205 protein-coding genes and 1 tRNA gene (2 of these 206 cut by a window edge) are annotated in these 230,686 nt (G+C 66.5%); 71 read left to right on the top strand and 135 right to left on the bottom strand.

The annotated features are described in order from the left end of the window. The 4 genes in view from AC1MB9_RS03945 to AC1MB9_RS03930 are tightly spaced (at most 6 nt apart) and all read left to right on the top strand, a layout consistent with a single transcriptional unit that may run on beyond the window. On the top strand, positions 1-131 hold the 3' portion of the coding sequence (locus tag AC1MB9_RS03945) for a respiratory chain complex I subunit 1 family protein (RefSeq protein ID WP_479963743.1). The gene continues 817 nt to the left of window position 1, outside the view; the window shows 131 of its 948 coding nt (coding positions 818-948); its start codon lies off the left edge, out of view; its stop codon occupies positions 129-131. A 6-nt stretch (positions 132-137) separates the two neighbouring features. Further along, positions 138-797, top strand: coding sequence for a hypothetical protein (locus AC1MB9_RS03940; RefSeq protein ID WP_479963742.1), 660 nt, complete (start codon positions 138-140; stop codon positions 795-797). After that, on the top strand, positions 797-2,245 hold the full coding sequence (locus AC1MB9_RS03935) for a proton-conducting transporter transmembrane domain-containing protein (protein ID WP_479963741.1): 1,449 nt from the start codon (positions 797-799) through the stop codon (positions 2,243-2,245). The genes AC1MB9_RS03940 and AC1MB9_RS03935 overlap by 1 nt, the downstream gene beginning before the upstream one ends. Further along, the gene (locus AC1MB9_RS03930) at positions 2,245-3,729 is read left to right on the top strand and encodes a hydrogenase large subunit (protein ID WP_479963740.1); all 1,485 of its coding nucleotides are present in this window, start codon (positions 2,245-2,247) and stop codon (positions 3,727-3,729) included. Before AC1MB9_RS03935 ends, AC1MB9_RS03930 begins: the two co-directional genes overlap by 1 nt. A 37-nt stretch (positions 3,730-3,766) precedes the next feature. On the opposite strand, the gene AC1MB9_RS03925 is transcribed toward AC1MB9_RS03930, so the two are convergent. The 10 genes from AC1MB9_RS03925 to AC1MB9_RS03880 all read right to left on the bottom strand — a co-directional run bounded on the left by AC1MB9_RS03925 (position 3,767) and on the right by AC1MB9_RS03880 (position 15,140). After that, the gene (locus AC1MB9_RS03925) at positions 3,767-4,108 is read right to left on the bottom strand and encodes an ArsR/SmtB family transcription factor (protein ID WP_479963739.1); all 342 of its coding nucleotides are present in this window, start codon (positions 4,106-4,108) and stop codon (positions 3,767-3,769) included. Positions 4,109-4,158: 50 nt separating this feature from the next. Further along, complete coding sequence (locus AC1MB9_RS03920) at positions 4,159-4,992, bottom strand: GDSL-type esterase/lipase family protein (RefSeq protein WP_479963738.1); 834 nt, start codon at positions 4,990-4,992, stop codon at positions 4,159-4,161. An 87-nt stretch (positions 4,993-5,079) separates the two neighbouring features. Further along, the gene (locus AC1MB9_RS03915) at positions 5,080-6,753 is read right to left on the bottom strand and encodes an ABC transporter permease (RefSeq protein ID WP_479963737.1); all 1,674 of its coding nucleotides are present in this window, start codon (positions 6,751-6,753) and stop codon (positions 5,080-5,082) included. Beyond that, complete coding sequence (locus AC1MB9_RS03910; RefSeq protein ID WP_479963736.1) at positions 6,753-7,676, bottom strand: ABC transporter ATP-binding protein; 924 nt, start codon at positions 7,674-7,676, stop codon at positions 6,753-6,755. The genes AC1MB9_RS03915 and AC1MB9_RS03910 overlap by 1 nt, the downstream gene beginning before the upstream one ends. A gap of 34 nt (positions 7,677-7,710) precedes the next feature. Continuing rightward, a complete protein-coding gene (locus AC1MB9_RS03905; protein ID WP_479963735.1) occupies positions 7,711-8,370 on the bottom strand; it encodes a TetR/AcrR family transcriptional regulator in 660 nt (219 codons plus the stop codon). A gap of 148 nt (positions 8,371-8,518) precedes the next feature. Further along, entirely contained in the window at positions 8,519-10,807 is a 2,289-nt protein-coding gene (locus AC1MB9_RS03900; protein ID WP_479963734.1) for a polyribonucleotide nucleotidyltransferase, read from the bottom strand. A gap of 171 nt (positions 10,808-10,978) precedes the next feature. Continuing rightward, on the bottom strand, positions 10,979-11,599 hold the full coding sequence (locus AC1MB9_RS03895; RefSeq protein WP_479963733.1) for an FMN reductase: 621 nt from the start codon (positions 11,597-11,599) through the stop codon (positions 10,979-10,981). A 3-nt stretch (positions 11,600-11,602) separates the two neighbouring features. Then, a complete protein-coding gene (locus AC1MB9_RS03890; RefSeq protein ID WP_479963732.1) occupies positions 11,603-12,757 on the bottom strand; it encodes an LLM class flavin-dependent oxidoreductase in 1,155 nt (384 codons plus the stop codon). 160 nt (positions 12,758-12,917) lie between these two features. Next, complete coding sequence (locus AC1MB9_RS03885) at positions 12,918-14,453, bottom strand: amino acid permease (RefSeq protein ID WP_479963731.1); 1,536 nt, start codon at positions 14,451-14,453, stop codon at positions 12,918-12,920. A gap of 96 nt (positions 14,454-14,549) precedes the next feature. Next, positions 14,550-15,140 (bottom strand): DinB family protein, encoded by a 591-nt coding sequence (locus AC1MB9_RS03880; protein ID WP_479963730.1) that lies wholly within the window; start codon positions 15,138-15,140, stop codon positions 14,550-14,552. A gap of 169 nt (positions 15,141-15,309) precedes the next feature. Between AC1MB9_RS03880 and AC1MB9_RS03875 the strand changes: the two genes are divergently transcribed. Then, positions 15,310-16,527, top strand: a complete 1,218-nt coding sequence (locus tag AC1MB9_RS03875) for an aminotransferase class I/II-fold pyridoxal phosphate-dependent enzyme (RefSeq protein ID WP_479963729.1) — start codon at positions 15,310-15,312, stop codon at positions 16,525-16,527. 132 nt (positions 16,528-16,659) lie between these two features. Here AC1MB9_RS03875 and rpsO read toward each other — a convergent pair whose 3' ends face one another. From rpsO to AC1MB9_RS03860, 3 genes are all read right to left on the bottom strand, one after another. Beyond that, a complete protein-coding gene (gene rpsO, locus AC1MB9_RS03870; RefSeq protein WP_479963728.1) occupies positions 16,660-16,929 on the bottom strand; it encodes a 30S ribosomal protein S15 in 270 nt (89 codons plus the stop codon). A gap of 120 nt (positions 16,930-17,049) precedes the next feature. Then, positions 17,050-18,171: an AI-2E family transporter gene (locus AC1MB9_RS03865; RefSeq protein ID WP_479963727.1), complete on the bottom strand. Its 1,122-nt coding sequence runs from the start codon at positions 18,169-18,171 to the stop codon at positions 17,050-17,052. 9 nt (positions 18,172-18,180) lie between these two features. Then, on the bottom strand, positions 18,181-19,116 hold the full coding sequence (locus tag AC1MB9_RS03860) for an LLM class flavin-dependent oxidoreductase (protein WP_479963726.1): 936 nt from the start codon (positions 19,114-19,116) through the stop codon (positions 18,181-18,183). A 54-nt stretch (positions 19,117-19,170) separates the two neighbouring features. On the opposite strand from AC1MB9_RS03860, the gene AC1MB9_RS03855 reads away from it, so the two are divergent. Beyond that, on the top strand, positions 19,171-19,440 hold the full coding sequence (locus AC1MB9_RS03855) for a protealysin inhibitor emfourin (protein WP_479963725.1): 270 nt from the start codon (positions 19,171-19,173) through the stop codon (positions 19,438-19,440). A gap of 66 nt (positions 19,441-19,506) precedes the next feature. On the opposite strand, the gene AC1MB9_RS03850 is transcribed toward AC1MB9_RS03855, so the two are convergent. Beyond that, positions 19,507-21,264, bottom strand: a complete 1,758-nt coding sequence (locus AC1MB9_RS03850; protein ID WP_479963724.1) for a BCCT family transporter — start codon at positions 21,262-21,264, stop codon at positions 19,507-19,509. Positions 21,265-21,406: 142 nt separating this feature from the next. Between AC1MB9_RS03850 and AC1MB9_RS03845 the strand changes: the two genes are divergently transcribed. After that, positions 21,407-21,832, top strand: a complete 426-nt coding sequence (locus AC1MB9_RS03845; protein ID WP_479963723.1) for a pyridoxamine 5'-phosphate oxidase family protein — start codon at positions 21,407-21,409, stop codon at positions 21,830-21,832. A 6-nt stretch (positions 21,833-21,838) separates the two neighbouring features. Here AC1MB9_RS03845 and AC1MB9_RS03840 read toward each other — a convergent pair whose 3' ends face one another. The 3 genes from AC1MB9_RS03840 to AC1MB9_RS03830 all read right to left on the bottom strand — a co-directional run bounded on the left by AC1MB9_RS03840 (position 21,839) and on the right by AC1MB9_RS03830 (position 24,325). Beyond that, positions 21,839-22,258, bottom strand: a complete 420-nt coding sequence (locus AC1MB9_RS03840) for a hypothetical protein (RefSeq protein ID WP_479963722.1) — start codon at positions 22,256-22,258, stop codon at positions 21,839-21,841. Positions 22,259-22,390: 132 nt separating this feature from the next. Beyond that, positions 22,391-22,762, bottom strand: a complete 372-nt coding sequence (locus AC1MB9_RS03835) for an FKBP-type peptidyl-prolyl cis-trans isomerase (protein ID WP_479963721.1) — start codon at positions 22,760-22,762, stop codon at positions 22,391-22,393. A 165-nt stretch (positions 22,763-22,927) separates the two neighbouring features. Beyond that, a complete protein-coding gene (locus AC1MB9_RS03830) occupies positions 22,928-24,325 on the bottom strand; it encodes an FAD-binding oxidoreductase (RefSeq protein ID WP_479963720.1) in 1,398 nt (465 codons plus the stop codon). A gap of 79 nt (positions 24,326-24,404) precedes the next feature. Here AC1MB9_RS03830 and AC1MB9_RS03825 point away from each other — a divergent pair, with 79 nt between their 5' ends. Together AC1MB9_RS03825 and AC1MB9_RS03820 are read left to right on the top strand one after the other, a co-directional pair. Further along, positions 24,405-25,964 (top strand): AlkA N-terminal domain-containing protein, encoded by a 1,560-nt coding sequence (locus tag AC1MB9_RS03825; protein ID WP_479963719.1) that lies wholly within the window; start codon positions 24,405-24,407, stop codon positions 25,962-25,964. A 66-nt stretch (positions 25,965-26,030) separates the two neighbouring features. Next, positions 26,031-26,906, top strand: a complete 876-nt coding sequence (locus tag AC1MB9_RS03820) for a fumarylacetoacetate hydrolase family protein (protein WP_479963718.1) — start codon at positions 26,031-26,033, stop codon at positions 26,904-26,906. Positions 26,907-27,064: 158 nt separating this feature from the next. Here AC1MB9_RS03820 and AC1MB9_RS03815 read toward each other — a convergent pair whose 3' ends face one another. After that, a complete protein-coding gene (locus AC1MB9_RS03815; protein ID WP_479963717.1) occupies positions 27,065-28,618 on the bottom strand; it encodes an NCS2 family permease in 1,554 nt (517 codons plus the stop codon). Positions 28,619-28,647: 29 nt separating this feature from the next. Continuing rightward, complete coding sequence (locus AC1MB9_RS03810; RefSeq protein ID WP_479963716.1) at positions 28,648-30,243, bottom strand: carboxylesterase/lipase family protein; 1,596 nt, start codon at positions 30,241-30,243, stop codon at positions 28,648-28,650. A gap of 61 nt (positions 30,244-30,304) precedes the next feature. On the opposite strand from AC1MB9_RS03810, the gene AC1MB9_RS03805 reads away from it, so the two are divergent. After that, positions 30,305-31,582, top strand: a complete 1,278-nt coding sequence (locus AC1MB9_RS03805; RefSeq protein WP_479963715.1) for a uracil-xanthine permease family protein — start codon at positions 30,305-30,307, stop codon at positions 31,580-31,582. A gap of 16 nt (positions 31,583-31,598) precedes the next feature. Here the strand turns inward: AC1MB9_RS03805 and AC1MB9_RS03800 are convergent, their stop codons facing one another. Genes AC1MB9_RS03800 through AC1MB9_RS03790 form a run of 3 tightly spaced genes read right to left on the bottom strand, consistent with a single transcriptional unit; the run spans position 31,599 to position 33,599 of the window. Next, a complete protein-coding gene (locus tag AC1MB9_RS03800) occupies positions 31,599-31,931 on the bottom strand; it encodes a peptidase (RefSeq protein ID WP_479963714.1) in 333 nt (110 codons plus the stop codon). Then, a complete protein-coding gene (locus AC1MB9_RS03795) occupies positions 31,928-33,133 on the bottom strand; it encodes an inorganic phosphate transporter (protein WP_479963713.1) in 1,206 nt (401 codons plus the stop codon). The genes AC1MB9_RS03800 and AC1MB9_RS03795 overlap by 4 nt, the downstream gene beginning before the upstream one ends. Next, positions 33,126-33,599 (bottom strand): 8-oxo-dGTP diphosphatase, encoded by a 474-nt coding sequence (locus AC1MB9_RS03790; protein WP_479963712.1) that lies wholly within the window; start codon positions 33,597-33,599, stop codon positions 33,126-33,128. The genes AC1MB9_RS03795 and AC1MB9_RS03790 overlap by 8 nt, the downstream gene beginning before the upstream one ends. Before the next feature lie 53 nt (positions 33,600-33,652). On the opposite strand from AC1MB9_RS03790, the gene AC1MB9_RS03785 reads away from it, so the two are divergent. Then, positions 33,653-33,907: a mycoredoxin gene (locus tag AC1MB9_RS03785; RefSeq protein ID WP_479963711.1), complete on the top strand. Its 255-nt coding sequence runs from the start codon at positions 33,653-33,655 to the stop codon at positions 33,905-33,907. Between the two features lie 53 nt (positions 33,908-33,960). Here the strand turns inward: AC1MB9_RS03785 and AC1MB9_RS03780 are convergent, their stop codons facing one another. From AC1MB9_RS03780 to AC1MB9_RS03730, 11 genes are all read right to left on the bottom strand, one after another. Continuing rightward, positions 33,961-34,989, bottom strand: coding sequence for a 6-phosphofructokinase (locus AC1MB9_RS03780; protein WP_479963710.1), 1,029 nt, complete (start codon positions 34,987-34,989; stop codon positions 33,961-33,963). A 91-nt stretch (positions 34,990-35,080) separates the two neighbouring features. Further along, on the bottom strand, positions 35,081-37,195 hold the full coding sequence (locus AC1MB9_RS03775) for a DEAD/DEAH box helicase (protein ID WP_479963709.1): 2,115 nt from the start codon (positions 37,193-37,195) through the stop codon (positions 35,081-35,083). A 125-nt stretch (positions 37,196-37,320) separates the two neighbouring features. Continuing rightward, positions 37,321-37,449: a hypothetical protein gene (locus AC1MB9_RS03770; RefSeq protein ID WP_479963708.1), complete on the bottom strand. Its 129-nt coding sequence runs from the start codon at positions 37,447-37,449 to the stop codon at positions 37,321-37,323. Between the two features lie 45 nt (positions 37,450-37,494). Next, on the bottom strand, positions 37,495-37,830 hold the full coding sequence (locus AC1MB9_RS03765; RefSeq protein WP_479963707.1) for a DUF6804 family protein: 336 nt from the start codon (positions 37,828-37,830) through the stop codon (positions 37,495-37,497). Beyond that, positions 37,830-39,698, bottom strand: a complete 1,869-nt coding sequence (locus tag AC1MB9_RS03760) for a DUF2207 family protein (protein ID WP_479963706.1) — start codon at positions 39,696-39,698, stop codon at positions 37,830-37,832. Before AC1MB9_RS03760 ends, AC1MB9_RS03765 begins: the two co-directional genes overlap by 1 nt. A 76-nt stretch (positions 39,699-39,774) precedes the next feature. Beyond that, positions 39,775-40,335 (bottom strand): GDSL-type esterase/lipase family protein, encoded by a 561-nt coding sequence (locus AC1MB9_RS03755; RefSeq protein WP_479963705.1) that lies wholly within the window; start codon positions 40,333-40,335, stop codon positions 39,775-39,777. Between the two features lie 153 nt (positions 40,336-40,488). After that, the gene (locus AC1MB9_RS03750; RefSeq protein WP_479963704.1) at positions 40,489-42,000 is read right to left on the bottom strand and encodes an SDR family oxidoreductase; all 1,512 of its coding nucleotides are present in this window, start codon (positions 41,998-42,000) and stop codon (positions 40,489-40,491) included. Between the two features lie 45 nt (positions 42,001-42,045). Then, the gene (locus AC1MB9_RS03745) at positions 42,046-42,909 is read right to left on the bottom strand and encodes an aldehyde dehydrogenase family protein (protein WP_479963703.1); all 864 of its coding nucleotides are present in this window, start codon (positions 42,907-42,909) and stop codon (positions 42,046-42,048) included. Beyond that, the gene (locus AC1MB9_RS03740; RefSeq protein WP_479963702.1) at positions 42,906-44,438 is read right to left on the bottom strand and encodes an aldehyde dehydrogenase family protein; all 1,533 of its coding nucleotides are present in this window, start codon (positions 44,436-44,438) and stop codon (positions 42,906-42,908) included. The genes AC1MB9_RS03745 and AC1MB9_RS03740 overlap by 4 nt, the downstream gene beginning before the upstream one ends. 11 nt (positions 44,439-44,449) lie before the next feature. Then, positions 44,450-45,463, bottom strand: coding sequence for a deoxyribose-phosphate aldolase (gene deoC / locus AC1MB9_RS03735; protein ID WP_479963701.1), 1,014 nt, complete (start codon positions 45,461-45,463; stop codon positions 44,450-44,452). A gap of 52 nt (positions 45,464-45,515) precedes the next feature. Further along, positions 45,516-46,466, bottom strand: a complete 951-nt coding sequence (locus tag AC1MB9_RS03730) for a sugar-binding transcriptional regulator (RefSeq protein ID WP_479963700.1) — start codon at positions 46,464-46,466, stop codon at positions 45,516-45,518. 141 nt (positions 46,467-46,607) lie between these two features. On the opposite strand from AC1MB9_RS03730, the gene AC1MB9_RS03725 reads away from it, so the two are divergent. Continuing rightward, complete coding sequence (locus AC1MB9_RS03725; RefSeq protein ID WP_479963699.1) at positions 46,608-47,549, top strand: ROK family protein; 942 nt, start codon at positions 46,608-46,610, stop codon at positions 47,547-47,549. 11 nt (positions 47,550-47,560) lie between these two features. Here the strand turns inward: AC1MB9_RS03725 and AC1MB9_RS03720 are convergent, their stop codons facing one another. The 7 genes from AC1MB9_RS03720 to truB all read right to left on the bottom strand — a co-directional run bounded on the left by AC1MB9_RS03720 (position 47,561) and on the right by truB (position 54,884). After that, a complete protein-coding gene (locus AC1MB9_RS03720) occupies positions 47,561-48,778 on the bottom strand; it encodes an MFS transporter (protein WP_479963698.1) in 1,218 nt (405 codons plus the stop codon). A gap of 16 nt (positions 48,779-48,794) precedes the next feature. Beyond that, positions 48,795-49,442 carry a ScbR family autoregulator-binding transcription factor gene (locus tag AC1MB9_RS03715; RefSeq protein ID WP_479963697.1) on the bottom strand — a complete coding sequence of 216 codons (648 nt, stop codon included), beginning with the start codon at positions 49,440-49,442 and terminating at the stop codon, positions 48,795-48,797. Positions 49,443-49,543: 101 nt separating this feature from the next. Continuing rightward, entirely contained in the window at positions 49,544-51,979 is a 2,436-nt protein-coding gene (locus AC1MB9_RS03710; protein ID WP_479963696.1) for a transglycosylase domain-containing protein, read from the bottom strand. Between the two features lie 146 nt (positions 51,980-52,125). Further along, on the bottom strand, positions 52,126-53,073 hold the full coding sequence (locus AC1MB9_RS03705; RefSeq protein WP_479963695.1) for a bifunctional riboflavin kinase/FAD synthetase: 948 nt from the start codon (positions 53,071-53,073) through the stop codon (positions 52,126-52,128). Next, positions 53,070-53,516: a hypothetical protein gene (locus AC1MB9_RS03700; RefSeq protein WP_479963694.1), complete on the bottom strand. Its 447-nt coding sequence runs from the start codon at positions 53,514-53,516 to the stop codon at positions 53,070-53,072. The genes AC1MB9_RS03705 and AC1MB9_RS03700 overlap by 4 nt, the downstream gene beginning before the upstream one ends. 43 nt (positions 53,517-53,559) lie before the next feature. Beyond that, positions 53,560-53,928 carry a hypothetical protein gene (locus tag AC1MB9_RS03695; RefSeq protein ID WP_479963693.1) on the bottom strand — a complete coding sequence of 123 codons (369 nt, stop codon included), beginning with the start codon at positions 53,926-53,928 and terminating at the stop codon, positions 53,560-53,562. Further along, positions 53,925-54,884, bottom strand: coding sequence for a tRNA pseudouridine(55) synthase TruB (gene truB, locus AC1MB9_RS03690; protein ID WP_479963692.1), 960 nt, complete (start codon positions 54,882-54,884; stop codon positions 53,925-53,927). Before truB ends, AC1MB9_RS03695 begins: the two co-directional genes overlap by 4 nt. Positions 54,885-55,094: 210 nt before the next feature. Here truB and AC1MB9_RS03685 point away from each other — a divergent pair, with 210 nt between their 5' ends. After that, positions 55,095-56,102: a ketopantoate reductase family protein gene (locus tag AC1MB9_RS03685; RefSeq protein ID WP_479963691.1), complete on the top strand. Its 1,008-nt coding sequence runs from the start codon at positions 55,095-55,097 to the stop codon at positions 56,100-56,102. A 49-nt stretch (positions 56,103-56,151) separates the two neighbouring features. Here the strand turns inward: AC1MB9_RS03685 and AC1MB9_RS03680 are convergent, their stop codons facing one another. Next, positions 56,152-56,757 (bottom strand): nucleoside/nucleotide kinase family protein, encoded by a 606-nt coding sequence (locus tag AC1MB9_RS03680; RefSeq protein ID WP_479963690.1) that lies wholly within the window; start codon positions 56,755-56,757, stop codon positions 56,152-56,154. 23 nt (positions 56,758-56,780) lie between these two features. On the opposite strand from AC1MB9_RS03680, the gene AC1MB9_RS03675 reads away from it, so the two are divergent. Then, positions 56,781-57,680 (top strand): HhH-GPD family protein, encoded by a 900-nt coding sequence (locus AC1MB9_RS03675; protein ID WP_479963689.1) that lies wholly within the window; start codon positions 56,781-56,783, stop codon positions 57,678-57,680. Positions 57,681-57,888: 208 nt separating this feature from the next. Here the strand turns inward: AC1MB9_RS03675 and rbfA are convergent, their stop codons facing one another. The 5 genes from rbfA to AC1MB9_RS03650 form a co-directional block, all read right to left on the bottom strand. After that, on the bottom strand, positions 57,889-58,371 hold the full coding sequence (gene rbfA, locus AC1MB9_RS03670) for a 30S ribosome-binding factor RbfA (protein WP_479963688.1): 483 nt from the start codon (positions 58,369-58,371) through the stop codon (positions 57,889-57,891). 130 nt (positions 58,372-58,501) lie between these two features. After that, the gene (infB, locus tag AC1MB9_RS03665) at positions 58,502-61,411 is read right to left on the bottom strand and encodes a translation initiation factor IF-2 (protein ID WP_479963687.1); all 2,910 of its coding nucleotides are present in this window, start codon (positions 61,409-61,411) and stop codon (positions 58,502-58,504) included. A gap of 76 nt (positions 61,412-61,487) precedes the next feature. Further along, complete coding sequence (locus tag AC1MB9_RS03660; protein WP_479963686.1) at positions 61,488-61,745, bottom strand: YlxR family protein; 258 nt, start codon at positions 61,743-61,745, stop codon at positions 61,488-61,490. 8 nt (positions 61,746-61,753) lie between these two features. Continuing rightward, a complete protein-coding gene (nusA, locus tag AC1MB9_RS03655; RefSeq protein ID WP_479963685.1) occupies positions 61,754-62,764 on the bottom strand; it encodes a transcription termination factor NusA in 1,011 nt (336 codons plus the stop codon). Between the two features lie 102 nt (positions 62,765-62,866). Continuing rightward, positions 62,867-64,648: a proline--tRNA ligase gene (locus AC1MB9_RS03650; RefSeq protein WP_479963684.1), complete on the bottom strand. Its 1,782-nt coding sequence runs from the start codon at positions 64,646-64,648 to the stop codon at positions 62,867-62,869. Between the two features lie 254 nt (positions 64,649-64,902). Between AC1MB9_RS03650 and AC1MB9_RS03645 the strand changes: the two genes are divergently transcribed. Next, complete coding sequence (locus AC1MB9_RS03645) at positions 64,903-66,390, top strand: HNH endonuclease signature motif containing protein (RefSeq protein ID WP_479963683.1); 1,488 nt, start codon at positions 64,903-64,905, stop codon at positions 66,388-66,390. Between the two features lie 36 nt (positions 66,391-66,426). Here the strand turns inward: AC1MB9_RS03645 and ispG are convergent, their stop codons facing one another. Beyond that, positions 66,427-67,578 (bottom strand): flavodoxin-dependent (E)-4-hydroxy-3-methylbut-2-enyl-diphosphate synthase, encoded by a 1,152-nt coding sequence (ispG, locus tag AC1MB9_RS03640; RefSeq protein ID WP_479963682.1) that lies wholly within the window; start codon positions 67,576-67,578, stop codon positions 66,427-66,429. Between the two features lie 192 nt (positions 67,579-67,770). On the opposite strand from ispG, the gene AC1MB9_RS03635 reads away from it, so the two are divergent. Beyond that, the gene (locus AC1MB9_RS03635) at positions 67,771-68,955 is read left to right on the top strand and encodes an acetyl-CoA C-acetyltransferase (RefSeq protein ID WP_479963681.1); all 1,185 of its coding nucleotides are present in this window, start codon (positions 67,771-67,773) and stop codon (positions 68,953-68,955) included. Here AC1MB9_RS03635 and AC1MB9_RS03630 read toward each other — a convergent pair. Both AC1MB9_RS03630 and AC1MB9_RS03625 read right to left on the bottom strand, forming a co-directional pair. Beyond that, complete coding sequence (locus tag AC1MB9_RS03630; protein WP_479963680.1) at positions 68,952-69,413, bottom strand: histidine kinase dimerization/phosphoacceptor domain-containing protein; 462 nt, start codon at positions 69,411-69,413, stop codon at positions 68,952-68,954. The two genes, AC1MB9_RS03635 and AC1MB9_RS03630, sit on opposite strands and share 4 nt — an antisense overlap. Before the next feature lie 30 nt (positions 69,414-69,443). Continuing rightward, positions 69,444-70,835, bottom strand: coding sequence for a M50 family metallopeptidase (locus tag AC1MB9_RS03625; protein WP_479963679.1), 1,392 nt, complete (start codon positions 70,833-70,835; stop codon positions 69,444-69,446). A gap of 87 nt (positions 70,836-70,922) precedes the next feature. Between AC1MB9_RS03625 and AC1MB9_RS03620 the strand changes: the two genes are divergently transcribed. Both AC1MB9_RS03620 and AC1MB9_RS03615 read left to right on the top strand, forming a co-directional pair. Next, entirely contained in the window at positions 70,923-72,245 is a 1,323-nt protein-coding gene (locus AC1MB9_RS03620) for a serine/threonine-protein kinase (RefSeq protein ID WP_479963678.1), read from the top strand. Then, positions 72,242-72,766, top strand: a complete 525-nt coding sequence (locus AC1MB9_RS03615; protein WP_479963677.1) for a hypothetical protein — start codon at positions 72,242-72,244, stop codon at positions 72,764-72,766. Before AC1MB9_RS03620 ends, AC1MB9_RS03615 begins: the two co-directional genes overlap by 4 nt. Positions 72,767-72,784: 18 nt before the next feature. On the opposite strand, the gene AC1MB9_RS03610 is transcribed toward AC1MB9_RS03615, so the two are convergent. Further along, positions 72,785-73,876 carry a 1-deoxy-D-xylulose-5-phosphate reductoisomerase gene (locus AC1MB9_RS03610; RefSeq protein WP_479963676.1) on the bottom strand — a complete coding sequence of 364 codons (1,092 nt, stop codon included), beginning with the start codon at positions 73,874-73,876 and terminating at the stop codon, positions 72,785-72,787. Positions 73,877-73,920: 44 nt separating this feature from the next. Here AC1MB9_RS03610 and AC1MB9_RS03605 point away from each other — a divergent pair, with 44 nt between their 5' ends. Beyond that, positions 73,921-74,703, top strand: a complete 783-nt coding sequence (locus tag AC1MB9_RS03605) for a lysophospholipid acyltransferase family protein (RefSeq protein WP_479963675.1) — start codon at positions 73,921-73,923, stop codon at positions 74,701-74,703. Between the two features lie 17 nt (positions 74,704-74,720). Here AC1MB9_RS03605 and AC1MB9_RS03600 read toward each other — a convergent pair whose 3' ends face one another. Next, positions 74,721-75,209 (bottom strand): OsmC family protein, encoded by a 489-nt coding sequence (locus AC1MB9_RS03600; protein WP_479963674.1) that lies wholly within the window; start codon positions 75,207-75,209, stop codon positions 74,721-74,723. A 77-nt stretch (positions 75,210-75,286) separates the two neighbouring features. Between AC1MB9_RS03600 and gabT the strand changes: the two genes are divergently transcribed. From gabT to ald, 3 genes are all read left to right on the top strand, one after another. Next, entirely contained in the window at positions 75,287-76,669 is a 1,383-nt protein-coding gene (gabT, locus tag AC1MB9_RS03595) for a 4-aminobutyrate--2-oxoglutarate transaminase (protein ID WP_479963673.1), read from the top strand. A gap of 84 nt (positions 76,670-76,753) precedes the next feature. Then, on the top strand, positions 76,754-77,746 hold the full coding sequence (locus tag AC1MB9_RS03590) for an asparaginase (RefSeq protein ID WP_479963672.1): 993 nt from the start codon (positions 76,754-76,756) through the stop codon (positions 77,744-77,746). Between the two features lie 94 nt (positions 77,747-77,840). Further along, a complete protein-coding gene (ald, locus tag AC1MB9_RS03585) occupies positions 77,841-78,956 on the top strand; it encodes an alanine dehydrogenase (protein WP_479963671.1) in 1,116 nt (371 codons plus the stop codon). Here the strand turns inward: ald and AC1MB9_RS03580 are convergent. The 14 genes from AC1MB9_RS03580 to AC1MB9_RS03515 all read right to left on the bottom strand — a co-directional run bounded on the left by AC1MB9_RS03580 (position 78,953) and on the right by AC1MB9_RS03515 (position 103,536). Further along, positions 78,953-81,877, bottom strand: coding sequence for an FtsK/SpoIIIE domain-containing protein (locus AC1MB9_RS03580; RefSeq protein WP_479963670.1), 2,925 nt, complete (start codon positions 81,875-81,877; stop codon positions 78,953-78,955). The two genes, ald and AC1MB9_RS03580, sit on opposite strands and share 4 nt — an antisense overlap. Before the next feature lie 91 nt (positions 81,878-81,968). Beyond that, positions 81,969-82,553, bottom strand: coding sequence for an FHA domain-containing protein (locus tag AC1MB9_RS03575; RefSeq protein WP_479963669.1), 585 nt, complete (start codon positions 82,551-82,553; stop codon positions 81,969-81,971). Further along, positions 82,550-84,928 (bottom strand): transglutaminase-like domain-containing protein, encoded by a 2,379-nt coding sequence (locus tag AC1MB9_RS03570; protein WP_479963668.1) that lies wholly within the window; start codon positions 84,926-84,928, stop codon positions 82,550-82,552. Before AC1MB9_RS03570 ends, AC1MB9_RS03575 begins: the two co-directional genes overlap by 4 nt. After that, positions 84,925-86,259 carry a DUF58 domain-containing protein gene (locus tag AC1MB9_RS03565; RefSeq protein WP_479963667.1) on the bottom strand — a complete coding sequence of 445 codons (1,335 nt, stop codon included), beginning with the start codon at positions 86,257-86,259 and terminating at the stop codon, positions 84,925-84,927. Before AC1MB9_RS03565 ends, AC1MB9_RS03570 begins: the two co-directional genes overlap by 4 nt. Next, positions 86,252-87,226, bottom strand: a complete 975-nt coding sequence (locus tag AC1MB9_RS03560; protein WP_479964574.1) for an AAA family ATPase — start codon at positions 87,224-87,226, stop codon at positions 86,252-86,254. The genes AC1MB9_RS03565 and AC1MB9_RS03560 overlap by 8 nt, the downstream gene beginning before the upstream one ends. Positions 87,227-87,243: 17 nt before the next feature. Beyond that, positions 87,244-93,186 (bottom strand): Ig-like domain-containing protein, encoded by a 5,943-nt coding sequence (locus AC1MB9_RS03555; RefSeq protein WP_479963666.1) that lies wholly within the window; start codon positions 93,184-93,186, stop codon positions 87,244-87,246. Positions 93,187-93,202: 16 nt separating this feature from the next. Continuing rightward, on the bottom strand, positions 93,203-94,666 hold the full coding sequence (locus tag AC1MB9_RS03550) for a serine/threonine-protein kinase (RefSeq protein WP_479963665.1): 1,464 nt from the start codon (positions 94,664-94,666) through the stop codon (positions 93,203-93,205). A gap of 119 nt (positions 94,667-94,785) precedes the next feature. Next, the gene (locus AC1MB9_RS03545; RefSeq protein WP_479963664.1) at positions 94,786-95,619 is read right to left on the bottom strand and encodes a PP2C family protein-serine/threonine phosphatase; all 834 of its coding nucleotides are present in this window, start codon (positions 95,617-95,619) and stop codon (positions 94,786-94,788) included. Between the two features lie 51 nt (positions 95,620-95,670). After that, a complete protein-coding gene (locus tag AC1MB9_RS03540) occupies positions 95,671-96,756 on the bottom strand; it encodes an FHA domain-containing protein (RefSeq protein ID WP_479963663.1) in 1,086 nt (361 codons plus the stop codon). A 93-nt stretch (positions 96,757-96,849) separates the two neighbouring features. Next, the gene (locus AC1MB9_RS03535) at positions 96,850-98,061 is read right to left on the bottom strand and encodes a DUF4192 family protein (RefSeq protein WP_479963662.1); all 1,212 of its coding nucleotides are present in this window, start codon (positions 98,059-98,061) and stop codon (positions 96,850-96,852) included. A gap of 97 nt (positions 98,062-98,158) precedes the next feature. Next, positions 98,159-100,123: an ABC transporter ATP-binding protein gene (locus AC1MB9_RS03530; RefSeq protein WP_479963661.1), complete on the bottom strand. Its 1,965-nt coding sequence runs from the start codon at positions 100,121-100,123 to the stop codon at positions 98,159-98,161. After that, positions 100,120-101,853 carry an ABC transporter ATP-binding protein gene (locus tag AC1MB9_RS03525; protein ID WP_479963660.1) on the bottom strand — a complete coding sequence of 578 codons (1,734 nt, stop codon included), beginning with the start codon at positions 101,851-101,853 and terminating at the stop codon, positions 100,120-100,122. Before AC1MB9_RS03525 ends, AC1MB9_RS03530 begins: the two co-directional genes overlap by 4 nt. Positions 101,854-101,865: 12 nt before the next feature. Next, a complete protein-coding gene (locus AC1MB9_RS03520; protein WP_479963659.1) occupies positions 101,866-102,519 on the bottom strand; it encodes a TetR/AcrR family transcriptional regulator in 654 nt (217 codons plus the stop codon). Positions 102,520-102,579: 60 nt separating this feature from the next. Beyond that, the gene (locus AC1MB9_RS03515) at positions 102,580-103,536 is read right to left on the bottom strand and encodes an aldo/keto reductase (protein ID WP_479963658.1); all 957 of its coding nucleotides are present in this window, start codon (positions 103,534-103,536) and stop codon (positions 102,580-102,582) included. Positions 103,537-103,644: 108 nt separating this feature from the next. Between AC1MB9_RS03515 and AC1MB9_RS03510 the strand changes: the two genes are divergently transcribed. Both AC1MB9_RS03510 and AC1MB9_RS03505 read left to right on the top strand, forming a co-directional pair. Continuing rightward, positions 103,645-104,148 carry a methylated-DNA--[protein]-cysteine S-methyltransferase gene (locus tag AC1MB9_RS03510; protein ID WP_479963657.1) on the top strand — a complete coding sequence of 168 codons (504 nt, stop codon included), beginning with the start codon at positions 103,645-103,647 and terminating at the stop codon, positions 104,146-104,148. Then, positions 104,141-104,743: a DNA-3-methyladenine glycosylase I gene (locus tag AC1MB9_RS03505; protein WP_479963656.1), complete on the top strand. Its 603-nt coding sequence runs from the start codon at positions 104,141-104,143 to the stop codon at positions 104,741-104,743. Before AC1MB9_RS03510 ends, AC1MB9_RS03505 begins: the two co-directional genes overlap by 8 nt. Before the next feature lie 32 nt (positions 104,744-104,775). On the opposite strand, the gene AC1MB9_RS03500 is transcribed toward AC1MB9_RS03505, so the two are convergent. From AC1MB9_RS03500 to prmC, 14 genes are all read right to left on the bottom strand, one after another. Continuing rightward, a complete protein-coding gene (locus AC1MB9_RS03500) occupies positions 104,776-105,765 on the bottom strand; it encodes a malate dehydrogenase (RefSeq protein ID WP_479963655.1) in 990 nt (329 codons plus the stop codon). Between the two features lie 65 nt (positions 105,766-105,830). Next, positions 105,831-106,613 (bottom strand): YaaA family protein, encoded by a 783-nt coding sequence (locus AC1MB9_RS03495; protein WP_479963654.1) that lies wholly within the window; start codon positions 106,611-106,613, stop codon positions 105,831-105,833. 20 nt (positions 106,614-106,633) lie between these two features. Continuing rightward, on the bottom strand, positions 106,634-106,897 hold the full coding sequence (locus AC1MB9_RS03490; protein WP_479963653.1) for a F0F1 ATP synthase subunit epsilon: 264 nt from the start codon (positions 106,895-106,897) through the stop codon (positions 106,634-106,636). A gap of 2 nt (positions 106,898-106,899) precedes the next feature. After that, positions 106,900-108,363 (bottom strand): F0F1 ATP synthase subunit beta, encoded by a 1,464-nt coding sequence (gene atpD, locus AC1MB9_RS03485; protein WP_479963652.1) that lies wholly within the window; start codon positions 108,361-108,363, stop codon positions 106,900-106,902. Between the two features lie 17 nt (positions 108,364-108,380). Next, the gene (locus AC1MB9_RS03480; protein WP_479963651.1) at positions 108,381-109,286 is read right to left on the bottom strand and encodes a F0F1 ATP synthase subunit gamma; all 906 of its coding nucleotides are present in this window, start codon (positions 109,284-109,286) and stop codon (positions 108,381-108,383) included. 49 nt (positions 109,287-109,335) lie between these two features. Further along, positions 109,336-110,973 (bottom strand): F0F1 ATP synthase subunit alpha, encoded by a 1,638-nt coding sequence (gene atpA, locus AC1MB9_RS03475; protein WP_479964573.1) that lies wholly within the window; start codon positions 110,971-110,973, stop codon positions 109,336-109,338. A gap of 84 nt (positions 110,974-111,057) precedes the next feature. Further along, a complete protein-coding gene (locus AC1MB9_RS03470; RefSeq protein WP_479963650.1) occupies positions 111,058-111,855 on the bottom strand; it encodes a F0F1 ATP synthase subunit delta in 798 nt (265 codons plus the stop codon). A 3-nt stretch (positions 111,856-111,858) separates the two neighbouring features. Continuing rightward, positions 111,859-112,425, bottom strand: a complete 567-nt coding sequence (locus AC1MB9_RS03465) for a F0F1 ATP synthase subunit B (RefSeq protein WP_479964572.1) — start codon at positions 112,423-112,425, stop codon at positions 111,859-111,861. Between the two features lie 30 nt (positions 112,426-112,455). Continuing rightward, positions 112,456-112,692 carry an ATP synthase F0 subunit C gene (gene atpE / locus AC1MB9_RS03460; protein ID WP_079728361.1) on the bottom strand — a complete coding sequence of 79 codons (237 nt, stop codon included), beginning with the start codon at positions 112,690-112,692 and terminating at the stop codon, positions 112,456-112,458. A gap of 50 nt (positions 112,693-112,742) precedes the next feature. Continuing rightward, positions 112,743-113,435, bottom strand: a complete 693-nt coding sequence (atpB, locus tag AC1MB9_RS03455) for a F0F1 ATP synthase subunit A (RefSeq protein ID WP_479963649.1) — start codon at positions 113,433-113,435, stop codon at positions 112,743-112,745. 269 nt (positions 113,436-113,704) lie between these two features. Next, entirely contained in the window at positions 113,705-114,175 is a 471-nt protein-coding gene (locus tag AC1MB9_RS03450) for a Cg1360 family ATP-synthase-associated protein (protein ID WP_479963648.1), read from the bottom strand. Beyond that, positions 114,172-115,407 carry an MraY family glycosyltransferase gene (locus AC1MB9_RS03445; protein ID WP_479963647.1) on the bottom strand — a complete coding sequence of 412 codons (1,236 nt, stop codon included), beginning with the start codon at positions 115,405-115,407 and terminating at the stop codon, positions 114,172-114,174. The genes AC1MB9_RS03450 and AC1MB9_RS03445 overlap by 4 nt, the downstream gene beginning before the upstream one ends. 3 nt (positions 115,408-115,410) lie before the next feature. Continuing rightward, positions 115,411-116,178 carry an L-threonylcarbamoyladenylate synthase gene (locus tag AC1MB9_RS03440; RefSeq protein WP_479963646.1) on the bottom strand — a complete coding sequence of 256 codons (768 nt, stop codon included), beginning with the start codon at positions 116,176-116,178 and terminating at the stop codon, positions 115,411-115,413. A 49-nt stretch (positions 116,179-116,227) separates the two neighbouring features. Continuing rightward, complete coding sequence (prmC, locus tag AC1MB9_RS03435; protein WP_479963645.1) at positions 116,228-117,139, bottom strand: peptide chain release factor N(5)-glutamine methyltransferase; 912 nt, start codon at positions 117,137-117,139, stop codon at positions 116,228-116,230. Positions 117,140-117,223: 84 nt separating this feature from the next. Here prmC and cysK point away from each other — a divergent pair, with 84 nt between their 5' ends. Continuing rightward, positions 117,224-118,162: a cysteine synthase A gene (gene cysK / locus AC1MB9_RS03430; RefSeq protein ID WP_479963644.1), complete on the top strand. Its 939-nt coding sequence runs from the start codon at positions 117,224-117,226 to the stop codon at positions 118,160-118,162. A gap of 19 nt (positions 118,163-118,181) precedes the next feature. Beyond that, entirely contained in the window at positions 118,182-118,772 is a 591-nt protein-coding gene (epsC, locus tag AC1MB9_RS03425) for a serine O-acetyltransferase EpsC (protein WP_479963643.1), read from the top strand. An 83-nt stretch (positions 118,773-118,855) separates the two neighbouring features. Here the strand turns inward: epsC and prfA are convergent, their stop codons facing one another. The 8 genes from prfA to argS form a co-directional block, all read right to left on the bottom strand. Beyond that, the gene (prfA, locus tag AC1MB9_RS03420) at positions 118,856-119,935 is read right to left on the bottom strand and encodes a peptide chain release factor 1 (RefSeq protein ID WP_479963642.1); all 1,080 of its coding nucleotides are present in this window, start codon (positions 119,933-119,935) and stop codon (positions 118,856-118,858) included. Further along, on the bottom strand, positions 119,935-122,283 hold the full coding sequence (gene rho / locus AC1MB9_RS03415; RefSeq protein ID WP_479963641.1) for a transcription termination factor Rho: 2,349 nt from the start codon (positions 122,281-122,283) through the stop codon (positions 119,935-119,937). The genes prfA and rho overlap by 1 nt, the downstream gene beginning before the upstream one ends. 291 nt (positions 122,284-122,574) lie before the next feature. Beyond that, entirely contained in the window at positions 122,575-123,522 is a 948-nt protein-coding gene (thrB, locus tag AC1MB9_RS03410) for a homoserine kinase (RefSeq protein ID WP_479963640.1), read from the bottom strand. Then, a complete protein-coding gene (gene thrC, locus AC1MB9_RS03405) occupies positions 123,519-124,670 on the bottom strand; it encodes a threonine synthase (protein ID WP_479963639.1) in 1,152 nt (383 codons plus the stop codon). The genes thrB and thrC overlap by 4 nt, the downstream gene beginning before the upstream one ends. Next, positions 124,670-126,004, bottom strand: a complete 1,335-nt coding sequence (locus AC1MB9_RS03400; protein WP_479963638.1) for a homoserine dehydrogenase — start codon at positions 126,002-126,004, stop codon at positions 124,670-124,672. The genes thrC and AC1MB9_RS03400 overlap by 1 nt, the downstream gene beginning before the upstream one ends. Next, complete coding sequence (gene lysA / locus AC1MB9_RS03395) at positions 126,001-127,470, bottom strand: diaminopimelate decarboxylase (protein WP_479963637.1); 1,470 nt, start codon at positions 127,468-127,470, stop codon at positions 126,001-126,003. Before lysA ends, AC1MB9_RS03400 begins: the two co-directional genes overlap by 4 nt. Before the next feature lie 157 nt (positions 127,471-127,627). Further along, on the bottom strand, positions 127,628-128,383 hold the full coding sequence (locus AC1MB9_RS03390; protein ID WP_479963636.1) for an LmeA family phospholipid-binding protein: 756 nt from the start codon (positions 128,381-128,383) through the stop codon (positions 127,628-127,630). Positions 128,384-128,385: 2 nt separating this feature from the next. Continuing rightward, positions 128,386-130,062 (bottom strand): arginine--tRNA ligase, encoded by a 1,677-nt coding sequence (gene argS, locus AC1MB9_RS03385; RefSeq protein ID WP_479963635.1) that lies wholly within the window; start codon positions 130,060-130,062, stop codon positions 128,386-128,388. 42 nt (positions 130,063-130,104) lie between these two features. On the opposite strand from argS, the gene AC1MB9_RS03380 reads away from it, so the two are divergent. The 4 genes from AC1MB9_RS03380 to AC1MB9_RS03365 all read left to right on the top strand — a co-directional run bounded on the left by AC1MB9_RS03380 (position 130,105) and on the right by AC1MB9_RS03365 (position 132,845). Next, entirely contained in the window at positions 130,105-130,758 is a 654-nt protein-coding gene (locus AC1MB9_RS03380) for an iron ABC transporter ATP-binding protein (protein WP_479963634.1), read from the top strand. A 37-nt stretch (positions 130,759-130,795) separates the two neighbouring features. After that, positions 130,796-130,867: transfer RNA gene (locus tag AC1MB9_RS03375), tRNA-Arg, on the top strand. Between the two features lie 758 nt (positions 130,868-131,625). After that, the gene (locus AC1MB9_RS03370; protein ID WP_479963633.1) at positions 131,626-132,456 is read left to right on the top strand and encodes a hypothetical protein; all 831 of its coding nucleotides are present in this window, start codon (positions 131,626-131,628) and stop codon (positions 132,454-132,456) included. After that, positions 132,453-132,845: a GntR family transcriptional regulator gene (locus AC1MB9_RS03365; RefSeq protein WP_479963632.1), complete on the top strand. Its 393-nt coding sequence runs from the start codon at positions 132,453-132,455 to the stop codon at positions 132,843-132,845. Before AC1MB9_RS03370 ends, AC1MB9_RS03365 begins: the two co-directional genes overlap by 4 nt. Before the next feature lie 76 nt (positions 132,846-132,921). Here AC1MB9_RS03365 and AC1MB9_RS03360 read toward each other — a convergent pair whose 3' ends face one another. Next, positions 132,922-133,314, bottom strand: coding sequence for a bleomycin resistance protein (locus tag AC1MB9_RS03360; protein ID WP_479963631.1), 393 nt, complete (start codon positions 133,312-133,314; stop codon positions 132,922-132,924). 241 nt (positions 133,315-133,555) lie between these two features. Here AC1MB9_RS03360 and AC1MB9_RS03355 point away from each other — a divergent pair, with 241 nt between their 5' ends. The 3 genes from AC1MB9_RS03355 to AC1MB9_RS03345 all read left to right on the top strand — a co-directional run bounded on the left by AC1MB9_RS03355 (position 133,556) and on the right by AC1MB9_RS03345 (position 135,759). Next, positions 133,556-133,846 carry a DUF4287 domain-containing protein gene (locus tag AC1MB9_RS03355; protein WP_479963630.1) on the top strand — a complete coding sequence of 97 codons (291 nt, stop codon included), beginning with the start codon at positions 133,556-133,558 and terminating at the stop codon, positions 133,844-133,846. Positions 133,847-133,973: 127 nt separating this feature from the next. Continuing rightward, entirely contained in the window at positions 133,974-134,198 is a 225-nt protein-coding gene (locus AC1MB9_RS03350; protein WP_479963629.1) for a hypothetical protein, read from the top strand. A gap of 316 nt (positions 134,199-134,514) precedes the next feature. Then, positions 134,515-135,759, top strand: coding sequence for an IS256 family transposase (locus AC1MB9_RS03345; protein ID WP_479963004.1), 1,245 nt, complete (start codon positions 134,515-134,517; stop codon positions 135,757-135,759). A 125-nt stretch (positions 135,760-135,884) separates the two neighbouring features. Here AC1MB9_RS03345 and AC1MB9_RS03340 read toward each other — a convergent pair whose 3' ends face one another. After that, entirely contained in the window at positions 135,885-136,664 is a 780-nt protein-coding gene (locus tag AC1MB9_RS03340) for a class I SAM-dependent methyltransferase (RefSeq protein ID WP_479963628.1), read from the bottom strand. Positions 136,665-137,194: 530 nt separating this feature from the next. On the opposite strand from AC1MB9_RS03340, the gene AC1MB9_RS03335 reads away from it, so the two are divergent. Continuing rightward, positions 137,195-138,439 (top strand): IS256 family transposase, encoded by a 1,245-nt coding sequence (locus AC1MB9_RS03335; protein WP_479963004.1) that lies wholly within the window; start codon positions 137,195-137,197, stop codon positions 138,437-138,439. A 523-nt stretch (positions 138,440-138,962) separates the two neighbouring features. Here AC1MB9_RS03335 and AC1MB9_RS03330 read toward each other — a convergent pair. Further along, positions 138,963-140,408 (bottom strand): serine hydrolase domain-containing protein, encoded by a 1,446-nt coding sequence (locus AC1MB9_RS03330; protein WP_479964571.1) that lies wholly within the window; start codon positions 140,406-140,408, stop codon positions 138,963-138,965. Positions 140,409-140,514: 106 nt separating this feature from the next. After that, positions 140,515-141,183 carry a TetR/AcrR family transcriptional regulator gene (locus AC1MB9_RS03325; protein WP_479963627.1) on the bottom strand — a complete coding sequence of 223 codons (669 nt, stop codon included), beginning with the start codon at positions 141,181-141,183 and terminating at the stop codon, positions 140,515-140,517. A gap of 84 nt (positions 141,184-141,267) precedes the next feature. On the opposite strand from AC1MB9_RS03325, the gene AC1MB9_RS03320 reads away from it, so the two are divergent. Both AC1MB9_RS03320 and AC1MB9_RS03315 read left to right on the top strand, forming a co-directional pair. Beyond that, complete coding sequence (locus tag AC1MB9_RS03320) at positions 141,268-141,852, top strand: DUF4386 domain-containing protein (RefSeq protein WP_479963626.1); 585 nt, start codon at positions 141,268-141,270, stop codon at positions 141,850-141,852. A gap of 139 nt (positions 141,853-141,991) precedes the next feature. Continuing rightward, positions 141,992-142,165 carry a DUF4177 domain-containing protein gene (locus AC1MB9_RS03315; protein WP_479963625.1) on the top strand — a complete coding sequence of 58 codons (174 nt, stop codon included), beginning with the start codon at positions 141,992-141,994 and terminating at the stop codon, positions 142,163-142,165. 37 nt (positions 142,166-142,202) lie between these two features. On the opposite strand, the gene AC1MB9_RS03310 is transcribed toward AC1MB9_RS03315, so the two are convergent. Beyond that, positions 142,203-143,267, bottom strand: coding sequence for an EAL domain-containing protein (locus AC1MB9_RS03310; protein WP_479963624.1), 1,065 nt, complete (start codon positions 143,265-143,267; stop codon positions 142,203-142,205). Positions 143,268-143,299: 32 nt separating this feature from the next. Then, positions 143,300-143,476, bottom strand: a complete 177-nt coding sequence (locus AC1MB9_RS03305; protein ID WP_479963623.1) for a DUF1059 domain-containing protein — start codon at positions 143,474-143,476, stop codon at positions 143,300-143,302. 214 nt (positions 143,477-143,690) lie between these two features. Here AC1MB9_RS03305 and AC1MB9_RS03300 point away from each other — a divergent pair, with 214 nt between their 5' ends. Then, positions 143,691-146,033 carry an FdhF/YdeP family oxidoreductase gene (locus AC1MB9_RS03300; protein WP_479964570.1) on the top strand — a complete coding sequence of 781 codons (2,343 nt, stop codon included), beginning with the start codon at positions 143,691-143,693 and terminating at the stop codon, positions 146,031-146,033. A gap of 411 nt (positions 146,034-146,444) precedes the next feature. Next, a complete protein-coding gene (locus AC1MB9_RS03295; protein WP_479963622.1) occupies positions 146,445-146,855 on the top strand; it encodes a thermonuclease family protein in 411 nt (136 codons plus the stop codon). A 75-nt stretch (positions 146,856-146,930) separates the two neighbouring features. On the opposite strand, the gene AC1MB9_RS03290 is transcribed toward AC1MB9_RS03295, so the two are convergent. From AC1MB9_RS03290 to AC1MB9_RS03280, 3 genes are read right to left on the bottom strand one after another with little or no spacing between them, the layout of a single operon-like run. Next, positions 146,931-147,317: a toxin-antitoxin system YwqK family antitoxin gene (locus AC1MB9_RS03290; protein ID WP_479963621.1), complete on the bottom strand. Its 387-nt coding sequence runs from the start codon at positions 147,315-147,317 to the stop codon at positions 146,931-146,933. Further along, on the bottom strand, positions 147,314-147,706 hold the full coding sequence (locus tag AC1MB9_RS03285; RefSeq protein ID WP_479963620.1) for a VOC family protein: 393 nt from the start codon (positions 147,704-147,706) through the stop codon (positions 147,314-147,316). Before AC1MB9_RS03285 ends, AC1MB9_RS03290 begins: the two co-directional genes overlap by 4 nt. Beyond that, on the bottom strand, positions 147,703-147,987 hold the full coding sequence (locus AC1MB9_RS03280) for an ArsR/SmtB family transcription factor (protein ID WP_479963619.1): 285 nt from the start codon (positions 147,985-147,987) through the stop codon (positions 147,703-147,705). The genes AC1MB9_RS03285 and AC1MB9_RS03280 overlap by 4 nt, the downstream gene beginning before the upstream one ends. Positions 147,988-148,144: 157 nt before the next feature. On the opposite strand from AC1MB9_RS03280, the gene AC1MB9_RS03275 reads away from it, so the two are divergent. The 4 genes from AC1MB9_RS03275 to AC1MB9_RS03260 all read left to right on the top strand — a co-directional run bounded on the left by AC1MB9_RS03275 (position 148,145) and on the right by AC1MB9_RS03260 (position 151,498). Further along, entirely contained in the window at positions 148,145-148,783 is a 639-nt protein-coding gene (locus AC1MB9_RS03275; RefSeq protein WP_479963618.1) for a dihydrofolate reductase family protein, read from the top strand. A 103-nt stretch (positions 148,784-148,886) separates the two neighbouring features. After that, positions 148,887-150,017: a zinc-binding dehydrogenase gene (locus tag AC1MB9_RS03270; RefSeq protein WP_479963617.1), complete on the top strand. Its 1,131-nt coding sequence runs from the start codon at positions 148,887-148,889 to the stop codon at positions 150,015-150,017. Between the two features lie 31 nt (positions 150,018-150,048). After that, entirely contained in the window at positions 150,049-150,426 is a 378-nt protein-coding gene (locus AC1MB9_RS03265) for an HNH endonuclease (protein WP_479963616.1), read from the top strand. A gap of 49 nt (positions 150,427-150,475) precedes the next feature. Then, positions 150,476-151,498: an NYN domain-containing protein gene (locus tag AC1MB9_RS03260; RefSeq protein WP_479963615.1), complete on the top strand. Its 1,023-nt coding sequence runs from the start codon at positions 150,476-150,478 to the stop codon at positions 151,496-151,498. A gap of 119 nt (positions 151,499-151,617) precedes the next feature. Here the strand turns inward: AC1MB9_RS03260 and AC1MB9_RS03255 are convergent, their stop codons facing one another. Then, positions 151,618-152,514, bottom strand: coding sequence for an alpha/beta fold hydrolase (locus AC1MB9_RS03255; protein ID WP_479963614.1), 897 nt, complete (start codon positions 152,512-152,514; stop codon positions 151,618-151,620). A gap of 319 nt (positions 152,515-152,833) precedes the next feature. Here AC1MB9_RS03255 and AC1MB9_RS03250 point away from each other — a divergent pair, with 319 nt between their 5' ends. Next, the gene (locus tag AC1MB9_RS03250) at positions 152,834-153,235 is read left to right on the top strand and encodes a hypothetical protein (protein WP_479963613.1); all 402 of its coding nucleotides are present in this window, start codon (positions 152,834-152,836) and stop codon (positions 153,233-153,235) included. Beyond that, positions 153,235-153,681, top strand: a complete 447-nt coding sequence (locus AC1MB9_RS03245) for a hypothetical protein (RefSeq protein WP_479963612.1) — start codon at positions 153,235-153,237, stop codon at positions 153,679-153,681. The genes AC1MB9_RS03250 and AC1MB9_RS03245 overlap by 1 nt, the downstream gene beginning before the upstream one ends. 33 nt (positions 153,682-153,714) lie before the next feature. On the opposite strand, the gene ligD is transcribed toward AC1MB9_RS03245, so the two are convergent. After that, on the bottom strand, positions 153,715-154,731 hold the full coding sequence (gene ligD / locus AC1MB9_RS03240; protein ID WP_479963611.1) for a non-homologous end-joining DNA ligase: 1,017 nt from the start codon (positions 154,729-154,731) through the stop codon (positions 153,715-153,717). Between the two features lie 174 nt (positions 154,732-154,905). On the opposite strand from ligD, the gene AC1MB9_RS03235 reads away from it, so the two are divergent. Then, entirely contained in the window at positions 154,906-156,396 is a 1,491-nt protein-coding gene (locus AC1MB9_RS03235) for an HNH endonuclease signature motif containing protein (protein ID WP_479963610.1), read from the top strand. A gap of 35 nt (positions 156,397-156,431) precedes the next feature. On the opposite strand, the gene AC1MB9_RS03230 is transcribed toward AC1MB9_RS03235, so the two are convergent. After that, positions 156,432-156,935, bottom strand: a complete 504-nt coding sequence (locus AC1MB9_RS03230) for a GNAT family N-acetyltransferase (protein WP_479963609.1) — start codon at positions 156,933-156,935, stop codon at positions 156,432-156,434. An 83-nt stretch (positions 156,936-157,018) separates the two neighbouring features. On the opposite strand from AC1MB9_RS03230, the gene AC1MB9_RS03225 reads away from it, so the two are divergent. The 4 genes from AC1MB9_RS03225 (at position 157,019) to AC1MB9_RS03210 (ending at position 160,990) form a co-directional block, all read left to right on the top strand. After that, positions 157,019-158,254 (top strand): glycosyltransferase, encoded by a 1,236-nt coding sequence (locus tag AC1MB9_RS03225; RefSeq protein WP_479963608.1) that lies wholly within the window; start codon positions 157,019-157,021, stop codon positions 158,252-158,254. Continuing rightward, entirely contained in the window at positions 158,251-158,982 is a 732-nt protein-coding gene (locus AC1MB9_RS03220) for a PIG-L family deacetylase (RefSeq protein ID WP_479963607.1), read from the top strand. The genes AC1MB9_RS03225 and AC1MB9_RS03220 overlap by 4 nt, the downstream gene beginning before the upstream one ends. Before the next feature lie 104 nt (positions 158,983-159,086). After that, a complete protein-coding gene (locus AC1MB9_RS03215; RefSeq protein WP_479963606.1) occupies positions 159,087-159,518 on the top strand; it encodes a universal stress protein in 432 nt (143 codons plus the stop codon). Continuing rightward, positions 159,515-160,990, top strand: coding sequence for an alanine/glycine:cation symporter family protein (locus AC1MB9_RS03210; RefSeq protein WP_479963605.1), 1,476 nt, complete (start codon positions 159,515-159,517; stop codon positions 160,988-160,990). Before AC1MB9_RS03215 ends, AC1MB9_RS03210 begins: the two co-directional genes overlap by 4 nt. A gap of 98 nt (positions 160,991-161,088) precedes the next feature. Here the strand turns inward: AC1MB9_RS03210 and AC1MB9_RS03205 are convergent, their stop codons facing one another. After that, positions 161,089-161,874 (bottom strand): gamma-glutamyl-gamma-aminobutyrate hydrolase family protein, encoded by a 786-nt coding sequence (locus AC1MB9_RS03205; protein ID WP_479963604.1) that lies wholly within the window; start codon positions 161,872-161,874, stop codon positions 161,089-161,091. A 227-nt stretch (positions 161,875-162,101) separates the two neighbouring features. Between AC1MB9_RS03205 and AC1MB9_RS03200 the strand changes: the two genes are divergently transcribed. From AC1MB9_RS03200 to AC1MB9_RS03175, 6 genes are all read left to right on the top strand, one after another. Next, the gene (locus AC1MB9_RS03200) at positions 162,102-162,833 is read left to right on the top strand and encodes a PspA/IM30 family protein (protein WP_479963603.1); all 732 of its coding nucleotides are present in this window, start codon (positions 162,102-162,104) and stop codon (positions 162,831-162,833) included. Positions 162,834-162,870: 37 nt separating this feature from the next. Next, positions 162,871-163,518: an NADPH-dependent F420 reductase gene (locus AC1MB9_RS03195; protein WP_479963602.1), complete on the top strand. Its 648-nt coding sequence runs from the start codon at positions 162,871-162,873 to the stop codon at positions 163,516-163,518. A 123-nt stretch (positions 163,519-163,641) separates the two neighbouring features. Further along, complete coding sequence (locus AC1MB9_RS03190) at positions 163,642-164,418, top strand: arginase family protein (protein WP_479963601.1); 777 nt, start codon at positions 163,642-163,644, stop codon at positions 164,416-164,418. 86 nt (positions 164,419-164,504) lie between these two features. Further along, positions 164,505-165,320 (top strand): crotonase/enoyl-CoA hydratase family protein, encoded by an 816-nt coding sequence (locus AC1MB9_RS03185; protein ID WP_479963600.1) that lies wholly within the window; start codon positions 164,505-164,507, stop codon positions 165,318-165,320. Positions 165,321-165,401: 81 nt separating this feature from the next. Then, the gene (locus AC1MB9_RS03180) at positions 165,402-166,889 is read left to right on the top strand and encodes a dihydrolipoyl dehydrogenase family protein (RefSeq protein ID WP_479963599.1); all 1,488 of its coding nucleotides are present in this window, start codon (positions 165,402-165,404) and stop codon (positions 166,887-166,889) included. Positions 166,890-166,908: 19 nt separating this feature from the next. After that, positions 166,909-167,268, top strand: coding sequence for a Fe-S oxidoreductase (locus AC1MB9_RS03175; RefSeq protein ID WP_479963598.1), 360 nt, complete (start codon positions 166,909-166,911; stop codon positions 167,266-167,268). A 94-nt stretch (positions 167,269-167,362) separates the two neighbouring features. Here the strand turns inward: AC1MB9_RS03175 and AC1MB9_RS03170 are convergent, their stop codons facing one another. From AC1MB9_RS03170 to AC1MB9_RS03160, 3 genes are read right to left on the bottom strand one after another with little or no spacing between them, the layout of a single operon-like run. After that, on the bottom strand, positions 167,363-168,838 hold the full coding sequence (locus AC1MB9_RS03170; RefSeq protein WP_479963597.1) for a catalase: 1,476 nt from the start codon (positions 168,836-168,838) through the stop codon (positions 167,363-167,365). Beyond that, entirely contained in the window at positions 168,835-169,326 is a 492-nt protein-coding gene (locus AC1MB9_RS03165) for a Fur family transcriptional regulator (protein ID WP_479963596.1), read from the bottom strand. The genes AC1MB9_RS03170 and AC1MB9_RS03165 overlap by 4 nt, the downstream gene beginning before the upstream one ends. A gap of 41 nt (positions 169,327-169,367) precedes the next feature. Further along, the gene (locus tag AC1MB9_RS03160; RefSeq protein ID WP_479963595.1) at positions 169,368-170,816 is read right to left on the bottom strand and encodes an amidase; all 1,449 of its coding nucleotides are present in this window, start codon (positions 170,814-170,816) and stop codon (positions 169,368-169,370) included. Between the two features lie 34 nt (positions 170,817-170,850). Here AC1MB9_RS03160 and AC1MB9_RS03155 point away from each other — a divergent pair, with 34 nt between their 5' ends. Further along, positions 170,851-171,651, top strand: coding sequence for an SDR family NAD(P)-dependent oxidoreductase (locus tag AC1MB9_RS03155; RefSeq protein ID WP_479963594.1), 801 nt, complete (start codon positions 170,851-170,853; stop codon positions 171,649-171,651). A gap of 21 nt (positions 171,652-171,672) precedes the next feature. Here the strand turns inward: AC1MB9_RS03155 and AC1MB9_RS03150 are convergent, their stop codons facing one another. The 7 genes from AC1MB9_RS03150 to AC1MB9_RS03120 form a co-directional block, all read right to left on the bottom strand. Beyond that, entirely contained in the window at positions 171,673-172,251 is a 579-nt protein-coding gene (locus AC1MB9_RS03150) for an N-acetyltransferase family protein (protein ID WP_479963593.1), read from the bottom strand. A 30-nt stretch (positions 172,252-172,281) separates the two neighbouring features. Next, complete coding sequence (locus AC1MB9_RS03145) at positions 172,282-172,950, bottom strand: uracil-DNA glycosylase (protein WP_479964569.1); 669 nt, start codon at positions 172,948-172,950, stop codon at positions 172,282-172,284. 46 nt (positions 172,951-172,996) lie between these two features. Further along, a complete protein-coding gene (locus AC1MB9_RS03140) occupies positions 172,997-173,716 on the bottom strand; it encodes a Type 1 glutamine amidotransferase-like domain-containing protein (RefSeq protein ID WP_479963592.1) in 720 nt (239 codons plus the stop codon). Between the two features lie 122 nt (positions 173,717-173,838). Next, positions 173,839-175,017 carry a bifunctional 2-methylcitrate synthase/citrate synthase gene (locus tag AC1MB9_RS03135; protein ID WP_479963591.1) on the bottom strand — a complete coding sequence of 393 codons (1,179 nt, stop codon included), beginning with the start codon at positions 175,015-175,017 and terminating at the stop codon, positions 173,839-173,841. Between the two features lie 9 nt (positions 175,018-175,026). Continuing rightward, entirely contained in the window at positions 175,027-175,944 is a 918-nt protein-coding gene (gene prpB / locus AC1MB9_RS03130; RefSeq protein ID WP_479963590.1) for a methylisocitrate lyase, read from the bottom strand. After that, a complete protein-coding gene (locus tag AC1MB9_RS03125; protein ID WP_479963589.1) occupies positions 175,944-177,476 on the bottom strand; it encodes an MmgE/PrpD family protein in 1,533 nt (510 codons plus the stop codon). Before AC1MB9_RS03125 ends, prpB begins: the two co-directional genes overlap by 1 nt. Before the next feature lie 15 nt (positions 177,477-177,491). After that, positions 177,492-178,190: a GntR family transcriptional regulator gene (locus AC1MB9_RS03120; RefSeq protein ID WP_479963588.1), complete on the bottom strand. Its 699-nt coding sequence runs from the start codon at positions 178,188-178,190 to the stop codon at positions 177,492-177,494. Positions 178,191-178,263: 73 nt separating this feature from the next. On the opposite strand from AC1MB9_RS03120, the gene AC1MB9_RS03115 reads away from it, so the two are divergent. After that, entirely contained in the window at positions 178,264-180,231 is a 1,968-nt protein-coding gene (locus AC1MB9_RS03115) for an AMP-binding protein (RefSeq protein ID WP_479963587.1), read from the top strand. Between the two features lie 24 nt (positions 180,232-180,255). On the opposite strand, the gene AC1MB9_RS03110 is transcribed toward AC1MB9_RS03115, so the two are convergent. Further along, positions 180,256-181,032, bottom strand: a complete 777-nt coding sequence (locus AC1MB9_RS03110; protein ID WP_479963586.1) for an SDR family NAD(P)-dependent oxidoreductase — start codon at positions 181,030-181,032, stop codon at positions 180,256-180,258. Between the two features lie 29 nt (positions 181,033-181,061). On the opposite strand from AC1MB9_RS03110, the gene AC1MB9_RS03105 reads away from it, so the two are divergent. The 6 genes from AC1MB9_RS03105 (at position 181,062) to AC1MB9_RS03080 (ending at position 188,111) form a co-directional block, all read left to right on the top strand. Beyond that, positions 181,062-182,162 (top strand): acyltransferase family protein, encoded by a 1,101-nt coding sequence (locus tag AC1MB9_RS03105; RefSeq protein ID WP_479963585.1) that lies wholly within the window; start codon positions 181,062-181,064, stop codon positions 182,160-182,162. A gap of 129 nt (positions 182,163-182,291) precedes the next feature. After that, entirely contained in the window at positions 182,292-183,623 is a 1,332-nt protein-coding gene (locus tag AC1MB9_RS03100) for a bifunctional o-acetylhomoserine/o-acetylserine sulfhydrylase (protein WP_479963584.1), read from the top strand. 68 nt (positions 183,624-183,691) lie between these two features. Next, a complete protein-coding gene (gene metX / locus AC1MB9_RS03095; RefSeq protein WP_479963583.1) occupies positions 183,692-184,894 on the top strand; it encodes a homoserine O-acetyltransferase MetX in 1,203 nt (400 codons plus the stop codon). Positions 184,895-184,948: 54 nt separating this feature from the next. Then, positions 184,949-186,148 carry a sensor histidine kinase gene (locus AC1MB9_RS03090; RefSeq protein ID WP_479963582.1) on the top strand — a complete coding sequence of 400 codons (1,200 nt, stop codon included), beginning with the start codon at positions 184,949-184,951 and terminating at the stop codon, positions 186,146-186,148. Then, positions 186,145-187,407, top strand: coding sequence for a hypothetical protein (locus AC1MB9_RS03085; protein WP_479963581.1), 1,263 nt, complete (start codon positions 186,145-186,147; stop codon positions 187,405-187,407). The genes AC1MB9_RS03090 and AC1MB9_RS03085 overlap by 4 nt, the downstream gene beginning before the upstream one ends. Positions 187,408-187,454: 47 nt before the next feature. Further along, positions 187,455-188,111 carry a response regulator gene (locus AC1MB9_RS03080; RefSeq protein WP_479963580.1) on the top strand — a complete coding sequence of 219 codons (657 nt, stop codon included), beginning with the start codon at positions 187,455-187,457 and terminating at the stop codon, positions 188,109-188,111. Between the two features lie 28 nt (positions 188,112-188,139). Here AC1MB9_RS03080 and AC1MB9_RS03075 read toward each other — a convergent pair whose 3' ends face one another. From AC1MB9_RS03075 to rsmI, 11 genes are all read right to left on the bottom strand, one after another. Then, positions 188,140-189,411, bottom strand: coding sequence for an MFS transporter (locus AC1MB9_RS03075; protein ID WP_479963579.1), 1,272 nt, complete (start codon positions 189,409-189,411; stop codon positions 188,140-188,142). Between the two features lie 53 nt (positions 189,412-189,464). After that, a complete protein-coding gene (locus AC1MB9_RS03070; protein ID WP_479963578.1) occupies positions 189,465-190,124 on the bottom strand; it encodes a methionine ABC transporter permease in 660 nt (219 codons plus the stop codon). A gap of 1 nt (position 190,125) precedes the next feature. Continuing rightward, a complete protein-coding gene (locus AC1MB9_RS03065) occupies positions 190,126-191,154 on the bottom strand; it encodes a methionine ABC transporter ATP-binding protein (RefSeq protein WP_479963577.1) in 1,029 nt (342 codons plus the stop codon). A gap of 113 nt (positions 191,155-191,267) precedes the next feature. Beyond that, entirely contained in the window at positions 191,268-192,176 is a 909-nt protein-coding gene (locus AC1MB9_RS03060; protein WP_479963576.1) for a MetQ/NlpA family ABC transporter substrate-binding protein, read from the bottom strand. Between the two features lie 232 nt (positions 192,177-192,408). After that, positions 192,409-194,223, bottom strand: a complete 1,815-nt coding sequence (locus AC1MB9_RS03055; protein WP_479963575.1) for an ABC-F family ATP-binding cassette domain-containing protein — start codon at positions 194,221-194,223, stop codon at positions 192,409-192,411. Between the two features lie 71 nt (positions 194,224-194,294). After that, the gene (locus tag AC1MB9_RS03050) at positions 194,295-195,230 is read right to left on the bottom strand and encodes a 4-(cytidine 5'-diphospho)-2-C-methyl-D-erythritol kinase (RefSeq protein ID WP_479963574.1); all 936 of its coding nucleotides are present in this window, start codon (positions 195,228-195,230) and stop codon (positions 194,295-194,297) included. 51 nt (positions 195,231-195,281) lie between these two features. Further along, the gene (gene rsmA / locus AC1MB9_RS03045; protein WP_479964568.1) at positions 195,282-196,088 is read right to left on the bottom strand and encodes a 16S rRNA (adenine(1518)-N(6)/adenine(1519)-N(6))-dimethyltransferase RsmA; all 807 of its coding nucleotides are present in this window, start codon (positions 196,086-196,088) and stop codon (positions 195,282-195,284) included. An 83-nt stretch (positions 196,089-196,171) separates the two neighbouring features. After that, positions 196,172-197,119 carry a TatD family hydrolase gene (locus AC1MB9_RS03040; protein WP_479963573.1) on the bottom strand — a complete coding sequence of 316 codons (948 nt, stop codon included), beginning with the start codon at positions 197,117-197,119 and terminating at the stop codon, positions 196,172-196,174. Next, positions 197,112-198,674: a methionine--tRNA ligase gene (metG, locus tag AC1MB9_RS03035; protein WP_479963572.1), complete on the bottom strand. Its 1,563-nt coding sequence runs from the start codon at positions 198,672-198,674 to the stop codon at positions 197,112-197,114. Before metG ends, AC1MB9_RS03040 begins: the two co-directional genes overlap by 8 nt. Before the next feature lie 66 nt (positions 198,675-198,740). Further along, positions 198,741-199,730 (bottom strand): NADP-dependent oxidoreductase, encoded by a 990-nt coding sequence (locus tag AC1MB9_RS03030; protein WP_479963571.1) that lies wholly within the window; start codon positions 199,728-199,730, stop codon positions 198,741-198,743. Between the two features lie 105 nt (positions 199,731-199,835). Next, positions 199,836-200,678: a 16S rRNA (cytidine(1402)-2'-O)-methyltransferase gene (gene rsmI, locus AC1MB9_RS03025; RefSeq protein WP_479963570.1), complete on the bottom strand. Its 843-nt coding sequence runs from the start codon at positions 200,676-200,678 to the stop codon at positions 199,836-199,838. Between the two features lie 56 nt (positions 200,679-200,734). On the opposite strand from rsmI, the gene AC1MB9_RS03020 reads away from it, so the two are divergent. From AC1MB9_RS03020 to AC1MB9_RS03005, 4 genes are all read left to right on the top strand, one after another. After that, entirely contained in the window at positions 200,735-202,270 is a 1,536-nt protein-coding gene (locus AC1MB9_RS03020; RefSeq protein ID WP_479963569.1) for a dolichyl-phosphate-mannose--protein mannosyltransferase, read from the top strand. Between the two features lie 157 nt (positions 202,271-202,427). Continuing rightward, positions 202,428-203,528, top strand: coding sequence for a fatty acid desaturase family protein (locus tag AC1MB9_RS03015; RefSeq protein ID WP_479963568.1), 1,101 nt, complete (start codon positions 202,428-202,430; stop codon positions 203,526-203,528). A 149-nt stretch (positions 203,529-203,677) separates the two neighbouring features. After that, positions 203,678-205,054: an L-serine ammonia-lyase gene (locus tag AC1MB9_RS03010; RefSeq protein WP_479963567.1), complete on the top strand. Its 1,377-nt coding sequence runs from the start codon at positions 203,678-203,680 to the stop codon at positions 205,052-205,054. A gap of 114 nt (positions 205,055-205,168) precedes the next feature. Further along, the gene (locus AC1MB9_RS03005) at positions 205,169-205,621 is read left to right on the top strand and encodes a LysM peptidoglycan-binding domain-containing protein (RefSeq protein WP_479963566.1); all 453 of its coding nucleotides are present in this window, start codon (positions 205,169-205,171) and stop codon (positions 205,619-205,621) included. A gap of 14 nt (positions 205,622-205,635) precedes the next feature. Here AC1MB9_RS03005 and AC1MB9_RS03000 read toward each other — a convergent pair whose 3' ends face one another. From AC1MB9_RS03000 to AC1MB9_RS02980, 5 genes are all read right to left on the bottom strand, one after another. Then, a complete protein-coding gene (locus tag AC1MB9_RS03000; protein WP_479963565.1) occupies positions 205,636-207,828 on the bottom strand; it encodes an alpha-galactosidase in 2,193 nt (730 codons plus the stop codon). A gap of 10 nt (positions 207,829-207,838) precedes the next feature. After that, entirely contained in the window at positions 207,839-209,164 is a 1,326-nt protein-coding gene (locus AC1MB9_RS02995; RefSeq protein WP_479963564.1) for an ABC transporter substrate-binding protein, read from the bottom strand. A gap of 75 nt (positions 209,165-209,239) precedes the next feature. Beyond that, positions 209,240-210,160, bottom strand: a complete 921-nt coding sequence (locus AC1MB9_RS02990) for a carbohydrate ABC transporter permease (protein ID WP_479963563.1) — start codon at positions 210,158-210,160, stop codon at positions 209,240-209,242. Next, positions 210,157-211,098 (bottom strand): carbohydrate ABC transporter permease, encoded by a 942-nt coding sequence (locus tag AC1MB9_RS02985; protein ID WP_479963562.1) that lies wholly within the window; start codon positions 211,096-211,098, stop codon positions 210,157-210,159. Before AC1MB9_RS02985 ends, AC1MB9_RS02990 begins: the two co-directional genes overlap by 4 nt. After that, entirely contained in the window at positions 211,095-213,173 is a 2,079-nt protein-coding gene (locus AC1MB9_RS02980; protein WP_479963561.1) for a beta-galactosidase, read from the bottom strand. Before AC1MB9_RS02980 ends, AC1MB9_RS02985 begins: the two co-directional genes overlap by 4 nt. Positions 213,174-213,300: 127 nt before the next feature. Here AC1MB9_RS02980 and AC1MB9_RS02975 point away from each other — a divergent pair, with 127 nt between their 5' ends. Next, complete coding sequence (locus AC1MB9_RS02975) at positions 213,301-214,323, top strand: LacI family DNA-binding transcriptional regulator (protein WP_479963560.1); 1,023 nt, start codon at positions 213,301-213,303, stop codon at positions 214,321-214,323. Between the two features lie 17 nt (positions 214,324-214,340). Here the strand turns inward: AC1MB9_RS02975 and AC1MB9_RS02970 are convergent, their stop codons facing one another. The 4 genes from AC1MB9_RS02970 to AC1MB9_RS02955 form a co-directional block, all read right to left on the bottom strand. Further along, positions 214,341-216,863 carry a DEAD/DEAH box helicase gene (locus AC1MB9_RS02970; RefSeq protein ID WP_479963559.1) on the bottom strand — a complete coding sequence of 841 codons (2,523 nt, stop codon included), beginning with the start codon at positions 216,861-216,863 and terminating at the stop codon, positions 214,341-214,343. A gap of 62 nt (positions 216,864-216,925) precedes the next feature. After that, positions 216,926-219,019, bottom strand: coding sequence for a glycosyl hydrolase (locus AC1MB9_RS02965; RefSeq protein ID WP_479963558.1), 2,094 nt, complete (start codon positions 219,017-219,019; stop codon positions 216,926-216,928). Then, the gene (locus AC1MB9_RS02960) at positions 219,016-219,747 is read right to left on the bottom strand and encodes an efflux RND transporter periplasmic adaptor subunit (RefSeq protein ID WP_479963557.1); all 732 of its coding nucleotides are present in this window, start codon (positions 219,745-219,747) and stop codon (positions 219,016-219,018) included. Before AC1MB9_RS02960 ends, AC1MB9_RS02965 begins: the two co-directional genes overlap by 4 nt. Beyond that, positions 219,744-221,483 carry a glycosyltransferase family 2 protein gene (locus tag AC1MB9_RS02955; protein WP_479963556.1) on the bottom strand — a complete coding sequence of 580 codons (1,740 nt, stop codon included), beginning with the start codon at positions 221,481-221,483 and terminating at the stop codon, positions 219,744-219,746. The genes AC1MB9_RS02960 and AC1MB9_RS02955 overlap by 4 nt, the downstream gene beginning before the upstream one ends. A 433-nt stretch (positions 221,484-221,916) precedes the next feature. Here AC1MB9_RS02955 and AC1MB9_RS02950 point away from each other — a divergent pair, with 433 nt between their 5' ends. After that, entirely contained in the window at positions 221,917-223,554 is a 1,638-nt protein-coding gene (locus AC1MB9_RS02950) for a molybdopterin-dependent oxidoreductase (protein WP_479963555.1), read from the top strand. Between the two features lie 15 nt (positions 223,555-223,569). Here AC1MB9_RS02950 and AC1MB9_RS02945 read toward each other — a convergent pair whose 3' ends face one another. From AC1MB9_RS02945 to AC1MB9_RS02930, 4 genes are all read right to left on the bottom strand, one after another. After that, a complete protein-coding gene (locus tag AC1MB9_RS02945) occupies positions 223,570-224,004 on the bottom strand; it encodes a nitroreductase/quinone reductase family protein (protein WP_479963554.1) in 435 nt (144 codons plus the stop codon). A 72-nt stretch (positions 224,005-224,076) separates the two neighbouring features. Further along, positions 224,077-225,723, bottom strand: a complete 1,647-nt coding sequence (locus AC1MB9_RS02940; protein WP_479963553.1) for an FAD-dependent oxidoreductase — start codon at positions 225,721-225,723, stop codon at positions 224,077-224,079. Further along, entirely contained in the window at positions 225,716-227,872 is a 2,157-nt protein-coding gene (locus AC1MB9_RS02935; RefSeq protein WP_479963552.1) for a molybdopterin oxidoreductase family protein, read from the bottom strand. The genes AC1MB9_RS02940 and AC1MB9_RS02935 overlap by 8 nt, the downstream gene beginning before the upstream one ends. Before the next feature lie 75 nt (positions 227,873-227,947). After that, a complete protein-coding gene (locus tag AC1MB9_RS02930) occupies positions 227,948-229,363 on the bottom strand; it encodes an MFS transporter (RefSeq protein ID WP_479963551.1) in 1,416 nt (471 codons plus the stop codon). A gap of 218 nt (positions 229,364-229,581) precedes the next feature. On the opposite strand from AC1MB9_RS02930, the gene AC1MB9_RS02925 reads away from it, so the two are divergent. Both AC1MB9_RS02925 and AC1MB9_RS02920 read left to right on the top strand, forming a co-directional pair. After that, positions 229,582-230,352, top strand: coding sequence for an RNase H family protein (locus tag AC1MB9_RS02925; protein ID WP_479963550.1), 771 nt, complete (start codon positions 229,582-229,584; stop codon positions 230,350-230,352). Positions 230,353-230,469: 117 nt separating this feature from the next. Next, positions 230,470-230,686, top strand: partial view of a TraR/DksA family transcriptional regulator gene (locus AC1MB9_RS02920; RefSeq protein WP_479963549.1) — the 5' portion only. 164 nt of this gene lie beyond the right edge of the window; 217 of the gene's 381 nt are visible here — the first part of the coding sequence; its start codon is at positions 230,470-230,472; its stop codon lies off the right edge, out of view.

The raw sequence follows: 230,686 nt of genomic DNA, 5'->3' as shown, positions 1-230,686 counted from the left end.
TGCTCGCCGTGCTGCTGACCGTCGGTGAGGTCTTCCTCGCCAAGGTACGGCTCTTCCAGGTGCCGGAACTGCTCGCCGGTTCGTTCGCCCTCGCCTTCCTCGCCGTGACCGCCTCCTACCTGGTCGCTTAGGACCCCATGACAGACACCCTCTACACCCAGCTCGTCGGGCTCTGCACCGGAACGCTCCTGTTGACGAGCGCGCTCATGGTCTGGCGGCACTCTCTGCTCGCGTCGATCCGACTCCTCTCCGCACAGGGCGTGGCTCTCGCCGCCCTGGTCGCCGTTATCGGCGCGCAGGAGAATGAGGCCGAGCTCATCCTGGTGTCGCTGCTGATTCTCGCCACCAAGGGCGTGGCCCTGCCATGGGTGCTCGCGCACCAGACCAAGGCCACCATCCGCACGATCGAGGAGTCACCCCGGCTCAACCCCACCGCGGCCCTGCTCACCGTGACGCTGCTGACCATCCTCGCGTACGTGGTGGTCAGCCGGCTGATCGGCCTCGGCACGAGCGTCGCGTCCCACGCCGCCCCGATCGGTCTCGCCATGATCCTCACCGGATTCCTGCTGCTGATCACCCGACGTCGAGCGCGTTCGCAGCTCATCGGCTTCCTGTTGCTCGACAACGGCATCGCCACGGTCGCGTTCCTGACCAGCGGCGGTGTGCCGCTGCTCCTCGAGCTCGGCGTCTCCCTCGACGTGCTGCTCGTCGTGCTGATCCTGCATGTCTTCACCGGCCGGATGCGCCACAAGTTCGGTGGGACCGACGTCGACCAGTTGCGGGAGTTGCACGACTGATGGAATTCGCGCTCTGGACCCCTCTCGCCATCCCGGCGTTTTTCGCCCTGCTCGGCATCGCCGTCGACGCCGCCCCGCTTCGCCGCTACTACCCCGTGGTTTCCAGCGCCGCCGTGCTCGGCTCCGGACTGCTGCTCATTTCCGCCGTGCTGCGGCACGGCGGCGCCACGAGCGTCGGTGACCTGTTGCGGGCCGATGCCCTCTCGGCCTACATGCTCACCGTGGTCGGCGCGGTCGGGCTCGTCTCCACCTGGGGTGGGCTCAGCGGCCGCGCGGAGGGCCGCGGCCGCGCCACCGGCACCTACGGCGCCCTGCTGTCGTTGTTTCTCGCCGCCATGTCCCTCGCGGTGCTCGCGGACAGCATCGGCCTGATGTGGGCGGCGATTGAGGCGACGACCATCGCGACGGCGTTTCTCGTGGGCCATCACCGCACCAGGCGCTCACTCGAGGCAGCCTGGAAGTACGTCATCCTCGGCTCCGTCGGCGTTGCCATCGCGCTGCTCGGGATCGTGCTGATCTACGCGGCATCCATCGGCACCGACTCCCCCACTCTCTCCTGGCTCGCCCTCAGCCGCAGCGGCCTCGGCCTCGACCGGGCCCTCGTCACCGCCGGCGGCGCCCTCGCCGTGCTCGGTTTCGCCACCAAGGCCGGCCTCGCCCCCATGCACAGCTGGTTGCCGGACGCCCACAGTCAGGCCCCGGCCCCCGTATCCGGCCTCATGTCCGGCGTGCTGCTGTCCGTTGCCCTCTACGCGATCCTGCGCATCCAGACCATCACGAACGCCGTGATCGGTCCGGATTTCCTGCGCGTCATGCTCAGCATCGGCGGCCTGCTGTCCCTGCTCGTCGCCGCCTCCCTGCTCATCCGACAACGCGATTACAAGCGGATGCTGGCCTACTCGAGCATCGAGCACATGGGTCTCATGGCCATCGGCGTGGCCATCGGCCCCGCCGCCCTCCCGGCGGTGCTGCTCTACGTGCTCGCGCACGGGTTGATCAAAGCCACGCTTTTTGTGCTCGCGGGCCGCATTCTCGCGGTCGAAGGCACCGCCCTGATCGGTGACGTCCGGCATCTTCTGGCGCGTCGGCCCGGCCTGGCCGTCCCATGGCTCGTGGGTATGAGCGCACTGGTCGGTTTTGCGCCGTTCGGCATTTTCTTCGCCGAGGTCGGCATCATCACGGCCGGATGGGCAGCGGGTATGGGCGTCGTCGTCGGAGTGGCCCTGCTGCTCCTGCTGGTGATTTTCGCGGCGCTGACCCGACTGACGGTGTCCATGACCATGGGGTCCCCGCCTGCGATCGAACCGTTCACGCCGGACCGCTCCGCGCACGGGCCTCGGCTGCCGATCATCCTGGCCCTCGCCGTGACCGCGACGCTGGCCTTCGTCGCCGAGCCGGTAGGAACTCTTCTCCTGCAGGCCGGCGCTGTTCTGGGAGGGACGAACTGATGATTCCCCGCACAGGTCCGCGAACGGTCACCCGCGACGAGGTGGAAGCCGCGGCATCCGCGCTGCTCGCCGACGGGCGACGGCTCGCGCTGATGGCCTGCCATGAAGACGACGACACGTTCCGGATCGTCTACTGCTTCACCGGCGGCGACGACGACGCCCGAGTACACCTCTCGGTGACGGTACCCCGGTCCGACGCGTGGATTCCGAGCCTGGCCGCGCTTTCACTCCCCGCCGGCACCTTCGAACGGGAGATTCGCGACCTCTACGGCGTCGAGCCGCACGATCACCCGCAGCCGCACCGACTCGTGCGCCACGGACACTGGCCGCGCGGCTGGTACCCGATGCTGCGGGGTGCGCGGCTCGCTCCCGAGTTCGAACCCGACGTGGAGTCGTTCCCGTTCGTGGAAGTGGAAGGCCCGGGCGTGTACGAGATCGCCGTCGGCCCCATCCACGCCGGGATCATCGAGCCCGGCCACTTTCGCTTCTCGGTCGTCGGCGAGACGATCGTGCGCATGGAGGCCCGGCAGTGGTACCTTCACCGCGGGGTGGAGAGGCTGTTCGAGGGCTTACCGGCGGAGCACGGCATCGCCCTGGCCGAGCAGATCACGTCAGACACGACGGTGGGACATTCCCTGGCCTTCGTGATGGCCGTGGAAGACGCCGCCCACATCGAGGTGCCGGAATCCGACCGGCTGGTTCGTGCTCTCCTGCTCGAGATGGAGCGGCTGTACAACCACGTGACCGACCTCGGGTCGCTCGCCAACGACGTCGGTTTCGGCATCGTGGACGCGCACGCACAGTCTCTGCGTGAACAGCTCCTCCGCATCAACAAGACCCTCACCGGTCACCGCTATTTGCGCGGCGGGCTCAGCATCGGCGGCGCACGCATTCAGACGCTCCCTGACCCTGGGGTCCTGCGTCGTATTCAGGCCGCGGTCGAAGAACTCGTCGCGGTATCGCTCGGACACTCCATCGTGCGGGGACGTTTCACCGGCACCGCCACGTTGCCGTCTCAGCAGGCGGCCACGATCGGGACGCTCGGCTACGTGGCGCGCGCCTCGGGCATCGACGTGGATGCCCGGCGGGATCACCCCTTCGTGGACCTCGGCACCGCGTTCCGGGTGGTCACGGAGGAACGGGGCGACGTGCTGGCCCGGTACCGGGTGCGGGCCCGGGAATTCTCGGTTTCCGTTGCGGTGATCATCGATCTAGTGCACCGGCTCGGTTCGTCGACGGGAAGCGGCACGGTGGCGCCGGCGACAGGGCCGGGTGCCGGCCTTGCCCTCGTGGAGGGGTGGCGGGGCACCATTGCGCACCGCGTCGAGCTGGGCGCCGACGGACGGCTGGGCCGGGTGAAGGTCGTCGACCCGTCCTTCTTCAACTGGCCCGCTCTGCCGGTGGCCCTGGCCGAGACGATCGTGCCCGATTTTCCGCTCGCCAATAAGAGTTTCAACCAGTCCTACGCCGGCAACGACCTCTGACTCGGCGCCGCCGCAAGAGGCGGGTCGGTCGGTCCTGCTACTGGGCGTCCTGCTCCATCGTGCGCAGCAGCGCGTGAGAATCGGTGAGGTTGGACAACACCATCCGCTTGGCCGAGGCGAGCAGCTCAATGGTGTCCCGGTCACGCAGGGTGTAGAAGATGCTGTTGCCCTCCCGGCGCGTCACGACGACACCCGCGCGCCTGAGCACACCGAGTTGCTGGGACAGGTTGGAGAGCTCGCAGCCGAGTGTCTCGGCGAGGCTGCCGACCGAGCGTTCGCCGGCCACAAGCTGTTCCAACACCTGGACGCGGAGCGGGTGCCCGAGTGATTTGAACAGGTCGGCCTTCAGTTGGGCAGCGGGAACACCTTGACTCAGCACAAGTTGAGCATATCGCTATGTTGCGATTTCTTCAAATAGATCGAGCGTCGTCAGCCGGTCAGTACCCCATCCTGCCGGAGGGCTCGCACGTAGCCCAACGCATTGCCGAGTGCGTTCGGGTGGAAGTTGGGCGCGGCCGTCGGATTCGCCTGGTCGTAGGCGACGAAGGGAAGCCTCGCGCCGATCCCGTGGTTGGTGAATTCCTGCGTCACGTCAACCAGGGTCACCCGCGGATCTGCCGCAGCGGCGACCCCGGCCGAGATTGCGGCGTTGAGGGCGTCCGTGCCCGAGTTGACGAGGTCGCCCAGCGGAAGGAGGCCGGGCTGGAACAGCCGGGGGTAATTCAGTACGACGACCCTCGCCTGCGGCGCAGCCGCCGCGATCCCGGCGTACGTCGCCGCGAGGCGGGGCGGGAGCACGGCGATCGTTCCCAGGCTGACGTCCACCGTTGCCCGGCAGAGGTCCGATGCCGGGTTCGGAGCACACGCCGCCAGGACGGCATTCGATCCCGCGTCGATTCCTCCGATCGTGACCGTCACGAGTCGCGTGCTGCTGCTGACCCCGGCCAGCTGACCAGCAATGTCGGACAGGGACGCACCGGAGCACGCGTTATTGGACACCAGGCGGTAGCGGCTGGCCAGCGCAACGAGTTTCGGATAGCTGGAGTACTTGCTCCTCAGGCATGGTCCTGCTTCGTACGGCGGAGCCCCCTGCCCTGCCGTGAAGGAGTCGCCCAGGGCCACGTACGACCGGGCTCCGGAATCCGTGCCGTGGGCGAGCGCCGGCGATGCCGCCCCGCCGAGGAAGAGCGCCGCGAGGAGTGCGACCGTGGCGACGCGTGAACCCAGGCGAAGGCGGTGCACCGCTGATATTGAGGGAATCATGCGGGCACCCTACGCCCGACGGAGCGCCCCGGCAATGGCCGCATCGCACCCAGAACCTGACGACTGCGCGCGCCGTTGATCGGCGAGTCAGTCGCTCACCATGTCCCGCTCCCGCAGCCGCCACAGCCCCAGCACGCCGAATACGACCGCGAGCACGGTGATCACGATGATCGGCAGGGCCTGGAAGTCCTGCCCCACGCGCGAGACGGCGGTGACGGGGGTGTTCTCGGCAACCCACCGCGGGAGGGAGAACAAGTCGCCGAACATCGACACGACCGCCACGACGGCGAAGGTGCCCCAGGTGATCACGCTTGCCGCGCGTGGGAACCACGCGGCGCAGAAGACGGCGAAGGCGATCATCAACAGCACCGACGGCCAGTAGGCGATGGACGCCGCCGCGAAGCGCGGGGCCTGCTGCGGATCGTCAATCGATGCTCCGTAGCTGGCCCCGATGGCGAAGCCGCTCACTCCGAGAAGCACCAGCGACCAGACGGCGGGCAGGACCAGGCGCGAGAGCGCCCACCGCACGCGGGAAATGGCTCGCGACCAGGCGAGCTCGGCGCGGCCCGAACGCTCCTCGGTCCGCACGCTGTCGGCGCTCTGCAGCGCGAACGCCACGATCAGCAGCACGTTGGCGATGGCGAAAAGACCGAGCAGGCCGTCGAGCAGATTCGATTGCCCGCCGGTGAACGCCTTGGCGATCGGGTTGTCGGCCGTGAAGAGGTCGGTCATGGCCGTCGCGACCGTCCCGAAGAAAACCGCGCCGATGAGAACACCCACGGTCCAGCCGATGAGGGACCCGCGTTGCAGCCGCAGGGTGAGTCCGACCGGGGTTCGGAGCAGCGCGCTCGCGGTGCGGGGACCCTGCCGGTCCGGCAGCATGCCGGCGCCCACGTCGCGTCGTCGCTCGAGAGCCAGTGCGATTACCACCAGGACCACCGCGCTACCGACGGAGACGGCGAGGGGACCCCAGTTATTCTGGGCGTACGAGCGCATCTGCTGTCCCCAGCCGAGCGGGGACAGCCAGCTGATCGGGCTCGTCGTGTCTCCCTCTGCCTGCAGGTCCGCCGCGGCACGGATGAGGTACGCTGCCGCGAGCACGATGGACGCGAGCCCGTTGGCCCCTCGGCTGGTCTGCGCGAGCTGACCGGCGAAGGCAGCCACGCCCACGAAAACGAGGCCGACGCCGGTGAAGGATGCCCCCATCGCCAGGGCGCCGTCCGTGGGGAGGCCTTGTCCGATTGCGGCGATGGCGCAGGCGAGACCGACGACGACGGAGAATGCGCCGGCCACGATCCAGTTCGCCATGGAGTAGGCGTGGCGGCCGAGCACCCCGCCGCGCAACAGCTCCGTGCGGCCCGCTTCTTCCTCCGCGCGTCCATTGCGCGACACAAGGAAGATGACCGCGAAAGCGAGGGCGATGGCGACGGTCATCCACAGTTTGATGTTCAGAATGCCGCCGAGGGTGCTCGCACCGTACGGCAGCCCGGTGAGCGCGGCGACGGCCGGAGTGTTTGCCACGACGGCATAGGCGTCCCGGTCCGCCTGGGTGGGAAAGACCACCCGCTGGGATTCGACGACGAGCGCGATCATGCCGGCGAGCACCACGACCCAGATGAGCAAGCGCAGCCAGTTTCGCCGCAGGAGAAAGCGCAGCATGATCCCGAAGCCGACGTAGGCGTCGGGAATTCGTCCTCGACGCGGAGCCGCCGCCCGGGTCGGCAGGGACCGTTCTCCGGTTCGGGAGGTGGCGGTGGACATCAGTTCACCTCGGTGCCGGCGAGAGCTGCGTCGCCCTGTGCGCCGTAGTGACGCAGAAACAGTTCTTCGAGCGACGGCGGGGTGGAGATGAGTCCCCGCGGCGCGAGGGGTGCCAGCGCCGCCATCACCGTCGGCAGTGCGCCCTCGGCGACCGAAAAAGACACGCGCTGACCGATCGCGGCAAAATCGTGCACTCCGTCCACGGCCCCGATCAGGGCCGGGTCGCCGTCGAGTGTCACGGTGATCGTGGAACGCTGCAGGTGGCGCAGTTCCGTGAGCGTGCCCGACTCCACCGTGCGCCCGCCGCGGATGATCGTCACGGTGTCGCAGAGCTTTTCGACCTCGGCGAAGATGTGGCTGGACAGCAGAACCGACCGTCCCTCCTCCTTGAGCTCGGTAATGCAGTCGGTGAACACGCCCTCCATCAGCGGATCCAGTCCGATCGTCGGCTCGTCCAGGATGAGCAGTTCGGCGCGGCTGGAGAGCGCGGCGACGAGAGCGACCTTCTGGCGGTTTCCCTTCGAATAGCTGCGTGCCTTCTTGCTCGGGTCGAGTTCGAATCGTTGCACGTACCGGTCGATGCGGGCCCGATCGACGTCGCCGCGCAGTGCTCCGAGGATATCGATGGCCTGCCCGCCGGTCAGGTTCGGCCACAGTGTCACATCACCGGCGACGTAGGCCACCCGGCGGTGCAGTTCGACCGCGTCCCCCCACGGGTCACCGCCGAGCAGGGTTGCGCTGCCACCGTCGGCGCGGAGCAGTCCGAGCAGGATGCGGATTGTGGTGGATTTTCCCGACCCGTTGGGCCCGAGGAAACCGGCCACGCTGCCGGTGGCCACGCGCAGATCCAAGCCGGTGAGCGCAGGAGCGGCACCGAAGTTCTTCTTCAGTCCGCGCACGTCAATGGCGAGTTCGTTGGTCATGTCTGTTTCTCCAGTCGAAGTCGTGGGTGTCGCATCAGGAGGGTTCGGTGGAGTCGAGGGCTTCGCGCGTCATGCTCAGCGCGGTGTCATCCGTGTAGAGGCCGTTCGTATAGAGCTCCGCGGTCGGGAGGGCCACCCGGCGCATGACGGCGGGCCCGAGGCCCTGCCCGGCGCAGTCGAGAACGCGGGCCAGATGGGACGCCATCGTCACCATTCCGAGGCTCGTCATGGCCATCACCGCCGCGAGCGCCCGCGGGTCTGCTGACGCCCGGAGGGACCCGGAGGCGGCCCCCGCGCGCAGGAAATCCTCGGTTTCATCGATGATGACATCCACGATTCGCTGACCGGCCGCCGAGTCCTCGGTAATGGCCCTCGACAGGTAGCCGATGTCGATGGCGTACCGGGTGGGATCGGCCAGATAGCCCTGGAGAACGGCACGCAACCCCTCCGGACTGCTCTTGTCCTGGGCCTGGCGAAGAATCGTACCGAGCACGTGATCATCGCAGGCGCGGCGCAGGCCTTCCTTGTTGCCGAAGTGGTGCATCACCAGTCCCGCGCTCACTCCCGCGGTCATCGCGATAGACCGCACGCTCGTCTTGCCGAATCCGTCGGCGGCGAACCGTTCGATCGCGGCGTCGCGTATCTTGGCAGCGGCGGTGAGGTCCGTGGGTGGCGAGGATATGGCTGAACGCATGTTCAACATGCTATACGCGTGTGCAACCGGGTTCAAGGCCCGGAACGGCAAAAGGCCCGCCCTGCCGTAGCAGTGCGGGCCTTCCGTCTACCCGACCGACCTGGCGAGAGGTGATCGGGAGAATTTCAGGTGTGAACCTGTGTTGAGTCTAGCCTTCCGCCGGAGCGTCCGTGCCGTGGGATGCCGCGTCGCGGCCTTCCGTGTCCGCGGCGTCTTCGAGGACGGGGGCAAGCGACAGCTTGCCACGGTCATCGATCTTGGTGATCTCAACGAGCACCTTCTGGCCGACGCCGAGTACGTCTTCGACGTTCTCCACGCGCTTGCCACCGGCAAGCTTACGCACCTCAGAGATGTGCAGCAGACCGTCCTTGCCCGGGAGCAGCGATACGAAGGCGCCGAAAGCGGCGATCTTCACGACAGTTCCGAGGAACTGCTCGCCGACCTCGGGGTTGGTCGGGTTGGCGATGGAATTGACCATGGCGCGAGCCGCATCGGCCGACGGTCCGTCGACGGCGCCGATGTACACGGTGCCGTCTTCTTCGATCGAGATGTCGGCGCCGGTCTCATCCTGGATGCCGTTGATCGTCTTGCCCTTCGGGCCGATCAGCTCGCCGATCTTGTCGACCGGGATCTGGACGCTGATCACGCGAGGTGCGGTCGGTGCCATTTCGTCGGGAGCGTCGATGGCGGCGTTCAGAACCGAGAGGATCGTCGCGCGGGCGTCGCGGGCCTGGGTCAGCGCACCGGACAGGACCGACGCGGGGATGCCGTCGAGCTTGGTGTCCAGCTGGATCGCGGTGATGAAGTCACTCGTTCCGGCGACCTTGAAGTCCATGTCGCCGAGGGCGTCTTCGGCACCGAGGATGTCGGTCAGGGCCGCGTAGCGGGTCTGACCGTCAACGGTGTCGCTGATCAGGCCCATGGCGATACCGGCAACCGGTGCGCGCAGCGGCACTCCGGCGTTCAGCAGCGACAGGGTCGAGGCGCAGACGGAACCCATCGAGGTGGAACCGTTGGAGCTGAGCGCCTCGGAGACCTGGCGGATGGCGTAGGGGAACTCCTCGCGCGTCGGCAGCACGGGAACCAGGGCACGCTCAGCGAGCGCTCCGTGGCCGATCTCGCGGCGCTTCGGCGTTCCGACACGGCCGGTTTCACCGGTCGAGTAGGGCGGGAAGTTGTAGTTGTGCATGTAGCGCTTCTTGGTGACCGGGTTGAGCGAGTCGATCGACTGCTCAAGCTTCAGCATGTTCAGCGTGGTCACGCCGAGGATCTGGGTCTCACCGCGCTGGAAGATGGCCGAGCCGTGAACACGGGGAATGACCGCGACCTCGGCGTCGAGCGGACGGATGTCCGCCAGTCCGCGGCCGTCGATACGAATGCCCTCGTTCAGCACGCGCGAGCGCACCACGAGCTTCGTGACGGACTTGTACGCGGCGTTGACCTGGTTGTTCGCGCTCGCGTCGAGCTCCCCGGCCTCGACCTTGGCTGCGACAGCAGCCTTGACCGTGGCCTTGAGGGCATCGTCGGCGTTCTGACGCTCAACCTTGTCGGCGATCGCGTAGACGGCCTTGAGCTCGTCGTAGGCGAGAGCAGCGACGGCGTCGTATGTGGCCGTCTGGTAGGGCGGGAACAGTGCGAAGTCGGCGGTCGGCTTGGCCGCCTTGTCGGCGACTTCCTGCTGAGCGGCAACGAGCTGCTTGATGAACGGCTTGGAAGCGTCGATGCCCTGGGCAACGACTTCTTCGTTCGGCGCGATGGCGCCGCCCTTGATCAGGTTCCAGGCTCCGTCGGTGGCCTCGGCCTCGATCATCATGATCGCGACGTCCTGGGCGCCGTTGGCGTCCGTGACAACGCGGCCGGCGACGACCATGCTGAACACGGCGTCGGCGAGCTGCGAGTGCTTCGGGAAGGCAACCCACTGGCCGCCACCGTTCTCGTCGGGAACGAGGGCGACGCGAACGCCACCGATCGGACCGGAGAAGGGCAGTCCGGCGAGCTGCGTCGACATGGACGCAGCGTTGATCGCGAGCACGTCGTACAGCTCGTCGGGCTCGATAGCCAGAACGGTGATGACAACCTGGATCTCGTTGCGGAGACCGTCGACGAACGACGGGCGCAGCGGCCGGTCGATCAGGCGGCAGGTGAGGATGGCGTCGGTCGAGGGACGACCTTCGCGGCGGAAGAAGCTGCCCGGGATACGTCCCGCGGCATACATGCGCTCTTCGACGTCGATGGTGAGCGGGAAGAAGTCGAAGTTGTCCTTCGGCTGCTTGCTCACGCTCGTGGCGGAGAGAAGCATCGTCTCTTCGTCAATGTAAGCGGCGGCAGAACCCTGCGCCTGCTGGGCGAGACGCCCGGTTTCGAAACGGATGGTGCGCTTGCCGTACTTGCCGTTGTCGATAACGGTTTCGGCGAACGTGATTTCTGGACCCTCCATGTGGGGGTTCTCTCCTTAGTGTTGCTTCTCACCATGCTGGCGACGAAGGCTCGCGTGCCCGTGTGACAGGCGAGTTGGACCGGGAGCGGGATTCGCAGTTGTAGACACTGCCGAAGCGCTCCTGTTGCAGGCCAATGCGAAAGATTGGCCGTGGCAACTCTAACAGACGAGTCAGAAGCCGCCGGTGGGGCTGAAGCTCGAGTCGAGGGCGAAGGGATCCCGAACCTGGATCCCCCGCTCCGACCGGGCGACGAGCGCCGTGAGCTCCGCCGCTGCGCGATCGATTCGATCGGGCAGCGTGTGCAGCGCGCCGGCGCCGCTCCCCCAGTCCTCGGCCGCGGCAAACACCGCGGTCGGTGCGACGACGGCGTGCAGGTAGGTGAACATCGGGCGAATCATGTAGTCGAGTGCGAGCGAGTGGCGTGGCGTGCCCGCCGTCGCCCCGATCAGCACGGGCATGTCGGTGAGCGAACGGTCATCGAGCACATCGAAGAACGATTTGAACAGGCCGCTGTAGCTTGTGGTGAAGATGGGCGTGACGGCGATCAGGCCGTCAGCGGTGGTCACGGCCTCGATCACCGCGTCAAGCGTCGGGCTGGGGAAGCCGGTGAGCATGTTGTTCATCACGTCCTGCGCCACGTCGCGGAGCTCGAACGTGACCACGGTCGTGTCCACCCCCTGCTCGGCCAGCCGGGCGACCGTCGCGGCGGTGAGCTTGTCGGCGAGCATGCGGGTGGAGGAGGGTTGGCTCAGCCCGGCAGACACCACGGCGAGGGTTCTCTTTTCGGTCATGGTCTACGCCTGCGTCGAGGGTTCGCGGAGCGCGGGGCTCGCGCTCGCCGCGGCATCCGCCAGTCGCGACTCGCCGCGGGCGGTGCGCTCGGCGGCGAGCACGAGGGAGGCGTGGGTGGGGCCGTCCGGCACGTTCGCGGGGCGGTTCCGGGCGAATTCCTTGCGCAGAACGGGAACCACCTCACCGCCGAGGATGTCGAGTTGTTCCAGCACGGTTTTGAGCGGCAGCCCGGCGTGGTCCATCAGGAACAGTTGACGCTGGTAGTCGCCGAAGTGATCACGCATGGCGGCGTAGCGGTCGATGACCTGCTGCGGACTGCCGACGGTCAGTGGCGTCTGCTCGGTGAATTCTTCGAGACTGGGGCCGTGGCCGTACACCGGAGCGTTGTCGAAATAGGGCCGGAATTCGTTGACGGCGTCCTGTGATCTGGTGCGCATGAAGGCCTGGCCGCCGAGGCCGACGATGGCCTCGGAGGCGAGCCCGTGACCGTAGTGCTCGAAGCGCGCACGGTAGTAGCCGATGAGCTTCATATAGTGCTCTTTCGGCCAGAAGATGTTGTTGGCGAAGAAGCCGTCGCCGTAGTACGCGGCCTGTTCGGCGATTTCGGGGCTGCGGATGCTGCCGTGCCAGACGAAGGGCGCGATGCCGTCGAGCGGGCGCGGCGTGGACTGGAATCCTTGCAGCGGGGTGCGGAACTGACCCTGCCAGTCGACGTACTCCTCCCGCCACAGGCGCCGGAGCAGCGCATAGTTTTCGAGCGCGAGTGGGATCCCCTGGCGGATGTCCTGCCCGAACCACGGGTACACGGGTCCGGTGTTGCCGCGGCCGAGCGTCAGGTCGACCCGGCCGCCGGAGAGGTGCTGAAGCATCGCGAAATCTTCGGCGATCTTCACGGGGTCGTTCGTGGTGATGAGCGTCGTGGCCGTGGAGAGAATGAGCTTCTCCGTTGTCGCCGCGATATAGCCGAGCAGGGTCGTGGGCGACGAGGGCACAAACGGCGGATTGTGGTGCTCGCCAGTGGCGAACACGTCGAGACCGACCTCTTCGGCCTTCTGTGCGATCGCGACCATGGCCGTGATTCTCGCGTGCTCGGTGGGCTCGTGGCCCGTCGTGGGGTCTACGGTTCTGTCGCCCACCGTGAAAATTCCGAACTGCATGTACGTCTCCAATTTTCTATACGTCTGCATGTATATCCGGCACAACGGCAACCGGAGCGATCTTATTCCCGGTCGGCGCAGACGCAACGGCCGAATCCGTGCGCCGGGCCCGGACGGGGCGCAAACGACGAATTCGACCGTCACAAGAGGTTCGAAACAGCTACCTCAGCGCAGGCTCCTCGGCCGCTTCGACTGCGACGAGCGGGTTGCCATCGGCGTCGAGACCGCGCATTTTGCGGCCCAGCACCGAATGGCTGCGACCGTAGAGGAAGTACACCGCCAGGCCGACGGCAAGCCAGACGGCGAAACGCGCCCAGGTGAGGGTCGTGAGGTTCAGCATGAGCCACCCGCAGAGCACCGCCGACAGGATCGGCAGGAACGGCGAGAACGGCACCTTGAACGCGCGGGGCAGGTCGGGTCGCTTCTTGCGCAGGACGACCACCGCGATGCTCACGAGCACGAATGCCGACAACGTTCCGATGTTGATCATTTCCTCGAGAACACCCACGTCGGTGAGGCCGGCGATGAGGGCGACGGCCAGACCGACGATGATCTGCAGGCGTGCCGGCGTGTGGCGCTTTTCCGAGGTGACGCTGAGTCCCCGAGGAAGCAGGCCGTCACGGCTCATGGCGAAGAGCACGCGGGAGAGACCGAGCAGAAGCACCATGATCACGGTGGTGAGCCCGACGAGGATGCCCACGGAGATGATCTGCGCGGCCCACCCGGCCCCAACGGCGACGAAGGCCGTGGCGAGGGAGGCGTTGGGGTCGTCGGCGAGCACCGTGTAGGGCACCATTCCGGTGAGTACGAGGCTCACACCGATGTAGAGCACGGTAACGATGCCGAGGCCGAGGAAGATGCCCCGGGGAAGCGTCTTCTGCGGGTTTTTGACCTCCTCGGCGGAGGTGGCGACGACATCGAAGCCGATGAACGCGAAGAAGACGAGCGAGGCTCCGGCGAGCAGCCCGAACAGGCCGTACTGGGCCGGGGCCGCGCCGGTCATGAAGGAGAACAAGGACTGCATCCACACGTCCCCCTCACCGGGCTTGGACGGAACCGATTCCGGGATGAACGGCGTGTAGTTCTTGACGTTCACGAAGAACGCGCCGACCACGATCACGAAGAGCACGATGGCGACCTTGATGATCGTGAAGATGCTGGCGACGCGAGCCGACAGCTGCGTGCCGAGTACGAGCAGGGTCGTGAAGATGGCCACGATCACGAACGCTCCCCAGCTCACCTCGAGCCCGAACACGGTGATGGTGGCTGGAATGTTCCACCCGGCGAGCTCGAAGACGCTGCTCAGGTAGATACCCCAGTACTTCGCGATCACGGCCGCGGCCGTGAGCATTTCGAGGATCAGGTCCCAGCCGATGATCCAGGCGAGGAGCTCCCCGAGGGTGGCGTAGGTGAAGGTGTAGGCCGAGCCCGCGACCGGCACGGCGGAGGCGAATTCGGCGTAGCACATGATGGCGAGGGCGCAGGTGAGTGCGGCCAAAAGGAATGCGAGCGTCACGGAGGGGCCGGCGTAGCTGCCCGCCGCCTTCGCGCCGACCGAGAAGATGCCGGCACCGACCGCAACGGCGACACCCATGATCATCAGGTCCCAGGTGCCCAAGGTGCGTTTGAGGCTATGGCCCTTCTCAAGAGAATCGGCAATGGAATCTTCAATACTCTTGGTGCGCCTGAGGCTCATAGCGGGGTGGTGTCCGTTCAGTCGTTCATCCGGCATTCTTGTCGGGCAAACTCCAATCCTAGAGCCGGCATGGACCAACATCCGCCGCGGGCGGGGTCAACGGCCTCCGACCTGCTGCGCCGTGGCCTCCAGCTTGTCCCGGTATTCCTGCCACCAGGCGGCGTCGCCCGGCGCCATATTGTCGTTGTCGGCGCGGAGCCCCGTTCTGCCGTCGATGAGTTCTCGAACCAGATCGGCGTGCCCGGCATGACGGTGGGTTTCGACCGCCATGTGCACGAGGATCTTGTGCAGCGTCACCGTGCGGCGTTCGGCGGGCCACCACGGCACGTGGCCGACCGCGTCCAGGGCCAGCGCGTCGACCGTGGCGTCGGAGTGCGCCCATACCCGGCGGTACAGGGCGACGACCCACTCCCGCGATTCATCGGCCGTGGCCCACATATCCGCGTTGGCCTCGGCGCCCTCAGCAAGCCAGGGCATCGGCTCGCCGGATGGGCGTCCGAAGCTGTCGCCGAGATATCCGGCCTCGACGCTGGCCACGTGCTTGACGATGCCGAGCAGATTTGTTCCGGTCGCCACGAGGGGACGGCGAACGTCGTACTCGTCGAGTCCGTCGAGTTTCCATAGCAGGGCATCGCGGCCGACCTGCAGGTAGTGCAGGAGGTCCGATTTTTCATTCGCGTCGCTCATGAGTACATCCTGCCGCGGATCAGTGGCACGCGTGCGAGGTTCGAGCGGTTGAGCGGCACCGGTCGTGCGCCGCGGACCCCTGTACATTCCACACGCACGCGACGAGAATGACCGTGTCGCACGCGGCCGACCCGTCGAATCGGTCAGACACCCACCCCGGAGGCGCGAGATGAACGAACTGGCTGGATCACCCACCTCACACCGAGCTCGCACGCTCGCCGGCATCCCCTCATTCCAGATGCTGACCGACTATCTGGCCACCTCCGCCTATGCAGGTCGGCAAGGCGAATCGGGCGTGTGCGACTTCGCCTTCGGCAACCCGCACGAGATGCCGCCGGCCGCCTACGTGAATGCGTTGCGCGACGTACTGGAACCACGAACCGAGGAATGGTTCGCGTATCAGGCCGACTCCCCTGCGGCACAGTCCGCGGCCGCCGCAGGGCTGCAGCGACTCCTGGGCGTCGCGTTCGATTCCGCAGACATCCATCTGACCACCGGCGCATTTTCCGCCATCGCCCTGGCGCTGAAGACCGTCACCGATCCCGGCGACGAGGTCATCTACAGTCTGCCTCCGTGGTTCCTCTACGAACCGATCCTCACCGAAGCGGGCCTGATTTCCGTGAAGGTTCCCATCAACGCAGCCACGTTCGATCTGGACCTCGATGCGATCGCCTCCGCTATCACGCCGCGAACTCGGGTGGTCATAGTGAACTCCCCCAACAACCCCACCGGCCGGATCTACCCGCCCGAGCTCCTCACGGCTCTCGCCGCCCTCCTCGAGGCCGCCTCACAGCGACTGAATCGCCGGATCTACCTGCTCTCCGACGAGGCGTACAACCGAATAGTCTACGACGGGGCGCGGTTCCGCAGCCCGTCCGAGTTCTACCCGCATACCCTGCTCACGTACACCTACGGAAAAACCCACCTCGCCCCGGGCGAACGAATCGGCTACCTCGCACTCCCACCGGAGATGCCCGACCGGGCCGCGCTCCGGGAGATGATCACGGCCCTGCAGATCTCGATGGGCTGGATCTACCCCAATGCCACCCTGCAGTACGCGCTGCCTCGGCTCGAAGAATTCTCCACCGACATCGCCCTGCTGCAACGCAAACGGGACCGGATGGTCGAAGCGCTCACCGACATGGGCTACCGGGTCAGGCCGTGCGAGGGCACGTTCTACCTCTTCGTCGTGGCACCCGGCCCCGACGACACGATTTTCGCGGATCAATTGGCCCAGCGCGATGTATTCGTGCTGCCGGGCACCATGTTCGAGACCCCAGGGTTCTTCCGCATCTCCCTGACCGCCAGCGAAGAGATGATCGAACGCAGCCTGCCGATCTTCGCCGACGTCCTCAGCCTCGCGCACCCGCCGGCCGACACCGACTGACTCACCGGAGTAAGCGTCGCGGCCGGCCAAGATCCGTTCGGGCAAACAAAACGGGCCGCCACCCGAAAGTGACGGCCCGTCTGTAAGAAGCTCGCGTTATCAACGCTGCATCAAGCTACGGCTGTGTGAGCCTTAGCGACGCAGGCCGAGGCTGCCGATAAGTGTACGGTATCGCGCGATGTCGACATCGGACAGGTAACCGAGCAGTCGACGACGCTGACCAACCATGAGAAGCAGGCCACGACGTGAGTGGTGGTCGTGCTTGTGCTCTTTCAGGTGCTCCGTCAGGTCCAGGATGCGCTGCGTGAGCATGGCAATCTGGACTTCGGGGGACCCTGTGTCGCCTGGGTGGGTAGCGTACTTTTCGATGATCGCCTTCTTTGCATCAGCTTCGAGTGCCATAGATGGGATCCCCTTTCTCTTCACTGCGCGGTGCCTGAGGCAGAATGCCTGGGCTCTCTTTATCCGCGGCCGTTGAACGGCAACCTACATACTTTAGCAGATGATCGGCGGCGCCTGCGGTCAGCGTCGGCGTCGCCGCCGACCGGAGGGGGCAGGCTCTGCCGGAACCGCACGGGACACGGGGGCGTTCCACGTCTTCATGATCGCCCAGGTGACCGCGGCGATCGGCACGGAGAGCACGGCGCCGACGATCCCGGCGAGAATCGTGCCCGCCGCCAGGGCGAACAGGATCACGAGCGGGTGCAGCTTCAGGTTCTGTGCCATCACCACGGGCTGAAGCAGGTTTCCTTCGAGCTGGTTGACGCCGATCACGATGATGATCACGATCAGCGCGATCAGCGGGCCGTTGGCCACAAGCGCGACAAGAGCGGCGAGCACCCCGGCCGCCGTCGCTCCGATCAGGGGGATGAAGGCGCCGATGAACACGATGACGGCGAGCGGCAAGGCGAGGGGAACCTGCAGGATCGCGAGGCCGATGCCGATCGCGGACGCGTCGACGAGCGCGACGATGGCGGTGCCGCGCACGTACCCGCCGAGAACTCCGCGAGCCGTGACGCCGATCCGACGACCGCGTTCGAGACGTTTGCCCTCAAACGGTGTCAGGAAGAAGTTCCAGATGCGGTCGCCGTCTTTCAGGAAGAAGAACAGGATCACGAGGAGCAGCACGATTCCCGTGAACAGTTCCGCAACAACAGACGCGCCGGCCAGGGCTTCGGTTCCGAACTGGCTGCTCGTCACAAAATCAACGGCCGTGGCGCGCAGGTCTTCGAGCTGCTGCTCATCTATGTGGATGGGCCCCTGCAGCAGGAACACTTGCAGCGCGTCGATGCCTTCGGACGCCGACGCGAAGAGTTCATCCCACTGGTCTCGAACCGCGAACACGATCAGGGTAATGATCCCGCCGAACGCCGCGATGCTACCGAGCAACGCCGTCCACGTGGCCAGGATCGCCGGCATTCCCCGGCGGTTCAGCCAGGCGACGACCGGGTACAACGCCGACGCGAGGATCACGGCGATGAGCACGGGAATGACCACGAGCTTGAGCTGCACGAGCCCGAAGATGACCGCGGCGGCGAGGGTGATGACAAGCAGAATCTGGCCGCTGCGCAGCCCGAGCCAGCCGAGCCGGTCGTTCAGCAGCGTACGGGCAGGCGTCGGGCCGGGGACGTCATGTGGTCGCATGTGACCAGCCTAGACACTCCCGTGTCGGGTCGGCGCCTGTTCGCCGGAGCGAGTCGCCCGGGCCCGTGACACGAGGCCGGCGGCGATGTCGTCGAGCACACCGCGTTCACCGGCATAGATTCCGTCCTCGCGCGGCCAGTGACTCAGAACGTCCGTGAAACCGAGCTCGGCGGCACGACCCACCGCCGTCTCGAAGGCAGCCACGCTCTGCAGCGAATAGCTGCCGCCACTGTCCAGGTTGAGGTAGCGCTCGATGTCGTCCGGTTCGCGTCCCGCCTCCTGGGCCGCATCGTCGAGGCGCGCGGCGAGGTCACGCACGCTCGCCCACCATGCTTCACCGTCGGTGCCGTCCTTGCCTGTCGTCACCCAGCCGTCGCCGAGGCGACCGGCCAGGCGGATTCCCCTGGGCCCGTTCGCCGCTATGACCATCGGCACGCGCGGGAGCTGCGCGGGGACGCCGACCATGCGTGCGTGCACGGCCGTGAACCACTCGCCGTCGAAGCTGATTCCCTCCGGGCCGGGCGCTTCGTGGCGGAGCAGCAGGTCGAGGTCCGTCACAAATTCCGCGAACCGCTCGTGGCGTTGCCGGGGCGTCAACGCCGACTGACCCAGCGTGACGGCGTCGAAGCCGGTACCGCCCGATCCGACGCCGAGCAGGAACCGCCCGCCCGAGATGTCGTCGACCGTGGCGATGTCCTTGGCGAACGGAACCGGATGCCGATAATTGGGCGAGGACACGAATGTGCCGAGCCGGATGCGTGATGTGACCGTTGCGGCCGCCGTGAGCGTCGGCATCGTCGCGTACCAGGGCTCGTCGGCGAGGGAGCGCCACGAGAGGTGGTCGTACGTCCAGGCATGGTCGAAGCCATAATCCTCGGCCGCCACCCATTTCTCTCGGGCAGTCCGCCACGGATCTTGCGGGAGAATGACGATTCCATGGCGCATGACTCGAGTCTAGGGACGCTGGTGGGCACCTCCGCCCAGTGGCAGACTCTATTCATGAAGGTCATCGTGTCGCGGAGCGGGGGCATGGCGAATGTTCGCCTCACGTGGGAGGTGCGCATTGACGAGCAACCGGATGCGAGCGCGTGGGCCGATTTTCTGCTCGCCCTTCCCTGGGGCGACACGGCGGACAGCGAACCGGAACCGGGCCGCTACCTGTACCGCATCCGTTGCGCCCCGCATGAGGTGGTGCTGACGGACGCCAGTGTGACCGGTTCGTGGCGGGACCTCATCGACCGCGTGCAGGCCGCGAACGGCAGTATCTGACCCGGAGACGGGAAAACCCCCGAGGCCGGAGCCACGGGGGTTTTTCATTCGTCAATCGACGACGAGTCAGGAATCCTTGGGCCCCCGACCCCAGCCGCGGCGGCGGCGAACACCTTCATCGGTCATGGCGGCCTCAATGTGACCGTCGACCTGGTCACCGAAGTGATCGTCGAAGTTTTCCTCCAAATGCGCGGTGACGGTCTTCCCGATTCGGCGGGCGAGTTCTTCGCGACGCTGGCGACGTTCCGCACTGACCAGAATTTCGTGCTCCTCGCGAAGCGCCTTGAAGGTGGCTATGCACATGCCGATCATCACGACACTCACCGGTATCGCCGTGAGGATGGCACCGGTTTGCAGGGCGGCGAGCCCGCCGGCCAGCAGCAGGGCGATCGCGACGAGGCCGCCGAGGCCGGCCCACATGATGCGACTCCACTTGGGCGGGTTCGTGTCGCCGCCGGACGCTAGCATGTCGATGACGAGCGACCCGGAATCGGCGGACGTGATGAAGAAGATCGCGATGATGGCCACGGCCAGCACGGACAGCACCCCGCCCATCGGCAGGCCGCTCAGGAAGTTGAAGAGCACGTTCTCGGGAACGATGCCGACCTCGGGGTCGAACAGTCCTCCCCCGCCGCCGTCCCACGCCTGCTTGATGGCGCTTCCGCCCATGATCGCGAACCAGGCGAAGGTCACGAACGTCGGTACGAGCAGCACTCCGGCGATGAACTCGCGCACGGTGCGTCCACGGGAGATTCGTGCGATGAAGACTCCGACGAACGGGGCCCACGAGATCCACCAACCCCAGTAGAAGACCGTCCAGGCGCCCTGCCAGTCGAGACCGGTCTGACCGGTGAACGAACTGGTGTCGAACGTGATGCCCACGACGTTCTGGAAGTAGTTCCCGATCGATTCCACGAGCACGCGCAACAGGTACAGGGTGGGCCCCAGGAGCAGAACAGCCACGAGCAGCAGGGCGGCCATGCCGAGGTTGAGGTTGGAGAGCCATTTGATGCCCTTGCCGACGCCGCTGACGACCGAGACCGTGGCGATGGCCGTGATCACCAAGATGAGGACTACGAGCGTCGTGTTGTTCACCTCGCCCACAACGCCCAGGTGTCTGAGACCGGCCGCGATCTGCTTGACGCCGAGACCGAGCGAGGTCGCCACGCCGAACAGGGTGCCCACGATCGCGATGACGTCGATGGCGTCACCGAGACTGCCGCGCACGCGATCGCCGAGCAGCGGCTCGAGCGCCCAGCGGATGGAAACCGGTCGCCCCTTGCGGTGGATCGAGTAGGCCAGGCCGAGCCCGACGACGGCGTAGATGGCCCAGGCATGGAATCCCCAGTGCAGGAACGTCTGGTTCATCGCAGCGGCGGCGAGTTCCGGGGCGGATCCCGTGACTCCAGGCTTCGGGTTGGTGAAGAAGGTGAGCGGCTCCGACATGCCCCAGAAGACCAGGCCGATGCCCATCCCGGCGGCAAACAGCATGGCGAACCAGCTCAGAAGGCCGAATTCGGGCTTGTCATCGTCGGTGCCGAGTTTGATGTCGCCGAAGCGGCTGGCGCCCATCCACACCGCAAAGACCACGAAGGCCGCGACGAGAATGACGTAGTACGGGCCGAGGCCGGCAACGACCCAGCCCTGCAAGGTCGCGAGGGTGGCGCCGGTTCGTACCGGGAAGCCGATCGCGATGACGACGACGACGAGGATGATGCCGAGTGCGGGATAGAAGACGCGCGGCGCCGGCACAACGAAGTGTTTCTTCTTCTCTCTGACACCCTCCCCGTGCTCGATCGGACGGGATTGGGTTGGTGCGCTCACTGATAGAACTTCCTATTGGGGCTCTGAACCCGGTGTGCCGGTCGGGATCCCCGAAGTGGTCGGTGGCCGTTGTGCACCCGTTATCTTACATCGGCGCGTTCCATCGGCTTCCATCGGGTTCTCGCACGTGCCACGATGAGTCATGGACATCGACGACGTCAAAGAGATCCGTACCCTCACCGAAGACGAATGCTGGGACACGTTGCTCTCGGCCAGCCTGGGCCGCCTCGCGGTCAGCGTCGGCGGAATCCCGGATATCTTTCCGGTGAACTTCGTCGCCGCCGACCGGCGCCTGCTGTTTCGCACGGCGGAGGGCACGAAGCTGCTCGAACTCACGGTGAACAACCGGGTGGCCTTTGAAACGGATGGCGTGGGTCACGACGAGGCCTGGAGCATCGTCGTGAAGGGAACGGCAAGCATTCTGGAGAAGCGCGCCGAGATCGACGCTGCCGACCAGCTGCCGCTGCACCCGCTGATCCCGACCCTTAAGTACGTCTACGTGGAGATTATCCCCACCGAGATGAACGGCCGTCGGTTTGAGCTCGGCCCCGAGCCCGACCGCTACTGACCCCGTTCAGGGTCGGCCGGGCGCGGTGCGGGCCATCGCATCGAGGACGGCCGCCGCATAGGCATCGGCCGCCGCGTCGGCGCCGAAATGCGTCGGTCCCTCCCCCAGGTCCGCGACCACCCGGTACCGGCCGTCGGGTGTGCGCTCCAGCGCCCGGAACGCCCCGCCGAGTAACTCGCGCAGTTGGTCTTCACGCGGCAGCCAGAGCGCGTTCTCCAGGGCGAGGGAGTCGAGCGCCCACTCAGTGGTGCCGTTGAAGCCGAGGATGGTGCCCGTGTCGAATTCGTGCGGCTCGATGGCCATGCTGCTCACGGTGAAGACGTCGTAATCGAAGCCGGGCCGTTCGATGCGAAACGCGTCACCCGAGGCCGGTCGCCAGACCAGGCCGGCGGCGAGAAGAGCTCGGGCGTTGTCGGTGGAGATCATGCAACATTATGCACGCGACAGTGGCGTGCAAGACAGGGCCGAACGCAAAGTGCCGATGGCGGCGGCCGACCGCAACGTGACGGTTGCGACCGGCCGCGCCTCGCGCGTACTCGCCGGTGGGCCTGGTCGGGCCTAGCTGACGCCCAGGAGGTCGATCACGAAGATCAGGGTCTGGCCGGAAAGGCGGTGGCCGGAACCGGCCGGGCCGTAGGCCAGGTGCGGGGGTACAACCAGCTTGCGACGACCGCCGACCTTCATGCCCGGGATTCCCTGCTGCCAGCCGGCGACGAGCGAGCGCAGCGGAAAGTTGATCGATGCTCCGCGATTCCACGACGCGTCGAATTCGTCACCGGAGGCGAATTCAACGCCAACGTAGTGCACGTCAACGGTCGCGCCGGGGGTGGCTTCCGCGCCGTCGCCGACGACGATGTCTTCGATTTCAAGCTCTTCCGGCTCTGCGCCCTCTGGGAAGTCGATTTCCGGTTTTGAGTTCATATTTGTCATGGTTCCATCCAACCGGATGCGGCCGAACTTCACCTACTCAAAAATTCATCCTTGCGCGAACGCCGCCGAAGATGCACGATATATGTACATAAACTCGCCGCATCGGGAGAGTCGTCGGCATCGCCACACCACCGAAGCGGCGAGTTTTTGTCGCGGTTCGCGACCTTACGGGGACTCGAACATGGTGCCCGGGTTGAGGATCCCCAGAGGATCAAAAACGGCCTTGAGCCGCCGTTGCAGGTCAAAACCCGTGTCGCCGAGTTCGTCCTTCAGCCAGCGTCGCTTCAGCACTCCCACCCCGTGCTCGCCGGTCAGGGTGCCACCGAGCGAAAGGGCCGCTCGAAACATTTCGTCGGCCGCCGCCCAGATATGTGCCGGTACCGCAGGGGACCCCTCGGTTCCCGCCGGGCCGGCGGGAATCACGAAACTCGGGTGCAGGTTTCCGTCCCCGGCGTGAGCGACCACGGGAATGGCGATTCCGGTGCGCGCGCTGATCTCCGCAATCACGTCGAACATTTCCCGCATTCGTGAACGGGGCACGGAAACATCTTCGATGAGCACGGTTCCGTGCTGCTCCAGCGCGGGATGCAACGCCCGGCGAATGGCGAGCAGCCGTTCCCCGGACGCCTGATCGTTCGACACCCGCACCTGGCCGCCTTCACGTCGCATCACCTGGGCCACGCGGTCGGCCTCGAAGGCGGCACCCTCGCCATCCGTCTGCACGAGCAGGAAGGCACCGTGGCCGAGCGGAAGCCCGGCCGACTTCTCCGGTCCCAGGTAGCGACCCACAATGGCGAGGGCGACCGGGTCGACGAGTTCCATAACGGCCGGGCGCAAGCGTTCGGCGGTGATACGCGCGGATGCGGCGGCCGCCGCGGCCACGTCGGGGAAGACGGCGGCGACGGTGACCGTTCCCCCGAGCGGAACCGCACGCACGCGCACCGTCGCCTCCACGATGACGCCGAGGGTCCCTTCCGAGCCCGTGAGCAGCGCGGTGAGATCGTAGCCGGTGACGCCCTTCACGGTTCGGTGCCCCGTGTGCAGCAGCGAGCCGTCGGCGAGCACCACGGTGAGCGCGAGCACGGCCTCCCGGGTCACGCCGTACTTGGCGCACAGGAGACCGCCGGCGTTCGTCGCGATATTGCCCCCGACGGTGGAGATGGCCCTGCTGGCCGGATCGGGGGCGAACCACAACCCGTGCGGGGTGAGCGCGTCGTTCAGGTCCTGGTTGATCACGCCGGCCTCCACGACGGCGAGCTCGTCCTCCGGTCGAATCTCCAGAATGCGGTTCATGCCGGCGAGGTTCAGCACGACGGAACCATCGGAGCCGCAGGCTCCCCCGGCCAGGCCGGTACCCGCGCCGCGGGTGATGACGGGAACCCGAAATTCGGACGCGAGGCGCAGCACACACTGCACGTGCTCCACGGTGGTGGCGTTCACGACGGCGAGCGGTGTGCCGTCGGCCGTCCACCCCGACTTGTCCGTGCGACTGGCCGCAAGATCGGCTCCATCCACACTGACGATCGCACCCAACTCGGTCTGAAGACGTGTCACTACAGTCATGTAGTCCACCCTAGCGAGCGCGGTCGGTCATGTCTGATTTCCGCTACCGGCACGCGGGCGAACGTGGCACGCTGAAGGGGTGACCACAACTTCACGCACCAGAACGGCGCCATCCGCCCGCCCGGGCCTCGGCGACCCCGTCTTTGCGCAGCGGTACCGCGCGGTGAGTTCCCGCGATCAGCGCTTTGACGGCCAGTTCATCACCGGTGTGCACTCCACCGGCATCTATTGCCGTCCGAGCTGCCCGGCCGCCACTCCCAAGCCGGTCAACGTCTCGTTCTATCTCACGGCCGCGGCCGCGCACGAGGCCGGTCTGCGCGCCTGCAAGCGTTGCCTGCCCGATGCCGTGCCCGGTTCCCCGGCGTGGAACATGCGCGATGACCTCGCCGCCCGAGCCATGCGGCTCATCGCCGACGGCGCCGTTGAACGCGACGGCGTCCCGGGGTTAGCCGGCCGGCTCGGCTACACACCTCGGCATCTCACGCGCGTGCTCGTGTCAGAGCTCGGCGCCGGCCCGCTCGCCCTCGCCCGAGCCCATCGCGCCCAGACCGCGCGTATTCTGCTGGTCAACACGGCCCTGTCCATGACGGATGTTGCCTTCGCCGCCGGTTTCGGCAGCGTGCGCCAGTTCAACGAAACCATTGCGGCGGTCTACGAGCGCACGCCGTCCGCGCTGCGCCAGTCGACATCGCGCGCTCCGGACCCGCACCACGACAGCGACGCCCACGGCACGACGATCACCCTGCAGCTCCCCACCCGCGCGCCCTTCGACGGCCGCGGCCTCCTGCGTTTTCTCGGGGTGCGCGCCATCACCGGCGTTGAAACGGCTACCAACCACAGCTACACGCGTACGGTCCGGCTGCCCCACGGCCCGGCCACCGTCGAACTTTCGCTCGCCGGAACGGATGCCGCCCCGACGGTCGTCTGCGCGGCCACCCTGAGCAATTTGGCCGACCTTGCCCCGCTCGTCGGTCGGGTGCGTCGGCTCCTGGACCTCGACGCCGATTCCGCCGCGATCGACCTCGCCCTCAGCAGCGACCCTCAGCTTGCGACGCGCGTGTCGCTGACGCCGGGCATCCGGGTTCCCGGCACCCTGGATCCCGAGGAAACCCTGTTCCGCGCCCTGATCGGACAGCAGGTGTCCGTGGCGGCGGCGCGCACGGCCCTGACCCGGCTGACAATCGCGCTCGGTGACCAGCTCGCGGCACCCGACGGGGGCTCGCCGAAGGTTGGCGCGCCCACGCGGCTGTTTCCCACGAGCGCGCGCATCGCCGCCGAGGGACGTGACGTTCTGCGCGGTCCCGCCGCGCGCATCAACGCGATTGTTTGTGTGGCGGCAGAGCTTGAGCGCGGCGACCTCGTGCTGTCCTACGGCGACACTCGTGCCGAACTCGAGGCCAAGCTCACCGCTCTTCCGGGGATCGGACCGTGGACGGCCGGGTACGTCGCCCTGCGGGTTTTGGGAAGCCCCGACATTCTGCTCACGAGCGACCTGGCCATTCGGCAGGGCGCGAGTCGTCTCGGGCTCCCCGGTGAGCACCGCGCGCTGTCCGCTCGCGGGCATGAGTGGGCCCCGTGGCGCAGCTATGCCGGCATGCATCTGTGGCGCGCGGCGGGCGACCCCGTCGGAGTCCTCTAACGAACACCCCCGGGCATTGTCGCCCATCCACAGCCCGTGGCCCCCGGGTGCCGGTAGCCTGTACAGGTGAAGTTTGCGCATCTAAGAGTTGAAGGCCAGTCCACACCGAGGTTGGCGGTGACCTTCGGCGACGAGGCACTGTTCCTCGACGAGATCATGGAAGACGCCCCCCGCGACCTGCAAGACCTGCTGGAAAAGGGCGAACACGAGGTCGATCGCGTACGCGCTGTCAGCCTGAACGCCGCATCCGCGGGCGTGTCCATGACCTCGATCGACACACTCCGACACTCATCGGCGGTGTTGCGGCCTCCGCAGATCATCGCGATCGGGGCGAACTACGCCGCGCACTCGTCCGAACTGAGTCTGCGCCTGGAGACCTCCGCCACCATCTTCTCCCTCTGGCCGAACTCGCTCACCGGCCACGAATCCACCATCACCTGGCCCGCCGATCTCACCTCCCAGGTGGACTACGAGGCGGAGCTCGGCGTCATCATCGGCCGTGCGGCCCGCAACGTGTCCGTGCAGGATGCCCTCGACTACGTGTTCGGCTACACGATCGTCAACGACATCACCGCGCGCGACCTGCAGTTCTCCGAGGCGCAGTGGTCCCGCTGCAAGTCCTTCGACGGTTTCACCCCGACGGGGCCCATCGTCGTGACGGCCGAAGAGATCGGTGATCCTCAGGACGTGTGGCTCAGCACGCACGTTGACGGCCGCATCCTGCAGGATGCCTCGAGCGCCGACATGGTGCGCACGGTCGCCCAGATCATCTCCTACCTCTCGCAAACGTCGACGCTGATGCCCGGAACCCTCATCTCGACCGGCAGCCCCGGCGGCGCCGGTTACAGCCGCAAACCGCAGATTTTTCTGAAGGACGGCTCCACGGTCACCATCTCCATCGACAAGATCGGCTTTCTCACCACGCACTGTCGCACGAGCTAACCGTTCCGCAAAAGAGCCCTCTCCGGCGCACGGCGTGCGTTGGAGGGGGCTCTTTTGTGCGCGGCGGATGCGGAGGCTGCCCGGATCCGGCATCCGCCGCGGCGATGGCCGAGCGCCTCGCCGGCGCTGCCCGTCTCAAACAGCCGCCGGCCGGGACCTTACGCGCCGAGCAGCGCCTCTACCGGTCCGCGCACGAAGAACAGCACAAAGCCGGCCGCCACGACCCAGAGCAGTGGGCTGATCTGCTTGCCCTTGCCCGAGAAGGACCGAACGAGCACCCAGCTCACGAATCCGGCCCCGATGCCGTTGGCGATCGAGTACGTGAGCGGCATGATGAGGATGGTCAGGAACACCGGAAGTACGATCGAGAACTCGGAGAAGTCAATGTGACGGATCTGGGACACCATCATGGCCCCGACGATCACGAGGGCGGCCGCGGCCACCTCCAGCGGAACGATCTGGGTGAGCGGCGTGAAGAACATGGCAGCGAGGAACAACACGCCGGTGACAATGTTCGCCAGCCCCGTGCGTGCACCCTCGCCGATGCCCGCACCGGATTCGATGAACACGGTGTTCGATGACGCGGACGCCGCGCCTCCGGCCACCGCGCCGATGCCCTCGACGATGAGCGCCGACTTCAGTCTGGGAAAGTTGCCGTTCTTGTCGGCGAGACCGGCCTCGTTGGCGAGGCCGGTCATCGTGCCCATGGCATCGAAGAAGTTGGTGAACACGAGCGTGAAGACCAGCATCACCGCGGCGAGCATGCCGATCCGGTCGAATGCGCCGAAGCTCACCTGGCCGATCAGGCTCAGGTCCGGCACGGCGACGAATTCGGTGGGCAGAACGGGGGCGTTGAGGTTCCACCCGGCCGGGTTCACACCCAGTGACGGGCCGACCTTGAAAATGGACTCGAGTATGACAGCGATGATGGTCGTCGCCACGATGCCGATGAGCAGGGCTGCCTGGGCCTTGCGGGCCACCAGCACGCCGATGATGATAAGCCCGATCACGAAGACCGCGGTGGGCAGGGTGCTCACGGAACCCTGGTCGCCCAGTTGAACGGGCGGTGAAGCCGCGCCACTCGATCGTACGAACCCGGAGTCGACGAGGCCGATGAAGGCGATGAACAGTCCGATACCCACCGTGATGGCGATTTTCAGCTGCTGCGGCACGGCGTTGAAGATGAGCTCTCGCATGCCCGTGGAGGCGAGGATCACGATGATGACCCCATTGATGAGGACGAGTCCCATCGCTTCGGGCCAGGTGACCTGACCGACGACGCTCACCGCCAGGAAGGAATTGATGCCGAGCCCCGCGGCGAAGCCGTACGGCAGGCGGGCCACGAGCCCGAAGAGGATCGTCATGACCCCGGCCGTGAGGGCGGTGACCGCCGCCACCTGGGCGTTGGGCAGCCAATTGCCGGCCACGTCGACGGCAGCCTGGTCGGCGCTGAAACCGCCGAGGATCAGCGGGTTCAGGATGACGATATAGGCCATGGTCACGAACGTCACCAGGCCGCCGCGCATTTCGCGAGCCCACGTGGAACCGCGACTGGTGATCTCAAAGAATTTGTCCACCCTGGCGCCGACACCGGCGGGCTTCGGGGAGTGCGATTCTGACGTGGTTGTATTCGTGGTGGTGATGGTGTGCTCCCGGGCCGATCGGCAAGAAAATGGGCAGGTTGCGTGGGCTGTGGCGCTATTGGCACGCACACACGATGATCAGGTGAATAGTCTACGACTCAGACGTGGGGTACGAATGCGCCCCAGGCCACGCGTCGTTCTGTACCGGGGTCCGATTCCACTCGGTCGGCGGCATCAATGATCAGGGTGCGGCGGGTCGACTCGTCGTAGCGGGGCCACGTGTCGCCGGGGGCTCCGAGGGTGGCGAAGTCCAGCCACCGGCGTTGCATCCGGGCTCCGACGGCCCGGAACGCTGCCCGTCCGCCGAGCAGGGTCATTCCCCGCCCCGGCCAGCCGTTCAACCGGTCGAAGAGCGGGAACAGCTCCAGGCCGTGTGTGGCGTCCAGTCCCATCCAACGCACCAACCGGGGCGCCGCGTCGAAGCGGTAGAAGTACACCGGGGCGTAGCGGGAGTGTCGCTCCCCCACCTTGACGCTCGGGTACCAGAACGAGTAGTCGCCGCCGAAGTCGAGTGCCGCGCGCAGGGCAGGGATGCCGGGGTACTGCGCCTTCAAGGTCTTGCGGGCCTTCTTCTTCGTCTTCTTGAAGATGGCACGAATCCGGGTCGGTGTCGTGGCGAGGATGTCGATGCGACCACTGAACAGAGATCCTTCCCGTGCGTTGGTGCCGATGATCAACGGCACCCGGTGCGCGCGGCCATCCCGGAACGCGTCGAGCGGGCGTTCAGGCAGAAAATCCCCATCGATGACCGGACACAGCGGGATCGTGCCGGGGTCCTGGTCGGGGGTGCGCAGCGTGAGCTCGGTTGTCGCCTCGGCGAGCCGGGCCGGGTCGACGGTCAGCAAGAGGCGAACGGCGGGGTCCGTGGTGTCGCCGCCGACCGGTCCCCCCGCCCTGCCGGGGGCATCGACGAGGCTCTGCACGAATTCCTCGGCCCAACGGCCGGTGAGTGCCGGCGGGTACACCGCATTGGCCGGGGCGCTCTGCGCGATCGCACGGTGGAACAGACCCGCGGCGGCCGGCACGGTCATGAGGGTGGTCACGGCGTTTCCGCCGGCCGACTCGCCGAAGAGGGTGACGGCATCCGGGTCGCCGCCGAACTCACGAATGTTCTCCCGCACCCAGCGCAGTGCCGCGACCTGGTCTCGCACACCGAGGTTGCTCTCGAAGGGACGTTCCGGAGTGGAGTACCGGGTGAAGTCGAGGTAGCCGAGGGCGCCCAGCCGGTAGTTGAGGCTCACGTAGACGATGCCGCCGCGCCGCACGAGCCCTTCTCCCTGCCGCGGCACCTCGCGAGACGACCCCACGCTGTACGCACCTCCGTGGATGAAAACCATGACCGGGCGCAGCCCCGCCTCGGACGAACGTCCGGGGGCCGCCGCGTCGGCCGGCGCGATCACGTTCAGGTTGAGGCAGTCCTCGCTCTGCGGGATCCGCGGATGCGCGCCGATGAACTGCCCCCGGTGGCTTTGCGGCGCTACGGCACCGAACTCGTCGGCGGGCCGCACTCCCGACCACGCCGGCACGGGACGCGGTGACCGAAATCTCAGGTCTCCCACCGGGGCGGCCGCATAGGGGATCCCCCGCCAGGCGAGCACGCCCCGTTCACGTACGCCGCGCACGTCCCCGCCGCTCACATGGCGAACGAGTGCGCTGCTCTGCTCTCTCGTGATCTTGCCGGTCGCAACAGTCATGCCCCGATCCTATTTCTTCACTACGATCGGGGGAGAGCGCGCAACAACGAAATGAGAAACAATGGCACTGCCCTGGACCTTGCACGGTGACGGAAAAACGGTCGGGGCGCAGGAGGTCGTGGGCCCGGGCGAGCGTCTCAGCTGGCCGATCACGATCGGTATCGGCACCCAACACGTCGTCGCCATGTTCGGGGCGACATTCCTGGTTCCGCTGCTGACCGGTTTCCCGCCCAGCACGACCCTGTTGTTCTCGGGGATCGGCACGTTGCTCTTCCTGCTGATCACGGGCAACAGGCTGCCCAGCTACCTCGGCTCGTCGTTCGCGTTCATCGCACCGATCACGGCCGCGACCGCGTCGGCGGGGATGGGCAGTGCTCTGTTCGGCATCATGGCCGTCGGCGTGCTCCTGGCCGTCGTCGGACTGGTTGTGCAACTGACCGGCACCGGGTGGATCGACCGGTTAATGCCGCCCATCGTGTCGGGGGCCATTGTCGCCCTCATCGGGTTCAACCTCGCCCCGGTGGCCAGAGCAAACTTCGAACAGGCGCCGATCACCGCCGTGATCACGCTGCTGTCCGTCATCCTATGCACCGTGCTTTTTCGCGGCATCCTCGGCCGGTTGTCGATTTTCATCGGTGTTCTCGTGGGTTACGTCGCCGCGGTCGTTCTTGGTCAGGTCGACTTCGGCCAGGTGGCCGCCGCTCCGTGGGTGGGACTGCCGCCGTTCACCGCTCCGGCTAATCCGTTTGAGAACCCGGCGCTGGTGTTCGGGGTGTTGCCCGCGTTCCTACCCGTTGTGCTGGTTCTCATCGCCGAAAACGTGGGCCACATCAAGGGCGTGGCCCAGATGACGGATGCGAAAGTGAACCGGCTCACGGGGCGGGCGCTGCTCGCCGACGGCCTCGCGACCATGCTCGCCGGTCTCGGCGGCGGCAGCGGAACCACCACCTACGGTGAGAATATCGGGGTGATGGCGGCGACGCGCATCTATTCCACCGCCGCATACTGGGTGGCCGGGATCACCGCGGTTCTCCTCGGGCTCTCCCCCAAGGTCGGCGCCGTCATCAACACGATCCCCGCGGGCGTGCTCGGCGGGGTCACCACGGCGCTCTACGGCCTGATCGGGGTCATCGGGGTGAAAATCTGGCTCGACAATCGGGTCGACTTCTCCAAGCCCGTGAATCAGTTCACCGCGGCGACGGCCCTGATCATCGGCATCGCCGACTTCACCCTCTCGGCAGGCACGTTGAGCTTCAACGGAATCGCCCTGGGCACGATCGCGGCAATCGTGATCTATCACCTGATGACGTGGGTCGGCCGGGTGCGCCGCACGGCTTGAGCCGGCGGCAATTCGCTCAGCTGTGCAGGGCGGGGACCACGAGGTACAAGCCGTACAGACCGGCGCCGGCGCAGAGCACGAAGCAGGCGTAGCCGGCACCGATCGCGGCACGCTTCTGCCGATCGGTCAGCGGGTTCGCCGCTGCCGCCTTGCGTGTTCGCTTGGCCGCCTTCGCCGCGCGCTTGCGGGTGAGTACGGTAATGGCCCCGGTGAATTCGACCGGGTCGACGAGCGGGATCCGCCCTCCGGTCGTGAGCAGGCGCAGCCCGAGGGAATACAGGCCGACGACGACCATGGCGGCAACGAGCGATGCCCCCGCCACGATGCCGAAAGCGAACCAGTCGATCACAGTGCCATCTCCTTGCCAATCTTGCGGTCCGCACGGTTCTGGCGGCGCGGCGTTTTCGTGATCCTGACCACTCGGCCGGCATCGTCGATGTCGTTCAGCATCGTGTTGTGGGTGACCCGGTTGCGGCGCGACCAGCGGAACAGCACCACGATGACCACGCCTCCGATGAGGGCGTCGAGGACGATCCCAATCGGTCCGAGGGTGGTCAGCCCGGCGGCGAAGGCACCCATGATGGCGGACGCCGGCAGTGTCAGCATCCAGCCGAGGGAGATGCGCCCCGCCATGCCCCAGCGCACGGTGGCGCCGCGACGGCCGAGGCCGGATCCGATCACCGAGCCTGAGGCCACCTGTGTGGTGGACAGGGCGAAGCCCAAGTGGCTTGATGCCAGGATCGTCGCCGCCGTGCTCGTTTCGGCCGCGAAGCCCTGGGCGGGCTTGACCTCGGTCAGTCCGGTGCCCATGGTGCGGATGATACGCCAGCCGCCGGTGTAGGTGCCGAGCGCAATCGCAAGGGCACAGACGGCGATGACCCAGAAGGCCGGACCGCTACCGACGGCCTGGAAGCCGCCGGCAATGAGGGTGAGCGTGATCACACCCATTGTCTTCTGGGCATCGTTGGTGCCGTGCGCGAGCGCAACGAGGGAGGACGAGAAGATCTGGGCGGAGCGGAACCCGCCGCGGCCATCCGGCCGTCCGGCCTCGCGCCGGGTGACGGCGTAGGCGAGTTTGGTGGCCAGCAGCGCGATCACCCCGGCGATCAGCGGTGCGATGAGCGCCGGCAGCACGACCTTGGCGCCCACGACCGTGAAGTCGACGGCGTTCGTCCCGATGCCGATGACGGCGGCGCCGATCAGGCCGCCGAACAGCGCGTGACTCGAGCTGGACGGCAAACCACGCAGCCAGGTGATGAGGTTCCACACCGTGGCCCCGATCAGTCCGGCGAAGATGAGTTCCGGGGTGATCAGCACTCCGTTTTCGCCCTCGGTGATGATGCCGCCCGAGATGGTCCTGGCGACCTCGGTGGAGAGGAACGCGCCCACGAGGTTCAGGAGGGCGGCGACGCCCACGGCGACCTTGGGTTTCATCGCCCCGGTTGCAATCGGCGTCGCCATGGCATTCGCGGTATCGTGGAACCCATTCGTGAAGTCGAACACGAGGGCAAGCACGATGACGAGCACCACGATCAGGCTGAGGTCAGGCATTGGGTACCACTGTCTTGAGATCGGGGCCGAAGGTGAACGTGGCGTGGGCCGGAGCGCCGGCGAGGACTCCGGGAAGCCAATGCTTCGCATCGTCCCACATGTCGTCGACAGGAAGTTCCTCCACCGCAAACCACTCGGGATCAAGCTCATCGGATTCGCGGGGTGTCCCGGTCCATTCGGAGCAGACGAACACGGTGGACATCTGGCTCCAGGCCTCGCGCGACGGGAACAGGTACGTCAGTACTCCCCGCGGGATCAGGTTCTGCGCCTCCACACGCAGGCCGGATTCTTCCTCGATCTCACGCACCGCGGCATCGACCGGAGTCTCGCCCGGTTCGAGCTTGCCGCCGAGACCCACAATGTTTCCGAGCCCGAGGCCCTTTTTCTTGCGCCCCAGCAGCACCTGCAGCTGACCGGTCGGAGTCCGTCGGGTGAGGTAGCACACGCACACCTGGGGCAAAGTCATTATTTCAGCCTAGCCCGCCGGAAACGCCAACCCTGAAAGGTTAGGGTCGAAGTATGGAATACGTACCCGCCGCCGGCACCATCACCATGTTCACCACGACCTGGTGCGGCTATTGCTCGCGCCTGAAGTCGCAGCTGACGAAAGCGGGCGTCGGCTACCGCGAAATCAACGTCGAAGAGGTCGAAGGAACCTCGGAGCTCGTCATGAGTCTCAACGGAGGCAACCGCACGGTACCCACCGTGCTGTTCCCCGACGGTTCGAGCGCGTCGAACCCCTCCCTCGCCGACGTGCAGGCCAAACTCGCCTGAGCCCCTGCCGTTGCGGGGCAGGCAACGCCCGGCGTCGCCTGCCCCGCCGGAAGTTATCCGAACAGGACAGCGGCCTCGTCGTAACGGGCCGGTGAGACCTTCTTGAGGCCGATCGTCGCCGCGGCGATACTGACAACTTCGATCTCTGTGCCCCGCAGTGAGACCATCGAGCCCCACTGTTCGGCGTAAATGGCGTCGATCGCGCCCATGCCCAGTCGCGTCGCCAGGACGCGGTCGTAGGCCGACGGCGCTCCGCCGCGCTGCGTGTGTCCCAGCACCGTCGCGCGGGATTCGATCCCGGTTCGCTCCTCGATGAGCGGGGCGATGATTTCGCTGATCCCACCGAGCCTCGGGCGGTCGAACGCGTCGAGTCCCTTGTTGGAGTGCGCCTCTTCCATTCCGGAAAGCAGGAACCCCTCCGACACGACGATGACGGGGGCACGTCCGCGGTCACGCACGTGCTCGACCCATTCGCAGATCTGCTCGATCGTCTTCGGCTGCTCGGGGATGAGAATGGCGTGGGCTCCGCCGGCCATTCCGGAATGCAGGGCGATCCAGCCGACGTGGCGACCCATGACCTCGACCACCATGCAACGCCCGTGCGATTCCGCGGTGGTGCGCAGCCGGTCAATGGCTTCGGTGGCGATTTCCACCGCGGTGTTGAAACCGAAGGAGTAGTCGGTGGCTTCGAGGTCGTTGTCGATGGTCTTGGGCACACCGACGATCCTGAGTCCCGCCTCGGTGAGACGGTGCGCCGCCGTGAGCGTGCCCTCGCCGCCGATGGCGATAACGGCGTCGATGCCCTCGGCGTCGAGCGTTCTCTGGATGTTCTCCGGACCGCCGTTAGACCCTTCATACGGGTTGGTGCGCGAGCTGCCGAGGATGGTTCCGCCCTGGCGGGAGAGCCCACGCACGCTGTGCCGGTCGAGCGTCGTGAACTCCCCCTGCACGAGCCCGCGCCAGCCGTTGCGAATGCCGACGAATTCCGCGTCGTGCACGCGTTCGCCCTTGAGCACCGCGCCGCGAATGACGGCGTTCAGTCCGGGGCAGTCGCCGCCGCTGGTGAGGATACCGATCTTCATGGTCTTCTATTCCTTCAAGCGTAAACAAACATGGTTCGCCTATTCTGGTGCCAGCATTCACCCCGGCCCAAATCGGTTGCCGTCCGGCGTCTTATAGGGTGCCGTCGAGCGCCTGGGTGAGCAGGTAGACCAGCGCGCTGGCCTGGATCGAATCTGCGGACCGGTCTTCTTCCTGGGAACCGTCCAGTGCTCGAGCGGCGAGGCCCTGTTTGCTGCCGATCAGGTCGGCGATACGAGCGTCGATGGTGTGCGCGGCGATGATGCGCCACGCGGTGACCGGCTCATCCTGCCCGATGCGGTGCACCCGGTCGATGGCCTGTGTCTGCTCGGCGGCGGTCCAGCTCAACTCGGCCAACACCACGTTCGACGCCGCCTGCAGGTTCACACCGACACCGGCGGCGGTGAGCGAGCACACCGCGATGGAGACCTCCGGGTCGTTGTTGAACGCGTCAATTGCGGCCTGCCGGGCCACGGCGCTCTGATCTCCACGCAGCGAGACCGTTCGCAGCTCGCGCCTGGCGAACAGTTCCTCGGCGGCATCCATCACGTCGATGTGCTTGGCGAAGAACACGACCTTGCCCACCGAACGAGCCAGCTGGGCGGCGTAGTCTGCCGCCAGCCCCGCCTTGGCCTGGCCGATCTTGCGCACCATCGTGAACACGTTCTCGCCGGTGGTCTGGCCCTTGGAATCTTCGAGTTCGGCGTGTGCGACCGCGCGAATGTACGATTCGCGCTGGTCCTCGTCCGGCGCGATCGGGCCTGACCCGGAATGGCGGGCCGCGACGAGCGCGTTGAAGCGCACCACGAGACGAGCGCCGAGTTCCCGTTCCGCCTTCTGGATGGAACGGCCCAGCTCGTCGTCGAGTTCCACGGGGAGATCGGCAATCCGCTTCGCCGGAAGATCCGCGGCGACGTCCACCTTCCGACGACGCACGATGCCCATATCGATGACGGCGGCCCTGGCCTCGGCGTAGAAGCTCGGGTCGGCGGGAGTGAGCCCGGTGTCTTCGAGACGCTGCAGCAGCGCCGGCGCCGGCTTGTCGCCGTCGATCCATCCGAGGAACTGCCAAATGGCACGAAAATCATCGACATCGTTGATCAGGGGTGTGCCGGTGAGAGCCATCAGGAGCGGGTTGCCGCCGGGTGTGCGGCGACGAATCTGTTCCGCCAGCGCCAGCACATGCTTGGATCGCTGCGACTGCTGGTTCTTAATGAAGTGCGCCTCGTCGACGACCATGCCCTTGAACCCGAGAGTGCCGAGCCACGCGAGGTGCCGGTCGAGTACGTCATAGTTGACCACCACAACGTCGGCGAAGGCATCGAGGGTGTTGCCGTCACCGTGAATCACGGTCGCTCGACGATTCGGCGTCCACAATTCCACCTCCCGCGCCCAGTTCATCTTCACCACGTTGGGCACGATCGCCAGCAGCGGGTACGAGTTGCTCACGGACGCCGCGAGCAGACTCTGCGCCGTCTTGCCCAGTCCCGGCTCGTCGGCGAGCAGGTAGCTGCGGTGACCGAGCCTGGCACTTTCGATGAAACGAGCCTGGTGCCGCATGAGGTCCATGCCGGACGGGGACAGACGGTCGAGCGCGGGGGCCTCCGGCATGTCCATGCTGGCGGCCTGTCCTCCGGAACCGTACTCAAAGGATTTGAACAGGGGGCCGAGCAGATCCCAGTTGGCGAGGCGACGGGCGCGAGATATGGGCGCGGCCTGAGCGGCGCTGAAGTCAGGAGCCAGGAAGGGGTTCGCGAGCTGTCGCATGCGCACCGACGCGGGAACAACCTGGTTGGCCGGCGCGGGTGCCTTGACCTCCGGCTCGCGGGTGATGATGAGCTCGTCGGGGCTGAGTTCGGCCCCCGATTCCAGCAACCAGTCGCGGCGGAACCGCTGAGCAACGGTGGACACGCCGGCATCGGGCTCGAGCAGGGTGATCAGACTGGTGTCGCGAGCGGCGGTCTTCGCCAGGATCTGCGCGATACCGTCCAGGCGTTTGAGCAGTTCGGCGCGATTGACGTCGCTCTGCTCGGAATCGGCCTTGACCCTCGCGCGTTCTTCGCGCATGAGCAGCGCGATCACCTGGTACTTCGTGCGGTTTGTGGGTCCGAGTTTGCCGCCGGTCTGGGCCTTGGCCTCCACCTCGCGCACCTTGCGCGCCAGGATCGGAATGATCGGTGCATCATCGTCTCGGGATCGGGGTCGCATGCGCCGGCCTGCGTTGCCACGGTTGCTCGAACCGTCGGTGCGGGTATTAGCCATTGTTCTCCACTTCACAGCCTTGCGGCGCTGGTGACACGCTCACGAATGGCGGCATCCCAGGTGTTGCGGCATCAACAGACGCCGTCGATCGCTACAGTCAATCGCCAAGAAACCGGGGCCCCACCGGATTTCATCGACTGCATCTCGTCCTTCTGGAACGGTTGCAGTGGCACGGTGGCGTCGGTGACCGGGTCCTTCACGGGTCAGTCTACGCCCACAACTCACTCGCCCGAGCAAGACACGCGTCAGGCGTGCTGCACGGGCACCTTGGTTCGAATCCCCACGACGATGAAGACGAGAGCCGCGATGTACTGGGCCGAGGCCCATCCCTGGCCCTCGAGCGGAATCACGACGACCGGATTCCACAGCACGGCGATGGGGACAAGGCCGAGCAGCCACCACCAGGCCTTCGCCTGAATCACGAAGACCGTGAGGATGAGGGCGAGGATGCTCACCGCGTATCGGATAACGATGTATCCCTCGCCGCCGAGCAGCGCGAGGCCCGCCAGGAGCACGATGGCTCCGAGCAATCCGGGCGCAAGTGCGGCGCGTGTGAAGGTGGGTGCGGCCGGAGTGCCCATCAGACTCCCCCTCCGCCGCCGCCGCCGCCGCCGCCGCCGGAGAAGCCGCCACCTCCGCCGCCACCGCGGCCGGAACTCGACGAGCTGCTGGCGGTGCCCGACCAGCTCGACGTCGTCGACGTGGAGAAGGTGCTCAGCGCGCCGGCAAAGTACACGGCGCTGAACGCGTGTGTTCCCACGTACCAGTCGGGCTGCGTCGCCGTCTGTTCGTAGTATTGGCCCAGCACCCCCGACCATTCCTTCTCCTGGCCGAACAGAACCGCCAGCGGCAGGACACGTTCGGACAGTTTCACGATCTGGGGGCGGTCGGTGACGACCCCGCCCCCGTTATCCGGTCGGTAGGGCGAGCGCAGTGCGCCCGCCGGACTCTGCAGCACGCGCAGTCGGTCGGCTTCCGCCAGGCCTATGTACAATTTGACGCCTTCCAGGTAATCACGCAGTTCGGCTCCGCTCGCAGTCAGCGGGCGAAAATTCGCGACAGACGCAAGCGTGACCATGCTCGCGATGATTGACAGCACGATGATGGCCGCGGGCCACAGCCCGCCGACCACCGTGGCGACCGCGACGAGGCTCGCACCCACGGCGAGGGCCGCGGTGCCCACAGCGCCAATGATGAGCCACGTGCGGATCGGGTAGTCCTTCTTCTGACGAAGCCCGAGCGTCAGGGACGCCGCACGGGCCGCCGCGCCCTCCTTCTGCAGGGCCGCCGTCAGGGTGGCACTCTTCTTCTTCAGGTCCCGGCGCTCCCCCGCGGCCAGGCCGGGGAACAGCTTGGTGAGGATCCGCATCTCGGCCGGGTCGACGTCGTCCGTGTGGCGCAGCTCGAGCAGGTAGTGGTTCGAGGCGTCGGCCGACTCCAGAATTCGCACGTTTCCGCGCACGGCGAAGCTCACGAACTGAGCGGCCATGGCTGTGCCGCGCCGACGCATCACCTCACCGGAGGTGAGCAGGTTCACGCCCTTCGGCGGCAGGTATTCGGCGGTGATGGTCGGCCGTCCGGCCGTGCGGCGCCAGCGCGTGAATCGGAGTACCGCGGCAACGACGGCGAGGAGCAGCCCGAGCAGCGCGCCGAGCAGGCCGAGGCTGGGAAAAATGTTCGCCGTGAAGGAATCATCGCGGGGCACGAAGGTCCCGGGTTCGAAAACCACTACCACGGTGAGGTTCTCGTGCGCGTTCAGGTTGCGCGTGGCGGCGTCGACTCGCGACCCACCGGCGTCCGCGACGGGACCCCTGATCGTTTCGCAGGGCTGAGTGGTTCCCTGGGGCCCGCGGTAACAGGCCGCGTCACCGATGAGCGCGTCGGTGAGGTCCGGGTCGATGAGCACGGTCGCGCTCACCTCGGCGAACGGCTGCGCCCAGCCGGTTCCGTTGACATCCCAGTACAACTGCTCCGTGGCCGAATCATCGGGATAGAGCGTGACGTTCGACTGGACGTAGCTGATGACGTAGGTCTGGGCGCCGTGGACGAAGTCCGCATCGGCGATCGTCAGCTCAAGGAAATTTCCGTCCTCGCTCGTGAACTCGCTGGTGAAGGCGCGCGGCGTGCCACTCTCGTCGGTGACACTGTGCACCGTCAGAGCGGTGGGGTGCCCCTCATAGTCGGTGGGAATCGCCCGCAACAGCCCGCGGTTCTGATTGATGTCGGGAAAACGCGCGACGATCGTCTCCACCGTGGTCAGGGTGGAGCGGCCGTCGGCATCACGCCCGAGGGTGAAGTCTGAGTGCCAGGAGTCGAAGGTGAAGTCTCCCGTGCCCGTCTGCGCGGCGGCCGCGGCCGGCGCGGGCGTGGCGGCCGGGCTCCAGCCCACGATCAGGAGAACGGCGGTCACGAGGGCGACGGCAAGAGCGCGGCGCATCAATCGGAGCATGGTGCAATTCTACCGGCGGCTCCGGGGGTACCGGACTACCGGCACCCGCGACCCTCGCGTCGGCTCGGGCGTCGGCTCAGGCGCGCTGGATCGGGATCGACGTCGTGGAGGTCGGTCGTTGGAACAGCATCTCCAGCCCCGGCTTGAGCTCCGAGATCCAAGCTTCGTAGCCCGCCTCGGTGAGGTGCAGGAGGTCCTCGGAGAACCTCGGATCGATGACCCCATCCGCCTGGGAGAGCGCCGGCCACAGGTCGAGGTACATCGCGTGCTGGGTCGGTGCGTACTGCCAGATGTGCCGGTTGATGTTTCCGATGGAACGGGACAGGTCCCGATCGCGGGGCAAAACGGACTGCACCAACAATCGAGTGCTCGGCAGCGCCTTGCGCAGGCGGTGCAGAATCGTTTCCAGATTGCGCACAACGTACTCGTCGGATTTACGCCACCCGAGGTCGTTGGTTCCGATCAGGAGCACGATGGCGTCGGGCTCCAGCTCAATCACGGAGTCGAGATCGTCCACGACGTCATCGGTTGTGCGACCGCTGACTCCCAAATTGGTGACGTCGTATTCGGGGAACCACTCCGCCCAGTTTCCGCCCGCGGTCAGCCCATCACCGAGGAATGCGATGGATACAGACATCTGGACCTCCTTTGCGAACCATGACGGTATGAAACTGTGAGGCAGGCCACCCGCTCACCTCATCCTAAACGGCGACCACTCTGAGATCGAGGGCTTGACCCCTAGTCCAGCAGAATAGCCCCAACGGGGGGTAGGCCACCAGACCCTCCGCGGTCACGACGCGGCCGACGTGCTGCGCATCTTCGCGCCGTCGCTGCGCGCTTCGGTCGCCGCCGTGGCCGTGATCCGAGTGGCCATTCCCTCAAAAATAATGCCGTGGAACGGCAGGATGGCGGCCCAGTAGAGTCGCCCGCCGAGGCCGCGGGGGAAGAAGATCGCGCGTTGGCGGTACAGCGATCCACCGTCGAGTGCCGGGGTCACCGTCATTTCGAGCCACGCTCGGCCGGGAACGCGCATCTCGGCGCGCAGCCGGAGGAACCTGCCGTGGTCAATCTTCTCGACGCGCCAGAAGTCGAGCACGTCACCGCTGTGCAGGTGGTCGGGGTTGCGTCGGCCTCGTCGAAGGCCGACGCCGCCGACGACCTTGTCCATGAGGCCTCGAACGGCCCAGGCGAGAGGGAAGGAATACCAGCCGTTTTCTCCGCCGATGCTTTCGATCACCCGCCACAGGTCTGCGGGTGCCGCGGGGGTGCTCTTCTCCCTCAGGTCCGTGTACGCGACGTGACCGGCCCAGTCGGGGTCGCTGGGCAGCGGGTTGCTGGCCGCGCCCTCGATGGACGAGTTCCGCCAGCTCGTCTCGACGTCGCCGTCGCGCATCCGACCGAGGGCGAGGCGGACTGCGCGGCGGTAGCCGGTCAGTCCGCCGGGCGGAGCCGGGATGTACTCGTCGATGTCTCGCTCGTGCACGACGCAGTCGTATTGCAGCGACGCGATGATGGGGATGGCAAGATTTCGCGGAATGGGAGTGACGAGGTTGACCCACTGCGATGCCAGCCACGGGGTGAGCACCGGCAATGCGGCGATGGCGCGTTGCTTGAGGCCGGCCTCGAGGGCGTACCCGTTCATCATCTGTCCGTAGCGCAGCACGTCGGGGCCACCGATGTCGAAGGTGCGGTTCACGTCGGCGGGCAGGTCCGCGCAGGCCTGCAGGTAGTACAGCACGTCGCGCACGGCGATGGGCTGGATCCTGTTGCGCACCCACTGCGGTGCGGGCATGTACGGCAGCACATCGGTCAGGTGGCGGATCATCTCGAAGGAGGTCGACCCTGACCCGATCACCACACCCGCTTGCAGCGCCGCCGTGGGAACGCCGGATTGCAGCAGGATTCGACCGACCTCCATGCGTGAGCGGAGGTGCGCGGAGAGTTCGTCGGTGTCGGGGTGCAGTCCGCCGAGGTAGACGATTCGGGAGACGTTCGCGGCGGCGGCCGCCACGGCGACGTTCCGCGCGGCGACGCGCTCCGTTTGCTCGAAGTCACCGGAGGCGCCCATCGAGTGCACGAGGTAGTACAGCACGTCCACAGCGGTACACGCCGACTCGAGGGAGGCCGGGTCGCCGAGGTCTCCCTCGTAAATCTCGACCTGGTCAGCCCACGGCACGTCACGCAGTTTCAGCGGGGTGCGCACGAGCACGCGCACGCTGAATCCGGCTTCGAGCAGTTTGGGAACGAGACGTCCGCCGATGTATCCGGTGGCGCCGGTGACAAGTACGCGTCGAGAAGTCATGCGGGGCAGCCTAGCGGCTGCCCCTTGGAATTCGAACGGGTTTATCTACAGGACTGCCTTCGTGTGCCACACCGTTTTGGTTTCGGTGAATGCGACAATGCGCGCGAGGGCGGGCGCCGCGGCATCCGCTCCGGATTCCGGCGGGAGAACGCGCTTGAGCGTGTCGGCCGCGGAGATCTGCAACTCCACCCAGTCGAGGTGTTCCGCCCCGACCAGGTCGAGCGCGTTGACGTCGGCGTGGCTCGCCAGCCAGGGTGCGATTTCGGCCGGTGAACCGGTGAGAATGTTCACGACACCCCCGGGAACGTCGCTCGTGGCGAGAACCTCGCTAAGACTGATCGCCGCGAGCGGCGCCGTTTCGTGGGCGACGACGACAACCGTATTGCCGGCCACGAGAGCGGGGGCCACGGCACTGATCAGTCCCAGCAGCGAGCCGCTGCCCTGCGGCGCGATGATGGCGACGACTCCGGTGGGTTCGGGCACGGAAATGTTGAAGAACGGGCCGGAGACGGCGTTGGCGTTGCCGGCGACCTGAACGTACTTGTCGGCCCAGCCGGCGTACCAGACCCAGCGGTCGATGGCTTCGTCGACCTGAGCGGCGGCGGCCTGGGCGCTCACGCCCTCCGAATGCACGATTTCGTCGATGAACTGGATTCGACGTCCTTCGAGCAGCTCGGCGATGCGGTAGAGCACCTGTCCGCGGTTGTAGCCCGTGGCTCCGGACCAGCCGGAGACGGCCGCGCGGGCGGCGACGACTGCCTCGCGGGCATCTTTGCGGCTGGCCTTCGCGGCGTTGGCGAGGAATTCACCCTTGTTGGACACGACTTCGTACACCCGTCCGGATTCGCTGCGCGGAAACTTTCCGCCGATGTAGAGCTTGTAGGTCTTGGGGATGCTGAGGCGGGTCACTTGGTGGCCTTCTTTCCGGCTACAGGCTTCTTGACGGATGCGGCGGTTTCGGCTGACGGCGACGGGCTGGGCGCCGCGCGCACGGAGGGACGAGCCGAGGGCTTGAGGTACGCGGCGAGACCGTGGCGGCCGCCCTCGCGTCCGAAGCCGGATTCCTTGTACCCGCCGAACGGGCTTGCCGGGTCGAACTGGTTGAACGTGTTCGCCCAAATAACGCCGGCACGCAGTTTGTCGGCGACGGCGAGGATGCGGCTCCCCTTGTCGCTCCAGATACCGGCGGAGAGACCGTACGGCGTGTTGTTGGACTTGGCGATGGCCTCGGCGGGGGTGCGGAAGGTGAGCACGGACAGCACGGGACCGAACACCTCCTCGCGGGCGATCCGGTGACTCGTCGACACGTTGGTGAAGATCGTCGGCGTGAACCAGAAGCCGTTTTCGGGAATGGCGCAGTCGGCGCTCCACCGTTGGGCTCCTTCCTGGTCGCCGATGTCGGAGAGCTCGGTGATGCGCGCGAGCTGCGCGGCGCTGTTGATGGCGCCGATGTCGGTGTTCTTGTCGAGGGGGTCGCCGAGGCGGAGGGTGGACAGCCGCTGCTTCAACCGGTCGATCACCTCGTCGTGGATGCTCTCCTGTACCAGCAGGCGGCTTCCCGCGCAGCACACATGGCCCTGGTTGAAGAACACACCACGAACGATGCCCTCGATGGCCTGGTCGATGGGTGCGTCGTCGAAGACGATGTTGGCGCCCTTGCCGCCGAGCTCGAGGGTGAGCTTCTTGTCGGTGCCGGCCACCGAGCGTGCGATGGCGCGTCCGACGGCGGTGGAACCGGTGAAGGCGACCTTGTTCACGTCGGGGTGGTTGACGAGCGCCGAACCGGTGTCTCCGGCGCCGGTGATGATGTTGACGACACCGGCGGGCAGGTCCGCCTGCTGCAGAATTTCGGCGAACAGCATGGCCGTCAGCGACGTGGTCTCGGCTGGTTTGAGCACCACCGTGTTTCCGGCGGCGAGGGCGGGCGCGATCTTCCACGCGAGCATCAAAAGCGGGAAGTTCCACGGGATAACCTGGGCGGCGACGCCGAGGGCCGCGGGGTTGGGCCCGGCGCCGGCGTGGTCGAGCTTGTCGGCCCAGCCGGCGTAGTAGAAGAACCAGGCGGCGACGAGGGGCACGTCAACGTCGCGGGTCTCCTTGATGGGCTTGCCGTTGTCGAGGCTTTCGGCGACGGCGAGTTCCCTGGCGCGTTCCTGCACGAGCCGGGCGATGCGGAACAGGTACTTACCGCGGTCGCTGCCAGAGAGGCGCGACCACGTGCGGTCGTAGGCGCGACGTGCCGCGGCCACGGCACGGTCGACATCCGCGGTGTCGGCGGAGGAGATCATGGCGATCTGCTTCTCGGTGGCCGGGGAGATGGTCTGGAACGGGGTTCCGCGACCGGGCGTGAAGTCACCGTCGATGAACAGGCCGTACTCGGACTTGAGGTTGAGGATGGCCTGGGACTCCGGGGCGGGGGCGTAGTCAAGAAAATTCATGGGGAAGGTCCTTAGTCGATCGTCACGTAGTCGGGGCCGGAGTAGTGCCCGGTGGTCATCTTCTGGCGCTGAAGCAGCACGTCGTTGAGCAGGCTCGACGCGCCGAACCGGAACAGGTGCGGCTGGAGCCATTCCTCGCCCACCGTTTCCGCCACGGTGACGAGGTACTTGATGGCGTCCTTGGACGTGCGGATGCCGCCGGCCGGTTTGACACCGATCTTCTCGCCGGTGAGGCGGTGCCAGTCCCGCACGACCTCGAGCATGGACAGGGTCACGGGCAGGGTCGCCGCCGGGGCGACCTTGCCGGTGGAGGTCTTGATGAAGTCTCCCCCGGCGAGGATCGCGAGCCAGCTCGCGCGGCGCACGTTGTCATAGGTGTTGAGTTCGCCCGTCTCCAGGATGACCTTGAGGTGGGCGGACGTTCCGTCGCCGCGACGGCAGGCGTCCTTCACCGCCACGATCTCGTCGTAGACCTGACCGAACCGGCCGGAGAGGAACGCGCCACGGTCGATGACCATGTCGATCTCGTCGGCGCCGGCGGACACGGCGTCGGCGACGTCGAGCAGTTTGACCGCAAGGGATGCCCGGCCGCTGGGGAAGGCGGTGGCGACGGCGGCGACGTTCACACCGGCGGCGGTTCCGGCGGCATGGGCGGAGCCGAGGGCGGTCACGGCCGTGCCGACCATGTCGCCGTAGACGCAGACGGCAGCGACCCGCGGGCATCCGGGATCGCCCGGGTCGGGGATGAGCGCCTTGCTCACGAGGGAGCGCACCTTGCCGGGGGTGTCTGCGCCCTCGAGCGTCGTCAGGTCGATGAGGCCGATGATCGTGTCGATCGCCCAGCGCTTCGAGCTGGTTTTGATCGAGCGACTGCCGAGGTCGGCGGCGCGCGCCTCGAGGCCCACGGCGTCGATGCCGGGAATACCGTGCAGGTACCGACGCAGGTTCGCATCGGTGGCTTCCCCGCCGATGAGGGAGTGCGCACGCTGGGCCAGCTGGGCGGGTACCAGGTTAGTGGTCGTCATTGCTTGTCCTTACTCTGAAAGTCTGGTTCGGCACCGGGTGCAGGCGTGAGGCTCATTCGCCGGTGCCGAGGAGTGCGTTGGCGGTGTCCTCGTCCGTGACGAGCACAGTGCAGAGGCCGTTGTCCACGATGGCCCGGGCAACCCGGTGCTTGGCCCGTCCCGAGATGACGGCGATGGCGTGCGGGGCGCGCCGCAACTGTTCCAGTTGAATACCAACGGTACGCGCATCGAGATCCGGGTCGACGATGCGTCCGGTCTTATCGATGTAGCGGCCCACAATGTCGCCGACCGCGCCCTTGCGCACGAGGTCATCGATCTGGGCGACGGTGAGATAGCCACTGTCGACCAGCGCCGAGTTCTCGTCGGCCTGTCCGGCGCTGTAGAGGTAGGCGCTGGCGCTGGCACCCTGCTCCAGGACCGCTGCGACGGTGCGATCGGATTCGATGGCGCGTTTGGTTTCGCGGTGCTCGAAAATTGCCGGGCTGGGGAGCAGGGTGGCCATTCCTTTGGCCTTCTGGGCGATCATGACGGCCGTGGCCGCCGCCGTTCCCGCATGCTGGTTGAGGCTCACGCCGCCGTTGATCTGCACCACATTGACACCCGGTGCCCATCCCTGCTTGAGACTGAGGGATACTTCGTGCAGGGTGCGTCCCCAGCTGATCCCGAGGGTGCCGGGAACCGGCCGTAGTCCGGTGAGGTAGTCGGCGGCGGCCTGGGCGGTGCGCGTCTGGAGTTCGTCGTCGTTGGAGACCCCGGAGGAGGAGACGACGATGACATCGGTGAGGCCGGTGCTCTCGCGCAACTTGCGTTCGATGGGCAGACGGCGCGCTCGCGGGTGCACGATTTCGATGCGGATGAAGCCGTTGGCCTTGGCCTGGGCGAGAAGGCGTCCCACCTTCCACCGGGTGATGCGCAAAGCGACCCCGATTTCGTCCTGCGTCTGGTTTTCCTCGTAATAGAGCTCGGCGGCCCGAATGGAGAGAAGCTCATCGATGTCGCTCATACGTCCGTGCCTTTCCGCTGTCCTCAGGCCAGCCTAGGTTGCTCCGCGCCCGCAATCAACAGACGTTGCAGAATATGCTCAGATGAGCAGAAGCGGTGACGGCACGTCGCGCCGCGGCCGGGCACAGCCTAGGCTCTGAGCATGGAAAACACTCCCCCACATCCCGCCCTTGCCATTGACGTGGGCGGCACGAAGGTTGAAGCCGCCCTCGTCGACAGTCTCGGCGTCCTGGTTCCCGGAACCCGGCATCGCGCGCCGACCGGCCAGGGGGCCACGAGCGAGGACCTCGCTGCCGCCGTGACCACCGTACTCACCCGCACGCTCGCCGACCTGCCCGCCGAATCCGCCCTGCTCGGCGTGGGCATCGGGTGCGCCGGGCCCATCAATCTGCCCGGCGGCGCCGTCTCCCCGCTCAATCTGCCGGTCTGGCGCGATTTCGGGCTGCGCGACCTCGTGCAGGCCGTCGTTCCGGAGACCACGGTGCGACTCCGAATGGACGGATTGTGCATCACCCTCGCCGAACATTGGGTCGGCGCCGGGCGCGGCTTCGACAACGTGATGGGAATGGTCGTGTCGACCGGGGTCGGCGGAGGACTCATCCTCGACGGCAACACCGTGAGCGGCCCCACCGGCAATGCCGGACATGTGGGACACATCGAGGTCGGCGGATTCGACGATCCGTGCGTGTGCGGCGGAACCGGATGCCTCGAAGCCATCGCATCCGGACCCAAGACGGTGGCCTGGGCCCGGCGTCAGGGGTGGACGGGCGAAACGGGGGAGCATCTGTCCGCGGCCTATGCGGCCGGGGACGCGATTGCGATGCGCGCCGTTCAGCGCAGCGGCCGCGCCCTCGGGCAGGCGATCGCCGCCGCGACGACTCTCCTCGACCTGGATGTCGTGGCCATCGGCGGCGGGTTCTCCCAGGTGACGCCCGACCTGTTCCGATTCGCGCGCGAGGCGATCGCGCTGCGCACCCAACTGGCCTACGCGACCCGGGTGCAGGTGGTGCCCTCGGCCCTGTCTGGCGACGGGCCCCTGATCGGCGCCGCGGCTCTCATCCACCGCGCGTCGCTGGTGCCGTAGGCGACAGCGGCCTAGCGGGGCCGGTTCAGGTCGTCTTCGAGCATGTGCGGACGGGAGATGACGGCCGCCGCGACCGGCACCACACCCGCCATGGCGAGCAGGAAGAGCAACGGCCAGGTCCAGCCGCCGCTGACCGAGTGCAACAGCGCGAACAGGAGCGGGCCGAGGGCGCCGATCAGGTACCCGATGCTCTGCACAAATCCGCTCAGCGCCACCGAGCCCGTGTGGGTGCGTGTGCGCAGGTTGATGAGCACGAGGGCCAGCGGAAACAGGAGCGGCCCGAGCCCGGCGAACACCACCCACAACCAGGTGAGCGTTTCGGGTGCGAGCAGCAGTCCGAGGTCCCCCGCCACGAAGAAGCCGACACCGAGATACACGAGCCGTCCCACGTTCTTCATCCGGGCGGCCAGCACCGGAATCAGGAACGCCCCCGGAATGCCCATCCCGGCGTAGACGGCCAGCAGCACGCCCGCCTGGGCGGCGGTCAGCCCCGCGCTGTCCCGGAGCAGCTGCGGGAGCCACGCGAAGAACGCGTACGCGTTGAGCGCGGAAATCGCGAAGATGGCCGCGATGGCCCACGCTACCGAGGACCGCCAGATCCGGCCGAGGACAACCGGGTCGGCCTCGTCGAGCACCGGGGTCGGCACCGTTCCGATCCGGTGCCGCACCAGCATCGTCGTCCACGGCACCAGGGCCACGAGCGCGAGCACCATCCACATGCCGAGGGAGGTTCGCCAGCCCGCGGCATCCGCAACCGGCACGGCCACGAGTGCGGGAAAGAGCGTGCTGATCGCCACCACGGTGACGTAGAGCGAGGTGAGGATGCCGACGCGGTCGGGAAAATACTTCTTGACCAGCGGCGGCAACAGCACGTTGCCGATTCCGAGACCCGCGAACGTGAGGGCGCTCCCCAGAAGCAGGCCAACGGCCGAGACGGAGAGACCGCGGGCCAGATGCCCGAGCAGAATGGCGAGCAGTGCGACAACCAGAAGGCCTTCAAGCCCGATTCGGCGGGTGAAGACGGGGGCGAAGACGCCGAACAGGGCGAAACACACGGGCGGCAGCATGCCCAGAACGCCCAGCGTCGCAACGCTCAGCGGAATATCGGCATCGATCTGATTCGCGATCGGCGACAGCGCGGCGACGGCCGTGCGCAGGTTCGCAGCGACCAGCAGAATCCCGACGAATGCGAGGGTGCGGCCGTAGAACAGTCCGCGTCTGGCGCTCATACCGCCAGCCGGCGAATCACGCCGCGGCGCGTTCGACGCGAATGCGCGTGGGCAGGTCCTTCATTTCAAGCCAACGATCCACCGGAACGAGCGACGGCATGACGAAGGCCCACATGTCGATCAGCCGATCCTCGATGTCGTCCCGGCCGGTGAGCATGTCGGAGACGACCTGCACACCGGTGAAGGCCGAGACGAGGAACCGCGCCATCGCGCAAATGTCGATGTCGGCCGAGATCTCACCCTCTGCGATGCCGCGGCGCAGGTACTCTTCGCTTGCTTCCATCCAGCCCAGGTACGGACCGGCGACGGGCGTTTCGAAGTTCGCGGCCTCGATGGTGAGGCGCACGCCCGCGCTGACAATCGGGTCTTCATGCAGCTGGCGCGCCAGCTCAAGGGACATGACAATCAGCGCGCGCAGCCCGGGCACCCCGTCGGCCAGCAGCGAGCGACCGATGGCAGCGGATGCCTCATGCTGCGCGTCGATGATGGCGACCGCGAGGGCTTCCTTGGAGTCGAAGTGAAAATACAGCGCACCCTTCGTCACTCCGGCCGCCGCACTGACCTGCGCGAGGGAGGTGCTTCCGTACCCGCGAGCCTCAAACGCCGAGGCGGCCCCTCGGATAATTGCTGCGCGTGTTTCAATTGCTCGTTCCTGCTGTGCCATGCCACTCCTCGATCGTGCCTGCTGCAAGATTAGCTGCCCGAGCCGCGCGCGGCCGAATTACCGGCCCGGCCGGGCACTTCTTCGGTTCACCCGTTGGTGGTTCAGCCGCCGGGCGGCGCCGCCGGGGTCGGTCCCGGTGTCTCCGGGGTCGGGGGCGCCGGTTCCGGCACGACCTCCGGAACACCGCTGCTCGTGAACACGGTGATCGTGCTGCCCTTGAAGGCGGATCTGGCCGGGTCGGATCGAACCACGGTGCCGACCGGCATGTCGGAGGTCATCGCGCCGCCGTGCGCGAAACCGAATCCGGCGCGTTGCAGGGTGGACCGGGCCTGAGCGAGCTGCATGCCGCGCACATCGGGTACGGCCACCGGCACCCCGTAGATGACGTCGGATGTGGCATCGGCGAAGGCATCGCCACCGTATTTGGCGTTGGCGACGTCCATGACATCGGGCCACATGCGATGCCGTGCCTCCGACACCCGCCCGCTGTCGAAGCGAAGCGCGCGCTGGCTGAGCTTGCCGGTGAGGCTCACCACGCCGGCGACCGTCGCGACCTTGGTGCTGGCGCCCGTCATCCAGGTGTCGGCGCCGGAGTCGGTGGTACCCGTCTTGGCGATCATCGGTACGCGCGGGGACGTGGCATAGTACGACGCTCGCGCCGTGCCGCTCGTCATGACGCGCTGCATGGCGTAGGCCATACCCGCTGCGACCGAGGGCTCGACGGATGCCTCGCACGTCGACTTCGGGATGGGACGCTCCGCGCCGTCGGCACCGATGATCTGGTCGATGACGATCGGGCTGCAGGTCACACCGTTGTTCGCGATCCCGGCGAAGGCCACGGCCATGGAAAGGGGCGCGATCTCATTGGTGCCGATGACCGTCGCCGCACTCTGCAGGAGGGGATCGCCGTCTGCGCGGTGGATGCCGAACGATTCGGCGCGTTCCTTGATGTCGCACAGGTCGAGGCGTTTGGCCATGCCGATGAAACCGGTGTTGTAAGAGTTGATCGTGGATTCCAGTGCGCTGTAGTGGGCGCCGGTCTCGCCGAGCGAGTCATTGCGGGGATTCCATCCCTGACTGTTGTAATTCTGCGGGCCGAGGCACCGGTCCTGGAAGGTTCCCCAATTGGCCTTGCGCGCCGAGTCGACCCGTTCGCCGAGCGCGTGACCGTCGCTGAGCCACTGGGCCAGGGTGAAGACCTTATAGGTTGATCCCGGCTGGAATCCGCTCGAACCACCCATGTTCTTGTCGGTGTTGTAGTTCAGGCTGGTGTAATTGGCGCCGGTCGCCAGGACCGCCGGGTCCTGGCTGTAGTCCTTGCTCTGCGTCATGGCGAGCACGCGGCCGGTTCCCACCTGCACGCTGGAGATGACACCGCCGATGTCGCCGGCGCCGTAGGTCTTGGGCACATTGCGATTCATGGTCCCTACCGCGGCCGCTTGAACGTCGAGGTCGAGGCTCGTGTACACGTCGAAACCGCCGAGCCGGAAGTTGGCGGCCCGTGCCTCGGCGTCGGCACCGAACGTGGCATCCGCTTTCAGCACGCGTGTGACGTAGTCGCAGAAGAAGGCGTTGTCTCCCGCGGTCTGGCATCCCGTGCTGGGCGGGGTGATCACCGGTTCGATGACGGTGGCGACGGCCGCATCGTGTTCTTCCTGGGTGATCTTGTCGTACTTGAGCATTTCGCGCAGGATGTAGTCCCTGCGCTCCTTGTTGGCCGCGTATCCGTTGGCCGCGCCGTTGGTTGCACTGGTCGGGCGATCCAGCTGGTACCGCACCGGGTTGTTGACGATGGAGACGAGGCTCGCCGCCTGTGGCAGGGTGAGGTCCAGGGCGCTCGTGTTGAAGTAGTAGTTGGCTGCGGCCTCGATGCCGTAGACCGTTCCCCCGAAACCGGTGATGTTGAGGTAGCCGCGCAGGATATCGTCCTTGGAATACTCCTTCTCCATGCCGATCGCCAGGCGCATCTCTTTGAGCTTTCGGGCGGCGGAAATCTCGGTGGCGCTCGCGTAGCACTCCCGACTGGCTTCCTGATCGTCCATGGCCTCGCACTTCTGCACCAGGACGTTTTTCACGTATTGCTGCGTGATGGATGACCCGCCGCGTGTGTCGCCGCCGGCGAACGTGCTCACGGCCCCGCTGACGGTGCCCTGCAGGTCGATGCCGCCGTGGTCCAGGAAACGCGGGTCCTCACTCGAAATCACGGCGTCCTTGACGAAGGGGCTGATGGCGTCCGACCCGACCTCGACCCGGTTCTGCTCATAGAACGAGGCCATGAGCACCGGGGTTCCGTCGCTCTGCCTGGCATAAACATTGCTCTTCTGAGACAGCTGATCCAGTGCAATGTACCCGGGAAGGTTCTCAAACATGCTGATGGTGTTGGTCGCGGTCATACCGGAGAGTGCGAGGGCGGGCGTCACGGCCACCGTCACGAGCAGACCGGCGACGGCGCTCATGCAGAGGAGGCCGATTAGTCCCCCGACGGCTCCCCCGAACCGTCGTACTCTGCCGGGACCTGAGCCAAAATCCTCGTCCATGCCACTATCCCTCGTACTCGCGCTTCACCGTGCGGCAGATCCCCCTGCCGCCCATCCACTCTACGCAGCCATTCCGCGCGACGCAGCCGCCGCACCCGATGCCTCCAATTTACCCCCTCAGAATGGGGTAACCGGTCGGTCGGACTTTAGGCGTGGGGCTGTGCCGCAAGAACCTCGCGCACCCGCTCGACGTCGTCGCGAATCTGCTCGATCAGCGGTTCGATACCGGAGTAGGCCACCATGCCACGAATCCGGCTGACGAAGGACACATCGACGACGTGATCGTACAGGTCCAGGTCGGTTTCATCGAGAACGTAGGCCTCGACCTGGCGACGCTCGACACCTTCAAAGGTGGGATTGTTGCCGATCGAGATGGCCGCCGGGTATCGGACACCGGCATCCCTCAGCCACCCGGCGTAGACGCCGTCGGCCGGGGTGAAGCCCTCCGAATCCGGAGCGAGGTTCGCGGTGGGGAATCCGAGTTCCCGGCCGCGGGCGGCACCGTGCACGACCATGCCGCGCATCGCGGGCACATGCTCGAGCATCTCGGTCGCGGTCGCCACGTCTCCCTCGCTGAGCAGGTTGCGAATCCACGTGGACGACACTCGGCGGTCCTGGCGCGGCTTCACGTCCTCGATCAGTCGCACCTCGAAGCCGTATTTCGCGCCGAGTTCGATGAGCAGCTGCACGTCGCCCGCGCCCCTGGCGCCGAAACGAAAGTCGCGGCCCACGAGCACGAACCTGGTCCGCAACGCGGAGGCAAGAATCGAGGCGACGAACTCCTCCGGCTCCAGTCCGGCGAGCTGCCGGTCGAAACCGAGTACGAGGGTCGCGTCGACGCCGGTCTCCGCGAGCAGGTCCAGCTTCTGCTCGAGGCTGACAAGGGCATCCGGGCAGTGTTCCGGTGACAGCAGGGCGAGCGGATGCCGATCGAACGTCACGACGACCGCCGCCAGCTCGTGCTCCGCCGCGAGTGTCTTCAGCCCGGTGATCACGGCGCGATGGCCGGCATGCACGCCATCGAACTTGCCGATGCACACGGCCGAGTCCGTCCAGTCGGACGGTACGCCCGACGTTCCGTAGTAGGTCTTCACGCGCGCATCACCGGCTCCGGTGGTGCCGCCGCAGGATGGCGGGCGAGCCACCACATGCCGAGCAGGGGAAGCACCAGCGGTACGAATCCGTAGCCGCGCCCGAAGACCGACCAGACGGTCTTGTGCTGGAACAGGGCCGGGTCGAGAAGGCTCAGAGTTCCCACCAGCAGCACCCCGAGCAGTTCGAAGCTGATCGTGATCCACGCCACGCGGTACCAGCCGGGGCTGCGCCGAACGAGCGCGATGGTCGCCACGATGTACACCACGGCGGCGAGGGCGGAAAGGGAGTACGACAGCGGAGCGTCGGAGAACGTCTCAGCGATCTGCACGAAGGACCGGCCCGTGGCCGCGAGTGCCAACAGGCCGTAGACGGCGATCAGGAGTCGGCCGATGCCGGTCACTCGTCGTGTCGGGGCCGTCGATTCGGTCTGCTGTTGTGTCATGGCTTGGTAATTATCGCAGTTTCCGAGGCGGGTCGGCACCGGTTCAGAGTCCCTGCACGGTCCAAATCTGCATCATGCGGTACAGCATGACGGCGACCGCCAGGCAGGCGACACCGAGAATGACGGTGCTCCACCGGCCGCGTTCCACCAGAGCCCAGAATCCGGCCGCAACGGGGAGCAGGATGGCGCTGACCAGGTACGTGTAGAACTCCAGTACGCTCCCGGTGGCCGTGTTTCCCAGCCGGGGCGCCACGATGGCGGCGACGAACTGCACGAGCAGCAGTACCTCGACGAGGGCCGTCGCCCCCATGGTGAGGTCCGTTGGTTTACGACCCGCCAACCCGAGGATGACGCACAGGAGCCCGGCCGAAATGGCTACGGCGAGCTGCAGCCAGGTGAGCCATTCGATCATGCGTTTTCCCCCGCGAGCGTTGTTCCCGGCGTCGCGGCAGGTGCGGCGGGCTCGTCGGGCGGAAAGTTGAGAATGGACTTGGCCTGGCCGCCGCGCATTTCGACGAGGCCGACAAGCCGGCCGTCCGGCGCGATGGCGGCGATGGGTCCCCGGCCCTCCGGCGGCATGGTCACGTCGACGCGTTTGCCGTGGCCGAGGTCGATCGCCTGCTGTTCGGTGAGGTCCAGCCGGTCGAGCAGTCGGGTCGCGGCATCCGCCGGGGCGATGAGCGACGTCGCGACGTCGAGTTCCTCGAGCGGGGACGCCGATTCGATCCGGAACGGGCCGATACGGGTGCGGCGCAGCTCGGTCAGGTGCCCGCCGACGGCGAGCGTATCGCCGAGGTCGCGGGCCAACGCCCGAATGTAGGTTCCCGAGCCGCAGTTGACCCGCACCTTGAGGTCGAGAAAACCGTCCACCGCGGTGCTGGAGATCAGCTCGAAGGAGCTGACCGTGACCGGACGTTCCGTGAGCTGCACGTCTTCGCCGGCGCGCACGCGGGCGTAGGCACGTTTGCCGTCCACCTTGATCGCGCTCACGGCGCTCGGCCGCTGGCTGATGTCGCCGGTCAGGACCGTGATACCGGCGGCGACGGCGGCGGCCGTCACCGAAGCCATCGCCTCGGCGGATGCCCGCTCCAGCTCCTCCCCCTCGGCGTCGTCGGTGGTCGTCGATGCGCCGAGGCGAATGGTGGCGAGGTACTCCTTGTCGAGACCGACGACGTAGGTGAGCAGGCGGGTGGAGCTGTTCACTCCCAGAACGAGCAGTCCGGTTGCCATCGGGTCGAGGGTTCCGGCGTGGCCGACCTTGCGGGTGCCGGCGAGGCGGCGGGTGCGGGCTACGGCGTCGTGGCTGGTCCAGCCCTGGGCCTTGTCGACAAGCAGCAGGCCGCTGCGAACCGACTCGGGGCGCTTCATGCCGTCACCGGCGACGTCGCGGCGTTGCGCAGCGGGTTTGCGGACGTCAGGTCTGGTGTGGCGGGCGGCGTGTCGAACATGTCGTCAGCAGCCGCCTCGGGGGGCCGGAAACGTGTCCCTCGATGTCTCTTTCACAGGGGAAATAGTACCAGTCACGCCGGGGCACTTCCCTCGCGCCGGCACCGTCCGGCGCCGCCCTAGGCTGAAGTCATGCGAATTGCTGTGATCGGCGCCGGCGCCCTGGGCGGAACGTTCGCCACCCTGCTCGAGGTCGCGGGGCACGACGTCACCGTCACCGCGCGCGGCGGAACCCTCGCCGCGATCTGCCGGGACGGCATAAGGCTGAGCGGCGCCTTCGGTGAGGCGCACGCGCATCCCCTGGCCCTGGAGCGCCTCACCGTAACGCCCGAGCTCGCGCTCGTCTGCACGAAGGCACAGGACGCGGCCGCGGCCATCGCCGACAACGCCGGGTTCCTGAACGGATGCCCGGTGATCGTCGTGCAGAACGGACTGCTCGGGGTGCGCACGGCGACCGAACTCCTGCCCGATTCGGAGTGCTTCGGCCTGCTCGTGATCGTGGCGGCCAACTACACCGAACCGGGGCACGTGAGCGTGACCACGGCCGCGCCGAGCTACCTCGGCCGGGGAAGCGGGCCGGTCGACGCGGAGACGATGCGCTGGCAGGCGGTGCTCGGCGAGCCGCTGCGCACCCGCCCGATCGCGAACTTCGTCGGCGCCCAGTGGACCAAGCTCGTGGTGAACATGCTCAACGCGCTGCCGGCGATCACCGGGCTCAGCGTGCAGGACGTCGTCGACGACCCTCGGCTGCGACGGGTGCTCACGGCGAGCATGCGCGAGACCGTGCGCGTGGCACGGCGACGTGGCGTGCGGTTCGGCGCGCTGCAGAAGCTCGACGATCGCCGATTGCGCATCTTCTCGGGACTGCCTTTGTGGGCCGGCCAGATTCTCCCCCGCGGCATGCGCGCGCGGATGGGCCGGGTGCCCAACCGGGGTTCCACCCTGCAGAGCCTGCTGCGGGGGCAGCCCACCGAGATTGATTTCCTCAACGGAGCCGTCGTGCGCGAGGCGGAACTGGTGGGGATGGGCGCCCCGGTCAACGCGATGCTCACGGCACTCGTCCACGAGGTGGAGGCGGCCGGTAGCAGCCTTCCGGTGGCCGCGGTGCTCGCGCGCTTCGCCGTGCTCGGCCGCTCCTGAGGCCGTTTCCGGGCGTCGCTCGGGCCGGTCACGGCGGGCGAGCCGGGGATCAGCAGCTGTCGAGAAGCAGGCGGCGCGGGGCGTCGGCATCCGTGTTGTCGATCACCGCATCGACGAGGGTGCGCGGGGCGACCTCGGCCAGGTACAGGCTGTCTGCCGCGGTTTCCGGTTCGCTCTCCACGAGGATGCTGTACAGCCACAGGTCGTGCAGCTCGGACCGGTTGGCGAACGGGCCCTCCACGATCAGGATCGCGTCGGGTGACGTCGTGCGCCAGGTCGGTTCGATCCACCGGTCGCGGTCCGGGTCGAAGTGCTCGGTGACGAAACCGGCGCTGCCGTCGAGCCGGAACGGTTCCACCAGCACCCGCCGCAGCGCCGAGTAGTCGAAACCGAAGCGGTAGTGCCGTTCGGGTGTTGGTCGGCCGAACCGGTTTTGTTCCGCCGCCGAGCGCTGAAAGAACCGCAGGGAGGCGGTGAAGACCGTGCGCTCGTCGTCTTCGCGCAGCACCTCGGCGAGGTCGTGCGCAAATCGGGCGCGTCCGGACTCGTCGGTGCCGTCGACCGATAGGACGGTGCGGCCCTTCCCATAGTTGTGCAGGATCTCCTCCGCGAGGGTTCGCAGAAATTCGATGCGCGGTGTGGAGGGAAGCCTCATGAATCGAGCCTAGATTAGAACGGATGATCGTTACAGCCCCCACCACCGAGTCCGGTTCGCTGAGCCCGATGCTCAATAAGTGGTTTCGTTCCAACGCCAGGGACCTGCCCTGGCGACGCGACGGTTTTCCCCCGTGGGGCGTGTTGGTGAGCGAGTTCATGCTGCAGCAGACGCCTGTCGCGCGGGTCATCCCCCGGCTGACCGAATGGCTCGAACGCTGGCCGACGCCCGCGCACCTCGCCGCGGTGCCGCCGAGCGAGGCCGTTCGCGCGTGGGCGTCGCTCGGGTATCCGCGGCGAGCCTTGTGGTTGCACGAAGCGGCCGTGCAGATCACGCAGCGTCACGGTGGCCGCGTACCGGAGGACGTCGACGCCCTGCTCGCTCTCACCGGGGTCGGGGACTACACCGCGCGGGCGGTGGCCGCGTTCGCGTTCGGCCACCGGCATCCGGTCGTCGACACGAACACGCGCCGGGTGCTGGCCCGCTCCGTCAGCGGCCAGGGCGAACCTGCCCCGCCGAGCCGCACGCGCGACCTGGAGCTGATGTCGTCGGAGCTTCCGGAAGACCCGGTCGAAGCGGCCGTGTTCAACGCGGCGACGATGGAGCTCGGCGCCGTCGTGTGCACGAGCCGGTCCCCGAAGTGCGCCGAGTGTCCCGTGCGGAATTCCTGCGCCTGGCGGGCGCTCGGCTACCCGGCTTACGCGGGGGCCCGCAAGGCCGTGCAGAAGAAGTTCGAGGGCAGTGATCGGCAGGTTCGCGGCCTGATCATGGCGGAGCTGCGTTCCACGCATCGTCCCGTGACGCCGGCGGAGATCACCGGCCTGTGGGCGGATGCCGTGCAACGCGACCGGGCCCTTGCCGGCCTGATCGTCGACGGCCTCGCCGTTTCGGACCCTGCCGGCGGCTACACCCTCCCCGGCTAGCACGCACCCCCGGCTGGCACGCACCCCCGGCCCCGCGCATCCGGGGTGGTGTTTGGGGTCGTGGTGGTTGCCAGTTCAGATTGCCGGTGTTAGCGGATACCGGCCCAGTGAAACACGAGTGGCCTCTGGTTGCCGGCCAGGATCTCCTGAAGTAGCAACCGGAGGCCACCGGATGTCGACGCCGTTGTGAGGGTCGACGCGGGTCTATCTACTTTGCGACGGACTCGTCAGAGGTGTCGTCGTCCTGATCCGCGTCCTCGTCGGCTTCGTAGTCACGCGGTTTCACGTACGGGTCGGCCTCGCCGGCATAGGTGGCCGTGCCGGCGTCGCGCTCCGTGATGGAGTCACGTTCGTGCGCCTCGCGCAGCAGGTCGTCGATCAGCGCGGCGTTCTCGGGGATCCCATCCGCGATGAACTCGATCGACGGGGTCAGCCGCGCGGTGATGTTCTTGCCCACCTCGCTGCGCATCATGCCGGTCGCGGCCTTCAAAGCTGCGGCGCTGTCGGTGCGTTCCTCGATCGAACCGTACACGGTGTAAAAAACCGAGGCGTGCTGCAGGTCGCCCGTCACCTTCACGTCGGTGATGGTCACGAAGCCCAGGCGAGGGTCGCGCAGGCCGCGTTCCAGACGTTTGGCGATGATGACCTTGATGCGGTCCGCCATCTTTCTCGCGCGTTCCGGATCTGCCATGACTTTCTCCTTCTATCAAACTGCGGTTGCGGTGATTCACCGTTGCATTACTTCAGTGTGGCGTTAAACACCAGGGGTCTCCGCCCGATTGCCCGGTGGACAATCGAGCGGAGACCCCTGGACCGTGGAGTTAGACCCGCGGCTTTTCCTTCAATTCGATCGTCTCGATCTCGTCGCCGATCTGGATGTCGTTGAACTTACCCAGTCCGATACCACACTCGAAGTCCGTACGGACCTCGGTGACATCGTCCTTGAAGCGACGCAGCGATTCGATGCCCAGGTTGTCCCCCACCACGACGCCGTCGCGGATGACGCGAGCCTTGGCGTTTCGGGTGATGGTTCCGGAGCGAACGATGACGCCGGCGACGTTTCCGAACTTCGACGAGCTGAAGACCTCGCGAATCTCGGCGACACCACTCTGCACCTCTTCGAACTCGGGCTTGAGCATTCCCTTGAGGGAGCTCTCAATGTCCTCGAGCGCGGAGTAGATGACGGAGTAGAAGCGCACGTCCACACCTTCGCGAGAGGCACGTTCGCGTGCCTTCGTGTCGGGGCGAACGTTGAATCCAATGATGATGGCGTTGTCGACGGTAGCGAGGTTGACGTCGCTCTCGGTGACCGCACCGACACCACGGTGGATGATGCGCAGCTGCACGGAATCGTCGACCTCGATCTTGAGGAGCGACTCTTCCAGTGCCTCGACGGCACCGGAAACGTCACCCTTGATGATGAGGTTGAGCGACTCGACCTTGCCCTCTTCGAGTGCACGGGTGAAGTCTTCGAGGCTGATGCGCTTCCGAGCCTTGGCCAGCAGTGCGTTGCGCTCGGCGGCTTCACGCTTCTCAGCGATCTGACGCGCGGTGCGGTCTTCCTGGATGACCAGGAAGGTGTCGCCGGCTCGAGGAACGCTCGAGAGGCCCTGCACCTGGACGGCGCGTGACGGCGTGGCCGCAAGGACCGCGTTGCCGTTCTCGTCGGCCATGGCACGAACACGCCCGTAGGCGGTTCCCGCCACGATCGAGTCCCCGACATGCAGGGTTCCCGACTGGATGAGCACGGTTGCGACGGCGCCGCGACCCTTGTCGAGCTTGGCCTCGATGGCCACACCGCGAGCATCCTTGTCGGGCTTCGCACGCATGTCGAGTCCGGCATCCGCTACCAGCAGCACGGCGTCCAGGATTTCCTGAATACCGGTCTTGTTCTTGGCCGACACGTCGACGAACATGACGTCTCCGCCGTATTCTTCGGCGACCAGGCCGAACTCGGTCAGCTGCTGACGGACCTTCTGCGGGTTGGCGCCGGGCTTGTCGACCTTGTTGACCGCAACCACGATCGGCACGTCGGCGGCCTGTGCGTGGTTGAGTGCCTCAATCGTCTGCGGCATGATGCCGTCATCGGCGGCGACCACAAGGATCGCGATGTCGGTGACCTGAGCACCACGAGCACGCATGGCGGTGAACGCCTCGTGGCCCGGGGTGTCAATGAAGGTGACGGCACGGTCGATGCCCTCGTGCTCGGTGACGACCTGGTAGGCACCGATGTGCTGCGTGATGCCGCCCGCTTCGCCTGCGGCGACCTTGGCGTTACGGATCGCGTCGAGCAGTGCGGTCTTACCGTGGTCGACGTGGCCCATGACCGTGACGACGGGAGGACGAATCTGAAGTTCTTCGTCTGTCTCGTCTTCAAGTTCCTGGTCGATGTCGATGTCGAACGCCAGCAGAAGCTCGCGGTCCTCATCGTCAGGCGACACCATCTGGATCTTATAGCCCAGCTCGCTGCCGAGCACGTCGAACGTGGCCTCGTCGAGGGACTCGGATGCCGTTGCCATCTCACCGAGGTGGAACAGCACGGTAACGAGGTTTCCGGGGCTCGCGTCAATCTTGTCGGCGAAGTCGGTGATCGAGGCACCACGACGCAGACGAACAACGGTTCCACCGTCGCCGCGGGGTACGCTCACGCCACCCAGCGACGGGGCCTCGCGCAGTTCGAATTCTGCTCTCTTCGTGCGCTTCGACTTGCGTGCCTTGTTCTTTCCGCCACCACGACCGAACGCACCAGCGGTTCCACCGCCGGGGCCGCGACCGCGACCAGCGCCGCCACCGGCGGGGCGAGGCGGGCCGAATCCGGGTGCACCGGACGGTGCCCCACCGGGACGTGCACCGGGGCGTGCGCCACCGCCGCCTCCCGGTGCTCCACCGGGACGCTGGAACGATCCGGGGCGCTGACCGAAACCGGTCGGACGCGCGGCCTGGCCGGGTCCGCCGGGGCGAGGGGCTCCGGGGCGAGGAGCCGCCGGGCGGGGGATGTTGCTCGGCGACGGCGCAGCCGGACGCTGGCCCATGCCCTGGGCGCTGGCGAACGGGTTGTTGCCCGGACGCGACGGCTGAGCGGGACGCTGGCCCATGCCCTGGTTGCTGGCGAACGGGTTGTTGCCCGGACGGGCCGCTCCGGGGCGAGGCGCACCGGGCTTGACCGGGGTGGCCGAGCCGCCCGTGGTCTTCGCGGCGGGGGTCTCGGTGTCGGGCTTGGTCTCTGGTGCGTCGGTTCCTGCCTTGTCGGCTGCGGCTGCCTTTTCGGCGGCCGCGGCCTTCTCAGTTGCCTGCGCCTGACGCTCGGCAACCGTCAGGGGCGCGACGGGAACCGGCGCGGCCTCTGTTGCTTCGGCCGGCTCTGCTACGGCGGGCTGAGGGGTGGGCGCGCCGGGGGTAGGACGTGAGCCGGGCTTGACACCCGGTTTCATGGCGCCGGGCTTGACCGCGCCGGGCTTGACGCCCGTGCTCGGACGAGGGCTCGGTGCGGGAGCGGTCGTGGCGGCCGTTGCCGTGGTCGCTGCGGCCGGGGCGGCAGCGGCCGTGTTGGCGGCCTTGGCGTTCGCGCTCTCGGTTTCCAGTGCGGCACGAAGCCGTCTGGCCACCGGGGGTTCAACGCTGCTGGACGGTCCCTTAACGAACTCGCCCATTTCTTTCAATTTGGCAAGAGCAACCTTGCTGTCGACTCCGAGCTCGCTGGCGATCTCGTGTACGCGTGGTTTTGCAGCCACAATTCTCCTGTTCCGGGCCTGCACCCGGAAAGGGGCAGGCCGTTAGTAACGGACGGGTCTCATTTCGAGCCGCTCATTAGTTATCCATAAGCCAAGTCAGCCTGTTCTCTAGTTGTTTCGCGTCCAGCGAGCTGGTCACGCGAAGGGCACGCCCGAAGGCGCGTCGCCTCTGTGCGTCGTGAAAGCACGAGACTGTCGGATGCAACCACGCGCCCCTGCCGGGGAGAGTGGCGGTTTCATCCACCACGATCTCAGGCTCACGGGCGACGATCCTCATGAGTGAAGAACGTGCGGCGCGCGAACGGCATCCAATGCACGTTCTAACGGAGTCCATCGTACCCCCTAATCGGCATCCTCCAGAATGCTGTCCGGCTGAATGTCGATTTTGGCGCCCGTCAGCTTGGCCGCGAGGCGCGCATTCTGCCCCTCTTTTCCGATGGCGAGAGAAAGCTGATAGTCCGGAACCAGGGCGCGCACGGCCTTGATCGACTCATCAATGACGTAGCAGCTCGTCACCTTGGCGGGTGAGAGTGCACTGGCCACAAAGGTGGCCAGGTCGGGGGAAAAGTCGACGATATCGATCTTCTCGTTGTTGAGTTCGTTGGTGACGGCGCGAACACGCTGACCCAGTTCACCGATGCAGGCACCCTTGGCGTTCACGCCCGCTTCGGTGGCCCGAACGGCGATCTTGGTGCGGTGTCCTGCTTCACGGGCCAGGGAGACGATTTCCACGATGCCGCTGGCGATTTCCGGTACCTCGAGCGCGAAAAGCTTGCGCACGAGCGAGGGGTGCGTGCGCGAAACAGTGATCTGCGGCCCCTTGAGTCCACGAGCAACCGTCGTGACGAAGACGCGGATGCGCGCCCCATGCACGTAGGTTTCGCTCGGCACCTGCTCCTCGGGAGGCATGATCGCCTCGATCGTGCCGAGGTCAACGTGAATCATGCGCGGGTTGGGACCCTGCTGGATGATTCCGGCGACGATGTCGCCTTCGCGCCCCTTGAATTCACCGAGAACGGCGTCATCCGCGAGGTCGCGAAGACGCTGGTTGATGACCTGCTTGGCCGCGTATGCCGCGATCCGACCGAAGTCGGTCGGGTTGTCGATGGCTTCACCGATGACGTTGTCGTCTTCGTCGTGCTCTGGAACGTAGATGTCTACGTGCCCGTTCTTGCGGTCGAGTACAACGCGTACTCCCGCCTCTTCCATGGCTGCCTGTTTCGTGGGCTCATCCGGGTGGGTGTGCTTCAGATAGGCCGTCAGGATTGCCTGCTCAATAATCTGCACGAGTTCCTCGAAGGGAATCTCTTTCTCGCGCTCCAATTGCCGCAAAACACTGAGGTCGATGTCCATGGCCGGCCTCCTCTATTCAGATCTTGCCGCCGCGAAACTGCGCAGCGGGCTCACCTCTAAAGGTACCCGACTCCGGGCACCGAAATCACCGCGGCGAACGGTCTAGGCGAAGTGCGCGGCGACGTCAGCGACCGTGACCTGCTCGCGCTCCCCCGTGCTGCGGTTCCAGAGTTCCACAATGCCGTCGGCGGCGCCGCGTCCCACGATGACGATCCACGGCACGCCGATGAGCTCCGCGTCGCCGAACTTCACGCCGGGCGACACCTTGCGCCGGTCGTCGTACAGCACCTCGCGGTTGGACGCTTCGAGAGCGGCCACCACGAGTTCTGACGTTTCGAAGACGATCTCTTCCCGGCCGGTCGCGATCACGTGCACGTCGAAGGGAGCGACGGCCTCCGGCCAGATGAGGCCTTTGGCATCGTTGTTGAGCTCGGCGATGACCGCGAGGATGCGCGTGACGCCGATTCCGTACGATCCCATGGTCACGGTCACGAGTTTGCCGTTCTCATCCAGCACCTTGAGACCGAGGATCTCCGCGTACTTGCGTCCGAGTTGGAATACATGGCCGATTTCCATTCCGCGAATGAGTTCGACGGGCCCTGAGCCGTCGGGTGCCGGGTCCCCGGCACGCACGTCGGAGGCCTCCACCGTGGTGTCCACGGCGAAGTCACGTCCGGCAACGAGGCCGAAGACGTGGCGTCCCGGCTCGTTTGCGCCCGTGATCCACTCGGTGCCCGCCACCACGCGCGGGTCGACGAAGTAGCGGATGCCGGTGGCCGATTTCTCGCCGAGCATCGCTCCGGCGGCGCTCCACGGGCCGATGTAGCCCTTCACCAGGCCGGGTCGACCCTCGATCTTGTTGAGACGGGCGAAGTCGCCCTCGTTGGCGGCCTCAACCTCGGCGGGGCCGAAGGCGACCTCCACGCGCTTGAGGTCGACGTCCCGGTCGCCGGGCAGGCCGATCGCGATGATTTCGCGGGTGCCGTCGGGGTGGATGAGCGCGAGCACGACGTTCTTCAGCGTGTCGGCCGCGGTCCACTCGCGACCGTCGGGCCGGGGCTGCTCGGCGTTGGCCTTGTCGACCAGGGTCTGAATGGTGGGAGTGTCCGGCGTGTCGAACACCGCCGCTGCGGGCAGCGCAGTCCAGTCGGTTTCGGGCGGCACGATCGTGCGAAACGCTTCGACGTTGGCCGAGTACCCGCCGGCGGAGCGCACAAAGGTGTCTTCGCCGACCGGGGTGGGGTGCAGGAACTCTTCACTCTTGGAGCCACCCATGGCGCCGGCATCCGCCTGCACGATGGCGTACTCAAGGCCGAAGCGGGTGAAAATGCGCTCGTAGGCGTCGCGCTGCGCCTGGTAGCTCGCGTCGAGCCCGGCGTCGGTGTGATCGAAGGAGTAGGCGTCCTTCATGGTGAATTCGCGGCCGCGGAGCAGACCGCCTCGGGAGCGTGCCTCGTCGCGGTACTTGTCCTGGATCTGGTAGATCGACAGGGGCAGGTCCTTGTAGCTGCTGTACAGGTCCTTCACGAGCAGGGTGAAGACCTCTTCGTGGGTCGGGGCGAGGAGCATGTCGGAGCCCTTGCGGTCCTTGAGCCGGAACAGGCCGTCGCCGTACTCGTCCCAGCGTCCGGTGAGCTCGTAGGGTTCGCGCGGCAACAACGCCGGGAAGTGAACCTCGTAGGCGCCCGCGGCGGTCATCTCCTCGCGGATGATCTTCTCGACCTTGGCCTTCACTCGCAGCCCAAGGGGCAGCCAGGCGAAGATTCCCGGGGCCTGACGACGGATGTATCCGGCACGCACCAGAAGGCGGTGGCTGGTCACCTCGGCATCGGAGGGATCTTCGCGGAGGGTACGGAGGAAGTAGTTAGAGAGACGTGTAGGCACCCGACTACCTTACGGCGAACCGGAGCCTTCCCTCACAGGGCGAACTCACGGGTGCCCGTGGGCGCCGATGTGAGAGCACGGGGTTGGCCTGTCAGCGGGTAGGCGTTGCCGCCTGAAATGGCTGGCAGCGCCGCCCGTGCGGCCGCCGGTGGGTGAATTCTCCGGGCTCGGGTGGAGTACGTGACTACGAAACTCCTTGGACAAATATGTGAGCAACCCTCGCCTAAACGTTCTAATCGGGCTAAAATGGGGGTATGTTCACGACGGTGAAGTCCGGAGCTGAGATGGTCGCCCTGCTGGCGCAGGCCGACGCACTCGTCACGAATGCTCTGGCCGGGGTGCAGTTCGCGCTCCTCGACGACGAGGCGGCGCTGGCCGTGTTGGGGGCGTTGGAGGCGGTGGGGCGTCGGGTGGACGGTGGCCGGATCGGGTCCGCGGCGAATGTTGCGTGCCGCGCGGATGCGGGCTTGGGGCATGAGTCGTTGGCGTGGAAGAACGGGTGCCGGGGAAAGTTCGAACTGATCACCGGCGTGACGCGTATTTCCAGCAGCGAGGCGAAGCGGCGGATGCGGCTCGGCGGTTTGATCGCCGGTACCGCGAGCGCGTCGAGTGGGTTGCTGGGGCAGAGCGTTCCGGTGCGGCACCCCGCCGTCGCCGACGGTCTCGCCTCCGGCCAGCTCGGGGTGGATGCGGCGGAAGCCATCGTGACGGTGCTGGAGCAGATCGGCTCCCGCGTGGCGGTGGACGACCTGGACCGGGCCGAACGAGCCCTCGTCGCCTCGGCGACCGGGGCGATCACCGCGGAGACCGCGGGGCTTCCCGGGGCGGGGATCGCGTTCGGCGCCGACCTGATCCGCGCCCAAGCGCACCAGTGGGAGGCGGTGCTTGACCCGGACGGCGCCGCCCCGAGTGATGACGAGCACGCGGCGACAAGCACGGTGGGGTTCGGGGTGCTGCGTAACGGCCTCTACCCGCTGCGCGGCGCGGTGACGCCGGACCTTCTCGGGGTGATGAACGGTGTCTTCGCCACGTTCCTCTCCGCCCACGCGGCCCCGGCGTTCCCGTCGGCGGAGGAGCAGGCGCTTATGGAGGCCGGCGAAGTCATACCGGGGGCCGAGGCGGTGGCCGTGGATGACCGCACGGGAGGGGAGAAACGCGCCGACATTCTCCGCGCGGTGTTCGAGACGACAGCGCGGGACCCGAAAACGCCCACTATGGGTGGTGCCGCTCCCGTGGTGATGGTGCATGTGAACGCCCGCGACCTGAAGACCGGCCGCGGCGTCGGCTGGATCGACGGCGTCGACGCCCCGATCAGCCTCTCCACCGTGCAGCAGCGCTTATGCAGCGGCGGATATCAGCAGGTGGTCATCGGCGACGACGGACAGGTGCTGCACCTCGGCAGCAAAGAACGGTTCTTCAGCCCGGCGCAGCGCCGGGCGATCGCCGCCCGCGACGGCGGCTGCGTCATCCCCGGCTGCACCGTCCCCGCCGCGTGGTGCGAGGTGCACCACGTGATCCCGTGGCAATCCCACGGCGCGACCGACGTGGAGAACGGGGTGCTGCTGTGCTGGTTTCATCACCACAGCATCGACACCAACGGGTGGAACATCCGCATGACCCACGGCCGACCCCAGCTCCGCGGCCCCGTACTCTTCGACCCCACCCGAACCTGGCGGCCCGCCGCCACCCACCGGGCCAACACCCCCAGCACCGACCCACCCTGGAACAGATCCAGGAAGTGAACCGCGGCTATGCCCCGCGCGGGGCGGCGGAGGCGGTTATTGGCTGACGCTGACCGTCGGGGAGCCGAGCTCTGCGGCTGGCATTTCCGCGGCGAGGCGGTTGGCTTCCTCGATCAGGGTGGCGACGATTTCGGACTCCGGCACCGTCTTGATCACCTCGCCCTTGACGAAGATCTGGCCCTTGCCGTTGCCGGAGGCGACTCCGAGGTCGGCGTCTCGCGCCTCCCCAGGCCCGTTCACGACGCAACCCATCACGGCCACGCGCAACGGAACCGTCATGCCCTCGAGGCCGTCCGTCACATCGTTCGCGAGCTTGTACACATCCACCTGGGCGCGTCCGCAGCTGGGACACGACACGATCTCCAGCTTGCGTTCGCGCAGGTTGAGAGACTGCAGGATCTGCAGGCCCACCTTGATCTCCTCCGCGGGCGGCGCACTGAGCGACACCCGAATGGTGTCGCCGATGCCCTCGCCGAGCAGAATCCCGAACGCCGTGGCGCTCTTGATCGTTCCCTGGAACGACGGACCGGCCTCGGTCACGCCGAGGTGCAGGGGCCAGTCGCCGCGCTCGGCGAGCAGACGATAGGCCTTGACCATGATCACCGGGTCGTTGTGCTTGACCGAGATTTTGAAGTCGTGGAAGTCGTGGTCCTCGAACAGGCTCGCTTCCCAGACGGCGCTCTCCACGAGCGCCTCCGGGGTGGCCTTGCCGTACTTCTGCAGCAGGCTGGGTTCGAGCGACCCGGCGTTCACACCGATGCGCAGGCTGACTCCGGCTGCCTTGGCCGCGGCGGCGATCTTGCCCACCTGGTCGTCGAACTTGCGGATGTTGCCCGGGTTCACCCGGACGGCGGCACACCCTGCGTCAATGGCCGCGTACACGTAGTTCGGCTGGAAGTGAATATCGGCAATGACCGGGATCTGGCTCTTCTTCGCGATGATTGAGAGAGCCTCGGCGTCATCGCGGGTCGGAACGGCGACACGCACGATGTCGCATCCGCTCGCCGTGAGTTCGGCGATCTGCTGCAGGGTGCCATTGATGTTCGTCGTCTGCGTGGTCGTCATCGACTGAACGCTCACACGGGCGTCACCGCCGACGAGGACCTTGCCCACCTTGATCTGGCGGGATTTGCGTCTCGGAGCGAGTATCTCGGGTACTTTGGGCATTCCCAAATTGATTGCAGCCACGGGTCCAGCCTACTCGTCGGTGCGGGACAGAACCTGTGCGACACCACCGCGAGCAAACTGGGCGAGCAGGGCGGGGAGAAAACCTGCCGGGTGCGCGGGGCACGGTACAGAAAAAACTCGGCCGGCAGTGACATGCTGGCTTCGGCCGTGTTTCTGGAACGCCGGCCCACCCCACTTGACGAAGGAGTCCCTATGACCGCACATGACGTCGTTATTCTTGCCGGCTCGCGCACGCCGCAGGGCCGAGTGAACGGACAACTCGCCTCCCTCACCGCCGTGCAGCTCGGCGCCGCCGCCATCACGGGCGCCCTGGCTCGCGCCGGCGTCGCCCCCGACCAGGTCGATGCCGTTCTGATGGGTCAGGTGCTGCAGGCCGGTGCCGGCCAGAACCCGGCCCGGCAGAGCGCGGTCGAGGCCGGGATCCCGTGGAACGTGCCCGCCATGACGCTCAACAAGGTGTGCCTGTCCGGCCTCGCCGCCATCATCGACGCGGCCCGCCTCGTGCGCCTCGGCGAAGCCGACGTGGTGATCGCGGGCGGCCAGGAGTCGATGACCAACGCCCCGCACCTGTTGCCCGGCTCACGCCACGGCTGGGCCTACGGCACCGTTCCGATGCTCGACCACGCCGCCCACGACGGACTGACCGACGCCTTCGACGGCCTGTCGATGGGCTTGTCCACCGAGCTCGCCAACGAGAAGCTCGGACTCACCCGTCTGCAGCAGGACGACGTCGCCGCGGCCTCGCACCAGCGCACGGCCGCCGCCGTCAGCGCGGATGTCTTCGACGAGGAGATCACGCCGCTGAGCGTTCCCCAGCGCAAGGGCGAGCCGCTCGTACTCACCACGGACGAGGGCGTACGGGCCGCGAGCACGACGGAGACGCTCGGTCGCCTGCGTCCCGCCTTCTCGGAGGACGGCAACATCACGGCCGGAAACGCGGCCCCGCTGAGCGACGGCGCAAGCGCCGTCGTCGTGACCAGCAAGGCCTGGGCCGAGGAGCACGGGCTCTCCTGGCTCGCTGTGATCGAGGCGTCCGGCCAGGTCGCCGGCCCCGATAATTCCCTGCACTCGCAGCCGGCCAACGCCATCGCCAGCGCCCTGACGAAGCAGGGCTGGGACGCGAATGACCTTGACGTGGTCGAGATCAACGAGGCGTTCGCGTCCGTTGTCGTGCAGTCATCGAAGGTGCTCGGTGTGTCGGCCGACAAGGTCAACATTCACGGTGGCGGGATCGCCATCGGACACCCGATCGGCGCCTCGGGAGCACGGGTGGCGCTGCACGCGGCGCTGGAGCTCTCCCGCCGGGGCACCGGCAAGGCGGCCGTCGCGCTCTGCGGCGGCGGCGGCCAGGGCGAGGCGCTGCTGCTCTCGCGCTAACCGACCGGCCGAACGACGAGAGCCGCCGCCCCGGGTGTTCCGGGACGGCGGCTCTCGTCGGTTATCGGCCGGTTTCTCGACCAGCCGTGCTCATGCGAATGTCCATCAGCACCACGTCGGGGCACTGCCGAGTCACCTGCCGCATGGTCTCGCGCCCGGTCGCCGGCCACGACGACGCGGATCATCGGGCGCCGCCACGGGGAAGGTGTGCCTCCACCTGCAGGCCGAACGGGTCGAGGCGTTGCACCCGCAGGCGACCGCAGGATTCCCAGCACCATCCGCACCTCGTCGAGGGCGATCTTGCTGGTTGCCTTGATACTGGCGAGTGCCTGGGCGGCCTTGTCCGGCTGGGCATCGAGCAGGTGCAGCGCAACACCGGTCTGCACGTTGATCTGGGACAGCGAACGGGCCAGAACGTCGTGCAATTCTCGGGCGATCCGCACCCGCTCGCGCTGCATCCTCCCGTGGGAGTACTCGACGCCGGGGGCCTAACCGAACAGGTTGACGGGCTTGACGATGTCGGCGTACATGAGCAGCAGGCTCATCCCGCCGAGCAGCACCACCACGGCCAGGGTGAGCGGCATGAGCTTGGCCATGTCGACCGGCCCCGGCTCCGGTCGCCGGAACAGCTTCGCGAAGGCACGGCGGATGCCCTCCCAGAGCGCCCCGGCCACGTGCCCGCCGTCGAGCGGGAGCAGCGGCACGAGGTTGAAGACAAAGAGGGCGATATTGACGGATCCGAGAATCCCGACCATGGTGGCGATCTTGCTCGCCACGGGAATCGTGTCGATGCTGGCGATCTCGCCGGCGACTCGACCCACGCCGACCATGCTCATCGGCCCGTTGGGATCGCGTTCTCCCGGGCCGAAGGCGGCGTTGGCCACATCGACGAGACGCTGAGGGAGATGGATGATGATGCCGGCGGTCGAGGCGATCGTGTCGCCGACCGCGGGCATGACGGCCGTGACCGGCTGGCGGACGAGTTCCCCGGCGGCGCCGATGCCGACGAAGCCGACCTTCTCGGTGACCTGGTTGCCTGCGGCATCCGTCACGACGTCGCCCGCGGAATCGAGGACGAAGCGTTCGGTAAGTTTGGGCGTTATCGTGAGGCTCACATCGGTGCCGGCCCGGTCGACGACGACGGGCAGCGCCAGGCCGGGGGCGTCGCGGATGATCTGCGTGGACTGGCTCCAGCTGCTGATCGCGGTGCCGTTGATGCTGACGAAGCGGTCGCCGGGCCTCAACCCCGCCGCGGCGCCGGGGGCTGCCTCGTCGCCGCTCTCGCAGGACTGTCGTTCGCTGGTGGCCGGGAGCACGCAGGAGCTGACACTGCCGACGGTCGTGCTGGTCTGGGTGGTGCCGAAGCCCATCAGCAGAATCGAGAACATGACGATCGCGATGAGCAGGTTCATCGTCGGTCCGCCGAGCATGATGATGATGCGCTTGTACACGGGGAGTGTGTAAAAGGCGCGATGCTGCTCGCCCTCGCCGATCGTGTCGGCGCTCGCCTGGCGGGCGTCGTCGACCATGGTGGCCATGGCGCCCGGCCGCTTCTCTTCGGCACGTTTCTCCGGTGCGCCCTCCTGAACGAGAGTGTCGAAGAAGCCCGTGCTCGCGCTCTGCACCGCACCGCCCTTTTTCGGCGGGAACATGCCGATCATGGAGATATAACCGCCGAGCGGGATGGCCTTAAAGCCGTATTCGGTTTCGCCCTTCTTCTTCGACCACAGCGTCGGCCCGAAGCCGATCATGTACTGCGTGACCTTCACCCCGAACAGCTTGGCGGGGACCAGGTGGCCGATCTCGTGCAGGCCGATAGACACGGCAAGGCCGACGACGATGACGGCGACGCCGAGAATGAATAGCAGTACAGATTCCACAGTCGTAGAGTAGCTGTCCCAAGCTGCAAAGCGGCTGGTCGTTCGTCTGTCGGTCATTCTCGCGGCTTGTCTGCTGTAGTTTGCTTGATGCAGCATTTGGAGGTTCCCCTGTCTATCCCACACAACGCCGATCCGCTCGGCCTGCTCCTCGCCGACCGTTTTCGGCTCGATCGACTGGTCGGCACCGGTGGCATGGCTTCGGTCTATCAGGCGACGGATACCGCGCTCGGTCGCACGGTGGCGGTGAAGCTTTTTCGCACCGACAGCATGGACGCCGTGGGCCCGGAACGTCAGAGCGGTGAAATTTCGCTGCTCGCGAGCCTCAATCATTTCGCCCTGGTTACCCTGTTCGACGCGGGCACCGCGCACGTCGACGGCGCACCGCGCACATTCATCGTGATGGAATTCGTCGATGGCGCCGACCTGCGTACGCGCCTGCTCGAGGGCCCCGTTGAGTCGCGCGAGCTCGCCGACCTGGGCGCGGATCTCGCCGAGGCCCTGCACTACGTACACGAACTCGGCATCATTCACCGCGACATCAAGCCCGCGAATGTCCTCTTGAGCCCGTCGGGTTTCCCCGGTCGCGCCGTGCACGCCAAGCTCGCGGACTTCGGCATCGCCCGTTTGCTCGACGAGACGCGACTCACCGCCACCGGCGCCACCCTCGGCACCGCCAGTTACCTCAGTCCCGAGCAAGCCCTCGGCACCGCGCTCGGCCCGCCGACCGACGTGTATTCGCTCGGACTGGTATTGCTGGAAAGCCTGACCGGCGAACGCGCGTACCCCGGTACCGCGATTGAATCGGCCATGGCCCGGCTCCAGCGCCAGCCGGTCATTCCGCCTCGCGTGAGCCCCGGCTGGGCCGACCTGTTGACCGCCATGACCAGCCGCGAGGCCGGCGACCGTCCCACCGCCTCCGCCGCCGCGGTGGTGCTGCGCACGCTCGTGGCCGAAAGCACCCCCGGGCAGGTTGCGACGGCCCCCATGCTCGACGACTTTGCCGCCGAAACCGGACTCGCGACCTCACTCATGGCCGAACCGGCGGATGCCCCCACCCGGCTCCTGCCTGAGCAAACATCCGAGTCCGTGCCGGCACCCGCGGCCCAGCCCACGCAGCACACGGACCAGGAAGACGATGACGCCGCAACGGCGCTCATGCCCCGCAGCGATTCACCCGCGTCGGGACGCACCGTGCGCGAGAAGGAGCCCCGACCGCGGGCATCCGCGGTTCGTCCGTGGACCACCCGCGCCATGGCCATTGGCGCCGGCGTGATCGTGGCCGTCGCGGTACTGCTCGTGGTGTTGCTCAACCGGCCCGGCGCGCCGGAGGCGGTGCCCCCAAGCTACCCCGCCGTGGACGGCCCCCTCGGCACCCACCTGCAAGAACTTCAGGAAAGCGTGAACCCATGACCCGCCGTCGTTTTCGCATCGCCCTCGTGAGCCTCGCCCTGTCGACCCTCGCCCTGTCGGCGTGCGCCGGCGCGCCCGTGGCGCTGCAGCCGGCCACGGCCGAGCAGTTGCAGAGTGGGGTGCTCGAGGTGACCACGGCCGCCGCCGAGGGAGACCTCACCGGCGCGCAGTCCCTGCTCACCAGCCTTGAGGCCAGCCTCCGGACGGCCGCCGCCGCGGGCCAGATGACCCCTGAGCGCTCCGCGGAGATTCAGGCGGCCATCAACCTGGTGGGCACCGACCTCGCCACGGCGATCGACGCGGCCCAGGCGGAGGCCGACGCGCGGGCGGCCGCCGAAGCTCAGGCCGCCGCCGAAGCTCAGGCCGCCAAGGAAGCCGCCGACAACGAAGAGGCCGACAAGGCTGCCAAGGCGTCCGAGGAGGCGGCCAAGGCCGCCGAAGAAGCCAAGAAGGCCGCCGAGGAAACGGCGAAGAAGGACGAGAAAAGCGACAGCTGCAAGAAGGGCGACAAGGACTGCTAGGCGTACGAGCTCAGGCGACTATCGCGTGCCGGCCGCAGCGATGTGCCGGTCGGCGGCGGCGCGAGCCCAGGCCTCGGCGCCGGCGAGCGATTCCCGGGTCAGTGGTCCGTCCTGCTCGTGGGACTCAACCACGCGCAGCACTGTGTCGACAATGTCCAGGAACCCGATCGTGCCGGCGTGGAACGCCGCCACGGCCTGCTCGTTCGAGGCGTTGAACACGGCCGGGTAGCTTCCCCCGGCGCGCCCGACCCGCTTGGCCAGGTCCACGGCCGGAAACGCGGCGTCGTCGAGCGGCTCGAATGTCCAGCTATGCGGGGTCGCCCAGTCGATCGGTGCACCAACCGCCCCCACCCGATTCGGCCAATCCAGACCCAACGAGATCGGCAGGCGCATGTCGGGAGGTGAGGCCTGCGCGATCGTGGACCCGTCGATGAACTCCACCATCGAGTGCACGATCGATTGCGGGTGCACCACCACGTCGATCCGGTCGTACCCCACGTCAAACAGCAAATGCGCCTCGATGATCTCGAGTCCCTTGTTCACGAGGGTCGCCGAGTTTGTCGTCACGACGAGACCCATGTCCCAGGTCGGGTGGTTCAGCGCCTCGCGCGGCGTCACGTGGGTCAGCTGTTCGCGCGTGCGGCCACGGAACGGGCCACCGGATGCCGTCAGTACGAGTCGGCGAACCTCGTCGCTGGTGCCCGCGCGCAGGGCCTGGGCGATCGCGGAGTGCTCGGAATCGACCGGCACGATCTGGCCGGGGGCGGCGAGGGACTTCACGAGGTCACCACCCACAATGAGCGATTCCTTGTTGGCCAGCGCCAGCACCCGGCCGGCCTTCAGCGCGGCAAGGGTCGGCCCCAGACCCACCGAGCCGGTGATGCCGTTGAGTACGACGTCGGCGCCGACGTCCCGCACCAGCTGCTCCGCCTCATCCTCCCCGAGCGCCGTGTATTCCACGCCGAATTCGGCGGCCTGTTCGTCGAGGAGGGAACGGTTGGTGCCGGCCGACAGGCCGACCACCTCGAACCTGGTGGGGTTGGCCTTGATCACGTCGAGGGCCTGCGTACCGATCGAACCGGTGGACCCGAGGATTATTACTCTGCGCACGCCTCCATGCTAGGTGCAGCGGCCGGGCAGAGTAGGGTCGAGCAGTGACCGGTGCCGATGAAGAACCCCAGGACGACGCTGAAGTCGTCGACCCCCCACGTGCGAAACGACCCGGATTCGTGTATTTCCTGGGCTATGGGATCATGGCCCCGATCGCCAGATTCGTGTTCCGGCCGCGGATCACCGGCCGGGAAAACATCCCCAAGACCGGCCCGGTCATTTTCGCGAGCAACCATCTGTCGTTCATTGACAGCATCGTCATCCCCCTCACGGCGCCGCGGCGGGTGCAGTTCCTCGCCAAATCCACGTATTTCACTGGAACCGGGTTCACCGGCTGGGTGTCTCGGAACTTCTTCACGTCCATCGGCGCGGTGGGGGTGGAACGTGGCGCCGGGCAGGCCGCGCAGGTCGCGCTCGACGCGGGGCGCGGCATCCTCGAGTCCGAGAGCGCGTTCGCCATTTACCCGGAGGGCACCCGCTCGCTCGACGGTCGGCTGTACCGCGGACGCACCGGAGTGGCCTGGCTCGCACTCACGACCGGAGCCGTCGTCGTGCCGGTCGGTCTGATCGGCACACAGGAGATCATGCCGGTGGGCAGCAAGGTTCCGCGCATCCGCAAGATCACGGTGGCGTTCGGCGAACCGATCGACGTGAGCGAACACGGCACCGCCGATTCCGGCAAGGCACGCCGCCAGGCCACCGACGAGATCATGGCCGCGATTCATGAGCTGTCCGGTCAGGAACTCGCCAAAACCTACAACGAATCCCCGCCGTCCGGCACCCTGCACCGGCTCGCCGACAAGGTCTTCCCGCGCGAACGCGTGTAGTCTCCGGCCGGGACCGCTCAGGGTGTGGCGGTGGTCTCCGGCTTGTGACCGACCGGGAAATTGACCGAGGCCGCGATGAAGCACTCGCGAGCCGCCTCGGCGTGCAGCGACTGCGCGAGGTCGACCTGTGCGGGATCCGTGATCGTCACTCGCGGTCGGAGTGTGACGGACGTGAAATGACCCCCGCCCCCGGTCACCTGCTCCATCGTGCCGATCGGGGCATCCGTGTACGCGGTCACGGTCACGCCGTTGCGCGCGGCGACGTGCAGGTACGACAGCAGGTGACACTGGCTCAGTGCCGCGAGCAACAGTTCCTCCGGGTTCCACCGGTCGTTATCGCCGTGGAAGGTCGGATCGGACGAGCCGCTGATCGGTGGCTTTGTCGCGGATGCGCGCCCGGCCGGCGAAATCAGGTGATCGCGTCCGTAGGCCTTGTAGTGGCTCGTTCCTGTGCCGCGGTTGCCGGTCCACTCCACCCGCACCGCATAATCGTGCACTCCGTTCATGTGTCTCCCTCGCTCATACAAGATTCTTGCAGCCCCTTCAGCTTCCTCCAGCAATGGGTCGGTAAAGTGGAGTCATCATGACTGACATCCTCGCCGCTGCGCCCGCCTCCTCCCCCGCTACTTCGACCACCTACTCGGTGCCGCAGGAACGAAAGATTGTGACCGCGATCCCCGGCCCCAGGTCGTCCGAGCTGCACGCCCGGCGCTTGAGTGTCGTATCCAGCGGCGTCACCTCGATGCTTCCCGTGTACATCAAGAAGGCCAACGGCGCGATCATCGTCGACGTCGACGACAACCAGTTCATCGACCTCGGTGCCGGAATCGGTGTGACCACGATCGGTCACACCGAGTCCAGCGTCGTCGCTGCTGCCGTCGCCCAAACCGAAGACTTCGTCCACACCCTGTTCACCGTGACACCGTACGAGGAGTACATTCGCGTCGCCGAGCTGCTCGCCGAGCACACCCCCGGCGACTTCCCGAAGAAGTCCGTGCTCATCAACTCCGGCGCCGAGGCCGTGGAGAACGGCGTGAAAATCGCCCGCAAGTTCACCGGCCGCCGGGCTGTCGCCGTGCTCGACCACGCTTACCACGGTCGCACCGTGCTCACCATGGCCATGAACTACAAGGCCGCCCCGTACGCGACCGGCTACGGACCCCTCGCCAGCGACGTGTACCACGCACCGAGCTCCTACCCGTATCACGACGGCCTCAACGGGGCGGATGCCGCCGCCCGCACGATCGGATACCTCGAGAAGGTTATCGGCGCCTCAGACCTCGCCTGCCTCGTCGTCGAGCCGATCCAGGGTGAGGGCGGCTTCATGGTTCCCGCCGACGGTTACCTTCCTGCCCTGCAGGCGTGGTGCACCGACAACGGCGTTGTCATGATCGCGGACGAGATTCAGAGCGGAATGGGCCGCACCGGAAAGTACTTCGCGAGCGAGCACTTCGGCTGGGTCCCCGACCTCGTCCTGTCGGCCAAGGGCATCGCCGGCGGCTTCCCGCTTGCCGCCGTCACCGGCCGCGCCGAAATCCTCGATGCCTCCCAGCCCGGCGGCCTCGGCGGCACCTTCGGCGGCAACCCGGTAGCCTGCGCGGCCTCCATCGCCGTGTTCGAAGCGATTGAGGCGAACAACCTCCTGGCCGAGGGCGAGCGCATCGGCGCAACCCTGACCGCCGGCCTGACCGTGCTGAAGGACAAGTACGACATCATCGGTGAAATCCGCGGACGCGGCGCCATGATTGCCATCGAACTCGTGCAGCCCGGAACCGGGGACAGCACGAAGGCCCCCAACGCGGCGGCCGTCTCCGCAATCTCCGCGTACGCGGCGGCGCACGGGGTTTTGCTGCTCACCGCCGGCACCTATGGCAGCGTCCTGCGTTTCCTGCCCAGCCTCGCCCTGAGCGACACGCTGATCGCCGACGCCCTGTCGGTGATCGACGACGCCATGGCTGCGCTGTAAACCGCACCCGCATCCCGCACGCCGTTCACTTCCGTCGGAGCTGACCTCGGTCAGCTCCGACGAAAACCAGCCAGGAGCACAACCGTGTCAGAAACCTTCACCGTCACCGATGCGGTCGAGCTCGCCGTTGTGGAACGCAGCGGCTTCGTCGAATCTCGGCATGCGGGTTCCGCGGTCGTGTTGGGCCCCAACGGTGAGGTGCTGAGGGCGCTCGGCGACATCGAGACGCCGATTTTTCCGCGGTCGACGCTGAAGCCGTTCCAGGCCATCGCCGTCATGTCCAGCGGCGTCACCCTCCGGGGAGAGGACGCGGCCATCGCGACAGCGAGTCACAGTGGCACGCAGAAGCACGTCGATCTGGTGCGCGGTCTGCTGGCACGCGCCGGCATCAACGAGTCGGCACTCGGCTGCCCGACCGCCTGGCCCATCGATTCCGCGTCCAGGGATTCGCTCGTGCGTCTCGGGGCCGGCAAATCCGCCGTATACATGGAATGCTCCGGCAAACACGCGGCGATGCTGGTGGCGTGCGTGCAGAACGGATGGTCGCTGACCGGTTATCTCGACCCGGAACATCCCCTGCAGAAACGCATTCTCGATGTCGTCGAACGCTTCACGGGTGAGCGCCCGGTGGCGTCCGGGATAGACGGCTGCGGCGCCCCCGTGCACGCACTGACACTGACCGGGCTCGCGCGCGGCGTCGCTCGCATCGCCACATCGAAGTCGACCTCGCCATTCGCCATCTACCGCGAGGCCGGTTTTCTGGCCGAAGCCGTCCGCGAAAACGGGTGGGCTGTCGCCGGCCCCGGACTCTCCGACAGCATCGTGATCGACCGGCTCGGACTGTTCGTGAAGGGCGGCGCCGAAGGCGTCATGGTCGCGTCAGCCGAGAACGGCGTGACCGTGGCCCTGAAGATTCTCGACGGAAATTTGCGTGCCGCGACGATCGTGGTCCTGAGCCTGCTGGCAGACGCCGGTGCCATCGCCCGCGCCGACGTCGACGCGCTGATCCCCGAGCTCTCCCTCGCCGTCCACGGCGGCGGCCAGCCGGTCGGTTCGATCCGCCCCAGCTACACGTAGCACATTCACCCGGCGCGGGGACGACCGCGGCGATAGCCTTGAGTCAGGCAGGGACAGTGGTGTCCCCCGGCGATGCCTGCAATCAAGGAGCACCATGAAGATTGCTGTCCCCACCGAGGTGAAGAACAACGAGTTTCGGGTGGCCATCACCCCCGCCGGAGTTCACGAACTCACCGCCAACGGCCACGCGGTGCTGGTGCAGTCCGGTGCCGGGCTGGGTTCGACCATCACCGACGAGGCCTACATCGCCGCGGGCGCCACGATTTTGCCGGATGCCGCGAGCACGTGGGCCGCCGCAGACCTCGTGCTCAAGGTGAAGGAACCGATTCCCAGCGAGTACGACTTCTTTCGGCCCGACTTGCTGCTGTTCACCTACCTGCACCTCGCGGCCGAGGTGCAGCTCACCCAGGCCCTGCTCACGGCACGGGTGACCGCCATCGCCTACGAGACGGTTCAGCTGCCCTCCCGCGCCCTGCCCCTGCTCGCGCCGATGAGCGAGGTCGCGGGCCGCCTCGCCCCGATCGTCGGCGCGAACGCGATGCTGAAACCCAACGGCGGGCCGGGGCTGCTCGTGCCCGGGGTGCCGGGAACGCACCCGGCGCGCATCACCGTGCTCGGCGGTGGGGTCGCCGGAACCGCAGCGATGCAGGTGTCCGTCGGTCTCGGTGCCGAGGTGACGGTACTCGACACGAATCTGTTCCGGCTGCGTGAACTGGACGCCCTCTACTTCGGTCGGGTGAAGACGATCGCGTCGAACAGTTTCGAGATCGACAAGGCAGTCATGGAGGCGGACCTGGTGATCGGCTCCGTACTCATCCCCGGCGCGCGGGCACCGAAGTTGGTCAGCAACGATCTTGTCTCCCGTATGCGGCCGGGAAGCGTGCTGGTCGACATCGCCGTGGACCAGGGCGGCTGCTTCGCCGACTCCCACCCGACGACGCACGCCGATCCCACCTTCACCGTGCACCGGTCGTTGTTCTACTGCGTCGCCAACATGCCCGGCGCGGTTCCGCACACGTCCACGTACGCACTCACAAACGCCACATTGCCCTACGTCCGCGCCATTGCAAACCTCGGATGGACAGAGGCCCTGCGCGCGGATGCTCCCCTCGCGCTCGGACTCAACACCTTCGCGGGGAGCGTGGTGAGCGCTCCCGTCGCGAGCGCACACGGCCTCGAACTCCGCCCGCTCGTGGACGTGCTCGGCTAACGGGCGGCAGTGGCCGGCGGCGGCGTACCGATAGGCAGCGCGGCTCGCTCCACCGTCCCGTCGGGACGCAGCACCCACACGTGCCCGCGTCCCGGCGCCAGTGCCGGCGGAACGCTGCGGCGACGGCCGATGACCCGAAATTCACCCAGGCTGCAGCCGTCGAAGACGATCGCGGTCCGAACGCGCAGCGCGGCCAGAAGCGCCCACTGGGTCTGCCAGGCATCGGGATCGCCGATCACCACCTGCGGTCGTGTCCCCCCGCTGAGCTCCAGCCGATCGGAGACCGACAACGTCGGCGCTCCCGTGAGATCACGCACGTCTGCCCCGGCCCGCACACACAGCGTCGCGGTGCGCGCCGGTGACGAGGACACCACCAGCAGCGACCCATCAGTGAGCGGCGCGGCCCGTGCGGCGAGCAGGGGCGGCGTCGCGTCGGGCCGAGGGACGAGCAGCTGCACGCGGAGCCCACGGAAGCGACCGCCCCCGGGCGGGAGAGACGCATCGAACTGAGCCGATTGTCCCCCGGCGGCCACGTGCTCCGCGGCGTTGGGCAGTCGCAGGAGCATCAGGCTGGGGCAGAGCGCCGTGAGACCGTTCAGCGCCCCGGCGAGACGCTGCACCACCATGACGACGGTGATGCCGCGGGCCGCACCGTCACGCAGCAGTGTCGCGATCATGTCCAGCGCGGCGAGCCGGTGTTCCGTCTCCCACCGTGCGCACACCGCATCGAAGTCATCGAACAGCAGCACCCGGGCGGGGCAGCCGTCGGTCCCCTGGATATCGCGGCAAGCCTCGTCGAGCGCGTCCCAGGTGCCCTCGACGTCGGCCGGAACCAGGTCGATCGTCCTTTCGCCGCGGTGCGCCGCGAGGGTGTGCAGCAGGCTGCTCTTTCCCGACCGGGCACCGCCGACGATGAGCAGATGGCCGTCACGGGCCGGGTCCCAGCGAGCCGCCCGATATCGCTGCCGCTCCGGCTCGTCGAAGAGCCCCAGCAGAAGGCCGTCCCTGTCGAATGGATCCTCGGTGTCGTCGACGCCGGAACAGGCCATGTCAGTGAGCCTGCTGGGGAGCGGATCGAGCCATGGGCGGCGTGCCGACGGCGCGGCCACACCCGCGAGGGCACGGATGTCCGGTGGCCGCGTTGTCGCCACCTGGCACAGACGCGGTTCCGCGGCGGAGACCGCGATCAGGCAGCGGCCCGGCAGGTCGATGGGAAGCGCGGCGGCCGCATCCGTTCCGATGACGGCCTGGCTGTCGGCCACATTGTTGACCCGGAGTGAGAGCCTCAGGCTGCAGTTGGCCAACAGTGCGTCCCGCACCACGCCCGACGGGCGCTGAGTGCACAGGATGAGATGCATGCCGAGTGATCGGCCTCGGGCGGCGATGTCCACGAACAGTGCATGCAGTTCGGGAAATGCATTGATCATGGTGCCGAATTCGTCCACGACGATGATCAGCCGGGGCAGACGCCCCGGCCCGCGCGTCAACCGGGAGTCCGTGACGTCGGTCGCGTGGGCGGCGGCGAGCACACCTTCTCGGTGTCTCAACTCCGCCGCGAGGCTTGCCAGCGCCCGGGCTGCCGCCGTGGCCCCCAGATCGGTGATCAGTCCCACGCAGTGCGGCAGCGCCTGCAGGGGCTCAAAGGCCGCTCCGCCCTTGAAATCCACGAGCAGGAACGTCACCTGGGCCGGCGAGTAGCTGCCGGCGAGTGCGGTGACCCAGGTCACGAGCAGTTCGCTCTTGCCGCTGCCGGTGGTTCCGCCCACTACCGCGTGCGGGCCGCCTCGCACCAGGTCGACGGAGAAATCGCCGCTGTCGCCGCGACCGACGATGCAGGCGAGCGAGGCGGGTGCGCCAGCCCCGACCTCGGACGTGCGAAATCGTCCGATCTCGGCGAGAGCGATCGTAGCGGGAAGCGGTTCACCCCGGTGTCCCAGGCCGGCCGCGCGTGCCTGCTGCGTTGCACTGTCCGCAAAACGAATGGCGGCCTCGGCCGAGACCAGCTCCGGGTGGAATTCCAGTCCGACGACGTGCGACGGCGACGCCACGAGCACCGCACGTCGAGGTCCGTGCACCCGCACCACGGTGGCGCATCCAGGTGGCAGCTCGTCGACGTGTTCGGCCACGCTGAGCACCAGCCCGCCGATTGCGGGACTCACGGGTCCCGGCGGGACGAAACCCGGCGGTGCCGCGAGAAGAATCGAGTACCGTGTGCCCGCACGCCCGGGGTCTCGGCTGTGGGGCAACGAGGCGGCCCACGCCCAGTCTTTTGACGGTAGCGGTGCGATCCAGCACTCGCTCGGCGGAATTGCGAAACACAACTGCACGACGACGCCTCTGGCCATGGCACGAGCGAGGGCGGGCGGGCCGATGATCCCGATCCCGCCGCACGCGTCGACGTGGATCGGAGCGTCGGTGAGCGTCGCCGCCCAGCGCCGCAGCTGCCGTTCGTCGCCGACCGCGACAGCACCGGCACCGGAGCCGGAACCGGCTGCGAGCCGCAGCTCGCTGTCGATGGTGCCGCGTCCCAGGCTGACCATCGTTGCGCCCGACCGTCGCCAGCGCCCGGTCCCGGCCGGCTCGGCGAGGATGCACGCGACCGATGGCGTTTGTTGTCGCAGCGCCTGTCGGCGGTCGTCGAGGCGCTCGGCGACGCTCTCGCGCAGCTCGTCGAGCGCGGCGGCGTAGGAGGCCGCGTCACGCGTGGCGCGTTTGCGTTGGCTGCGCCGCATGTCGAACATGCTCGCCACGGCGATCACCGGGCTCAGCACGGCGAAGATCAGCGCGAACGCCGATCCGGTCACGAACCAGATGAGGGCTGCCATTCCGAGGGGCGCGAGCGTGGCGAGCACCGGAAACGCCGACGGCGCGGGCGGCGCCGGCCGGGGTGGAACGGCGAGGGCTTCCTGGGGGAGATTCACCTCGCCAGCACATCACCCCGGCGCCGGGTTCGCGGGCATGTCGTCGAAACCGGCGCGCAAGCTCCGGAAAGACGGGCGGTGGAGGAGCGCTTCAGTTCACGGTGAAGAACTGATCGGCAAGTTCGACCCGGGAACGCCGCGCCACGCGATAGCGTCGGCCGGGTTCGCACCGCACGGGGGCTTCATTGGGCCGGCGCAGCACGGTGCCGTTGCCGGAGAACCGGTCCGTGACCCAGAATTCGCCATCGTGCTGACCGAATTCCAGGTGTGTCTTGGACACCGACATCCCGGCGTCCGCTATCGGGAGGAGCACGTCGAATCTTTCCCCCGGCTGCGGCATCGGGCGCCGGCCGATCAAACCCGAGCCGCGCACGGACACGGTTTCGCCGGTGCTGAACTGCAGCACGAAGCCGGCCGGCTGGTACCCCGTCGACGCGAATGCGCTGCTCGGCACGATCTCGGGTCCGGGCGCGGGTCGTTGCGGCGCCGGTGCGACACCGGTGTCAACGGGAACAGAGACGACCGTGGTCCGCAGCAGCGGGGCGATGATGCTCGTGTCATTCGGCCGTGGATCGGGGCGCTTGCGGGTGAGCGGTGTCGCCGACCGCGAGCTGCCGCACTCGCCGCAAAACATGGCTCCGGTCGGCCGTATCGCTCCGCAAATCTGGCACCTCACGAGCCTGCTCCTTCCGTCCGTGCTGTGATTCCAGCGTACCGACTGAAGGAGCGAAGCGAGATGCTCGCCCGCAGGCGTTGCCGTCGGGTGCGGAGCGCCCCGAGCCCGCGCCGCAGATCATCGACGGCGTCCCACGCCGCGTCGGCGTCCTGCTCCGACGGCGTGCCGGGAGAGAACACGGCGTGGTCGACGGCTCTGGCCAGTGCGGCTGCGCGCCCCTGCAACTGCGCGTCACGGGCGTGCACCGCCTCGGCCAATTCGCCTCGGGTCGCGTTGCCGGGCACCGGGATGGCCTGGTCCGTCGTCGCGTCGGCGAACTCGTGCCACGCGCCACTCATCCGCGCGAGCGGCGTCGACCGGGTGCGGCGCAGTCTGCGGCGACGGGTCTTGGCCGCGATCACGAACAGCACCGGCGAGAGCAGCGCCAGCAGGGCAAGCGCCGTCCACCCGAGCACGCCGGCGGCACCGAGCAGAAACGCGAGAAACGGACTGAGCGCCGCGACGGGCTCCTCCATCGTGCGTTCGGCGGGGGCCGGGTCGCGCTGCTGCGGAGTGTCGACGGCCGGCGGCGGGATCACGGATTGCGGGCGGGTGACGACAGCAGGCTCATCGGGCTGGTTCGCCGGGATATCCCGCACGGCGGGCATCGGGTCGATGCTCGCCCAGGCGCCCGAACTCGACTGAACCTCGATCCACGCCGACGCGTCGGATCCGGTGACGCGAACCGGATCGGCGGCGTCGGCGTGGGTCTGCGGGGCAAACCCGACGACGACCCGCGCCGGAAAACCGATCTGTCGCGCCATCAGGGCGGCCGCGACGGCGTATTGCTCGTCGTCCCCGAGCATGGGCGACTCGGTGACCAGCTGGGTGATGCGATCTGCGCCGTGCCCGGAGCGGCTGAGCGGCTCCTCCGGGCCGATGCCGTGACTGACGTAGCCGTCGCCCGCCAGACCATCCAGGGCCTGCTGCAGTTGCGTCCCCGGTGCGGCGTCGGCATCAACGTAACCGTCAAGAGCCAGGGCGAGCCCGTCGGGAACGACACCGACCGGCGGTTGCACCGCCGACCCGGGGCGCAGGACGGAGAGGTCAGCCACCGCCGACGGCGTGACGGACTCGCTGCGGTACGAATCACCGCGGCTGAGTCCGGTGAGCACGGCGGCGGATCCGCCGATGTCGTTGTAGAAGAACGCGTCCGATCGGGCGAGCGCTGTCGCCCCGGAGAACTCGATCTGTTCCAGCTGGCCGATTCCCGGCACCCAGCGCCCCGCGTACCCGGCGACGGTCACCGAAAGCACCGTCTGCTTGCCCGCGACCTGGCTTTGGTCCAGCCGGTAGGGCAGCCGGGTGAACGAACCGACGGCGCTCTGCGTCTGGGTACTTCCGGCGGAATAGACGATGCCGTCGTAGCTGTCGAGGGTCGCCAAGCGCAGGCGCCCCTCGCTCGGCAGTCCGGTCACCTCAAACAGGGTCTCGTCGGCGAGGGCCGGCTGCAGATAGCGGCGGAATTCGCTCAACGGACTCGCGTAGTCCTGCGGGTTGAAGGGCTGCTGCACCCGGGCGCGCAACACGTCACGCTCCGTGCCGACGGGCGTGGCCGCCGCCGCGACCGTGCCCACCAAGACGGCGACGACGAGCAGGGCCGCGGCGCCGCCCACGGAGCGCAAATCCGAACGGTGCTCGTGGCGGGTTTGTTCGGCCGGCCCCGCCGGCGGGCGGGTCGCCGTTCGCCGGTTGCGGCGCATCCACAGCAGCCAGCCGAGCACCACCGTGAAGAAACCGATGCCGCACAGAACAGGCGAGAATGCGGACGTCGGTCCCAGCACGATTCCGGCGAGAAAAAACAGGCTCGGCGCCAGAACGGCGCGTTCGGGTATCCGGGACCGCAGTGCCGTGGACAGCCCCGCAACGGTCGACACGAGAACGAGGACGAGCACGGGAACGAGCAGGGTTTGGTAGGAGCCCACAGGGAGCACGATGGTGACCAGTTGCTTCCAGCTCAGGGCGCTGGCGGCCAGAAGGTCGACGAGGCCGGGACCGGTGGGCCAGAGGCCGAACGCGGCCCGGCCGGGTACCGCGAGGGGAACCCCGACGAGCAGAAAACCGGCCAGGGTCGCGAGCATGACGCCCCAGGCCGGCCATCGGAACCGAACTCCGCCGCCCGCGATCAGGGCGCCGACGACGAATGCGCCGAAAACGGTGACGACGAATTGGCGGCTCTGATACACCGGCCACAGTGTGACGGACGCCGCGGAAGTCGCCAGCAGAAGCGCGAGCACGTGCCCCGCCACGAGTCGCCATCGTGGGCGCTCCCCCGCACGCGCCGCCCGGCGGGACGTCGCGCCGGGCGCCTCGGTCGTACGTTTCGGAAGACTCATGCGGCCTTCGTCCGTGCGAGGCTCTTGTGCAGGTCGTCGAGGAACCCGATCGTGATCACGCTGAGCTCACCCATCCGACGGTAGTTTGGCACCGCCTCCGGTTCGCACACCACGGCGACGACCTGCACACCGGCGGAGAAGCGGTTCGCGGCGGCCCGCAGCCCGCGAGCGGCGAGCGTGGAACCGCAGACGAGGAAGGCAACCGAGATACCGTTCACGGCGTCGGAGGCCAGACCGGCGACGTCGGCGAGCGGCAGGGCGGACGGGTGCCGTTCAACCGCGCTGAGATCGTCAAGCAGTCGGTTGCGGGTCACCGTGTTGAGACCGCGCATTGCCGCCACCGGCCGCCGCGCGTACGGCGGGGTGAGAGCGCTCACCGACACGGACACGGTTCGGCCGTCGCGAATGGCCCGCACCCCGAGGGACCCTGCCACGCTCACGGCCAGCTCGAACTCATCATCGGTGGCGCATTCGCCCTCCTGCAGCCCCAGCACGACCATCAGTTCGCTGCGGCGGGTCTCCTCGAACTGCCGCACCATCAACGTGCCGGTCTTCGCCGTGCTCTTCCAGTGGATGCCGCGGCGCTCGTCCCCGGGAACGTATTCCCGCAGGGAATTGAAGGACACGTCGTTGGTGGTGAGATCGCGCGTCGGGTTGCCTTCGAGGTCACGAATCAGTCCGGTGCTCATGCTGGGGATGGAGATGGTGCGCGGGTGAACGCGCAGCAGGGTCTTCTCGGCCCAGACCAGTTCCTTGTGCACCAGCCCGACCGGGTCGGCGCGAACCGTGCGCACCGGGCCGACAGACACCAGTCCCCGGCGCAGGGTGGGGACGGCGAAATCGTGACCGAACTGCGCCTTCCGGCCGAGGCTCGGCATCGGGATGACCGACACCGCCGGGCCGATCGGCACCTCCACGCGCACCGCCGGCAGTCGACGGCGGGCCGGGTTCTGCACGACGACCCGCCCGGTGACCGGGTCGCCGACGACCACACGGTCCGCACCGAGGCTCAGGGAGACATCGTATGTCGAGCGCCCGAGCAGGTAGGCACAGGCCAGCAGGAGCAGCGTCAGCCCGGTCCAGGCGATCACGACGAGTTCCGTCCACCCGGCCAGGTATCCGCCGAGGAAGGCGAGGACAACCGTGACGGCCATGCCCCACCCGAGGGGCGTCACGACGGCCCGCACGACCCGGAACGCCCGCGCGAACCGCAGGCGCGTCGACGCCGTCCGCTGCAACGCCCCGGCGACGATACGGGTGAGGTGCCCCTCCGATGCGGTCGGCGCGGTGCCGCCGCCGCGGGTCCGGGAGTTCGTCCCGGTGTCAGTCACGGTGGGCTCGTTCGCTGGGCGGGGGCGTCTCGACAACGATCTGGGCGATCACCTGCGAGGCCGTCGCCCCGTCGAATTCGCTTTCCGGATCGAGCAAGAGCCGGTGCGCGAGCACCGGCTCAGCGAGCACCTTCACGTCGTCGGGAATGACATAGTGGCGGCCGTTGGCGGCCGCGAGGGTTTTGGCCGTGCGGATGAGCGCGAGGGCGCCCCGCACACTCACCCCGAGTCGCACTTCGGGTGCGGTGCGAGTGGCGTCGATCAGCCGGGACACGTAGTCGGTGATGCTCGGGTCCACGAACACGGTGCGGGCGAGGGCGGCGAGCTCGACCACGGTTTCGGCGGTGAGCACGGGCGTGACGCCGACCTCGTGAGCGCGATGCCCGGCACCATCGAGGATACGGATCATGGACGCGTGGTCGGGGTAGCCGATGGCGGACTTCATGATGAATCGATCCAGCTGCGCCTCCGGGAGCCGGTAGGTTCCGGCCTGCTCGATGGGGTTCTGGGTGGCGATGACCATGAAGGGCGTTCCGACCTGGTGTGTCACGCCGTCCGTGGTCACCTGACCCTCCTCCATCACTTCGAGCAGCGCCGACTGGGTCTTCGGGCTGGCCCGGTTGATTTCGTCGGCGAGCACGATGTTGGCGAAAATCGGGCCGCGATGGAATTCGAACGCGCCGTGGCGTTGGTCGTAGATGCTGACTCCGGTGATGTCCCCCGGCAGCAGGTCGGGCGTGAACTGAACACGGTTGCTCGTACCGCGCACGCTCTGCGCGATCGCGCGGGCCAGTGACGTCTTGCCGGTGCCTGGCACGTCTTCGAGCAGCAGGTGGCCCTCGCTGAGCAGCGCCGTGAACGCGAGGCGAATGACGTGGTTCTTGCCGAGAACGACGTGTTCCACGCCGCTCACCAGCCGGTCGAACGCGTCGGCGAACTGGGTGGCCTGCTCGGGGAGCATCGTCATGGGGAGGTCTCTCTCGGTCATTTGTCGTAGTCGTAGGAGTGCGTGTTCACGGTCACCGTCAGCCGCACCGTGCCGGCCGGCGGCGCATCCGGCAGGGTGCAACTGTTCGGTGAATCGGCGGGAGTGGGGGGCTCGCCGCCGGGTTCGGGAACTGAGCAGACATAGCTCGCCGGGACGGAACCGTTGGGCGGGTCGCTGGTCCAGGAGAACCGGCCGGTGGCGGCGTCGTAGCTGACTCCGGCCACGGCGCGAGTGACGGATGCCTCCGGCGCGGTCACCGGAGCGGACCACGGACCGCAGCCGCCCCAGGCGTTGCACGCTCGAACCTCCACCGAGACGGTGTCACCGAAGGCACCACCGATCAGTTCCCTCGGCCATCCCACCCCGTCGAAGGCAACGACGTCGCCGGTGCCGTCTGCAGCTCGCAGCTGGTAGCGGTCACCGCCGACCACGGCGCTCGCGGCGATCTGGTAGTCCCATGCCGTTCCGCGAGAGCGCATGGTTCCCGTCACGACGGGAGGTCCGACCGGGTCGGCGCGAATCACGGCGGAGGCCACGGCGGACACGGCGCATCCGGCACGGTTGTAGCCCCACACCACAAAGGAATACCGACCGTTGGTGCCGGTGAGTCCGTCGAACTGTGCCGAGCTCGCCATGCCGGACACGGCGAGCTGTGCGTCGACGACGCCCCCGACGACCGGGGCGGTCAGCGCGCCGGGCGCCGGGGAGGTGACGGAGCACACCTGGGAGCCGGACGGCGTGCGGGTTCCGGTGATTCGCTGCACGAAGTAGCCGAGCATCGGGTCGCCGGAGTTGGCGAAGGGGCTCCACGACACGGTCACCGAGCCGGTGGCGTCGCTTCCCGACGCCACCACGTTGGCTGCCTGCGGGGAACCGTAGGGGGTGCCGCTGCCGCGGGCGATCGTCCAGCTGCTGAGTTCGGGTAGCGCGTCGTTTCGGGCGCTCACCGTGAACTCGACCGGTGCGCCGTTCGTCAGGCCGTTCACGTCGATGCTGCAGCGTGCCGCCGCCGAGCACCGCACCCCGGTGGCGCTCACCTCGGGTTGCGTCGTCCCGCCGACGGTCAGGACGTAACCGCGTATGGGCGTGCCGCCGCCTCCCGGCGACACCGTGCCCCAGCTGAGGCGCAGGCCCCCGTCGAGTGGGACTGCGACCAGGCCGGTCGGCGCGACGGGCACCACGTCGGACCACACGTCGCTGCGCAGCGTGGTGACCGCGGATGCTCCGAGCGCGTTCTGCGCGGCGACCGACACCCGAACGGCGTTGTCGCGGCCGTTTCCCCGGGTGAAAACCTGGCACGACGTGGCCTGGCACAGGGTCGTGCCGAGCACCGCACCGGAATCGGCACCGCGCAACACGATCTGATACCCGGTGATCGGCGAGTTGTTCGCGGCGCCGGCATTGAACGCCACCGTGAGCGATCCGTCGCCGAATCCGCGCACGGCCACGTTCGTGACGGTTTCCGGCACATCCTGCACGGAGATTCGCACGGTGCCCCACGCGTAACGGTCGGGGTCGCCGGTGGCATCCGCCACCTGGTACTGCAGGTTCGTGTCGACGGGCGCCGCATCCGCGGACACGCGGATGCTGAGTCGGCTGGAGTCGGCGCTCGGGGTGATCGTGACCCCCGGCGGCACCGTCGCGCCGCCGAGGCCGCGCACATCGATCACACGCAACGGGGTGGCGGGGAACGGGTTCGCCGCCTCGTCGTTGGTGAGCACATCAACGACGGTGGTCTGCCCCCGTGGCGCGATGGCGGCATCCGCAGCGGGAATGGCGGTCGGCCTCGTGGAGGCGACGACGCGCAGGTCGATGCGACCGGAGCGTCCGTCGGCGAGACTGTCCCGCACTCCGATCAGGATGGGACGTGACGTTCCCTTGACGGCGGAGCTGTCGGCACGGAGGGTGAGCTCGTGGGCGTTGAGCGTCGCGGTGAATCCCGCGGGCTTCGGGTCGAGAACCGTGAACGCGAGCTCACCGACGTCGTTCGGGTACGGGTAGGAGGTGAGTTTGCGCAGGTCGATGACCTTCGCCTGCTGGGGCTCGAAGTCGATGACCGCACCGTCGAAGGCGGGCGGTTGATTGTCGCTCGGCGTCACCGTGATCGCAAGCACGATGGTGTTCGTGCGCCCCGCGGGGTCGCTCGCGGTCGAACCGTCCGTCACCTCGAACGAGATGGAGGCCGGACCGAAGTACCCGGCGGCGCTCGTGTACTGCAGCCGCGTGGTTGAAGCCGCGAGCACGGTCCCGTCGGCGTGGGTGGCGCGCACGGTGCTTGTGTCGGTGAGCCGCACCGTTCGACCGTCGACTGCGACCACGTAATCATTGATGTCGAGCGTCAGCGTCGTCTCACTTTTCACGGTGAGTGTCGGCACCCCGCTGCGTAGTTGCGGCAGGGCATCTCGAAAACCGGGGACCCAGACGAACGCGTACGACACGATGGCGTGATCGTGGGGGTGCGTGACGGAGAACGGAATGATCTGCGCGTGGTCGGCGAGTGTCACCTGGATGCGTTTGTTGTCGGTGACGGTGGCCGTGTTCGTGAAGCCGGGCAGCACGGCCAGGTCGAGGGTGCTGGAGGCGCCTTCCGCGAAGAACACCTGCGAGAGAACGTCGACGTCGACGCTTCGTCGGCCCTGAATGTCGCTCAGGGTGAGTCGGGTGTCCCTGGCGATCGGCTGGGACCGGGGCGCGTCCTTGCTGACCGCGACGGTGAGGAAGTTGGAGCTCGTGCCGCCGCGTTCGTTCTGGATGACGTAAATGTATCCGTAGCGTCCCTCCCGCGCAGGCGCCGTCACGGCGATGACGGCGTTGTCGACGACGGCAGAACCGGAATCGACGCCGGGGTTGCTCGTCTCGACGCTCACGATGCTCAGCGTGCCGCCGTCGGCGTCCGAGTCGTTGTCGAGTACCGGCACGGAGACCGTGCCACCGGGCCGCATATTGACCTCGTCGGGGGCGGCGATCGGATTGCGTGCACCGTCCGGGCGTGCGCTGATGCCCACACGCACGGTGCCGGTGGCGCGGGCGCCGAGCGCGTCGACGATCGCGTACGTGAAGGTATCGGTGCCGGTGGAGTACTCCCCGGCGGTGTACTCGAACGAGTCCGAATCCATGCCGGTGACGGCGCCCTTCTCCGGGTTGGTTTCCTGGCCGAGCAGCTGCACCGAATCATTGTCCGGGTCGATCCCGTTCAGCGGAATCGGAATATGCACGGTGCTGCCGGCAAGAACCCTGGCCACGACGGTCTGCGGCTCGGGTGCGTTGTTGGTCGCGGCATCCGCTTCACGCACCAGGATTCGCACCTCGGCGTTGGCGAACTGACCGTCGGGCGCCGTGACGCGGTACACGGCGGTGTAGTTTCCGGCGGTGGCGGGCGCCAGGTATCGCAGCACTGTGCCGGAGGTGAAGAGCAGCCCGGCCTGCCCGGTCAGTCCCTCGGTGAGCGTTGGGTCGAGGGTGAGCGGGTCGCCGTCGGGGTGTTCGTCATTGGCGAGCACGGGGATGTCGACGGCATCGTTCACCCGCACCGACACGGTATCGGGCCGTGCGCGCGGTGCCTGTTTCTGCGACACCGCGGGAAGCTCAATGACGGTGACGGTGCCCGTGGATTCGAGGAGCCCGTTGCTGACCCGGTAGCCGAAGGACACCGAGCCGGTGGGCAGCGGCCGAGTGAGGGTCACGCGCACAAACCGTTGTTCGAGAATTTCCACTCGGAGGCCGCTGTCTGCGGGGATGCTCGATGTTCCTGTGACCAGCAGGACTCCCCCGGCCGGGTCGAAGTCGGTGGCGAGCACGTCGACCAGCGTCGGCTGGCTGCCGCGGATGAACGCGGTGTGCGGAACGGTGACCGGTTGGCTGTCGATGTCGGCCGCGGCCGACACTTCGACGCGGATGTGTCCGGTGGCTGTTTCTGTTCCGTCGGTCACCGCGTATTCGAGGTAGTGCGTGCCGACCTCCAGACTCACGAAACGGAACGTGCCCTCGTCCCAGCGCGGCGTGATCGTCACGTTCGGCTTGGCCGGAACGCTGCTGAGCCGCAGCACGCCTGAGCCGCCGCGCGCGTGCTCGAGCGGTGACAGGGTGATTTCGGCGCCGGCGGTGGCGAGGGCCGAGAACGAGTCGGTCAGGATCGGAACCGTGCCGGCCGCCCGCACGAACACGGTCAGCGCTCCCGCCCCGACGTCGCGACCGTCGGACACGGTCAGGGCAACGTCGGTACGCCGTTCGGCGGCGGTATTGCCGGTTCCGCCCTCCGTGAATGTCACGGCTCCGGCTGGGGTGAAACCGACCTGGTCCGGCGCGTTCGTCGCGGCGGACGCCAGGTAGAACGGGTCACCGTCGGGGTCGATCCAGTCCCCGAGTACCTGAGCGGTGACCTGGCCGGACGCGTCGACGCTGGCCCGGGTGATGCGTGCCTGCGCGGGCGCGGAGTTCTCCTCGTCGCCGCGGATGCTCACCGTCACGGTGGCCGACGCCGTTCCCCCGCGACCGTCGGTGATCGAATAGGTGAAGGTCACGGGTTGGGTGGCCGTCGGCGGCAGGGTCAGTTGCAGCTGCTGGTTGTTGGCGACGAGTTCGAGGCGTCCCCGGTCCGCGGAGATGTCGCTGAATCCCGAGATCATGATCACGTCGTCGTTGAGGTCGTAGTCGTTGAGCAGCACGGGGAGCACCGTCGCCCGCCCCGGCCGGGCACCGAATGCGTCGTCGAGAGCGACGGGAGCCACCTGCGTCTGTTCGAAGGACGGCGGGGTATCGCCGTTGTCCTCCTCCACGGTGTGCCTGGTCTGATCGGTGTCGACCAGGTCGGCCCAGTTGTCGATGCGTTCGTTGCGTTGCTGCACGGCCCACGTCGTGCCGTTCACGGCGTCGTTGAGCACGACGCCGTCGCCGTTGAGTCGAAATTCGAGCCGCGCCGATGCGGCGATTCCGTCCAGAGGCGCCTCACCGGAGGTGTCGGCCGTGCCCGGTGCGTCGGAGCAGTCCCGCCACGCCGTTCCGTCCGCCCAGGCGGCGTAGTCGCAGGCCCCCACGGATGCCGGCGCCGCCGCCGAACGGTGACGCCCGGAAACCAGTTGTTCGGGTGATCCGCCGGCGAGGGGCACGGAGAGCAGTCCGCCGTTGTGCGCCACGAGCACCCGTTCGCCCTGGGCACTAGCCTGTTGGATTGCGGGGTTGTCGGTGGGGCCGAGGTCGACGTCAGTCTCCTCGAGGTACAGGTGCGCGGTGGTTGCGTTGAGCAGGGCCCAGCTGCCGGCCACGCTGGAGATCTGGTAATCGTCATCCGCCGTGCCGACCAGTCGTCGGCCGGGCTGTTCGGTCGCTGTGCCCGCGGGCATCGTCGCGAGCGCCGTCGTGTGCGTGACCACGTTTCCGGCCGTCGTGTCGATCTGCAACAGACTGCCGGTGCCCGGGGTGAACGCGGTCAACAGCCCGTCCGGGTCGAGGGTCACCACGGTGCCGGCTCCGAGGCTCAGCGTCGGTGCGGACAGGCCGTCAAAATCGGCGATTTCGGCGGCGGGCAGGGTCCAGATGTCGCCGTTCGACGTTACGACGGCGCGATCGGCGCCGAGCAGCACGGTCGGGTCGAGCGGAGGCAACGGTACGCTGCCTGTAATCTGCGCCGTGGCCGCATCGACGATGTCGAGCGAGCTGTCCGCGCGGTCAAGCACGAACACGCTCGCGCCTCGTTGCAGCACGTCGAGACTGTCGCCGTCGACACCGACGACGGTGTTCAGCTCCATGACGGCGGTGTTGGCACGGCCTACGGACTGCCGTGACTCGTTGGTCACCCACACGGCGGCGTCGCCGAGGTCGAATCGTTGGGCGGTGTACCCGCCGGAGACGACGGCGATCGTCGCGACCAGAGCGGCGATCACCACGCCGCTGGTGACGGTCGCGATCAGCGAGCGGTGGGTGCGCCCCCAGTCCCACCTCACCGGGTCACCGGTGGTATCACTGGGTCACCGTTGCGTCGACGCATTTCTCGGCGCTGGGTTCGCCGTTCGCCCCGGCCCGGTTCACCGTCACGGTGACACAGACCGTGTCCCGGCCCTCGGGGTCGACACCGAACTCCGTTCCCCGCTGGATGCTCTTCTCTCCCGAGCGAAGCTGCACGACGTAGTTGTCGCTGGACTGCACGCCGGGGTTCTGCCACTGAAAGACGATCGAGCCGCTGCGCGGGGTGCCGCTGATGTCACTCACCTGAGGGATTCCGGCGGTGCGTTCTCCCGCGACCAGTGTCAGCACCAGGGCCGCGACCCCGGCCAGGAGGATGAGGCCACCCGCCGAGGCGAGGCCCGCCCACCGCGGCGGGCGGCGACGCGCGTACGACGTGTCGCGCTGCCCACGGGTCTGTGTGCCACGAGGCCGGGAGGAACGCTCGCGTGTCTGCGAACTCGCCGGGGCGGTGCCGGCCGACCGACGGCCTCGCCTTCGGGCGCCTGCGGGCAGGCCGGGTCCGGTGATCCGCGTGTGGTCCAGGACGTCGACAGGTGTGGCTGCCGCCCAGTCATCGACGGACACTTCAAGCGGTGTCTGGGCAAGACCCAGCTCCGCCTCCACCGATTGCAGTTCCCGGATCAGTTCCAGAACGCTCTGCTGGCGCTGCGCGGGAGAGCGACGCATGGCGCGACCGAGAATGTCGTTCAGTCGGGCCGGGATCCCCGCTCGATCGATCGGCGCGAGCCGGGCCCGTCCGATCCGTGCCGAGAGCGCAGCCGTCCCGTTATCGCCGCCGGGCACCTCGAACGGCGAGCGGCCGGCCAGCAACGAGTAGAACGTCGCCCCGAGCGCCCAGACCTCCGACGCGATCGACCCGTGCACGTCGCCGTGCAGCACCTCCGGTGCCGACCAGGGAATGGACAGACCGACGAGAGCGGAGGGCGCACCCGCGGTGCCGTCCTCGTTTCCGGTATCCGCTTCAGCGTCCGCGAGCGTCGCCGCGATCCCGAAGTCCGAGAGCACCGGATGCCCGTATGCCGTGAGCAGAATGTTTGAGGGTTTGATGTCCCGGTGCAGCACCCCCGAGCGGTGGGCGCTCTCGACGGCGCTGGAGATCTTGATGCCGATCCGCAGCACGTCGGGTACGCTCAGCGGCTCCGAACGGTAGCGCTGGCTGAGATTCGCCGAGCAGTATTCCATGACAAGGTACGGTCGACCGTCCGCGGAGATGCTCGATTGAAACACGGTGAGAATGCAGGGGTGCGAGCCGAGCTGGGCCATCACATTGGCCTCGGCGCGAAAAAGCTCACGCACCTGATCGTTGACCACACCGGCGAGCAGAACCTTGACGGCCACGGGGCGGCGAGGCAGGTTCTGTTCGAACAGGAAGACGTCGGCGAATCCTCCGGAGCCGAGGGCTCGCACGTAGCTGAAACCCGGAAGCGTCGGAGGCGTAGACGGGAGACGTCGTGCCATGATCGCCTCCGTGCCGGTTCAGGTAGGCCGGTCAGGTTTCACCGGCCCCACGCCACCGAAAAAACGGCACCGTGACCCTTATTGTATGCAGACCGGGCGGCCGTTTTCGCCGGTAGGGCTTAGTTTTTGACGCCGATGGGATCAGCCGCGGTATCTTCCGAGTCGGTGAGGTCATTGACGCTCACCACGTCAACTACGATCACGGTCACGTTGTCGCGACCACCGTTCTCCAGCGCGGCTTCGAGGAGCGCCGCCGCCGCGTCCGCCGCGCTTGAGTTCGACAGCAGAAAGTGCCGAATCCCGTAGGACGTGATCTCCTTGGAGAGGCCGTCGGAGCAGACGAGAATGCGCATTCCCTCCTGCAGCGGCAGGATCCGGTAGTCGGGAATGGGGGGCTCGTGAAAGCCGACGGCTCGAGTGATGATGTTGCCCTGCGGGTGGACCTCGGCCTCTTCACGGGTGATGCGACCGGCGTCAAAGAGCTCCTGGACGACGGAGTGGTCGGTCGTGACCTGCTCGAGGACTCCGGCGTTGAGCTGGTACACCCGCGAATCCCCGATGTTGAAGGCAATCCAGTTCGGTGTTCCAGACACCACGGCGAGCGCGACGCCGGTGACCGTCGTGCCGGTTCCCTGATCGGTGACGCCGACGCCTTTGGCCATATCCTCCACCGCGAGGCTCAACGCAGAGTCGATGGAATGCGCGTCGAGCACCGCTTTGCCCGTGTGTTCGGCGAGGCGCGTCACCACAGCGGCGCTGGCGACATCGCCGGCGGAATGGCCGCCCATGCCGTCGGCGACCGAGAAGATGGGCGGCTGCGCGAGCAGGCTGTCCTCGTTCACTTCACGCCGGTGACCGACATCCGTAAGGGCCGACCAGGCCAGGGTGACACTTTTGCCGGTGGAAGGCAGCTCGACCGTGAATTCCGGCGAGCTCTGACCAATCTGGGTCACGGGTGATGCCTTCCAACGTCGAATCTGCAGAGAATAAAGCCAGCCCCTGGTTCAACGGAGGACTTCGATGATATTACCGTCCCCAATGTCGACCCGGGTACCGGGGCGCACCGCGACGGACTGCCCGGGGCGCAGCCGCTGACGCCGTCCGCGCTCCGGAAGCACGATGGTTCCGTTCGTGGAGCCGACATCGGTGACCACCACAGAGTCGCCGTCCTGACGGATCTCCAGGTGCGTTGCCGAGACCGCCGACGTGCGAGAGCCGATGGTGATCAGTCGCGTATCGGCTCGGGTTCCGGCTCCGATCCGGGCCGATTGCGGACGCCGCCCGAGCAGGTAGACGGTGTCCAGTCGGCGTTCCGTGCCGTCGGGCAGCCGAAACCCGTAACGTTCGAGTTGCCCGCCGGCAGGCTCGGACGCAGGTTCTTCGCGGGTCTCGCGGGGCGGGGTGGCCGGTGCCCGAAGCACGGTGTCTTCGGCGGGCGCGCCGTCGCGTTCCGCCGTTGTCGGGCGCGCCGCACGCGGAGCGCGCAGTACCGTGTCGTCGAAGTCGTCGCCCGACGGCGGTATCGGTGGCGAAGCCGGCACGTAGGTCGGTGAGACCGCGTGCGGTGCATGTTCGGCCGGCCCGGCCGGCCCCGCGCCCAGCAGAGCAGACCAGAACAGCGCGCTGCCCGAGATCGCCCCGGAATCGATGGTCTGTCCGGAACCAAGCTCCGCGGGATTGACCCGAGGGATCCCAGGGGAGCCGATGGTGAGCCCGGTGACTGAGACGAACGCGGCCGAGAACCACGGCGCCCCGCCCGCATCCGAGATGCGGCGGGAACCGCCGACCGAGAATACATCAACAGCGACGGCTCCGCGCACGGTCACTGACATCGGCACACCGTCGGTATCGGTCGTTTCCCCCAGGATGACGACGGCGACGCGGTCGACGGCCTCGTCACCGTGCAGTGGAATCACCGTCAGGACGTCGTCGGCCGTGGCGAGGGAGGGCCGATCCCGGTTGCAGAGCGCTTCCAACAGATGCGCCGGCGTCGTAGCAGGGAGAGCGATCAGATGGCCGGGTCCCACAATGAATGTCCACTCCGGCGAGGCCCCTGGCCACAGGGCGCAACCCACTCGTCCCACGTTCATTCCACCACCGCTTTCTGGAGCGCCGAGAGCCGGTTGGGTCCCCTGATATCGCTTAAGCCTGCACTGCCAGTATGTGCCGAGCGGACGATAAACTCACGTTGCCGCGGGCTGTCCCCCGTCGCCGGTCGACGCAGCGGGAACCAGGTAGACCCAGTCGGGCAGCAGGCCGGAGGAGAGCAGCCCGCGCAGCAGAACGGCCATCCCGTAGTCCGGACTGATCGAAAGCGCCTGGTCGATGAAAATCGCGGCGACGGAACCACGACCGAGCGCCCAGGACAGCCATGCGAGCATGCACAACGGTGCGGGCCTCGCCGATCGTGGGGCACTCGCGACCACGACCCTGAGCAGGGCGATTCCGCGCTTGATCCGTTCGGGGTCCGGGCGTTGATCGGTCAACCCGAGCATAAGATCGCCGATGGCCGCGGCCTCGGGGCTGATTCCCCGTCGTTCCTGCTCCTCGACGAGGTCATCGAGGTCCCGCCCGGTCACGGCCTGGAGCGCCCAGTAGTACTTGTTCACGGCCCGGGCGTCTTCACCGGCCTCCCGCCCGAACGCGAACTGCAGCATGACCTGGTCCCGGTTGCCGGCACCCTGCAGAACGAACAGGAGCCGGGCAACGTCGCCGGTGTGCGGGGACGCGGTGTCCCAGGCGAGAGCTTCCTCCGCGATCTCAACGGAGTCCAGAACCTCACCCACAACGGGCAGGAGTTCCTCCGGGGCACCGGGCGCTGCGTGCAGGCCGGTATAGCGGCGGTACTCCCGCGCCACCCGCTCGCGTCGGGCGGGCGACACCCGCGGGAGCTCCGTGCCGCTGGCCAGCGTTCCGAGGCTCTCCCGCGCACTCGATGGCGCGGACGCGTACACACGGGACGTCGTAATGTCGCCGAGGGGGCGGCCGGAGACCGGGCGGTGCGGGTCGAGGTAGGAGCCCCAGCCATCGGCGCCCACGCACAGCGCATCCCGCACGAGAAACCCGCTCATTTCGGCGCGCTTCACGAGGCAGCCAACGAACCGCTCCTGCGGAATCCCACCGGCGTCGCTGAACGATTCCCCGGTGTAGGCGATGGGCACGACGGAATCGACTCCGGGAATCTTGCACAGAGTCCCGATCAGGGTGGTCGCGATGCGTCTCAGCACCTTCGCAGTGGCATCCGGTTCGGGCAGGTTGAAGCGCAGTGCCCCGCAGGTGCGGTTACCGCGAAAGGCGACGAGAACCATGCTCTGCTCGGGGTGAAACCCGACGAGCTGGGGAACGAGTGCCAGGAAGTCGAAGGCTTCCCTGGTCTTGACGATTGTCGGCTGCATGGGACAAGAGTGGCCGCCGCCGCCTCAGCGGAGGTCAACGGCGGCCGATCTGGGCGAAACCACGCCGGTGGTCGACCCGTGGAGGAGTTCGTGTCGGTCAGACCTCGTCGGCGACGGGTGCGGCGAACTGTGCCTCGTAGAGCGCGTGGTACGCCCCGCCGGCCGCGAGCAGCTCGGCGTGGTTGCCCTGCTCCACGATACGGCCGGATTCCATCACCAGGATCAGGTCGGCGTCGCGGATTGTGGACAGCCGGTGTGCGATCACGAAGCTCGTGCGTTCGGCCCGCAGGGCGCTCATCGCTTTCTGTACCAGTACCTCGGTGCGGGTGTCCACCGAACTTGTGGCCTCATCGAGGATGAGCACGCTCGGCTTGGCCAGGAACGCCCGCGCAATTGTGAGTAACTGCATTTCCCCGGCGCTCACGTTGCTGCCGTCGTCGTCGAGCACCGTGTCGTAGCCGTCGGGCAGGGAATGCACGAACCTGTCGACGTAGGTTGCCTTGGCCGCGGCGAGGATTTCCTCCTCCGTGGACTCCGGCCGACCGTAGGCGATGTTGTCGCGAATGGTGCCCCCGAACAACCAGGTGTCCTGCAGCACCATTCCCATTCGGCTGCGCAGGTCCCGGCGGGTCATGTGCGCTACGTCAACGCCGTCGAGCAGGATTCGTCCGGCGTCGATCTCGTAGAAGCGCATCATGAGGTTGACGAGGGTGGTCTTGCCCGCGCCCGTCGGTCCGACGATGGCGATCGTCTGCCCGGGCTCTGCCACCAGGCTCAGGTCGTCGATCAGTGGCCGGTCCGGTGTGTAGCGGAACGACACGTCTTCGAAGACCAGGCGCCCGCGTACCTGATCGGGCGTTTCGGCGTCGGGCACGTCTTCGCTCTGCTCCTCGGCGTCGAGCAGGTCGAAGACGCGCTCGGCGGATGCGACACCGGACTGCAGCAGGTTCGCCATCGATCCGAGCTGCGCGAGCGGCTGGGTGAACTGGCGTGAGTATTGGATGAAGGCCTGAACGTCACCGAGCTGCATGGCGCCCGTGGCCACCTGCAGGCCGCCGGCGACCGCGATCGCCACGTATACGAGGTTGCCGATGAAGGTCATCGCCGGCATGATCATGCCGCTGATGAACTGCGCTCCGAAGCTCGCCCGGTACAACTCCTCGTTTTTCGCGGCGAAGCGCTCTTCGACCTCCTTCTGCCTGCCGAATACCTTCACCAGCGCGTGCCCGGTGAAGGTTTCCTCAATCTGGCCGTTGAGTTCGCCCGTGTTCTTCCACTGCCCGACGAAGAGTTTCTGAGAGCGTTTGGCGATGATCGCCGTGATCACGAGGGTCAGCGGCACTGTCACAAGGGCGATCAGCGCGAGCAGCGGCGACAACAGGAACATCATCACGATGACCCCGATCACGGTGAGCAGAGAGGTGACGACCTGGCTGAGCGACTGTTGCAGGCTCTGCGAGATGTTGTCGACGTCGTTGGTCACGCGGCTGAGCAGATCGCCGCGGGGTCGCTTGTCAAAGTAGCTCAGCGGGAGGCGATTGATCTTGGCTTCGATCTCCTCGCGCAGGCGGTACACGGTGCGCTGAACGATGCCGTTGAGAACGTACGCCTGCAGCCAGCTGAAGACGCTCGACAGCACATATAGCGCGAGGGCCCAGAACAAAACCGTGGAAAGCATCGCAAAGTCGATGCCGAGCCCCGGGGTGAGTGTCATCGCGCTGAGCATGTCGGCCCGGGCGGTATCGCCGGAGGCGCGCAGCTGCTCGATCACGGCGGCCTGGCTGGTTCCCGCCGGCAACGACTTCGAGACGATGCCGGAGAAGATGAGGTTGGTGCCCTCGCCGAGGAGGCGGGGACCCAGCACGGCGAACGTGACGCTGACGATCGCCAGTCCGAAGACGAGCGCGAGCCACAGCCGTTCCGGGCGCAGCTTGCCCAGAAGCCGTTTTCCGGAGGCGGTGAAATTCATCGGTTTCTCGACCGGCAGGCTCATCGCGCCGAACGGCCCGCCGCCGCGCGGCGGACGTGCGGCCGGCTTGTCGGCGGTGCTGGACTCGCTCATGCTGCTTCCTCCGCGGTCAGCTGGGATGACACAATTTCCTGGTATGTGGTGTTGCGCTCCAGCAACTCGTCGTGCGTTCCCCGGCCGACGATGCGGCCGTCCTCGAGCACGAGAATCTGGTCGGCGTCAATGATGCTCGAAACGCGTTGGGCTACTATCACCATCGTCGCTCCGTCGGTGCTGTGCTTCAGGGCCAGCCGCAGCCGGGCGTCCGTTGCCAGGTCGAGCGCCGAGAACGAGTCGTCGAAAATATACAGGTCCGGGCGTTTGACCAGGGCCCTTGCGATGGCGAGGCGTTGGCGCTGCCCGCCGGACACGTTCGTTCCGCCCTGTGAGATGGGAGCGTCGAGGCCGTCCTCCATCTCTTCCACGAAGTCTTTCGCCTGCGCGATGGTCAGGGCACGCCAGAGCTCTTCCTCCGTGGCGTCGGGCTTGCCGTAGCGCAGGTTGCTGCGCACGGTACCGGAGAACAGGTACGGCTTCTGCGGAACGAGACCGATGTTGCCCCACAGCAGGTCGGGGTTGAGGTCGCGCACGTTGACCCCGTCGACGAGTACCGAACCGCTCGTGGCGTCGAAAAGCCGCGGCAGCAGGTTGACGAGGGTGGACTTGCCGCTGCCGGTGCTGCCGATGATCGCGGTCGTCTCCCCGTGCCGGGCGATGAAGCTCACGTTACGCAGCACCGGCTGTTCGGCGCCCGGGTAGGCGAAGCCCACGTCGAGCAGTTCGAGTTCTCCGCGCCCGACCGTGTCGTTGACCGGATTGACCGGGGGCACGACACTGGAGACGGTCGAGAGCACCTCGCTGATGCGATCGGCCGACACCGCGGCGCGCGGAATCATCACCGCCATGAACGTGGCCATCATCACCGCCATCAGAATCTGCATCAGGTAGCTGAGGAACGCAATGAGCGTGCCGACCTGCATGGAGCCGTCCTGGATGCGGAAGGCCCCGAACCAGATCACGGCGACGCTCGAGACGTTGAGCACGAGCATGACGATGGGAAACATCAGTGCCATCAGTCGGCCCGAGCTCAGCGCGACTTCGGTAACGTCGCGATTGGCGACGGCGAAACGCTCGGTCTCCACGTCTTCGCGCACAAACGCACGAACCACGCGGATGCCGGTGAGCTGCTCACGCAGAACCCGGTTGACCGTGTCGATGCGGGTCTGCATCTTGCGGAACAGCGGCACCATTTTCACGACGATGAATCCCACCGCCACGAGCAGGATCGGAACGCTCACGGCGATGAGCCAGGACAACTGCACATCCTGGCGGATGGCCATGATGACCCCGCCGATGCTGAGGATGGGCGCAGAAACGAGCAGTGTGCAGGTGGTCAGCACGAGCATCTGTACCTGCTGCACGTCGTTGGTGGACCGGGTGATGAGCGAGGCTGCCCCGAACCGGGTCACCTCCTGCTCGGAGAATTCGCCGACACGGGTGAACACGCCGCCGCGCAGGTCGCGACCCACCTTCATGGCAACCTTCGCGCCGAAGTACACGGCCACGATCGCGCACAGGATCTGTGCGAGCGTGATGAGGAGCATGACGCCGCCGACGCGCAGGATGTAGCCGGTGTCCCCCTTTGCCACTCCCTCGTCGATGATGTCGGCGTTCAGGGTGGGCAGGTAGAGCGAGGCGATCGACTGGGCGAGCTGGAACACGACCACCGCCAGAAGCAGCGGCCAGTACGGCCTCAGGTAGCGCACGAGCAATTTCCACAACACGGGGGGGGTCTCCTAGTTCACTGCGGGGTCGGGTATCGCGGCGGTGGCCACGGTGACGGGGGTGTCGTCGGTGTGATGCGCGCCCCGCGAGCCGTCATCACGGCGACCCATGATGCCGTACAGGATGACGTCCGTCACCTCCTCGGCGCTGAACGTCAGTCCGCCGCGGATCTGCCGGATCGACGTCGAGAGGGTCACCATGCGGATGATCTGGCCCGTCCGTTCGGGACCGAAGTTCAGCCTCTCGAGATCGGCCGCCACGGCTTCGCCGAGCACATCGGTCAGCTCGTGCCGGGGGTCGTGCGCGTGCGGAGGCCCGAACCGTCCGAGGGCGGTCATGATGGTGAACACGGTCGTGAAGCGGTCGCGCATCATCACGACAATGGCGCGCACCTTGTCTTCGAGCGGCAACGTCACGTCGACGCCGCGCAGCCGTTCCCGGAACGGCTCCGGGTCGAGCTGCCGGTCGACGGCGGCCTGGATGAGTTCGTCCTTGGTGCCGAACGCGCGAAAAATGGTTCCTTCGGCGATGCCGGCCCGGGTGGCGATCTGCTTGGTCGTGAGCGCCTGACCGTACTCGATCAGCAACGGCGTGACGACGTCGATCAACATCTCCTGCCGGTCCTCGACGGACAGGGAACGCGCCCGGGTTGATTTCTTTCTCACCCGAGAATCCTAACTGAGTGAGCACTCACTCACAAACGTTGGGACCGTGAATTTCCCTTGTTAGGCGAACAGCTCGGAGATGAATGCAAGGTCCTCGCCGGTGGGCCGCCAGGCCGCCGTCGCATTCTGCACGATTTGTTCCGGCCTGGTTGCCCCGGCGATAACGCTCGTGAGCCCCGGCTGGGCGAGGAGCCAGGCGAATGTGGCCGCGAGCATGGTGACGCCGCGCTCACCGCACCAGGCCGCGTAGGTTTCGATGGTGTCCCACGGGGCGTTCTCGACCAGGTGCGGTCGGATCATCATGATGCGGCTGTCCGCCGGTCCGCCGCTGCGTGAGAATTTTCCGGTGAACAGGCCGTTGTAGAGCGGAAAGAAGGGCAGGAACCCGAGTCCGTACGCGTTCACGGCGGGCAGCACCTCCTGCTCAGCGCCGCGCACCAGCAGGTTGTACTCGTTCTGGCTTGAAATGAACCGCGGGTGCCCGTTCATCGCGGCGGTGAATTCGGCCTCGGCGATCTGCCAGCCGGCCAGATTCGAGTGCCCGATGTAGCGGATCTTGCCCTCGGCGATCAGGTCGTCCAGCGTGGACAGTGTCTCTTCGATGGGCGTGCGCGGATCAGGCTGGTGCAGCTGGTACAGGTCGATCCAGTCGGTCTGCAGCCGCCGTAGCGACGCCTCGACCGCCAGGCGGATGTAACGGCGCGAGCCCCGTGCTCCCCAGTCCGGCCCGTTGGCCCCGCCCATGTCCATTCCGAATTTGGATGCAAGCACGATCTGGTCGCGTTTGCCCTTGAGCGCATGCCCCATGAGCGTTTCGCTCTGGCCACGTTCGGCGCCATAAATGTCGGCGGTGTCGAACAGCGTCACGCCCACATCGATCGCGGCGTCGATGACCGCGTTCGTACCCGCCTGTGACACGGTGGCCGTTCCCGCCCGGCCGAAATTGTTGCACCCCAGTCCGATCGTCGACACGGTGAGTCCGGATGCGCCAAGCCTGCGGTATTCGATCTGAGCCATATGCCAAGACTACGGTGCGCGACTCCTCCACAGGCCGGGCGCGCTCACCGACGCACCGATGTCCGAATCCCGCCAGCCTCCGGTCGGGGTGGCGGCTACAGTCGGAATATGACCACTTCCGAGACCTCGCTGATCCGCGTGGCCAGCCCCATCGGTCGGCTGGAGATCACTGCCGACACCACCGGCATCCTGGCGCTGTCCATCGAACGAGAGGGAATGCTGCCCCTGGATGCCCTCCCGGAGTCCCCGTCCCCCCTGTTGCGGCTCGCCGCCACGCAGCTCGGCGAGTACTTCGCGGGCCGGCGCACGACCTTCGATCTTCCCGTGCACCTGGAGCGCGGCACCGCCTTCCAGCAGAGTGTCTGGCACGGCCTGCAGCGGCTCCGCTTCGGGGAGGTCGTCTCCTACGGCGATCTCGGCGCGTCCATCGGCCGTCCTGGCTCGGGCCGCGCCATCGGCGGTGCCGTTGGAGCCAACCCCGTGCCGATCATCGTCGCGTGTCACCGAGTGCTTGCGTCCAGCGGACGGATCACCGGGTACAGCGCCGGTGCGGGCATTCCCACCAAGGCGTGGCTGCTCGGCCTCGAGGGCATTGCGCACAGGTATGAGTGATGCCATCACGGACCAGCGCACCCTTCTCGTGCGGGGTGACGACGACGTATCCCGTTGCGGCTGGGTGGGTACAGACCCCGAGTACCGCCGATATCACGACAAGGAATGGGGGCGTCCACTCCGCGACGACGAGAGACTGTTCGAAAAGGTCTGCCTAGAGGGTTTTCAAGCGGGACTGTCGTGGATCACCATCCTGCGACGCCGCCCGGTGTTCCGTGAGGTCTTCCACGGCTTCGACGTCGCACGGGTCGCCGAGATGACTCCCGACGACGTGGAGCGGTTGCTCGGCGATGCGCGGATCATCCGTCACCGCGGCAAGATCGAGGCGACCATCAGCAACGCGCGGGTCACCCGTGACCTCGGCGAGAGCCTGGGGCACCTGATCTGGAGCTTCGCGCCGGAAACGCCCCGGGCGCGCCCGGTGCGCAGCTTCGCCGACGTCCCGGCGATCACGGAGCAGTCGACGGCGCTCAGCCGGGAGTTGCGCCGCCGCGGGTACAAGTTTGTCGGCCCCACGACGATGTACGCGCTCATGCAGTCGGCGGGGCTCGTCGATGACCACCTCGTCGGCTGCCACCGGGCACCCGACGCGTAGCGCCCGTCGCGCCTCCGTACGGTCGAGCCCCGTTAGGAGGGGATCAGTCCGAGTGCCCGCACGGCCTCCCGCTCCTCCACGAGCTCGGCGACGGACGCGGCCAGTCGGGTCCGGGAGAACTCCCCGAACTCAAGTCCCTCAACGATGCGCCACTCCCCGTCGACGGATCGGGAGGGAAACGAGCTCACCAGGCCCGTCGGCACCCCGTATGAGCCGTCGGAGACGACGCCGACGCTGGTCCACCCGGCGGGCGTACCGTTCACCCAGTCCCACACGTGGTCGATCGCGGCACTGGCCGCCGAGGCGGCCGACGACGCGCCGCGCACCCGAATGATCTCCGCTCCGCGGTTGGCCACCCGCGGAATGTACGTTTGCGCCAACCATGTCTTGTCGATGACCTCGATCACCGGCCGACCGTCCACCGTGGCGTGGAAGACATCCGGATATTGGCTGGACGAATGGTTGCCCCAGATGGTGAGCCCGGCGATGGAGGTGACAGGCACAGCCAGGTGGGCGGCCAGCTGCGCCACCGCACGGTTGTGATCGAGTCGGGTCATCGCCGTGAACCGATCGGCGGGAATGTCGGGGGCGTGCGCCGCCGCGATGAGCGCATTCGTGTTGGCGGGATTGCCCACCACCAGCACCCGCACGTCGTCGGCGGCGCCCGTGTTGATGGAGCGCCCCTGAGGGCCGAAGACGCGTCCGTTGGCTTCGAGCAGGTCGGCGCGGTCCATCCCCGGTCCCCGCGGGCGAGAACCGACCAGCAAGGCAACGTTGACGGCGTCGAAGGCGCGCAGAGGGTCATCCGTCACCTCAACGGACCGCAGCAGCGGAAATGCGCCGTCGTGCAGTTCCAGCGCGGCCCCTTCGGCCGCGTTGAGTCCCTGGGGAATCTCCAGGAGTCGCAGGTTGATCGGCACGTCTGCGCCGAGCATCTGGCCGGATGCAATGCGAAACAGCAGCGCGTAGCCGATCTGTCCGCCGGCACCGGTCACGGTCACGTTCCTGGCTTCTGGGGGCACGCTCACACCCTAGCCAGTTTCAGGTCTCCCGGGAAGTGAGGCCGTGGCGGCCGGCACGACTGCCGTCAGGGCCAGAAGATGGTGAATTCGGGGGCGGGACCGCTCGCGTCCACGACCAGTTCCAGCTCGCCGACGGCGCCGGGGCGCAGTATGATCCGCATTGATCTCGCCCACTCGATGAGCTCGGACGTGCTGTCAAAGTCGACGGAGTTCTGCACGAGGGCGCGCACGAATTCACCCTTCGATTTCTTGTTGAAGTGGTTCAGCGCCCGGGTGCCGCCATTCACGTCCGTGACGACGCGCAGAAACACCGACTCCGCGCGCTGCGGAGCGGCACCGAGCGCCACGTACGCCTCGGAGCGCAGGTCCAGCAGGAGCCCGCGCCTATCCTGCAACACGGCGGTGACGGGGCCCGCCCAATGCTTCTTGAGTGCCAGGCCGGGAAGCCGGGAATCATGGGAGACGCGGTACGCCGGAATCGGATCCAGCGCCCCAATGGGCCCGAAGAGGGCCGAATGCACGAGCACGTGCTCTGCGGCGAAGGCGCGTTGCGCCTCGGTGAGGGAGCCGGCATCCAGCGCGTCGAAAATGACGCCGGTGTAGCGGTCAACGGCCGGCATGGTGAACGATGTCAGGAGAGAGCGGTTGCGCTCGATCTCGGCTGACTGCGTGCGGCCCAGTTTGAGTGCAGTCCTCGCGGCATCCGGGGTCTTTGAGAGAAGAACCAGGGTGCGGGCGACGGAACGCCGCGCGCCCGTCAGCGGAGGAAAGGCCAGGGTGGGCCAGTCCAGGGGTACGGCTTCGCCGCCGGAGCGTTTCGTCTCCGACGGCGGAAGCAGTACTAACATGCGTTTTCTGCGGCTGTGGACTAAACCAGTGCCGCCTGACGGGCGACGATCGTGACGATGTCGTTGTCGACGGACAGGAATCCGTCGGCAGCTTCGGCCACAATCTTCGACCCGTCGGCGAGGGTGAGGCGAACCTCACCCTCCGCGAGGATGGCCAACAGGGGCTCGTGGCCGGCCAGAATACCGATCTGACCTTCCACGGTGCGCGCCACGACCATGGTCGCCTCGCCGGTCCAGACCTGCTGGTCCGCCGAGACAACGCTGACGCTCAGCGGTGCTGCCATGTTTAGCCGTTCTCCTTCTGAATCTGAGCCCACTTCTCTTCGACATCGTTGATGCCACCGACGTTGAAGAAGGCCTGCTCGGCCACGTGGTCGAACTCGCCGTTGGCAATCGCCGTGAACGACTCGATCGTGTCCTTCAGCGGAACCGTGGATCCTGTGACACCGGTGAACTTCTTCGCCATGTAGGTGTTCTGGCTCAGGAACTGCTGGATGCGACGCGCACGGGAAACCGTGACCTTGTCCTCTTCAGAGAGCTCGTCAACACCGAGGATCGCGATGATCTCCTGGAGTTCCTTGTTCTTCTGGAGAATCGCCTTGACACGGACGGCCGCGTTGTAGTGATCGTTGCCCAAGTAGCGGGGGTCGAGGATACGACTCGTCGAGGTAAGCGGGTCGACGGCCGGGTACAGGCCCTTCGACGCGATCTCGCGAGACAGCTCGGTCGTGGCGTCGAGGTGGGCGAAGGTGGTCGCCGGCGCCGGGTCGGTGTAGTCGTCGGCGGGGACGTAGATCGCCTGGAGGGAGGTGATCGAGTGTCCACGGGTCGACGTGATGCGCTCCTGGAGGATACCCATCTCGTCGGCGAGGTTCGGCTGGTAGCCCACGGCGGACGGCATACGGCCGAGCAGCGTGGAGACCTCGGAACCGGCCTGCGTGAAGCGGAAGATGTTGTCGATGAAGAGCAACACGTCCTGCTTCTCGACGTCGCGGAAGTACTCAGCCATCGTGAGGGCGGAGAGCGCGACGCGAAGACGCGTTCCCGGCGGCTCGTCCATCTGGCCGAAGACGAGCGCCGTCTTGTCGAAGACTCCGGCTTCTTCCATCTCGACGATGAGGTCGTTGCCCTCACGGGTGCGCTCACCGACTCCGGCGAACACCGATACTCCACCGTGGTCCTGCGCAACGCGCTGGATCATTTCCTGGATCAGAACGGTCTTGCCGACACCGGCGCCACCGAAGAGTCCGATCTTTCCACCGAGCACATACGGCGTCAGGAGGTCGATGACCTTGATGCCGGTTTCGAACAGCTGAGTCTTGGCCTCGAGCTGGTCGAAGGGCGGCGGCTTGCGGTGGATGGGCCAGCGCTCGGTGATCTCAATCTTCTCGTCGGGAGCGGCGTTGAGCACCTCTCCGATGACGTTGAAGACCTTGCCCTTGGTGACGTTTCCGACGGGAACGGTGATGGGGCTTCCGGTGTCCCGAACCTCCTGGCCACGAACGAGTCCGTCGGTCGGGTTCAGGGCGATCGCACGAATGAGGTCGTCGCCGAGGTGCAGTGCAACCTCTAGCGTGATCTCGTTCGTCTGTCCACCGATCGTGATGGAGGTCTTCAGGGCGTTGTACATGCCGGGGATCGAGTCATGCGGAAACTCGATGTCGACAACGGGGCCGGTAACGCGAGCGACACGGCCAACAGAGCCGGCCGTATCCTCCGCGTGGACTGGCGCGGTTACGGTGTCAGTCATTGCTCTCTCTTCTCTGGTTACTTCTTGGCGGATGAGAGCGCATCGGCTCCACCCACGATCTCGGAAATCTGCTGGGTGATCTCGGACTGACGTGCATTGTTCGACAACCGCGTGTAGTCCGTGATGAGCTTGTCAGCGTTGTCACTGGCCGATTTCATGGCCTTCTGACGGCTGGCGTGCTCTGAGGCCGCGGACTGCAACATGGCGTTGAACAAGCGGCTTTCGATGTACACCGGAAGCAGGCTGTCCAGCACCGTTTCGACGTCCGGCTCGAACTCATAGAGCGGCAGGACCTTGTTGTCGGCGGCGGGCTCAGCGACGCCCTCGACGACCTCGAGCGGGAGAAGCCGTACGACCTCGGGAACCTGGCTGACCATGCTCACAAAGCGGTTGTACACGATGTGAATCTCGTCGACTCCGCCGTCGGTGTAGTCCCGCAGGAAGGTCTCAAGAAGAGCCTCACCGATTTCCTTGGCCGTTTCGAACTGCGGCTGGTCGGTACCGCCGGTCCAGACGCGCTCAGACGCCCGGTTGCGGAATGCGAAGTAGGCGATCGACTTACGTCCGACGAGGAAGTAAACGATGTCCTTGCCCTGGCTACGCAGCAGTTCGCTCAGCGACTCCGCTTCACGCAGAACCTGTGAGCTGAATGCTCCGGCCAGGCCTCGGTCCGAGGCGAAGATCACGACGGCGGCGCGTTGAATCTTCTCCGGTTCGGTCGTGAGTACGTGCTCAACGTTCGAGTACGTAGCCACCGCGGATACGGCGCGGGTGACCGCGCGCGAATACGGGGTTGACGCAGCGACCCGCGCCTGCGCCTTTTGAATGCGCGAGGCGGAGATCAGCTCCATGGCCCGAGTGATCTTCTTAGTCGTCTGGGCAGACTTGATTTTCTGCCGGTAGACGCGAAGTTGCGCTCCCATGTGTCTCCTGGTTTCCTTGTCTGTCAGTGATTAATCGGGCGACGACGCGTTAGCGGCGGTGCTTGACGATCTTTTCCTGAGTGACTTCTTCGACGGCAATGGCCTCGAACTTTTCGCTGCCGACGGAGGCCAGTGTTTCGCCCTCGCCGGTCTGGAATTCGAGCTTGAACTTGTCGATCTCCGTCGACATGCTCGAGACGGTGTCATCGGTGAGAAGGTTCGTCTCGCGCAGGGTCGACAACACCGTGGTGTTGCGGGCCAGGTAGTCGAGCAGTTCGCGCTCGAAGCGCAGAACGTCCGGAATCGGAACCTCGTCGAGCTTGCCGTTGATGCCGGCCCAGATCGAAACGACCTGGTCCTCGACGGGGTAGGGCGAGTACTGCGGCTGGCGCAGCAGCTCGGTGAGGCGGGCGCCGCGAGCAAGCTGGCGACGGCTGGCCGGGTCGAGGTCCGACGCGAACATGGCGAAGGCCTCAAGCGAGCGGTACTGCGCGAGCTCGAGCTTCAGCGTTCCGGACACCTTCTTGATCGACTTGACCTGGGCGTCTCCACCCACTCGCGAGACCGAGATTCCCACGTCGACAGCGGGACGCTGGTTGGCGTTGAAGAGGTCGGACTGCAGGAAGATCTGACCATCGGTGATCGAGATCACGTTGGTCGGGATGTACGCCGCCACGTCGTTGGCCTTGGTCTCAAGGATCGGCAGACCGGTCATCGATCCGGCGCCGAAGGCGTCGGAGAGCTTGGCACAACGCTCGAGCAGGCGAGAGTGGAGGTAGAACACGTCTCCGGGGTACGCCTCGCGTCCCGGCGGACGACGCAGCAGCAGCGAAACGGCGCGGTAGGCCTCGGCCTGCTTGGACAGGTCATCGAAGACGATGAGAACGTGCTTGCCGGCGTACATCCAGTGCTGGCCGATGGCCGATCCGGTGAACGGGGCGAGGTACTTGAAGCCGGCCGGGTCGGAGGCGGGGGCGGCGACGATGGTGGTGTACTCCATCGCTCCGGCGTCCTCGAGCGCACCCTTGACCGAGGCGATGGTGGAGCCTCGCTGGCCGATGGCGACGTAGATGCAGCGCACCTGCTTGTTGGTGTCGCCCGACTCCCAGTTCGCCTTCTGGTTGATGATGGTGTCGATCGCGATCGCGGTCTTGCCGGTCTGGCGGTCACCGATGATGAGCTGACGCTGACCACGGCCGATCGGGATCATGGCGTCGATCGCCTTGATGCCGGTCTGCATGGGCTCGTGCACGCTCTTGCGGTCCATGACGCCGGGGGCCTGCAGCTCAAGAGCACGACGGCCCTCGGTTGCGATCTCGCCGAGACCGTCAATGGGCGCGCCGAGCGGGTCGACGACACGTCCGAGGTAGCCTTCACCAACGGGAACGGAGAGAACCTCACCAGTGCGGTGCACCTCCATGCCCTCAACGATTCCGGCGAACTCGCCGAGTACGACGACACCGATCTCGTCCTCGTCGAGGTTCTGGGCTAGGCCCAGGGTCCCATCGGCGAATTTGACGAGCTCGTTGGCCATCACGCCGGGCAGTCCCTCAACGTGGGCGATGCCATCGCCTGCGGTGGTGACGTAACCGACCTCGGTGGTGGAGGTCTTGTTCGGCTCGTAGGACTTGACGAAGTCCTGGAGAGCGTCGCGGATCTCATCGGGGCTGATCGTTAGTTCTGCCATCATCTTCCCTTTTCTGTACTGGTTGTACAGGTGTTAGCTGTTGTGAAACGCTGCCGTCTCGAGGTTTGTGTAGTGCTGCCCGCTCTAGCGAGCGAGCTGAAGTCTCAGGTCCGCGAGGCGGGTAGCGATGCTGCCGTCAATGACGTCATCACCGATCTGAATGCGCACGCCGCCGAGTACAGCCGGGTCAACGACCAGGTTGATGCTGAGCTTGCGTCCGTAGCGCTCCGACAGGTTCTCGGTGAGGCGCTGGATTTGTGCCGGGGCCAGTGCTCCGGCGGACGTGATCGTGGCGATCGACATTCCGGCCTGGTCGGCGACAACCGCGGCCGCGTGCCGAAGCAACTCGCCGATTCGGCGGCCGCGAGGCTGCTGCACCAGGTGGCGCACGATGGCGAGCGTCTCGCCGGAAACCTTGCCGGCCAGGAGTGCGTCAACCAGTCCCGCTTTCGCGGACGGGCGACCCAGCTTGCTTGCCAGGGCCAGCTCCAGCTCGGCGTCCGAGGACACGGCCGTACCGAAGGCGAACAATTCCGCGCCGATCGACACGTCGGCCGGGGCCGAGATGGCGGTGGCACGCAAGCCGAGATCTTCAATGCCGGCGAGCAGGTCATCATGCTCCGACCAACGCTCCGCGACGACGGCGCCCAGAAGATCGAGTGCCTGAGGGGTCACGGTGCTGCCGAATACTGCCTTGACCAGCGTGACCTTCGCCGCGGCGGATGCCGAGGGGTCGGCCAGCGCGGAGAGCAGCTGCGACGAGGCACCGACAGCACGACCGGCAGTGAACAGGCTTTCGCCCGTCGCCAGATCAATCGATGCTACCGAGCCGGCCAATACCGATCTCGATGATGCCAATGCTTCTCTGGTGGCGCTTCCCATTGACTACTTCTTCCCTGCTGTCTCGGCAGCGTTCTCCGAGGCTTCAAGTTCAGCCAGGAAGCGGTCGACAATGGCGCTCGACTTGGCGTCGTCGGTCAGGCTCTCGCCAATGACACCGGATGCCAGGTCAATGGCCAGGGATCCCACTTCACTGCGAAGTGAAACAACGGCTGCCTGACGTTCGGCTTCGATCTGAGCCTTGGCGCTTGCGGTGACGCGAGCGGCCTCTGACACGGCCTGGTCCTTGTGCTCAGCGACAATGCGCTGGCCGTCGGTGCGTGCCTGGTCACGAATCTGTCCTGCTTCGGCGCGAGCCTCAGCGAGCTGAGCCGTGTACTGCTCGAGAGCAGCTTCGGCCTTGCGCTGGGCGTCGTCGGCCTTGGCGATGTTGCCCTCGATGGCCTCTGCACGGTTGTCAAGAAGCGTCTGCATCTTCGGAAGCGCGTACTTCCAGAAGAAGAACAAGATCACGACAAAGCAGACCGCTGACCAGATGATGTCGTAGACAGCCGGGATGAGGGGGTTGTGCGCCTCTTCCGTGGCGGCGGCAGCAATTACTGCGTGAATCATCATGCCTCCTTTACTAGTGAGAAAAGAGGATTAGTTCGTGAAGATGAAGTACGTGGCGATGCCGATGAAGGCCAGCGCCTCGGTGAAGGCGATACCGATGTACATCAGAACCTGAAGACGACCGGCCAGCTCAGGCTGACGGGCGACGCCTTCGATCGTCTTTCCGACGACGATACCCACACCGATTGCCGGGCCGATGGCTGCGAGGCCATAACCGACAGTCGCGATGTTGCCGTTGATTTCCGCGAGAACGGTTGTTGCGTCCACGTGTGTTTCCTTCCGTAAGGGGTGAATGCGGCGAGTGCCGAATTCTATGTCTAGTGTTCCTCAGCCAGCGCGAGCTGGATGTAGACGGCGGTCAGTAGGGCAAAAATGTAGGCCTGGAGGACCGCGATCAGAATCTCAAAGAGGGTGAAGGCGAATCCGAAGACGAGGGTCCCGGCTCCGAAGAGCTTGAAACCACCGTCAGCCGTGAAGAAGAAGAACTGCGTTGCGCTGAAGAACAGCACCAACAGCAGGTGGCCGACGATCATGTTCATCATGAGTCGAAGCGTCAGGGTGACCGGACGAATCAGGAATGTCGAGATGAACTCGATCGGCGTCACGATGATGTACAGACCCGGCGGCACTCCGGGGGGGAACAGGGAGTTTCTGAAGAATTTACCCGGGCTCTTCTTGACTCCGGCGTAAATGAAGGCTCCGTAGGAGATGACTCCGAGAAGGAGTGGCACTCCAATCACGCTGGTTCCGGCGATATTAAGGCCCGGAATGATTCCCGTGATGTTCATGAACAGGACCATGAAGAAGATGGTCGTGAGCAACGGCAAGAAACGCTTGCCGTCTTTCTTTCCGAGGAGATCTTCCGCGATGTTGACTCGAACGAAGTCGAGGCCCATTTCGGCCAGGCTCTGCATGCGGGTCGGGATGATCTTCATCTTGCGGGTACCGATCCAGAACAACAGAATCAGAACAGCAACCGCCAGAAGGCGGATGAGGATGATTCGGTTCATCTCGAACGGGGTATCCGCGAAGAAGATCACATCAGGAAAGAACTCGTTGATGGATGGACCAATGAAGTCACCGTCACTTGTAGCAGACGGGACCAGCAGGTTTACGGCGATTTTTAGCAGCGCTTTCTCCTGTTTCGGGGCGGTGAGCTCTGCTCGCGCTTCGACGAATGTGGGACAGGTTTACGACGCTGTAGAAGAGCTGCAAACCAGGGGGGATCGGTGTTCACTCTACCGGAAATCCGGCCCTGCAACGAATCGAGACACCGTTTCTAGTCGTCCGTGGGTGCCGGCGGCAGCGTGACGTCGCTCACATAACTCATTCGGCTCTTCATCACGACGACCGCGTCCACGACTAGGGAGCCGATGACGCCGGCGACGATGCTGAGGAACAGCACGATCGGGGAGATCCACGGCTGGTCGTGCAGCAGCACGATGAGTACCAGGAACACCACGAATTTGAGCAGCCATCCGCCCATGACGATCCCGAAGAATGCGCCGATGGCCGCTTCGCGCCCGGCGAAGCGATTGGCCAGTAGGATGCTCCCGGCCGTGATGCCCATGAAGACGACCGCCATTGCGGTCCCGACCAGGGCACTCACCACTCCGATGGAGCCTTGGACGAGGCCCCCGACGACGGCACCGACGACGGCAATGCCGAGCGCGAGGAACCCCCCGTACACGAGGATTCGTCGGAGGATGGGAATGGACGTGGGCTGTTGGGGCAGGGTCGGGCTTGTCATGCGGTCTCCTCGGCAGGCTTCACAGACTGCGCGGCCTCATCAAGAGGGTCGAGTTGGGCGATTTCTTCGGTTTGAGGGGCTGTGCCGCGGTAGAGCTGGCTTTCCCGTTCGCCTGCCTTGCGTCTGCTCAGCGGCGCGAGGGTCACCAGAGTACAGATGATAAGGGCAACGACAAGAAACACGGTGGCGTACCACGTGGGCAGGCCCAGGTATCCGGGGAGCACGAAGTACAGCAGGCATCCCACCGACGCGGCCGCCGTCCACCCGTAAAAGATCAAAACGGCGTGCAGGTGGGAATGGCCCATGTCGAGCAGCCGGTGATGCAGATGCTTGCGGTCGGCGCTGAACGGCGACTTGCCCACTCGTACGCGACGGAACACGGCAAGCCCGAAGTCCAGCAGCGGGATGATGAGAATGGCCACCGGAAGCAGAATCGGGATGAAGGCGGGGATGAGCTGGGAGCGATTGACCGCGGTGGGGTCGACCTGACCGGTGATGGCGATAGCCGAGGTGGCCATGAGCAACCCCACGAGCAGCGCCCCGGCGTCACCCATGAACATGCGGGCCGGGTGCCAGTTGAGTGGAAGGAAACCCACGCACGCGCCCACGAGGATGGCGGCGATCAGCGACGCGAGATTGAAATAGTTGGTGGGAGACGTGTCGCGCACGAGCAGGTAGCTGTACACGAAGAAGACACCATTGGCGATGAGGGCGACTCCCGTGACGAGGCCGTCGAGCCCATCGATGAAGTTGATCATGTTCATGACAACGACGATCGCCACGACCGTGAAGACGATCGACATCCAGCCCGAACCCACGGTGAGCCCGCCGATGGGCAGGGAGTAAATCTGCACGCCCTGCCACGCCACGAGACCCGCCGCGATGAACTGGCCGGCCAGTTTGGTCATCCAGTCGAGATCCCAGAGATCGTCCGCGACGCCGACGAGCACGATGAGCAGGGCCGCACCGAGAATGGCGAGGATCTGCTTCGGGTCGGCGAACACGAGTTGTAGCGGCGGAAACTGGGACGACGCCAGATACGCCACTCCGAAGGCCACCACGATTCCGAGGAACATGGCGATGCCGCCGAGCCTCGGCGTGGGACGCGTGTGCACGTCCCTGTCCCGGATTTGCGGGTACAGCTGGTAGCGGTGGCTCAGCTTGTAGACCACCACGGATAGCCCGAAGGTCACGAGCGCCGATACCAGCGCGAGGAGCAGGAAGAGTGTCATGGGTCAGTCGCGGCTGTCGGCGTCGCGCACCGCATCGGGGGCTGAATCGAGTTGGGGCGCGGCGTCGGTTTCGGGCGCGTCGGCGGGGGCGAGGGCGTCGCCGATCACCGCCTCGATCTCCGCGCGGCTCACGACGCCGTCGCGCACGATGCGCAGCGTGCCGCCGTTCGAGTCGAAACCCGTGGCATCCACGATTGTGGAGGCCTGGGCAGCGGATGCCGTGGCGTCCGTCCCGTAGGACGCGCCGGCCACTCCCCCGTCGAGGTACACGGCCACGCGGTCGCCGAGTGCGGCTTCGGCGGACTGGGCATCGGTGGCGGCGGGTTGGCCGCTGAGATTTGCGGACGACACCGCGAGGGGCCCCGTCTGCCGCAGGATGTCCAGGGCGACGGGGTCGCTCGGCATTCGCAATGCGACGGTCCCCCGTGTCTCGCCGAGGTCCCACACCAGGGACGGCTGCGCATTGAGGATGACGGTCAGTCCGCCAGGCCAGAACGTCGCGACCAGGTCACGAACCGGCTGCGGGATTCCCACGGCGAGGGCATCCATCGTGGTGACTCCGGGAATCAGCACGGGCGGCGGGGACATCCGCCCCCGGCCTTTCGCGTCGAGGAGATTCTGCACGGCCTCCGGGCTGAATGCGTCCGCTGCGATGCCGTACACGGTGTCGGTGGGGATGACGACGAGCGCGCTGCGGCCGATCGCCGAGAGGGCCATTCTCATGCCGGCGGCGTAGTCCGCTTCGACCGAGCAACTGTAGATGCGTGTCATTTCCCTCAATTCTAGCGGAGGTACCCTGACCCTCAGACGTGAGCGCGGGCTAGGTGTTGCGGATGGCCGTCGTCGCGCGGTCCCTGGTCGTGTAGTCGCGGTGCGTGGACGGTGCCCGCCAGCCGTCGTCGGCGAGAATCCGGCGAATGTCCGTTCCCTGCAGCTCCCCGTGCTCGATCACCAGCACGCCTCCGGCGCGCAGCAGACGAAGCGCCGTGCGTGACACCTGACGAACGATGTCGAGCCCATCCACCCCGCCGAACAGCGCCCGGGCCGGGTCGAACAGGCGAACCTCCGGGTCGCGGGGAATCGCATCCGCCGGAATGTACGGCGGATTGGAGATGACGACGGCGACGCTGCCGTCCAGATCCGTGAACGCATCCGTGAGGTCACCGAAGACGAGTGTCGCGTTGGCCGCGCCGACCTCGACAAAGTTTCGGCTGGTCCACTCGAAGGCCTCCGGGGAATTCTCAACCGCCCACACCCGGGCGTGGGGAACCTCGGTGGCCATCGAAAGTGCGATCGCTCCGCTTCCCGTGCCGAGGTCAACCGCGATCGGTTCCGGGTCCGGCAGGGAACGCAGAGCGTCAATCGCAAGCTGGGCGACCTGCTCCGTTTCGGGGCGCGGGACGAACACTCCGGGTCCGACCCGGAGGTTCAGCGCGCGGAACGGGGCCCGGCCGGTGATGTGCTGCAGGGGTTCCCGGGTGGCACGACGAGCGGCGAGCGCGAGGATCGCCGTGGCGTCGGCTTCGACCAACGGTTTGCGGAGAATACCGGCGGCCTGCACCTCGCCGCGGCTCTGCCCGAGAACGTGGCCGATCAGCAGGTCGGCGTCGACCTCCGCGTCGGCGATACCCGCGAGTGAAAGCCGGTCAATGAGCAGTTCACGCAGGGAATCGACATCTGCGGGAATACGGGGCTCGTCGGGGTTGCTGGGCTCTATTACGGGAAAGGTCACAGTGAAATCTACCGCACTCCCGTGAGCGTCCCACTGCCCGTAGGCTGAACACGGCCCTTGCCCCCGAGTGAAAGTTGACTCCGAATGCCCCAGAAAATTTACGCTGACATCACCAAAGCCGTCGGTGGAACCCCGCTCGTCCAGCTCAACCGCCTGACGGCCGGCCTGGACGCGACCGTTCTGTTGAAGCTTGAGTTCTACAACCCCTCCGGCAGTGTCAAGGACCGCATCGGTGTCGCCATTGTCGACGCCGCCGAAGCGGATGGCTCGCTGAAGCCGGGCGGAACCATCGTTGAGGCCACCAGCGGCAACACGGGCATCGCGCTGGCCATGGTGGGCGCGGCTCGCGGCTACACGGTGATCCTGGCCATGCCGGAGACCATGAGCAAGGAACGTCGCGTGATGATGCGCGCCTATGGAGCCGAAATCGTGCTCACGAGCGGTGCCGACGGCATGCGCGGTGCCGTCGAAACCGCCAATTCCCTGGTGGCGTCCACCCCCGGAGCCATCCTCGCGAGCCAGTTCACCAATCCCGCGAACCCGGCGATCCACCGCGCGACGACCGGCGTGGAGATCTGGGACGACACCGACGGCGCCGTGGACATCCTGGTATCCGGCATCGGAACCGGCGGCACGATCAGCGGCGCCGGTCAGCTGCTAAAGGAACGCAAGAGCTCGGTCGTCGTGGTTGGTGTCGAACCGATCGACTCCCCCATCCTCACGGGCGGCAAGCCCGGTCCGCACAAGATCCAGGGTCTCGGCGCGAACTTCGTGCCGGAAACCCTCGATCGCACCGTGTACGACTCCGTCACCGATGTGACCCTGGCCGATTCCCTCGCCACCGCGCGTGCGCTCGGTACCCAGGAGGGCATCCTCGCGGGTATTTCCGGCGGAGCAGCCGTCTGGGCTGCCTTGGAACAGGCGAAGCTGGCCGAGAACGCCGGCAAGACCATCGTGGTCGTCGTTCCCGGTTTCGGGGAACGGTATATCTCGACGGTCCTGTACGAAGACCTTCTGGACTAGGCCGGCGGGCATTCCCGAGATGAGCGTTGTGGCGCGTGTTCGCGAAGATGTCGCGAACGCGCGCCGACACGACCCCGCGGCACGCAGCAACGCCGAGGTGCTTCTCGCCTACAGCGGGCTGCACGCGGTGTGGACGTACCGCGTCGCCCACCGGCTGTGGACGAGAGGGTTCCACCTCGGAGCACGCCTGCTCTCTCAATTCGGTCGTTTCCTCACCGGCATTGAGATTCATCCCGGTGCGACCATCGGGCGTCGGTTGTTCATCGATCACGGCATGGGCGTCGTGATTGGTGAGACCGCGGTCCTCGGCGATGACGTCATGCTGTACCACAGCGTCACTCTCGGCGGAAAGAGCCGTCACGGCGTGAAACCCGGGGACAAACGACACCCCACCCTCGGCGACGGCGTCACGGTGGGTGCCGGCGCGAAGGTACTCGGCGACATCGTTATCGGTGCGGGAAGCACGATCGGAGCGAATTCGGTCGTGACGAAAGACGCCCCGCCGCACTCTCTTCTCGTGGGCCTCCCGGCGAAGGTGCGACCGGTCAAGCCGGCAACGACCGAGTCCGCCAGGGGCGGGGTCTCCTGGCCCGAGGACTATTCGGTCTGACCAGGCCCCGGCCCACCTACCGCAAACACGTGTGGACCCCGGCGAAAGCCGGGGTCCACACGTGTTTCGCGCGGGGGCGCTCGTTACTCCGGGTCGCCCAGTTCGGCCAGACGGGTTTCCTCGTCGGCCCGGATGCAGGAGTCGATGACGGCATGCAGGGAACCGTTCATGACGGCATCCAGGTTGTAGGCCTTGTATCCCGTGCGGTGATCGGCAATCCGGTTTTCCGGGAAGTTATACGTGCGGATGCGCTCCGAGCGGTCCATGGTGCGAATCTGGCCCTTACGAACCAGGCTCGCCGCCGCGTCGATCTCCTCCTGCTGCCGGGCCAGAACGCGGGCGCGCAGCACACGCATGCCCGCTTCCTTGTTCTGCAGCTGGCTCTTCTCGTTCTGCATCGCCACCACGATGCCCGTGGGCAGGTGGGTGATGCGAACGGCGGAGTCCGTGGTGTTGACCGATTGGCCGCCGGGGCCGCTCGACCGGTACACGTCGATCTTGAGGTCGTTCGGGTGCAGCTCGACCTCTTCGGGCTCGTCGACCTCGGGAAAGACGAGCACACCGGCCGCGGAGGTGTGGATGCGTCCCTGAGACTCCGTCGCCGGCACGCGCTGCACGCGGTGCACGCCGCCCTCGTATTTCATGTGTGCCCACACGCCCTCGGCCGGGTCGCTCGAGTTGCCCTTGATCGCGAGCTGGATATCCTTGATTCCGCCCAGGTCGCTCGAAGTCTGCTCGATGATCTCGGTTTTCCAGTGCTTCGACTCGGCGTAGTGCAGGTACATGCGCAACAGGTCGGCGGCGAACAGCGCCGATTCGGCGCCGCCCTCCCCCATCTTGATCTCCATGATCACGTCGCGTGCGTCGAGTTCGTCACGCGGGATCAGCAGGCGGCGCAGCTGTTCGGCCTTGACCTCCAGCTGTTCCGTGAGCTCGGGGATCTCTTCGGCGAAAGCCGAATCTTCCTCCGCGAGTTCGCGCGCGGCGTCGAGGTTGTCACTGACCGATTTCCACTCGTGGTAGGCGGCGATGATACGACTGAGCTCGGCGTAGCGCCGGTTGACCTTCTTGGAACGGGCCGGATTCGCATGCAGTTCCGGATCCGCCAACTGCGACTGGAGGTCGTCGTGCTCGGCCAACATCGTGAGGACGGATTCGAACATTAGCGGTCCTTGTCCGACCCGCTCAGGGTCGGCATCGACTTCTGCACCTGGGCGAGGAATTCGACGTTCGAGGAGGTTTCCTTGAGACGACCAAGAATGAGTTCAAGCGCCTGCTGCTGCTCCAGGCCGGCGAGGGCGCGGCGCAGTTTCCAGGTGACCTTGACCTCATCCGCGCTCATCAGCATTTCTTCGCGGCGGGTGCCGGAGGCGTTCACGTCGACGGCCGGGAAGATGCGCTTGTCGGCGAGGTGGCGGGACAGGCGCAGCTCCATGTTTCCGGTGCCCTTGAACTCCTCGAAGATGACCTCGTCCATTTTGGAGCCGGTCTCGACGAGTGCCGACGCGAGAATGGTGAGCGAACCGCCATTCTCGATGTTGCGGGCCGCTCCGAAGAAACGCTTCGGCGGGTAGAGCGCGGATGCGTCGACGCCGCCGGAGAGGATCCGACCCGATGCCGGGGCAACGAGGTTGTACGCGCGTCCCAGTCGGGTGATCGAGTCCAACAGCACGACGACGTCGTGTCCCAGCTCCACGAGACGCTTGGCGCGCTCGATGGCGAGTTCGGCGACCGTGGTGTGGTCTTCTGCCGGGCGGTCGAAGGTGGAGGCGATGACCTCGCCCTTGACGGTGCGCTGCATGTCGGTGACTTCTTCCGGACGCTCATCGACCAGAACCACCATGAGGTGCACCTCGGGGTTGTTGGTCGCGATGGCGTTCGCAATCTGCTGCATGACGATGGTCTTGCCGGCCTTGGGCGGCGCGACGATGAGTCCGCGCTGGCCCTTGCCGATCGGCGCCACCAGGTCAATGATGCGTTGGGTGACCTTGCCGGGCTCGGTTTCGAGACGAAGTCGTTCCTGCGGGTACAGCGGGGTGAGCTTCTGGAACTCGACGCGGGCGGACGCTTCCTCGACGGTCAGACCGTTGATCGAGTCGACCTTGACGATCGCGTTGTACTTCTGGCGACCGCTCTGATCGCCCTCGTGCGGCTGGCGGATGGAACCGACAACGGCGTCACCCTTGCGCAGGTTGTACTTCTTGACCTGGCCGAGTGAAACGTACACGTCGCTCGCACCCGGCAGGTACCCGGACGTACGGACGAAGGCATAGTTGTCGAGTACGTCGAGGATGCCGGCGACGGGGATGAGAACGTCGTCGTCGTTGACCTCTGGCTCGAAATCGTCGCCGGTGTTCGTTCCACGGCGTTTGCGGTCGCGGTAGCGATTGCGGTTGCCGCGGCCGTTGATTTCATCGTCCAGTCCGGTGCGGTCAGGACCCTGGTTGCGGTCCTGCTGGTTGCGGTCCTGCTGGTTGCGATCGCTCTGACCGCCCTGGTTGCGCTCGTTCTGGCCGCCCTGGTTGCGGTTGTTCTGCTGACGCTGATTCTGCTGACGGTTGCCGTCGTCCTGGGCACCCTGTCCGCGGTCGTTCTGGTTGCGATCGTTCTGGTTGCGGTCCTGGGCCTGGTTGCGGTCCTGGGCCTGGTTCCGGTCCTGGGCCTGGTTCCGGTCCTGAGACTGGTTGCGGTCCTGGGCCTGGCCGTTGCGGTCGGCTGCCGGCGTGCGGTCCCCACCGCGGCTGCGGTTGCGGCTCCGGCCCTGACGAGGCTGCTCCTGTTCGGGCTCATCCGCCTGGACCTCGGTGGTGTGCTCGGTGGGCTCGGCCTGCACGGGTGCTTCGTCCTGAGCGGTCTTGGGGCGAGACGAGGCACGGCGCGAGTTGCGGCGTGAGCCCGTCGCGGGAGCGTCGGTGACGGGAGTCTCGGCTGCGGGGGCCTCGGCGGTCGCAACGGCGTCTGCCGTGTCGGTGACGACGCCGTCGGCCTCACTCAGATCGACGGGTGCGACGCGAACGGCGCGCTTGCGGGTCTGGCGGGCGGGCTTGTCGTCGGCGCCTGTGGCGTTCGCGTTCGTGTTGGCGTTGGGCGCGACCGTGGCCTTGGCTTCCGGCAGAATGATTCCGAGCATCCCGAGGCTGTCGGCCGGTGATGCGGCCGGCGCTGCCGTCGCGGAGCTGGCACGGCGCGGCGCACGCTTGCGCGGAGCGGTCTGCGCGGGCTCGGCCGAGGCGACGGGGGCGTCCTGCACCGGGGCGTCGGTGGCCGGGGCGTCGGTGGCCGGGGCGTCATTGTCCGCGGGGGCATCGGTGGCGATTGAGGTGTCTACCGCGGCGCCGTCATCGGCGGCCTTGGCTTGTTGCGCAGCAATGGCTTCCACGAGTTCTCCTTTACGAAGCTTGGATGCGCCGGGGATACCCAGTCCACCCGCCAGAGCTTGCAGCTCGGCGACGCGGAGGGTGTTCAGGCGAGGGGTGTCCGTACCAGTGGAACGGAGGTTGACATCGGTCACGAAGGGGGTTCCTTTCCCCTGACGCCATACGGAACGTGCCAGGAGAGATGTGTGCAGCGACTGATCGCGCTGCGAGTGAACCAATCCGACAAATGAGGGGGATTGGTGTGAACACACACAGCCACGGTCTAACGACGCAATAGCAGTGAGTTACAGGGAATGCACCGGAGAAGAGGTCGCATTATCGCGGTTTCTATCGGGTGCGCAATAACTCTAGCACTTCCGCAGGTCGCGAAAATGCACCGCGGGGCGCCCTGCACGGTGTTGCCGTGTCAGGGCGCTTTCGTCGACCTAAGCCGCCGCGTCGCCGACCAGAGGCGCCACGGTCGCGCCCTGGAAGTCGACGGCGAGCATGAGCGCGCGCCAGGGGGTTTCGGATTCCTTCGCCACGAGCTCAGCGGCCACCAGGCGCTGCCCGGGGTCGCTCGCGAGCACGAGAATCGACGGTCCGGCTCCCGAGACAACGGCAGCGAATCCGTGCTCACGCAGCAGCGAGATGAGGCGATTCGTTTCCGGCATCGCCGCGGCACGATAGCTCTGGTGGAGCTTGTCCTCGGTGGCGGTGAGCAACAGCTCGGGGCTCTGGATCAGTGCCGCGATCAGCAGCGCCGAGCGCGACAGGTTGAAGACGGCGTCTTCGTGGGGCACCGACTCCGGCTGCAGGCTTCGAGCCAGCGCCGTCGACATGACATGTTCCGGTACGAACACGAGCGGCTTCACCCCGCGGTGCACCATGAGCTTCTTGTGCTTGGGACCCTCTGGGGTCATCCACGCAATGGTCAAACCACCGAACAGAGCGGGTGCGACGTTGTCGGGATGCCCCTCCATGTCCGTTGCGAGGGCGAGCAGCGCCTCGGCGTCGAGGTCGACGATCCCCTCGAGCAGTCCCTTGGCCGCGAGAACACCCGACACGATGGCCGCACCCGATGAGCCCAGGCCCCTGCCATGCGGAATCACATTCTGCGCGATCAGGTTGAGGCCGGGCATCGGCTGTCCATAGGCGGCAAAGGTGTGTGCAATGGCTCGGACCACGAGGTTGGTTTCATCGGTCGGAACCTCACCCTCACCGACGCCGTGCACCTCGACGGTGACACCGGGTTCGTCGCGCACGCGTACTTCAAGGTGGTCGTACTGGGCCAGGGCGAGTCCCAGCGTGTCGAACCCCGGTCCGAGGTTCGCCGTGGTGGCTGGAACCTGGACCGTTACGGCTCGACCGGCCAACGACACCGTGGCGCTCATGCTTTGCCCAGACCCAGAACGCTGGCGACTTCGGCGGTATCGACCGGCACGATCGTGGGCGTCACGTCGGAACCGTCTGCGGTGCGAAGTGCCCATTGCGGGTCTTTCAGACCGTGTCCGGTGACGGTGATGACCACCGTCGCCCCGGCCGGGATCAGACCGGCCTCTGAGCGTTCCAGAAGCCCGGCGACGCCGATCGCGGAGGCCGGTTCGACGAAGATGCCCACTTCCGCGGAGAGGATGCGATGCGCCGCGAGGATGTTGGCGTCGGTGATTGCTCCGAAGTAGCCGTCGCTGTCGGCGCGAGCCTTGATCGCGAAATCCCACGATGCCGGGTTGCCGATCCGGATGGCGCTCGCAATGGTGTCCGGGTTCTCGACGCGGTGTCCGAGCACGAGCGGGGCGCTGCCGGCAGCCTGGAATCCGAACATGCGCGGGAGCTTCGTGGTGGCGCCTCGCGCGACCTCTTCGCTGTAACCGCGGTGGTAGGCCGTGTAGTTTCCGGCGTTGCCCACGGGAACGAAGTGGAAGTCGGGGGCATCACCGAGAGCCTCGACGACCTCGAACGCAGCCGTCTTCTGTCCCTCGATCCGGTCGGGGTTCACCGAGTTCACGAGATGAACCGGGTAGTTTGCGGCGAGATCGCGGGCGATGTCGAGGCAGTCATCGAAGTTGCCCTGCACCTGCAGCAGCTGCGCGTTGTGCGCAACGGCCTGGCTGAGCTTTCCCATGGCGATCTTACCCTCGGGTACGAGCACCGCGGCGGTGATTCCGGCATGAGTGGCGTAGGCCGCCGCAGATGCCGACGTGTTGCCGGTTGACGCGCAGATAACGGCCTTGGCGCCGTCCTCCATCGCCTTCGAGATGGCCATGGTCATGCCGCGGTCCTTGAACGAACCCGTGGGGTTCATGCCCTCGAACTTGATCCAAACCTTCGCTCCGGTGCGGGCCGACAGCGCCGGCGCGGGGATGAGCGGCGTGCCACCCTCGCCCAGGGTGATGATGGGCGTGGCGTCGGTGACATTGAGCCGATCCGCGTACTCACGCAGCACCCCGCGCCACTGACGCGACGGGGGTGACTTGACGGCGGCCAGAACGGACTCGCCCTCGGTGGACGACTTCAGGCTGGACTCTCGAACGACGGACATCAGACTCCTTCAACTCTCAAAACGGATGCGATGGTGGTGACAAATCGGTTGGCCGCCAGATCGCGCACGGTAGCGGCAAGCGCCCCTTCCGTGGCGTCGTGGGTTCCGATCACAAGGGTAGCCGTGGCGGACACGGCCGGGCGACTGACGGTCTTGGCGACGGCCGGGGTGATGGACTGCTCCACCAGCGCCAGGGACACATGGTGGGCGCTGAAGACGCTGGCGACTTCGGCGAGCACCCCGGGCTCGTCGGTGACCTCGAGGGTGACCGCGTACCGGGTGGTGACGCTGCCGATATCGAAGATCGGAAGGGCTGCGTGGCTCGACGCGGCGACGCCGGGACCGCCGGCGACGTGGCGACGCGCGAGCGACACGAGATCGCCGAGAACGGCCGACGCCGTCTCCACTCCCCCGGCACCGGCGCCGTAGAACATGAGACTGCCGGCCGCTTCGGCCTCGACGAACACCGCATTGTTTGCTTCATGCACGGCCGCGAGCGGGTGACTGCGCGGCACCATGGCGGGGTAGACCCGCGCCGAGACGCCGTCGACGCCGTGCTCGTCGGTGAAACGCTCACAGATGGCGAGGAGCTTCACAACGTAGCCGGCCTTGCGCGCCGATTCGATCTGCGCCGGCGTCACGGATGTAATGCCCTCCCGGTAGACGGACGAGAGCGGCACGGTCGTGTGAAAGGCCAGGCTGGCCAGAATGGCCGCCTTCTGCGCCGCATCGTACCCGCCGATGTCGGCGGTCGGGTCCGCCTCCGCGTAACCGAGGGCCGTGGCAGAGGCGAGTGCGTCCTCGAGGGAGTCCCCTGCCTGGTCCATGCGGTCGAGGATGTAGTTGGTCGTGCCGTTGACGATACCGAGAATGCGCACGACACGGTCGCCGGCGAGGCTTTCGCGCAGCGGACGCAGGATCGGAATCGCGGCAGCCACCGCGGCCTCGTAGTTGAGTTGCGCGCCGACCTGGTCGGCGGCCGCGAACAGCTCGGCACCGTGCTCGGCAAGCAACGCCTTATTCGCTGTGACGACGTCCGCACCGGAGTTGATGGCGAGCAGGATGTAGCTCCGGGCCGGTTCGATGCCGCCCATGAGTTCAATCACGACGTCGGCGCCGAGAATGAGGGACTCGGCATCCGTGGTGAAGAGTTCCTTGGGCAGGTCTACGGTGCGCTCGGCGTTGACATCACGCACGGCGATGCCCACGAGTTCAAGGCTTGCGCCCACTCTGCTGGCCAGTTCGTCGCGCTGTTCGAGGAGCAGGCGAGCGACCTGGGCGCCAACAGAGCCGCCGCCGAGCAGGGCGACTCGCAGGTTGCGGTATTCGATCATCGGGTGATTCCTTCGTCGTCGTCGTCGTTGGTCGAGACCGCCGCCGTTGTCGACGTCGCCCCCACTCGCTGTTCGTTTTGGTCGGGACCCCACCCGGCGTCACGCGCCAGCAGGTCGGCGATTGTCTCGCCGCGGACCAGCACCCGGGCCCGACCATCTGCGACCGCGACCACGGGCGGGCGGCCGAGGTAGTTGTAGTTGTTGGCGAGCGACCAGCAGTACGCTCCGGTCGCCGGAACCGCGACGACATCACCGGGGGCGACATCACCCGGAAGGTAGTCAGCGCTCACCACGATGTCGCCGCTCTCGCAGTGTTTGCCGGCCACACGCACCAGCACGGGATCGGCGGCGGAGACACGGTTGGCCAGCCGCACGGAATAGTCCGCGCCGTAGAGGGCCGGGCGTACGTTGTCACTCATACCGCCGTCGACGCTCACGTAGAGTCGCGTGTTTCCAGAGACATCCACCGGCTTGGTGGTACCGACCTCGTACAGCGTCGCCCCGGCGGGTCCGACGATGACCCGGCCCGGTTCGAAGGCCACGGTGGGTACCGCGATGCCGAGGCGCGTGCACTCGGCGGAGACGATGTCGGCCAGGCGGGCGGCGAGTTCGCCGATCGGCGTGGGGGTGTCGGCGCTCGTATACGCGATGCCGAAGCCGCCTCCCAGGTTCAGTTCCGCGACCGGGCCGCCGTCCAGCAGGCCGGCATGCACCGCGAGCAGTCGCGCGGCGCTCTCCGCGAAACCGTCGGCTCCGAAGATCTGCGAACCGATGTGGCAGTGCAGGCCGATGAAGCGCAGTGACTTTTCGGCACGGATGAGTGCGACAAGCCGTGCCGCGTCGTCGAGCACAACGCCGAACTTCTGGTCTTCATGCGACGTGGCGAGGAACTCGTGGGTGGAAGCGTGTACCCCGCTGTTCACCCGCAAGCGCACGTTGAGGATCACTCCGTGCGTGGCTGCGGCGGCGGCGACCCGGGCGATCTCGATCTCGCTGTCAATCACGATCGAGCCGACCCGCAGGCGTGCGGCTTCGTCGATTTCCGCGAGGGATTTGTTGTTGCCGTGGTAACCGAGGCGGGCGGGATCGGCACCGGCGGCGAGGGCGACCGCCAGCTCCCCGGTAGTGCACACGTCGATGTTCAGGCCGGCGTCGAGCATCCAGCGCACGATTTCGACGGACAGGAACGCCTTGCCGGCGTAGTACACGTGCACATCGCCGCCGATGCGAGCGAATTCGGCCTCAAAGACGCGCAGCAGCTCGGCGGCGCGACTGCGGACATCCGCTTCGTCGACCACATAGAGGGGCGTGCCGAATTCGGCGACGAGGGCCGAGGCGCTGACCCCGGCGATTTCGAGTTCCCCGCGGGCGGTACGCGAGGCATTCGCGGGCCACAGGCCGGGAACGAGGGCATTGGCGTCGGGGGGCAGGGCGAGCCATGCCGGAGCGAGCGGGTTCGGTGGCACGAGTATAAACCTCAGAAGGATCGGGTGCGCGAGCGGTGCAGCACGGGCGGGAATTCCGAGCGAGCGAACCCGGATTGGTCCCTGAAGCCGAGCTCGCAGCCGCGGAATGCGGGCCAGCTGGTATGAATTCTAGCGAACCAGGGTGTGGGAGCAGAAATCACCCGGCGCAGGTGCCCAAGGTGGCGAGCGACTGCGTGGTGAGCACGAGTGTGCTTGAGTCCAGCGTAATACGTGCGCGCTCGGGGGTGACGTCCGCGCTACGCACGGCGACTTCCGCGGGCAGGTATTTCGCGACGCAGACGCGCACCGGGGTCTGCCCCAGCACTGTCGCGAGGACCCCGCTCACGTCGAAGCTGCCGAGATCGGTCGTTACCTCGACGCCGGTCGGCGTGAACAGGAGGGCGTCGGGGGTGGTTGACGGCGTCGCCGTGGCCAGGTAGCCGATCGTGAGCCCCAGCACGTCCAGGTTTCCGGTGTAGGTCACCGCGTCCGTTCCGAGGGTGAGTTCGGTCTCCGCCGGGGTCCCGGCGGCGTGGGCGATGCCGTTGAGCGCCTCGGCAGTGAGATCGACGGTGGCCACCACGTGACCGATGCTCCCACCCACCCGGGGCTGTACGTCCGAGGCCACGACGTGAACGGATGCGGGGATTCCGTCGACGGTGAGCTGCGGCGCCGTGACATCAACCTGGTCGAAGCTGCCGGCGACGTACTGCGCGATCACCGAGGTGCCACCGATGGACACGCTCACCTTGCCCGTCGCCGAGGCAGGCAGGGCGTCTTCGATCTGCCCCGCCGCCTGCCTCTCGGCGAAGGCCCGCAAGCCGACGTCGGCGAGAAGAAAAGCTCCGACCAGAAGCCCGACCATCACGACGAGCATGATCAGGCATCCTGAGCCCCGGCGTTTGCTGGCCACGGTTACATCTTTTCCGGAGCCGCCACACCCAGCAGCCCCAGGCCGTTGCGAATGACCTGTCCGGTGGCGTCGTTCAGCCAAAGTCGGGTGCGGTGCACGTCGGTGATCGGTTCCTCGCCGAGCGGAATGACCCGGCAGTTGTCGTACCAGCGGTGGTAGTAACCGGCGACCTCTTCGATATAACGAGCCACCCGGTGGGGTTCGCGCAGTTCAGCGGCCTGGGTCACGACACGCGGGAATTCCTGCAACACACCGAGCAGGGCGGATTCGCTGTCGTGCACGAGAAGCTCCGGTGCGAAGACGGACCGTTCCACACCGGAGGCCGCCGCGTTGCGGGCGACCGAGCACGTGCGAGCGTGGGCATACTGTACGTAGAACACCGGGTTCTCGTTGGTGCGCTTGCCGAGCAGGTCGAGGTCGATGTCGAGCTGGGAGTCGCTACTGGAACGCACGAGCGAGTACCGGCCGGCGTCCACGCCGACGGCGTCAACCAGGTCGTCGAGCGTGACAATGGTTCCGGCGCGCTTCGACATGCGGACCGGTTCGCCGCCCTTGAGCAGGTTGACCATCTGGCCGATCAGAATCTGCAGGTTCAACCCCGGCTCGTCGCCGAAGGCAGACACCATGGCCATCATGCGCCCCACGTAGCCGTGGTGATCCGCGCCGAGCATGATGAGGCACTGGTCGAAGCCGCGTTCGCGCTTGTCGAGGTAGTAGCCGAGGTCACCAGAGATGTAGGCCGGTTCGCCGTTCGAGCGGATGATCACACGATCGCGATCGTCGCCGAACGTCGTGGTGCGCAACCAGATGGCACCATCCGCCTCGAAAATGTGCCCCTGCTCACGCAGCCGAGCGATGGCGCGGTCGACGGCACCGGACTCATGCAGGGAATCTTCGTGGAAGAACACGTCGAAGTCCACGCCGAAGCCGTGCAGCTTCTCCTTGATCTCGGTGAACATGAGATCGACGCCCACCGCGCGGAAGATCTCCTGCTGGTCGTCGCGAGCGAGGGCCGCGAGGTCACCCTCATGGAGTCGCACGACGGTGTTCGCGATGTCGGAGATGTACGCTCCGCCGTATCCGTCTTCGGGCGTGGGCTCGCCGAGGTAGCTCGCGAGCACGCTGCGAGCGAAGCGGTCGATCTGTGAACCGTGATCGTTGAAGTAGTACTCGCGTGTGACATCCGCTCCCTGCGCCTTGAGCACGCGGGCGAGGCTGTCGCCCACCGCAGCCCAGCGCACGCCACCCATGTGGATGGGGCCGGTGGGGTTCGCGGAGACGAATTCGAGGTTGATCTTGATGCCGTCGTAGATATGGCCGGTTCCGTAAGCGTCTCCCGCGTCGACGATCTTCTTCGCGAGAGCACCGGCGGCGGCGGCTTCGAGCCGAATATTGATGAAACCGGGGCCGGCGACCTCCACGGACGCGACGTCATCGAGCTTTTCGAGCCCGGCGGCCAGCTCCGTGGCGATCTCCCGCGGTGTGGTGCCGAACGGCTTGGCAATCTTCAGGGCGATACTTGAGGCCCAGTCGCCGTGATCACGGTTACGCGGACGTTCCAGAACGACGTCGGCAAGAGAGAGATCGAGCTGCACGGCGCCGTTGTCGCCGTCGTGTCGGCGCTCACCAGCGGCACTGATGAGGTCGAAGAGGGTCTGGGAAAGTTCGGCAGGAGTCACACGTTTAATCTTACCGGCCCTCACTCTTGGTAAGGTCAACGCGTGACTGACTCCCGTACTACCCCCATCGCCATTCGCACTCGTCGACGTCACGCCGGCGTCCTTCTGGCCGGCGGCGCCCTCGCACTGCTCATCCTCACCGGGTGCACTCCCGCGACAACGCCGTCCGCGAGCGATACCCCGATTCCCTCGGCGAGCCCGACCCCGACGTCGAGCACCACCACGCCGACTCCGACCCCGACCCCGACTCCGACTCCGGAACCCACGGGCACACCGGTCACGCTCACCTGCGACCAGATCCTCACGGCGCAGGACGCCTACGACTTCAACCCGAACTACGGCACCGCGCCCGGGTACGAGGCTGCCGCGGGCAGCCTCGCCGCAAAGGCCGTGAAGTACAGCGGCGTGGCGTGCGGGTGGTCAAACCAGACGAGCGGCGAGGTCATCGCGATCTCTGTCGCTCAGCCGGAAGATTCGCTGAGTACGACGTTGAAGGATGCGGCTATTGCCGACAGCCAGGTCGTTCCGACGTACAGCACCTCCCCCGACATTGAGGGCTTCTTCACGGTCAGCGGCGGCGCCGGTCAGGTTCAGGTCTTCACCGGCGCCTACTGGGTCACCCTCAGCTCCCCCGCCTTCTTCGAGCCGGGCGATGCGCAGTCGCTCGTAGCGACGGTGCTCGGGCACGTGGGCTAGTGGTCCTCCGCAGGGTGCTAACCTTGTGAACACCCTGGCCCCCATAGCTCAGGGGATAGAGCACTGCCCTCCGGAGGCAGGGGCGGCAGTTCGAATCTGCCTGGGGGCACATTTGTCGCGTGACAGTCCAGTTCGGACTATTGCCATCTACTTCGGACAATCCGGCTATCAAGTTCGTTGAAAGTCATGTCGTTGTCTTGAGCAGACGTGACCCGAACGCGGTCCTCAGCCTGTCGCAGTTGACGTGCCTTGGCGGGATTTCCGTACGCGACAGGTCAAACGGGACAAGTTCGCTCACCATTGCGGTCAAGAAGTCGGTGGCCTCTATGAGCTTTGCGAGGTGGTTAAGCCCCTTGTTGCGCAGTTCAGGCACCTCGCGCGGCGTTTCGTCACCGTCGTTCCAGGCGTTATAGAACTACTTGTAGACCCAGACAGCCTTGCCCATTTCCTCCTGCCAGCCAGAATGCTCGGGCGGCCGTCGGCGTCAGCATCGTCACGTTGCCAGAGTAGACGTCTCGACGACGTGCGGGACCGTAGGCGGGGAGGCGGGCTCGCTCAACCAACGCTGCAGTCCTTTGTAAGTCTCGTCACCGGGAAGACCTCGAACGGTTCCCCTACGAAACGAGCGACCGTCGCGAGCACTTCGATGTGCGAATGGCCAATGGTCCGTAGATTGCGGAGTGCAGTCGCGCTGGGTTCGCCTCACGGTGCGCCCCGCTTGTGACAAGCACATGATACATTTATGTATTATTCAAGTGACACAAGATGGGGGCCGCAACGATGGCTTGGTTGTACTTCATGGTGCTGGGTCCTGTGGCAGCGGGCATTGTTCTGGTTGTGGTCTGGTGGCTGATTTGGGGGCGGAAAATGGGGCTTCCATCTAGCACGGCTGGTGCGTCAGCTTTGGCTGCAGGGCTGATTCTCCTGCTTGTCGGAGTCCTGGTGCGTCTGTTGGCCGGGCCGTTGGCGCTCGTGCTCCATATTCCGACTGAATTATGGGGCTGGTACTCGGACTATCGGTTCACCTACCCGTTGGTGCTCGGCATTCTCGGCTTGGTCATCGTCGCATTGCCGGTGCGGGCGCGCAGCGGGCGGGGCACTGCAGAGCTCGCGCCCCGGACGCCGTTGAGCTACGCCAAAGGGTGGTGGTTCATCACCCCCGCCGTGGTGCTCGCGCTAGTCGTCACCTTTACCGTCGCAGCCGGTGCCGCCTCGCGGCCGGAGGAGACAACAGGTCGCTACACGGTGTATTGGGTGCACCTCGGCGGGGAACGGGCAATGGGCACCGGCATCTACGGTTGGTTCTACTCCGTACCCTGTCTCATTCTCATTGGAGTCATGATTGTCATCGCCAGTATTGACCTGGTTCTCATCGCCCGACCGGCGCTCGACCCCGATCATGAGCGCGACGCACACGTGCGAACCGTCCGCACCCGCAACGTCGTCTTGATCGCGACTGGTGCGCTCCTGGTGCATGTCGGACTCATCTTCGGCTCCCTCGCCGCAACAGCTTCCGTTCGATCGTCGTTCCCGACCTCAGAAGGCAGCGTGGCATTCTGGACGCCATTCGCCGCCCTGCAGCCGACGCTCGTCGGCGCGTCCAGCGTGGCCGCGGGGCTCGGGTTCATGCTCTGGGTCGCCGTCGCCGCGTCCGCGATTCCGCCGCGACGGCGCCGGCCAACCGCAACCAGATCATGATCATCACCCTGTCGGGTTCTGCCCCGCCCACGGAGCAGATCCGCGATCAAATCCGCGGCCTGATCTCCTCCGGTCGACTTGCCGCCGACGAGCGCCTCCCCTCCGTTCGGCAGCTCGCCAAGGACCTCGGCGTCGCCCCTGGCACCGTCGCCAAGGCGTACAAGGCGCTCGAAACCGAGGGCCACCTCACCGCCCGCACCGGCGGGGGAACCCGGGTCAGCCGAAGCGCGACGACGACACCGCTCCGGGTAGTGGAAGCGGCCCGCCAACTTGCCACGACCAGTACCCGCGCCGGCACCGGGCTGGACGACACCATCCGCATCCTCCGCGCAATCTGGCCCGAGCAACAGATCCCACCCAAAGCACCGAACGCGGGAGGTACGCGCTGAGCGATCCGCCCGGGAAAATCCCAGCTGTCCTGTAGGGGGTTCCGCTTGCGGATCCGCTTTCGCGCATCCCTGGTATCTACGGTTCCGTCAGTCCGGGCTGCTCGATCAGGGCGAGCTGGGTACCGTCGGCGTCGATAAGGTACCCGGCTCGAAGACCCCAATCCTGCATGCGCACCGGGTGCAGTCGTGGCATCCCGGCTGTCGCCTCGGGCACGCCGGAGCGACGAATGGCGTCGTACAGCTCATCGACGTCGGCGACTCGGAGGCAACACATGAAATTGCTTGACCGCGGGTCGAGGTCAGGGAAGGGGAAGAACTCCAATTGCACACTACCTCGGGCAAGGATCATCCAACCCTCGTCGCGAAACACTCGCTCGAATCCAAAACTGTTGTAGAACGTCTCTGTCTCGTCGAAGTTCCGTGAAGGGAGATTCGGTACAGCGCGGTCAGGAATAGGAGTCCAGGACATGCTCCAATGATTGCAGGCCCTCGGCCGCGCTAACAGGAGCGGCTTCGCCTCCCGCCGCCCGAGATCGCGCGCCAGTTGATGCCCGCCCGCCGAGAAAACTATCTCCGGCAGTGATGCCCGCAGAAGGTTCCTTCGTGACCTGGCCAGCGTGATTCGAACTTCGAGAATATCTTGATCGAATGATCGAATTTCGTTGCGGGTCCGACCTGCGGATCGCAGCACCACCAGCAGAGGAGTAGAGATGTCCTTCCAGGCGTACCTCGACAACATCGAAGACAAGACGGGGCTGACCCCCCGCCAGTTCATGGCGTTGGCCCAAGCGAAAGGTTTCGACGATCCGTCCACGAAAGCCGGGGTGATCGTCGATTGGCTACAAGCGGACTTCGACTTGGGCCGCGGTCATGCCATGGCTCTGGTTCACGTCATCAAGAACGGCGAAAAGATCGACACCAAGCATGTGGGCACCGGTACCGCGCACAGTGACCCATCCGACACGCTATGGCTCGACGGGAAGCAGACCCGCCCCGCGTGAGCCACGCATACTTGGCCGCAGTTGTTTATTTCGACGGCTCTCGCTCCCGCTGACCGTTCCGCTTGCGGATCCGGACAAAGATGAGAACGCGCAAGTTGCTTGAGTCTGTGCGTGTCAGAATCGACGAATGGCAGGCGTACCCAACGGCTTCGAATTCGACGTAATCGACGGTGGCGTAGTGATTCGCCATCACGGTCGAAAGGCGACCACTTTGCGGGGTGCAGTGGCAGACCAGTTTCTCGCAGATGCTGAACGCGGTGATTCGCAGGAGCTCATGGCTAGGGTGACTGGCAATTACAAGCGAGGCAACGAGCGGGTCGCCAAGAATCATCCACGCAACCAGGCCTTGTAGTCAAGGTCGTTTCGAGGAGTCGGCAATGTTTCTGACCGACGTCTCCTGCAATGGCTAAAGCTCTACACACCCCGCCGCGGGGAAGCCCGTCTTTCGCGGTGATTGTGTCAATGAGCGTTCCCCTTGCGGGCACGGCCTTGGACGCTCGGTATCCGTCATAAATCGCCTGCGACTCTGTGCTGATTAGCTCTCTGTGGGTCATGTCCCATTGAGTGGTGTGGTTTCCCCGCTTTGAGCGTTGCTTCGTCAACGCAAGGAGCCATCGTGCGATGGTCAGTGAGTACCGACTAAAGCAACTCACGAAGGACACCACACGATGGCTCTAGACCAGTCTGCCCTGCTCAACCTGCTGGGAGAACTCAAACTCACCGATGTCACCGACCGCATCCGCGTCGCGACCGAAACTCTGTATCAAGAACTCATCGATGCGGAAGCGAGCGCGTTCATCGGCGCCGCCCCGTTTGAACGCTCCGGCGACCGCACCACGTACCGCAACGGCACCCGGCCACGGACTTTGAGCACGACCGCCGGGGACCTTGATCTGAAGATCCCGAAGCTGCGCGCCGGGTCGTTCTTCCCCGCCCTGCTCGAGCGCCGCCGCCGCGTCGACCAAGCCCTGTTCGCCGTCGTGATGGAGGCCTATGTCCACGGCGTCTCGACCCGAAAGGTCGACGACCTCGTCAAGGCGCTCGGCGCTGATACCGGGATATCCAAGTCGGAAGTGTCCAGGATCTGCGCCGGCCTCGACACGGAAGTGGCCGAGTTCCGGGACCGGACCCTGGCCGCTCAGGACTTCCCGTACGTGTTCCTCGACGCCACGTACTGCAAAGCGCGCGTCGGGCACCGCATCGTGTCCCAGGCCGTCGTCGTCGCGATCGGCGTCGCCGCCGACGGACGGCGGGAAGTCCTGGGGTTCGACGTGGGCGACAGCGAGAACGAAGGCTTCTGGACCAGCTTCTTACGGTCGTTGAAGACCCGCGGTCTCGACGGGGTGAAGCTGGTCATGTCTGACGCCCACACCGGGCTGAAGAAGGCCATCGGCACGGTCTTCCAAGGCGCCGGCTGGCAGAGATGCCGAGTGCACTTCATGCGAAACGTCCTCGCCGTGGTCCCGAAAGGATCCCAGGAGATGGTCGCGTCGATCATCCGCACCATCTTCGCCCAGCCCGACCGCGAGCACATCGAGAAGCAATTCCGTGAGGTCACCACGATGCTCAGCCGGTCCCACCCGAAGGTCGCGGCGATGCTCACCGATGCCCAACCCGACCTGCTCGCTTTCGCCGCGTTCCCGCGGCGTCACTGGCGACAGATCTGGTCGACAAACCCGTTGGAACGGGTCAACAAGGAGATCAAACGCCGCACCGATGTCGTCGGCGTCTTCCCTAACTCCGCCGCCCTCCTCCGCCTCGCGGGCGCAGTCCTGATCGAGCAACACGACGAGTGGGAAGCCGGCGAACGACGCTACTTCTCCGAAGCCTCGATGCTCGAGCTGGCCACAATGAACAACCCAACCGAGGTCATCGACGAGGCGGTGATCCTCCCAGAACTCGCTGCCGCCTAAACTAAAACAACTGACCCGCACGGTGACGATGAATTACACCACCCGGCGGGACGTGACCCGTCCCGCAAGGGACGCGGGATCTTCAGGGCACTGTAACCCCGGTCGGCGAGGAGCCCTAAACTTGGTCAGCCGTGCGCGGGGCGTGGTGCGACGACCCCGCGGGCGCACCAGGCCATCGCTGACACCTCGATCGATCCGGTGGGGAGCAGCTCGGCGCAGCGGTCTTGAAGTGCGTCGCGCTGTACCGCCGACAGGGACGCGACGTAGGCTCCGGCCGGCCCAACCCCGAGGGTGTACGGCTGCCACCAGTCATTAAACGTGGCATAGTGTCGCGTCACGGTCAGAGCAGAGGTTTCAATTTGGAGTAGACCGACGTCTGTGCACAAATCGAGCAGGTCGCCGTCGCGTGTACCAATAAGGTCTGACTCGCCGCGTTCCTTCGGATAGAGGTCGCGCACAGCATTCCAAAAAGTGGCCAGAGGTCCTCGCCCTCCGGCGTGATCCCAAACGCAGGCGGCAACTATCCCACCCGGGCGAGTCACCCGCGCCATCTCCGACAGCCCGGCTCGAGCATCCTTCATCAAATGAATGACCAGCTGCGCTAGCGTGATGTCGAATTCAGCATCATTGAACGGAAGATTCTCGGCTTCGGATACGAGCACATCGACCGAGGGGAAGCGTTGCCGGATCGCTTCCACGAAAGGAAGAGACGGATCGACTGCGACGACCGCCGATGGTCCCGCGCGGGCGACCAGCTGCACGGTTAGGGCACCCGTGCCGCACCCCACATCAAGCGCACGCTGACCACCTGCCACACCAGCCCAGTCGGCGAAAAGCGATCCGAGTGGTTCGGAGAATTGACCCATGAAGCTGGAGTACGCGGCCGCCGAGACGTTGAAACTCATGAGAAGCAGGCTAACGGACGATCGTCAGCTGGTTGTCTATTCTTCTGCGAAAGATTGGGCTCGAATTCGAAGAGAACGACACTGGCGGAGCACGTGATATCCGATCGGTGTACGGCTCACATCTTTGAGGTCCGCTGACCGTTCCCAATTGACACAGCATCGGCACGCGTGGTCGTTCGGCGGATTGACCCCAGCTTTGTCGCGCTGGTCCTCGGTTGAAGTCAGCCGGCGAACTCACCTATCGGATAAGGCGTGGCTGAGTTGCCCAGCGTCTCGACGAGCTTCGGTGCGCATTTGCCATCATCGTAGGTCCACCCCAAAGCAGTCTGAACGTCGAATTCGACGGTCACGACGAAGCAGGTTTACACGCCGGACGGCCCCGAATAGGCGCTCGAGTCGGCAAGCGGATCGGTCATGTCCCATTGAGTGGTGTGGTTTCCCCGCTTTGAGCGTTGCTTCGTCAACGCAAGGAGCCATCGTGCGATGGTCAGTGAGTACCGACTAAAGCAACTCACGAAGGACACCACACGATGGCGCTAGACCAGTCTGCCCTGCTCAACCTGCTGGGAGAACTCAAACTCACCGATGTCACCGACCGCATCCGCGTCGCGACCGAAACTCTGTATCAAGAACTCATCGATGCGGAAGCGAGCGCGTTCATCGGCGCCGCCCCGTTTGAACGCTCCGGCGACCGCACCACGTACCGCAACGGCACCCGGCCACGGACTTTGAGCACGACCGCCGGGGACCTTGATCTGAAGATCCCGAAGCTGCGCGCCGGGTCGTTCTTCCCCGCCCTGCTCGAGCGCCGCCGCCGCGTCGACCAAGCCCTGTTCGCCGTCGTGATGGAGGCCTATGTCCACGGCGTCTCGACCCGAAAGGTCGACGACCTCGTCAAGGCGCTCGGCGCTGATACCGGGATATCCAAGTCGGAAGTGTCCAGGATCTGCGCCGGCCTCGACACGGAAGTGGCCGAGTTCCGGGACCGGACGCTGGCCGCTCAGGACTTCCCGTACGTGTTCCTCGACGCCACGTACTGCAAAGCGCGCGTCGGGCACCGCATCGTGTCCCAGGCCGTCGTCGTCGCGATCGGCGTCGCCGCCGACGGACGGCGGGAAGTCCTGGGGTTCGACGTGGGCGACAGCGAGAACGAAGGCTTCTGGACCAGCTTCTTACGGTCGTTGAAGACCCGCGGTCTCGACGGGGTGAAGCTGGTCATGTCTGACGCCCACACCGGGCTGAAGAAGGCCATCGGCACGGTCTTCCAAGGCGCCGGCTGGCAGAGATGCCGAGTGCACTTCATGCGAAACGTCCTCGCCGTGGTCCCGAAAGGATCCCAGGAGATGGTCGCGTCGATCATCCGCACCATCTTCGCCCAGCCCGACCGCGAGCACATCGAGAAGCAATTCCGTGAGGTCACCACGATGCTCAGCCGGTCCCACCCGAAGGTCGCGGCGATGCTCACCGATGCCCAACCCGACCTGCTCGCTTTCGCCGCGTTCCCGCGGCGTCACTGGCGACAGATCTGGTCGACAAACCCGTTGGAACGGGTCAACAAGGAGATCAAACGCCGCACCGATGTCGTCGGCGTCTTCCCTAACTCCGCCGCCCTCCTCCGCCTCGCGGGCGCAGTCCTGATCGAGCAACACGACGAGTGGGAAGCCGGCGAACGACGCTACTTCTCCGAAGCCTCGATGCTCGAGCTGGCCACAATGAACAACCCAACCGAGGTCATCGACGAGGCGGTGATCCTCCCAGAACTCGCTGCCGCCTAAACTAAAACAACTGACCCGCACGGTGACGATGAATTACACCACCCGGCGGGACGTGACCCCCGAACTGATCAGGACATCAAACATCACCGCGCTCGAGGTGTCCTGGCTGTCGAAAGGACTAGACCTCTTGGATTGCCCCTGCGCATGACGAGCCGAATTACGGCGATGAGCCTGCCGCATAGCTTCACCGATGAACAGACCCGCGGCCCGTTGGTTTCTTCACACACGAGCACGTGTTTCGCCCGCACGGCACCGGCACCGTCATGATTGATCGGGTTTCGTTTGCTGCGCCCCTGGGAGTCCTCGGCCACATAGTCGAGCGCCTTGCACTCGCGAGATACATGCGCAAAGTTATCGAGAAGCGAAACTCCTACCTGCGAAGCGTCATTGAGTGGACGTCACGCTGCAAGGCGCGGCTCTGCCGACAAACTGCCCGCAAGGGATCGTCCACCGGTCCCTGCGTTCTGACAGAGGCCTGCCTCAGGCAGTCGCGCAACGCGCAGGACCGGCGGCTGCCCAACCGTCAGGCAGGGCCGGACTTGCCGATGTAGGCCACCCCGAGCCTGAACGCGGCCCAGATCACCCCCATCACCGCGGAGGCGACGAACACCAGAACAACATCGGGTTGGAACAGGACCCAGTGGCTGATCGGCGTGCCGTTCAGTCGTGGCACCAGGCCGAGAAAGACCCACGCCGCGGCCAGTGTGGCGAGCAGCGGGAACCACAAGCTGAACAGGCCAGAGACGCCAGACCGGGTCTTGGCGCGAATCTTGGCCCGGCGAAGCCACGCCCAGACCATGCTGAGCAGGTAGAAGATCGGCAGGGCCACAAGACCGAGGAACAGTGCCTGCCTGGTCGATTCGGACCCTTCGTAATAGTCGAGGCCGAGGGCCATGTCGGAGATGCCGATGCGGAGGTGGTCCGTTTCTCCGAAGCCCATTCCGCCGCCGCCGTTGACGAGCACGATGACCGCCTTCTTCTCTGTGGGGAGCATCGTCGCGAGCGTTTCGACGCCGGGGCTGACCCCGGTATGCCAGACGGCCCCGACGCCGGATTCCACGTACCAGCCGAAGCCGTAGCCCGGCGATACGTCGCTGGCCGGGCGCATCATAAGCGCCTTGCCCTCGGCGCTCAGCAGATCGTCCTCGCCGTTCATCATCATGCCGAGGTAGCGCGCGAGATCGTTGGCGCTGGCAATGATTCCGCCCTGTGGAGCCGTTGCGCGGTCGGTTGTGTCGTCAGCCACGGGACGCTTGGTGCCAAACCATGGCACGTGCCCGGTCGCCATCGACTCGTGGATCACGCCGTCAGCGACGAAGCTGTGGTCCATACCGACCGGCTCCAAAATGTTCGTTGTCACATAGGCCTGGTATTGCCGTCCGCTGACGACTTCGATCAGGCGACCCAGAATCTCGTAGTTCGCATTCGAGTACTCCCACTTTTCGTCGGGCTTGTTGGTGGGAGTCACCTCGGCCAGCTGGTCAACCCCGCGCGCCAGCTCATCGTTCTTCCCGGTGGCATCCGGATGTCCGGCGTTTCCTTGCAGAGTGGAGAAGCCGCTCGTGTGGCTGAGCAACTGCCGGATCGTGATCGCGCCGGCGGGCGTGCCGGCGAACTCGTCAAGATACTGCGAGAGCTCGGCATTAAGGCCGATCTTGTCCGCCTCGACCAGTTGCATGACGGCCAACGCCGTAAAACTCTTGGAGATCGAACCGATCACGAAGGGGGTGTCCGCAGTCACCGGGGTGTCACTTCCGAGCTTGACGACACCCCGCGCGCCAACCGATGTGATGTCATCATCGATTACGACGGCATACGCCAAGCCTGGCACGGCGGAAGCGGGCATCTCCCTGTCGATAAAGTCCTCTATCGAATTGTCGTTGGCAGCGGCAGTGGCAGTGGCATTTGCCGGCAACGCGGCGCTAAGTCCAGCGAGCGTGGATGCCGCAAGCACGAGTACTCCGACCATACGAGCGCTGGTACGAGAGTGCTTCATCGGGGTGTCCAATCTCCAAGTTGGTATGAGCCATACGATGTGAGGAATGTAGGCGTCATCATACGATGCAAGGTGGCGTCTAGGTCGCCTCTGCCACCAACGCGGCAGTGATGCCATCGAGGATGAGCTTGAGCCCGAAGTCGAACTCGTTGCCGTACGCATATCCCGGCTGCAGAACAAGGGTGACCGCCATGGTGGCCAGGTTCGGGTAGACGGCGGGCATCGCTTCCTGCCCGGCCATGATCTCCTCCGCAGCGGGGCCGATGTCGCCGGAGGGGTTCAGGGGCAACGCGGCTTCCTGCTGCGCGAACCCCAGCACATAACTGTCGAGAATCGACAGAGCGTGGCCGGTCAACGGCATCGAGAAACCGGCGGCGGTAAAGCAGCCGATCACCGAATCCAGGTGGCCGAGTGTGGCTGGGCCCGGTGACATTCTGGCCTTCATTCTGATGGCCCACGGGTGTCGTGCAAGCACGCGTCGCGTCGACTCTGCCCTGGCCTGCATCGCCGAGCGCCACTCGTCACCAGCCTCCGGTGTCGCGAACTCGGAGTACACCACGTCGAGCATGCCGTCGAAGATTTCGTCTTTGCTTTTGACGTGGTAGTAGAGCGACATGGCTTCGACCCCAAGTTCTACGGCCAATTTGCGCATGCTCAGCGACTCGATGCCGCGCTCGTCGGCGATGGCCACCGCGGCGCGGATTGCCCGCACTCTCGTGACCGGTTCTCTGGTGTTCGTCGTAGCCATAGACGTCACCTTACATCGTATGGTACTTTCGTGCTATTCGCCCTTACACCGTATGGCCATACCGACTTAGAGATGGAAAACCACATGAAGAACCCCAGTACCGCCGCCCCATTGGTTGGAGTACTTTTTCTCGCCGCCTTCTTCCTCTACGGCATCGGCACCTCGATTGCCACTACCGCGACAGCGGGCAGCGGCCCCCTGATGATCGGCGTCGGGATGATGCTCCTCAATACGGCCGCTGTCATCGCAATCGGCGCGCTCGTGTACCCGATCCTGCGCCCGCATTCTCCCGCAGCGGCAGTCGGATATGTGGCCACTCGTCTGTTCGAGGGCACGCTCCTCGCCATCGGTGCGATCGCGCTTTTCACTGGTGCGGTCGCTGCCAACATCTTCGCCTACAACATCGCGATGGCGGGGCTCGGCATCGGAAGCCTGTTCTTCTGCGTCGTGCTCTACCGCACACGACTCGTCCCGCGCTTCCTGGCAGCATGGGGCTTCATCGGTTACGCAGCATTCGCCACGGGATCTGTGCTCGAGCTTCTTGGGGTCGAGGGAGCAGGGCTTCCCACGACAATCCCCGGCGGCCTGTTCGAGCTCTTCTTTGCGATTTGGCTTCTCGTGCGCGGCTTCAGCTCGCCTGCCGTCATCCCGGTTGCTGCCCGCGCATGAACGGGATCCCCGGCACCGTCGGGCAATCATTGTCCGAACGCCGACCTGCGCGTTGGCACCGCCCCGGGACCATGGCAACCTTGATCATGTTCACGCCGATTCAGATTCACTCGGACCATCGCCAAAGGAAAGACAATAAATGAAGCAGTACAAGGTTCTTACCCAGCGCGGCGGATTGTTCAAGGAGACTGCTTCCCAGAAATTGGAAGCGACTCTGAACGAGCATGCAGCCGATGGCTGGCGGGTCGTGAACAGCTTCTGGCTCACGGGGAGTAGCTCGATCACGACCGTCCTGGAGCGAGAAGCCGATTGACACCGTGCCTTTTCGCTTTCGCCGCGAGGAGTGCTCGTTAGCTCACGGCGTCGGTGATAAGGCGTTCCATGCGGGCGATGCCCGCGTAACGGCCGGCGTTGTCGGTGAGGATCAGCGGGTCGTAGCGGTGCGCCCTGTCCCGAGTGATGGCTCTGAGGAGCGCGTCGCGAACCGGGGTGTCGAGGTTCACGCGGAGTCCGTCCGTGGTGACACCGAGGTTGGCGCTCTCGCTGTCGAGAACAGAGACGGGCCGATTGCTGTGGTCGATCAGAACCACGGTGCGAAGCCCCGGATCGTGGGCGAAAAGAGCCGCGGCCGACCGGGCGGTATCCACCGCGGGCACCACGTCGATCAGATCCCGAACCGTTGGAACGGACTTCGGCACGGCGGCCGGCAGCACGGACTTGTCCAGGTCGGGCCAGCCGGGACCTGGCCGGGCGAGATAGTACCCCTGGGCGAGCGGAACGCCGAGCGCCGTGATGGTGTCGTACTCCGCCGCCGTTTCGACGCCTTCGGCGAGAACCCACGAATCGATGCGACCAGCGAAGGTGCCGATCATCTCGACGAGGGCACGCTTCGCTTCATCGGCATCGATGCCCTGAATGAGCTGCCGGTCAAGTTTCATCAGCGCCGGCTTCAGGGCAAGCAGATGGGTGAGGCCCGCGTACCCCGAACCGACATCATCGACGGCGATGAGCGCACCAGCACCGCGGAGCGCATTGAGTTCGATCTCAAGGTCGAGATAGGACTCGATGGTGGATTGTTCGGTGAGTTCGACGATGATCCCCTGCAAGTCCGGATGGTCGCGCCAAACGGCCCGGATTTCCTCATTGCGGAGCACATGCGGTGACACGTTGACGGTAAGGAAGCAATTGGGGGGAACCGATGCGCGTTCCGCCAGGACAACACGGAGGCATCTCGCTTCGACCTCCGCGGAGCGGTTCGCCGCACGTGCCTGGTCGAACAGTTCCTCGACCCCGACGGATTCGCCGAGGTCAAAACGAGACAAACCCTCGAAGCCGACAATTGTTCCGCGGGCGGTGTCTACTATCGGCTGGAACACCGCAGACACACCGGTCCCGGCGCAGACGGCATCCAGCATCGTCGACCACGCCGAGGCGGACGGTGGCCTGGTCAGGAGGTGGCTACGATTCGGGTGGTGATGCTCTCCACCAGTTCCGGGGTCACCGTCGTGATTCCGTGCACGGCACTAGCATGCGCGGCGACGAGAACGAGGATCTCATCATCGGTCGAGCTCACCCAACTCGCCGTGCAACCGGGTACCACGTCACCGCACGCGAATGACTTCACAATTTTTCCCCTCACCGGTGCCGCTCTCGGCGGCTCCCCATTGTTTGATGGCTCCAAGCATAGTTTGCGCGGAACCCCCGCGCGGTCGCCCTCGTGGGGGCTGAATCATTCACAGATTGTGGTTGCGATGGCCGGCCGTAGCTGTTACTCCTAAGGTGACGTGCAGGACCGTTTCGGTCGCTGCTTCGGAGTGTGGCAGAGAGGGAGAGTGGCCTTGGTGCGCGAGAATCCTCCAGTGAATGAACCCGATGATAGCGAAATCGAGGTTGGCAGGCCGAAGGACTGGGCCGCCGGGATTCCCGGCGTGCTTCACTCAATGATTCCCGCGATTGAGCACATGGGTGTGGGGCGCACACGAAAGACCCTGTTGTCCATGAATCACAAGGATGGCTTCGACTGCATGAGCTGCGCGTGGCCGGATCCGGATCATCGCAAGGCATTCGAGTTCTGCGAAAATGGCGCCAAGGCCGTCACCTGGGAAGCGACTCCCGTGGTCGTGTCTTCCAGTTTTTGGGCCGAGCATTCGATGAGCGACTTGCTCGGGCGCTCCGAGTATTGGCTCGGCATGCAGGGACGCCTCACCGAACCCGTGTACAAGCCCGCCGGCGAGGATCACTATCGGCCCGTCAGCTGGGACCAGGCGTTCTCCATCGTCGGCAGCAAACTCAACAATCTAAAGTCCCCCGACGAGGCTGCCTTCTACACCAGCGGCCGAACGTCCAACGAAGCCGCTTTCGCGTATCAACTTTTCGTGCGCGGCTACGGCACCAATAATCTGCCCGACTGCTCCAACATGTGTCATGAATCCTCCGGCTGGGCCATGGGTCAGACGATTGGCATCGGCAAGGCCACCATCACGTACGACGACTTCGGCAAGGCCGATCTGATCATCATCATGGGACAGAATCCGGGCACCAACCATCCACGCATGCTCACGGCCCTGGAGGAGGCCAAAGACAACGGCGCAGAAATTGTCGCCGTCAATCCGATGCCCGAAGCGGGCCTGAAACGGTACAAAAACCCGCAAGAGGTCAAGGGCATTATTGGCCGCGGTACCGAGATCGCCGACCAGTTCATGCAGATCCGGCTGGGCGGGGACATGGCGCTGCTGCAGGCCGTCTCCAAGCGCGTGCTCGATGCCGAGGCCAAGGACCCGGGGACGGTGCTGGACCACCAGTTTCTTGAGGAGCACTGTGAAGGCCTTGAGGAGCTCGAACTGCACCTCGCGGAGCTGGATGAGGACGCAGTCCTGGAGGCCACGGGCCTGCGCGTCGAGGAAATCGACGAGCTGGCGGCCCGCTACCTGAAGGCCGAAAGGGTGATCATCACCTGGGCGATGGGTTTGACCCAGCAGAAGAAGGGGGTCGCCACCATCAAGGAGATCATCAATCTGCTTCTGCTGCGCGGCAACATCGGCAAGCCGGGCGCCGGGGCATCCCCGATCCGAGGCCACAGTAATGTGCAGGGCGACAGGACAATGGGCATCTGGGAGCAGATGCCGCCGTCTTTCATGGATGCGCTGGGCAAGGAATTCGGCTTCGAACCGCCGATTGACCACGGCACCGATGCGGTCCAGACGATTCAGGCCATGCGCGACGGCGGCATCAAGTTTTTCATGGCCCTGGGCGGAAACCTGGTCGGAGCGATCGCCGACAGGAACGCCGCGGAAGCCGCCATGCACGGCACGGAGATGACGGTCCAGATCTCCACCAAACTGAACCGCTCTCACGCCGTGGTGGGCACGGAAGCGCTCATTCTTCCGACCATGGGACGCAGCGAGATCGACAGGCAGGTGTCTGGGGAGCAGTTCGTGTCTGTGGAAGACACGGTCTGTGCGGTGCACCCGTCCTTCGGCAAGGTTGAACCGGTGGCGCCTGGACTCCTTTCCGAAGTCGCCATCATCTCCCGTCTGGCACGGGCGACGATTCCCGGAAAGACCACCGCCGACTGGGCCGGCTTCGAGATGAACTACGACCTGATCCGCGAACACATCTCTCACGTGGTGGGCGGCTGCGAGGACTACAACATACAGATCAGGCAGGATGGCGGCTTTGTGTTGCCGAACGGGCCGCGCGACTCACGGACCTTCCACACCCCCACGGGAAAGGCCGTGATCACCGTCAACAAGCTTGAGTTTCTCGACCGGCCGACGGGCACGCTGATCTTGCAGACCTTGAGGTCTCATGACCAGTTCAATACCACCATATACGGTTTCGACGACCGTTACCGCGGCATCAAAAAGGGCCGCCATGTGGTCTTCGTGAATCCGCACGACCTGGCCGAACTGGGATTAGAGGACGGCCAACGGGTGGACGTACACGGGATTCACGATGACGGCGCGCAGCGAGTGCTACGCAATTACCGGGTCGTTTCCTATCCCAGCGCCAAGGGCTGCGCCGCCGCCTACTACCCGGAGGCGAACGTGCTCGTTCCCCTCGACAACGTCGCTGACGGCAGCAACACACCCGTGTCCAAGGCGGTTATCGTTCGACTGCAACCTGCCGAGGAGCAGGACCCCCACCCCACGATTTCGGGCGCACTACCCACCGGGTTGTAGGAACGGAGCGGGGCGCGAGCAGTCAGGGCCGGGCTCCACGGACCCAACTCGCGCTTCTCATCTTTCGACTCCGTCATGGCGCCCCTATCCGTGAAAGCGGTCCTCCGCTGGTGTGATCACCACCGAACGCAGCGATTTCCCTAACCATTGCACCGAGACACTGTTCGTACAATGCACGGAGCGGAACAAGAGCCGTAGCCACACGGATCGACCATGCGGATTCCGCGTGGATCTACTATCGCCCTGAGGGAGCAGTCATCGGGGCGATCACCCCGGCCGCACGCGGTCGACGCGGAGGCCGCGGACTCTGCCTTAGTCTCGGGGAATGCGTAGTGCAAGGAACGGCTCGCGGGTGCTGGTCGGCATTCTCGTCCTCGGGGCGTACCCGCCCGCCCCGGTGAGGCTGTGGCGATGACCGTGGAGCATGTGCACGACGGTGACACGCTCTTCCTGCGAACGACTCAGCCCAACGCCCTGGTGGCGACGACGGACGCGGTCAAGGTGCGCCTCCTCGGTATCGATACTCCGGAGGTGGGTGACCATGCCGAATGTTTCGGCGACCAGGCCACTGAGCAGTTGCGGATGTTGCTGCCGGACGGCAGCCAGACGTGGATCACCACCGACCAGGACCCGACTGATCAATACGGCCGCAGCCAGTTCTACCTCTGGACCGAGGACGGGCGGTTCGTCAACTACGAGCTCGTTGCCGGAGGCGCCGCCGAGTCACTCATGATTGCCCCGAACGACGCCTACTACCCGCTCCTGCGTGCGGCAGAAGACGCTGCAACGACGTCCGGTACGGGCATGTGGGGGGCATGCTGAACGGGCAGGTCCAGCAGGCCCCTGACTCTCAGCGGGCAACGAGCAGGAGCACGGCGGCATCCGCAGGGGCGGCGCTCAGCGCTTTCCTCGATGGTTGGTCGTCCTCTTGATGCTTCCATCCGGCGCGAAGTAGGTCCACGGGCCGGACTTCGCTCCTCGATCGAAGGTGCCCTCATCGATGGGCAGGCCGCCCGTCGTCCAGCGCTGCCAAAGGCCGTGTTTGTCACCGCGCAGAAACCCACCCTTTTGCAGCAATCCGCCGGTCTGCCGGTACCAGATGCAGTCCCCGTTCAGCTCGCCGTCGTCGTACTGGAACTCCGAGCGCAGGGCGCCGTCGCGAAAGTAGTGTCGCCAGAGCCCGGTGCGCTCACCCTCAAGATAATGTCCGGAGATCATGCCGCCGTGCGGGTCAGGTTCCTCCCAGAGTCCGGTCTTCCGGCCCTCCGCATCGAGCAGGTTCACGGCATGCTCGCGATCTGGATGAGGTTGCCGCACGTGTCGTCCAACACGGCAGTGGTGACGGGCCCCATGACCATGGGTGGTTGGGTAAAACGCACACCGAGCGCGACGAGCCGCTCGTACTCCGCACCCACGTCATCGACACCGAAACTCGTGAACGGTATGCCATCTTCGGCGAGCGCCGCTTTGAATACCTTCGCCGCCGGGTGCTCGTCCGGCTCGAGCAGCAGCTCCACGCCGTCCTGTGCACCCGGACCGACAACGGTAAGCCAGCGAAACTCTCCTGCGGGCAGGTCGGTCTTCTTCACGAACCCCAGCGTTCCGACATAGAAATCCAATGCCTTCGCCTGATCGGCAACGAACACCGACGCGGTGGTGATGGTAATAGTCATGCGCTTGTCTCCTTGATGCGGTCATCGATCCACGCGCGCGCCTCAACGAGGTTGCAGGTATCGAGATGGTGGATGGTCGTTCGCCCGCTCGCGGTCAATCGCAGGAGCCCGGCGTCACGCAGCACGGCAATGTGTTTGGCGACGGCCTGGCGGCTCATGTTGTGGCCCCGTTTGATCAAGCGAACACACAGTTCGAACAGGGTCTGGTCATTGCGCGAGCCCAGTTCCTCAAGCAGGGCGAGACGAGCTGGGTCGCACAGTGCGCGGAAGACCACATCCATGCCCGTATTTTAGCAACTTCACGGTTGCCAATCAATCGGTACGCGCATTACTTCGTTGATGATTGGTCGTAATCACTGGCCACGAAAACACCCCCGGAGTAAGGTGACGGAGCGATTTCTCGCACGCAGTCTGGTACCGCGCCGAAAGGAGACCTTCATGTCCGGTCGCATTCAGATCGACGTCTTCACCACGCTTGACGGAGTCGCACAGGCTCCCGGCGGCCCCGATGAAGACTCCGACGGAGGTTTCACATTCGGTGGCTGGCAGGCCCCTCTGGTCGACGCGACCGATGGCGCCCAGATCGGGGAGGGCATAGACAGTATGGACGCCCTGCTCCTGGGCCGGCGCACGTATGACATCTTCGCCGGCTACTGGCCGCATCACCTCGACGGGCCCGAAGGCGGTATCGGTCGCAAATTCGAGGCGATCCCCAAATATGTCGCGTCCCGTGGCACGCCCGAACTCGAATGGCACAACTCCCACCTGCTCGGAAGCGATCTCGTCGCCGAGCTGACGGCGCTGCGTGAGCGTCACGAGGAAATCCACGTGATCGGCAGCATCGCCTTCGCCCGCACTCTCGTCGCCGATGGCCTGTTCGACCGGCTGAACCTGTGGGTGTACCCGATCGTGGTCGGCCCGGGCAAACGGCTGTTCACCGCCGAGGGCCCACCCGCATCTCTCGAACTTCTCGCTGCCGAGCCACCGTCGGCGAAGGGTGCGGTTCTCCTGCGCTACGGATGGAAGGGACGCGTTCCGGCGACGGGCGACATGAGTCGACAAGACGCCGCACCCTGATGGCGCGAAACGCGACCGGTTGACCTGTCGGGCAACCGGTCGCCATCATGATTTCGTCGGCCGGGCTCTGAGAGGTTTTTCCGTAGCCTGCGAGACTGGGCTCATGAGCCCACAGCAGAGCACTCAACCCGCCCACTCCGACGCAGCGAGCATGATCGCCGTCGTCACAACAGGTGTTGGCGACGTCGACCACCTCGTGGTGAGCACGGTACCAAGACCGGTGGCCGGACCGGGCGAGGTCCTCGTTCGGGTACTCGCGGCGGGCGTGAACAACACCGACATCAATACGCGACTCGGCTGGTATTCGTCGTCAGTGTCGACCGCCACCGACGATTCCTCCGCCGGAATCGAGGGAGTCGGAGCAGATCGCGTGGACGGCGGCTGGAATGAGGCCACACCGTTTCCCCTGATCCAAGGCGCAGACTGCTGCGGTCGGGTCGCCGGGGTCGGGAGCGGGGTCGACGAGGCCATCGTCGGCACCCGCGTGCTCATTCGTTCGTGCATGCCCCTGGGCGTTAGGGCAGGATCCAACCAGACCGAGTGGCTCGGCTCCGATCGCGATGGCGCTTTCGCGCAGTTCACGATTGCGCGAGCCGGAGACGTGTTCCCGGTCGAGAGCACCTGGAGCGACGCCGAGCTCGCCACGATTCCGTGCGCGTACGGCACCGCGGAGAACATGGTGAGCCGTGCCGGCATCACCGTGGGCACGCGCGTTCTGGTCCCCGGAGCATCCGGGGGCGTGGGATCGGCCGTCGTCCAGCTGGCGAAACGACGGGGCGCCTATGTCATCGGGATCGCCAGCGGCGCGAAACGTGAACGAGTTCTTGAGATCGGTGCCGACGAGGTCCTGGAGCGCGGGCAGGATCCCGTCGTGCACCTGGGCGCCAAGAGCATCGACGTCGTTGTCGATAACGTCGCCGGCGCCGGATTCGGCGGCATGCTCGCCGTGCTGCGACATGGTGGCACGTATGTCACGTCGGGCGCCATTGCCGGCCCGATCGTCGAACTCGACCTGCGCACCCTTTATCTGGGCGACTTGCGCCTCATCGGCTGCACCGCTTGGGATGAGCATGTGTTTGCCGACGTCGTCTCGTACGTCGAACGAGGCGAGATCCGCCCGCTGCTGGAGCGCACCTACCCGCTGCACGACATTGCCGCCGCGCAGCGCGACTTCCTGCAAAAACGCCACGTCGGAAACGTTGTTTTGATTCCGCCCACGGTGAGCGACCGGTGAGCACCCGCAGGTCTGGCGATATGCTGAATCCGTGCCCCACCCCAACAGCCGCGCTGCCAAGGCCGTTCGTCGACGCCGACGACGCATGGCCCTGGTCGAGAACGATCTGACCCCGGAACAGTGGGCGACACTGCAACAGCTGTGGGGCTGCTGCGCGTATTGTGCCGCGAGCGACCGCGCCCTGCAGCGGGACTGCGTGCAACCAATCTCCCGGGGCGGGCGCTACACCCTCGACAACATCGTCCCGGCGTGCGGCGCCTGCAACGCCAGCAAGAGCAACGATGAGGTGACCAGCTGGATGCGCCGTAAGAAGCTGGACGAGCGCCGCTTCCTCGTTAGGTTCGTGGAAGTGCGGGGCAAACTCGCCGAGACACGAGTTGCCCTCGCCGCATCGCTCGCCGCAGACTAGAGGTACCGGATCGCTATTGAGTCTTCCGCCTACGGCTAAGGAGCTCACCATGACCGAACCGAACGAAGCACGCGTCGGCCTCTACATCGACTTCGACAACATCGTCATCTCGCGTTACCAGCAGTTGCACGGGCGCAATGCGTTCCAGCGCGACGGTATCCGCGACTTCGACAAGTCGAGGGCAGGTGCCGACCCCGAGGTCGCCGCGCGGCTTGCCGCCGCCACCGTCGACTTCAACGCGATCATCGACTTCGCGCTGTCGTTCGGTGCTTTGGTCGTCAACCGCGCGTATGCCGACTGGTCTGTTCCCGTCAACGCGAACTATCAACGTCAGCTCATGTCGCGAGCCGTGGATCTCACTCAGCTGTTCACCGCAACCACGCGCGGAACGAAGAACGGTGCCGATATTCGGCTCGCCGTCGACGTGGTCGAGGACCTCTTCCGACTGCCCGACCTGACGCACGTCATCATCGTCGCCGGCGACTCCGACTACATCGCCCTCGCGCAGAAATCCAAACGCCTCGGTCGTTTCGTGGTCGGCATCGGCGTCGCCGGGTCGACGAGCACCTCGCTCGCGGCGGCGTGCGACGAATTCGAGGACTACGACTCGCTCCCGGGGATCGAGAAGGTCGCGGCGACATCCGAACAGGCTCCGGCAACGGCCGACAGAGCCACGTCGACCAAGAAGGCGTCGGAACCGGTAGACAAAGAGCCGAAGGAGGCTCCTGCACAGGTGCGCAAGGTCTCGACAAACCCCATGTTCTCGCACACCGATGACACACAATTCGACGAGCAGGAACCGGCCGATGACACCGACCCGCAGACGGTCGCCACGGAGCTGCTCGTGCGTGCGCTGCAGATCGGGCATGCGAAGGGCGATGCCGACGAGTGGCTCAACACGGGCACGGTCAAGAACCAAATGCGTCGGATGGACCCTGCGTTCAACGAGAAGCCCCTCGGCTACCGTTCGTTCACCGATTTTCTCGCGTCACGCAGTGACCTGGCCGAGCTGCAAGAAGATGGCTCGCAGCGGCTGATTCGACTGCTGCCCGACGCCAACGGCCGACGCTGAGACTCTGACGCACCCTTGACGCCGGTTCAGGCCCGGCGCCGACCTGCGTGACACCCCAGGGCACGTGACCCGGTCGCACGTTCCGCGTCCGGTGCGCTGTACTGTCGCGCTGCGCGGGCTCAGCGAAACTCGGCCGATACACCGCCGTGGCGCGGTGCAACGTGCTGCAATACCTGCTGCCAGACGTCAGAAATCACCAGGCGCCCACTCCCCTGAACCGTTGCACGCCGAGCGTGCGGGATGCGTTTGGCGAACCAGGCGCTGTCGTAGGCACGCGCCACCGGGTCGTCCTCCCCGTACACCAGCACGGTATCCGCGGTAATGCGGTCAAGATCTGCCACCCAACCGGGGTCGCGCCGACTCAGCAGATCCGTCGCGACACCGATGGCGCCCTGGACCTCCGCTTCACGGAGCATCCTGCCGAGTCGCCCCAGCTCCCCGAGTCGGCCGAGAGCGGGGTCATCGGGAGAGACGCCGAGGGCATCGAGCCCGAACGGCATCAGTTCGGAGACTCGAGTGATCAGGGATTCCATCGTGTCGCCGCGTGACACCTCCAGACACTCCACGGCGGAGGACGGCGACGACTGTTCCGAAGCCACGGGAGCAACGGCCGAGACCACAATCAGACGATCAATTCGACGCGGATGTCGGGCGGCCAGCGACATCGCGACCTCCGCACCGATCCCCCAGCCAACGACACCCACCCGACCGAAGTCCGTGCCGCTGACTTCGGAGGAAACCCGTTCCGTTCGCTCCAGAAACTCGGCAATGTCGTCTGCTCGCCGCTCTATCGTCACCGGCTCTGAGTCGCCCAAGGGGTCGGACCCTCCGTAGCCCGGCCGGTCGAGACCGATGAGGTGGACACCCCACGTGCTGGTGATCGTGGGATTCGGGTCGAACATCCCCGAACCCGGTGTCGGGTGGCACAGGACCACCAAGCGCTTCGCAGCCGCGTCACCGAGGCCGGAGAGACCCAGGCCACGCCCGTTGGCCAGTACGAAACGCCGATTCGCCATGACGACCCCTCCGAACTCCGGCGAACCGGACGTGGCGGCGGACTCGGGAGGCCCCTGCCGTCGACGATCCGCGGGCTCGCTTGCGATTGTGCCCAGTGTCCCGAGTGCGCCGCGCGGTGTCAAGGGCCGCGCCCCACAGCGGGGCGCCGACCCGCCGGCGAACTCTTGTACAGTGAAGAGGCCATCGCTCGCGATGAGCGACCACGGATTCGAGTAGGGACACACCACGAACCACGAACAACGAGTCGTTCACGCCCGCGAACTTCTCGCGGGACTGGACCTGCCTCGACCCCTGACCCCCGAAAGTCTCCATCACCGCATGGAGCGACTGCGCGGCAAGCAGATCGTCGTGCGCGAGGCCACCTCCCGCATGGTCGAGTACGGGATCTGCGGTTTGTGGATCGAAATCGCCGACGAAGCCTTCGAGCGTGTGCACTACGCGCCTACCGAGTCCGCAGTTCACCGGCAACAATTCATCAATCACGAGTATGGGCACATGATCCTCGCCCACGAGAAGGTTCTGCTGCCCGCCGACCGCATCGCCCTGCTGGCACCCCTGATTCCCATGGATGCGATCGTGCATGCCTTGTCCCGACGGGATTTCACGGTTGAGCAGGAGGCGCTGGCCGAAGCGATCGGTGATGAGCTTGCCATCACGATGCTGAGGGACTCCTCCAACACCCGTTCCGGGAGACAGACCGGATTCGGGAAGGTTCTCTAGTGCCGGCAAACAATGCCAGTGCCGCCGACTCCTCGGCCGCCCAGCGCGAACTTGCCCGGAAAATCAACCTTCTGCTCGACGTGGTGGTCGCCGAAGGAAACACTCCGCACACCTACAAAGACATCGCCGCCGCGCTGGCGGCGAAGGGACTGTCGCTGTCCCGCGCGCGCTGGGCCTACATGCTGTCGGGCGCCGGGCCCCTCGTGACCGATCCCGCCCTGCTCACCGGCATCGCCGAATTCTTTCGGATCCCGGCCGAGTATCTGCTCGGCTCCGACGATGACATTCCCGAACGAGTGGACTCTCAGCTGGTGTTCGTGCGGCAGCTGCGCGCCAACCGAGTTGTCGACTTCGCCGCGCGCACGCTTTCCGATGTCTCACCCGAGACCCTCCGCGCCATTACCGCGCTTCTGCAGGACGACGCCACCGGAGATGCCACGCCGTAGGCTCTCCCACGCCGCACGGGGCATCGCCGAGTGTCAGCCGCGGGCACGGCTCGGTTGCACCCGGGGCGGTTCTCCCGGCATCTTGGGAAAGTCGGGCGGGAAGGGAAGTTCACCGAACCCCGCCTCAAGGTCGCGTTTCCACCATTCCAGCAGCATGCCAATCGTGCCCGGGTGCTCGTGCATTGTCGCCCAGGGGTCGCCGCTCGTGCGCAAGCGATCGGGCACGCTCGACAGCGTCAGGCTACGAGGATCGATGTTTCCTAGTTCGCTCCACTCGACGGGGCAGGACACCGGCGCGTGCGCGAGCGGACGAGGGCTGTACGCGCCGGCCATGGTGCGATCCCGGTTGGCCTGGTTGAAGTCGACGAAGATTTTCTCACCGCGCTCCTCCTTCCACCAGTTGGTGGTCACCGCTTTCGGCTGACGGCGTTCGAGCTCGCGCGCCGCGGCGATGACGGCGTGCCGCACATCAAGAAATTCGTGCGTCGGTTCGATGGGCGCGAACACGTGCAGGCCACGGTTTCCGGATGTCTTCACGAATGCGTCGAGCCCGGCCTCGGCGAGCACCGACCTCAGCTCAACGGCCACGGGCACGGCGTCATCGAAGTCGCGGCCGGGCTGCGGGTCCAGATCGATGCGCATCTCGTCGGGATGGTCGGTATCCCCGGCGCGCGACGCCCACGGGTGAAACACGATCGTGTTCATCTGCGCCGCCCACACGGCGGTCGCGGGCTCGTCGATCACGAGCTGCGGATGCGAGCGCCCGCTCGGGTACACCACCGGCACCGCGCGCACGTAGTCGGGAGCTCCCTTGGGCGGGTTCTTCGAGAAGTACTGCTCGCCGTCGATGCCGGCCGGAAACCGCTGCAACGACACCGGCCGGTCCCCGTTCGCGCGCACGAACGGCTCCCCCACCGCCATCAGGTAACGTGCCAGATCCAGCTTGGTCAGCCCGCGGTCGGGCCACAACACACGACTGGGGCTCGACAGACGCACCTGGCGTTGCCCGTGTGGTCCATCAACCTCGAGAACGATCGCTTCGGCCGTCATGCGCACAATCTAGAACCGCCACGGCCCCACCGCAAGCGACCATCCGTGAACCGGTGCGTCGGGGGTATTCGACCCGATTCCGGGCAGGGCCGGGGCGAGCAGGATGTCGATCGCTCCAGGCTGCCCCGGCCCAGTGTCAGTGTCAGTGTCAGTGGTGCCTGTGACACTTATTTCATGACAACCACCATTGACGGTGTTTTCGCTGGTTTGACCGGGTCGCTGGCCCGATCAAACATATCCGCGGCGTCGTTCGCGGAGCTCTCCGATGATCAGTCGGAGAACACCCACCGGGCCATCGCCCGACACATGCGGGAGGTCGGAAAGTATTACGCGTTGTCGGCGGCGAACGTCGCCGCCCGCTCCGACTGGCAGCTCGGCCGGGAAGGCCTCGCCAGAAAGAAGGGCTACGCCTCCGCAGAGGACTATGTGCAGTCATTGGGCGGTGGCGGCGGCACCAGGGCCGACACCCGCCGCCTGATCGAGGCTGGCACCATGGCCACCGAGGCCGAAACCGCCCGGGATCGGCAGGAGCAGGCCGACGAGCTGGCGCGGGAGTTCCCGGAGGCCCCGCCGGTCGAGGTGCACGTGCCGTGGTTCGCTCCGCTCGGTGCCGCCGTCACCAATGGAACCCTCAGCACCGAATCCGCGACCGCCATCCGTCGAGGCCTCGGAGAACCCGCCATCGGGGTGACGGAGGCGATGCTCGCCGACGCGGTCATCGCCCTCATCGCCCAGTGCCGCACCGGGAACGCCGACCAGGCCGCGAAGGCGGCCCGGCAGTGCCGGGACTCCATCGATGCCGCCGGTGTCGCGTCCCGGGCCGACGCCATGCGCGCCCGACAGTACCTGCGGGTGTGGGACAAGCCGGACGGTATGTTGCACGGCGCCTTCGAGCTGGACCCGGAGAACGGCGCCTACTTCACGGACTTCCTGCTGCAGATCATCGGACCCCGCACCGGCGGCCCCCGGTTTGTGGAGAAGGGCGAGAAGGAACGCGCCAGGCGCATCATCGACGACCCACGCTCCACGGACCAGATCGCCGCCGAGGCACTGATCGAGGTGATCAAGGTCGCCGCGGCCGCCGACCCCGGCACCCTGTTCGGCCGCATTCGCCCATCGGTCAAGTTAGTCGTAACTGCAACAGATACTCCGGCACCGACATCCTCGCTTGGCGCCTCGGGCGAACTGGTTCTGACAAGCGGGTTCCTCGAGGGAGCACCGGGAGCGGTACCGATCACCACGATCGACCGGTCGATCTGCAACGCCGGCTTCATACCGGTGTTGTTCAGTCGGGACGGCACTGCGCTCGACGTGGGACGGGAACAGAGACTCTTCACGCAGGCGCAACGCGCGGCCCTCGCACTCCGGGACCGAGGCTGCAGGTGGCCCGGCTGCCACCGACCACCGAGCTACTCCGAAGCCCATCATCTGCACGGCTGGCACGCGGACGGCGGACTCACCAACCTCGACGACGGCATCCTGCTCTGCGCCCGAGACCACCTCCGGTTGCACAACGACGGTTGGGAGATCACCCGCGTGGGCACCGGAACCGGCATGGACTATTCGCTAATCCCACCCGCGACCGCCGATCTCACCCGAACACCCATCCGGCTGGTCAGCCAGTCGCCAGTGAAGCCCCGGCCGCCACTGCGTCAACGCAGCTGAAGCGAAGCGGTATCACGGCCTGGTGGCCGGTGGAGCTACGAGACGGATGCCGCGAGCAACGCGACCACAACCGTGTCGTCCTTCGTGGATTGTTCGCCGATGGCGGTGAAACCGAGACGGGCATGAAAGGCAAGCGACCGCGGATTGGGCGGGAATGTGTTGACCTCGCACACCACCTCGGCGGCGTCAACGTCCCGTGCAGCCTGAAAGACCGAGCCGTATAGAACCTCGCCGAGGCCCTGGCTGCGCGCGGTCGGCGCCACGACGATGCGGTCCACGTACAGGAAGTCGCTCGACCGGGCCTCGAACCAGCGATAGTTCTCACTCGAGTAGTCCGCCGACGGGGTGAATGTGATCACGAAACCGAGCACGTTTGCCGGGTCGTCCGCCGTCGTGACGACGACCGAATGCGCCGCGGATGCCACCAGTTCCGCCAACACGTCGGCGTCCAGGGCGTTGACGGCAGGCACCGCCGCGTTGTTGAGCGTGAGCACCTGGGGCAAGTCGAGGGGGTCGAGGGTTCGAAGCGCATGCGTCATGGCCGCCACGATACCCAACAGAGCTGAACGGGGCCTTCACGAGCCGGTCCCAGCGGGCGGGAGCAAGCGTGCGTTAAGATTCCATGGTGCCTCCTGTATCGACCTCCCTCCGCATCGCCCTCGTTTCCCTGCACACGTCCCCGGGGGCCGAACCGGGTTCCGGCGATGCCGGCGGAATGAACGTTGTCGTGCGTAACCAGGCGGAGGCCCTCGCCGCCGCGGGCCACACCGTGGAAATCCTCACGCGGCGTTCGTCCCCGGAGATCGCGCGCAAGGTACAGCTGCACCCCCGTGTCACCCTTCGTTTTCTCGACGCCGGACCGGCGGCGCCGGTCCCCAAGGGCGACCACGAAGACTTCATCGACGCCTTTCGGCAGCGGATGTCGGCCCTCGGCCCGTACGACATCATCCACTCTCATCACTGGTTCTCCGGCATGGCGGCCCTCCCCCTCGCCCAGGAACGCCGCACGCCGCACGTGCAGAGCTTCCACAGCATCGCCGCCGAGGAGTCGACCCCACTCTCGGAGGGCGAACGACCTGAGTCCGCCGGCCGTATGGCCGGGGAAGCCTGGCTGGCCCGGGAATCCGACGCAATCGTCGCGATCAGCGAAGCGGAGGCCGACACGGTGGTTCGTCGGCTCGGCGGCATCCGGGAATGCATTCGGGTGGTGCAACCGGGCGTGGACGGCACCCTGTTTCGACCGACGAAGCACGCGGCCCGCCCCGGACTCGGTTATGTTTTGGTCGCGGCCCGGCTGCAGCCGCTCAAGGGACTCGACCTCGCCATTGAGGCCATCGCCGCCGTGCCCGAGGCGATCCGACCTGAACTGATCATCGCCGGAGACGCCTCGAGCGACTTCGACGGCTACGTCGACGAGCTGCGCGCCCTCGCCGCGCGACACGACATCGAACACGGCGTGCGCTTCGTCGGCCCCCAGAACCGGGCGAAGCTCGCGGTGCTCTTCCGCGAGGCGCGTGCCGTGCTCATCCCTTCACATTCGGAAACGTACGGGCTGGTGGCCCTGGAAGCCGCCGCCAGCGGGGTGCCCGTCGTCGCCGCCGGAACCGGGGGCCTGCGCGAGGCCGTCGTGCACGGCACGACCGGCGTGGTGCTCGAGTCCCGTGATCCTGCGGTGTGGGGCCAGTACATCTCTCATCTGCTCTCCGACCACGAATTCGCCCAGCAGCTATCCGTGTCGGCCCGCGAACGCGCCGAGCACCTCGACTGGCCGCGGTCGGCGCAGAAGCTGCTCGAGGTCTACCGTCAGCTCGTGCTCCCCGGGGCGGCGGGCTGCCGGCACGAACTCGCGATCGCATGACCCTGCTCGACACGGTCTCTTCCGTTCTGCTCGTGCACGCGCATCCCGATGATGAGACCATCACCACGGGTGCGCTCGCGGCGGAACTCGTGGCCCGCGGCATCCGGGTGTTTCTGCTGACGGCGACCCGCGGCGAGCGCGGCGAAGTCGTGCCCGGGCCGCTCTCCGCCCTGGAGGGAACGGATGCCCTCACCCGCGAACGCGAACTCGAACTGAACCGCGCGGCGAACGCCCTCGGGCTCACCGAGCGGTACTGGCTCGGCGAGTACCCGGCCAGGGTGCCCGGGCTGCCGCCGCGCCAATACCGGGATTCGGGCATGACTTGGCTTCGTCCCGGCCTCGCCGGTCCGGCCTCTGACGTCGACACTGCCTCCCTCGTGCGCGCCGCAGCCGCCGACACCGCCGCCGACGTGACTGCCCTGGTGTCCCATCTGCACCCGTCGCTCGTGATCAGCTACGACAACGGCGGCGGCTACGGACACCCCGACCATGTGCGCATGCACGAGGTCGCCGTCGCCGTGACCCACGCCACCGGCACACCCTTTGCCGAGATTGTCGCCGATCCGGGCGAGGCCGACGAATGGTTCACCCTCGACAGACACCTCGACACGGTCACCGCCGCCCTGAGCTGCCATGCGAGCCAGCTCACCGTCGACGGCGCAGACATCGTGCATTCGGGTGGGCAGCGCGAGCCGATCACCACGTCGATGGGCCTGCGCCGTGCGTAACTGCCGACATCCGGTTGCCCCGCAATAGTAGGGTTCCGGCTCCTCTGCGCCTAGGCTAAAACTCCACGCGGTTTTGTTCAGACAAAACCAACGAAGGGAAGACAATGACGTCATTACTTGTGGGAATCGATGGAAGCGAATCCAGCCGAAGGGCCGTGGCATTCGCCTGTCGACTCGCCGACGAATCGGGGGCGGTGCTGCACATCGTTCATGTTATTCCCTGGTCACCGTACTCGTTCACGAGCCCGGACGAGAACGAGCACCGTTCGGCCAGCAAGGCCCGCGAGATCGCGGCAGCCGAGGAACAAATCATGCGGCCGGCGCTGGCCGTTGCCGATGATTTTTCGATCACCCCCACCTCAATCGTTGTGCACGGAAGCCCGGCTGACCAGCTTGTATCGATCGCAGAGCGCCAGGCGGCATCGCAGATCATCGTGGGCCGCACCGGAGATTCCCGGCTCAAACAGGTTCTCTTCGGGAGCACGCCCGTGCGCCTCATTCAAATGTCCAAGACCCCGGTGACGGTGGTCCCGTGATCCGCGCAGGCATCGACGAGGCCATCAGCGGCGCGTTCACTCCCATTGCCGACTTCATCAGCGGCATCATCTTCTACTCGATCAAGATCGGTGACCCCGAGACGATCGCCTATGTGGAGATCCCCCTGATCGTGGCGTGGCTCGTCATCGCCGCCCTCTTCTTCACGATCTACCTGAAATTCCAGAATGTGCGCGGCGTCAAGCACGCCCTCGATCTGGTGCGCGGACGCTATTCCAAACCAGAGGATGCCGGTGAAGTCTCGCACTTCCAGGCTCTCACGACCGCGATTTCCGGCACGGTCGGTCTCGGGAACATCGCGGGAGTGGCGGTCGCCGTGTCGATCGGCGGCCCGGGCGCCACGTTCTGGATGATCCTCGTCGGCTTCCTCAGCATGAGCACCAAAATGGCGGAGTGCACCCTCGGCGTGAAGTACCGCATTGAGCACGCCGACGGCTCGGTCTCCGGCGGACCGATGTACTACCTGCGTGACGGTCTCGCCGCTCTCGGCAAGCGCAAACTCGGCCGGGTTCTTGCCGTGCTCTTCGCTCTGTTCTGCATCGGCGGCTCCATCGGCGGCGGAAACATGTTCCAGGCCAACCAGGCCACGAGCCAGATCATCAACGTCACCGGCGGTGACGATGGCCTCCTCGGCCAGTGGCGTTTCGTCATCGGCCTGGTTTTCGCCCTCGCCGTGGGTGCCGTCATCATCGGCGGTATCAAGTCCATCGCCCGGGTTACCGAAAAGATCGTGCCCCTCATGGCGGTCCTGTACATCCTCGGATGCCTCGCGGTCATCTTCGGCAACTTCGCCGCAATCCCGGATGCCATCGGGCAGATCTTCGCCGGAGCCTTCAACCCCGAAGGCATCGCCGGCGGCATCATTGGCGTGCTCATCCAGGGCTTTCAGCGCGCCGCGTTCTCGAACGAAGCCGGCGTCGGCTCCGCGTCGATCGCGCACTCCGCGGTCAAGACCGAAGAACCCGCCACCGAGGGTTTCGTTGCCCTGCTGGAGCCCTTCATCGACACCGTGGTGATCTGCACAATGACCGCGCTCGCGGTTATCATCACCGGGACGTGGAGCGACACCTCGAGCGCGCCCGGCGTGGAAACCACGTCGGCGGCCTTCGCCACCGTGGCACCCTGGTTCCCGATCCTGCTCGCCGTCGCCGTGGTTCTCTTTGCGTTCTCGACCATGATCTCGTGGTCGTACTACGGCATGAAGGCCACCGGCTACCTGTTCAAGGACAGTCCGCGTGCCGAACTCGGGTACAAGATCGTGTTCTGCATCTTCATCGTCATCGGATCGTCGCTGTCGCTCGGCCCGGTCATCGCGTTCTCCGATGCGATGATCTTTGCCATGGCGATCCCGAATGTGCTCGGCCTGTACCTGCTGGCGCGCGTGATCAAGACGGAAATCTTCGTCTACCGCTCCAAGGTTGTGAGCGGTGAATTCGCGATGGTGGAGCAGTAGTCCGCAGCACACACGCGAAACGGATGCCCTGCGGGCCCTGCCCGGCCGCCCGGGGCATCCGTCTGCGGCGTCCGGCGTTGTGCGGACGCCCTCGAAGGCTACGCGGCGACGAGCTCGGGAACGGCGTCAGCTGCCGAGACAACGTTCCTGCGGAGCACCTCGAGCAGAAGCGGCAGCTGGTCGGCCGGAGCACCGGGCGCCTCGGGGTGCCACTGCACGCCGGTGATGGGTGCCGTCGCGTGTTCGAGGGCCTCGACAAGCCCGTCGGGGGCGACGGCGGCGGGCACGAGGCCGGCACCGAGCACTCCCACGCTCTGATGGTGCGCGCTCTGTACCAGGATCTCGGTGTTTCCCAACCCGCGGGCAAGACGGCTCTGCGCCGTGAGCGTCACGCCGTGGGTCGAGAGAATCTCGTCGATCGGCGCGTTCGCGTTCTTGTGAATACCATCGTCGATGTGCTGCACCAAGTTGCCGCCGAGAGCGACGTTGATGATCTGCAACCCCCGGCAAATGCCGAGCAGCGGTGTGTTGGCGGCGAGCGCCCGCTGAACCAGCGCGATCTGGCCCTCATCGGCGGCTCGGTAGTGCGCTGTTTCGCCCTGGTAGTCGGGGCGTGCGCCGTAGAAGCTTGGGGTGATGTCCTCACCACCGACGATCACGATCGCGTCGGCGTCCCGAGTGGCCCGCAACAGCTCGGCCGGGGTCGTGTCCGCCGCAGCGATGCGCGTGACCTGCCACCCGCCGGAAATGCCGTCGTCAACCACGCGTCCGTTGAGCACCTGCACCTTGGCGTGGTACTCGGGGCGATCGGGGCGGTCTCCGGTGACCTCAATGACGAACAGTCGCGGTGCGGCGAACATCTGTGTCGTGAGCTGTTCAGTCATGGTCGCCTCCGCATCCGGTTGGGTTTCGTGTGATCTCTATTGTGCGCGCGGGCCCCGGGCGCCGCGAGCGGGGTCGTAACACAGGGCAATCTGACGACGGCGGTGCACACCCATCGGGTAGCTGTTCGGATCGATTTCCTAGACTGGTTCACACACGAGTCGTAGGCTCTGCACGACGGATGCTCGTCACGCCCGACCCCCCGCAACGCTTTCGAAAGGACCCCAACGTGGTGAAACAGTCCATCTTTGGCCGCATCTCGCAGCTGGCCAAGGCCAACATCAACGCCCTGCTGGACTCGGCCGAGGACCCCAAGCTCATGCTCGACCAGATGGTGCGGGACTTCACGAGCAGCATCGCAGACGCAGAAAGCGCCATCGCCGAAACAATCGGCAACCTGAGGCTGCTGGAAGACGACTACCGCGAAGACGTGGAGGCCGCCGGCGAGTGGGGCAACAAGGCCCTCGCCGCGAGCCGCAAGGCCGATCAGCTGCGCACGTCAGGGGATCCGGTCGGTGCCGACAAATTCGACAACCTGGCCAAGGTGGCCCTCGGCCGTCAGCTCTCCTCCGAGAAGGAAGCCAAGCAGGCCGAACCGCAGATCGAGTCTCAGACGGCCGTTGTCGAGCAGCTCAAGAGCGGCCTCAACGCCATGAAGGAGAAGCTGAAGCAGCTCGCCTCCAAGCGCGACGAACTCGTCGCCCGGTCGAAGACGGCTGCGGCCCAGAAGCAGGTCATGGACGCGGTAAAGAGCATCGACCTGCTCGATCCGACGAGCGAGGTCAGCCGGTTTGAGGACAAGATTCGCCGCGAAGAAGCCCGCGTCCGTGGGGCGAGCGAGCTGGCCGCGTCGAGCCTCGATGCCCAGTTCGAAAGCCTCGAGGACCTCGGTGAGCTCTCCGAAGTCGACGCCCGGCTCGCGGCGCTGAAGGCCGGAACGAGTACGGCGATCACGAGCTGACCGGGTGGCGGGGCCCGAATCATGATTTGATTCCACCATGACAACTCTGGGATTCATCGGTGCCGGGCAGCTGGGGAGGCAGCTGGCTCGCCTGGCCGCCTTCAACGGCTACAAGGTCGTCGTGAGCAACGCGGACGGTACCGACAGCCTCGCCGAGCTCGTCGCCGAACTTGGCTCGAACGCAATGGCTGCCACGCCGGTGGAGGCGGCCGCGGCGGGAGACGTGGTGGTCGTGTCCATTCCGCTCAGCGCCCTGGCGTCGATTCCGGTCGACGCGTTGGCGGGGAAGATCGTGATCGACACCAACGACTATTATCCGGAGCGGGACGGGCACATTGAGGCTCTCGACACGGAAACCACCACGGTCTCCGAGCTGCTGCAATCCCACCTGCCCGAGTCGCGTGTGGTGAAGGCCTTCAACCATGTGCCGGCAGATGAACTCACCACGGCGAGCCGTCCGGCCGGGTCACCGGAACGCAAGGCGCTCATCGTGGCCGGGCACGATCCCGCCTCCCGGGAGGTCGTAGCGTCCCTCGTCGATGTCTTCGGCTTCGACAGCATCGACATCGGACCGCTGGAAGAGGGGTGGCGGATCCAGCGTGACACCCCGGGCCATGGCCGCGTCCTGGACCTCTTCGACCTGCGCAACGCGTTGGCCTCCGCCATTCGCTACCGCGACATGTAGCCGCATCGGCGCCGGCTCGCGGCTGGCGTCGTTTCGCGCGCCGCGGCCGGGGGGCCATACTGAGGTATGGCTCCCACTTTCGTTGTAGTTCCACAATGGCAGGGTTCGGTTTCCCCACGCGCGATGCGCCTCGTCGACGGGGCCGCGGCAATTCAGGGTGATCTGCCCGCCTCGGCCACGCTCGAGGTCGATGTTCCCGTCGAGGCCGGCGACGCCCAGGACACCGGCATTCACCGGTTCTCGTCCCTGCAGGTGGTGCGGGAACGCCAGGGCACCGTGCTGCGCACCGCACCGGACTGGGCGCTCACCATCGGGGGCGACTGCGGAGTGTCCCTCGCGTCCGTCGAGCACGCGAGCCGCGAGCATCCGGGAGACGTTGCCCTCGTGTGGTTTGGCGCGCGCCCGGAACTGCACACCCCCGACACGTCGCCGTCCGGCGGGTTCTGCGGGATGGTGCTGCGCGCCATCGCGGGCGAGGGTCACCCGGACATCGCCCTCGACGAGGCAACCCGCATTCCCTTTGATCGGATTGTGTTGGCGGGAACCCGCGATGTCGACACGGCAGAGGCCGACCTCATCACTGAACGACGCCTCACGACCGTGGACGTTGACCAGCTCGCTACCGCCGACGCCCTCGTCGCCGCGATTCGGGCCACCGGGGCGAGGTCGGTCTACGTGCACGTGGGTCTCGACGTTCTGGACCCGTCCGCGCTGCGAGGACTGTCCGATCTCGTGCCGTTCGGGCTCACCGTCCCAGCGCTGACGACCGCCATCACGGCGGTTCGCGCGGCATTCCCGGTGGTCGGGGCGAGCCTCGTCGGCTTCTCACCGGCCTCGCCGGCGGAAGCCACCGATGACCTCCCCAGCATCCTGCGCGTGATCGGCGCCCTGACCCGCTGACGCAGGCCGTCGGCCCGTTCCCTTCCGACACCGCCCCCTCCCCGCCCATCGCAGATGGCGCATCCGACACAGCCAATGGAGGCTTCGTGACCGAGACAATCCCGCCCACCCCCTCCGCACAGCAGGAACGCGTCGTGATCGAACGCCGCGGCCACGTGCTGCTGATCGGATTCAACCGCCCGGAGAAGCGAAACGCCGCGGACTTCGCCCTGTTGCAGCAACTGTCGCTCGCCTACGGTGAGCTTGACCGTGATCCCGAGCTTCGCGTGGGCCTCGTGCACGCGATCGGCGACCATTTCACGGCCGGACTCGACCTGGCCGATGTGGGGCCCCGCCTCGGCGCGGACGGTCTCGACATGGTGCCGGAGGGCGGCGTCAACCCGTGGCAGGTCGACGGGCACTCGGTCAGCAAGCCCGTGGTCATGGCCGTTCAGGGCACCTGCCTCACCCTGGGCATTGAACTGATCCTCGCGAGCGACATCGCGGTCGCCGCAGAGTCGACGGTGTTCGGCCAGATCGAGGTGTCCCGGGGAATCCTCCCGTTCGGCGGGGCCACCATTCGACTGCCGCGCGCGATCGGCTGGGGCAACGCCATGCGCTGGCTGCTCACCGGCGACATGTTCGACGCCACGGAGGCCCTGCGGATCGGGCTGGTACAGGAGATCGTGCCCGACGGGCAGCAGTTCGAACGTGCCCTCGCCATCGCCGACCGGGTGGCGGCGCAGGCCCCGCTCGCCGTGCAGGCGACCCTCGCCAACGCGCGCACGGCCGTGCGCGCGGGCGACGCCGCGGCCGAGGCGCACCTGCAACCGGAGCTGGCCCGCCTGGCGGCCACAAAGGATGCGCGAATCGGCATGGAGTCGTTCCTGACACGCGTACCGGCCGTCTTCGAAGGCCGGTAACGCACTCGTTCACCGGTCACATCGCGGGTAGGCTTCATCTACCCGGAGGTGTTCCCGGGTCCCTCTGACTCTTGGAGACACATGGCCCCCTCCACCACCCAAGCCACCTACGACGTCATTGTGATCGGCGGTGGTGCGGTCGGTGAAAACGTGGCCGACCGCACCAGCCAGGGTGGTCTCCGCACCGTGATCGTCGAGGGCGCGCTCGTCGGCGGCGAGTGCTCGTACTGGGCGTGCATGCCCTCCAAGTCCCTGCTGAGAAGCGCGGCAGCCGTAGCCGCCGCACGGCGCGTCTCCGGAGCGGCGGAACGCGTCACCGAGCCCGCCGCCGGATCACGCGCGACGGTCGATGTGGCCGCGACCCTGCGCCGACGCGATGGGATTGTCAGCAATTGGTCCGACGAGGGGCAGGTGCAGTGGCTCGACACCGCCGGCATCGCCCTCGTGCGCGGTCACGGTCGCCTGAGCGGCCTGCGGGAGGTCACCGTGACCGCCGCCGACGGGTCCACGACGGTGCTCACGGCCACACACGCGGTCGTGCTCAGCACCGGATCCGCCGCGCTCCTGCCCGACGTTTCCGGTCTGGCCGACGTCACGCCCTGGACCAGCCGTGAGGCCACCTCCGTTCAGAAGGTGCCGGACAGCCTCGCCATCATCGGGGGCGGCACCGTAGGCACCGAGATGGCGACGGCCTTCGTCGCACTCGGTTCCCGCGTGACCGTCATCGCCCGCGGCGAGCTCCTCGGCGGGCAGGAACCGTTCGCGGGCGCGCTCGTCACCACGGCTCTCGAGCGCGGCGGCGCGAGAGTCCTGGTCGGGGCGACGACGTCTTCCGTTCGACGCACCGACGCGGGAGACGTGGAACTCACCCTGGTCAACGGCGACACGGTGACGGCATCCCAGGTACTCGTCGCCACCGGGCGAACGCCAGTGACCGGTGACCTCGGCCTGACCGTTGTGGGCCTGGAACCGGGCGACTGGCTTAGGGTCGACGACACGATGCTCGTGCAGGGTGAGTCGCCCGCACTGGCCGGCGATTGGCTCTACGCCACGGGAGACGTGAACCGCCGCGCACTGCTCACCCACCAGGGCAAGTATCAGGCCCGCGCCGCCGGCGATGTGATCGTGGCCCGGGCGGCCGGAACCCCGGTACAGGACGCACCGTGGGGCGCGCATGTGGCAACCGCCGACCACTCGGCGGTACCCCAGGTGACGTTCACCGACCCGGAGGTGGCATCCGTCGGACTCACCGCGGCCGGAGCGGTGAAGGCCGGCTACCGGGTGCGTATCCTCGACCATGACCTCGCCGCGCTCGGCGGGGCCAGCACACTGTCCGACAGCTACGTGGGAAAGGCCCGCATCATTGTGGACCTGGACCGCGAAGTGATCATCGGCGCCACGTTTGTGGGCCAGGACGTGGCGGAGCTGCTGCAGTCGGCCACGATCGCCGTCGTCGGCGAGGTGCCGATCGGCCGCCTGTGGCATGCGGTGCCGAGCTATCCCACACTGAGCGAGGTGTGGTTGCGGCTGCTGGAGGCCTACGGTCGACCCGGAGACGAATCCCACTAGGACCAACTACTTTAGAGGCATGCGCCGCTTACTCTTCGACTCCCCCCTCAGCCACGCCGGTTACCTGTACGCGACCCTCGTCGGGACGGTGTGGGGTTCGCTGTGGAGCACGGGCACCGTCGAGCGCCGCGGTGGCCTACTGGTGTTTCGCGGCATGCCGGCGTGGACGTTCGGGCGCGGCGGGTCGTGCGTGGGCGGCTGTTATCTCACCAACCACAACGTGTCAGCGGCCGTGCTCGAACACGAGGCCGTGCACAAACGCCAATGGCAACGCTACGGACTCGTTTTTCCGCTGCTTTATGCCCTGGCGGGGCGCAACCCGCTGAAGAACCGCTTCGAGATTGAGGCGGGCCTGGAGAAGGGCGGCTACCTGCGCTGACGACGTGTCGGCCACTGAGCACGAAAACGCCCGGCCGTGAAACGGTCGGGCGTTTTCGCTGTGTTCGCGCTTCCGGGTGCGCGTCTCTCGGGTGTTAGCGGGTGGCGACCTCTGCGACGGCGAGCGCCTCAAGGTTGCCACGCAGGCTTGCGCCCAGGTCGGCATCCACGCTCGTCCAGTACCAGATGGCGCGCTCGATGACCTCGGCGCGTGTCACGCCGCTGATCGCGCCGGTGATGGTCGCGAGGAAACGAGCCTTCGCGGCGTCGTCGAACACGTCGCGGTAGAGCGCTCCGGCCTGACCGAAGTCGCTGTCCTCGCTGCGCAGGGTCGCGGCGGCGCGCAGAAGTTCGCCGTCGTTTTCCCAGTTACCCTCCCCCGCCGCTGCGGCGTCGGCGACGGGCCCGCCGAGCGAGTTCGGCGCGTAGTTCGGTGCACTCGGGGCGTTGAAGCCGTGGCGGGCCGCACCGTCCTGGGAGTAGTTGTGCACCGGGGCCTGCGGTGCGTTGATCGGAATCTGGTTGTAGTTCGTTCCGACGCGGTACCGCTGGGCATCCGGGTAGGAGAAGATGCGCGCCATGAGCATCTTGTCGGGGCTCGCGGCGATTCCGGGAACGAGGTTCGCGGGCGAGAACGCGGCCTGTTCGATCTCGGCGAAAAAGTTTTCCGGGTTGCGGTTGAGGGTGTGCGTGCCCACCGGGATCAGCGGGAAGTCCGCGTGCGGCCAGGTCTTCGTCACGTCGAACGGGTTGAACCGGTAGGTCTTGCCCTGCTCGTAGGGCATGACCTGCACCGAGACGTTCCACGACGGGAAGTTTCCGGCGTCGATGGCCTCATAGAGGTCGCGACGGTAGTGGTCGGCGTCGGCGCCGGCGATGAGTTCGGCCTCCGCGCCGTCCATCTCCACGTTGCCCTGGTTGGAATCGAAGTGGTACTTCACCCAGAATCGCTCGCCCTCGGCGTTGATCCACTGGTACGTGTGAGAGCCGAAGCCGGGCATTTCGCGCCAGGAACGCGGCAATCCTCGGTCACCCATGAGGTAGGTCACCTGGTGGGCGGATTCCGGTGACAGGGTCCAGAAGTCCCACTGCATGTCGGCGTCGCGCAGCCCGGAACCGGGCAGGCGCTTCTGCGAGTGGATGAAGTCCGGGAACTTGATTCCGTCGCGGATGAAGAAGACGGGGGTGTTGTTGCCGACGATGTCGTAGTTGCCCTCTGAGGTGTAGAACTTCACCGAGAAGCCGCGCACATCGCGCCAGGTGTCGGGGCTGCCCTGCTCGCCGGCCACGCTGGAGAAACGCTGGAGGGTGTCGGTGGTCGTTCCGGGCTGGAAGACTGCGGCACGCGTGTATGCGGACACGTCGCCGGTGACGACGAACTGTCCGTGCGCTCCGCCGCCCTTGGCGTGCACGATGCGCTCCGGGATGCGCTCGCGGTTGAACTGGGCGAGCTTTTCGACCAGGTAACGATCGTGCAGTGCCGTGACGCCGTTATCGCCGACGGTGAGCGAATGCTCATCGCTCGCGACGGGGGTGCCCGACTGGGTGGTGGTGGTGTTCTCGGTGGTCATGAGACTCCTTGCATGGGGTTGTCGACTGAAGGAAAAGTGGCGAGGGCGCTCTGGCACGAGGGGCACAGGCCCCAGTACGTGACCTCGGCGGCGTGAACGGCGAACCCCGAAGAGTTCTCGGGAACAAGGCAGGGGGCCGCTCCGATGGAGCAATCCACGTCGTGCACGGCACTGCAGCGCGTACAGACGATGTGGTGGTGGTTGTCACCGACCCGACGTTCGAACAGAGCGGCGGAACCGGCCGGTTCAATTTTGCGCACGAGTCCGCCCTCGGTGAAGGCGGACAGCACGCCGTACACGGCCTGCCGGCTCGTGCTGGGCAGTTCGACACTGACCGAGGCGAACACGCGATCGGCGCTCGAATGCGGCGCCGTGGTCAGCGCGCGCAGGACGGCCAGTCGAGGACCGGTGACCTTGAGGCCCACGGCGCGGATGCCGGCTGAGAGCGCTTCCGTCACCGCGGCGTCCGTGTCTCCTGTCTGCGTCATTCCTCGACGCTAGCAGTTGTTTTGACTAGATCAAAATAAGTTCATGGGGTGTTCACCGTGCGCCCAGGCTCGGGCGGCACGCGGTCCTGCCACCGGAACCGGCGTTCAAGCTGGGCGCCGAGCGCGAACAGGGTGGCCTCGCCGCCGGGACGACCGATCAGCTGCACGCCCATCGGCAGACCGTCCGCGGTCTGCGCCACGGGCAACACGATTGCGGGGAGGCCACTGACGTTCACCATCGAGGTGAAGGGCGTGTACTGCACCTGCTGCCCAAAGTTGCGCTCGCCGTCGTCGGGGTCATACCAGCCGACCGGCCTCGGGGTGAGGGCGAGGGCCGGGGTGAGAACCGCGTCGAAGCGCGACAGCTGCCGGATGAACGAACGCTCGAACGCGCTGAGCGCGGCGAGCGCCTCGGCGAGTTGCCGGGCGGTGAGTGCGCGGCCGCGATGCATAAGCCATCGTGTGAGCGGGTCCAGCAGTTCTTCCTGCGCGCCGCCGTCCGCTGGGATGCTCGCGGCCCCTGCCTGCCAGATGGTGCGGAACGCGGGGACGTAGCCGGGGTCAGGGTCGAGGGCGATGTCATCGGTGCCGTGACCGAGCACGTCGAATTCCCGCCGCGCCGCGTCCAGGGCGACGACAGCCTCGGGGGCCAGATCAATGTCGTAGTCGTTGTCCCAGGCCGACGTCGTCATCACCCCGAGCTGGAACCGTCCTTCGCCTCGCACGGCGTGGGCGAGCAGCGGGCCGTCATCACCGGGGGCACGCAGCGCGAAGTGGTGATCCGGGTGATTTCCGTGCGGGGTGATCATGGCGTCGAGCAGCAGGGCGGCATCCGCTACGGTGCGCGCGAGCGGTCCGGCCACGGGCAGCCCACCGAGCTTGTCGATTCCGGATGCCGCCGGCACCCGCCCACGCGAGGGCTTGACCCCGACGAGGCCGCATGCCGCCGCGGGAATGCGCACGGATCCACCACCGTCGGAGCCGGGCGCGAACGGAAGCAGCCGGGCGGACACGGCGACCGCCGCGCCGCCGCTCGAACCGCCGGCGCCCAAGCGCGAGTCCCACGGGTTTCGGGCCGGCGGGCCGGCCGGGCCCTCCGTGTACGACGGCAGCCCGAATTCGGGGGTGCTCGTTTTGCCGAGGCTCACGCCGCCGGCCTCGTCGAGGGCAATCACCAGATCGTCGGATTCCTCCGGGACGAAGTCGCGCATGAGCCTCGATCCGAAACGCGCGGGGACGCCGGCCCGCAGCTGCAGGTCCTTGTCCGCAAAGGGCAGCCCCCACAACGGGACCGTCTTCGGCACGGTCTGCTCAACCAGTCGGGCCCGTGCCCTGGCGTTGCCCGGGGTCACCGTCACAAACGCGCCAAGCGACGCGTCTCGCGCTTGAATCCTCGCGAGGTAGTGCTCCGTGAGCTCGGAAGGGCTCAGTTCGCCGCTCTGCAAGGCCTGCCACTGCTCGAGCGCGGTCAATTCATGCGGTTCAGCCATGCTGTGAGCCTAGCTTTGCGAGTAGCGTTGACGCATGCCACGCGCACTCTACAACCCGATGGGAACCACCGCACTGATCACCGGAGCCTCCAGCGGCCTCGGCGCCGGCTACGCCCACGAACTCGCCCAACGCGGCGCGGACCTCGTGCTCGTCGCCCGACGTCAGGATCGTCTCGAGGCCCTCGCCGTGGACCTGGCGGAGAAGTACGGCACCGTGTCGACGGTGATACCGCTCGACCTGACCGCTGGGGACGCGGTTCCCGAGCTCGTCGCCGATCTGAAGAACCGCAACGTGATCATCGGCACACTCGTGAACAGTGCCGGCTTCGGCACAATCGGCCCGTTCGCACGCACGGAAGCGGCCCCGCAGCTCGAACAGGTGCGGCTCAACGTGCTCGCCCTCACGCACCTCACCCATGCCCTGCTGCCCGACCTGATCGACACGGCCACCCGGATGCCGCACGCGGCGGCCCTGGTGAACCTCGCGAGCACGGCGGCATTCCAGCCGATGCCGCACATGTCGGTTTACGCCGCGAGTAAGGCGTATGTGCTGAGCTTCACCGAGTCCCTGTGGTACGAGACCCGGGCGACCGGGCTCAAGGTCACCGCCGTCTGCCCCGGATTCGTGGACACCGAGTTCGCACGGGTCGCCGGAAGCACAGCCGCGCGCCGGTCCCTCACCGTGGATCGTGTCATGGACAGCACCTGCGCTGCGCTCGACCGCGGCGTCACTCCCCCGCAGGTGATCGTCGGCAAACGCAACGCCATGCTGGCCCGTGCCGTGGCCTTCTCACCGCGCAAGGCCGTACTCTCCGTCGCGGCGCGGCATCACTGACCACAAGTCAGCGACGGAGTGCTACTTGAGGCTCTTCTGCAGCAGCACGGTGCCGAGCCAGCGTTCGAATTTGAACCCGACCTTGCCCATACGCCCGATTTCTTCGAAGCCGAAGTCCTGGTGCAGTTTGATCGAGGCATCCGCGCCCTGGTCGGCGATGACGGCGATGATCTCTTTGAGCCCGGCGGCCTTCGACCGGGTGATCAACTCGGCCAGCAGCTGACGGCCGAGCCCCTTGCCCGTGGATGCCGCACCGAGGTAGATGGAGTTCTCGACCGTGAACCGGTAGGCCCGTTTCTGCTTCCATGGCGCCACGAGGGCGTAGCCGAGAATTTGACCGGCCGGTGACTCGGCCACGATGAACGGCATCCCGTGCTTGCCGAGGTAGTAGAACTTGTCGCGCCACTCCGGCAGCGTCATGGCGTCTTCGTCGAAGGTGACGGTGCTGTTGGCGACATAGTAGTTGTATATCTCGCGGATGTCCGGCAGGTCGGTGACCCGCGCATCGCGCATCGTGTACGCGAACGGGTTCTCGGATGCCGGTTCCGGCCTCAGATGCCTCGGCAGCCGTCTCCGCCGCTCGTATTCTTCCTCCAGCACCGCGCACGTCCTTTCACGTTCTCGTCCAGATTACCCGAGCGCCCAGTCGACCGGGGCCGCGCCCTGGGCCCGAAGCAGCTCGTTCGCACGGCTGAAGGGCCGGGAGCCGAAGAAACCCCGCCGAGCCGACAACGGGCTGGGGTGCGGTGACTCAAGTATCGGCGTCTCCCCGAGCATGGGTCGCAACGAGGCGGCTTCCTTGCCCCAGAGGACCGCCACGAGCGGGGCATCACGCGCCACGAGCGCCCGGATGGCCTGCTCGGTCACGGCTTCCCAGCCGTGACGACGATGAGATCCCGTTGCCCCGGCCCGCACCGTGAGCACACGGTTGAGCAGCAGCACGCCGGAGCGTGACCAGGGCGTGAGGTCGCCGTGCACGGGCGGCGTCACCCCGAGGTCGCTGTACAGCTCCCGGTAGATGTTGACGAGGCTGCGCGGCACGGGCCGCACCTGCGGATCGACGGCGAAGGCGAGCCCGATCGCGTGCCCGGGCGTCGGGTACGGGTCCTGGCCGACGATCAGCACCCGAACGGCGTCGAACGGGTCGCGAAACGCGCGCAGCACGTTGTCGGCTACCGGCAGCCACGGTCGCTCCGCGGCGCTTTCCGCATCGAGAAAGCGTCCCAGCCGGTCCAGTTCGGGGGCAACCGGTGCGAGGGCTCCGGCCCAGCCGCGGTCGATGGGCGCGGTCAGGCTCAGCGCTCCGCGGGAATTCGAGGCGTCCGGCGGGGGTGGTGCGGCGTCGCTAGGCACCGAAGGTGCTCACGAGCACGCCACCGTCCGCCTGGCTCACCCGCCACACGCTGCCCGCGCCGACGACGCTCAGGGCGCCCTCGCCGACGACCAGCGCGGTGTTCTCGTCGATCGCGAGGCCGCCGTCGATGAGTCCGGCCTCGGTCGCGGAAATCAACCGGGACAGGGTGCCCCACTGTGCGGCGTGAACGTCCACGGTCACATCGAGCAGTCCGATGCCCTGCTCGATCGTGATCTCGTCCAGGTCTTCCGCGGCGCCCTGCGGGCTCACCTCGACGCCGCCGATGCGCCAGCCGCCGACAATGGCACGTTCCGCGGCGATCATCGCGCCGGCGGAGAAGCCGAGGTATGGGATCCCGACGGAGACCTGGCGGCGAATCTCGCCGCTGATCGGGAGCACGGCGCGCAGGTAATCGGGCGTCGCGCCGCCTCCGATCAGGATCCCGTCGACATCCGCTATCGACAGGTTGGTGGCAAGGCCGTCCGGCTCGAGCGCCGTGACGACGGGTTCGAAGGGGCCCGTCGCGGCGAGGGCCGCCGTCAACCGTGCGCTGTGGTCTGCGGCGCCACCGGGGCCGACGGCGACAATGGCGATACGCGGCTCCGGCCGCCCGGATGCCGCGGAGCGGGCCGCCGCTTCGAGGAAGAACGGCCCGTAGACGCTCGCGTCGTGCTCGGTCGTTTCGCCGCCACCGACCAGGTGCACGCTCATGCGGCGAACCCGCCGGTCACGGCGTCGAGGGGGGTGGACCGGGGTGGGCCGGCGAGACGGGTCACTGCATCAGAAGTCATGTTCCGATTTTAGTTCATGCCCGGTGCCGCCGGCCCGGGGCGCTACGCCGAGTGCGCCGCTCCCGGCACGTGCCGCTCTTCCTGGCCACCGTAGAGCGATAGCGGGCGGATGAGGGCGTTCGAGGCGCGCTGCTCGATGATGTGCGCGGTCCAGCCGGTCACCCGGGCGGCCACGAACAGCGGAGTGAAGCTCAGGGTGTCGAAACCCATGAGGTGGTACGCCGGCCCGGACGGATAGTCCAGGTTGGGCAAAATCGACTTCTTCGACGTCATCGCCGCCTCGAGAGATTCGTACATCTCGAGCATTTCCGGCGCGTCGTAGTGCTCGATGAGTGTGAGCAGTGCCGCGCGCATCGTGGGCACCCGTGAGTCACCGCTCTTGTAGACGCGGTGGCCGAAGCCCATGATCTTGCGCTTGTCGACGAGCGCCTGGTCCAGCCAGGCCGTCGCCCGCTCGCCGGCTCCCGCGCCGAGTCCGATCTCGGTGAACGTGTGCATGACGGCTTCGTTCGCGCCGCCATGCAGCGCTCCCTTCAGCGCGCCGATTGCTCCGGTGATCGCCGAGTAATAGTCGGCGAGCGTCGAGGTGATGACGCGTGCCGTGAACGTCGACGCGTTGAAGGAGTGCTCCGCGTACAGGATCATCGACACGTCGAAGGCGTTCACCACCACAAGCTCCGGCACCTCGCCGAAGGTCATGTGCAGGAAGTTCGCGGAGTACCCCAGGTCGGACCGCGGCTCGACGAGGCTGAGCCCATGACGACGCCGCTGGTCGTACGACACGATGGCGGGCAGCTGCGCGAAGAGGCGCAAGGATTTCGCGAGATCGGCCTCCGGCGAATCATCGCTCGTCTTCGGGTCGCTCGCGCCGATGACGCTCACGGCGGTGCGTACCACGTCCATCGGGTGGGCGGTGAGCGGAAGCTCATCGATCACACGGCGCACGGCAGGCTCAAGGTGGCGAAGGGCGCGCTCCGCGGTTTCAAAGTCGGCGAGCTGAGTCTCGGTCGGAAGCTCTCCGTACCAGAGCAGGTACGCGACTTCCTCGAAGTTGCAGCGCGCCGCGAGCTCCTGCACCGGGTAGCCCCGATACAGGAGTGAGTTCGTGTCGGGGTTGACCTTGGACACGGCGGTGGTGTCGACGACGACCCCGGCCAGTCCCTTGAATATCTTGGGCTCGGTCGCCGGGGCCGCCGCGGCGTTCTGCTCTGTCGTAGTCATGTCGTTCCTTCAGACCTTGGAGGTGATGTGCGGATTGAGGGTGAAGTCAAAGATGTCGGAGTCGAAATGGCTGTATTCCGAGTACTCGAGGAGCTTATAGAGATCGGCACGATGTTGCATCTCGCCGAGCATCGGCTCGAGACTGCCCTGCTCCAGGATCAGGTCGAGTCCCCGATCGGCCGCACCCATGGCGAGGCGGAGCAGTGACACGGGGAAAATGACCATGTTCATGCCCACGTTCGCCAGCTCGTCGACGGTATACAGCCGACCCTTGCCGAATTCGGTCATATTCGCCAGGAGCGGCACGTCGACCGCCGCGCGCATGGCCTCGAACTCGGCGAGGCTGCCCATCGCTTCGGGGAAGATCGCGTCGGCGCCCGCGTCCACGAGCTTCCTGGCGCGATCCAGCGCGGCGTCGAGGCCGTCGACGGCACGCATGTCCGTGCGCGCCATGATCAGGAAGTTCGGGTCGCGACGCGCGTCGACGGCGGCGCGGATGCGCTTGATCGCCGTGTCGTCGTCGACGACCTGCTTGCCGTCGAGGTGTCCGCATCGCTTCGGGTTGACCTGGTCCTCGATGTGCATGCCGGCCAGGCCGGCGTCCTCGAGCGTCTGAATCGTGCGGGCCACGTTCATCGGTTCGCCGAAACCGGTGTCCGCGTCGACGATGGCCGGCAGGTCCGTCATGCGGGCCATCTGCTGGCTCCGGCCGGCCACCTCGGTGAGCGTGGTCAGGCCGATGTCGGGCAGGCCCAGGTCGGCGGACAGCACAGCTCCGGAGATGTACACCCCCTCGAAGCCCTTGTTCTGGATGAGCTTGGCCGAGAGGGGGTTGAACGCGCCGGGGTAGCGCTGCAGCACGCCCGATTCGAGGCCCGCGCGCAGGGCGATGCGCTTGTCGGCGGCTGAAATTCGGGAGTACAGCATTAGAAGATTCCCATCACACTTGTCGGAGGAAGCAACCCGGGTCGGGCCGCGATGGTCAGCTCGCCGAGCTCGTCGGCCGTCAGCTCGGGGAGGCGCTCCACGAGCGCCAGGAAGCGTTCGATTTCGGTGTCCTCGAGCACGTCGGCGGCGAGCATCCGGAACTTGTTCACGTATTCCGCGCGACCGAAGGGCTTGGCGCCGAGCGGGTGCGCGTCGGCGACGGCGATCTCATCGGTGATGATGCGCCCGTCGGTGAGCGTGATGACCACCCGGCCGCCGAAGGCCTTCTCTGTGACGTCGAGGGAGTGGTAGCGGCGCGTCCATTCCTGGTCTTCCTCGGTCGTCACCTTGTTCCACAGCGCCACCGTGTCGTGGCGGCCGGCGCGCTCGGGAGAGTAGGAGTCAACGTGGTGCCAGCTGCCGTCTTGCAGGGCCACCGTGAAGATGTACGGAATGGAGTGGTCGAGGGTCTCCCGCGATGCGGTGGGGTCATACTTCTGCGGATCGTTGGCGCCGGAGCCGATCACGTAGTGCGTGTGATGGCTCGTGTGGATGACGACGGAGGCGATGGACTCACTCGATGCGAGTTCCGGGTGGGCGCGGTGCAGGCGCCGGGCCAGGTCGATCCAGGCCTGCGCCTGGTATTCGGCCGAGTGCTCCTTCGTGTAGCTGTCCAGAATGGCGCGCTTGGCGCTGCCGGGCTTCGGCAGGGACACGTCGTACGCGCCGTCTGGTCCGTCGAGCAACCAGGCGATGACGCCGTCTTCACCCTCATAGATGGGCGTCGGGCTGGTCTCACCGCGCAGTGCGCGGTCAACGGCCTCGATCGCCATTTTGCCGGCGAAGGCCGGAGCATGGGACTTCCAGCTGCTGATTTCGCCCTTGCGCGACTGGCGGGTGGCCGTCGTGGTGTGCAGGGCCTGTCCGACGGCCTGGAAGATGATGTCTTTCTCGAGTCCGAGGAGCGAACCGATTCCGGCGGCGGCCGACGGGCCGAGGTGCGCGACGTGGTCGATCTTGTGCGCGTGCAGACTGATCGATTTCACGAGGTCGATCTGAATCTCGTACCCGGTGGCGATGCCTCGAACGAGGTCGGCGCCGGTAAGCCCCTTCGCGGTGGCGAGATGCTGCGCGACCGCGAGGATGGGGGGAATGTTGTCGCCGGGGTGGGAGTATTCCGCGGCGAGGAACGTGTCGTGGTAGTCGAGTTCACGTACGGCGACGCCGTTCGCCCAAGCGGCCCATTCCGGGGAGACCCGTCGGGCGGGGTCAAGACCGAAGACCGTCGATCCGTCGCCACCGTTCGAGCGGGGGTGGGCAAGGGCCTGCGACCGGGCGGCGGTCACGGGCTTGCGGGTCAGCGACGCCGCGGCAACGGCGGCGTTGTCGATGACCCGGTTGATGATCATTTCGGTGACGTCGTCGGTGACGGCCACCGGGTCTGCCGCGCATTCCGCGATTTTCCAGGCCAGTTGGTCCTCACGGGCAAGGTTTTCTTCACTGCGGTGAACTCGAATGTGGTGGATCTGCACGATGATTCCCTTCGGTTATTCGGCCGGGACGGCCGTTTCCTCAGCAAGCGTCGCGAGAACGTTTGTGAGGCTCTGGTAGAGGTGGACATGTGTGGCGTGGGCGGCGAGTGCGGCATCGCCGGCGATGATGGCGTCGATGATGAGCAGGTGTTCCGCTGCCGCGGCGCGCAGCCGTTCCTGGTTTCCGCGGGCGATGCGGCGGATGCGTGCCAGGTGCGTGCGCACGCTCTCCAGGGCTCCGAAGAGGAACGGGTTGGCCACGGCGGCGTCCACGGCGGCCTCGAAGTCGTCGATGAGTTCGTAGTACCGGTGAATCCCGTCGTCGCCCTGCAACAGCAGCGCCGGGGCATCCAGGAACTGGGCGCGGAGGGCCTGGAAGACCTCCGGGTCCCGCCGCTCGGCGGCCAGGCGCACGGTGTGCACCTCAAGGGATTCCCGCAGTTCGTAGAGGCCATTGATGCTCGCAAGGGACAACTCGGTCACCTCGAAGCCGCGTCCGCTGCGCCCCACGACGAGGCCGTCCGCGGTCAGCCGGGCGACGGCGGCCCGCAACGGCGTTCGCGACACGCCGATTCGTTCCGCCTGCTCGACTTCGAGCAGACCGGTACCGGGGGGCAGGTCGCCGTCGAGAATCTCGTTGCGTAACTGCCGATAGGCCCTCTCGCTGGCGCGGAGGGGGACTTTCGACCCGAGCGTCGTGGCTTCTGTATACACAAAGCTCATCCTATTCCATCAGACCGGCTTTTATGCAATACTTCAACCACTCTTTGTATACAGAGGCGCTTCAATGGAGAGGTTCAACATGATCAGCGCACCACCACACGGGTCCTACCAGCGCAGCTGGCAACGGAGCATCGACTCCCCCGAAGAATTCTGGCTGGAAGCCGCCGCCGACATCGAGTGGACCACTCCGCCGCGCGCGGCATTCGAACAGCGCTCGGCCACGGACTGGTCGTGGTTTCCCGGCGGACACCTGAACACGAGCGTCAACGCCCTGGATCGGCATGTCCTGGCCGGCCGAGGGGCACAAACCGCCCTGATCTACGATTCCGCCATGACCGGCACTCAGGCATCCCTGACCTACCTCGATCTGCTCGGTCGGGTGTCCAAATTCGCCGGCGCGCTCCGCGCCAACGGTGTCGGCCGCGGCGACCGCGTCATCATCTACCTCCCGATGATCCCCGAGGCCGTCATCGCCATGCTCGCCTGCGCTCGCATCGGCGCCATCCACTCGGTCGTCTTCGGCGGTTTCGCCGCGAACGAACTGGCCGCCCGCATCGATGATGCTCGCCCGTCAGTGATCGTCACGGCATCGGGTGGCCACGAGCCCGGTCGCGCCGTGGAGTATCTGCCTCTTGTTCAGCGAGCACTCACGCTCAGCGACGGTTCGGTGCACACGGTGATCGTGCGCAACCGAGACACAATCCCCGGTTCTGCCGCGGACTACGCCGACGAGCCGGTGTCCTGGCTTGACTGGGCCGCCGAGGAAGACGGCGCGGCGCCGGCCGACCCGGTGAGCATGGCCTCGGAGGACCCGCTGTACATTCTGTATACCTCGGGAACCACGGGAAGCCCCAAGGGGATCGTGCGTGATACCGGCGGCCATGCCGTCGCCCTCGCCTGGTCGATGCGCAACATCTACAACGTTGAGCCGGGCGACGTCTACTGGGCTGCCTCCGACGTGGGCTGGGTGGTCGGCCACTCCTATATCGTCTACGCCCCACTTCTGGTCGGCGCCACCACGGTCATCTACGAGGGCAAGCCCATCGGCACCCCGGATGCCGGCGCCTTTTGGCGCGTCGTCGAGCAGCACCGGGTCAAGGTGCTCTTCACCGCGCCGACGGCCGTGCGTGCGATCCGACGCGTCGACCCCGAACTGCTGGAACTCAAGAAGTACGACGTGTCCTGCCTCGCGAGCCTTTTCCTCGCCGGTGAACGCCTCGATCCGGAGACGTTCCATTGGGCCAACGACGGACTGCACTGCCCCGTCGTCGACCACTGGTGGCAGACGGAAACGGGCTGGGCGATCTGCGCCAATCCCCTCGGCATCGAGGAGCTCGAAACGCGTCCGGGGTCGGCGACCGTTCCGGTTCCGGGGTACAAGATCGAGATTCTCGACGGCAAGGGCCGTCCGGTCACGCGGGTGGGCAAGGACGGCAACATCGCGATCCGCCTCCCCCTGCCCCCGGGCAATCTCATCGGCATCTGGGGCAGCAAGGAACGTTTTGCGAGCGCGTATCTCACGGCCTTTCCGGGCTACTACGCCACGGGCGACTCCGGTCACTTCGACGAGGACGGGTATCTGTACATCATGGGGCGCACCGACGACGTCATCAACGTCGCCGGGCATCGGCTGTCAACGGGTTCCCTCGAAGAGGTCCTGACGCTGCATCCCGCCGTCGCCGAGTGCGCCGTGCTTGGCGTGCACGACGCCCTCAAGGGGCAGCGCGCGGCAGGCTTCGTCACCCTCAAGGCGGGCGCCACGATCGATCACGACACCCTGGCCAGGGAGCTGGTCGCCCTTGTGCGCGACAACGTCGGCCCCGTCGCCGCGTTTCGTGACGTGACGATTCTGGAACGCCTCCCGAAGACCCGATCGGGCAAGATTCTGCGCAAGACGATCCGCCAGATCGTGGACGGAGAACCATACACGGTGCCCCCCACCATCGAGGACCCTGCCGTTCTCGACGACCTCAGGCAGGCCCTGGCCGCCACCGCGGAGAAGGCACCGGCCGTGCGTGTCGACCGGTCCTGATCGGCGGCGCCGCGGGCGCTGCCGTCATCGGACGGTCAGCGGTCCGCGCGCGATTCGGGTGGGTGCCGCCTGCGCGACGGGCTTGATCACGACCAGGTCGATATTGACGTGCGCCGGGCGCAGCACGCTCGACACGATGGTGTCGGCCACGTCTTCAGCCACCAGCGGGTGGGGAACGTTTTCGTAGGCGGCGGCGGCCTTCTCGGTGTCGCCGTCGAAGCGTACGAGTCCGAATTCGTCCGTCTTCACCATTCCCGGCGCGATCTCGATCACCCGGATCGGTTCACCGTTCAACTCGAGGCGTAATACCTCGGTCATGGCGTGCGCGGCGAACTTGGCCGCGTTGTACCCGCCGCCGCCGAGGTAGGCCACATGGCCGGCGATCGAGGTGACGTTCACGATGTCGGCGGAGCCCTGATCATCCGCTATCGACGCCCGCAACAGCGGCAGCAGGGCCGTCGTGACGCGTTTGACGGCGAGCACGTTGATTTCGAACATCCACGCCCAGTCGTCGATGCTGGAGGTCTCCACCGAGTCCATTCCCTTGGCGCCGCCGGCGTTGTTCACGAGGGCATGCACCGGCCCGGATGCGGCCAGGTGGTCCCGAAGCGCGTCCACGTCGCCCTGCTTCGTGAGATCCGCGGTAAAGACGTCCGCCCCCGTCTCGTCCCGCAACGCCGCGAGACGATCCGCACGACGCGCGACCCCGACCACGTTCCAGCCCTGCTCGCGGAACGCTCGCACCGTCGCCGCTCCGATTCCCGAGCTCGCACCGGTCACAACTACTCTTCGTGTACTCATTTCTCCATTCTGGCGGGAGAATGGTCTGAATGAGCGCAACGCCCCCCGCCACCAGTCCGCCCGCCAAGCGACGCGTCCCCCTGTGGGACAACGCCAGGTGGATCACCGTCACGCTCGTGGTGGTTGGGCACGCGATCCTCAAGTTGATTGGCGAGTCCGATTCGGCCTACGCGATGTACCTCTTCATTTACGCGTTCCATGTGCCTATTTTCGTGGCGGTCAGTGGCTACTTCGCCAAATCAGGCCCGCCGGGCACCCGCCAGTTGCAGCGCCTGCTCACGGATATCGCCTTCCCCTACGTTGTTTTCGAGACCGTGTGGACGTGCATTCGCTGGTTGCTCGGCGGCAAATTCAACCTGGACTATTCGACCGCCAGCTGGACGCTCTGGTTCCTGCTGGCGCTGTTGGTGTGGCGGATCACCCTGCCGTACCTGGTGCTCCTGCGCTACCCGCTCCTGCTCAGCATCATCCTGTCGATCAGTTCGGGCTATATCGACAGCATTGACAGCACCTTCACACTTTCGCGAACGATCGGCCTGCTCCCCTTCTTCGTCTTCGGCTGGAAACTGCGCCAGTGGCAACTCACCGATCGGTGGCTACGCCTGCGCACCGCCGACATCTGGAAGTGGCGCGCCGGCGCCCTCGCCCTCTTCACAACGGTGTACGTGCTGATTTCGCTCAACATCGAAGCGCTGCGCACGCTCAAGATGCGGCAGTTCCTGCTGTACGACGAGGGCTATTCCCTGTTCGGCTACACGCAGTTCTGGGCCGGCGGCGTGCGTCTGGGCTTCGTGCTGCTCACCTTCGCGCTGATTGTCGCGTTTCTGCTGCTGGTGCCACGTCGCGCCACGTGGTTCACGCCCTTCGGCGCCGCCACGATGTACATTTACCTGCTGCACAGCTTTGTGCTCTTCCCGCTTCGGGAAACCGGGGTTCTGGACGGTCCGCAGTCGGCCTGGGTTTTGCCCGGCGTGATCGCCCTGAGCGTCGTGATCTCCGTGGTGCTGTCGCTCAGGCCGGTGCGGAGCGTCTTCCGCCCCTTCGTGGAGCCGCGCGCCCGCTGGCTGTTCAGATCCACGGTCGCGACGCCCACCGGCACGATCGTGCTGCCGCGGGGCGATCTCAAGTAGTACCAACCGCACAGACGGCGTGTGACGTCGTGTTTCGGCATGCTTGCGGCCCCTTTGAGCGCCTGTCTAAGCTCGCTGCAGAGCGCTGAATGCCCCGCTCGTCGACGATTACAAGGGAGAGGTCACCTCATGAGCGACAACGCCGCACAGTGGAAGTTCGAAACGAAGCAGGTTCACTCGGGTGCACGCCCCGATCCCGTGACGAATGCGCGGGCCACGCCGATCTACCAGACCACCTCCTACGTGTTCAACAGCGCGGAGCACGCCCAGAACCTCTTCGCGCTCGCCGAGTTCGGCAATATCTACACCCGCATTCAGAACCCGACCCAGGCCGTCGTGGAAGAGCGTGTTGCGGCACTCGAGGGCGGCACCGGGGCCCTCCTGGTGGCGTCGGGTCAGTCGGCCTCCACGTTCTCCGTACTCAATATCGCCCAGGCCGGCGACCACATTGTGTCGTCGAGCTCCATCTACGGCGGAACCTACAACCTGTTCAAATACACCCTCGCCAAGCTCGGCATCGAGACGACCTTCGTTGAGGATCAGGACGACGCCGAGGAATGGCGCCGCGCGGTTCGACCGAACACGAAGTTGTTCTTCGCGGAAACCATCGGCAACCCCCGGATCAACGTGCTCGACATCAGCCTGGTCGCGGACGTGGCCCACAACAGCGGTGTGCCCCTCATCGTCGACAACACGATTGCGACCCCGTACCTGATTCGCCCGTTCGAACACGGAGCGGACATCATCGTGCACTCCGCCACCAAGTTCCTCGGCGGCCACGGCACCGTCATCGGCGGCGTCATCGTGGACGGCGGAAAATTCGAGTGGACCAGGAACGTGGAGAAGTTCCCGGGGCTGACAGAGCCCGACCCCTCGTACCACGGCGCCAGCTACACGGCCGCCGTGGGAGACGGACTGGCCTACATCATCAAGGCACGCGTGCAGCTGCTGCGGGACCTCGGTTCATCCATCGCGCCGGCGAGCGCATGGCAGCTGATCCAGGGCATCGAAACCCTCAGCCTCCGCATCGAACGCCACGTGCAAAACGCGCAGGACGTCGCCGAATGGCTGGACAACCACGCTGACATCGCGTCGGTCAACTATGCCGGACTTCCCTCGAGCCCCTGGTATGCCGCGGCCAACACGTACGCCCCGAAAGGTGTCGGAGCGGTCCTCTCCTTCGAGCTCAAGGGCGGTGTCGACGCCGGTCGTGCCCTCGTCGACAATCTCGAGCTGTTCAGCCACCTCGCCAACATCGGCGACGTGCGTTCCCTCGTGATCCACCCCGCATCCACGACGCACGCGCAGCTCACTCCGGAACAACAGCTCACTGCGGGCGTCACCCCCGGGCTCGTACGCCTGTCCGTGGGCATCGAGAATGTGGCCGACCTCAAGGCCGACCTTGAGGTGGGCCTCGCGGCCGCTCGCGCCGTCGTGGCCGCCTCGCGCGCCAGCGCATAAGTCGCCCCGCGGTCGGGTCGACGTAACATTGCGCCGGCCCGTCCCGCGGACCGACAGAATGGGAGCCTATGGAATGGCAGCTACCCTCAGACACGGTCCCCTCCAGCTTCATCACTGAAGCCCAGGCGCGGTCGCTCCTCGGCAAACCCCCCGCGACCGGCGCGTGGCGTGAGGGCGACCCGGTCGGAAACCGGCGATTCGAGGACATCGGTCCCCTCCAATTCGAAGCGGGCGGCAAGCTTCCGTCCGTGCGCATGGCCTACGAGACCTGGGGACGGCTGTCTCCTGCCGGCGACAATGCGATCCTCGTGCTGCACGCTCTCACCGGCGACAGTCACCTACGCGGACCGGCCGTGCCCGGCCACCGAACGGCCGGGTGGTGGAGCGGGATCGTCGGGCCGGGTCTCGCGATCGACACCGACCGTTACTTCGTCGTCGCTCCCAATATGCTCGGCGGCTGCCAGGGCAGCAGCGGCCCGTCGTCCGTCGCGCCGGACGGCCTGGAGTGGGGCGCCCGTTTTCCCTACCTGACCATTCGCGATCAAGTGGCCGCCCAGATAGCACTGACCGACCGGCTCGGCATCGATCGTTGGGCCGCGGTCGTCGGCGGTTCCATGGGCGGAATGCACGCACTCGAATGGGCCGTCGCCGTCCCCCAACGGGTTGCGCGCCTGGCGATCCTCGCGGCGCCCCCGGTGACGACGGCCGATCAGATCGCTCTCAACTCTGTGCAGCTCGAAGCGGTGCGAACGGACCCGTCGTTCCGTTCCGGCGACTACTACGATGCGGAAGACGGAGACGGCCCGACGAGGGGACTGGCCCTCGCCCGGCGCATGGCCCTGCTCAACTATCGCAGCCCGGCCGAGTTGAACCTCAGATTCGATCGGTCCTGGCAGAGTCCGATCAGTCCGCTTGGCAATGGTGGCCGCTTCGCCGTGGAGTCGTACCTGGATTTCCATGGCAACAAATTCACCCGTCGCTTCGACGCGAACAGCTACATCGTGCTCGTCGAAGCCATGAACTCGCACGACATCGGCCGGGGCAGACAGGGCGTCGAGGCCGCCCTGTCCGGCGTCACCGCTCGGGCTGTCGTGGTGGGGATTGACAGCGACCGTCTCTTTCCGGTAGTCGGCCAGGAAAGCATCGCCAGGCATCTCCCGGGCAATATTGATGGCCGAAAACCGGTGATTCTGCACTCGGAGTACGGCCATGACAGCTTTTTGATCGAAACCGCGGCCATCGGTGCCCAATTGCAGAAATTGCTGGCCTAGGGGGTCGAATTTCGGGTCCCTAGCCCGATATGGTGCATTAATACATTCATAATCATGTTCCTCCCTGACCCGAAACAGGAATTCATGCAACGAATACTGAAGGAGCGCGACCGATTGCTTCGAAGGTCCGCTCAGGCCTATGGTCTGGCCGGGTCCGTCGCCGTGTTCCTGTGCCTGCTTGTTCCCGGGGGGATTTCGTCCGGCGCCCGTCAGGGTTCCCTCGCGCTCGTGTTCCTGATGGCCGGCTCCCAGTATGTTCTCGGCCACACCGGCGCCATCCGCTGGGCTCTGCTGACCGTTGGTTTCGGCGTCGGCATCATTCTTCTGGTGGGGTTCGGCAGCCACCCGACGATTCCGCTCAACGTGGTGGAGGAAGCCACCCTGGGCATCCTCGCGGCAGTTCCCATGAGCTGCGTGGCGATGGTGCTGGTCGTCACCCGCAAGCGCATTCTTGTTCTCGTGGCCGCATTCGGTGCGACAATGGCCGCCATCATCGTCGTCGTGTCACTGCACGCGGCCACGCCGCTGCCGCTCGCGCTCGGCATAACGGGATGGCTCTCGTGCATCATGGCCGGATGGTGGATCGCGCAGAGCGTTCCCCGGGTCATGCACCGCATCGCCGCCATCGGGCGTGCACACCGCGCCGAACGCCATGCGAGCGAGGTGGAGGCCCAGCGCCGCACCGACGCTCGCCTCCTGCACGACACCGTCCTGGCCACCCTGACCCTGCTCGCGCATTCCGGAGTGGGGGTGACCCCACTAGCCCTGCGCCAGCAGTCGGGCGACGATGCCCGGCTTCTGCGTCAGTTGCGTCTCGGAGGCATGCCAAGCCCCCGCCGCTCCGGGGTTTACACGCTCGAGGCGAGCAACGTCTCCACCCTCGGCACGACGCTTGAATCGGTGCGCCACCGCTTCGGGCGCATGGGGCTCGAGGTCGAATGGCACGGCAGCGGTCAGGTACGCCTGCCCACCGACGTTCTCGATTCCTTCCTGCTCGCCCTCGGCGAATGCCTGGAAAACGTGCGGCGGCACTCCGGCGTCCTGCACGCCGACGTGACGATCACGGAAGACGAAACAACGGTGCGGGCCATGGTGACCGATGCCGGTGTCGGGTTCGACCTGGCCGCTGTGGGTACCGAACGCCTCGGAGTCGCCGAATCGGTTATTGCCCGCCTCCGCGCCGTCGGCGGTAATGCCCGGTTGTTCTCGTCCCCGGGCTCCGGCACCACCGTCGTCCTCGAGGTGCCGAAATGATCTTCTCCGGCCTCATCGACAGCCGCGTTGCCGACGCCCAGCCGGTCGCCAATCGTGGCGCGGTACGTTCCGTAAGCTGGGGCCGCCGACTTGTGTCCCTCGACGACGCGGCGAGCAGCACGGCGAATGGGCTCGGGGGCCAGCACCTGGGCATTGGCATGACACTCAGCGGCGCCTTCATCGCCGCGTTTCTGTTCGGGCATTTCGTCGTCGAATGGCAGGGGCGACCGTTTCCCACGCTGAGCCTGATCGCCTGGATTCTGCTCCTGGCGGCGGCCTTCGTCGTCAACCAGATCGTGCAGCGACTCGCCACCCGGATGCCGCTGTGGCTGTTCCTGTCCGCGCTTGCCGTGGGCGCCGTCGTCGTCGTGCTCGACCTGGCCGGATGCTGGGGACTCACGGAAGCGGGGATCTACCCGACGGCCGCCGCGGCCGTCGGCGGACTGCTCATGTCGATGATCACCCTGCGCGACACCCGGGACATCCTTCTGGCCATCGCCGGGCTTGGAGTCTTTCTGGCGGTCGGCACAATCTTCGAGGAACGCAATGATGTCCTGACCTTCGGTCCGGAAGTACTCACCATCGCTGTTGCCGTTATCCCGCCGCTCGTCGGGGCGGGCATCGCCCGCGGATTCCGGCGCATGGTTCAGCGCGAACTCGATCTTGTGCTCGTGCAGAGCACGATCTCGCAGCCCCGGTTCGCGGTGGGAATGCTCGCCTCAGAGCAGCTCGCTCGCCTCGACCTCGACGCCGAGACCCTGCTGAACGACGTGGCCCAGGGTCGCACCGCGTTGCCTCTCTCCCCGACGACGGCGATGACCGCCGGCGCACTCGCCACCGCGCTGCGCCTTCACCTGATCGAGGGCCGCACCGAAACCTGGCTGCATCACGCCGTGTCAGAGTCCGAATACCTCAATCCCGCCGTGACCCTGGTCGATCCGAATGGTCTGGCGGGCTTGCTCTCCCCCGTTCAGCGCGAGGGCCTCCTGCTCACGATCTGGCTCCTGGTGGGTGACACGAGCGGCCCGGATGCGTCCGTGTCTCTGCGCTTCGGACCGCTGGCACCCACTCGGCGAGGCGCCTCCGCCCACGTTCTCCAGTTCGATCTTGCGCTGGCGACGACCGGGGTTCCGCGTCGCCGCGTTGACCCGGAGACCTGGCAGGCGATCAGAGCCGTTGGACCCTACATCGATTCCAATAAGAGCGGTACTCTGCAGGTAGACATTGAGTGCAACGTGGAAAACCCCGCCGATGCGTAGACTTCCAGTTTTTCCAAATGCAGTGCCAGCCAGTAGGAGGCCCCACCGTGACGACAACACCTAGCCCCATTCGTCTCGCGCTCGTCGATGACCATCGGATGCTTCTGGGGGCGCTCACCGAGTGGATCCGCAGTGCGGCAGACGACATCGATATGGTGGCGGCCGTGACCACCTGGCCGGAGCTGCTCACTCATCCCGAGTTCCCGGTGGATGTGGTGCTCCTCGACCTTGACCTCAAGGACAACATTCCCGTGTCCTTGAAGATCGCAACTCTCAAGACCACCGGCGTGAAAACGGTGCTCATGAGCACCTACTCGGAGCCGGCTCTCGTCCGCGAGGCGCTTGCCGCGGGCGCACTCGGTTATCTCGTGAAAAGCGAAGAGGCCAGCATGATCGTGGAGGCCATTCGCGCCGCGGCGGTGGGCAAGTCCTACATTTCAGCGGAACTCGACTACGCGCTCAACTCCAGCCAGACCGCCGAGGGGCCGCGGCTGAGCGCTCAGGAGCGCCGCGTCATGGCCCTCTACGGGGCCGGCGAGCCCGTGAAGGCCGTGGCGTACCAATTGGGTATTTCCGAGGAGACGGCAAAGTCCTACCTCAAGCGCATTCGGGAGAAGTACCGTCTCGCCGGGTATGACGTGGGAACCAAGGTCGCCCTGCGGAAGCGCGCGATCCGCGACGGCATCCTGTTGCAGACCGACTGACGCCGGCTCGGGGCCACACGGCCCCGAGCTACTTGACGGTGCGGATCAGCTGGGTGCCGTAGGGCACGGTGATCCCGCGCCGACGCCACCGTCGGTCGATGCCGAACGTGACGAGAGTGAGCACGACGCCGATGAGGCTCAGGGCGACGCCGATCCACACCGGGGCGAGGTAGCCGAAGCCGCCGGCAATGGCGACGCCGCCCAGCGCGGCGCCAAGCGCGTTTCCGACGTTGAGCGATGAGTGGTTGAGGGCAGCCGCCAGGGATTGGCTTTCGTGCGCCACGTCCATGAGTCGAGCCTGAATGGTCGGCGACAGGGCGGATGCCGCGGCCCCGATGAAGAACATGCCGGTGAGCAGGCCGGCGAGGGAATGCGCGGACAACGCCAGGACGAGGAGGGCGCCGATGAGTACCGCGAAGGATATGTACATCGTGCGCCGCACACTCCAATCGGCGAGTGCGCCACCGCCGAAGTTTCCGGCGGTCATTCCCAGACCGACGACGACGAGCACCAGCGGGACGGCCCCCGCGGTGAGCCCGGTGATTTCGATCACGAGCGGGGCAACGTAGGTGTATACCGCGAAGAGTCCGCCGAAGCCGATGGCGCCGATGCCGAGGGTGATCCATACCTGCAGTTGACGGAAGGCGCGCAGTTCGGCCCGCATCGTGGCGTGCGGGTTGCCGGCCTGGAACGGCACGAAGATGGCCACCGCGGCAAAGGTGAGCGCGAAGATGCCGGCAACAACGAGGTACGCCACCCGCCATCCGCTCGTCTGTCCGATGAAGGTGATCGTGGGAACGCCGATCACGTTGGCGATCGTGAGTCCCGACAGCACCAGCGCGATTCCTCGCGCGCGTTTACCCGGTCCCATCAGGTTGGCCGCGACGAGAGAAGCGATGCCGAAGTAGGCGCCGTGCGGCAGGGCCGCAGCGAATCGGGCGATCAACACGGTTTCGAAGTTCGGCAACAGAGCCGAGGCGATCGTACCGACCGTGAAGGCGGTCAGCAGGGCAAGCAGGAGCTTCTTGCGCGGCCACCGCGCCGCGGCGGCCGCGATGGTGGGCGCGCCCACGACCACTCCGAGTGCGTACGCGGAGATGAGCCAACCGGCCCGGGCGTTGGCGGCATCGGGCGAGGCGGCGTACAGCGTCGGCAAGAGGTCGTGCGCGAGATTGGGCAGCAGCCCCATGGCGACGAATTCGGTCGCGCCGATGCCGAAACCGCCCAGGGCGAGGGCGAGGAGGGCAAGACGAATTCGGGTCGACGACAGGGGCGTCGACCCGTCAGTGGAGAGGGGCATAGGCCCATGCTAATCGCCGACCGTCAGAATCCACTGCCGGTGCCCGATACGTGCTAGCGGCGCAGCGCCTTGCGGGCGAGCCAGTTGCCGAAGAATTGCACGAACTGAACAAGAATGATGATCAGCAGGACCGCCGCCCAGGTGACGATCGGGTTGAACTGGCGGTAGCCGTATTGCAGGGCGAAGTTTCCCAGGCCGCCGCCGCCGACGTAGCCGGCGACCGCCGACATGTCCACGAGCGCGACGAAGATGAAGGTGTAGCCGAGAATCAGCGGTCCGAGCGCTTCGGGGAGCAGCACCGTGAAGATGATGCGGAGCGGACCGGCGCCGACGCTGCGGGCCGCGTCGATCACGCCGGGCGTCACGGTGAGCAGGTTCTGTTCCACGATGCGTGCCATGGCGAAGGAAGCCGCAAGGGCGATGGTGAAGATGATCGCGTTGTTTCCGATGCCGCTGCCGGTGACGGCCCGGGCGAGCGGTTGAGCGGCCGCGAGGAAGATGATGAACGGAATCGGACGGATGAAGTTGACCAGCAGGTTGAGCACGAAGAACAGTGACTTGTTCTCAAGAATGCTGCCGGCGCGGGTGAGGTAGAGCCCGAGGCCCACGAGCAGCCCGCCGAGGCCGCCGAAGAGCAGGGTGAGCGCGACGATGTAGAGGGTCTCGTAGGTGGCCGTCCAGAGTTCGGGCAGCAGGTGGATGAGCGCATCCATCTCAGCGCACCTCCGTCACGGTTGTGAGCGTTCGGACGTGGGCGAGTACCCGGTCGATGGCCGGGTCCGCGCCGGTGAGGGCGAGGGTGAGATGCCCGAACGGGCGTCCCTGAATCTCGTTGATGCCGCCGTAGACGACCTCGAACGTCACCCCGGCCGCCCCGAGCTCGCCGAAGACGGCCTTCTGATCGACCGCTCGGTCTCGGAACGCGAACGTCACGATCCGCCCGGCATGCCGTTCACGCAGCACGGTGAGTTCGCCGGGCGACGGAACGCCCTTGACCACGGTCGAGACGAACCGAGCGGATGCAGCTGCCTGCGGGTTCGAGAACACGTCGAAGACGGGTCCGCGCTCGATGACCTTGCCCTGGTCCATCACGGCGACCTTGGTCGCAATGGTCTGGATGACATCCATTTCGTGGGTGATCACGATGATGGTGACGCCGAACTCCGCATTCACGCGTTTGAGCAGCGCGAGCACCTCGTGGGTGGTTTCCGGGTCGAGCGCGCTCGTCGCCTCGTCGGCGAGGAGGATGCTCGGTTGCGTGGCGAGGGCGCGGGCGATTCCCACCCGCTGCTTCTGCCCGCCGGAGAGCTGGTCGGGGAAGGAACCGGCCTTGTCGGCGAGGCCGACGAATTCGAGCAGTTCGGCCACGCGTGCGGCGCGCTGCTCCTTGGGATGGCCGGCTACCTCGAGCGGGTAGGCCACGTTGCGGGCCACGGTTCGGGAGCCGAGCAGGTTGAACTGTTGGAAGATCATGCCGATGCCGAGGCGCACCGTGCGCAAGTCGCGCTCCCGCAGCGCGGCGATGTTTTGCCCGTTCACCCAGATCTCGCCCGAGGTGGAACGTTCGAGCGCGTTGACGAGGCGCACCAGGGTGCTCTTGCCGGCACCGGAATACCCGATGATGCCGTAAATGTCGCCGGCATCGACGTCGAGGCTCACCCCGTCGATCGCCGTGACGCTCGTTCCGTCCTTGGTCGTGGGCGGGTAGACCTTTCCCACATTGCGCAGACTGACTACAGCCATCCTTTTTGTCCCGCTCATTTCGATTCTGCGTGTACGTGCCGTGATAGCGCCCGGGCGTCACGACGCGGTCCGGGGCCGATGCTCCCCGGACCGCGCCGTCGTGACGCGGATGCCTACTGGGCGGCCTTGATGTCGGCCTGGACCGTGGCGAGCGACTCGACCAGGTCGGCGACCGGGGTGGTCACCATTTCGGCGGTGTCGCCGGAGACAGCGAACACGCCATCCTGCACGGCCGTGGTGGTCTGGTAGATCTCAACGAGCTTCTGGAAGGTCTTGTTGTCCTTGTCCTCGGCCCGCGAAGCGAACACGTTCACGTAGGGCAACGCCTGCGGGTCGCCCGCATCGTCGGTGGCGATGGCGTCGGAGAACTTCAGTCCGGCCTTGTCGGCGAAGTCGTTGTTGATGATGGCGGCGGCAACGTCGGGCAGCGAGCTCGCGGTGAGCGAGGCATCGAGCGCCGTGACCTTGACCTTCGACGCCTTCTCGTCAACGTCGTCGAGGCTGGAGAAGATCGACCCGCCATCGGTCAGCTGGATGAGGCCGTTGGACTGCAGGATGACCAGCGCACGCGCCTGGTTACTGTCGTCGTCGGGCACGGCGACGGTGTCTCCCTTCTCGATGTCGTCAACGCTGCTGTACTGCGAGGAGTAGAGGCCGAGGGGGTAGATCGCCGTGGCGCCGATCGGAGCCAGATCTTCGCCGCTCGCCTCGTTGTACTCGGCGAGGTAGACAATGTGTTGGAACTGGTTGAGGTCGACCTCACCGGCGGCGAGGGCCGGGTTCACCTGCGGGTACTGCGCGAAGTCGACAATCTCGATCTCGATGCCGTCGGCAGCTGCCGCCTCGGTGTATACGTCCCAGTACGGGTCGCTCGCCCCAACGACGCCGATTTTGATGGCGTCACCGTCGGTGCCGGTGGCGGTCTCGCCCGAGGCGCCGGCACAGCCGGCCAGCAGGGCAACGAGCGGTACCACCGTGAGAGCGGCGAGCAGGGACTTCTTGATTCGGGGGTTTTTCTTCACGGGTGCAGATCCTTTTCGCGGTGGGGTGTGTGCGCGCACGCCGCAGAGAGCCGGTCGGCCGTCGTGGGCCGAATGGGCAGGGACCGAAAAACCGTCCGATTTCGGGCACAGGACAACCCCGGTTCAATGGGGGTGGGTGTGTGCCGCAGCTCTGCGAGGCGCCCTTCAACGATATCCGCCGAAGCTGCGCCTCGCATTGGCCTCCGACATACTCCGTCACAGAACCTGCGACTTACCCCTCGATCAGCTCAGTAAGTTCGACCCAGCGGGTTTCCAGATCCGCGATCGTGGCTTCGAGTTCGCTCAACTTCACGCCGAGCTCACTCAGGCCGGCAAAGTCGGATTGGTCGTGCGACGCCAGCTTCTCGTGTTTGACGGCAATGCGTTCCTGCAGCTTGACCACCTTGCGGTCGATCGAGCCGATTTCCTTCTGCGCATTGCGCAGTGCGGCGCCGCCGATGTTGGGCTTGCGCTTGGCCGGACCGGAGGCATCCGCCGGGGAGCCCGACGCCGGACCGGCGACAGCCTTGCGACGCACCTCAAGGTACTGATCCACTCCGCCGGGAAGGTGGCGGAAGCCGCCGTCCATGACCGCATACTGATTGTCCGTGACGCGCTCAATCAGGTACCGGTCGTGCGAAACCACCAGCAGCGTGCCGGGAAAGGAGTCCAGCAGGTCTTCCATGGCCGCGAGCATGTCCGTGTCGAGGTCGTTGGTGGGCTCGTCGAGGATGAGCACATTGGGCTCGTCGAGCACGATCAGCAGGAGCTGGAGGCGGCGCTTCTGCCCACCGGAGAGTTCCTTGACCCTGGTCGAGAGCTGGGCACTCATGAAGCCCATCCGCTCCAGCATCTGGCCGGGGGTGATTTCCTTGCCTCCGGCCATGTAGCTCGTCTTCTGCCGCCCGATGACCTCACTGACCTTGTCGTTCAGGATGTGCTCGAGTTCGAAGAGCTGCTGGGTGAGCACGGCGACCTTGATGGTCTTGCCGCGCTTGACCGTTCCGCTCGTGGGGGCCAGCGTGCCGGCGACGAGGCCGAGCAGGGTGCTCTTGCCTGCACCGTTCACGCCCATGATACCGGTGCGCTCCCCCGGCGCGATGCGCCAGGTGATGTCGTTCAGCACGGTCTTCACGGCGGAGTCGTCGCCCTTCACCGGGAAGGTGACCGTGATGTCGATGAGGTCGACGACGTCCTTGCCGAGGCGCTGCATGGCCATCGACTGCATCGAGACCGTGTCGCGGGGCGGCGGCTCGTTCTCAATCAGCTCATTGGCCGCGTCGATGCGGAATTTGGGCTTCGCGGTGCGTGCGGGGGCGCCGCGGCGCAGCCAGGCCAGTTCCTTCTTCATCAGGTTCTGACGCTTGGCCTCGACCACGGAGCTCATCCGGTCGCGCTCGACGCGCTGCAGGATGTATGCGGCGTAGCCGCCCTCGAAAGGCTCAATCAGGCGGTCGTGCACCTCCCAGGTCATGTTGCACACCTCGTCGAGGAACCACCGGTCGTGTGTGACGACCACGAGCCCGCCGGAGTTCGCGGCCCAGCGGGTCTTGAGGTGGCCGGCGAGCCAGGAGATGCCCTCCACGTCCAGGTGGTTGGTGGGCTCATCCAGGAAGATCACGTCGTAGTCGCCGATGAGCACCGCGGCGAGGGCGACACGACGGCGTTGGCCACCGGACAGGTCGTCGACGAGCGCGTCCCACGGGATGTCGCGGACCAGTCCGCCGATGACATCGCGGACCTTGGAGTCACCCGCCCAGACGTGCTCCTCGATGCTGCCGACAATGGTGTGGCCGACGGTCTGGCCGGAGGCGAGGTCGTCGGCCTGGTCGAGCATTCCGATGGTGACGCCGCGACGACGCGTGACGCGCCCCTCGTCGGGCTCCATGCGGCCGGCCAGCAGCCGCATGAGGGTGGACTTGCCGTCGCCGTTGCGGCCGACGACCCCAATACGGTCGCCTTCGTTCAGTCCGGCGGTGACGCTGTCAAAGATGACGCGGGTGGGAAATTCAAGGTGAAGGGACTCAGCCCCGAGCAAATGTGCCATAGCCTCCGAGTTTACGTCACGAAAGCGACGCCCGGGATGTGACGGCGGAGGAGGTCCTGTCGGGCGACGGCTCAGTCGTTGATGAGGCGGGCGCCGTGCACGGGCCCGGTTGCCCGCACGACCCGAAGCCGGGACGCGGAGAGGGCGACCTGTAGTTCGAGCGCACTGTCGGCATCGGCGACGAGGAAGGCGACCGTCGGGCCGGATCCGGAGATGATTCCGGCGAGGGCACCGTTCTCCTCGCCGAGCTGAATGACGCTGCCGAGCCCGGGTGCGAGGTGAAGCGCCGGCGCCTGCAGGTCGTTGTGCAGTGCGTCGGCGAGCATGTGCGGGTCGCCGGCGCGCAGGGCCAGCAGAACGTTGGAGTCGACGGTCGGCTGCACCTCGGCCGGAAAGATGTCCTGGGCGTGGCGGTCGCGGTGACGGTCCAGTTCGCTGTAGACCGCCGGGGTTGAGATGCCGAATTCGGCCAGCGCGAGCACCCACTGGAATTTGCCCTTGGCCAGGGCCGGACTCAGCTGGTCGCCGCGCCCGGTGCCGATCGCGGTGCCGCCGGTGATGGCGAACGGCACGTCGGCCCCGAGCTTCGCGCCGATGGCGAGCAGTTCGTCTTTGCTCGCGTTCGTGCCCCACAGGGCGTCGCAGGCGAGGAGGGTGGCCGCGGCATCCGCCGAGCCGCCGCCCATTCCGCCCGCGATGGGGACGTTCTTCTCAATGTCCAGGTGTACTCCCCCGCGGTACCCGGTCTTGCGGGCGAGTGCGCGGGCGGCCTTGATGGCGAGGTTGGTTCCGTCGGTGGAGAGGCCGGAGGTGTCAACGGAGCCGGTGAACGTGACGGAGAAGTCACTGGCCGCCTGGGCGCGTACCTCTTCGCTCAGCGACACGGCCTGGAAGGCGGTCGCGAGTTCGTGGTAGCCGTCGTCGCGAACGGCACCGACCTTCAGGAAGACGTTGATCTTGCCCGGCGCGCGCGCGTGCACAACCTGGGTGCCGGCCGTCGTCGTCATGCTCTTAACCTAGCCCAGCCCGCGAGGTCCCCTCGACCCGGCGTCGTGCGTTCAACTCGTCGGGGTGTCCACCCAGGCGCGCGCGACGGCGAGGAAGTCGTGCACGGTGAGCTGTTCGCCGCGGGTCGTCGGGTCGATGCCGGCTTGCTGCATGAGAGCGGATGCCGTCGCCGAATCTCCGAGCACCCCCGACAGGGACTGCCGCAGCATCTTGCGGCGCTGCTGGAACGCGGCGTCAACCAGCGCGAAGGTCGCAAGGCGCAGGTCCTCGGTTTCCAGCGGCTCGGCGCGTCGTTCGAACGCGACCAGAATCGAGTCCACGTTTGGGACCGGCCAGAACACCTGGCGGCTCACCTTCCCGGCGGTGCGAAAGGCACCGTACCAGGCGGCCTTCACGCTCGGGCTGCCGTAGACCTTGCTGCCGGGAGGCGCCGCGAGGCGTTCCCCGACTTCGGCCTGAACCATGACGACACCGGCGTGGATCGACGAGAAATTCTCCAGCAGGTACAGGAGCACGGGCACGGACACATTGTAGGGCAGATTGGCCACGAGCCGGGTCGGATCATGCGGCAGCGACGCGATCTTCAGGGCGTCCGCTCGGATGACGGTGAGGTTCGCACCCGGCTGCATGAGTTCGACGGTCAGAGGAAGCTGCTCGGCGAGGCGATCGTCGATCTCGACGGCCACGACGCTTGCCCCGGTCTCGAGTATGCCGAGCGTCAGGGAGCCGAGTCCCGGCCCGACCTCGACGACCACGTCGTCGGCGGCGACGCTCGCGACACGCACAATCCGGCGCACGGTGTTGCCGTCAATGACGAAGTTCTGGCCCAGCTTCTTGGTCGGGTTGACGCCGAGCATCTCGGCGAGGTCGCGGATCTCGGCGGGGCCGAGGAGCTTCTGCGGCGCCTTGTCCGGAACGGCGTCCTGGCCGGGCTCGGCGGTCACGCCAGACCGCCGGTCGGCTGGGCGTCGGAGCGGTCGGCGTCGTGCGCCGCGGTGACCGGCTCGGCGTCCCAACGCCCGTAGACGAGCTCGGTGTTCGAGGTGATTTGAGCAGACAGGAGGGAGACGTCCGTTTCGAGGTGGTTGGCCATCATCCGCAGGGTGTTCGGCAGCAGGTACGGGGCGTTCGGGCGACCGCGGTAGGGCATCGGCGTGAGGAACGGGGCATCGGTCTCGACCAGCAGCAGGCTGCGCGGGGCGACGGCGAGCGCGGCGCGCAGGTCGTGGGCGTTGCCGAACGTGACATTGCCGGCGAACGACATGTACCAGCCGTGCTCGGCGCAGATCCTGGCCATTTCGGCATCGCCGGAGAAGCAATGGAAGACGGTGCGCTCGGGGGCCCCCACCCGCAGCAGCGTGGCGATAACCTCGGCGTGGGCGTTGCGATCATGAATCTGCAGGGCCAGGCTGTTCTGTTTGGCGATCTCGATGTGCGCCTCGAACGAGCGGTACTGCGTGGCGTGCCCGGGTTCCTCGGTGCGGAAAAAGTCCAGCCCCGTTTCGCCGACGGCCACCACCCGTGGGCGCGCGGCGAGCTCGCTGATCTCGGCGATCGCGTCGTCGAGGGTGCCTGATGCCGCGTAGACCGGGGCCTCATTCGGGTGGATCGCCACGGCGGCGAGCATCCGGGGTTCGATCAGGGCCATGTCCGCAGACCAGCGCGAGGTTTCCCGGTCGCCACCGACCTGGATGACGCCGCGCACACCCACGGTGGAGGCGCGGTCGAGCTGCTCGGTGTAGCTGAGCGGGTTCTCCCCGTCAGCGATCTCGAGGTGCGTGTGGTTGTCGTACACCGGAACCGACAGCGGTTCGGGCAGGGGCGGGTAGCTCAGGTCGCGCCCGGCCCCCTTGTCCCGCTGCCGAATCGGTGCGGCGTCGTTACCCAACGGTCGACTCGATCCGGGGGAAGAGCGGCTCGAGCGCCGACACCTGCGCGCCGCCCGTCCACTCCCAGGCACGGTCGACGCGCTGGTCGGCGAGAGCGCCCGCGCCGCCGAGGGCGGTCCAGAGCTTCGCGGTGGCGAGGGGAATCACCGGCGAGAGCAGCACGGCGAGGGTGCCGAGGCCGCGAACGGAGGTGTGCAGCACCGTCTCGAGGCGCTCACGGCTGGCGGGGTCCTTGGCCAGAGCCCACGGTTCCTGCAGCGTGATGTAGCCGTTGAGCTCGTCAACCAGCTCCCAGACGGCGGAGACCGCCTCATGGATCGCGAGGCGATCGATGGCCGACGCGGCGGCATCCGTCGCGCGCCGTTCCGTGGCGCGGATGCCGGCGTCGGCGTCGCTCTGCGGCCCGCCAACGGGAACGGTCCCGTCGCAGTAGCGCAGCACCATCGCGATGACGCGGGAGGCCAGGTTGCCGAAACCGTTCGCGAGTTCGGACTGGTACCGGGCCGACAGGTCTTCCCAGGAGAAAGACCCGTCCTGGCCGAAGCTGATGGCGCGCATGAAGTAATAGCGGAACGCGTCGGAGCCGAACGTGTCGGTGATCTGGCTCGGTGCGATCCCGGTGAGCTTGGACTTGCTCATCTTCTCGCCACCGACGAGCAGCCAGCCGTGGCCGAAGACCTGCTTGGGCACCTCGATGCCCGCGGCCATGAGCATGGCCGGCCAGATGACGGCGTGGAATCGGAGGATGTCTTTGCCGACGATGTGCGTGGCCGGCCAGCGGCTCGCGAAGGCCTCGTCATCCTGCCCGTATCCGGCGGCGGTGATGTAGTTCAGGAGCGCGTCGAACCAGACGTACACGACGTGACTTTCGTCCCAGGGCACCTTGATGCCCCAGTCGAAGCTCGAGCGGGAGATCGACAGGTCGCTCAGCCCGCGCTTGACGAAGGAGATGACCTCATTGCGCGCGGATTCCGGCTGCACGAAGTCGGGGTTCTCCTCGTAGAGAGCCAGGAGCTGATCGGCGAAGGCGCTCATTTTGAAGAAGTAGTTCTTCTCATGCAGCAGTTCGACCGGCTTGGAGTGGATCGCACACACCAGAACACCGGCGTCGTCCCCGGTTCCATCGACGAGATCCGAGGTGGGCTTGTATTCCTCGCAGCCCACGCAGTAGTAGCCCTCGTACTCGCCGGTGTAGATGTGGCCCTCGGTCTGCAGGTGCTGCAGGAATTTCTGAGCGTTGACCTCGTGGCGTTCGTCGGTGGTGCGGATGAAGTCGTCGTTGGCGATGTTCACCGTTTCGAGCAGGGGCTTCCACGCGGTCTCGACCAGGCGGTCGGCCCACTCCTTCGGCGAGACGCCGTTGGCGGTGGCCGTGCGCAGGATTTTCTGCCCGTGCTCGTCTGTTCCGGTGAGCAGCCACGCGTTGTCACCCGACTGGCGGTGCCAGCGGGCGAGCACGTCTGCGGCCACCTCTGTGTATGCGTGCCCGATGTGCGGGACATCATTCACGTAGAAAATGGGCGTGGTGATGTAGAAAGAAGAGCCGTCGGACATTCTCACATCCTATGTGCGCGAGGCGCCATCGCTCGCCGTGTGACGAAAGTCGACGACCGCCGGACGTCACCCACCGGCGGTGGGATCGGTCGATCGATGCCGGTGTCCGAAGACCGGGGGCAGCACCTCGTGGGCCGGCGGCCCCGATCGACGGTCGGGGGCGTCCCTGGTCGCTTCCGTCTCCCGAATGTCGACGCCACGCACCTTCTGGTGCGAGTAATCAACCGGATCCATGCTGAGAACGATCTTGCCGTGGGCATGGCCGGCTTCGAGTTCCCGATAGGCGAGTTCGACATCCTCCAGGGGGTAAATGGCAGCGACGGGGATGGTGATCTGGCGATCCGCGATCATCTGCGCGATGCGGGTAAGTGCGACGTTGTCGGCGGAGTCCACGTTCGCCAGGGCCGGGTCCGTCACATGCTCGAGTTCCGCGTCGACGCCGTGCGGCGCGATCTTCCGCAATTCCTCGGGCAGGCCCGCGCCGTATTCGACCGGGATGACGCCGATCTGGCGCAGTCGATCAAAACTCTCCCGGCTCGCGGTGCCGATCACGGTCGCGCCGCGGCGTTTGGCGAGCTGCGCGGCGATGATGCCCACGCCCCCGGCCGCCGCGTGCACGAGCACGGTGCGACCGGGGCCCGGGTTCACGTCCTGCACGGCCTGCCAGGCGCTCGCAGCGGCGACGAACAGGCTGCCCGCGATTTCCCACGACAGCCCCTCCGGTTTGGCAATGATGTTGCCGGGGCTCACCAGTACGAACTCCGACTGGGCGCCCTGCGGGGCGTGGCCGAGCACCGAATCGTTCACGTGCCAGTCGACAACCCCCTCGCCGACCCGTGAGATCACGCCGGCGAAGTCGCTCCCTTGCCCCGCCGGAAAGCGGACGGGCCGTTCTGCCTGCAGGCGGCCCTCTCGGATGCTGGTCTCGATGGGGTTCAGCCCGGCGACCATGACCTGCACGACGACTTCGCCGGGGCCGGGAACGGGAACGGGCGTCTCGACGACCTGCAGCACCTCCGGTCCCCCGTAGCGGGAGAAATTGACAGCACGCGGCATTTCGCGCCTCCAGGTGGTCGACAACCCTCCGACTTACTGTCGGAGTTAACAGCGAGTATTACTCAACTCGACCGTTCCTGCTCAGATTGCGGCCGCCATCGCCCGTCAGCGCGGCGAACGCGGCGGCTTCGACTCCTTCTGCTGCAGGGCCGCCTCGTACAGGTCACGCTTGCTCAGCCCGCTCGCGGCCGAGACATCTGCCGTGGCGTCCTTCAACCGGATGCCGGTGGCCACGAGGGCGATCACCTCGGCCACACCGTCGCTGAGGTCCAGCACCCGCACCTCGGCGCCCGCGACGACGATGCAGATTTCACCGCGCACACCGCCGGCGGCCCATTCGGCGAGTTCGGTCGCGGTGCCGCGCTTGACCTCTTCATAGAACTTGGTCAGTTCGCGGCAGACCACCACGCGACGATCGGCGCCCAAGACCGCGGCGAGGTCGAGCAGGCTGGCCGCGAGGCGATTGGGCGATTCGAAGAAGACCATGGTGCGCCGTTCGGCCGCGAGCTCACGGAAGACCGAGGTGCGCTCGCCGTGCTTGCGCGGAAGGAATCCCTCGAACGTGAAGCGGTCGGTGGGCAGGCCCGACACCGCGAGGGCGGTCAGCACGGCCGAGGGACCGGGCAGTGCGGAGACGACCACTCCGGCCGCGACAGCGGCATCAACCAGGTGGAATCCCGGGTCGGATACGGTGGGCATCCCCGCATCGCTGAGCACGAGCAGGTCGGTGTCCCGGGCGAGTTCCACGAGTTCCGCCGCCTTGCCGCGTTCGTTGTGGTCGTGCAGGCTGATGAGCCGCGGTCGATTCTCAATGCCGAGCGCCTTGAGCAGGTGGATGGTGACCCGAGTGTCTTCGGAGGCGACGACCGTCGCGGTGGTGAGCGCCTCGACCAGACGCTTGGAGGCATCCCCGAGGTTCCCGATGGGCGTGGCAGCGAGGATGATCATGCTCTCATTGTCTCAGGCTCCGCTTCGGGACGCGCAACGCTCACTACGATGGTCAGGTGCTCGCAACTTCTCGATGGGTCCGCTGGGCCGCTCCCGTCGGTGTCGTCGCGCTCGCGCTGATCCTGCGGCTGTGGGACCTCGGCAACCCCCACTCACTTGTCTTCGACGAGACCTTCTACGTGAAGGATGCCTGGTCGTTGTTCAACAACGGCTACGAGTCCAGCTGGCCTGCCGGCGCGGACGAGCTCTTCGCCGGGGGAAACACCGAGATCTATTCGACGGATGCGTCGTTCGTCGTGCACCCGCCGCTCGGCAAGTGGCTCATCGCGCTGGGCATGGCGGCCGTCGGCCCCGGGAGCAGCTGGGGCTGGCGCATTTCCACGGTGATCGTCGGCGTGCTGGCCGTCGCGCTCCTGATGCTCGTCGCCCGGAAGCTGTTCGGCTCACTCACGCTCGCCGTGATTGCCGGTTTTCTGCTCGCCATCGACGGCCACGCGATCGTCATGTCCCGGGTGGCGCTGCTCGACAACTCGGTCATGTTCTTCACCCTGCTGGGCTTCGGGGCGATTCTGCTCGACCGTCCGTGGCATGAACGCCGGCTCGGAGCCTGGCTGGATGCCAGTCGTGCGGCCGGGCGTGATCCGCACTGGGGCCCGACGCTCTGGTGGCGACCGTGGCTGATATCGGCCGGGCTCGCGTTCGGGCTGGCCTGCTCGGTCAAGTGGTCCGGCGTCTATTTTCTCGCCGCGTTCGGCGTGTACACAGTGGTTGTCGACGCCCTCGCCCGCCGCCGCGCCGGTGTGTCATTCTGGGCCAGCGCCGCCGTGCTCAAGCAGGCGGCCGCGAATTTCATTTTGCTGGTGCCCGTCGCGGTCATCACGTTCCTGGTCTCGTGGACGGGCTGGTTCGTCACGCGCGGCGGTTTCTACCGCACCTGGGCCGATTCGCTCGGCACGGCGTGGACGGGGCCGTTCGCCTGGGTGCCGCACACCGTGCAAAGCTTCTGGCATTATCAGGTGGCCGCCTATTCGTACCACGTCGGCCTCGCGACGCCGCATCCCTATCAGGCCAACCCGCTCACCTGGCTGTTCATGATCCGCCCGACCAGCATGTTCTACGAAGGATCCAGTCGGGGCGAGAACGGCTGCGCGAGCGACAGCTGCGCTTCCGCCATCACATCGGTGGGCAACCCGCTCATCTGGTGGGCCGCCACGGCCGCCCTGTTCTACCTCGTATATCGGCTCGCCCGCTACCGCGAATGGCAGGTGGGGCTGGTGATGATGGGTATGGTCGCCGGCTATCTGCCGTGGCTCATGTACCTGAACCGAACCGTATTCCAGTTCTATACGATCACGTTCGAGCCGTACCTCTTACTGGGAGTTACCTGCGTGATTGGGCTCATTTTAGGGCTGTTCCCGGGGACCGGGACACGGTCGCTCGACCCGATCCGGCGAGCAAACGGAATCCACCTCGTCCTCATTTTCCTGGTTTTAGCCATTCTGATCAGCGCTTTCTTCTACCCGCTCTGGACGGGGATGCAGACGTCTTTCGCTTTCTGGCAGCTGCACACATGGATGCCGAGTTGGCGATAGTGGGACTTGATATATTCTAATTTGGGCATATGATGACTGGGAATAGTGTGTGAAAACTTGGTGTCGACGGGGGTCCGGACTCTAGACTGGGTGGTATCTGCATCACGAGTAATTGCTCACATCCCGGCTGAGAAGTCCTACGTCCACCAAAGGCCTCATGTCGGAAGCAACTGCCGCACCCGCGGTCCGCATCATTCGGACCCGTCCGGGTGGAGACAATAAGAACCCCACGAGCGAGTATTCGTCGCTGCTGCACACCGTGCGCAACCTCGGACTCCTGGGACGCCGCACGGGCTTCTACTGGATGCTCTTCTCAATCCTCATCGTCGCAACGGGCGGCGCCGTTGCCGGCTTCGTTCTGCTCGGTGACTCCTGGTACCAGCTGCTCATCGCGGCCGCCCTCGGCATCATCTTCACCCAGTTCGCGTTTCTGGCGCATGAAGCATCGCACCGAGCGGTCTTCCAGTCAGGTAAGGCCAACGATCGCGCCGGCCGCATTCTCGCCAACCTGTTCGTCGGCATCAGCTACGCCTGGTGGATGACGAAACACAGCCGCCACCACGCCAACCCGAACGTGATCGGCAAAGACCCCGACATCGAGCCCGACTTCATCGTCTTTCGCGAGGAAGACGCCGCCAAGGCCAGCTGGTTGGGCTCCTTCATCACCCGCAAGCAGGGCTATCTCTTCTTCCCCCTCTTGATGTTCGAAGGCTTCAACCTTCACGTGCAGGGCTTCAAGACGGTCTTCGGCCGCCGCAAGGTGGACAAGCGCTGGGTCGAGATCTCGATGCTTCTCACCCGCATCACCCTGTACGTCGCCGTGATCTTCTTCTTCCTGCCCATCGGTATCGCCTTCGCCTTCATCGGTGTTCAGCTCGCCGTCTTCGGCGTGTACATGGGTGCGTCATTCGCCCCGAACCACAAGGGCATGCCTCAGCTGCCCGCCGAGAGCCGCGTGGACTTCCTGCGCCGCCAGGTGCTCACTTCACGCAACATTCGTGGTGGAACGTTCATCGACACCTACATGGGCGGCCTCAACTACCAGGTTGAGCACCACCTCTTCCCGAACATGGCCCGCCCGCACCTGCGCAAGGCGCAGGAGATCACCAAGGAATACTGCGCCTCCAACGACATCAAGTACACCGAAACCGGCGTCTTCGAGTCGTACGGCATCGTCGTCGAATACCTGAACAAGGTGGGTCTGGCGGCCAGGGACCCGTTCGACTGCCCGATGGTCGCCCGCTTCCGCTACCGCTAGACGAAGCATCCGCTCGAAGGCCCCTCTGCCCCGACATCGCCTCCTGGCGCTCGGGGCCGAGGGGCTTTCTCCTTCCCATCGGCGGCCGCGTCCGGTGGACTCGGGCCCCGCACAACGCAACACCACGTAACACCACGTAACATGGGAGCGTGACAGCGTACGTCTCGGCTCTCGACCTCTTCTCGATTGGGATCGGTCCATCCAGTTCCCACACGGTTGGCCCGATGCGGGCCGCCCTCGTATTCGCTGAACGCCTGCGAGATTCCGGCCGGCTCGACGAGGTCGAGCACGTTCGATGCTCACTCTTCGGATCCCTCGGATCCACGGGCCTCGGCCACGGGACACCCGACGCCGTTCTCGCGGGTCTCACCGGTCTCCGGCCGGAGGCCTGCGATCCCGCTCGAGTGCGCGGAGCGTGGTCGAACCTGCCGGAGGGAGCCACGATCACGCTGCTCGGTGGTCGGACGGTTCCCATCCAGAAGAGCGACGTCAGGTTCGAACCGCGCACCCGACTGCCGGGCCACCCCAACGCCCTCACCATTTCGGCCTGGGGCGCTTCAGAGACCGTTCCCGTGCGCGAGGAGACGTTCTACTCCATCGGGGGCGGGTTTCTTCGCCAGGACGGAGACCGCGTCGGCGCCACGCCCGCCGCGTCCCAGCCGCTCCCCTACACGTCCAGTGCTCAGCTGCTGGCCCTGTGCGACGCTCACGGTCTGGACATCTGCGAGGTGGCCCGCCGCAATGAAGAGGCGATCCACGGACCCGAGAAACTCAACGCCGGGCTCGACGCGATTTGGCACGCCATGCACGTGTGTGTGGAGGCGGGATTGGCCGCGACGGGTACTCTTCCCGGTGGCCTCAAGGTGAAGCGTCGCGCCGCATCCGTTCGTATGCGTCTTGAGGAATATGACGGGCAGTCCCAGCATGACCGGGACACATCGACCGAGTGGCTGCATGCGTTCGCGCTCGCGGTGAATGAAGAGAACGCCTCGGGCGGACGGGTGGTGACCGCACCGACCAACGGCGCCGCCGGCATCATTCCGGCCGTGGGCCACTACTACCTGCGTTTTGTGCCGGGGGCGGACGCCGCCGGCATCCGCCGATACCTGCTCACCGCGGTGGCTCTCGGATCGCTCGTGAAGGCGAACGCCTCTATTTCCGGGGCGGAGGGCGGCTGCCAGGCGGAAGTCGGATCGGCGTGTGCGATGGCGGCCGGCGCGCTGTGCGCTGTGCTTGGCGGAACGACCCGGCAGGTGGAGAACGCAGCCGAAATCGCCATGGAGCATCACCTGGGCCTCACCTGCGATCCGGTCGGCGGACTGGTGCAGGTTCCCTGCATCGAACGCAATGCCATCGCATCGTCGACGGCCGTCTCCGCGGCCCGGTTGGCGCTGCACGGAGATGGAACACACCTCGTGTCGCTCGATACGGTGATCGAGACCATGCGGCAGACCGGCCTGGACATGATGACGAAATACAAGGAAACGAGCGAGGGCGGCTTGGCCGTCAACGTCATCGAGTGCTGACGACCCCGCACGGGGTCGCTCGGACACGAGTTCCTGGGCCCTAGAGTGGTCACGCACGACCACTATCACCGGGGGGAAAATATTCTGCGCATCACATCACGGCTGGGCATCACCATGGCCGCTGCCACACTGCTCATGGCCCTGTCCGGTTGCGCCGGCACACCGACGCCGGCCGTGACCGTGACGTTCACGCCAACGGCGACGCCCACGCCCACGGCGACTCCCACCCCAACGCCGACGGCCACCGCCGAGCCCGTTCCGGAACCCGCGCTGGTGCCCAACCCCGAGGTGCCCGATCTCGTCCCGAACGCCGAGCCGGTTCCCCTACCACAGGGCCCCGCCGTCGATCTCGGTTCGACGCCCGGCGCTCGCGGGTCGGCGGTCGCGAACACGGCCGGAGCACTGATGACCTACACGGTTGTCGAGGGCGATGCCTTCTTCGACATTGCGCAACGCTTCAACATTCCGGTTCAGCTGCTACTCACGATGAATCCGTCGGTCCCCGGTCTCGGGGAACGGATCTACCTGCAGCAGATCATCAACCTGGACTGGACGACCACACGCTGAGCCGCCCGTTCCGGCTAGACCGCCTCAAGCGCGAAGAGGACCGCCTGTTCGGGCGTGATCAGGGGTGCCGGCAGTCCCACGAGGGCAAGAACCGCGCCGCTGAGGACCAGCTCTCCCGCCTCGGCGGCGAGCCACGCCGGCGGTAGGGCCTGCACCGTCTGCGGTGCAGGACCTACGAGCAGCGATCGTACTCGGTAGCGGCGTTCGGGCCGGAGGCCGGGGAACCGGATGGGCGCGGGCAGCGCGGTGTGCGGCGCGGCCACGGCAACCTGCTGAAAGAGCGCCGCAAAGCCGTCCTGCGCCACGACACCGTGCAGTTCAAGCGCCGGATCGGAGCCGTCGGCATGCACGACCACTCCGCTGTGCAAGAGCGCCCGTCGCTGCTTGTAAACCGTGATCCAGGCGCGAACCTGGTCGACTTCGGCCGGCGCGGCCGTAGTGAGGTCCCACTCGATGCCCGCGCTGCCGAACAATGCTGTGGCCAGTCGGAACCCGAGCGCGGAGGTGCGCCCGGTCGTGTGGGCGGTGGCGGCACCGAGATGCCCGCCCAGGTACTCCGGCGGAACCAGCACTCCCGTGTAGCGCTGGATCTGCTGACGCTCGAGAGGGTCGTTGGTGTCACTCGTCCACACCCTGTCCACCCGCTCCAGAATGCCGAGGTCGATGCGGCCGCCGCCGGAGGCACAGGACTCGATCTCGAGTCCGGGCTGTGCGCCGCGCACGGAGTCCATGAGGTTGTAGAGGGCCAGCGTCTGCCGGTGCGCCGATCCACCGAGCAGGTCACGGTTGTGGTCCCATTTCAGGTAGGCAATGGGGTACTCGCGAAGCAGCGCGGTGAGGCGTTCGAGCAGCCAGGCAAACGCCTCGGGATGCGCCAGATCCAGCACCCGCTGTCCACGCCAGGTGGGAGCAGTGGCCGAACCGAGCAGCCAGTCTGGGTGCGCCCTGGCGAGGTCGGAGTCCGGGTTGACCATCTCGGGTTCCACCCACAGTCCGAAGTCGAGACCGGCCGCGTGCACACGTTCGATCAGCGGGTGCAGCCCCAGCGGCCATTTGGCCGCGTCGACGAACCAATCGCCGAGTGCACGCTGATCGTCGGTACGGCCGGAGAACCAACCGTCGTCGAGCACGAAACGTTCCACGCCCACCTCCGCGGCGGCGTCAACGAGCCGACCGAGCGTCTCCAGGTCGTGGTCGAAGTACACGGCCTCCCAGGTGTTCAGCACGACGGGGCGCGGCCCGGCGATGGTGGACCAGGACCGAATCCACGGGTGCAGCCGCGCGCTCAGCCCGTCGAGACCGGCGTCGGAGTACACGGCAACGGTCCACGGGCTGCGGTAGTTCTCCCCGCCGGCCACGCTCAGCTCCCCTGGTTCGAGCAGTTCGCCCGACCCGAGCGCGGCGTAACCGAGTGCGCTGCGCTCGGCCCAGACCCGTTTGTCTCCGCTCCAGGCCTCGTGCACGGCCCAGGCCTCGCCGTGCCGAAATCCGAAACCGGGCGTACCGACCACCGTCAGGTAGGAGTCGTCGTGGCCGGGGCGGCCGTGTCGGGATTCGCGGCTCCACAGGCCGTGGCCGAGCAGGCTGCGCTGCGGCCGACGCTCGTGGCTCCACAGTCCGGTGAAGTCGAGCACCTCCCTGGCCCGGTCGGGCACCGGCAGGATGACGTCGAGGGCGGCCAGCTCGAAGGACCCGGTGCCGGTGTTGGTGAGCGTGTGCCGCAGCCGCAGCACGCCCTGAGCGGTGAGTTCGAGGTCGATGACGACCGTGACGGATGCCTGGTGCTCGACCAGTTCGATGGCCAGCGTGTTCGCACCACGCTCGTGCACGGCGAGAAGCTCAAAGGCGAGGTCGGCCCGGCCGATGCCGGGACGGAATCCGCCGATCCCCGGGCGGCCGCTCCACCCGTCGCTGAGGGTCGGCAGCAGCGACAGCCGCACCGGAACGTCGAGGGAGCTGGGACCGACCGGCGGGACGCTCGCGGCGGCTAGCGTGGCCAGGTCGGTCGGATCAAGATCACCCAGATCGCCTCCCCAGTGCACGATCACGGGCGCGCCGGGACCCGATGCGTCCAGGACGAGGGAGGTGCCGGCGGCACGGAGGTGGCGGATCATGGCAGTGCTTCCAATCGGGACACGGATGTTCATCGGCGACATGACGATGCTGCCCGGTGCGGGTGCGCCGGGCAGCATCGTGAACTCAGTCAATCAGTACGGTCTACTCCTTGACGGGAATGGACTGGGCCTTGAGGGCATCAATTGTGGCGACCTGGCCGGTGGTGAGCGCCTCGGCGAGGGTTCCCTTGCCGCTAACGGCGGCCTTGAATCCGTCGGACACGTCGTTGTAGGTCTGGGTCATTGTCGGACCCCAGACCCAGCCAGACGGAACCTGGCGGGACGCTTCGGCGAAGACGTCGTAGATGGGCTGGTTGCCATAGAACTCCACGCCCTCCGTGAGCACGGGCAGGTCGAGACCGGACTTGGCGGCCGGGTACAGGTTGGCCGACTCGTTGAGCATGGTGAGGGACTCACTGGAGCTGTTCAGCCACAAAGCGAACTTCGCTGCCTCGTACGGGTGCTTCGAACCCGTGAAGACTGCGGTGGACGAGCCACCCCAGTTGCCGCTGGCGGCATCGCCGGCGTTCCACTGCGGAGACGGAGCCACGGCCCAGTTGCCGGCGGTGTCCGGGGCGCCGCTGGCAATGGAGTTCGCACCCCAGGCAGCGGAGTTCCAGGTCCAGGCCGCTCCAGTGTTGTACGCATTGTCCCACTCGGTGGTCCACGGCGGCTGGGTCGACACAAGGTCGCGGTCGATCAGGTCCTGCCAGTATTCGGCGACCTTGATGGAGGTGTCGTCGGTGAGATCGACACTCCAGTCGGTGCCGTCGTTGCCGAACCAGGTTCCGCCGGCCTGCCAGACGAGCCCGGCGAACTGGTTGATGTCACTCTGCGAGAAGTTCGTGATGTACGAACCGGTGGCGCGCACCTGCTCGGCCGCGGTAGCAAACTCGTCCCACGTGGTGGGGATCGCGATGTTGTTGGCCGCGAAGAGGTCGGCCCGGTAGAACATGGCCATGGGCCCGGAGTCCTGCGGGATCGCGTAGACCGAGTCGGCCTCGCTGAAGCTGACCTGGCCCCAGGTCCAGTCGACGAAGTCGCTCTTGGCATCCATCACTCCGGCGCACGAGGCGAGGTTGACCAGGCCGTCCTGCACGCGGAAGTTGGGCAGCGCGTCGTATTCGATCTGACCGAGGTCGGGCGCGTTGCCGGCCTCGAGCTGGTTGAAGAAGTTGGCGTACGTGCCGCCGTTGCCGTTCGGGCCGGTCTGTACGGCGACCTGGATGTCGGGGTTCGCCTCGTTCCACACATTGACGACATCTTCGATGCCGGGGATCCAGGATGTGAACGTCAGGTCGACCTTTCCGTCTGCCGGGGTGCAGTCTGCGGCGCTGTCGCCCGTGGACGCGGCCGTTGAGCAGCCGGTGAGTACGACCGTCGCCGCGGTGAGCAGGGCAACGGTGGCCGCTCGTTTCGTGATTCGCATTGTTTTCCTTTGTTGGGTTTTCGCTGAAAAGGAGTGGTGCTCTGTGGTTTGGAACGGTCTGAAAGGTAGGAAGGGTTACTTGACGCTGCCGGCCCCCAGGCCGTTGCGCCAGAAGCGCTGCAGCAACAGGAACAGGATGATCAGAGGAATGATCGACAGGAGCGCGCCGATGAGCACGTAACCGCGCAGTTCGGGGATCTGGTTGACCTGGGAGTTCCAGGCATAGAGCCCGAGGGTGACGGGGAACAGGGTCTCGTCGCGCAGCATGATGAGCGGGAGGAAGAAGTTGTTCCAGATGGCCACGAACTGGAAGAGGAACACCGTGACCAGGGCGGGGAACATGAGCCGCACCGAGACGGTGAAGAAGGTGCGCACCTCGCCGGCGCCGTCGAGGCGGGCGGCCTCGATGAGCTCGTCCGGCACGCTCGCCGCGGCGAAGATGCGGGTGAGGTATACCCCGAACGGGCTGACCAGGCTGGGCAGGAACACCGCCCAGAACGTGTTGGTGAGGCTGACCTGGCTGAAAATCAGGAACAGCGGCAACGCAAGGGCGGTGGCGGGCACGAGCACCCCGCCGAGCACGATGTTGAAGAGCAGCTCCCGGCCCGGAAAGCGGTACTTCGCCAGCGCGTAGCCGGCCATACCGGCGAACAGGGTGGCGAGCAGGGCGCCGGCGCCGGCGTAGAGCGCGCTGTTGAGCATCCACTTGAGGAAGACGCCGTCACGGTAGGTGACCAGGTTGCCGATGTTGGCAAACAGGTTGAAGTCGGCGAACCAGAGCGGGTGGGTGCTCGTGAACTGTGAGCTGCTCTTGGTGCCGGCGATGAACAGCCACCAGATCGGGATGAGGAAGTAGAGCGTGAAGACGAGCATCACGGTCATGGCACCGACGCGGGAGAGCGAGCTCTCGCGCGCCACCTTCGGTGCGGGGTTGGCAGTGTTCCTGACGCGCCTGGACCGACGTTCGACGGCCGGAGAGTCGGTGAGGGCGCTCATTTGCCTTCCTTCCGCTGGGTGAACTTGAGGAACGTGAACGACAGGACGAATGTGGCCAGCGCCAGCACGACGCTGAATGCGGCGGCGAGGTTCACGTTGGGGATGGAGGAGGTGGAGTAGACCATCAGGTTCGGCGTGAACGTGCTGGTGACGGCGGAGCTGAAGGAGCGGAACACCTGCGGCTCGGCGAGCAGCTGCAGCGTACCGATGATGGAGAAGATGCCGGTGAGCACGATTGCCGGCATGATCAGCGGAATTTTGATCGACCAGGCGATGCGCAGCTGCCCGGCGCCGTCAAGGCGGGCGGCCTCGTAGATCTCGGTGGGAATGGCCAGCAGCGCCGAGTAGATGATGAGCATGTTGTAGCCCACATAGACCCAGGTGACGACGTTGGCGATCGCCCAGAGCACCAGGTCGGCGGAGAGGAAGCTCACGTTGCTTGTGATCGCGGTGAACGGCGAGAGGTTGGGCGAGTAGAGAAAGCCCCACATGATCGCCGCGATGACGCCGGGCACGGCATAGGGCACGAAGAACGCGAGCCGGAAGAAGCGCTTTCCGCGCAGCAGCGGGGAATCCAGCAGCAGCGCGAAGATCAGCGCGAGGCCCAGCATGACCGGAACCTGCACCACGCCGAAGCTGAGCACCCGTGCGATGGATTCCCAGAACGGGCCGTTCTGGAAGACCAGGATGTACTGGGTGAGGCCGCCGAACACCTCGGTCGCCTTGCCGAAGGTGCCGTCCCGCTCGATGACGAGCAGCGACTGATACACGGCGTAGCCGATGGGAACCAGGTAGAACAGCGTGAAGAGCACGGCAAATGGCACGATGAAGATCGCGATCGCGCTCGGGTGCGTCACGCGGGACTTGCGGGGGCGCGGCGCTGGGCGGCCGAGTCCCGCGCTTCGGGCGTCTGCGGCCACAGCGGCTGGTGCACTCATGAAACGGTGTCCTCTCTGATGACGCGGACGGATCCGGCCGGTACGCGCAGGCTGCGAACGATGTCGGTGCCGGTGACCAGCTCGAATCCGTTCGCGCCCATGTCCACGTCGGTATCGCCGTGGTTGATGATGAAGCGGTAGCTCGTGTCGTTACCAGTGCGTCGCACGACCTCGAGCAGGCCGTCGTTCTCGGGGCCGACCGCGGTGACGCCGGCCGTGATGGCGATGGTGCGCATGAGGTCGCGGTAGGTGGTCGGGTCTGGTGCGGTGGCGAGGTACCAAGCGGTGCCGTTGCCGTGGCTGTTGCGGGTGATCGCGGGCACGCCGGCCAGCGGTCCTTCCGCGTAGCTGGCCAGGGCCTCGGCACCGGCCAGTCGCAGTCGTTCCGACCACAGGGTGCCGCTGGCATCCCGGCTCAGGGCGGTTTGGGCGATCGCGCCAACTGCGGTGAGGCCCACGGTCAGGCCGGGCGCGATCGGCGCGAATTCCTCCACGGTGATCCCGAGCAGCGCGCGGAAGGCTCCGGGGTAGCCGCCGGGGCGCACCCGGTCGTCTTCGTCGACGATTCCGCTGTAGAAGGTGACCACGGCGTGGCCACCGGTGGCCACGAATTCGGCGAGCCGGTCGGCCTGGGCGTCGGTGACGAGGTACAGCGCGGGAACGACAACGAGGTGGTACCCGCTGAGGTCGGCATCCGGGGAGACGATGTCGACGGTGATACCGAGCCGGTGCAGCGCGCTGTATGCGGCATGCACCTGCTGGAGGTACGTCACCGACATGGACGGACGCGACTCGTTGTCGCCGGCCCACCAGGCTTCCCAGCTGAACAGGATCGCCGTGTCCGCCACGACCCGGGTGCCGATCACCTCGTCCAACCGGTCGAGGATGGAGCCCAGCTCGACCACCTCCCGAAAGAGAATGGTGTCGGTTCCGGCGTGCGGCACCAGCGCGGAGTGGAACTTCTCCGAACCCTGCAGGGACGCACGCCACTGGAAGAAGCAGATGGCCTCGGCACCACGGGCCACATGGGAGAGCGAATTGCGGGTCATCTCCCCCGGCACCTTTGCCACGTTGAGCGGCTGCCAGTTGACGGCACTCGTCGCCTGTTCCATGAGCAGCCAGGCGCCCCCGCCGGCGAGACCACGGCTCAGGTCCGCCGCGAAGGCGAGCTCGGTAGTGGGGTCGTCGAGGCGGTGGTCGAGGTAGTGGTCGTTTGCCACAACATCAACCGCGGAGGCCCACGACCAGTAGTCCAGATTGCGGATGTGCGCGGTCACCATGAAGTTCGTGGTGACGGGCACGCGACTGTGCCGCCGCAGGACGGCTTCCTCCGCACGGTAGTAACCGAGCAGCTCGTCGGAGCTGAACCGGTGAAAGTCGAGCACCTGGCCGGGGTTGCGGCTGGACAGGGTCAGGCGGGGGGTGTGCACCTCGTCCCAGGTGCCGTAGCGCTGGCTCCAGAACGACGTGCCCCACGCACCGTTGAGCGCGTCAATGCTGCCGTAACGCGCCTCAAGCCAGCGGCGGAAGGCGGCCGCGGTGTCGTCGTCGTAGCAGAGGGCATTATGGCAACCGAGTTCGTTGGATACGTGCCACAGCGCCACAGCGGGGTGGGCGCCGTAGCGGCGGGCCACCTGTTCCACCAGGCGAAGGGCATGCTCCCGGAACACCGGCGAGCTCGGGCACCAGGCCTGGCGTCCACCGGAGAAGCGGGTGGTGCCGTCTTCGGCCTGGGGCAGGATCTCGGGGTGCGCGGTGGTGAGCCACGGCGGCGGCGACGAGGTACCGGTGCCCAGGTTCACCCGGATGCCGTGGGCGTGCAGCAGCTCGATGACGGTATCCAGCAGGGTGAAGTCGTACTCACCGGGACGCGGCTCGAGGGCCGACCACCCGAAAATGTTGATGGCGACGAGGTCGACACCTGCCTGCTGCATCAGCAGCACGTCGTCGGCCCAGACCTCGGGTCCCCACTGCTCCGGGTTGTAGTCGCAGCCGTACCCGATGCCGGTCTGCACGAACGGGGTAGCACGGGTGGCCTGGTCCATGTCGACCGAGGTGGCTGCTGGGGTGTACATCGACTCCTGCTTCTGTGAACGTGCACAGATTCGGAGCAAACAACTCCTCGATGAGTTTCTGTGAACGTACACAGATTAGATAGATCGACGCCACGGTGTCAAGCCATGCAACCGGTACAGTTATCGAATGGTGATCACTCCGAGGCGGCGTAAGCGCGCGACGATCCACGATGTGGCCGCCGAAGCCGGGGTTTCCCGCGGCACGGTCAGCCGGGTCGTGAACAACGAACCGTACGTGTCTGTCGAGGCTCGCGCCGCCATCGAGGCGGCCATCGAGAAGGTCGGCTACGTACCCAACACCGCCGCCCGCAACCTGGTCATGCAACGTTCTCAGGCCGTCGGCCTGATCGTGCACGAACCGCACTCGCTGTTTCTGGAAGACCCGAACATCGGCGGGATCCTCCTCGGCGCCAACACGGCGCTCTCCCGCGCCGACTATCAGATGGTCAGCCTGGTGATCGAGTCGGATCGGGATACCGAGCGTGTGGCCCGGTACCTCAGTGGCGGCTTCGTAGACGGTGTCGTCGTGGTATCGGCGCGGGAGAAAGACCCGATCACAAAGGTTATTGAACGGCTCGAGCTGCCGGCGGCATTCGTCGGGCATCCGCAAGACCTTCACGACGTTCCCTACGTGGGCATCAACAACCATCAGGCCGCCCGGTCGATCACCGAACGGCTGATCGGCACCGGGCGCCGCCGGATCGGAATGATCGTCGCCGCCCTTGACCGGGACTCGGGCACCGACCGCCTGGCGGGATTCACGGAGGCCCTGGGCGAGCGCTTCGACCCGTCCCTGGTGGCTCGGGTCCCGCTGTACACCTACGCGGACGGGCGAGACGGGATGCGGGCCCTCCTCGCGCGCGACCCCCTCATCGACGGGGTGTTCGCGGCCTCCGATGCTCTCGCCGCCGGTGCGCTGAATGCGTTGCGGGAGGCCGGCCGCAGCGTTCCCGGTGATGTCGGAATTGTCGGCTTCGACGACAGCGCGTGGGCCTTGCGCTGCCAGCCGCCGCTGTCGACCGTGCACCAGCCGGCCAACGGGCTCGGGGAACGCGCTGCGGAGTCCGTGCTCAGTCAGCTGCGCGGCGAGGCGCCCGAGCTCGGCGGTATTCTGCTGGACACCGAAATCGTGTGGCGCAACTCCGCTTGACCGGGCTCCCCCGCCGGCTACAGGCGGTTGACGCCGGTGACGCGGATGACGGCTTCGCCGAGTTCGTCGGACGCGGCGAGGTCGACCTCCGCGCTGATGCCCCAGTCGTGGTCACCGGCCGGGTCGTCCAGAATCTGACGCACCGTCCAACTGGTCGGTGTCGTCTCGATCATCAGCAGGTCGGAGCTTCGCGCATCAGCCCCGGTGAGCAGCTGGTCGTGGTCCGCGAAGTAGCCGTCCATGGCGTCTCCCCAGACGTCGGCGGTGAAGCCGTGTTCCCGGTCGAGCACGCCGAGCTCGTCGTAGTTCTCGAGCGCGGCCAGTTGCACCCGGCGGAACAGTTCGTTGCGCACGAGGATCCGGAACGCCCGCACATTCGTGGTGAGCCGTTTCGGGGCCGGCGGCAGGAGCGCGTGGGCCTCGGTCGCGTGCTCGACGGGGTCGGGGTGCAGCAATTCCTCCCACTCGTCGAGCAGGCTCGAGTCCACCTGGCGCACGAGTTCACCGAGCCACTCGATCAGGTCGAGCAGGTCCTCGTTCTTGGCCTCGTCCGGAATCGTCTGCCGCGCGGCGCGATATGCGTCTGAGAGGTAACGCAGCACGACGCCCTCGCTACGGGCCAGCTTGTAGAACGCGATGAACTCCCCGAAGGACATCGCCCGCTCGTACATGTCGCGCACCACGGACTTGGGCCGTAGCTCGAAGTCCGCGATCCACGGCTGGGACGCCTTGTAGGTCTCGAATGTGTAGTTCAACAGCTCTTCGAGCGGCTTGGGCCAGGTGATCTCTTCGAGCAGCGCCATCCGCTCGTCGTATTCGATCCCCTCCCGCTTCATCGCGTTCACGGCCTCGCCGCGGGCGGCGAACTGCTGGCCCATCAGCACCGGCCGGGGGTTGTCGAGCGTCGCCTCAAGTATGGAGATCATATCGAGGGCGTAGTTTCCGGTGCCCGGGCCGGGGCCGGCCTCCGGGTCGGGGTCGAGCAGTTCGAACGCGGCAAGCGCGAACGGAGACAGCGGTTGGTTGAGCGCGAAGTTGGCCTGCAGATCCACCGTCAACCGGATCTTCCCGCTCGCGCTCTGCTCAACGATCCCCGCTTCCCGCAGCGTCTTGTAAATGCCGAGCGCACGCCGGGCGAGCACGAGCTGACGTTTCCAGGGTTCGTGGTTGTCGAACACGAGCGAATGAACGTGAGCGAAGGCGTCGCCGCCGCGTCCGATCACGTTGATGAGCATGGCGGCCGTCATCTGCATGCTCGAGCCGAGCGTCTCCGGCTCGGCGTCGACGAGGCGGCGGAACGACGGCTCACCCCACGACACGAAGCCCTCTGGCGCCTTCTTGCGCACGATCTTGCGCTTCTTCTTCGGGTCGTCGCCGGCCTTTTCGATGGCCTTGAGGTTCTCCGACTCATGGTCGGGCGCCTGGATCACCACGGTGCCGGCGGTGTCGTAGCCCGCCCGCCCGGCGCGTCCGGCGATCTGATGGAATTCACGCACGTGCACCTGGCGCATTTTCACGCCGTCGTATTTGGTGAGCGCGGTGAACAGCACGGTGCGGATGGGTACGTTGATGCCGACACCGAGGGTGTCGGTGCCGCAGATCACCCGCAGCATGCCGCGCTGGGCGAGCTGCTCCACCAGACGGCGGTACTTGGGCAGCATGCCGGCGTGGTGCACGCCGATGCCCATGCGGATGAGCCGGGAGAGCGTCTTGCCGAAACTCGTCGTGAACCGGAACTCGTCGATCAGTTCCGCGATTTCGTCGCGCTGCTCACGGGTGGCGACCTTGGCGCTCGCGAGCGCCTGCGCGCGCTCGAGCGCGGCGGCCTGGGAGAAATGCACAATGTAGACGGGGGCCTTCTGCGTGTGCAGCAGGTCCTCGACGGTCTCGTGCACGGGCGTGGTCTCGTAGTAGTAGTTCAGCGGCACCGGGCGTTCGACGCCCGTGACGATCGCCGTCTCGCGGCCGGTGCGCTGTGAGAGATCTTCCGCGATGAATTTCACGTCGCCGAGGGTGGCCGACATGAGGATGAATTGCACGCGTGGCAGCAGGAGCAGGGGAACCTGCCATGCCCAGCCGCGTTCCGGGTCGGCGTAGAAGTGAAACTCGTCCATGACCACCTGGTCGACCTCGGTGTCTTCGCCGTGGCGCAGTGCGAGGTTCGCGAGGATCTCGGCCGTGCAGCAGATGATGGGCGCGTCGGCATTCACCGAGGAGTCGCCCGTCATCATGCCCACGTTCTCGGCGCCGAACGTCTCCACGAGGGAGAAGAACTTCTCGCTGACGAGCGCCTTGATCGGGGCGGTGTAGAAACTGCGTTTACCTGCGGACAGGGCCGCGAAGTGCGCGCCGACGGCGACGAGGGATTTGCCGGTGCCCGTGGGCGTGCTGAGGATGAGGTTCGCGCCGGATACGATCTCGATGACCGCTTCCTCCTGTGCCGGGTACAGGGACAGTCCCTGCCCGGTCGCCCAGTCCTCAAATGCCGCGAAGAGAACGTCGGGGTCGGTTTCGCTGGGGAGGCTCGTGAGAAGTGACATATTCCCTTAAGAGTGCACTACTTCGCTGCCCGCCGTCTGCAGGGCCGCGGCCCGCGACCGGTTCAGGCAGCGTGTTGCATCAGCCACGCGAGCAGGTAGGAACGGCTGTTACCGTCGTCGATGCGGCTGTCTGGCAGACCGGCCGCGACGTCGAGGGCGGCAGCCGCGGCATCCGGCCCCTGCAAGGCGGAGTACATCAGCAGGTAGTCGCCGAACATCACGTCATAACGCTCAGGGAGCGGACTCGCGGCCGACAGTGCGTCAGCCAGATTGGCTTGCACTCGGTCGGGGTCACCGCCGAGATAGTCGGCGACGGGACTCATCGGCAGCACCAGGATACCGAGCATCGCGCTCGGTTCTGCGCTGAACCAGGTGGCATAGTCACGCTTGCCACCCCAGACGAGCGAGGTGATGGTGTGGTCGAACCCCTGGTAGACGGGGTCATCGAGGTCGAAATCGGTCCAATAGGCGCGCGCGGAGGCTGCCTCGCTGGAGAGCATCCAGCCTGCCTCGCCGGCCAGGTCCGCCTGGCCGCTGGCGGCGGCCCAGAGGGCCAGTCCGTTCCACGCGCTCACGGCCTCGGAACTGGACTCCTGGTTGTTACCGTCGCCGAACGGCGACGTGCCGCTGGCCCAGGAATGACCCGCGTAGGCGTCGAACACGCGCCGCTCGGGGAAGTAGTCGCTGCCTCCGCTGGTGGCGAGGTCGGCAGCCAGAAGGTTGAGAACCGGCGCCCAACGTTCGACGGATGAAGTGTCGGCGGCGGAACCATCCCCGGCCGCGACCACGGCCGCCGCGTAGAAGAAGTAGCCGTAGTGGAAGTGATGATCGTTGAATTCCTCCGAACCGAACGAGGTGGCCAGGCCCACGACCCCCTTGGCCTCCGGGTCGTAGACGAAGCATCGCTCCGTGCGATCCCGGCAGCCGTCGGGGTCCATCCACTCGTCTAGTGCGGCCGTGAGCCGGCTGGTGAGCTCGGCGGCGGCGTCGTCGGCACCTACCTGGCGCGCCACCGCAAGCAGGTTGGCGGCACGGTAGAGCGATTTGCCACCGAAATAGGTGTCGGCCGCGAACGTGCCCGTGGTGTCCACATCGGCCCGCACCTGGTCGGCCAGGCGCTCGCGTTCCGCTCCCGCCAGGCCCGACAGGTTGATCGCACCGCTGGGCTGCACCGTGGGCACCGACCAGGCAAGTTGGGAGCCAGTGCACACTGTGAGCGTGCCAAAGCTGCTGGGATAGCTGCCGGCGTCGCAGCGAGTTCCGGATGCGAGCCCCGGTAGCTGATGGGGAAGCGCCGCAATGAGGGTGTCCCCACCGTCCGCGGTGATGTAGTGGATGGTCGTGGTCGCCACCGCCGGCGTGGTGTCGAAGTCCACCCGGGTGCCGGAAACGGGGTGCGCGGCGGCGTCGACGAAGGACTGCAGGGAACCGTCATCGGGCAGGGCGAACCACGTCGCGCTGCCCCCCATCGGCAACGACAGGGTGGTGCCGTCATCGGACAGGCCCCCAGCCGAAACCAGCCCATAGCCAGTGCCGGCAACGTCGACGGTCCAGACGCCGTCTCCGGCGGGCGTGAACGCCGTTGGCATGGTGAGGGTCAGGTCTCTTGCGGCGGCGAAAGAAATGAACGGCGAGCCCTCTGCGATCACTGTCGACCCGAGATCACGCCCTCCGGCACGTTGGGTGATAGTGACCGACGCCTCGTCATAGGCGGTCACCATCTGGTCAACGGTTTGGCCGGCCGGGTCGAGCTCCACCCGAATTTGGTCGGTAAAGCCGCCGAGGATCACGTTGCTCTGGGCGCTCACCCGGGGCAACCCGAAGGCGAACCCGGTGTCAGTGAGCAGGAAGGACAGCGGCAGCGGGAACACCGGCATCAACTCCTCACCGAAGACCAGTCCGGAGAACCACCGACTGGTGGGCGGCACCAATCCGTCGGCCAGGCGCGCTACCGGCAAGGCCTTGACGGTGCGCTGGGGCACGGCATTGGCGAGCGGCCCGATCGCCGCCGTCGGGAAGATCAGCCCCTCGCCGGTCGGATTGGTCGGCACCGACCGGACGATGGGTGTGCAGGCCGCCACCCCCAGGGCCGCGGTGATGGCGATGGCGAGACAGGCCACCAGGGTCAGGCTTCTCGATTTCTGCAGCACGGTCATAACCCGATCGTCCGCAGGAAGCCGTAGATGCCGTCGCCGACGCCCGCGAGCGGGCCATCGTCGCGGAGCGACAGCGTGGCCGACACCGGCGTGCCGGGCGCGACGAGCCCGTTGTAGGCCCCGTCCGACAGCCCGTCACTAGCCACGCGCATCGTCGTTTCCGCCTGGCCATCCACGGTCTGCACCTCAACGGCCTCGAGCGTGCCCATGATCCGAGAACGGTTGGGCAGCACGATATCGACCCGCGCGCCCTGTTCTACCCTGGAATAGTCGGTGCTGCTCAGTACGAATTGCGCGGAGACGAACAATGAACCGTTCCGGTTTATGATGGCCAACACCTGCCCGGCCTGCACAAACGAGCCCCGCTCGGTCGTAATGCCGGTGAGCGTGCCGTCGATGGATGCGGTCAGGGTGAGAACACCGTCGTCGGACACCGAGTAGGCCACGTTTTCGAGGCTGACCAGTCCCTCGGCGAGGTCTGCCTGCAGGGTCGGGCTCTGCACCGTGAACAGGGCCTGCCCAACGCTCACCGCGTCGCCCTCGTCGGCCAGCCGTTCCAGCACGACTCCCCCGTAGTCCGTGCCAACCGGATACTCCGCGGCCTCAATGGACGCGGAGTCGCTGGCCACGTGCGATTGTCGCAGGTTGAACACCACCGTGAGTGCGGATACCAGCCCGAGAACCGTGATCAAGCCGACGAAGAGCTTGGCGCGGTTCGCCCAGGTCATGCTGTCACCGCCTCTCGGCTCGGGGCATCCGCCGTCAGCGGTGCAGCAGCAGGCACGGGAGCACCCGGCCATTCGAGGCTCCGCCGCGGCCGGCGCATGCCGCGCCGATCGGCCGCGGCGCTCAGCGGTGTCGCCCGGCTCTCGTGCAGTGCAGCTCCGATGAAACTCCCGAGGATAACCGTGTTGGTCACGTTCCACGCCGTTGCCAGGGTCGCGGCGCCGATTCCGAGGTCCCGCCACACGGCCACCACCGAGGTGAGCAAGAGGAAGACGAAGACCAGCACCTGCGGAATCATGAAGTTGAAGGGCGAGGCAATCGTGGATTTGTTGCCTGTCGCCCGCCACTGCTGCTCCCTACCGAAAACGACGTTCGCCAGAGCTGCCAGGTAGATCGGGAACGACGCAGCGGCGAGCATCAGGGTCTCCCACCGGAAGGATCCCATCGTGTAGAACGCCAGGGCCACCTGCAGGAGATAAAATCCTAAGTAGTAGAGCAGCCAGGTGGCCAGGCTGGTGGAGAGGTTCACTGGCCGCAGATCGAAGTAGATCTCCAACGGCGGCACGACCAGCAGGAGCAGTGGAGCTATACCGGTCAAGTAGAATGACGCGGTGACCAGATACTGCAATCTCTGGTCGAAAGTCAGTCGCCGGCGGGGGCTGAGCGGGTTGCTCGTCAGGAGGATCTCGAAGCCACCGGTCGCCCAGCGCAGCTGTTGCTTGGTGTACGCCTCCACGGTGTCCGGCGCGTGGCCGGTCGCGAGCACCATGGGGATGAAAATTGTCTTCCACCCGCGTTCGTGCAGCTTGAGGGAAGTCCAGACATCCTCTGATTTGGAATCTGTGTACATGCCGCCCACGTCGTTGACGGCGTCGCGACGGAAGATCACGTTGGTGCCAACGCAGAAGGCGGCGTTGAACCGGTTGCGGCCCGGTTGGATGAACCTGTAGAACACCGATTGCATGTAGCCGGCGCCACGGGAAATCACGTTGTGCAGGTTGCGGTAGGCCTGCGGTGTCTGCACGAACGCCACCCGGTCGTCAATAAAGAACGGCAAGGTCTCAACGAGGAAATCGGGATCAGGAACAAAATCAGCGTCGAAGATCACGAAATACTCGCCGGAGCTGGCGGTGAGCGCGTGGTTGACGTTCCCGGCCTTGGCTCCGTTCGAACTCAGTCGTCGGAGATACCTGGCGCCCAGCTCGGCAGCGAGGTCACGTACCTCGTCAGCACGACCGTCATCCAGCACCCAAGTGATGTGCGCCCCGCGGACGGCCACCGCCGCGGTGACGGTCTCCCGGATCACCTCCACGCTTTCGCCGTAGGTCGTAATGAAGACGTCGATGCTGGTCGGCTGACCACCGAGGTACAGGGACCTGTCGGGACCTGGCCCGGTCTCCAAGCGTCGGCTGGACCGGGTGGCGAACAGAGCCGCCTTCGCCTGATGGAAGGCGAAATCACGAGGGTCCTGGGCACCGGAGAGGATCGTCCACATGGACAGCAGGGCCTGAAAGATCAGGCTGGACTCCGCCACAATCACCAGCGAATACGGGAGCCAGTCGCCTCGACTGGCCGGGTTGAGGAGAAAATTGGCGTAGGCAAGGATACCGATTGTGGCGATCACCACCAGCAGCACCAGCGAGGGCGAGTGATGTTTATCGTGGCTGTCCCGACCCCGACCAGACGCCAGGGTGTCGGCTGCGGAGGGTTCGATGATGAAGGGATGCAGGGTCGTCATCCATGTCTCATTTCGGCTACCGGATTCGGGTCCGGGGTTCGCGAGCGGGTTCTCGGGCGAGGCTCGCGGGAAATGGTGCCGCCAGTCCGTCGGCGCTAGGGGGCCGAACGGGAACTGGGCTGTGGGCATCGTCGTCCGGTACTCGATGTGACAAGAAATCGATGGAACGGATTTTCTGAGCATCCCCGGGGATGGAGGTGGGTAGCCTCCACGTGCGGACCTAGCGCAACTGTAGGGACGACGAGGGCGATCTCACAGCCTTCGTGCGATTTCCGGCGCAGGTTTATCGTGTTCGTAACACCCCGTTAATCGTGGCGCCCCGGAATGGCGTTTATGCCCCCACAGTGGGGGCGGTGAGCGGGCGTTCGTGTTTATGAGGCATTTGTAAGCCCCGAGCCCTTCTCCTCACAGCGGTTAAACCTAAGCTGGGGCCATGCCGAGCCTTCCGCCTTCGACTCACACGCCCGACTCGTCGGGGCCGGTCGCCTCCCGTCCGCCGCTCGTTCGGCGGATCGGGCACGACACCCGACCCGCGCTGGTCGGTCTGGCGGCCGTTTTGGCAGGGTTCGGCCTCGCGGAACTGGTCGCCGGGCTCATCGCCCCCGGAGCCAGTCCGGTCCTCGTCGTCGGTGCGCTCCTTATCGACCTCGCGCCGTCCTGGGTCAAGGAACTCATGATCTCGCTTTTCGGCACCGGCGACAAGGTTGCGCTGATCGTTTTCATCGCTCTGGTGGCCGCAGGACTGGCCGCCCTCGCGGGATCCCTCGAGTACCGCCGACCGCCCGTGGGTCGTCTTGTGGTGGTGGCCGCCGGCCTTGTGGCTCTGGCCGCGGCGCTCACCCGCGCGGGGGCGTCCCCTTTCGATGGTGTGCCGCCCGTGCTGGCCACGGGACTCGCTGTTCTTTTGCTGAGCGTGCTAACCACCCGGCTGCACGCCAGTGCGGCGCCGACAGAAGTGGCGGTGGGTGGCACGTCGTCCGGCACCCCGACCGCGGATGCCCGCGCGTCCCTGGACCGGCGCCGGTTTCTGGTCTTCACGGGGACAAGTGCCGCTGTCGGACTGATCGCGGCGATCGGCGGCCAGCTGCTCGCCGCCGGCAGTCGGGCTGCGGATGCCGCGCGCGCCCTGTTCACCCTGCCGGCGGCGACCGTTCCCGGCGCCCCCACGCCGGCCGGCGCCTCGTTCGCGATCGATGGCCTGTCACCGGTCATCACGCCCAACGCGGACTTCTACCGCATCGACACCGCACTGTCCGTGCCCCGGCTCGACCCCAGCATGTGGACACTGCGGATCACGGGAATGGTCGAGCGGGAGGTGGAGATCTCGTTCGCGGAGCTGCTCGCGCTTCCGCTGGAGGAAAGCACGACGACCCTCGCCTGCGTGTCCAACTACGTCGGCGGCGACCTGATCGGCAACGCCGTGTGGCTCGGTTACCCGATCCGTGAACTTCTCGCCCGTGCGGTGCCGACGGCGGGCGCCGACATGGTGCTGTCGCGCAGTTCCGACGGTTTCACCGCCGGAACTCCCCTGGCGGCTCTCACCGATGAGCGCAACGCCATCCTCGCGGTCGGCATGAACGGCGACCCGCTTCCGCTCGAGCACGGGTACCCGGTTCGCATGGTCGTTCCCGGTCTCTATGGGTATGTCTCCGCCACGAAGTGGGTCGTTGAGCTCAACGTCACCCGCTTCGATCAGGCGCAGGGATATTGGACGCCGAGGGGCTGGTCCGAGCTCGGGCCGGTGAAACTGTCGTCCCGCATCGACGTTCCGCGGGGCGGCGTGCCGGCGGGGCCGGTGGTTGTGGCCGGGGTCGCGTGGTCGCAGCACGTGGGAATCAGCGCCGTGCAGGTGCAGATCGACGACGGTGACTGGGTCGACGCGACGCTCGCGGAGGCCATCTCCGCCGACACCTGGCGGCAGTGGATGTTCACCTGGCCGGCCACGTCAGGAAGTCATTCCGTCACGGTGCGGGCCACGGATGCCAATGGTCTGGTTCAGACGTCCGTCACGCGCGGTGTCGCCCCCGACGGCGCAACGGGCCTGCACCAGGTGACGGTCAACGTCACCTAGCCCGTCGTCAACCGGTCACGCGACCGGAGTGAGCACGGCGATGGGAATCGTGCGATCCGTCTTCTTCTCGTAGCCGGCGAAGGTGCTCGCCTGCCTGATCACGACGTCTGTCCACAGCCGGTCGCGTTCGGCCGGGTCGGTGATGCGGACAGACACGTCGGTGTGCCGGGAACGGATTTGAATGTGGGCGCGCGCGGACTGCCGCAGGTTTTTGAACCATTGCGGGTCGCTCGGTGCGCCCCCGGCAGACCCCACCACGAGATAGCCGCCCTCGTGCTCGAAGAACCCCACGGGAACGGTGTGCGGCCGACCGGTGGTGCGGCCGGGCACGGTGAGCAGCAGCACGCCGAACCGGCCGATCGATCCTCCGATCAGACCGTTCGTGCTGCGGTACAGCCACACCGCCACGCGCATGGTCACCCGGGTCATCGTCTTCGCCACCGAACTCATGTCGTCCCCTCGTCCGGAGCGATCATGACACCACGCGGTCGGCAGGTCAACGGTGCGGGCGCTCGGTCCGGTTCAGGCGGTCCGCACGTCGAGGGCCCCTCCCGCCTCGGCGAATCGTTCCAGTACCTCGATGATGCGACCCTTGCACCCGCCGCACCCGGTGCCGGCGCGCGTCGCCGCCCCGATGCAGGCCACCGTGCTGTCACCGGCGCCGGCGGCCGCCTCGATGCCGCCGACGCTCACGCCGTTGCACCAGCACACGGTCGCGTCGGCGGCAAAGGCGCTTCCGGCGGCGGGCTCGTAGTCCGGTCCGTCATGGCGCAGCAGCAGGGAGCGGTCGGCGGGCAGTTCGCTGCCGCGTTCGAACAGGAGCGTCAGCTCGGCGGCGGCACGCGGCATCCCGACGCAGACGAAGCCTTCCAGGATGCCGCGCCGAGTGACCATTTTCACGTACCGGTTGTGCTCGGGTTCTGCCCACTGCGACACGCCCAGCGGGGCGGAATCGCCGGCCGCGGCGTGACCGGTCGGCTGGTCATCCCACGGGTCCGCCGCGGTGTTGCCGGCCGCGACCACGTCGACGCCCTCGGCCTTGAGCATCACGACCGCCGCGGCGTTCTCGGCCAGTTCTACGTTGGCGGGGTGTCCCCCGATCTCGGCCGTGAAGCGGGCCGCCAGCCAGTCGGCCTGACGCCAGCCGGGACCGATCAGCCCCGACGGGCCGCCGGCGGGCAGAGCCCGGGACGCGCCGGCCTGCGGCCGCGGCGCGAGGTGCGCGCAGTCACCGATCGCATACACCCGGGTGTCTGACCAGCTCTGCAGCCGCTCGTCCACGAGGATGCCGGTGGACACGGGAAGCCCGGAGAGGGCCGCGAGCTCGGATCGGGCGCCGACTCCGCAGGAGAGCAGCAGCAGGTCCCCGTGAATCTGTTTGCCGTCGGCGCAGATGAGCGCGTCGAAGCGTTCCGTCCCGGTGTCGTCGACGTGGATGAGCACGCTCTCCGCCCGGGAATGGTTGACCATGGTGACGCCGGCGCTCCGGGAGCTGCGCGCGAGCACGGTGCCACCGCCACGGTCGAGGTTTCGGCCCATCGGGATGTCGCCGTGATAGACGACGCACACCTGACTTCCGGCCCGCGCCGCGGCGAGCGCGATCTCCATCCCGAGCACGCCGGCGCCGAGAACGACGATGCGCTGCGCCGCTTGCACGGCGGCGAGCACGCGCGCGGCGTCGTCGAGGTCGCGCAGCACCGTGACCCCGTGCGGGAGCGTGGCCCCGTTGCGGTCAAGCTCCGCCGCGTCCGCGGTCGGCATCGTCTTGTCCAATCGCACCCATGTCACCCCGGCGAGCGTGGGAACGTTGGCGCGCGCGCCGGTGGCCAGCACGAGCCGGTCATACGGGAGTTGGGTGCCGTCGCCGAGGGTGACGGTGGCTCGGCTGCGGTTGATGGCGGTGACGCTGGCGCCGAGCCGAAAGTGAACGCCCGCGTCGCGTGCCGCACTCGGATCGGTGATCTCGAGGCTGTCGCGTTCCGCGTTGCCGACGGCATATTCGGCGATCAGAACGCGGTTGTACGCGTCGACGTTCTCGGCGCCCACCACGGTGAGATGCACCCGCCCGCTGTGCACGACGGGTAGCAGCTCCTCCACGAATCGGGCTCCGACCGGGCCGTAGCCCACGAGCACGATCCGTTCGGCGGTGCCGTCAAGGATGTCAGGCATGGGTGTCGGCCTCCACGAGGGCGCGCAGACGCACCGCCGTTTTCTTGAACTCCGGCATACCGGAGATCGGGTCGGTCACGTCGGCGGTCAGCAGGTTGGCCCGCTGGTCGCCCGCGAAGTGGAAAGGTAAGAACACCGTGTCGGGACGGATATCCACGGTCACTGCGGCCCGGCAGCGCACAGTTCCGCGGGCGTTGCTGACTTCCACCCACGCGTCCTCGGCAATGCCCAGCTGCTCGGCGGTGGCCGGGTGCACCTGCAGTCGGGCGTTCGGCTGCGCCGACCGGAGCTCCGGCACTCGGCGTGTCTGCGCTCCGGACTGGTAGTGCTCGAGCAGGCGGCCCGTGATGAGGGTGACGGCGCCGTCGCGCTGAACCACCTCCGGCAACGGGCGGGCCCGCACGGCACACAGTCGGGCCCGACCGTCGAGGTGGTTGAAGCGGTCGAGAAAGAGTCGCGGGGTACCGGTGGAACCCTCGGGGTAGGGCCAGTACGCGGCGGTTTCCGTGTCGAGAAGCGCGTAGCTGAGGCCGGAGTAGTCGGCGATTCCGCCGGCCGAGGCGCGGCACAGCTCGTCGAAGACGTCGCCCGGGTCGGCGCTGAACGTGGACGGGGCGTCGAGTCGCCGAGCGAGCTCCCGCAGCACCCAGAGTTCGCTGCGCACTCCGGCGGGGGCGGGCACCGCTTCGCGACGACGGATGACACGCCCTTCAAGCGAGGTCATGGTTCCGGATTCCTCCGCCCACTGCGTCACGGGAAGCACCACGTCGGCGAGCGCCGCGGTCTCGGAGAAGAAGAAGTCGGCGACCACCAGGAAATCGAGCCGACCGAGGGCGGTGCGCACCCGGTCGGCGTTGGGCGCGGACACCACCACGTTGGAGCCGTGCACGAGGAGGCAGCGCACGCCGTCGGGCTCACCGAGCGTGGTGAGCAGCTCCACGGCGGGGAGTCCGGCCCCGGGGAGACTGTCGGCATCCACGCCCCAGACGCCGGCGACGTGGGCGCGCGCCGCCGGGTCGGTGATCTTGCGGTAGCCGGGCAGCTGGTCGCACTTTTGCCCGTGTTCCCGGCCGCCCTGGCCGTTCCCCTGCCCGGTGAGGGTGCCGTAGCCGGAGTGGGCGGTTCCGGGCAGGCCGAGAAGCAGGCTCAGGTTGATCGCCGCCGTCGCGGTGTCGGTTCCGTCGGCGTGCTGCTCGACGCCGCGACCGGTGAGGATGTAGGTGCCCCCGGATGCTTCGGCGCCGAGAACGCCGGCGCCCAGGCGGCGAGCCAGGTCGCGCAGCTGCCGGGCCGGAACGCCGGTGTGCTGCTGCACGCGTTCGGGCCACCATTGGCTCACGCTGCGGCGCAGGGCATCGAAACCGGTGGTGCGTGCCGCCACATACGCCGTGTCGACGAGTTTCTCGGCGATCACCAGGTGCGTGAGTCCGAGGAGCAGCACGAGGTCGCTCCCCGGTGTGGGCTGCACGTGCATTCCGGCACCGTCGTCGGTGAGTCGCGCCGTCGCCGTGCGCCGCGGATCCACCACGATGAGGCCACCGGCCGCGCGGGCCCCGTCCAGGTGCCCGATGAACGGTGGCATCGTCTGGGCCACGTTTGAGCCGAGAATGAGGATGGTACTCGCTCGGTCGAGGTCGTCCACCCGGAACGGCAGGCCGCGGTCGAGGCCGAAGGCGCGGGTACCGGCCGCCGCCGCGCTCGACATGCAGAACCGGCCGTTGTAGTCGATGCGGCTTGATCCGAGGGCGACTCGGGTGAATTTGCCCAGCTGGTACGCCTTCTCGTTGGTGAGTCCCCCTCCGCCGAACACCCCGACCGCGTCCGCGCCGTGCCGGGCACGCGTCGCGCGAAGCCGGTCGGCGATGAGATCGAGCGTGTCCGCCCACGACCTGGCCGCAAACGTGCCGTCCGGCTCGCGCACCATCGGTTCCAGCAGGCGCTCGGGCGAGCCGAGAAGTTCGGCCGCGGTCCAGCCCTTCTTGCACAGGCCGCCGCGGTTCGTCGGGAAGTCGCGGCCGCTGATCACGACGCCGACCGGGGCGTCCGTGGGGCTGAGCCTCATGGCACACTGCAGCGCGCAGTACGGGCAGTGCGTGGCCACGCCGGTGGCCGTGGCGGGAGCCGCTGGGGGAGCCGATGCTGGAGTCACGGTGGTTGCTCATTTCGTTTGGGGCGTGCGGGGGCCGACCGCCGAGGCCGGGGTCGTGGCCTCGGCGTCGCGGGCCTAGATCCGCTGACCGGCGACGGAGGAACCCCGGCGCAGGTAGACGAAAGCGGTGACGGCCATCATCACGACGTAGGCGAGGGCGAAGCCGTAGATGGCGTTCGTGTAGTCGCCGGTGGTGGTCTTCGAGAAACCCAGCACCTGCGGGATGATGAATCCGCCGTACGCGCCGATGGCGGAGATCAGGCCGAGGGCGGCCGCGGTCTTGCGTTGCGTGTTCACGTCACCGGAGTTCACGTGGGCGTCTGCCACACCGCTGCGCGCCGAGAACACGCTCGGAATCATCCGGTAGGTCGACCCGTTTCCGATTCCGGTGGCCACGAAGATGAGCACGAAGCTGCCGAGGAAAGCCCAGAAGTTGCCGAGCGGCAACACCACGGTCACCGCGAGCGCCCCGACCGCCATCACCCCGAACGCGGCGACGGTGACGGAGGCGCCGCCGAACCGATCGGCGAGGCGTCCGCCGAACGGTCGGGCGAGCGAGCCGACGAGGGCCCCGATGAAGGCGAGGGACAGCGAGGCGGAGGCCACCTGGAAGGTGGAGTATTCCGGGAACTGGTCGGCGATGAGTTTCGGGAACACGCTTGCGAAACCGATGAACGAGCCGAAGGTTCCGATGTACAGTACCGCGAGGATCCACAGGTGCGGCTCCTTCAGGGCAGCGACGGAACCGGCGAAGTCGGCCTTCGCGCTCGAGAGGTTGTCCATGTATTTCCAGGCGCCCCACATGGCCAGCAGGATGAACGGCACCCAGAAGAACCCGGCGAGGGTGATGTTGAGCGTACCGATGGCGCCGAGCGTGATGATGATCGGCACGAGCAGCTGGGCCACGGCGGCTCCGACGTTGCCGCCGGCCGCATTCAGTCCGAGCGCGTAGCCCTTCTGGCTCTGCGGGTAGAAGAAGGTGATGTTGGACATCGAGCTGGCGAAGTTGCCGCCGCCGAAACCGGCCAGTGCCGCCACGAACAGCATCACGCCAAACGGGGTGTCCGGGTTTCCGACGCTGATCCCGAGGGCGATCGAGGGGATCAGCAGCAGGCCGGCGGAGATGATCGTCCAGTTGCGGCCGCCGAATTTGGGCACGAGGAAGGTATACGGAAAACGGAGGGTGGCGCCCACGAGACTGGGCATGGAGATGAGCCAGAAGATTTCGGCGGTGGAGAAGGTGAAGCCCGCGGCCGGAAGCGATACGACGACGATGCTCCACAACTGCCACACGATGAAGCCGAGGAATTCGGCGAAGATGGACCATTTGAGGTTGCGGGAGGCAATGAGCTTGCCGCCGTTCTCCCACTGGTCCTGATTCTCGGGATTCCAGTTGTCGATCCACCGGCCGGGGCGGTGGACGAGGGAGAGAGCGTTCAGGTCGTCGGGTGAGGGGCCGAGCCGGGTGGCCGGGGCGGACGTGGCTGTCAAGGGAGCTCCCTGGGGGTTGTGGTCGAGGCCGGTAGCGGACGAGTGATCTGCACCTGGGCTTGACGTTATTCGGGGCGTGTTTCCGTGAACCGTGGGTGCCGTTAACGTTCGATCACCAGATGGTCACACCCTCGAAGCCACGGTGAGGGGACCGTGTTACACGTTGGACACATGCCCGTTAAGGAGCGAGTGCGGCCACTGACTGGTTAAATGGGTGAATGACTATTACTGCTGCTGCCGATGGGTCGGCCCTCGGCAACCCCGGCCCGGCCGGGTGGGCCTGGTACGTCGATGAGTGCAACTGGGCTGCCGGGGGCTGGAAACACGCCACCAACAACCAGGGTGAACTCCGGGCCGTGCTCGAACTGTTTCGCGCCACCAGACACATCGACGACGATCTGCTCGTGCTCTGCGACAGCCAATACGTGATCAATTGCATTACGAAGTGGATGCGCGGGTGGAAGGCCAAGGGGTGGCGCAAGGCCGACGGCAAGCCGGTGCTCAACGTGGATCTGCTGAAGGAGATTGATGCGGAGATCGTCGGCCGCCGGTACCGGTTCGAATGGGTGAAGGGCCATGCCAACCATCCCCTCAACGAGGCGGCCGACGTGCGCGCCCGCGGGGCGTCGGAATCGTTTCAACGCGGCACGCCCGTGCGCAGCGGGCCGGGCTACACGGCGTCTGGCCGGGCATCCGTGGCCGCTCCGACGTCGGAGCGGCCGGCCGCGGGGCCTTCCGAAACGGCTCGCGCGGGCACGTTCCCCCATTCCGAGCTGTTCTCCTTCGACGGCGACGCCGCCGACCTCGGGGACGGGCACGAGGGCCTCGGCGGCCAGCACGACAGTGAGCGGCCGGTCTCTGAGCTGCGCAGCGTGAGCGAACAGCGCAGCATCACGCTGATGCTGAGCGCCGAGGATTTTGACCGGCTCACCCAGCGCGCACGAGTGCGCGGCATCAGCATGGAGGATTGTCTGCGCGCGCTGATCTGACGCCTGTCGTCGGCTCGGCGTATACTGCCGCTATTCCCGGACGATCTCGACGTTCGTCCGCTCAGCCTGAGTAGCAATCGACTCTCTCCCTCATCGACGAACGGAGTAATCATGGTCATGACAGCGCTTACCTCTGCCGATGTTCGGCACCTGGAACGGGACCTGCGGCGGATGCGCGCCGAACTCGCGACCGAAGTCGCACGGCTCAGCGGTTCGCTCGACGAGGTGCGGGTCGCCAGGGACGGAACGCAGGATGACGAGCATGACCCGGAAGGTCCCACCCTGACCATGGAGTGGTCGCGGCTCTCGGGTGTGCAGCGCGAATTCGCTGAGA

The organism is Cryobacterium sp. AP27, assembly GCF_056680495.1.
The sequence above is the reverse complement of the archived record's forward strand: the minus strand, read 5'-3'. Positions and strand labels throughout refer to the sequence as shown.

Bases quoted from the DNA above. Each gene is read 5' to 3' on its own strand.
- AC1MB9_RS03335 (WP_479963004.1), top strand. From the start codon at position 137,195: ATGGCGCTAGACCAGTCTGCCCTGCTCAACCTGCTGGGAGAACTCAAA.
- AC1MB9_RS02960 (WP_479963557.1), bottom strand. From the start codon at position 219,747: ATGACCTGGGCGAACCGCGCCAAGCTCTTCGTCGGCTTGATCACGGTT.
- AC1MB9_RS03205 (WP_479963604.1), bottom strand. From the start codon at position 161,874: ATGACTGAACAGCTCACGACACAGATGTTCGCCGCACCGCGACTGTTC.
- AC1MB9_RS03910 (WP_479963736.1), bottom strand. From the start codon at position 7,676: ATGACCAACGAACTCGCCATTGACGTGCGCGGACTGAAGAAGAACTTC.
- AC1MB9_RS03400 (WP_479963638.1), bottom strand. From the start codon at position 126,004: ATGATCGAATACCGCAACCTGCGAGTCGCCCTGCTCGGCGGCGGCTCT.
- AC1MB9_RS03325 (WP_479963627.1), bottom strand. From the start codon at position 141,183: ATGGCTACGACGAACACCAGAGAACCGGTCACGAGAGTGCGGGCAATC.
- rsmA (WP_479964568.1), bottom strand. From the start codon at position 196,088: ATGCTCGGCGTCAACCCGACCAAGAAGCTGGGCCAGAACTTCGTCATT.
- AC1MB9_RS03550 (WP_479963665.1), bottom strand. From the start codon at position 94,666: ATGGCACGACGTCTCCCGTCTACGCCTCCGACGCTTCCGGGTTTCAGC.
- prfA (WP_479963642.1), bottom strand. From the start codon at position 119,935: ATGTTCGAATCCGTCCTCACGATGTTGGCCGAGCACGACGACCTCCAG.
- AC1MB9_RS03160 (WP_479963595.1), bottom strand. From the start codon at position 170,816: ATGGCTGAACCGCATGAATTGACCGCGCTCGAGCAGTGGCAGGCCTTG.
- AC1MB9_RS03215 (WP_479963606.1), top strand. From the start codon at position 159,087: ATGACGTCATTACTTGTGGGAATCGATGGAAGCGAATCCAGCCGAAGG.
- AC1MB9_RS03310 (WP_479963624.1), bottom strand. From the start codon at position 143,267: ATGCTGGATGCCGTCTGCGCCGGGACCGGTGTGTCTGCGGTGTTCCAG.
- AC1MB9_RS03085 (WP_479963581.1), top strand. From the start codon at position 186,145: ATGATCTTCTCCGGCCTCATCGACAGCCGCGTTGCCGACGCCCAGCCG.
- thrC (WP_479963639.1), bottom strand. From the start codon at position 124,670: ATGTCCGTCGTTCGAGAGTCCAGCCTGAAGTCGTCCACCGAGGGCGAG.
- AC1MB9_RS03695 (WP_479963693.1), bottom strand. From the start codon at position 53,928: ATGATCGAATGGCTCACCTGGCTGCAGCTCGCCGTAGCCATTTCGGCC.
- AC1MB9_RS03845 (WP_479963723.1), top strand. From the start codon at position 21,407: ATGGACATCGACGACGTCAAAGAGATCCGTACCCTCACCGAAGACGAA.
- AC1MB9_RS03105 (WP_479963585.1), top strand. From the start codon at position 181,062: ATGAGCGCAACGCCCCCCGCCACCAGTCCGCCCGCCAAGCGACGCGTC.
- AC1MB9_RS03915 (WP_479963737.1), bottom strand. From the start codon at position 6,753: ATGTCCACCGCCACCTCCCGAACCGGAGAACGGTCCCTGCCGACCCGG.
- AC1MB9_RS03840 (WP_479963722.1), bottom strand. From the start codon at position 22,258: ATGATCTCCACCGACAACGCCCGAGCTCTTCTCGCCGCCGGCCTGGTC.
- AC1MB9_RS03110 (WP_479963586.1), bottom strand. From the start codon at position 181,032: ATGAGTACACGAAGAGTAGTTGTGACCGGTGCGAGCTCGGGAATCGGA.
- AC1MB9_RS03075 (WP_479963579.1), bottom strand. From the start codon at position 189,411: ATGCCCCTCTCCACTGACGGGTCGACGCCCCTGTCGTCGACCCGAATT.
- AC1MB9_RS03720 (WP_479963698.1), bottom strand. From the start codon at position 48,778: ATGAGCGCCAGACGCGGACTGTTCTACGGCCGCACCCTCGCATTCGTC.
- AC1MB9_RS03835 (WP_479963721.1), bottom strand. From the start codon at position 22,762: ATGACAAATATGAACTCAAAACCGGAAATCGACTTCCCAGAGGGCGCA.
- AC1MB9_RS03070 (WP_479963578.1), bottom strand. From the start codon at position 190,124: ATGGATGCGCTCATCCACCTGCTGCCCGAACTCTGGACGGCCACCTAC.
- AC1MB9_RS03170 (WP_479963597.1), bottom strand. From the start codon at position 168,838: ATGACCACCGAGAACACCACCACCACCCAGTCGGGCACCCCCGTCGCG.
- AC1MB9_RS03875 (WP_479963729.1), top strand. From the start codon at position 15,310: ATGAACGAACTGGCTGGATCACCCACCTCACACCGAGCTCGCACGCTC.
- AC1MB9_RS03855 (WP_479963725.1), top strand. From the start codon at position 19,171: ATGAAGGTCATCGTGTCGCGGAGCGGGGGCATGGCGAATGTTCGCCTC.
- AC1MB9_RS03465 (WP_479964572.1), bottom strand. From the start codon at position 112,425: ATGATTCACGCAGTAATTGCTGCCGCCGCCACGGAAGAGGCGCACAAC.
- AC1MB9_RS03165 (WP_479963596.1), bottom strand. From the start codon at position 169,326: ATGACGCAGACAGGAGACACGGACGCCGCGGTGACGGAAGCGCTCTCA.
- AC1MB9_RS03785 (WP_479963711.1), top strand. From the start codon at position 33,653: ATGGAATACGTACCCGCCGCCGGCACCATCACCATGTTCACCACGACC.
- thrB (WP_479963640.1), bottom strand. From the start codon at position 123,522: ATGAGCGCCACGGTGTCGTTGGCCGGTCGAGCCGTAACGGTCCAGGTT.
- AC1MB9_RS03905 (WP_479963735.1), bottom strand. From the start codon at position 8,370: ATGCGTTCAGCCATATCCTCGCCACCCACGGACCTCACCGCCGCTGCC.
- metX (WP_479963583.1), top strand. From the start codon at position 183,692: ATGGAATGGCAGCTACCCTCAGACACGGTCCCCTCCAGCTTCATCACT.
- AC1MB9_RS03660 (WP_479963686.1), bottom strand. From the start codon at position 61,745: ATGGACTCCGTTAGAACGTGCATTGGATGCCGTTCGCGCGCCGCACGT.
- AC1MB9_RS03175 (WP_479963598.1), top strand. From the start codon at position 166,909: ATGCGCCGCTTACTCTTCGACTCCCCCCTCAGCCACGCCGGTTACCTG.
- AC1MB9_RS03480 (WP_479963651.1), bottom strand. From the start codon at position 109,286: ATGGGAGCGCAACTTCGCGTCTACCGGCAGAAAATCAAGTCTGCCCAG.
- AC1MB9_RS03280 (WP_479963619.1), bottom strand. From the start codon at position 147,987: ATGGATGTGGTCTTCCGCGCACTGTGCGACCCAGCTCGTCTCGCCCTG.
- nusA (WP_479963685.1), bottom strand. From the start codon at position 62,764: ATGGACATCGACCTCAGTGTTTTGCGGCAATTGGAGCGCGAGAAAGAG.
- AC1MB9_RS03220 (WP_479963607.1), top strand. From the start codon at position 158,251: ATGACCCTGCTCGACACGGTCTCTTCCGTTCTGCTCGTGCACGCGCAT.
- AC1MB9_RS03780 (WP_479963710.1), bottom strand. From the start codon at position 34,989: ATGAAGATCGGTATCCTCACCAGCGGCGGCGACTGCCCCGGACTGAAC.
- AC1MB9_RS03490 (WP_479963653.1), bottom strand. From the start codon at position 106,897: ATGGCAGCACCGCTGAGCGTCAGCGTTGTCTCGGCGGACCAGCAGGTC.
- AC1MB9_RS03570 (WP_479963668.1), bottom strand. From the start codon at position 84,928: ATGAGTCTTCCGAAACGTACGACCGAGGCGCCCGGCGCGACGTCCCGC.
- AC1MB9_RS02975 (WP_479963560.1), top strand. From the start codon at position 213,301: ATGGTGATCACTCCGAGGCGGCGTAAGCGCGCGACGATCCACGATGTG.
- AC1MB9_RS03180 (WP_479963599.1), top strand. From the start codon at position 165,402: ATGGCCCCCTCCACCACCCAAGCCACCTACGACGTCATTGTGATCGGC.
- AC1MB9_RS03065 (WP_479963577.1), bottom strand. From the start codon at position 191,154: ATGGCTGTAGTCAGTCTGCGCAATGTGGGAAAGGTCTACCCGCCCACG.
- truB (WP_479963692.1), bottom strand. From the start codon at position 54,884: ATGAAGCGCCCCGAGTCGGTTCGCAGCGGCCTGCTGCTTGTCGACAAG.
- AC1MB9_RS03255 (WP_479963614.1), bottom strand. From the start codon at position 152,514: ATGGCGAATCGGCGTTTCGTACTGGCCAACGGGCGTGGCCTGGGTCTC.
- AC1MB9_RS02925 (WP_479963550.1), top strand. From the start codon at position 229,582: ATGACTATTACTGCTGCTGCCGATGGGTCGGCCCTCGGCAACCCCGGC.
- AC1MB9_RS03685 (WP_479963691.1), top strand. From the start codon at position 55,095: ATGCGAATTGCTGTGATCGGCGCCGGCGCCCTGGGCGGAACGTTCGCC.
- AC1MB9_RS03775 (WP_479963709.1), bottom strand. From the start codon at position 37,195: ATGCGACCCCGATCCCGAGACGATGATGCACCGATCATTCCGATCCTG.
- AC1MB9_RS03320 (WP_479963626.1), top strand. From the start codon at position 141,268: ATGAAGAACCCCAGTACCGCCGCCCCATTGGTTGGAGTACTTTTTCTC.
- AC1MB9_RS03725 (WP_479963699.1), top strand. From the start codon at position 46,608: ATGGAAAACACTCCCCCACATCCCGCCCTTGCCATTGACGTGGGCGGC.
- AC1MB9_RS03930 (WP_479963740.1), top strand. From the start codon at position 2,245: ATGATTCCCCGCACAGGTCCGCGAACGGTCACCCGCGACGAGGTGGAA.
- AC1MB9_RS02970 (WP_479963559.1), bottom strand. From the start codon at position 216,863: ATGTCACTTCTCACGAGCCTCCCCAGCGAAACCGACCCCGACGTTCTC.
- gabT (WP_479963673.1), top strand. From the start codon at position 75,287: ATGACTGACATCCTCGCCGCTGCGCCCGCCTCCTCCCCCGCTACTTCG.
- AC1MB9_RS03230 (WP_479963609.1), bottom strand. From the start codon at position 156,935: ATGACGCATGCGCTTCGAACCCTCGACCCCCTCGACTTGCCCCAGGTG.
- atpD (WP_479963652.1), bottom strand. From the start codon at position 108,363: ATGACTGACACCGTAACCGCGCCAGTCCACGCGGAGGATACGGCCGGC.
- AC1MB9_RS02965 (WP_479963558.1), bottom strand. From the start codon at position 219,019: ATGACCGTGCTGCAGAAATCGAGAAGCCTGACCCTGGTGGCCTGTCTC.
- AC1MB9_RS03050 (WP_479963574.1), bottom strand. From the start codon at position 195,230: ATGACGACGACGGCCGGCACCCAGGTTGTGCACGCGCGCGCGCCGGGC.
- AC1MB9_RS03750 (WP_479963704.1), bottom strand. From the start codon at position 42,000: ATGACTTCTCGACGCGTACTTGTCACCGGCGCCACCGGATACATCGGC.
- AC1MB9_RS03715 (WP_479963697.1), bottom strand. From the start codon at position 49,442: ATGGCACAGCAGGAACGAGCAATTGAAACACGCGCAGCAATTATCCGA.
- AC1MB9_RS03940 (WP_479963742.1), top strand. From the start codon at position 138: ATGACAGACACCCTCTACACCCAGCTCGTCGGGCTCTGCACCGGAACG.
- AC1MB9_RS03795 (WP_479963713.1), bottom strand. From the start codon at position 33,133: ATGCCTGACCTCAGCCTGATCGTGGTGCTCGTCATCGTGCTTGCCCTC.
- cysK (WP_479963644.1), top strand. From the start codon at position 117,224: ATGCCCCAGAAAATTTACGCTGACATCACCAAAGCCGTCGGTGGAACC.
- rbfA (WP_479963688.1), bottom strand. From the start codon at position 58,371: ATGGCAGATCCGGAACGCGCGAGAAAGATGGCGGACCGCATCAAGGTC.
- epsC (WP_479963643.1), top strand. From the start codon at position 118,182: ATGAGCGTTGTGGCGCGTGTTCGCGAAGATGTCGCGAACGCGCGCCGA.
- AC1MB9_RS03155 (WP_479963594.1), top strand. From the start codon at position 170,851: ATGCCACGCGCACTCTACAACCCGATGGGAACCACCGCACTGATCACC.
- AC1MB9_RS03030 (WP_479963571.1), bottom strand. From the start codon at position 199,730: ATGCCGCGTGCTGTCAATTTCTCCCGCTACGGGGGACCGGAGGTGCTG.
- AC1MB9_RS03250 (WP_479963613.1), top strand. From the start codon at position 152,834: ATGGAGCGACTGCGCGGCAAGCAGATCGTCGTGCGCGAGGCCACCTCC.
- AC1MB9_RS03055 (WP_479963575.1), bottom strand. From the start codon at position 194,223: ATGGCACATTTGCTCGGGGCTGAGTCCCTTCACCTTGAATTTCCCACC.
- AC1MB9_RS03515 (WP_479963658.1), bottom strand. From the start codon at position 103,536: ATGGCTCAGATCGAATACCGCAGGCTTGGCGCATCCGGACTCACCGTG.
- deoC (WP_479963701.1), bottom strand. From the start codon at position 45,463: ATGACGACCACTAACCTGGTACCCGCCCAGCTGGCCCAGCGTGCGCAC.
- AC1MB9_RS03270 (WP_479963617.1), top strand. From the start codon at position 148,887: ATGAGCCCACAGCAGAGCACTCAACCCGCCCACTCCGACGCAGCGAGC.
- AC1MB9_RS03445 (WP_479963647.1), bottom strand. From the start codon at position 115,407: ATGACACTCTTCCTGCTCCTCGCGCTGGTATCGGCGCTCGTGACCTTC.
- AC1MB9_RS03360 (WP_479963631.1), bottom strand. From the start codon at position 133,314: ATGTCCTGGACTCCTATTCCTGACCGCGCTGTACCGAATCTCCCTTCA.
- AC1MB9_RS03505 (WP_479963656.1), top strand. From the start codon at position 104,141: ATGAGTGATGCCATCACGGACCAGCGCACCCTTCTCGTGCGGGGTGAC.
- AC1MB9_RS03140 (WP_479963592.1), bottom strand. From the start codon at position 173,716: ATGAGCGTGCACCTGGTCGGTGGCGGCGAAACGACCGAGCACGACGCG.
- AC1MB9_RS03005 (WP_479963566.1), top strand. From the start codon at position 205,169: ATGGCCGCTGCCACACTGCTCATGGCCCTGTCCGGTTGCGCCGGCACA.
- AC1MB9_RS03235 (WP_479963610.1), top strand. From the start codon at position 154,906: ATGACAACCACCATTGACGGTGTTTTCGCTGGTTTGACCGGGTCGCTG.
- AC1MB9_RS03700 (WP_479963694.1), bottom strand. From the start codon at position 53,516: ATGACACAACAGCAGACCGAATCGACGGCCCCGACACGACGAGTGACC.
- AC1MB9_RS03935 (WP_479963741.1), top strand. From the start codon at position 797: ATGGAATTCGCGCTCTGGACCCCTCTCGCCATCCCGGCGTTTTTCGCC.
- AC1MB9_RS03730 (WP_479963700.1), bottom strand. From the start codon at position 46,466: ATGAGCGACATCGATGAGCTTCTCTCCATTCGGGCCGCCGAGCTCTAT.
- AC1MB9_RS03630 (WP_479963680.1), bottom strand. From the start codon at position 69,413: ATGCAGCGCGAGCGGGTGCGGATCGCCCGAGAATTGCACGACGTTCTG.
- AC1MB9_RS03680 (WP_479963690.1), bottom strand. From the start codon at position 56,757: ATGAGGCTTCCCTCCACACCGCGCATCGAATTTCTGCGAACCCTCGCG.
- AC1MB9_RS03895 (WP_479963733.1), bottom strand. From the start codon at position 11,599: ATGACCGAAAAGAGAACCCTCGCCGTGGTGTCTGCCGGGCTGAGCCAA.
- AC1MB9_RS02990 (WP_479963563.1), bottom strand. From the start codon at position 210,160: ATGAGCGCCCTCACCGACTCTCCGGCCGTCGAACGTCGGTCCAGGCGC.
- AC1MB9_RS03615 (WP_479963677.1), top strand. From the start codon at position 72,242: ATGACCCGCCGTCGTTTTCGCATCGCCCTCGTGAGCCTCGCCCTGTCG.
- AC1MB9_RS03900 (WP_479963734.1), bottom strand. From the start codon at position 10,807: ATGGAGGGTCCAGAAATCACGTTCGCCGAAACCGTTATCGACAACGGC.
- AC1MB9_RS03510 (WP_479963657.1), top strand. From the start codon at position 103,645: ATGACCACTTCCGAGACCTCGCTGATCCGCGTGGCCAGCCCCATCGGT.
- AC1MB9_RS03880 (WP_479963730.1), bottom strand. From the start codon at position 15,140: ATGAGCGACGCGAATGAAAAATCGGACCTCCTGCACTACCTGCAGGTC.
- AC1MB9_RS03920 (WP_479963738.1), bottom strand. From the start codon at position 4,992: ATGATTCCCTCAATATCAGCGGTGCACCGCCTTCGCCTGGGTTCACGC.
- AC1MB9_RS03810 (WP_479963716.1), bottom strand. From the start codon at position 30,243: ATGACTGTTGCGACCGGCAAGATCACGAGAGAGCAGAGCAGCGCACTC.
- AC1MB9_RS03315 (WP_479963625.1), top strand. From the start codon at position 141,992: ATGAAGCAGTACAAGGTTCTTACCCAGCGCGGCGGATTGTTCAAGGAG.
- AC1MB9_RS03470 (WP_479963650.1), bottom strand. From the start codon at position 111,855: ATGGGAAGCGCCACCAGAGAAGCATTGGCATCATCGAGATCGGTATTG.
- AC1MB9_RS03135 (WP_479963591.1), bottom strand. From the start codon at position 175,017: ATGACTACGACAGAGCAGAACGCCGCGGCGGCCCCGGCGACCGAGCCC.
- AC1MB9_RS03225 (WP_479963608.1), top strand. From the start codon at position 157,019: ATGGTGCCTCCTGTATCGACCTCCCTCCGCATCGCCCTCGTTTCCCTG.
- AC1MB9_RS03620 (WP_479963678.1), top strand. From the start codon at position 70,923: ATGCAGCATTTGGAGGTTCCCCTGTCTATCCCACACAACGCCGATCCG.
- AC1MB9_RS03830 (WP_479963720.1), bottom strand. From the start codon at position 24,325: ATGACTGTAGTGACACGTCTTCAGACCGAGTTGGGTGCGATCGTCAGT.
- AC1MB9_RS02940 (WP_479963553.1), bottom strand. From the start codon at position 225,723: ATGCCTGACATCCTTGACGGCACCGCCGAACGGATCGTGCTCGTGGGC.
- AC1MB9_RS03765 (WP_479963707.1), bottom strand. From the start codon at position 37,830: ATGGGCACTCCGGCCGCACCCACCTTCACACGCGCCGCACTTGCGCCC.
- AC1MB9_RS02995 (WP_479963564.1), bottom strand. From the start codon at position 209,164: ATGCGAATCACGAAACGAGCGGCCACCGTTGCCCTGCTCACCGCGGCG.
- AC1MB9_RS03440 (WP_479963646.1), bottom strand. From the start codon at position 116,178: ATGACACGCATCTACAGTTGCTCGGTCGAAGCGGACTACGCCGCCGGC.
- AC1MB9_RS03345 (WP_479963004.1), top strand. From the start codon at position 134,515: ATGGCTCTAGACCAGTCTGCCCTGCTCAACCTGCTGGGAGAACTCAAA.
- AC1MB9_RS03755 (WP_479963705.1), bottom strand. From the start codon at position 40,335: ATGTCTGTATCCATCGCATTCCTCGGTGATGGGCTGACCGCGGGCGGA.
- AC1MB9_RS03365 (WP_479963632.1), top strand. From the start codon at position 132,453: ATGATCATCACCCTGTCGGGTTCTGCCCCGCCCACGGAGCAGATCCGC.
- AC1MB9_RS03350 (WP_479963629.1), top strand. From the start codon at position 133,974: ATGGCAGGCGTACCCAACGGCTTCGAATTCGACGTAATCGACGGTGGC.
- AC1MB9_RS03090 (WP_479963582.1), top strand. From the start codon at position 184,949: ATGTTCCTCCCTGACCCGAAACAGGAATTCATGCAACGAATACTGAAG.
- AC1MB9_RS02945 (WP_479963554.1), bottom strand. From the start codon at position 224,004: ATGAGTTCGGTGGCGAAGACGATGACCCGGGTGACCATGCGCGTGGCG.
- AC1MB9_RS03675 (WP_479963689.1), top strand. From the start codon at position 56,781: ATGATCGTTACAGCCCCCACCACCGAGTCCGGTTCGCTGAGCCCGATG.
- AC1MB9_RS03790 (WP_479963712.1), bottom strand. From the start codon at position 33,599: ATGACTTTGCCCCAGGTGTGCGTGTGCTACCTCACCCGACGGACTCCG.
- AC1MB9_RS03355 (WP_479963630.1), top strand. From the start codon at position 133,556: ATGTCCTTCCAGGCGTACCTCGACAACATCGAAGACAAGACGGGGCTG.
- atpB (WP_479963649.1), bottom strand. From the start codon at position 113,435: ATGAACCGAATCATCCTCATCCGCCTTCTGGCGGTTGCTGTTCTGATT.
- AC1MB9_RS03260 (WP_479963615.1), top strand. From the start codon at position 150,476: ATGACCGAACCGAACGAAGCACGCGTCGGCCTCTACATCGACTTCGAC.
- AC1MB9_RS02950 (WP_479963555.1), top strand. From the start codon at position 221,917: ATGCCGAGCCTTCCGCCTTCGACTCACACGCCCGACTCGTCGGGGCCG.
- AC1MB9_RS03450 (WP_479963648.1), bottom strand. From the start codon at position 114,175: ATGACAAGCCCGACCCTGCCCCAACAGCCCACGTCCATTCCCATCCTC.
- AC1MB9_RS03100 (WP_479963584.1), top strand. From the start codon at position 182,292: ATGAGCGACAACGCCGCACAGTGGAAGTTCGAAACGAAGCAGGTTCAC.
- AC1MB9_RS03645 (WP_479963683.1), top strand. From the start codon at position 64,903: ATGTTCACGACGGTGAAGTCCGGAGCTGAGATGGTCGCCCTGCTGGCG.
- AC1MB9_RS03805 (WP_479963715.1), top strand. From the start codon at position 30,305: ATGGCACTGCCCTGGACCTTGCACGGTGACGGAAAAACGGTCGGGGCG.
- AC1MB9_RS03195 (WP_479963602.1), top strand. From the start codon at position 162,871: ATGACAACTCTGGGATTCATCGGTGCCGGGCAGCTGGGGAGGCAGCTG.
- AC1MB9_RS03115 (WP_479963587.1), top strand. From the start codon at position 178,264: ATGGAGAGGTTCAACATGATCAGCGCACCACCACACGGGTCCTACCAG.
- AC1MB9_RS03635 (WP_479963681.1), top strand. From the start codon at position 67,771: ATGACCGCACATGACGTCGTTATTCTTGCCGGCTCGCGCACGCCGCAG.
- AC1MB9_RS02955 (WP_479963556.1), bottom strand. From the start codon at position 221,483: ATGACGACCCTGCATCCCTTCATCATCGAACCCTCCGCAGCCGACACC.
- AC1MB9_RS03330 (WP_479964571.1), bottom strand. From the start codon at position 140,408: ATGGTCGGAGTACTCGTGCTTGCGGCATCCACGCTCGCTGGACTTAGC.
- AC1MB9_RS03370 (WP_479963633.1), top strand. From the start codon at position 131,626: ATGGGGCTTCCATCTAGCACGGCTGGTGCGTCAGCTTTGGCTGCAGGG.
- atpA (WP_479964573.1), bottom strand. From the start codon at position 110,973: ATGGCAGAACTAACGATCAGCCCCGATGAGATCCGCGACGCTCTCCAG.
- rpsO (WP_479963728.1), bottom strand. From the start codon at position 16,929: ATGGCACTCGAAGCTGATGCAAAGAAGGCGATCATCGAAAAGTACGCT.
- AC1MB9_RS03740 (WP_479963702.1), bottom strand. From the start codon at position 44,438: ATGAATTTTCTTGACTACGCCCCCGCCCCGGAGTCCCAGGCCATCCTC.
- AC1MB9_RS03275 (WP_479963618.1), top strand. From the start codon at position 148,145: ATGTCCGGTCGCATTCAGATCGACGTCTTCACCACGCTTGACGGAGTC.
- ligD (WP_479963611.1), bottom strand. From the start codon at position 154,731: ATGACGGCCGAAGCGATCGTTCTCGAGGTTGATGGACCACACGGGCAA.
- AC1MB9_RS03865 (WP_479963727.1), bottom strand. From the start codon at position 18,171: ATGCGACCACATGACGTCCCCGGCCCGACGCCTGCCCGTACGCTGCTG.
- AC1MB9_RS03760 (WP_479963706.1), bottom strand. From the start codon at position 39,698: ATGCTCCGATTGATGCGCCGCGCTCTTGCCGTCGCCCTCGTGACCGCC.
- AC1MB9_RS03710 (WP_479963696.1), bottom strand. From the start codon at position 51,979: ATGGACGAGGATTTTGGCTCAGGTCCCGGCAGAGTACGACGGTTCGGG.
- rsmI (WP_479963570.1), bottom strand. From the start codon at position 200,678: ATGATCATCCTCGCTGCCACGCCCATCGGGAACCTCGGGGATGCCTCC.
- AC1MB9_RS03560 (WP_479964574.1), bottom strand. From the start codon at position 87,226: ATGACGATGCTCCCCGAGCAGGCCACCCAGTTCGCCGACGCGTTCGAC.
- AC1MB9_RS03015 (WP_479963568.1), top strand. From the start codon at position 202,428: ATGTCGGAAGCAACTGCCGCACCCGCGGTCCGCATCATTCGGACCCGT.
- ald (WP_479963671.1), top strand. From the start codon at position 77,841: ATGAAGATTGCTGTCCCCACCGAGGTGAAGAACAACGAGTTTCGGGTG.
- AC1MB9_RS03600 (WP_479963674.1), bottom strand. From the start codon at position 75,209: ATGAACGGAGTGCACGATTATGCGGTGCGGGTGGAGTGGACCGGCAAC.
- AC1MB9_RS03295 (WP_479963622.1), top strand. From the start codon at position 146,445: ATGACCGTGGAGCATGTGCACGACGGTGACACGCTCTTCCTGCGAACG.
- AC1MB9_RS02980 (WP_479963561.1), bottom strand. From the start codon at position 213,173: ATGTACACCCCAGCAGCCACCTCGGTCGACATGGACCAGGCCACCCGT.
- AC1MB9_RS03340 (WP_479963628.1), bottom strand. From the start codon at position 136,664: ATGAGTTTCAACGTCTCGGCGGCCGCGTACTCCAGCTTCATGGGTCAA.
- prpB (WP_479963590.1), bottom strand. From the start codon at position 175,944: ATGCTGTACTCCCGAATTTCAGCCGCCGACAAGCGCATCGCCCTGCGC.
- AC1MB9_RS03495 (WP_479963654.1), bottom strand. From the start codon at position 106,613: ATGTTAGTACTGCTTCCGCCGTCGGAGACGAAACGCTCCGGCGGCGAA.
- AC1MB9_RS03190 (WP_479963601.1), top strand. From the start codon at position 163,642: ATGCGCCTCGTCGACGGGGCCGCGGCAATTCAGGGTGATCTGCCCGCC.
- AC1MB9_RS03860 (WP_479963726.1), bottom strand. From the start codon at position 19,116: ATGCGCCATGGAATCGTCATTCTCCCGCAAGATCCGTGGCGGACTGCC.
- AC1MB9_RS03540 (WP_479963663.1), bottom strand. From the start codon at position 96,756: ATGAACGTGGGACGAGTGGGTTGCGCCCTGTGGCCAGGGGCCTCGCCG.
- AC1MB9_RS02985 (WP_479963562.1), bottom strand. From the start codon at position 211,098: ATGAGTGCACCAGCCGCTGTGGCCGCAGACGCCCGAAGCGCGGGACTC.
- AC1MB9_RS03890 (WP_479963732.1), bottom strand. From the start codon at position 12,757: ATGCAGTTCGGAATTTTCACGGTGGGCGACAGAACCGTAGACCCCACG.
- AC1MB9_RS03535 (WP_479963662.1), bottom strand. From the start codon at position 98,061: ATGCAGCCGACAATCGTCAAGACCAGGGAAGCCTTCGACTTCCTGGCA.
- AC1MB9_RS03885 (WP_479963731.1), bottom strand. From the start codon at position 14,453: ATGAGCCTCAGGCGCACCAAGAGTATTGAAGATTCCATTGCCGATTCT.
- AC1MB9_RS03530 (WP_479963661.1), bottom strand. From the start codon at position 100,123: ATGAGCGAGTCCAGCACCGCCGACAAGCCGGCCGCACGTCCGCCGCGC.
- metG (WP_479963572.1), bottom strand. From the start codon at position 198,674: ATGTCCGACGGCTCTTCTTTCTACATCACCACGCCCATTTTCTACGTG.
- AC1MB9_RS03285 (WP_479963620.1), bottom strand. From the start codon at position 147,706: ATGACTATTACCATCACCACCGCGTCGGTGTTCGTTGCCGATCAGGCG.